229 protein-coding genes, 6 pseudogenes and 1 riboswitch (1 of these 236 running past the window's edge) are annotated in these 225439 nt (G+C 57.4%); of the genes and pseudogenes, 134 read left to right on the forward strand and 101 right to left on the reverse strand.

Features of this window, described 5'->3' with window-relative positions:
* Positions 1–168, reverse strand: the 5' portion of a protein-coding gene (locus CWM57_RS02515; RefSeq protein ID WP_012968173.1) for a PTS sugar transporter subunit IIB. 147 nt of this gene lie to the left of the window's left edge; the window shows 168 of its 315 coding nt (coding positions 1–168); it begins with the start codon at positions 166–168; its stop codon lies off the left edge, out of view.
* Between the two features lie 101 nt (positions 169–269).
* Positions 270–1322 (reverse strand): GlxA family transcriptional regulator, encoded by a 1053-nt coding sequence (locus CWM57_RS02520; protein ID WP_100675560.1) that lies wholly within the window; start codon positions 1320–1322, stop codon positions 270–272.
* 172 nt (positions 1323–1494) lie between these two features.
* Between CWM57_RS02520 and CWM57_RS02525 the strand changes: the two genes are divergently transcribed.
* Together CWM57_RS02525 and CWM57_RS02530 are read left to right on the forward strand one after the other, a co-directional pair.
* Positions 1495–2223, forward strand: coding sequence for an alpha/beta fold hydrolase (locus CWM57_RS02525; RefSeq protein ID WP_100675561.1), 729 nt, complete (start codon positions 1495–1497; stop codon positions 2221–2223).
* A 121-nt stretch (positions 2224–2344) separates the two neighbouring features.
* Positions 2345–2653 (forward strand): YciI family protein, encoded by a 309-nt coding sequence (locus CWM57_RS02530; RefSeq protein WP_064179717.1) that lies wholly within the window; start codon positions 2345–2347, stop codon positions 2651–2653.
* A 63-nt stretch (positions 2654–2716) separates the two neighbouring features.
* Here CWM57_RS02530 and fabF read toward each other — a convergent pair whose 3' ends face one another.
* From fabF to hpxW, 9 genes and pseudogenes are all read right to left on the reverse strand, one after another.
* Complete coding sequence (gene fabF / locus CWM57_RS02535; RefSeq protein WP_100630493.1) at positions 2717–3991, reverse strand: beta-ketoacyl-ACP synthase II; 1275 nt, start codon at positions 3989–3991, stop codon at positions 2717–2719.
* Positions 3992–4010: 19 nt separating this feature from the next.
* On the reverse strand, positions 4011–5573 hold the full coding sequence (locus CWM57_RS02540) for a DHA2 family efflux MFS transporter permease subunit (RefSeq protein ID WP_074385805.1): 1563 nt from the start codon (positions 5571–5573) through the stop codon (positions 4011–4013).
* Positions 5570–6613, reverse strand: coding sequence for an HlyD family secretion protein (locus CWM57_RS02545; protein ID WP_100675562.1), 1044 nt, complete (start codon positions 6611–6613; stop codon positions 5570–5572). Before CWM57_RS02545 ends, CWM57_RS02540 begins: the two co-directional genes overlap by 4 nt.
* Positions 6597–7154, reverse strand: coding sequence for a winged helix-turn-helix transcriptional regulator (locus CWM57_RS02550; RefSeq protein ID WP_074385807.1), 558 nt, complete (start codon positions 7152–7154; stop codon positions 6597–6599). Before CWM57_RS02550 ends, CWM57_RS02545 begins: the two co-directional genes overlap by 17 nt.
* Positions 7151–7270, reverse strand: a pseudogene (locus CWM57_RS27370) (hypothetical protein); the annotation flags it as partial. The gene CWM57_RS02550 and the pseudogene CWM57_RS27370, both read right to left, overlap by 4 nt.
* Before the next feature lie 201 nt (positions 7271–7471).
* Positions 7472–7858 carry an oxalurate catabolism protein HpxZ gene (gene hpxZ, locus CWM57_RS02555; protein WP_100675563.1) on the reverse strand — a complete coding sequence of 129 codons (387 nt, stop codon included), beginning with the start codon at positions 7856–7858 and terminating at the stop codon, positions 7472–7474.
* A complete protein-coding gene (locus CWM57_RS02560; RefSeq protein WP_061154539.1) occupies positions 7855–9252 on the reverse strand; it encodes an AtzE family amidohydrolase in 1398 nt (465 codons plus the stop codon). Before CWM57_RS02560 ends, hpxZ begins: the two co-directional genes overlap by 4 nt.
* Positions 9249–9434: an oxalurate catabolism protein HpxX gene (hpxX, locus tag CWM57_RS02565; RefSeq protein ID WP_100675564.1), complete on the reverse strand. Its 186-nt coding sequence runs from the start codon at positions 9432–9434 to the stop codon at positions 9249–9251. The genes CWM57_RS02560 and hpxX overlap by 4 nt, the downstream gene beginning before the upstream one ends.
* 10 nt (positions 9435–9444) lie before the next feature.
* The gene (gene hpxW, locus CWM57_RS02570) at positions 9445–11031 is read right to left on the reverse strand and encodes an oxamate amidohydrolase (protein WP_074385811.1); all 1587 of its coding nucleotides are present in this window, start codon (positions 11029–11031) and stop codon (positions 9445–9447) included.
* Positions 11032–11210: 179 nt separating this feature from the next.
* Between hpxW and hpxU the strand changes: the two genes are divergently transcribed.
* The 7 genes from hpxU to hpxK all read left to right on the forward strand — a co-directional run bounded on the left by hpxU (position 11211) and on the right by hpxK (position 17612).
* Entirely contained in the window at positions 11211–12050 is an 840-nt protein-coding gene (gene hpxU / locus CWM57_RS02575; RefSeq protein WP_100630485.1) for a MurR/RpiR family transcriptional regulator HpxU, read from the forward strand.
* Between the two features lie 214 nt (positions 12051–12264).
* Positions 12265–13050, forward strand: a complete 786-nt coding sequence (locus CWM57_RS02580) for a transporter substrate-binding domain-containing protein (protein WP_032754423.1) — start codon at positions 12265–12267, stop codon at positions 13048–13050.
* A gap of 9 nt (positions 13051–13059) precedes the next feature.
* Positions 13060–13725 carry an amino acid ABC transporter permease gene (locus CWM57_RS02585; protein ID WP_004176117.1) on the forward strand — a complete coding sequence of 222 codons (666 nt, stop codon included), beginning with the start codon at positions 13060–13062 and terminating at the stop codon, positions 13723–13725.
* Positions 13725–14381 carry an amino acid ABC transporter permease gene (locus CWM57_RS02590; RefSeq protein WP_004179948.1) on the forward strand — a complete coding sequence of 219 codons (657 nt, stop codon included), beginning with the start codon at positions 13725–13727 and terminating at the stop codon, positions 14379–14381. The genes CWM57_RS02585 and CWM57_RS02590 overlap by 1 nt, the downstream gene beginning before the upstream one ends.
* Entirely contained in the window at positions 14362–15099 is a 738-nt protein-coding gene (locus CWM57_RS02595) for an amino acid ABC transporter ATP-binding protein (protein WP_004179947.1), read from the forward strand. Before CWM57_RS02590 ends, CWM57_RS02595 begins: the two co-directional genes overlap by 20 nt.
* Positions 15100–15114: 15 nt before the next feature.
* A complete protein-coding gene (locus CWM57_RS02600) occupies positions 15115–16356 on the forward strand; it encodes a pyridoxal-phosphate-dependent aminotransferase family protein (RefSeq protein WP_032740606.1) in 1242 nt (413 codons plus the stop codon).
* Positions 16353–17612, forward strand: a complete 1260-nt coding sequence (gene hpxK / locus CWM57_RS02605) for an allantoate amidohydrolase (protein WP_100675565.1) — start codon at positions 16353–16355, stop codon at positions 17610–17612. The genes CWM57_RS02600 and hpxK overlap by 4 nt, the downstream gene beginning before the upstream one ends.
* 32 nt (positions 17613–17644) lie before the next feature.
* Here the strand turns inward: hpxK and CWM57_RS02610 are convergent, their stop codons facing one another.
* A complete protein-coding gene (locus CWM57_RS02610; RefSeq protein WP_100675566.1) occupies positions 17645–18622 on the reverse strand; it encodes an NAD(P)H-dependent flavin oxidoreductase in 978 nt (325 codons plus the stop codon).
* 174 nt (positions 18623–18796) lie between these two features.
* On the opposite strand from CWM57_RS02610, the gene CWM57_RS02615 reads away from it, so the two are divergent.
* Entirely contained in the window at positions 18797–19702 is a 906-nt protein-coding gene (locus tag CWM57_RS02615; RefSeq protein ID WP_165784149.1) for a LysR family transcriptional regulator, read from the forward strand.
* Positions 19703–19790: 88 nt separating this feature from the next.
* Positions 19791–20279, forward strand: a complete 489-nt coding sequence (locus tag CWM57_RS02620; protein ID WP_077268384.1) for an E3 ubiquitin--protein ligase — start codon at positions 19791–19793, stop codon at positions 20277–20279.
* A 231-nt stretch (positions 20280–20510) separates the two neighbouring features.
* Here the strand turns inward: CWM57_RS02620 and CWM57_RS02625 are convergent, their stop codons facing one another.
* Both CWM57_RS02625 and CWM57_RS02630 read right to left on the reverse strand, forming a co-directional pair.
* Positions 20511–21611, reverse strand: coding sequence for an NADH:flavin oxidoreductase/NADH oxidase (locus tag CWM57_RS02625; protein WP_100675567.1), 1101 nt, complete (start codon positions 21609–21611; stop codon positions 20511–20513).
* A 107-nt stretch (positions 21612–21718) separates the two neighbouring features.
* Positions 21719–23326, reverse strand: coding sequence for an FAD-NAD(P)-binding protein (locus tag CWM57_RS02630; protein ID WP_074385819.1), 1608 nt, complete (start codon positions 23324–23326; stop codon positions 21719–21721).
* 276 nt (positions 23327–23602) lie between these two features.
* Here CWM57_RS02630 and CWM57_RS02635 point away from each other — a divergent pair, with 276 nt between their 5' ends.
* A complete protein-coding gene (locus CWM57_RS02635; protein ID WP_100675568.1) occupies positions 23603–24835 on the forward strand; it encodes an MFS transporter in 1233 nt (410 codons plus the stop codon).
* Between the two features lie 40 nt (positions 24836–24875).
* Here the strand turns inward: CWM57_RS02635 and CWM57_RS02640 are convergent, their stop codons facing one another.
* A complete protein-coding gene (locus tag CWM57_RS02640) occupies positions 24876–25790 on the reverse strand; it encodes a DMT family transporter (protein ID WP_100675569.1) in 915 nt (304 codons plus the stop codon).
* 202 nt (positions 25791–25992) lie between these two features.
* Between CWM57_RS02640 and CWM57_RS02645 the strand changes: the two genes are divergently transcribed.
* On the forward strand, positions 25993–27093 hold the full coding sequence (locus CWM57_RS02645; RefSeq protein ID WP_100675570.1) for an iron-containing redox enzyme family protein: 1101 nt from the start codon (positions 25993–25995) through the stop codon (positions 27091–27093).
* Here the strand turns inward: CWM57_RS02645 and CWM57_RS02650 are convergent.
* Complete coding sequence (locus CWM57_RS02650) at positions 27069–27647, reverse strand: TetR/AcrR family transcriptional regulator (RefSeq protein ID WP_100630477.1); 579 nt, start codon at positions 27645–27647, stop codon at positions 27069–27071. The genes CWM57_RS02645 and CWM57_RS02650 overlap by 25 nt on opposite strands.
* Before the next feature lie 338 nt (positions 27648–27985).
* Here CWM57_RS02650 and CWM57_RS02655 point away from each other — a divergent pair, with 338 nt between their 5' ends.
* Complete coding sequence (locus CWM57_RS02655; protein ID WP_074385823.1) at positions 27986–28174, forward strand: hypothetical protein; 189 nt, start codon at positions 27986–27988, stop codon at positions 28172–28174.
* 70 nt (positions 28175–28244) lie between these two features.
* Positions 28245–28823: a GNAT family N-acetyltransferase gene (locus tag CWM57_RS02660; protein ID WP_165784126.1), complete on the forward strand. Its 579-nt coding sequence runs from the start codon at positions 28245–28247 to the stop codon at positions 28821–28823.
* 37 nt (positions 28824–28860) lie between these two features.
* Here CWM57_RS02660 and oxlT read toward each other — a convergent pair whose 3' ends face one another.
* Positions 28861–30159 (reverse strand): oxalate/formate MFS antiporter, encoded by a 1299-nt coding sequence (gene oxlT / locus CWM57_RS02665; protein ID WP_074385825.1) that lies wholly within the window; start codon positions 30157–30159, stop codon positions 28861–28863.
* Positions 30160–30605: 446 nt separating this feature from the next.
* A riboswitch (guanidine-I (ykkC/yxkD leader) is annotated at positions 30606–30704 on the forward strand.
* A gap of 56 nt (positions 30705–30760) precedes the next feature.
* On the opposite strand from oxlT, the gene CWM57_RS02670 reads away from it, so the two are divergent.
* From CWM57_RS02670 to atzF, 7 genes are all read left to right on the forward strand, one after another.
* Complete coding sequence (locus CWM57_RS02670) at positions 30761–31819, forward strand: putative urea ABC transporter substrate-binding protein (protein WP_043875259.1); 1059 nt, start codon at positions 30761–30763, stop codon at positions 31817–31819.
* A gap of 24 nt (positions 31820–31843) precedes the next feature.
* On the forward strand, positions 31844–32659 hold the full coding sequence (locus CWM57_RS02675) for an ABC transporter permease (protein ID WP_023297641.1): 816 nt from the start codon (positions 31844–31846) through the stop codon (positions 32657–32659).
* Positions 32656–33432: an ABC transporter ATP-binding protein gene (locus tag CWM57_RS02680; RefSeq protein WP_049165167.1), complete on the forward strand. Its 777-nt coding sequence runs from the start codon at positions 32656–32658 to the stop codon at positions 33430–33432. The genes CWM57_RS02675 and CWM57_RS02680 overlap by 4 nt, the downstream gene beginning before the upstream one ends.
* A gap of 4 nt (positions 33433–33436) precedes the next feature.
* Complete coding sequence (locus tag CWM57_RS02685; protein ID WP_008804847.1) at positions 33437–34165, forward strand: urea amidolyase associated protein UAAP1; 729 nt, start codon at positions 33437–33439, stop codon at positions 34163–34165.
* Positions 34166–34175: 10 nt separating this feature from the next.
* Entirely contained in the window at positions 34176–34811 is a 636-nt protein-coding gene (locus tag CWM57_RS02690; RefSeq protein ID WP_074385826.1) for an urea amidolyase associated protein UAAP2, read from the forward strand.
* Positions 34812–34977: 166 nt separating this feature from the next.
* The gene (uca, locus tag CWM57_RS02695; protein ID WP_100675571.1) at positions 34978–38583 is read left to right on the forward strand and encodes an urea carboxylase; all 3606 of its coding nucleotides are present in this window, start codon (positions 34978–34980) and stop codon (positions 38581–38583) included.
* Positions 38580–40376 (forward strand): allophanate hydrolase, encoded by a 1797-nt coding sequence (gene atzF, locus CWM57_RS02700; protein WP_100675572.1) that lies wholly within the window; start codon positions 38580–38582, stop codon positions 40374–40376. Before uca ends, atzF begins: the two co-directional genes overlap by 4 nt.
* A 42-nt stretch (positions 40377–40418) precedes the next feature.
* Here atzF and CWM57_RS02705 read toward each other — a convergent pair whose 3' ends face one another.
* Positions 40419–41057 (reverse strand): hypothetical protein, encoded by a 639-nt coding sequence (locus CWM57_RS02705; protein WP_074385829.1) that lies wholly within the window; start codon positions 41055–41057, stop codon positions 40419–40421.
* 125 nt (positions 41058–41182) lie between these two features.
* On the reverse strand, positions 41183–41848 hold the full coding sequence (locus CWM57_RS02710) for an SDR family NAD(P)-dependent oxidoreductase (RefSeq protein WP_100675573.1): 666 nt from the start codon (positions 41846–41848) through the stop codon (positions 41183–41185).
* Between the two features lie 104 nt (positions 41849–41952).
* On the opposite strand from CWM57_RS02710, the gene CWM57_RS02715 reads away from it, so the two are divergent.
* A complete protein-coding gene (locus tag CWM57_RS02715) occupies positions 41953–42873 on the forward strand; it encodes a LysR family transcriptional regulator (protein WP_074385831.1) in 921 nt (306 codons plus the stop codon).
* A 36-nt stretch (positions 42874–42909) separates the two neighbouring features.
* Here CWM57_RS02715 and CWM57_RS02720 read toward each other — a convergent pair whose 3' ends face one another.
* On the reverse strand, positions 42910–43962 hold the full coding sequence (locus CWM57_RS02720) for a LacI family DNA-binding transcriptional regulator (RefSeq protein ID WP_032730998.1): 1053 nt from the start codon (positions 43960–43962) through the stop codon (positions 42910–42912).
* 217 nt (positions 43963–44179) lie between these two features.
* Here CWM57_RS02720 and CWM57_RS02725 point away from each other — a divergent pair, with 217 nt between their 5' ends.
* The 8 genes from CWM57_RS02725 (at position 44180) to CWM57_RS02760 (ending at position 49794) form a co-directional block, all read left to right on the forward strand.
* Entirely contained in the window at positions 44180–44617 is a 438-nt protein-coding gene (locus tag CWM57_RS02725) for a PTS sugar transporter subunit IIA (RefSeq protein ID WP_032733050.1), read from the forward strand.
* An 11-nt stretch (positions 44618–44628) separates the two neighbouring features.
* The gene (locus CWM57_RS02730; RefSeq protein ID WP_100675574.1) at positions 44629–44895 is read left to right on the forward strand and encodes a PTS sugar transporter subunit IIB; all 267 of its coding nucleotides are present in this window, start codon (positions 44629–44631) and stop codon (positions 44893–44895) included.
* 30 nt (positions 44896–44925) lie between these two features.
* Complete coding sequence (locus tag CWM57_RS02735; protein ID WP_012968204.1) at positions 44926–46188, forward strand: PTS ascorbate transporter subunit IIC; 1263 nt, start codon at positions 44926–44928, stop codon at positions 46186–46188.
* A gap of 23 nt (positions 46189–46211) precedes the next feature.
* Positions 46212–46892 carry a D-allulose 6-phosphate 3-epimerase gene (alsE, locus tag CWM57_RS02740; RefSeq protein ID WP_074385833.1) on the forward strand — a complete coding sequence of 227 codons (681 nt, stop codon included), beginning with the start codon at positions 46212–46214 and terminating at the stop codon, positions 46890–46892.
* A gap of 108 nt (positions 46893–47000) precedes the next feature.
* Positions 47001–47471, forward strand: coding sequence for a PTS sugar transporter subunit IIA (locus CWM57_RS02745; RefSeq protein WP_100630466.1), 471 nt, complete (start codon positions 47001–47003; stop codon positions 47469–47471).
* Between the two features lie 56 nt (positions 47472–47527).
* Positions 47528–47839 carry a PTS fructose transporter subunit IIB gene (locus tag CWM57_RS02750; protein ID WP_004179922.1) on the forward strand — a complete coding sequence of 104 codons (312 nt, stop codon included), beginning with the start codon at positions 47528–47530 and terminating at the stop codon, positions 47837–47839.
* 42 nt (positions 47840–47881) lie between these two features.
* Positions 47882–48988: a PTS fructose transporter subunit IIC gene (locus tag CWM57_RS02755; protein ID WP_100630464.1), complete on the forward strand. Its 1107-nt coding sequence runs from the start codon at positions 47882–47884 to the stop codon at positions 48986–48988.
* 185 nt (positions 48989–49173) lie between these two features.
* Positions 49174–49794 carry a LysE family translocator gene (locus CWM57_RS02760; protein ID WP_100630462.1) on the forward strand — a complete coding sequence of 207 codons (621 nt, stop codon included), beginning with the start codon at positions 49174–49176 and terminating at the stop codon, positions 49792–49794.
* A gap of 57 nt (positions 49795–49851) precedes the next feature.
* On the opposite strand, the gene CWM57_RS02765 is transcribed toward CWM57_RS02760, so the two are convergent.
* The gene (locus CWM57_RS02765; RefSeq protein ID WP_100675575.1) at positions 49852–51060 is read right to left on the reverse strand and encodes an MFS transporter; all 1209 of its coding nucleotides are present in this window, start codon (positions 51058–51060) and stop codon (positions 49852–49854) included.
* 103 nt (positions 51061–51163) lie between these two features.
* On the opposite strand from CWM57_RS02765, the gene CWM57_RS02770 reads away from it, so the two are divergent.
* Positions 51164–52066, forward strand: coding sequence for a LysR family transcriptional regulator (locus CWM57_RS02770; protein WP_100675576.1), 903 nt, complete (start codon positions 51164–51166; stop codon positions 52064–52066).
* Between the two features lie 41 nt (positions 52067–52107).
* On the opposite strand, the gene CWM57_RS02775 is transcribed toward CWM57_RS02770, so the two are convergent.
* Positions 52108–52995 carry a LysR family transcriptional regulator gene (locus CWM57_RS02775; RefSeq protein WP_100675577.1) on the reverse strand — a complete coding sequence of 296 codons (888 nt, stop codon included), beginning with the start codon at positions 52993–52995 and terminating at the stop codon, positions 52108–52110.
* A 159-nt stretch (positions 52996–53154) separates the two neighbouring features.
* On the opposite strand from CWM57_RS02775, the gene ahlK reads away from it, so the two are divergent.
* The 3 genes from ahlK to CWM57_RS02790 all read left to right on the forward strand — a co-directional run bounded on the left by ahlK (position 53155) and on the right by CWM57_RS02790 (position 57461).
* Positions 53155–53949 (forward strand): N-acyl homoserine lactonase AhlK, encoded by a 795-nt coding sequence (gene ahlK, locus CWM57_RS02780; RefSeq protein WP_165784127.1) that lies wholly within the window; start codon positions 53155–53157, stop codon positions 53947–53949.
* Positions 53950–54159: 210 nt separating this feature from the next.
* Positions 54160–55713: a DUF2272 domain-containing protein gene (locus tag CWM57_RS02785; protein ID WP_100675578.1), complete on the forward strand. Its 1554-nt coding sequence runs from the start codon at positions 54160–54162 to the stop codon at positions 55711–55713.
* Positions 55714–55730: 17 nt separating this feature from the next.
* Entirely contained in the window at positions 55731–57461 is a 1731-nt protein-coding gene (locus tag CWM57_RS02790) for a patatin-like phospholipase family protein (RefSeq protein ID WP_077268386.1), read from the forward strand.
* Positions 57462–57637: 176 nt separating this feature from the next.
* Here the strand turns inward: CWM57_RS02790 and CWM57_RS02795 are convergent, their stop codons facing one another.
* From CWM57_RS02795 to CWM57_RS02825, 7 genes are all read right to left on the reverse strand, one after another.
* Positions 57638–58066, reverse strand: a complete 429-nt coding sequence (locus CWM57_RS02795) for a cell envelope integrity TolA C-terminal domain-containing protein (protein ID WP_100675579.1) — start codon at positions 58064–58066, stop codon at positions 57638–57640.
* Positions 58067–58177: 111 nt separating this feature from the next.
* Positions 58178–59320: a M20 family metallopeptidase gene (locus CWM57_RS02800; RefSeq protein ID WP_100675580.1), complete on the reverse strand. Its 1143-nt coding sequence runs from the start codon at positions 59318–59320 to the stop codon at positions 58178–58180.
* On the reverse strand, positions 59320–60075 hold the full coding sequence (locus tag CWM57_RS02805) for a glutamine amidotransferase (protein WP_100675581.1): 756 nt from the start codon (positions 60073–60075) through the stop codon (positions 59320–59322). Before CWM57_RS02805 ends, CWM57_RS02800 begins: the two co-directional genes overlap by 1 nt.
* 14 nt (positions 60076–60089) lie before the next feature.
* A complete protein-coding gene (locus CWM57_RS02810) occupies positions 60090–61169 on the reverse strand; it encodes a phosphotriesterase (protein WP_100675582.1) in 1080 nt (359 codons plus the stop codon).
* Between the two features lie 3 nt (positions 61170–61172).
* Positions 61173–62174, reverse strand: a complete 1002-nt coding sequence (locus CWM57_RS02815; protein ID WP_016161045.1) for an ABC transporter permease — start codon at positions 62172–62174, stop codon at positions 61173–61175.
* Between the two features lie 18 nt (positions 62175–62192).
* Complete coding sequence (locus CWM57_RS02820; RefSeq protein WP_165784150.1) at positions 62193–62939, reverse strand: ATP-binding cassette domain-containing protein; 747 nt, start codon at positions 62937–62939, stop codon at positions 62193–62195.
* Positions 62940–63318: 379 nt separating this feature from the next.
* Positions 63319–64341: a LacI family DNA-binding transcriptional regulator gene (locus CWM57_RS02825; protein ID WP_004190069.1), complete on the reverse strand. Its 1023-nt coding sequence runs from the start codon at positions 64339–64341 to the stop codon at positions 63319–63321.
* 345 nt (positions 64342–64686) lie between these two features.
* Here CWM57_RS02825 and CWM57_RS02830 point away from each other — a divergent pair, with 345 nt between their 5' ends.
* On the forward strand, positions 64687–65640 hold the full coding sequence (locus CWM57_RS02830; protein WP_004151648.1) for a substrate-binding domain-containing protein: 954 nt from the start codon (positions 64687–64689) through the stop codon (positions 65638–65640).
* Position 65641: 1 nt separating this feature from the next.
* Here the strand turns inward: CWM57_RS02830 and CWM57_RS02835 are convergent, their stop codons facing one another.
* Positions 65642–66514, reverse strand: coding sequence for a PfkB family carbohydrate kinase (locus tag CWM57_RS02835; RefSeq protein ID WP_100675583.1), 873 nt, complete (start codon positions 66512–66514; stop codon positions 65642–65644).
* A 26-nt stretch (positions 66515–66540) separates the two neighbouring features.
* On the opposite strand from CWM57_RS02835, the gene CWM57_RS02840 reads away from it, so the two are divergent.
* The 6 genes from CWM57_RS02840 to CWM57_RS02865 all read left to right on the forward strand — a co-directional run bounded on the left by CWM57_RS02840 (position 66541) and on the right by CWM57_RS02865 (position 73484).
* A complete protein-coding gene (locus tag CWM57_RS02840; protein ID WP_100675584.1) occupies positions 66541–67386 on the forward strand; it encodes a BtpA/SgcQ family protein in 846 nt (281 codons plus the stop codon).
* Positions 67386–68030, forward strand: a complete 645-nt coding sequence (locus CWM57_RS02845) for a TenA family protein (RefSeq protein WP_074385844.1) — start codon at positions 67386–67388, stop codon at positions 68028–68030. Before CWM57_RS02840 ends, CWM57_RS02845 begins: the two co-directional genes overlap by 1 nt.
* Before the next feature lie 377 nt (positions 68031–68407).
* Positions 68408–70018, forward strand: coding sequence for an ABC transporter substrate-binding protein (locus CWM57_RS02850; RefSeq protein WP_061154583.1), 1611 nt, complete (start codon positions 68408–68410; stop codon positions 70016–70018).
* Positions 69996–70958, forward strand: coding sequence for an ABC transporter permease (locus CWM57_RS02855; RefSeq protein ID WP_077268387.1), 963 nt, complete (start codon positions 69996–69998; stop codon positions 70956–70958). Before CWM57_RS02850 ends, CWM57_RS02855 begins: the two co-directional genes overlap by 23 nt.
* Positions 70951–71814, forward strand: a complete 864-nt coding sequence (locus CWM57_RS02860; RefSeq protein ID WP_077268388.1) for an ABC transporter permease — start codon at positions 70951–70953, stop codon at positions 71812–71814. The genes CWM57_RS02855 and CWM57_RS02860 overlap by 8 nt, the downstream gene beginning before the upstream one ends.
* Positions 71811–73484 (forward strand): dipeptide ABC transporter ATP-binding protein, encoded by a 1674-nt coding sequence (locus CWM57_RS02865; RefSeq protein WP_100675585.1) that lies wholly within the window; start codon positions 71811–71813, stop codon positions 73482–73484. The genes CWM57_RS02860 and CWM57_RS02865 overlap by 4 nt, the downstream gene beginning before the upstream one ends.
* A 185-nt stretch (positions 73485–73669) precedes the next feature.
* Here CWM57_RS02865 and CWM57_RS02870 read toward each other — a convergent pair whose 3' ends face one another.
* Genes CWM57_RS02870 through CWM57_RS02880 form a run of 3 tightly spaced genes read right to left on the reverse strand, consistent with a single transcriptional unit; the run spans position 73670 to position 76868 of the window.
* The gene (locus tag CWM57_RS02870) at positions 73670–75208 is read right to left on the reverse strand and encodes a DHA2 family efflux MFS transporter permease subunit (protein ID WP_100675586.1); all 1539 of its coding nucleotides are present in this window, start codon (positions 75206–75208) and stop codon (positions 73670–73672) included.
* Between the two features lie 10 nt (positions 75209–75218).
* Positions 75219–76397 carry an efflux RND transporter periplasmic adaptor subunit gene (locus tag CWM57_RS02875; RefSeq protein WP_206052720.1) on the reverse strand — a complete coding sequence of 393 codons (1179 nt, stop codon included), beginning with the start codon at positions 76395–76397 and terminating at the stop codon, positions 75219–75221.
* Between the two features lie 15 nt (positions 76398–76412).
* Positions 76413–76868 carry a MarR family winged helix-turn-helix transcriptional regulator gene (locus CWM57_RS02880; protein WP_008804876.1) on the reverse strand — a complete coding sequence of 152 codons (456 nt, stop codon included), beginning with the start codon at positions 76866–76868 and terminating at the stop codon, positions 76413–76415.
* 420 nt (positions 76869–77288) lie between these two features.
* Here CWM57_RS02880 and CWM57_RS02885 point away from each other — a divergent pair, with 420 nt between their 5' ends.
* From CWM57_RS02885 to CWM57_RS27375, 3 genes and pseudogenes are all read left to right on the forward strand, one after another.
* Positions 77289–77798 carry an HNH endonuclease gene (locus CWM57_RS02885; RefSeq protein WP_100675588.1) on the forward strand — a complete coding sequence of 170 codons (510 nt, stop codon included), beginning with the start codon at positions 77289–77291 and terminating at the stop codon, positions 77796–77798.
* A 231-nt stretch (positions 77799–78029) separates the two neighbouring features.
* Positions 78030–78683 (forward strand): LysE family translocator, encoded by a 654-nt coding sequence (locus tag CWM57_RS02895; RefSeq protein WP_042947498.1) that lies wholly within the window; start codon positions 78030–78032, stop codon positions 78681–78683.
* A gap of 204 nt (positions 78684–78887) precedes the next feature.
* A pseudogene (locus CWM57_RS27375) lies at positions 78888–79053 on the forward strand (hypothetical protein).
* Between the two features lie 456 nt (positions 79054–79509).
* Here CWM57_RS27375 and gap read toward each other — a convergent pair.
* From gap to CWM57_RS02910, 3 genes are all read right to left on the reverse strand, one after another.
* The gene (gene gap / locus CWM57_RS02900) at positions 79510–80520 is read right to left on the reverse strand and encodes a type I glyceraldehyde-3-phosphate dehydrogenase (RefSeq protein WP_046881457.1); all 1011 of its coding nucleotides are present in this window, start codon (positions 80518–80520) and stop codon (positions 79510–79512) included.
* 78 nt (positions 80521–80598) lie between these two features.
* The gene (locus CWM57_RS02905) at positions 80599–81579 is read right to left on the reverse strand and encodes a GlxA family transcriptional regulator (RefSeq protein WP_012541721.1); all 981 of its coding nucleotides are present in this window, start codon (positions 81577–81579) and stop codon (positions 80599–80601) included.
* A 251-nt stretch (positions 81580–81830) separates the two neighbouring features.
* The gene (locus tag CWM57_RS02910) at positions 81831–82616 is read right to left on the reverse strand and encodes a MipA/OmpV family protein (protein WP_100675589.1); all 786 of its coding nucleotides are present in this window, start codon (positions 82614–82616) and stop codon (positions 81831–81833) included.
* A gap of 124 nt (positions 82617–82740) precedes the next feature.
* On the opposite strand from CWM57_RS02910, the gene CWM57_RS02915 reads away from it, so the two are divergent.
* From CWM57_RS02915 to CWM57_RS02930, 4 genes are all read left to right on the forward strand, one after another.
* Positions 82741–83436, forward strand: coding sequence for a response regulator (locus CWM57_RS02915; protein WP_074385854.1), 696 nt, complete (start codon positions 82741–82743; stop codon positions 83434–83436).
* Positions 83433–84629, forward strand: coding sequence for a sensor histidine kinase (locus CWM57_RS02920; protein ID WP_100675590.1), 1197 nt, complete (start codon positions 83433–83435; stop codon positions 84627–84629). Before CWM57_RS02915 ends, CWM57_RS02920 begins: the two co-directional genes overlap by 4 nt.
* Before the next feature lie 78 nt (positions 84630–84707).
* Positions 84708–85856, forward strand: a complete 1149-nt coding sequence (locus CWM57_RS02925) for an efflux RND transporter periplasmic adaptor subunit (protein WP_100675591.1) — start codon at positions 84708–84710, stop codon at positions 85854–85856.
* Positions 85853–88978 (forward strand): efflux RND transporter permease subunit, encoded by a 3126-nt coding sequence (locus tag CWM57_RS02930; protein ID WP_074385857.1) that lies wholly within the window; start codon positions 85853–85855, stop codon positions 88976–88978. Before CWM57_RS02925 ends, CWM57_RS02930 begins: the two co-directional genes overlap by 4 nt.
* Here the strand turns inward: CWM57_RS02930 and CWM57_RS02935 are convergent.
* Positions 88914–89867 (reverse strand): AraC family transcriptional regulator, encoded by a 954-nt coding sequence (locus tag CWM57_RS02935; protein ID WP_074385858.1) that lies wholly within the window; start codon positions 89865–89867, stop codon positions 88914–88916. The two genes, CWM57_RS02930 and CWM57_RS02935, sit on opposite strands and share 65 nt — an antisense overlap.
* Before the next feature lie 407 nt (positions 89868–90274).
* Between CWM57_RS02935 and CWM57_RS02940 the strand changes: the two genes are divergently transcribed.
* The 10 genes from CWM57_RS02940 to CWM57_RS02985 all read left to right on the forward strand — a co-directional run bounded on the left by CWM57_RS02940 (position 90275) and on the right by CWM57_RS02985 (position 98342).
* Positions 90275–91168 (forward strand): transporter, encoded by an 894-nt coding sequence (locus CWM57_RS02940; RefSeq protein WP_074385859.1) that lies wholly within the window; start codon positions 90275–90277, stop codon positions 91166–91168.
* 60 nt (positions 91169–91228) lie between these two features.
* The gene (locus tag CWM57_RS02945; RefSeq protein WP_008804888.1) at positions 91229–91711 is read left to right on the forward strand and encodes a group I truncated hemoglobin; all 483 of its coding nucleotides are present in this window, start codon (positions 91229–91231) and stop codon (positions 91709–91711) included.
* A gap of 136 nt (positions 91712–91847) precedes the next feature.
* Entirely contained in the window at positions 91848–93362 is a 1515-nt protein-coding gene (locus CWM57_RS02950; RefSeq protein ID WP_049139565.1) for an amidase, read from the forward strand.
* Between the two features lie 24 nt (positions 93363–93386).
* The gene (nthA, locus tag CWM57_RS02955) at positions 93387–93995 is read left to right on the forward strand and encodes a nitrile hydratase subunit alpha (protein ID WP_061154603.1); all 609 of its coding nucleotides are present in this window, start codon (positions 93387–93389) and stop codon (positions 93993–93995) included.
* Positions 93996–94010: 15 nt separating this feature from the next.
* Entirely contained in the window at positions 94011–94664 is a 654-nt protein-coding gene (gene nthB, locus CWM57_RS02960) for a nitrile hydratase subunit beta (protein WP_100675592.1), read from the forward strand.
* Positions 94661–95128: a nitrile hydratase accessory protein gene (locus CWM57_RS02965; RefSeq protein WP_100630418.1), complete on the forward strand. Its 468-nt coding sequence runs from the start codon at positions 94661–94663 to the stop codon at positions 95126–95128. Before nthB ends, CWM57_RS02965 begins: the two co-directional genes overlap by 4 nt.
* On the forward strand, positions 95125–95334 hold the full coding sequence (locus tag CWM57_RS02970) for a CbtB domain-containing protein (RefSeq protein ID WP_100630416.1): 210 nt from the start codon (positions 95125–95127) through the stop codon (positions 95332–95334). The genes CWM57_RS02965 and CWM57_RS02970 overlap by 4 nt, the downstream gene beginning before the upstream one ends.
* Before the next feature lie 10 nt (positions 95335–95344).
* Entirely contained in the window at positions 95345–96100 is a 756-nt protein-coding gene (locus CWM57_RS02975; RefSeq protein ID WP_100675593.1) for a CbtA family protein, read from the forward strand.
* Positions 96101–96106: 6 nt separating this feature from the next.
* Entirely contained in the window at positions 96107–96694 is a 588-nt protein-coding gene (locus CWM57_RS02980; RefSeq protein ID WP_100675594.1) for a histidine phosphatase family protein, read from the forward strand.
* A 178-nt stretch (positions 96695–96872) separates the two neighbouring features.
* On the forward strand, positions 96873–98342 hold the full coding sequence (locus CWM57_RS02985; protein ID WP_100675595.1) for an alpha/beta hydrolase: 1470 nt from the start codon (positions 96873–96875) through the stop codon (positions 98340–98342).
* A gap of 57 nt (positions 98343–98399) precedes the next feature.
* Here CWM57_RS02985 and CWM57_RS02990 read toward each other — a convergent pair whose 3' ends face one another.
* Positions 98400–99275, reverse strand: coding sequence for an NAD(P)-dependent oxidoreductase (locus tag CWM57_RS02990; protein WP_100675596.1), 876 nt, complete (start codon positions 99273–99275; stop codon positions 98400–98402).
* Positions 99276–99386: 111 nt separating this feature from the next.
* Positions 99387–100271: a LysR family transcriptional regulator gene (locus CWM57_RS02995; RefSeq protein ID WP_100675597.1), complete on the reverse strand. Its 885-nt coding sequence runs from the start codon at positions 100269–100271 to the stop codon at positions 99387–99389.
* Positions 100272–100382: 111 nt separating this feature from the next.
* On the opposite strand from CWM57_RS02995, the gene CWM57_RS03000 reads away from it, so the two are divergent.
* Positions 100383–101126 carry a sulfite exporter TauE/SafE family protein gene (locus CWM57_RS03000; RefSeq protein WP_100675775.1) on the forward strand — a complete coding sequence of 248 codons (744 nt, stop codon included), beginning with the start codon at positions 100383–100385 and terminating at the stop codon, positions 101124–101126.
* Positions 101127–101131: 5 nt separating this feature from the next.
* Here the strand turns inward: CWM57_RS03000 and CWM57_RS03005 are convergent, their stop codons facing one another.
* The gene (locus tag CWM57_RS03005) at positions 101132–101830 is read right to left on the reverse strand and encodes a GntR family transcriptional regulator (protein ID WP_012541735.1); all 699 of its coding nucleotides are present in this window, start codon (positions 101828–101830) and stop codon (positions 101132–101134) included.
* 255 nt (positions 101831–102085) lie between these two features.
* Here CWM57_RS03005 and CWM57_RS03010 point away from each other — a divergent pair, with 255 nt between their 5' ends.
* From CWM57_RS03010 to CWM57_RS03040, 7 genes are all read left to right on the forward strand, one after another.
* Positions 102086–103624: a PTS transporter subunit EIIC gene (locus tag CWM57_RS03010; RefSeq protein WP_074385868.1), complete on the forward strand. Its 1539-nt coding sequence runs from the start codon at positions 102086–102088 to the stop codon at positions 103622–103624.
* Between the two features lie 11 nt (positions 103625–103635).
* The gene (locus tag CWM57_RS03015) at positions 103636–104964 is read left to right on the forward strand and encodes a 6-phospho-alpha-glucosidase (RefSeq protein WP_100630404.1); all 1329 of its coding nucleotides are present in this window, start codon (positions 103636–103638) and stop codon (positions 104962–104964) included.
* 732 nt (positions 104965–105696) lie between these two features.
* Positions 105697–107142 carry a sugar porter family MFS transporter gene (locus CWM57_RS03020; RefSeq protein WP_074385870.1) on the forward strand — a complete coding sequence of 482 codons (1446 nt, stop codon included), beginning with the start codon at positions 105697–105699 and terminating at the stop codon, positions 107140–107142.
* Positions 107132–107575, forward strand: coding sequence for a PTS sugar transporter subunit IIA (locus CWM57_RS03025; RefSeq protein ID WP_008804904.1), 444 nt, complete (start codon positions 107132–107134; stop codon positions 107573–107575). Before CWM57_RS03020 ends, CWM57_RS03025 begins: the two co-directional genes overlap by 11 nt.
* Before the next feature lie 428 nt (positions 107576–108003).
* On the forward strand, positions 108004–108243 hold the full coding sequence (locus CWM57_RS03035; protein WP_008804905.1) for a hypothetical protein: 240 nt from the start codon (positions 108004–108006) through the stop codon (positions 108241–108243).
* Positions 108244–108267: 24 nt separating this feature from the next.
* On the forward strand, positions 108268–108408 hold the full coding sequence (locus CWM57_RS27385) for a hypothetical protein (protein ID WP_165784128.1): 141 nt from the start codon (positions 108268–108270) through the stop codon (positions 108406–108408).
* A gap of 189 nt (positions 108409–108597) precedes the next feature.
* Entirely contained in the window at positions 108598–109524 is a 927-nt protein-coding gene (locus CWM57_RS03040) for an alpha/beta hydrolase (protein WP_100675599.1), read from the forward strand.
* A 33-nt stretch (positions 109525–109557) separates the two neighbouring features.
* Here CWM57_RS03040 and CWM57_RS03045 read toward each other — a convergent pair whose 3' ends face one another.
* Positions 109558–111213, reverse strand: a complete 1656-nt coding sequence (locus tag CWM57_RS03045) for a putative bifunctional diguanylate cyclase/phosphodiesterase (protein ID WP_100675600.1) — start codon at positions 111211–111213, stop codon at positions 109558–109560.
* A 295-nt stretch (positions 111214–111508) separates the two neighbouring features.
* Here CWM57_RS03045 and CWM57_RS03050 point away from each other — a divergent pair, with 295 nt between their 5' ends.
* From CWM57_RS03050 to CWM57_RS03080, 7 genes are all read left to right on the forward strand, one after another.
* Positions 111509–111757, forward strand: coding sequence for a hypothetical protein (locus CWM57_RS03050; protein WP_008804908.1), 249 nt, complete (start codon positions 111509–111511; stop codon positions 111755–111757).
* Positions 111758–112067: 310 nt separating this feature from the next.
* Positions 112068–112286 carry a ParD-like family protein gene (locus CWM57_RS03055; protein WP_002904808.1) on the forward strand — a complete coding sequence of 73 codons (219 nt, stop codon included), beginning with the start codon at positions 112068–112070 and terminating at the stop codon, positions 112284–112286.
* Positions 112267–113049, forward strand: coding sequence for a type I methionyl aminopeptidase (gene map, locus CWM57_RS03060; RefSeq protein ID WP_008804909.1), 783 nt, complete (start codon positions 112267–112269; stop codon positions 113047–113049). Before CWM57_RS03055 ends, map begins: the two co-directional genes overlap by 20 nt.
* A 268-nt stretch (positions 113050–113317) precedes the next feature.
* Entirely contained in the window at positions 113318–114433 is a 1116-nt protein-coding gene (locus CWM57_RS03065) for a serine hydrolase domain-containing protein (RefSeq protein ID WP_074385873.1), read from the forward strand.
* Entirely contained in the window at positions 114420–114764 is a 345-nt protein-coding gene (locus tag CWM57_RS03070) for a hypothetical protein (protein WP_074385874.1), read from the forward strand. The genes CWM57_RS03065 and CWM57_RS03070 overlap by 14 nt, the downstream gene beginning before the upstream one ends.
* Positions 114765–114792: 28 nt before the next feature.
* Positions 114793–115326: a DUF2975 domain-containing protein gene (locus CWM57_RS03075; RefSeq protein WP_100675601.1), complete on the forward strand. Its 534-nt coding sequence runs from the start codon at positions 114793–114795 to the stop codon at positions 115324–115326.
* Positions 115327–115328: 2 nt separating this feature from the next.
* Positions 115329–115535, forward strand: a complete 207-nt coding sequence (locus CWM57_RS03080; RefSeq protein WP_004205917.1) for a helix-turn-helix domain-containing protein — start codon at positions 115329–115331, stop codon at positions 115533–115535.
* Positions 115536–115686: 151 nt separating this feature from the next.
* Here CWM57_RS03080 and CWM57_RS03085 read toward each other — a convergent pair whose 3' ends face one another.
* Entirely contained in the window at positions 115687–115974 is a 288-nt protein-coding gene (locus CWM57_RS03085) for a hypothetical protein (protein ID WP_074385876.1), read from the reverse strand.
* Between the two features lie 434 nt (positions 115975–116408).
* On the opposite strand from CWM57_RS03085, the gene CWM57_RS03090 reads away from it, so the two are divergent.
* From CWM57_RS03090 to CWM57_RS03110, 5 genes are all read left to right on the forward strand, one after another.
* Positions 116409–116972: a fimbrial protein gene (locus CWM57_RS03090; protein WP_004143457.1), complete on the forward strand. Its 564-nt coding sequence runs from the start codon at positions 116409–116411 to the stop codon at positions 116970–116972.
* 76 nt (positions 116973–117048) lie between these two features.
* Entirely contained in the window at positions 117049–117744 is a 696-nt protein-coding gene (locus tag CWM57_RS03095) for a molecular chaperone (RefSeq protein WP_077268390.1), read from the forward strand.
* Positions 117745–117759: 15 nt separating this feature from the next.
* On the forward strand, positions 117760–120261 hold the full coding sequence (locus CWM57_RS03100) for a fimbria/pilus outer membrane usher protein (RefSeq protein WP_074385877.1): 2502 nt from the start codon (positions 117760–117762) through the stop codon (positions 120259–120261).
* Entirely contained in the window at positions 120249–121253 is a 1005-nt protein-coding gene (locus tag CWM57_RS03105; RefSeq protein ID WP_074385878.1) for a fimbrial protein, read from the forward strand. The genes CWM57_RS03100 and CWM57_RS03105 overlap by 13 nt, the downstream gene beginning before the upstream one ends.
* Positions 121254–121385: 132 nt before the next feature.
* On the forward strand, positions 121386–122678 hold the full coding sequence (locus CWM57_RS03110; protein WP_061154620.1) for a glycoside hydrolase family 10 protein: 1293 nt from the start codon (positions 121386–121388) through the stop codon (positions 122676–122678).
* A 16-nt stretch (positions 122679–122694) separates the two neighbouring features.
* Here the strand turns inward: CWM57_RS03110 and CWM57_RS03115 are convergent, their stop codons facing one another.
* From CWM57_RS03115 to CWM57_RS03135, 5 genes are all read right to left on the reverse strand, one after another.
* Positions 122695–124017, reverse strand: coding sequence for a type II toxin-antitoxin system HipA family toxin (locus CWM57_RS03115; RefSeq protein ID WP_100675602.1), 1323 nt, complete (start codon positions 124015–124017; stop codon positions 122695–122697).
* Complete coding sequence (gene hipB / locus CWM57_RS03120) at positions 124017–124283, reverse strand: type II toxin-antitoxin system antitoxin HipB (RefSeq protein WP_038422544.1); 267 nt, start codon at positions 124281–124283, stop codon at positions 124017–124019. Before hipB ends, CWM57_RS03115 begins: the two co-directional genes overlap by 1 nt.
* Positions 124284–124527: 244 nt before the next feature.
* Positions 124528–124854: a hydroxyisourate hydrolase gene (gene uraH / locus CWM57_RS03125; protein ID WP_074385881.1), complete on the reverse strand. Its 327-nt coding sequence runs from the start codon at positions 124852–124854 to the stop codon at positions 124528–124530.
* Complete coding sequence (gene uraD / locus CWM57_RS03130; protein ID WP_074385882.1) at positions 124851–125351, reverse strand: 2-oxo-4-hydroxy-4-carboxy-5-ureidoimidazoline decarboxylase; 501 nt, start codon at positions 125349–125351, stop codon at positions 124851–124853. Before uraD ends, uraH begins: the two co-directional genes overlap by 4 nt.
* On the reverse strand, positions 125329–126708 hold the full coding sequence (locus CWM57_RS03135) for a nucleobase:cation symporter-2 family protein (protein ID WP_074385883.1): 1380 nt from the start codon (positions 126706–126708) through the stop codon (positions 125329–125331). The genes uraD and CWM57_RS03135 overlap by 23 nt, the downstream gene beginning before the upstream one ends.
* Before the next feature lie 345 nt (positions 126709–127053).
* On the opposite strand from CWM57_RS03135, the gene hpxO reads away from it, so the two are divergent.
* Positions 127054–128208 (forward strand): FAD-dependent urate hydroxylase HpxO, encoded by a 1155-nt coding sequence (gene hpxO / locus CWM57_RS03140; protein WP_061154625.1) that lies wholly within the window; start codon positions 127054–127056, stop codon positions 128206–128208.
* On the opposite strand, the gene hpxR is transcribed toward hpxO, so the two are convergent.
* Positions 128189–129112, reverse strand: a complete 924-nt coding sequence (hpxR, locus tag CWM57_RS03145; protein WP_008804925.1) for a LysR family hpxDE operon transcriptional regulator HpxR — start codon at positions 129110–129112, stop codon at positions 128189–128191. The genes hpxO and hpxR overlap by 20 nt on opposite strands.
* Before the next feature lie 125 nt (positions 129113–129237).
* Here hpxR and hpxD point away from each other — a divergent pair, with 125 nt between their 5' ends.
* Positions 129238–130275, forward strand: a complete 1038-nt coding sequence (gene hpxD / locus CWM57_RS03150; RefSeq protein WP_100675603.1) for a molybdenum cofactor-independent xanthine hydroxylase subunit HpxD — start codon at positions 129238–129240, stop codon at positions 130273–130275.
* Between the two features lie 11 nt (positions 130276–130286).
* Positions 130287–131261, forward strand: a complete 975-nt coding sequence (gene hpxE / locus CWM57_RS03155; protein ID WP_100675604.1) for a molybdenum cofactor-independent xanthine hydroxylase subunit HpxE — start codon at positions 130287–130289, stop codon at positions 131259–131261.
* Here hpxE and CWM57_RS03160 read toward each other — a convergent pair.
* A complete protein-coding gene (locus CWM57_RS03160; protein ID WP_100675605.1) occupies positions 131238–132476 on the reverse strand; it encodes an MFS transporter in 1239 nt (412 codons plus the stop codon). The genes hpxE and CWM57_RS03160 overlap by 24 nt on opposite strands.
* A 105-nt stretch (positions 132477–132581) precedes the next feature.
* Between CWM57_RS03160 and CWM57_RS03165 the strand changes: the two genes are divergently transcribed.
* Positions 132582–133526, forward strand: a complete 945-nt coding sequence (locus CWM57_RS03165; RefSeq protein WP_100630388.1) for an AraC family transcriptional regulator — start codon at positions 132582–132584, stop codon at positions 133524–133526.
* A 9-nt stretch (positions 133527–133535) separates the two neighbouring features.
* On the opposite strand, the gene CWM57_RS03170 is transcribed toward CWM57_RS03165, so the two are convergent.
* From CWM57_RS03170 to CWM57_RS03180, 3 genes are all read right to left on the reverse strand, one after another.
* On the reverse strand, positions 133536–134291 hold the full coding sequence (locus CWM57_RS03170) for a VOC family protein (RefSeq protein ID WP_100630386.1): 756 nt from the start codon (positions 134289–134291) through the stop codon (positions 133536–133538).
* 177 nt (positions 134292–134468) lie between these two features.
* On the reverse strand, positions 134469–134780 hold the full coding sequence (locus tag CWM57_RS03175; protein WP_004205936.1) for a cupin domain-containing protein: 312 nt from the start codon (positions 134778–134780) through the stop codon (positions 134469–134471).
* Positions 134781–134801: 21 nt separating this feature from the next.
* A complete protein-coding gene (locus CWM57_RS03180; RefSeq protein ID WP_002904643.1) occupies positions 134802–135065 on the reverse strand; it encodes a VF530 family DNA-binding protein in 264 nt (87 codons plus the stop codon).
* A gap of 283 nt (positions 135066–135348) precedes the next feature.
* On the opposite strand from CWM57_RS03180, the gene CWM57_RS03185 reads away from it, so the two are divergent.
* Genes CWM57_RS03185 through CWM57_RS03200 form a run of 4 tightly spaced genes read left to right on the forward strand, consistent with a single transcriptional unit; the run spans position 135349 to position 138651 of the window.
* The gene (locus CWM57_RS03185) at positions 135349–136377 is read left to right on the forward strand and encodes an isopenicillin N synthase family dioxygenase (RefSeq protein ID WP_032435343.1); all 1029 of its coding nucleotides are present in this window, start codon (positions 135349–135351) and stop codon (positions 136375–136377) included.
* 23 nt (positions 136378–136400) lie between these two features.
* Positions 136401–137207 (forward strand): MetQ/NlpA family ABC transporter substrate-binding protein, encoded by an 807-nt coding sequence (locus CWM57_RS03190; protein ID WP_100630384.1) that lies wholly within the window; start codon positions 136401–136403, stop codon positions 137205–137207.
* A complete protein-coding gene (locus CWM57_RS03195) occupies positions 137204–137995 on the forward strand; it encodes a methionine ABC transporter ATP-binding protein (RefSeq protein ID WP_074385890.1) in 792 nt (263 codons plus the stop codon). The genes CWM57_RS03190 and CWM57_RS03195 overlap by 4 nt, the downstream gene beginning before the upstream one ends.
* On the forward strand, positions 137992–138651 hold the full coding sequence (locus CWM57_RS03200) for a methionine ABC transporter permease (RefSeq protein WP_004217626.1): 660 nt from the start codon (positions 137992–137994) through the stop codon (positions 138649–138651). Before CWM57_RS03195 ends, CWM57_RS03200 begins: the two co-directional genes overlap by 4 nt.
* 10 nt (positions 138652–138661) lie before the next feature.
* On the opposite strand, the gene CWM57_RS03205 is transcribed toward CWM57_RS03200, so the two are convergent.
* Complete coding sequence (locus tag CWM57_RS03205; RefSeq protein WP_227520633.1) at positions 138662–139720, reverse strand: nitronate monooxygenase; 1059 nt, start codon at positions 139718–139720, stop codon at positions 138662–138664.
* Positions 139721–139809: 89 nt separating this feature from the next.
* Here CWM57_RS03205 and CWM57_RS03210 point away from each other — a divergent pair, with 89 nt between their 5' ends.
* Together CWM57_RS03210 and CWM57_RS03215 are read left to right on the forward strand one after the other, a co-directional pair.
* On the forward strand, positions 139810–140655 hold the full coding sequence (locus tag CWM57_RS03210) for a LysR family transcriptional regulator (RefSeq protein ID WP_100699625.1): 846 nt from the start codon (positions 139810–139812) through the stop codon (positions 140653–140655).
* A gap of 447 nt (positions 140656–141102) precedes the next feature.
* Positions 141103–141528 carry a VOC family protein gene (locus tag CWM57_RS03215; RefSeq protein WP_061154633.1) on the forward strand — a complete coding sequence of 142 codons (426 nt, stop codon included), beginning with the start codon at positions 141103–141105 and terminating at the stop codon, positions 141526–141528.
* A 38-nt stretch (positions 141529–141566) separates the two neighbouring features.
* Here CWM57_RS03215 and CWM57_RS03220 read toward each other — a convergent pair whose 3' ends face one another.
* Positions 141567–142025, reverse strand: a complete 459-nt coding sequence (locus tag CWM57_RS03220) for a VOC family protein (RefSeq protein WP_100675608.1) — start codon at positions 142023–142025, stop codon at positions 141567–141569.
* Between the two features lie 217 nt (positions 142026–142242).
* On the opposite strand from CWM57_RS03220, the gene CWM57_RS03225 reads away from it, so the two are divergent.
* The 5 genes from CWM57_RS03225 to CWM57_RS03245 all read left to right on the forward strand — a co-directional run bounded on the left by CWM57_RS03225 (position 142243) and on the right by CWM57_RS03245 (position 145749).
* Positions 142243–143430 (forward strand): MFS transporter, encoded by a 1188-nt coding sequence (locus CWM57_RS03225; protein WP_100675609.1) that lies wholly within the window; start codon positions 142243–142245, stop codon positions 143428–143430.
* A gap of 216 nt (positions 143431–143646) precedes the next feature.
* Complete coding sequence (locus CWM57_RS03230; protein WP_008804940.1) at positions 143647–143937, forward strand: hypothetical protein; 291 nt, start codon at positions 143647–143649, stop codon at positions 143935–143937.
* A gap of 202 nt (positions 143938–144139) precedes the next feature.
* Positions 144140–144901 carry a trans-aconitate 2-methyltransferase gene (gene tam, locus CWM57_RS03235; protein WP_100675610.1) on the forward strand — a complete coding sequence of 254 codons (762 nt, stop codon included), beginning with the start codon at positions 144140–144142 and terminating at the stop codon, positions 144899–144901.
* Between the two features lie 156 nt (positions 144902–145057).
* Positions 145058–145378 (forward strand): carboxymuconolactone decarboxylase family protein, encoded by a 321-nt coding sequence (locus CWM57_RS03240; RefSeq protein WP_061154637.1) that lies wholly within the window; start codon positions 145058–145060, stop codon positions 145376–145378.
* Positions 145369–145749 (forward strand): tautomerase family protein, encoded by a 381-nt coding sequence (locus CWM57_RS03245; RefSeq protein WP_100675611.1) that lies wholly within the window; start codon positions 145369–145371, stop codon positions 145747–145749. The genes CWM57_RS03240 and CWM57_RS03245 overlap by 10 nt, the downstream gene beginning before the upstream one ends.
* A 48-nt stretch (positions 145750–145797) precedes the next feature.
* On the opposite strand, the pseudogene CWM57_RS03250 reads toward CWM57_RS03245, so the two are convergent.
* The 3 genes and pseudogenes from CWM57_RS03250 to CWM57_RS03260 form a co-directional block, all read right to left on the reverse strand.
* Positions 145798–146280, reverse strand: a pseudogene (locus tag CWM57_RS03250) (Hcp family type VI secretion system effector).
* Positions 146281–146298: 18 nt separating this feature from the next.
* On the reverse strand, positions 146299–146493 hold the full coding sequence (locus CWM57_RS03255; protein WP_100675612.1) for a hypothetical protein: 195 nt from the start codon (positions 146491–146493) through the stop codon (positions 146299–146301).
* A gap of 4 nt (positions 146494–146497) precedes the next feature.
* Positions 146498–147215, reverse strand: a pseudogene (locus CWM57_RS03260) (hypothetical protein).
* A 175-nt stretch (positions 147216–147390) separates the two neighbouring features.
* Here CWM57_RS03260 and CWM57_RS03265 point away from each other — a divergent pair.
* Positions 147391–147576, forward strand: a pseudogene (locus tag CWM57_RS03265) (tautomerase family protein); the annotation flags it as partial.
* 198 nt (positions 147577–147774) lie between these two features.
* Here CWM57_RS03265 and CWM57_RS03275 read toward each other — a convergent pair.
* The 7 genes from CWM57_RS03275 to sad all read right to left on the reverse strand — a co-directional run bounded on the left by CWM57_RS03275 (position 147775) and on the right by sad (position 154949).
* A complete protein-coding gene (locus CWM57_RS03275; protein ID WP_074385899.1) occupies positions 147775–148221 on the reverse strand; it encodes a GNAT family N-acetyltransferase in 447 nt (148 codons plus the stop codon).
* A 255-nt stretch (positions 148222–148476) separates the two neighbouring features.
* Complete coding sequence (locus CWM57_RS03280) at positions 148477–149928, reverse strand: tagaturonate reductase (protein WP_074385900.1); 1452 nt, start codon at positions 149926–149928, stop codon at positions 148477–148479.
* A gap of 113 nt (positions 149929–150041) precedes the next feature.
* The gene (locus CWM57_RS03285; protein WP_012541767.1) at positions 150042–150572 is read right to left on the reverse strand and encodes a GNAT family N-acetyltransferase; all 531 of its coding nucleotides are present in this window, start codon (positions 150570–150572) and stop codon (positions 150042–150044) included.
* Positions 150573–150649: 77 nt separating this feature from the next.
* Positions 150650–152074, reverse strand: coding sequence for a GGDEF domain-containing protein (locus CWM57_RS03290; protein ID WP_008804947.1), 1425 nt, complete (start codon positions 152072–152074; stop codon positions 150650–150652).
* 114 nt (positions 152075–152188) lie between these two features.
* On the reverse strand, positions 152189–152557 hold the full coding sequence (locus CWM57_RS03295) for a DUF4186 domain-containing protein (protein ID WP_008804948.1): 369 nt from the start codon (positions 152555–152557) through the stop codon (positions 152189–152191).
* Positions 152557–153483 (reverse strand): glutaminase B, encoded by a 927-nt coding sequence (gene glsB, locus CWM57_RS03300; RefSeq protein ID WP_074385903.1) that lies wholly within the window; start codon positions 153481–153483, stop codon positions 152557–152559. Before glsB ends, CWM57_RS03295 begins: the two co-directional genes overlap by 1 nt.
* A gap of 80 nt (positions 153484–153563) precedes the next feature.
* The gene (gene sad / locus CWM57_RS03305) at positions 153564–154949 is read right to left on the reverse strand and encodes a succinate-semialdehyde dehydrogenase (protein ID WP_100675613.1); all 1386 of its coding nucleotides are present in this window, start codon (positions 154947–154949) and stop codon (positions 153564–153566) included.
* A 106-nt stretch (positions 154950–155055) separates the two neighbouring features.
* Between sad and ptrR the strand changes: the two genes are divergently transcribed.
* On the forward strand, positions 155056–155934 hold the full coding sequence (ptrR, locus tag CWM57_RS03310; RefSeq protein ID WP_012968263.1) for a putrescine utilization regulator PtrR: 879 nt from the start codon (positions 155056–155058) through the stop codon (positions 155932–155934).
* Here ptrR and CWM57_RS03315 read toward each other — a convergent pair.
* On the reverse strand, positions 155888–156370 hold the full coding sequence (locus CWM57_RS03315) for a GNAT family N-acetyltransferase (RefSeq protein WP_100675614.1): 483 nt from the start codon (positions 156368–156370) through the stop codon (positions 155888–155890). The genes ptrR and CWM57_RS03315 overlap by 47 nt on opposite strands.
* Before the next feature lie 145 nt (positions 156371–156515).
* Here CWM57_RS03315 and CWM57_RS03320 point away from each other — a divergent pair, with 145 nt between their 5' ends.
* Positions 156516–157460, forward strand: a complete 945-nt coding sequence (locus CWM57_RS03320) for an L-lactate dehydrogenase (RefSeq protein WP_046619722.1) — start codon at positions 156516–156518, stop codon at positions 157458–157460.
* Positions 157461–157474: 14 nt separating this feature from the next.
* Here the strand turns inward: CWM57_RS03320 and CWM57_RS03325 are convergent, their stop codons facing one another.
* From CWM57_RS03325 to dtnK, 3 genes are read right to left on the reverse strand one after another with little or no spacing between them, the layout of a single operon-like run.
* The gene (locus tag CWM57_RS03325; protein WP_012968265.1) at positions 157475–158236 is read right to left on the reverse strand and encodes a DeoR/GlpR family DNA-binding transcription regulator; all 762 of its coding nucleotides are present in this window, start codon (positions 158234–158236) and stop codon (positions 157475–157477) included.
* 1 nt (position 158237) lies between these two features.
* Positions 158238–159224 carry a D-threonate 4-phosphate dehydrogenase gene (locus CWM57_RS03330; protein ID WP_100631880.1) on the reverse strand — a complete coding sequence of 329 codons (987 nt, stop codon included), beginning with the start codon at positions 159222–159224 and terminating at the stop codon, positions 158238–158240.
* The gene (gene dtnK / locus CWM57_RS03335) at positions 159217–160452 is read right to left on the reverse strand and encodes a D-threonate kinase (protein ID WP_100631881.1); all 1236 of its coding nucleotides are present in this window, start codon (positions 160450–160452) and stop codon (positions 159217–159219) included. Before dtnK ends, CWM57_RS03330 begins: the two co-directional genes overlap by 8 nt.
* A 175-nt stretch (positions 160453–160627) precedes the next feature.
* Here dtnK and CWM57_RS03340 point away from each other — a divergent pair, with 175 nt between their 5' ends.
* The 6 genes from CWM57_RS03340 (at position 160628) to CWM57_RS03365 (ending at position 166474) form a co-directional block, all read left to right on the forward strand.
* Positions 160628–161776, forward strand: coding sequence for an iron-containing alcohol dehydrogenase (locus tag CWM57_RS03340; protein WP_100675615.1), 1149 nt, complete (start codon positions 160628–160630; stop codon positions 161774–161776).
* Between the two features lie 13 nt (positions 161777–161789).
* On the forward strand, positions 161790–162674 hold the full coding sequence (locus CWM57_RS03345) for a dihydrodipicolinate synthase family protein (protein WP_100631883.1): 885 nt from the start codon (positions 161790–161792) through the stop codon (positions 162672–162674).
* 76 nt (positions 162675–162750) lie between these two features.
* The gene (locus CWM57_RS03350) at positions 162751–164160 is read left to right on the forward strand and encodes a sodium:solute symporter family protein (RefSeq protein WP_100631884.1); all 1410 of its coding nucleotides are present in this window, start codon (positions 162751–162753) and stop codon (positions 164158–164160) included.
* Positions 164161–164163: 3 nt separating this feature from the next.
* Positions 164164–165330: a sialidase family protein gene (locus CWM57_RS03355; RefSeq protein ID WP_074385911.1), complete on the forward strand. Its 1167-nt coding sequence runs from the start codon at positions 164164–164166 to the stop codon at positions 165328–165330.
* Positions 165327–165800 carry a YhcH/YjgK/YiaL family protein gene (locus tag CWM57_RS03360; protein WP_074385912.1) on the forward strand — a complete coding sequence of 158 codons (474 nt, stop codon included), beginning with the start codon at positions 165327–165329 and terminating at the stop codon, positions 165798–165800. Before CWM57_RS03355 ends, CWM57_RS03360 begins: the two co-directional genes overlap by 4 nt.
* A complete protein-coding gene (locus tag CWM57_RS03365) occupies positions 165797–166474 on the forward strand; it encodes an SDR family NAD(P)-dependent oxidoreductase (RefSeq protein ID WP_074385913.1) in 678 nt (225 codons plus the stop codon). The genes CWM57_RS03360 and CWM57_RS03365 overlap by 4 nt, the downstream gene beginning before the upstream one ends.
* Positions 166475–166536: 62 nt before the next feature.
* Here CWM57_RS03365 and CWM57_RS03370 read toward each other — a convergent pair whose 3' ends face one another.
* A complete protein-coding gene (locus tag CWM57_RS03370) occupies positions 166537–167328 on the reverse strand; it encodes a PhzF family phenazine biosynthesis protein (RefSeq protein ID WP_074385914.1) in 792 nt (263 codons plus the stop codon).
* 201 nt (positions 167329–167529) lie between these two features.
* On the opposite strand from CWM57_RS03370, the gene CWM57_RS03375 reads away from it, so the two are divergent.
* Complete coding sequence (locus CWM57_RS03375; RefSeq protein WP_074385915.1) at positions 167530–168729, forward strand: sugar transporter; 1200 nt, start codon at positions 167530–167532, stop codon at positions 168727–168729.
* Positions 168730–168799: 70 nt separating this feature from the next.
* Here the strand turns inward: CWM57_RS03375 and CWM57_RS03380 are convergent, their stop codons facing one another.
* Positions 168800–169468 carry a MarC family NAAT transporter gene (locus tag CWM57_RS03380; protein WP_002904403.1) on the reverse strand — a complete coding sequence of 223 codons (669 nt, stop codon included), beginning with the start codon at positions 169466–169468 and terminating at the stop codon, positions 168800–168802.
* Between the two features lie 261 nt (positions 169469–169729).
* On the opposite strand from CWM57_RS03380, the gene marR reads away from it, so the two are divergent.
* The 3 genes from marR to marB are packed head-to-tail and all read left to right on the forward strand — an operon-like array spanning position 169730 to position 170817.
* Positions 169730–170164: a multiple antibiotic resistance transcriptional regulator MarR gene (gene marR / locus CWM57_RS03385; protein WP_008804963.1), complete on the forward strand. Its 435-nt coding sequence runs from the start codon at positions 169730–169732 to the stop codon at positions 170162–170164.
* 19 nt (positions 170165–170183) lie between these two features.
* Positions 170184–170558 carry an MDR efflux pump AcrAB transcriptional activator MarA gene (marA, locus tag CWM57_RS03390; RefSeq protein WP_002904397.1) on the forward strand — a complete coding sequence of 125 codons (375 nt, stop codon included), beginning with the start codon at positions 170184–170186 and terminating at the stop codon, positions 170556–170558.
* 40 nt (positions 170559–170598) lie between these two features.
* Positions 170599–170817, forward strand: a complete 219-nt coding sequence (marB, locus tag CWM57_RS03395) for a multiple antibiotic resistance protein MarB (RefSeq protein WP_100675616.1) — start codon at positions 170599–170601, stop codon at positions 170815–170817.
* A 47-nt stretch (positions 170818–170864) separates the two neighbouring features.
* Here marB and eamA read toward each other — a convergent pair whose 3' ends face one another.
* Positions 170865–171764 carry an O-acetylserine/cysteine exporter gene (eamA, locus tag CWM57_RS03400; RefSeq protein WP_061154654.1) on the reverse strand — a complete coding sequence of 300 codons (900 nt, stop codon included), beginning with the start codon at positions 171762–171764 and terminating at the stop codon, positions 170865–170867.
* Between the two features lie 194 nt (positions 171765–171958).
* Here eamA and ydeE point away from each other — a divergent pair, with 194 nt between their 5' ends.
* A complete protein-coding gene (ydeE, locus tag CWM57_RS03405; protein ID WP_100675617.1) occupies positions 171959–173152 on the forward strand; it encodes an efflux MFS transporter YdeE in 1194 nt (397 codons plus the stop codon).
* Positions 173153–173281: 129 nt separating this feature from the next.
* Positions 173282–173764 carry a helix-turn-helix domain-containing protein gene (locus tag CWM57_RS03410; RefSeq protein WP_023297587.1) on the forward strand — a complete coding sequence of 161 codons (483 nt, stop codon included), beginning with the start codon at positions 173282–173284 and terminating at the stop codon, positions 173762–173764.
* Positions 173765–173799: 35 nt separating this feature from the next.
* Here the strand turns inward: CWM57_RS03410 and urtE are convergent, their stop codons facing one another.
* From urtE to CWM57_RS03445, 7 genes are all read right to left on the reverse strand, one after another.
* Positions 173800–174498: an urea ABC transporter ATP-binding subunit UrtE gene (urtE, locus tag CWM57_RS03415; protein ID WP_016160988.1), complete on the reverse strand. Its 699-nt coding sequence runs from the start codon at positions 174496–174498 to the stop codon at positions 173800–173802.
* 9 nt (positions 174499–174507) lie between these two features.
* Complete coding sequence (gene urtD / locus CWM57_RS03420) at positions 174508–175305, reverse strand: urea ABC transporter ATP-binding protein UrtD (protein ID WP_002904321.1); 798 nt, start codon at positions 175303–175305, stop codon at positions 174508–174510.
* Complete coding sequence (urtC, locus tag CWM57_RS03425; RefSeq protein WP_008804969.1) at positions 175305–176378, reverse strand: urea ABC transporter permease subunit UrtC; 1074 nt, start codon at positions 176376–176378, stop codon at positions 175305–175307. Before urtC ends, urtD begins: the two co-directional genes overlap by 1 nt.
* A complete protein-coding gene (urtB, locus tag CWM57_RS03430; protein WP_100675618.1) occupies positions 176378–177952 on the reverse strand; it encodes an urea ABC transporter permease subunit UrtB in 1575 nt (524 codons plus the stop codon). The genes urtC and urtB overlap by 1 nt, the downstream gene beginning before the upstream one ends.
* A 61-nt stretch (positions 177953–178013) precedes the next feature.
* The gene (urtA, locus tag CWM57_RS03435; protein WP_100675619.1) at positions 178014–179285 is read right to left on the reverse strand and encodes an urea ABC transporter substrate-binding protein; all 1272 of its coding nucleotides are present in this window, start codon (positions 179283–179285) and stop codon (positions 178014–178016) included.
* Between the two features lie 170 nt (positions 179286–179455).
* Positions 179456–180559, reverse strand: coding sequence for a cobalamin-independent methionine synthase II family protein (locus CWM57_RS03440; protein ID WP_074385918.1), 1104 nt, complete (start codon positions 180557–180559; stop codon positions 179456–179458).
* Between the two features lie 148 nt (positions 180560–180707).
* Entirely contained in the window at positions 180708–181106 is a 399-nt protein-coding gene (locus CWM57_RS03445) for a rhodanese-like domain-containing protein (RefSeq protein WP_074385919.1), read from the reverse strand.
* A gap of 67 nt (positions 181107–181173) precedes the next feature.
* Here CWM57_RS03445 and ftrA point away from each other — a divergent pair, with 67 nt between their 5' ends.
* Positions 181174–182271, forward strand: a complete 1098-nt coding sequence (gene ftrA, locus CWM57_RS03450; RefSeq protein ID WP_074385920.1) for a transcriptional regulator FtrA — start codon at positions 181174–181176, stop codon at positions 182269–182271.
* Positions 182240–182455: a DUF4177 domain-containing protein gene (locus CWM57_RS03455; protein ID WP_004205985.1), complete on the forward strand. Its 216-nt coding sequence runs from the start codon at positions 182240–182242 to the stop codon at positions 182453–182455. Before ftrA ends, CWM57_RS03455 begins: the two co-directional genes overlap by 32 nt.
* A gap of 52 nt (positions 182456–182507) precedes the next feature.
* On the opposite strand, the gene CWM57_RS03460 is transcribed toward CWM57_RS03455, so the two are convergent.
* Both CWM57_RS03460 and CWM57_RS03465 read right to left on the reverse strand, forming a co-directional pair.
* Positions 182508–182948 (reverse strand): GNAT family N-acetyltransferase, encoded by a 441-nt coding sequence (locus CWM57_RS03460; protein WP_061154661.1) that lies wholly within the window; start codon positions 182946–182948, stop codon positions 182508–182510.
* A 264-nt stretch (positions 182949–183212) separates the two neighbouring features.
* A complete protein-coding gene (locus tag CWM57_RS03465) occupies positions 183213–184277 on the reverse strand; it encodes a LacI family DNA-binding transcriptional regulator (RefSeq protein WP_074385921.1) in 1065 nt (354 codons plus the stop codon).
* Positions 184278–184473: 196 nt separating this feature from the next.
* Here CWM57_RS03465 and CWM57_RS03470 point away from each other — a divergent pair, with 196 nt between their 5' ends.
* Positions 184474–187581, forward strand: a complete 3108-nt coding sequence (locus CWM57_RS03470) for a beta-galactosidase (protein WP_100675620.1) — start codon at positions 184474–184476, stop codon at positions 187579–187581.
* Positions 187582–187635: 54 nt separating this feature from the next.
* Positions 187636–188901 carry an MFS transporter gene (locus tag CWM57_RS03475; protein WP_008804978.1) on the forward strand — a complete coding sequence of 422 codons (1266 nt, stop codon included), beginning with the start codon at positions 187636–187638 and terminating at the stop codon, positions 188899–188901.
* A 30-nt stretch (positions 188902–188931) separates the two neighbouring features.
* Here the strand turns inward: CWM57_RS03475 and CWM57_RS03480 are convergent, their stop codons facing one another.
* Together CWM57_RS03480 and CWM57_RS03485 are read right to left on the reverse strand one after the other, a co-directional pair.
* Positions 188932–190020, reverse strand: coding sequence for an AAA family ATPase (locus CWM57_RS03480; RefSeq protein ID WP_100675776.1), 1089 nt, complete (start codon positions 190018–190020; stop codon positions 188932–188934).
* Positions 190021–190106: 86 nt separating this feature from the next.
* Positions 190107–190367, reverse strand: coding sequence for a hypothetical protein (locus CWM57_RS03485; protein WP_008804980.1), 261 nt, complete (start codon positions 190365–190367; stop codon positions 190107–190109).
* A gap of 294 nt (positions 190368–190661) precedes the next feature.
* Between CWM57_RS03485 and CWM57_RS03490 the strand changes: the two genes are divergently transcribed.
* Entirely contained in the window at positions 190662–191522 is an 861-nt protein-coding gene (locus CWM57_RS03490; RefSeq protein ID WP_100675621.1) for a class A beta-lactamase LEN-41, read from the forward strand.
* An 18-nt stretch (positions 191523–191540) separates the two neighbouring features.
* Here CWM57_RS03490 and CWM57_RS03495 read toward each other — a convergent pair whose 3' ends face one another.
* Positions 191541–192302 carry a DeoR/GlpR family DNA-binding transcription regulator gene (locus CWM57_RS03495; RefSeq protein WP_074385925.1) on the reverse strand — a complete coding sequence of 254 codons (762 nt, stop codon included), beginning with the start codon at positions 192300–192302 and terminating at the stop codon, positions 191541–191543.
* Between the two features lie 260 nt (positions 192303–192562).
* On the opposite strand from CWM57_RS03495, the gene ltnD reads away from it, so the two are divergent.
* Genes ltnD through CWM57_RS03520 form a run of 5 tightly spaced genes read left to right on the forward strand, consistent with a single transcriptional unit; the run spans position 192563 to position 197564 of the window.
* Complete coding sequence (gene ltnD, locus CWM57_RS03500; RefSeq protein ID WP_100675622.1) at positions 192563–193465, forward strand: L-threonate dehydrogenase; 903 nt, start codon at positions 192563–192565, stop codon at positions 193463–193465.
* Between the two features lie 11 nt (positions 193466–193476).
* Positions 193477–194742, forward strand: a complete 1266-nt coding sequence (gene otnK / locus CWM57_RS03505; protein ID WP_100675623.1) for a 3-oxo-tetronate kinase — start codon at positions 193477–193479, stop codon at positions 194740–194742.
* Positions 194735–195355, forward strand: coding sequence for an aldolase (locus CWM57_RS03510; protein WP_012541792.1), 621 nt, complete (start codon positions 194735–194737; stop codon positions 195353–195355). Before otnK ends, CWM57_RS03510 begins: the two co-directional genes overlap by 8 nt.
* Before the next feature lie 4 nt (positions 195356–195359).
* Positions 195360–196142: an HPr family phosphocarrier protein gene (locus CWM57_RS03515; RefSeq protein WP_100675624.1), complete on the forward strand. Its 783-nt coding sequence runs from the start codon at positions 195360–195362 to the stop codon at positions 196140–196142.
* A 57-nt stretch (positions 196143–196199) separates the two neighbouring features.
* Entirely contained in the window at positions 196200–197564 is a 1365-nt protein-coding gene (locus CWM57_RS03520; protein WP_100631898.1) for a GntP family transporter, read from the forward strand.
* Between the two features lie 43 nt (positions 197565–197607).
* Here the strand turns inward: CWM57_RS03520 and CWM57_RS03525 are convergent, their stop codons facing one another.
* Positions 197608–198510 carry a helix-turn-helix domain-containing protein gene (locus tag CWM57_RS03525; RefSeq protein WP_100675625.1) on the reverse strand — a complete coding sequence of 301 codons (903 nt, stop codon included), beginning with the start codon at positions 198508–198510 and terminating at the stop codon, positions 197608–197610.
* 310 nt (positions 198511–198820) lie between these two features.
* Here CWM57_RS03525 and kbvR point away from each other — a divergent pair, with 310 nt between their 5' ends.
* On the forward strand, positions 198821–199432 hold the full coding sequence (kbvR, locus tag CWM57_RS03530; RefSeq protein ID WP_100675626.1) for a LuxR family transcriptional regulator KbvR: 612 nt from the start codon (positions 198821–198823) through the stop codon (positions 199430–199432).
* 28 nt (positions 199433–199460) lie between these two features.
* Here kbvR and CWM57_RS27390 read toward each other — a convergent pair whose 3' ends face one another.
* The gene (locus CWM57_RS27390; RefSeq protein WP_165784130.1) at positions 199461–199580 is read right to left on the reverse strand and encodes a small membrane protein; all 120 of its coding nucleotides are present in this window, start codon (positions 199578–199580) and stop codon (positions 199461–199463) included.
* A 403-nt stretch (positions 199581–199983) separates the two neighbouring features.
* Here CWM57_RS27390 and CWM57_RS03535 point away from each other — a divergent pair, with 403 nt between their 5' ends.
* Positions 199984–201201, forward strand: coding sequence for a diguanylate phosphodiesterase (locus tag CWM57_RS03535; protein WP_100675627.1), 1218 nt, complete (start codon positions 199984–199986; stop codon positions 201199–201201).
* A 20-nt stretch (positions 201202–201221) separates the two neighbouring features.
* On the opposite strand, the gene CWM57_RS03540 is transcribed toward CWM57_RS03535, so the two are convergent.
* The 3 genes and pseudogenes from CWM57_RS03540 to CWM57_RS27395 form a co-directional block, all read right to left on the reverse strand.
* The gene (locus CWM57_RS03540; protein WP_100675628.1) at positions 201222–201734 is read right to left on the reverse strand and encodes a 2-oxo-tetronate isomerase; all 513 of its coding nucleotides are present in this window, start codon (positions 201732–201734) and stop codon (positions 201222–201224) included.
* 168 nt (positions 201735–201902) lie between these two features.
* Complete coding sequence (locus tag CWM57_RS03545) at positions 201903–202376, reverse strand: Hsp20 family protein (protein ID WP_100675629.1); 474 nt, start codon at positions 202374–202376, stop codon at positions 201903–201905.
* A gap of 443 nt (positions 202377–202819) precedes the next feature.
* Positions 202820–202912 (reverse strand): annotated as a pseudogene (locus CWM57_RS27395) (hypothetical protein); the annotation flags it as partial.
* On the opposite strand from CWM57_RS27395, the gene CWM57_RS28340 reads away from it, so the two are divergent.
* Positions 202872–202967, forward strand: a complete 96-nt coding sequence (locus tag CWM57_RS28340) for a YnaM/YnfT family protein (RefSeq protein ID WP_272482055.1) — start codon at positions 202872–202874, stop codon at positions 202965–202967. The pseudogene CWM57_RS27395 and the gene CWM57_RS28340 overlap by 41 nt on opposite strands.
* A 428-nt stretch (positions 202968–203395) precedes the next feature.
* The gene (locus CWM57_RS03555; protein ID WP_100675777.1) at positions 203396–204025 is read left to right on the forward strand and encodes a helix-turn-helix transcriptional regulator; all 630 of its coding nucleotides are present in this window, start codon (positions 203396–203398) and stop codon (positions 204023–204025) included.
* Here CWM57_RS03555 and CWM57_RS28375 read toward each other — a convergent pair.
* On the reverse strand, positions 204022–204144 hold the full coding sequence (locus CWM57_RS28375) for a small membrane protein (RefSeq protein WP_012541799.1): 123 nt from the start codon (positions 204142–204144) through the stop codon (positions 204022–204024). The two genes, CWM57_RS03555 and CWM57_RS28375, sit on opposite strands and share 4 nt — an antisense overlap.
* Before the next feature lie 344 nt (positions 204145–204488).
* On the reverse strand, positions 204489–205028 hold the full coding sequence (locus tag CWM57_RS03560; RefSeq protein WP_100675630.1) for a GNAT family N-acetyltransferase: 540 nt from the start codon (positions 205026–205028) through the stop codon (positions 204489–204491).
* A 219-nt stretch (positions 205029–205247) separates the two neighbouring features.
* On the opposite strand from CWM57_RS03560, the gene CWM57_RS03565 reads away from it, so the two are divergent.
* On the forward strand, positions 205248–206141 hold the full coding sequence (locus CWM57_RS03565) for a LysR family transcriptional regulator (RefSeq protein ID WP_100631902.1): 894 nt from the start codon (positions 205248–205250) through the stop codon (positions 206139–206141).
* Between the two features lie 4 nt (positions 206142–206145).
* On the opposite strand, the gene CWM57_RS03570 is transcribed toward CWM57_RS03565, so the two are convergent.
* The 3 genes from CWM57_RS03570 to CWM57_RS03580 form a co-directional block, all read right to left on the reverse strand.
* The gene (locus CWM57_RS03570; protein WP_100631903.1) at positions 206146–206739 is read right to left on the reverse strand and encodes a LysE family translocator; all 594 of its coding nucleotides are present in this window, start codon (positions 206737–206739) and stop codon (positions 206146–206148) included.
* 145 nt (positions 206740–206884) lie between these two features.
* On the reverse strand, positions 206885–207574 hold the full coding sequence (locus CWM57_RS03575) for a VIT family protein (RefSeq protein WP_074385938.1): 690 nt from the start codon (positions 207572–207574) through the stop codon (positions 206885–206887).
* A 53-nt stretch (positions 207575–207627) separates the two neighbouring features.
* A complete protein-coding gene (locus tag CWM57_RS03580) occupies positions 207628–208209 on the reverse strand; it encodes a cytochrome b/b6 domain-containing protein (protein ID WP_074386202.1) in 582 nt (193 codons plus the stop codon).
* A gap of 97 nt (positions 208210–208306) precedes the next feature.
* Here CWM57_RS03580 and CWM57_RS03585 point away from each other — a divergent pair, with 97 nt between their 5' ends.
* A complete protein-coding gene (locus tag CWM57_RS03585; RefSeq protein WP_176713413.1) occupies positions 208307–208588 on the forward strand; it encodes a hypothetical protein in 282 nt (93 codons plus the stop codon).
* 690 nt (positions 208589–209278) lie between these two features.
* On the opposite strand, the gene CWM57_RS03595 is transcribed toward CWM57_RS03585, so the two are convergent.
* Positions 209279–210190, reverse strand: coding sequence for a LysR family transcriptional regulator (locus CWM57_RS03595; protein ID WP_074385940.1), 912 nt, complete (start codon positions 210188–210190; stop codon positions 209279–209281).
* Positions 210191–210291: 101 nt separating this feature from the next.
* On the opposite strand from CWM57_RS03595, the gene CWM57_RS03600 reads away from it, so the two are divergent.
* The 3 genes from CWM57_RS03600 to CWM57_RS03610 all read left to right on the forward strand — a co-directional run bounded on the left by CWM57_RS03600 (position 210292) and on the right by CWM57_RS03610 (position 212618).
* A complete protein-coding gene (locus tag CWM57_RS03600; protein WP_061154682.1) occupies positions 210292–210696 on the forward strand; it encodes a carboxymuconolactone decarboxylase family protein in 405 nt (134 codons plus the stop codon).
* A gap of 292 nt (positions 210697–210988) precedes the next feature.
* Positions 210989–211621: a histidine phosphatase family protein gene (locus tag CWM57_RS03605; RefSeq protein WP_077268392.1), complete on the forward strand. Its 633-nt coding sequence runs from the start codon at positions 210989–210991 to the stop codon at positions 211619–211621.
* Between the two features lie 67 nt (positions 211622–211688).
* Positions 211689–212618, forward strand: coding sequence for a LysR family transcriptional regulator (locus CWM57_RS03610; protein WP_100675631.1), 930 nt, complete (start codon positions 211689–211691; stop codon positions 212616–212618).
* On the opposite strand, the gene CWM57_RS03615 is transcribed toward CWM57_RS03610, so the two are convergent.
* Positions 212605–214299: a thiamine pyrophosphate-binding protein gene (locus tag CWM57_RS03615; protein ID WP_100675632.1), complete on the reverse strand. Its 1695-nt coding sequence runs from the start codon at positions 214297–214299 to the stop codon at positions 212605–212607. The genes CWM57_RS03610 and CWM57_RS03615 overlap by 14 nt on opposite strands.
* A 293-nt stretch (positions 214300–214592) precedes the next feature.
* On the opposite strand from CWM57_RS03615, the gene CWM57_RS03620 reads away from it, so the two are divergent.
* A complete protein-coding gene (locus CWM57_RS03620; RefSeq protein WP_050887873.1) occupies positions 214593–215063 on the forward strand; it encodes a GNAT family N-acetyltransferase in 471 nt (156 codons plus the stop codon).
* Positions 215064–215218: 155 nt separating this feature from the next.
* Here the strand turns inward: CWM57_RS03620 and dcp are convergent, their stop codons facing one another.
* A complete protein-coding gene (gene dcp / locus CWM57_RS03625) occupies positions 215219–217264 on the reverse strand; it encodes a peptidyl-dipeptidase Dcp (RefSeq protein ID WP_100631909.1) in 2046 nt (681 codons plus the stop codon).
* Positions 217265–217394: 130 nt separating this feature from the next.
* Between dcp and ydfG the strand changes: the two genes are divergently transcribed.
* Both ydfG and CWM57_RS03635 read left to right on the forward strand, forming a co-directional pair.
* Entirely contained in the window at positions 217395–218144 is a 750-nt protein-coding gene (gene ydfG, locus CWM57_RS03630; protein WP_061154691.1) for a bifunctional NADP-dependent 3-hydroxy acid dehydrogenase/3-hydroxypropionate dehydrogenase YdfG, read from the forward strand.
* A 91-nt stretch (positions 218145–218235) separates the two neighbouring features.
* Positions 218236–218922 (forward strand): GntR family transcriptional regulator, encoded by a 687-nt coding sequence (locus CWM57_RS03635; protein WP_008805006.1) that lies wholly within the window; start codon positions 218236–218238, stop codon positions 218920–218922.
* A 51-nt stretch (positions 218923–218973) separates the two neighbouring features.
* Here the strand turns inward: CWM57_RS03635 and CWM57_RS03640 are convergent, their stop codons facing one another.
* From CWM57_RS03640 to CWM57_RS03655, 4 genes are all read right to left on the reverse strand, one after another.
* Positions 218974–219405, reverse strand: coding sequence for a universal stress protein (locus CWM57_RS03640; protein WP_008805007.1), 432 nt, complete (start codon positions 219403–219405; stop codon positions 218974–218976).
* A 268-nt stretch (positions 219406–219673) separates the two neighbouring features.
* The gene (locus CWM57_RS03645; RefSeq protein WP_100631910.1) at positions 219674–221137 is read right to left on the reverse strand and encodes a mannitol dehydrogenase family protein; all 1464 of its coding nucleotides are present in this window, start codon (positions 221135–221137) and stop codon (positions 219674–219676) included.
* Between the two features lie 285 nt (positions 221138–221422).
* Positions 221423–222706, reverse strand: coding sequence for an MFS transporter (locus tag CWM57_RS03650; protein WP_023322553.1), 1284 nt, complete (start codon positions 222704–222706; stop codon positions 221423–221425).
* A gap of 114 nt (positions 222707–222820) precedes the next feature.
* Positions 222821–223183: a YnfA family protein gene (locus CWM57_RS03655; RefSeq protein ID WP_162493261.1), complete on the reverse strand. Its 363-nt coding sequence runs from the start codon at positions 223181–223183 to the stop codon at positions 222821–222823.
* 108 nt (positions 223184–223291) lie between these two features.
* Here CWM57_RS03655 and CWM57_RS03660 point away from each other — a divergent pair, with 108 nt between their 5' ends.
* Positions 223292–223633, forward strand: coding sequence for a DUF1283 family protein (locus CWM57_RS03660; RefSeq protein WP_004206035.1), 342 nt, complete (start codon positions 223292–223294; stop codon positions 223631–223633).
* A 78-nt stretch (positions 223634–223711) separates the two neighbouring features.
* Positions 223712–224272: a spermidine N1-acetyltransferase gene (speG, locus tag CWM57_RS03665; RefSeq protein WP_008805012.1), complete on the forward strand. Its 561-nt coding sequence runs from the start codon at positions 223712–223714 to the stop codon at positions 224270–224272.
* Here the strand turns inward: speG and CWM57_RS03670 are convergent.
* Positions 224266–224976: a YnfC family lipoprotein gene (locus CWM57_RS03670; protein ID WP_049165718.1), complete on the reverse strand. Its 711-nt coding sequence runs from the start codon at positions 224974–224976 to the stop codon at positions 224266–224268. The genes speG and CWM57_RS03670 overlap by 7 nt on opposite strands.
* A gap of 101 nt (positions 224977–225077) precedes the next feature.
* Here CWM57_RS03670 and CWM57_RS03675 point away from each other — a divergent pair, with 101 nt between their 5' ends.
* Positions 225078–225347: a DUF1161 domain-containing protein gene (locus CWM57_RS03675; protein ID WP_008805014.1), complete on the forward strand. Its 270-nt coding sequence runs from the start codon at positions 225078–225080 to the stop codon at positions 225345–225347.
* Positions 225348–225439 lie beyond the last annotated feature (92 nt).

The raw sequence follows: 225439 nt of genomic DNA on the forward strand, positions 1-225439 counted from the left end.
TGGCGCAACGAGAAATCCGTCGAAAGCGGGCGCCACGCTGGCAAAATTTTCCAGGCCCACTGCGCTGACAATGAGAGGATGGCCCTTTTTTTCCGCCAGTAACTGTATCTTTTTGGCGAGAGAATTGGCGGTGTTGCCGAACAAACAACATATCAGAAGCTTTTTCATGGTTTTACCTCCTGAGAATTAGTCACAGGATATGACTCGCCATGCACATAAAATGAGCGCCACCTCATAATTGCGTGAAGAATTCATCATGATGATGATTTCTAAGCATCATGCCTGCTGACCACCTGAGAGAGGTTGTTTGCGGATAATGAAGACGATGGGGTCTGATTTTTGATCCGCTCTTTGTAATTCCCAGGCGACATGCCCATGACACGACTGAAAGCCCGCCTGAATGCGGTCTCATCACTATATCCGCAGGCGTTGGCGACCTGAGAAATCGTTTTGCCAGGAATATCCAGCATAAGCGTCGCCGTTTCAATACGAACCCGCGTGATAAAGTTTTTCGGATTCTCCTGGATCAGCGCCATCATTTTGCGATTGAGAGTACGGGGTGTCAGGTTCAAGGCCTCAGCCAGCTGATCTACCGTGATGCCTGGGTTTTGATAACGCACCAGATGTTCAGCCTTCATCAGAAGAGGATGCCTTGAATTAAGAAATCCGGCAGGCGCATAAAGCTGCTGTGATAATGGCTGGCTATCCGCAACGGCCATATCAGCCGTCAGTTTGGCAATCTCATTGCCCGCATATTTGCGAACAATATAGATAACCAGGTCAATCCACGAAAACGGGCCTCCTGTGGTAATGATGTTGTCCTGTTCTGCCATGACTTTCCCCCAGACGGGCTTCGCCAGAGGGTATCGCGATCGCAAGGTATGATACAGCCACCAGGTTGTGGTACAGGCGCGTCCGTTGAGTAACCCGGCTTCACCCAGGATAAATCCACCGGCGCAGGCCCCTGCAATGCAGCTGCCCTGGAGATATTTTTCTTTCATCCATTCTGCGGCAGCGGTAACGGCCTCTTGCGCGAGGGGAAGCTTCTGCTCGTCAAGCTGCATACCGCTGGCAATAACCAGATCAACAGGTTCGGCATCATTGAACGAGCCCTCGCTAACGATTTTTCTCCCCTGAACATCCATGACTGGCAGACCGTCGGAGGTGACCACCATGACCTCAAAAAACGGTGATGTCCGTGCAATATCCGCGTTGACTTGCGGATTTTGGACGATGATCTGATTGGCGAGCCAGAACATGTCGGCTATGCCGGCAAGTGCCGATCTCATGCTGCCCGGTATAGCCAGTAACGCAATTCGCATGGTGAGTCCTGGTAAAAATTATGTCTGATTTCGCATGATACCTGTCTTTTAAGACACTTTATAGGTTTCAGCCTGGCGCGTTAAAGTGTTCAAAGTTCTTTTAACGTCAACGGTAGAGTGAGAGTCGATGAACCATTTTCTTAAGAAAAACATTCGTCTGGGAGCATTCGTTATGTCTTTGATGACCTCATTCGCCTCGCCTCTCCGGGCAGAGGCGACGGATATTAAAAACATTGTTCTGGTCCACGGGGCGTTTGCGGATGGCTCCAGCTGGTCTGCCGTTATCCCGTTGCTTCAGGCTGACGGTTATCACGTCACCGCCGTGCAGAATCCCTTGACCTCATTGCAGGATGATGTGACGGCGACGGAACGTGTCCTTGAGCGTCAGAAGGGCGGCGTTCTTCTGGTGGGGCATTCATGGGCTGGCGCGGTTATTACCCAGGCAGGTAATGCACCAAACGTGAAGGGACTGGTCTACCTTTCTGCTCTGGCGCCGGATTCAGGTGAATCTGTCGCCGATGCGCTGACACGGCTTAATGCGCCGATGGAGGGGATGCAGGCGGATAAAAACGGCTTGATCTGGCTGGATGATGCGAATGCTTTTCATCAGATCATGGCGAATGACCTTTCTGCATCACAGGCACGCCTTCTGGCGGCGCAGCAGCAGCCCATCGCCGCGGGCGCCTTCAGCGAAAAGATAGAGACCGCCGCCTGGCATAGCAGGCCATCATGGTACCTGATCACCGAAAATGACCATGCGCTGAATACGTCGGTCCAGGCGCGTTTTGCCCACGAGATGGGCGCCCACATTTCGCGGATGAATTCCGGTCACCTGTCCATGATTTCCCATCCCGCTCAGGTCGCTGAACTGATTAATCAGGCGGCGCTCAGCATAAAATAAATTCAGCGTTAGCTGGAGTCATGAAACCCGTTATTCAGACATGTGCAATTAAAAGAAATAAGTCAGACATTGAGATCAGTTTTCAGAACAACAACGACGATTTGCTAATGAGGTGTAGGCCATGATGCACGCGATAACATTGACATACCTGAGTTCGGAAGAGGAAATCTCAGCCCATCTTGAGGCACACAAGCAATGGCTGGTGAGAGGAATTAAAGAAGGAAAAATTCTGTTTGCCGGCCCTGTTGATAATCATGCCGGTGGGTTCATTCTTATGCGCGGAAACGATAAGCCCTTGATTCACGCTTTTCTGCAGGAAGATCCTTTTATCGAGCACAACATTGCTGATGCGGTGCTGCTCAGTTTTGAACCCCTGTTATGCGCTCAGGGCGTGCCTGTTGCATGGGCAGATAAGGCTAAATTTATTTAATCCATGTGGCGCGTCCGTGTTCTGATTACCCCCGCCGGCCAGTGCCGGCGGGGGAGCTGACGATTATTCCCAGCGTTTCAGCAGCAGGCTGGCGTTAACGCCGCCAAAGCCAAAACCGTTTGACAGCGCATAACGCATTTTCTGCGGGCGGGCCTGCAGCGCCACCAGGTTCAGGCCTGCTGCGTCTTCATCGGGGTGATGCAGGTTCAGCGTCGGCGGCACCACCTGGTCACGCAGCGCCTGAATGGTAAAGATGGCCTCAATCCCGCCGGCCGCGCCTAACAGATGGCCGGTGGCGGATTTCGTCGAGGTAATGGCGACCGGATGGGCGCCAAACAGCGTTTTAATCGCCGCCAGCTCACCCTTGTCACCGACCTGCGTTGAGGTGGCGTGGGCATTGATATGATCAATCTCTTCGACGGTCACTCCGGCCTGGCGAAGGGCGGTTTCCATGGCCCGACGCGCGCCGTTACCGTCTTCCGGGCCTGCGGTCAGGTGATAAGCATCTGCGCTGGTGCCGTAGCCCACCAACTCGGCCAGCGGCGTGGCGCCGCGCGCCAGCGCGTGCTCCAGTGACTCGATCACGATAAGCCCCGCGCCTTCTCCCATCACAAAACCATCGCGGTCACGGTCAAAGGGGCGGGAAGCGGCTTCCGGCTGGTCGCTGGAGGCGCTGGACAGCGCCCGCGCTGCGGCAAACCCGGCCAGGCTAACACGATGAATCGCCGCTTCCGCGCCGCCGCAGAGGGCGATATCCGCCTCGCCGCTGCGGATCATCCGCGCTGCATCGCCAATGGCCTGGGCGCCTGCCGCACAGGCGGTGACCGGCGCGCCGATGGGGCCCCGGAAGCCGTGGGCGATAGACACATGTCCGGCGGCCAGGTTGGCCAGAAAAGAGGGGATGGTGAACGGCGAGAGGCGACGCGGCCCGCGTTCATCGGTGGTATGTACCGCATTGGCGATCTCGCTGAACCCGCCGATCCCGGTGGCGATCACCGTGGCGGTGCGTTCCTGTTCGGCCTCGGATGCTGGCGACCAACCGGCCTGGGCCAGCGCTTCGCGGGCGGCGACCAGCGCAAACTCAATAAAGCGATCCATCTTTTTGCGCTCTTTCGCCGGGATGGTCGCCAGCGGGTCGAAGCCGTGCAGCGGATCGCTGTCAATGGACGGCACCTGGCCGGCCACTTTGCAGGGAATATCCGCGACCAGCTGCTCGCTGAGCCGGGTGATCCCTGACTTTCCTGCCAGCAGCGACTGCCAGACGTGCTGTACGCCGCAGCCCAGCGGGCTGACAATCCCCATCCCGGTGACGACAATGCGTTTAACGGAAACGCCCATAGTTAACTCTCCTGTAGTATCAGTGTGCCGGCGGCTTTTTCATCAAGGGAACCAGCAGCGCGGCAAGCAAAAAACCCATCATGATGAGGTAGAAAGCATCGGAAAATGCCTGAGTTCGCGCCTCCCGCAGCGTCAGTGCGGAAAGATTTTTCAGTGCCGCCGTCTGCGCGGCATCCGGTGAGAGTCCCTGAACGGCGAAGTTTGCCGCGCTGCGCTGAACAAAATCGCTCATCGCCAGGTTGGCGTTATTCAGATGGTCCGCCAGGCGGCTGTAGTGCAAATTGGTTCTATCATTAAGCACCGTCCCGCACAGGGCGATGCCGATGGCCCCCCCGAGGTTGCGCATCAGATTAAACAGCCCGGAGGCCAGCTTCAGGCGCGCGGGCGGGAGGCTGCCCAGCGTCAGGGTCACCGTTGGCGCGACGGCAAACTGCTGCGCCAGTCCGCGAAACGCCTGTGGGATCAGCAACTGGTCCGCCCCCCAGTCGTGGGTGATCGGGACAAAGCTATACATCGACACCGCAAAGCCGATCAGCCCGGCCATCAACAGCCAGCGCAGGTCGACGCGGTTGGCGAGCCACGAATAAAACGGGATCGACATGACCTGGAACAGGCCGGTGGAAAATACCGCCAGGCCGATCTCCAGCGCGCTGAAACCGCGCACGCTACCGAGATACAGCGGGGTTAAATAGATGGTGGCGAAGATGCCGACGCCGGCCATAAACGAGAAATAGCAGCCGAGGCTAAAGGTTCGGTCCTGCAGGGCCCGGAGATCCATCACTGGCTGCGGATGGCGCAGGGTGCGGATCACAAAGGCCACGCCGCAGAGCAGGGCGACCCAGGCGGTGGTCGTCAGGGTCGCGTCATCAAACCAGCCCCAGCGCGGACCTTCTTCAAGGGTATATTCCAGGCAGCCGAGGGACAAGGCCAGCAGCAGAATACTGAGATAGTCGGCGCCGCGCAGCAGCGAGGGGTCGGCGCTGTCCACTTTCACCAGCAGCGGCACTGCCACCGCGATGTAAATCCCCGGAACAACGTTGATGAAGAACAGCCAGTGCCAGTTGTAGTTTTCGGTGATCCAGCCGCCCACCGTCGGACCCAGCGTGGGGGCGAGGGAGGCCAGGCCGCCGATCGTCGCCGCGGCGATGACTCGCTGTTTGCCCTGAAAAAAGGCGAAGGCGGTGGTGAACACCAGAGGGATCATCGACCCGCCCGCCAGTCCCTGCAGGGCGCGGAAGGCGATCATACTCTGGATGTTCCACGCCCAGCCGCACAGCAGACTCATCAGCGTGAAGCCCGCCGCGGAAGCGGCGAACAGCCAGCGGGTCGACATGACCCGGGCCAGCCAGCCGGAAAGCGGGATAATAATGATCTCGGCGATCAGGTAGCTGGTTTGTACCCAGACGGTTTCATCGTCGCCCGCCGACAGGCCGCCGCCGATATCCCGCAGCGAGGCGGAGACGATCTGGATATCGATAAGCGCGATAAACATCCCCACGCACATGCTGGCGAAGGCGAAGATCTTCTTTGCCGTCGGCATCGACAGTCCCTGCGGGGCAGACAGCGCCTGAACGGTGCTCATCGAGGGCTCTTCTCGTTCACGGTGACGATCACCGACAGTCCCGGGCGCAGGACGTCAAGCTTTGCCCCGTCACCTTCCAGCGCAATGCGGACCGGTACCCGCTGCACGATTTTAGTGAAATTGCCCGTCGCGTTCTCTGCGGGCAGAATGCTGAAGCGTGAGCCGGTCGCCGGCGCCAGGCTGGCGACATGCCCCTTAAAGGTATGGTTCGGCAGCACATCGGCGACGATGGTCACCGGCTGACCGGCACGCATATGCGCCAGCTGGTTTTCCTTGAAGTTGGCGTCAATCCACAGGCCGTGCGCGGGTACCAGGGAGAGCAGCTGCGTACCGCTGCTGACGAACGAGCCGGACCACGCGCGGCGGTTGCCAATCACCCCATCGAACGGTGCGCGAATGTCGGTATAGCTGAGGTTCAGCCTGGCCATCTCGAGGTTAGCCTGGGCCTGTGCCAGGGCAGCCAGGGTTTGCTGCTGGCGAGCATCCAGCACCGCCAGCTGACGTTCGGCCACGGTTTTATCCGCTTTGGCCTTCTCCTGCTCGGCGTGCGCCCGGCGGTAATCGGCGGAGGCGTTATCGCGGATCTGTGCGGAAATCGCGCTCGACGCGGCCAGGGCGTTATAGCGTCGGTTGTCGTTAGCCAGTTTTTCGGATGCCGCCGTGGCGGCCAGTAACGAGGCCGCAGAGCCGGCAATCGTTGCCTGCTGTAGCTGGCGGGTGGCCAGGATATCGGCCAGCGCGGCCTGCTGCGCCGCCACTTCTCCGACGGCTTTAGCCAGCGAGGCGCGATAATCGCGGTCGTCAATGCGGATCAACAGGTCGCCTTTTTTCACCGCCATGTTGTCCTGCACCGCCAGCTGCTGGATATAGCCAGAGACTTTGCTGGAAATGGCGCTAATGTCGCCACCAACATAGGCATCATCGGTGGTCTGCATAAAGCGCCCGGTATGCCACCAGTAAGCGCCGTAGCTCGCTGCCGCCAGGGCGGCGACGCCGAGTGCCGCCAGGACGAGGACGCTTTTCTTACTGGCCGGATTCATTGCTGGCCTCTCTGTAGGGTTCAGGCTGGAATTTTTGCCCGCTATCGCCTTCGCGTTTGCGCTGCAGATATTCATGACGGTATTTCATCATCGGCGAGGCTGCTGGCCCCGGTACCATGGTGTATTTACCCGGGATAATCTCTTCCCCGGTTGCTTTATCGACCATGATCGGATCCACCCGCCGCTGGGTTGCCGTTTCCACCAGCTGCATCTGACGGCCTTCGGGAGCGAAGTGGCGATTACCCCATTCCGCCAGCGCCAGCAATACCATGCGAAAATCGCGGCCGCTTTGCGTGAGATGGTATTCGTAGCGCGGCGGGGTGCTGCTGTAGCAAACCTTCTCCAGCAGCCCGTCGTCGACCAGCGCCTTCAGGCGGCGCGACAGAATATTGGGCGCGACGTTGCTGCTTTTCTGGAACTCGTCAAAGCGGGTAAAGCCCGCGAAGGCGTCGCGCAGGATCATGATGCTCCAGCTGTCGCCGATGCGGCCAAGGCTGCGGGCAATGGGGCAGGGAGCGTGGCAAAGCGGTTCATTTTTCATGGGCTGTCCAGTAACCAGGTGGCTTTTGCCAGCAAATTGACATAGTCACTATCAAAATGCAAGTTACTCTTCATAGTACCCTGGGAAGAAGCCGCTCCCGTTCCGCTACGTCGTTTCTCCTTTGAATGCCGAAAAGAGGGACAGTCTCCGCCGCCACCTTATTCCTGCTTTGCCGTAATAAGAGATAAAAATCGCTGATGGCGGATGAAGTATTTTAATAATGATAGAAATCGATATGGTGGGTAATGATCTTGTTACCGGACCGGGAGCGGGCCGGTGGATACCTTATTCCCCCGGCCCGCTCCCGTATACGCCACTCAGTCCATCAGACTGACCTGCGCGGCGACAATCCGCCAGCCGTAGGGGAAGCGTACCCAGGTCTGCTGCTGGCGGCCAAGGCGCGCGCTGCCTTCGCGAGTAAACTCGGTGCTGCACACCGCCATATCCGCTCCAAAGGTGGTAATGGTGGTATGGCGCAGATCGCGGGCCAGACCGGCGGTGGGGCGGGCGGCGCGAAAGGCGCGGATCGCCTCGATGCCATACAGATTTTCGCCGGCTCCCAGCCGTACGGTGCGCGGGTCGTGCCAGAACAGCGCATCCAGCGCCTCGATATTATTGCTGACCAGCGCCTCTTCATACTGATAAAACGCCGCCGTCACCTCGGCGAGGATCGCCGGGCGGTCTACATTATCCAGATTGATCATGCTGCACTCTCCGCCACTCGGGCATCGGTAATGCCCATCGCTTCCAGCGCCCGCGCGGCGCGAAGACAGGCTTGTTCGTTAAACGGCGCGGCAATCAGCTGCAGGCCAATCGGCTTGCCGCTGGCGGTGCGCAGGGGGACGGTCACCACCGGCAGGCCGAGGAAGGAGATCGGCTGCGTTAGCATTCCCATGCTGGCGCGTACCGGCAGCGGCTGGCCGTTAATCACCATCTCCTCCGCGCCTATCGGCGTGGCGCTGCATGGGGTAGCGGGGGCGATCAGCACGTCGGCCTGGCTGAACAGGGATTTCATCGCCTGGCGAGCATGACGGCGGAAACGCTGCGCCTGCAGATACCATGCGGAGGGGATCATCGCCCCGGCCAGCAGCCGCTCGCGGGAGTGGGGTTCAAAACGCTCTGGCGAGTGACGAAGATCCGCCAGGTACTGATTGCCGCCTTCGCTGGCGCTGATGATAAAGGCCGCCGAGCGGGCCAGCGCGGCATCCGCGAACTGCAGCTCGCTGTCGGCGCCCAGCGCGTGGGCGACCCGATCCACGGCCGCCCGGGCGTCGTCATCGCACCAGGTGGTGAAATAGCCGCCCAGCCGCGCGCAGCGCAACCCCTCCAGCCCCCGCTCCAGCAGATTGCCGGTGCGCTCGCTGGCTTTATCAGCCTGAAAGTCATCGGCCGGGTCGCGCCCCTGCAGGGCGTCATACACCGCGGCGAGGTCGGCCACCCGGCGGGCAAAGGGACCAATATGATCCAGACTGGCGACAAACGGATGGCTGCCGGAGCGCGAAAGGCGGCCGAAAGTGGGTTTCAGGCCAAAGATCCCGCACAGCGACGCGGGGACGCGGATCGAGCCGTTGGTGTCGCTGCCGAGGCTGAAATGAACCAGCCCGGCCGCCACCGCTGCGGCCGAACCGCCGGAAGATCCGCCGGCGATCCGCGACAGATCGTGCGGATTGCGCGTCGCGCCATAGTGGCTGTTTTCAGTGGTAAAGCCGTAGGCGTAGGCGTCCATATTGAGCATCCCGCTGAGCAGGGCGCCGGCGCTGTGCAGCTGGCGCACCGCCCAGCTGTCGCTGGTCGCCGGCGGCCGGTCGCTCAGCAGTTCCGCCCCGGCGAGGGTGGTATGCCCGGCGACATCAAACAGATTCTTTACCGCATAGGGAATGCCTGCCAGCGGCGGCAGGGGGCGCTTTTCCCGGCGCAGGGCGTCGATGCTGTCGGCCTCCGCCAGCATGCGCTGGGCGGTGACCTCGGTCCAGGCGTTGATCTGCGGATTCACGCGGGCGATATCGTCCAGCGTCTGGCGGGCGATCTCCCGGGCGCTGAGTTCGCCATCGTGCAGCGCACGCTGGAGCTCGGCAATGGTGAAGTGATGAAGAGTCATGCTTTATACACCCCCGCAATCTCCTCGCGCGGCCCGAGGGGATAGTCCATCAGCGGCTGCGCCATGGCGGCGATGCGGGTAAACTGGCGCTCCAGCTCCTCACGACAGGGTGCATCCAGCTCCAGGTGCAACAGGTGAGTCATCTGCGTCAGATACTCGCTCCAGTCTGGCTGTGTGGTCATGGTCTGTTCCTTAGTATCCGGCGGCGGCGCCGTTGCTGCGTGGATCGGTAGCCCCTTCAAGCAGGCCGTTGGGATGGCGGACAATGGCGCCGGCGTGGCCCATCGCTTCGCTGAAATCGGCCAGCACTTCCACTTCGTGCCCCAGCTCGCGCAGGCGAGCGATACAGGCAGGGGCAAAGCGTCCCTCCAGCTTCAGTGAGTCGGAGGACTGGCCCCAGGTGCGGCCCAGCAGCCAGCGCGGACGGGAGATGCTCTCCTGCAGCGGCACCCCCTGCAGGATATAGCGGGTAAACAGCGCTGCCTGAGTTTGCGGCTGACCATCGCCGCCCATCGAGCCATAGACCATCACCCGGCCATCGTTCAGGCGTGCGGCGGCAGGGTTGAGGGTATGGAAGGGCTGTTTGCCAGGGGCCAGCGCCAGGAGATGCTGCGGATCGAGGCTGAAGGCGGCCCCACGGTTTTGCCAGACGATCCCGGTGTCCGGGAGCACCACGCCGCTGCCGAACTCGTGATAGATACTCTGAATAAACGACACTGCCAGTCCGCTGTTATCCACGACGCCCATCCAGACGGTATCGCCCGGGCCTTTGCCGCGGCCCCAGGGGGAAGCGCTGGCGTCGTCGATGCTCTCGGCCAGCGGCTGCAGGGCTTCCGGGGTGAGCAACGCCTGCACATCCACATCCAGATGGCGTGGATCGGTGATATGCGCATCGCGCAGGGCAAATGCCCGCTTGGTGGCTTCGACGATACGGTGCACCGTTTGCGCGTCATCGGCATCGGCCATGTTCAGGCGGTCGGTGATGCCAAGGATCGCCAGCGACACCAGGCCCTGCGTTGGCGGCGCAAGATTCCACAGCGTGCCCTGCTGGTGCTGGAGCGTCAGCGGCGCCGGACGCCGGGCGCGGTGGGCCTGCAGGTCGCCGAGGGTGATCGGCATCCCCAGCGCGGCCATGCCCTGCGCGAGACGTTCGGCCAGCGGCCCGCGATAGAAACTGTCGAGACCGTCGCTGGCCAGCAGGCGCAGGGTGCCGGCGAGGGCGGGTTGGCGAAAGCGGCTGCCGGGCCGCGGGGCCTCGCCCGATACCAGCCAGGTTTCACTGAAGCCTGGCTGATGGCGCAGCTCTTCCAGTTTGCTGGCGGTGGCGTGGGCTTGCGAGGCGGTGACCGGAATGCCGTCTTCGGCATACCCGATCGCATCGGCCAGCAGGCGGGCCACCGGCAGCGCGCGGCCGGTTAAGTCCCGTGAAATACGCAGCGCCTCGTCCCAGCCGCTGACGGTGCCGGCGACGGTCAGCGCGGCCTGCGGTCCCCGGTGGGGAATATGCCGCTGTCCGGCGTAGGCCTCGAGGGTCGCCAGCGACCCGGCCGCCCCGCTGGCGTCAATGGCGATGGGGTCTCCCTCAGGCGGCACGATCAGCCAGAAGCCATCGCCGCCGAGGCCATTCATATGGGGATAGACGACGGCGATGGCCGCGGCGGCAGCCACCATCGCTTCAATGGCGCTGCCGCCCTCGCGCAGGATCGCCAGCGCGCTCTGACTGGCGAGGTGGTGGGGGGCCACCGCCATGCCGTGGGTCGAAACGTTGCTACTGTGCATAAATTATCCTTTCTGAACGAATCACCCGCAGAACACTGCAAAAGCTGTTCCATCTCTGAACGTTTCGTTTCATTGATAAAAACAATGACCAGAATTTTCCCACTGGCACGCTATGTGTAAGGCATAGCAGATACAGTATGATGAGGGATGGATGATGAAACGAAAGTTACAGGGGCGCTATGCAACAACTCGATGAACGACTAAAAGGGCAATACGCCTCGCTGTCGCCGCAGGAGCAGCGGGTGGCGGATTTCATCTTTGACCACTTTGACGACCTGATAAGCTACAACAGCGCCGAGCTGGCGCAGCTGAGCGGCGTGTCGAAAGCCACCGTCAGCCGGCTGTTCAAGCGCCTCGGCTATGACAAATATAAGGATATGCGCGATGAACTGCGCACCCTGCGCCAGAGCGGTATGCCGCTGACCGACCAGCGCGACGCGGTGCAGGGTAACACGCTGCTGGCGCGCCATTATAAGCAGGAGATGGCGAACCTCACCCAATGGGTCAACGCGCTCGACGCCCGCCAGTTCGCCGAGGCGCTGACGGCGATGGTGGCCGCCCGCCGCATCGTGGTGGTGGGGATGCGTAACGCCTATCCGGCGGCGCTGCATCTGCGCCAGCAACTGCTGCAGGCCCGCGGCCAGGTGCTGGTGCTGCCCCAGCCGGGTCAGAGCCTTAGCGAAGAGCTGGTCGATCTGACCACCGATGATCTGGTGGTGATGATGGCGTTTCGCCGCCGGCCGCGAATAGTACGCCCATTGCTGCAGCAGTTGCAGCGCGACGGGGTGCCGGTCCTGTTAATGTGCGAGCCGCAGGCCCATAGCCTGTTTCCGCTCTCCCGCTGGCAGCTCTGCGCGCCGCTGGACAGCGTCTCGGCCTACGACAGCTATGCCTCGGTCAACAGCCTGATCAATCTGCTGGCCAATGCCTTTCTGCATGAAACGCTCGACAGTGGTCGTCCGCGCATCCACGATATTGCCACGCTTTATCAGCAGCTGGACGAGCTGGAACAACGCTGATGGGGCGCCAGCGTGGTGCTGTGCATCATTATGGTGCACGAAAAGCCACGTGATGGCGCCGCCGCTCTCTGAACACTTTCCCGTTAACGCTTGTCCTTTCTCACTTTTTGTTTTAATTCCTCGCCAACCCTCGCCTCGTCTGTATCTGGCACATTAGTTGCAAAATCAGATTCAAAGAATCTTTTGTTTCATGCTAACGTAACGGGTAAACATCATGAAGAAACTGTTGATTGCACTGGCCGGGGCCGCTTGTCTCCTTTCGTCTGTTTCTGCCGCGCAGGCTGACCAGCTCCAGGATATTGAAAAACGCGGTGTCATCCGCATTGCCGTACCCCAGGATTTTCCGCCGTTCGGCTCGGTGGGTACCGACCTGCAGCCGCAGGGGTATGACATCGATATGGCGCGCTATCTGGCGAAATCGATGAAGCTCAAGCTGCAGCTGGTACCGGTGACCAGCGCCAACCGCGTGCCGTATCTGCAGACGGATAAGGTGGACCTGGTGATCTCCAGCCTCGGCAAGAACGCCGAGCGCGAGAAGGTGATCGACTTCAGCCGCGCCTACGCGCCGTTCTTCCTCGGCGTGTTTGGCCCGAAAGGGGCGGAGCTGAAGGACGCGGCCGCGCTGAGCGGTAAAAGCATCGGGGTGACCCGTGGGGCAGTGGAAGATATGGTGCTGACCAGCGTGGCGCCGCAGGCAGCGCAGATTAAGCGCTACGAGGACAATAACACCACGCTGTCGGCTTACCTGTCCGGTCAGGTGGAGTATGTCGCGACCGGAAACCTGGTGGTGGCGGCCATCTCCCGGCAGAACGCCGACAAAGCGCCGGTGCCGAGCTTTATGCTGAAGGACTCGCCGTGCTTTATCGGTCTGAAAAAGAACGAACCGGCGCTGAAGGCGAAAGTGGATACCCTCATCGAGCAGGGCATTAAGGACGGCACCCTCAACGGTCTGTCTGAGAAGTGGTTGAAAGCGCCACTGCCTGCCAGCCTCGGCGCGTAAGGTCTGGGGATGACGGAGCAACTTCATTTCTCTGAGCTCTGGCCGCACTGGCCGGAGCTGCTGGCCGGCCTGTGGGTGACGGTACAGTTGACGGTGCTGGCGACGATCGGCGGACTGGCGATCGGCATCCTCGGGGCGGCGATCCGCAGCGGGCGCCCGGGAATGCTCAGCCGGGTATGGGGCGGATATGTGGAAATCATCCGTAACACGCCGTTTGTGGTGCAGCTCTTTTTTATCGTCTTTGGTTTACCGAACCTTGGACTGAAGATGACCGCCGGTGAAGCGGCGCTGCTGGCGATGGTGGTTAACCTCGGCGCCTATAGCACCGAGATCGTCCGCGCCGGTATTCAGGTGACGCCGAAGGGCCAGTGGGAAGCCGGTCGCGTGCTCGGGCTTAGCCGGACGCAAACCTTCGTTCGCGTCGTACTGCCCCCGGCGCTGCAGCGGATTTACCCGGCGCTGGTCAGCCAGTGCATCATTGTGATGCTCGGCTCGTCAGTGGTGTCGCAGGTCTCCTATGAGGAGCTGACCTTCGCCGCCAACCTGATCCAGTCGCGGACATTTTTGAGCTTTGAGGTCTATCTGGTGACCACCGGGATCTACTTAGCGTTATCGATAGCGATGCGCCAGCTGCTGATGGCGGCGGGGCGTAAATGGCTGGGGGTACAGGCCTGATGACCACTTTTACTGACTGGGACATTATCCGCAACCTGCTGCTGGCCGGTCGCTGGACGGTGCTGCTGTCGCTGGTCGCGTTCACCGGCGGGGCGCTGGTGACCTTACCGTTACTGCTGCTGCGCCTCACCGGCGGACGCCAGGTGAAACGGCTGATCCGCGGCTACATTGAGCTGTTTCAGGGGACGCCGCTGCTGATGCAGCTGTTTCTGGCATTCTTTGGCGTGGCGTTGTTCGGCATTGACGTCTCGGCGTGGACCGCCGCCTCGGTCGCTCTGACGCTCTACACCAGCGCCTTTTTGCTGGATATCTGGTTCGGCAGCATTCGCGCGCTGCCCAAAGGCCAGTGGGAAGCCTCGCGGTGTCTCGGGCTGAGCTTCGGCCAGACCTTGTACCGCGTGGTGGCGCCGCAGGCGCTGCGCATTGCCATCGCGCCGACGGTGGGCTTTGCCGTACAGGTGATCAAAGGCACGGCGCTGGCATCGATTATTGGCTTTGTGGAGCTGACCAAGGCCGGGACGATGCTGACCAACGTCACTTACCAGCCGTTTAAAGTGTTTGCCCTGGTGGCGCTGGGCTATTTCATTCTGTGTTATCCGCTGTCCCGCTACAGCCGCTATCTGGAGAACAAATTCAATGCCTCTCATCACCATTAATCAGATGCAGAAGTACTATGGCGACAACCATGTGTTGAAGGGCGTCGATCTGGATATCGACATGGGGGAAGTGATCTCGATCATCGGCCGCAGCGGCTCGGGTAAAAGCACGCTGCTGCGCTGTATCAATGGTCTGGAGGGCTACCAGGAGGGCAGTATCAAGCTCGGGGGCATGACCATCACCGACCGCGATTCACAGGCCCGGGAGATCAGCCGCTCCATCGGCATGGTGTTCCAGAATTTTAACCTGTTCCCGCACATGACGGCGCTGGAGAACGTCATGCTGGCCCCGCGGCGGGTGCTGAAGAAGTCCCAGGCCGAATGCCGGGAACTGGCGCAGCGGATGCTGGAGAAGGTCGGTCTTGGCGACCGTCTGGATTACTATCCGGCCAATCTCTCCGGCGGCCAGCAGCAGCGCGTGGCCATTGCCCGGGCGCTGGCTATGTCGCCGAAAGTTTTACTCTGTGACGAAATCACCTCGGCACTCGACCCGGAACTGGTGGGTGAAGTGCTGAAGGTGCTGGAGCAACTGGCGGCGGAAGGTATGACGCTGATCCTCGTCACCCATGAAATGAATTTTGCCCGCGAAGTGGGCGACCGCGTGGTGTTTATGCATCAGGGACGCGTCTGGGAGCAGGGCGACAGCAAAACGCTGTTCGCCAGCCCGCAGACCAGCGAACTGAAACAGTTTATCTCCTCGGTGCGCGGTCTTAACTAACGTAAGGAATGGCAGATGGATATCACTCAGTTTTCGCAAATTAACCCGCCGCAGCGCCTGCTGATGGGCCCGGGGCCGATCAATGCCGACCCGCGCGTGCTGCGCGCCATGTCGAGCCAGCTGGTTGGCCAGTACGATCCGGCGATGACCCATTATATGAATGAAGTCATGGCGCTCTACCGCGGCGTGTTTCGCACCGAAAACCGCTGGACGATGCTGGTCGACGGCACCTCGCGCGCCGGGATCGAAGCGATTCTGGTGTCGGCGATCCGTCCGGGTGACAAGGTGCTGGTGCCGGTGTTCGGCCGTTTTGGTCATCTGCTGTGCGAGATCGCGCGTCGCTGCCGGGCAGAGGTGCACACCATCGAGGTACCGTGGGGCGAGGTCTTTACGCCGGATCAGGTTGAGGACGCGATTAAGCGCGTGCGCCCGCGCCTGCTGCTCACCGTGCAGGGCGATACTTCCACCACCATGCTGCAGCCACTGGCGGAGCTGGGGGAGATTTGCCGTCGTCACGATGTGCTGTTCTATACCGACGCCACCGCGTCGCTCGGCGGCAACCCGCTGGAAACCGACGCCTGGCAGCTGGACGCGGTGTCCGCCGGGATGCAGAAGTGCCTGGGCGGTCCTTCCGGCACGTCGCCCATCACCCTCAGCCCGCGGATGGAAGAGGTCATCCGCCGCCGTCGTTGCATTGAGCAGGGGATCCGCACCGACGCCCACCACGATGGCGTCGACGAGATGATCTACTCCAACTATTTCGATCTCGGCATGGTGATGGATTACTGGGGGCCGGAGCGCCTTAACCACCATACCGAAGCGACCTCGGCGCTGTTTGCCGCCCGGGAGTGCGCGCGCCTGATCCTCCAGGAGGGACTCGACAACGGCATCGCCCGCCACAAGTTGCACGGCGATGCGCTGCTGAAGGGCATCCAGGCGATGGGGCTCGAGACCTTTGGCGATCTGCGGCACAAAATGAATAACGTGCTGGGGGTGGTGATCCCCAACGGGGTCAACGGCGATCAGGTACGCAAGCTGATGCTGGAAGATTTCGGCATTGAAATTGGCACCTCGTTTGGCCCGCTGCACGGTAAAGTCTGGCGCATTGGCACCATGGGCTATAACGCGCGTAAAGACTGCGTGATGCAGACGCTCAGCGCGCTGGAAGCGGTCCTGAACTACCTCAAGTTCACCACCACTCAGGGCGCGGCGATGCAGGCGGCCTGGGATCACTACCGCACCGAGGCCACCCTATGAGTGATACCGCCCGCCAGCAGGCGGAGAGAGAAGCGGCTGCCAGCCGGGTGATGGCCCGCGCCGATCGGCTGGCCACCCTCAGCGAAACCGCCGATGCCCTGACCCGGGTCTATCTGTCACCCGAACATCTGCAGGCCAACCAGCTGGTGGGCCAGTGGATGCAGGCTGCCGGCATGATGGTGTGGCAGGACAGCGTCGGCAACATCTGCGGACGCTATGAAGGACAACAGGAGGGGGCGCCGGCGGTGCTGCTGGGTTCTCATCTTGACACCGTGCGCAACGCCGGGCGCTACGACGGCATGCTCGGCGTGCTGGCGGCGATTGAGGTGGTCCAGCGTCTGCACCAGCAGGGGCGACGGCTGACAAAGGCAATCGAGATCGTCGGCTTTGGCGATGAAGAGGGCACCCGCTTTGGCATCACCCTGCTCGGCAGCCGCGGCGTCACCGGCACCTGGCCTGAAAGCTGGCTGTCACAGTGCGATACCGACGGCGTGAGCGTCGCCCAGGCGCTGGTGAATGCCGGACTCGATCCGGCGCGGATCGGCCACGCGGCCCGTCATCCGCAGGATATCGCCGCCTATCTGGAACTGCATATCGAGCAGGGGCCGTGCCTGGAGCAGGCGGGGCTGGCGCTCGGCGTGGTGGAGGCGATTAACGGGGCCCGACGGCTGAACTGCCGTTTTACCGGCGAAGCTGGCCATGCCGGCACGGTGCCGATGCTCCATCGCAAGGACGCCCTCGCCGCGGCGGCGGAATGGATGGTGCAGGTGGAAAACCTGACCCGGCAGCGCGGCGGTAACCTTGTGGCGACGGTCGGCACCCTGCGCTGTGCGCCGGGCGCGGTGAACGTGATACCGGGCGAGGTGCAGTTGACGCTGGATATTCGCGGCCCGCAGGATGCGCCGCTGACGGCGCTGCTGGATGAGCTGCTGGGTGAGGCGCAGGCCATTGCCGGGCGTCGCCAGCTGAGTTTCGCCGCCGAGGAGTATTATCGCATCGCCGCCACCGCCTGCGACAGTCACCTGCAGGCGGTGCTGAGCGAGGCGGTGGTGGCGGTGCAGGGGCGTTCGCTGACGCTGCCGAGCGGCGCAGGGCATGACGCCATCGCCATCGCCGAGCGCTGGCCTTCGGCCATGTTGTTTGTGCGCTGCCTGGGAGGCGTCAGCCATCACCCGGCGGAGTCGGTCACCGCCGCCGACGTCGGACTGGCTATCGACGCTTTCTCCCGGGCGGTAGAGAAGGTGGCCGACGCCTGATCGCGCCGGTTGCGGTGCCCCGGCTGGCGGCTTCACACCGCCAGCTGGTTGACCACCTCGGCGACGGAGGTGATGGCATGGATGTTGCCAATCCCCGCGCCCACCGAGATATACCCCTCATCAGTATTCCCCTCCAGCATGCCCAGCCGCATCCCGCGCAGACCGCCCATCGCCTGGGCCAGCTCGGCCTTTGAGGCGCCGGCACGATCCATGGCCACCAGTGTGTCGATCAGTTTGCCGGGCAGCGCGCGGTAGTAGTCCGGCAGGGTACGGAACAGGCGCAGATCCAGACCGTTGGCGGCCACAATTTTCGCTTTCACCGAGTCGGGAACCCGACTTTCGATGGTGCTGATGAATACCGAACCAGCGAAGACGCCTTCCGCCCCCAGGGCATGAACGGCGCGCGCCCCCCGGGCGTCGGTGATCCCCCCGGCGGCCATGACAGGAACCCGCTGTACCGCGTCAACGATCAGCGGGACGATGGTGAAGGTCCCGAGGGCGGTACCCGGCAGCGTGCCGCCTTCGTCAAAGCCGGTGGCGACAATAATATCCGCTCCGGCCTGCTCCGCGCGGCGGCTGTTCTCCGGCGTCGGGTTGATGTCACGATAGATAATGGTGATCCCGGCGGCTTTCAGTTCGTCGAACAGCGCCGGTTTTAACGAACCATCGCCGTAGCCGGTGTAGACCACCACCTTAACGCCTTCCTCTTTGATCACCGGCAGGATCGCCGGCGTCCAGATGTCGTTTTCCGCCGTCGGGATCAGGTTGACGCCAAAGGGTTTCTCCGTCAGCTGTTTGGTTTTGCGGATCTCTTCGCGCATTTTCTCGGCGGTGGCCTCCGGGGTGGAGACGGCGGTTGCCGCCGTCAGTCCGGCGTTCGGGCCCAGCACGCCAAGCCCACCGGCGTTGCCGACGGCCGCCACCAGACGCGCATCGGTAAGCCAGGAGAGCGGCCCCTGGACCACCGGTTTTTCAATACCCAGAATGCGGGCGACGCGGTTGGATTGCATGATATTTTTCCTTGTATGTTAATAAGTTATAAATTTCTTCGCCCCAGCGATGCGGCAATGAGGGCAGTGTAGGCGTCTTTATTGTTTTAAAAAATGAGCAAAAACTTTCATCACTATTATTAAATTAGTAATAATGTGAGCAGGCGATGAGGCGGGAGACGGGCCGTTATGCAAATGAATCTGTTTGAGAATATTAAAATCTTTATTGAAATCGTCGATGCCGGCAGTTTTGCCCAGGCGGCGGAAAATTTGCAGGTCCACCGACCGGCGGTGACCAAAGCGCTGCAGCAGCTGGAGCAGGAGAGCGGGGTCCGGCTGCTGCAGCGCACCACCCGGCGTCTGTATCTCACGCCGGAGGGGGAAGAGTTTTATCGCCGCAGCAAACCGTTGCTCTCCCAGGCCGACGATCTGCTGGAGTCGTTCGCGCCGGACCGGCCGATCCGCGGTCAGCTGCGCGTCGATATGCCAATCGCCTTTGCCCGGCTGCTGGTGATCCCGCATCTGCCGGATTTTTATCAGGCCCATCCGGAGGTGGAGATTGTCCTCAGCAGCTCCGACGTACGCCGGGATATGCTGCGCGATGGTCTGGATTGCCTGCTGCGGGTGGGGGATCTTGAGGATGGCGACTATGTGGCGCGTTCGCTGGGGGAGGTGGCGTTAACCACCTGCGCCAGTCCGGGCTATCTGGCGCGCTATGGGGCGCCCGCGACGCTGGAGGACCTGCAGTCGCATCTGGCGGTGAACTGGGTGAACAGCAGCAGCCGGCAGATTATGCCCTGGCGATTCCAGACCCCGGAGGGCATCAGGCAGATCGCCATCCCCGGTAAACTGGTGCTGGACAACTCTGAAGTCTTTACTGCCGCCGGGCTGGCGGGGCTGGGGATGCTGCAGGGGATGCGTTTCTTTTTGCAACCCTATATCGACAACGGGCAACTGGTGGAAATTTTGCCGGACTTCCCGGCGCCGCGTCGACCGTTGTCGCTGCTCTATCCGCACCGGCATCTGTCGCATAAGGTGCGGGTCTTTGCCGACTGGCTGCAGGGGCTGGTGGCGACGCTGGATCGATCGGTGTCGGCTTGACTCTGCCGACTGAGCGATTATATATAAAATGTGAATGCTATTAAGGCAATGAATCACAAAGCTGGATAACGACTTAACCTGTAAGGGAATGCTGATGAAACTCTGGAATAAAACACTGCTTGCTTCCGCCCTGTGTCTGACCCTGTTTGGCTGCGACGATGCGTCGAAAGTGGATAACAAACTGGATAAGGCCAAAGATAATGCGGAGCAGATGAAGGATGCCGCGGCGGACAAAGCGCAGGCGATTAAACAGGATGCGGATAAGCAAATCGATACGCTGAAAAGCCAGGCTGACGCCGAGGCCGACCGCCTGAAGGATCAGGCCAGCGCCATCAAGGCGGAGGCGGACAAGAAAGCGGATGCCATCGCCCAGCAGGCGAAAGCCCAGGCCGATGCCGTGAAGCAGAACGCAAAGCAGGAAAGTGACCGCATAGTCAAAGAGGCGGGTCAGATCAAAGACAACGCCATCGGCGACGCCAATCAGCTCTCGGCGGAGGCGGCGAGCAAAACCAAAGCCATCCAGGACAGTATCGCGGCGGACAAACAGAACACCACGCCACCGGCCGCCCAGCAGTAACTCGCGGTGTTTGCCGGACCCGCGCCCGGAAATATAGGGAGCGGAGCCTGATAGATTGCCCGGCTGCGCTGCGCTTGCGCGGGCCTACGCAGGGAGCGGGTTGGCTGCGCAATGACCGGGTATCACCCTTTTGTAGGCCGGGCAAGGCGCCGCCGCCGCCCGGCACGTCGACTGCAATAACATCCTGCTCAGGGGTATCTTCCGATACCCCTTTTTATACCCGCCGCGGGTTCAACGGTTTGGCAGCAGGGTGCCTTTCAGGCCGTGCGGCTCCGAGCGCAGGTACTGCGAAGGGACGCGAACCTGGGCGCCGAGGCTGGCCGCAGCGTGCCACGGCCAGTGCGGATCGTAGAGTACCGCACGGGCGAGGGCGATCAGGTCGGCATCGCCATCCTCCAGCGCCGCTTCCGCCTGCTGCGGGTCGGTGATCAGCCCCACGCCAATCACCGGGATGGCAACCTGCTGGCGAATGTCGTGGGCGAATGGCAACTGATAACCCGGTCCGACGGTGATCGACTGCTGCGGCGACAAGCCGCCGCTGGAGACGTGAATGTAGTCGCTGCCCAGCGCTTCCAGCTGCTGGCTGAACTGAATGGACTGCTCCACGTCCCAGCCGCCTTCGACCCAGTCGGTCGCCGACAGCCTGACGCCCACCGCCATGGTGTTGCCCACCACCTCGCGGATCGCGTTAAACACTTCCAGCGGATAGCGCAGACGGTTTTCCAGCGAACCGCCGTACTCATCACGGCGCTGATTGCTGAGCGGCGAGAGAAACTGGTGCAGCAGATAGCCGTGGGCGGCGTGCAGTTCAATCAGCTCAAAGCCCAGACGCTGGGCGCGCAACGCGCTGGCGACAAACGCCGCTTTGATGCGCGCCATATCGGCAAGGCTCAGCTCGGCGGGGGCGCGGTCGCCATCGTGAAATGCCACGGCGGAGGGGGCAACGGTTTGCCAGCCCCCCTCGTTGAGGGCCAGCTGATGACCACCCTGCCACGGGGCCGCGCAGGAGGCTTTGCGTCCGGCGTGCCCTAGCTGGATCCCCAGGCGGATCGGCGACCAGGCCCGAATATCCTCTACCACCGCGCGCAGCGCGTTTTCGGTTTCATCATCCCACAAACCCAGATCCCCCGGTGAGATACGTCCCGCCGGCTCTACCGCCGTGGCTTCGAGAATTAACAGGCCGGCGCCGGAGAAAGCCAGCTGACCAAGATGGATCCGGTGCCAGGAGGTGGCTTTACCCTCGTCGGCAGAGTACTGACACATGGGGGCAATAACGATGCGGTTATCCAGCGCCAGCTGACCAATACGCGTCGCGCTAAAAAGATGGCTCATGAGTACCTCGTAAAAGTTAGACAGGGTCTTGCATGGGGGCGAACAGTCACTGTTTATAGCACGCCTGTTTGCCCCCCTTTATTCGGATATTGCGTTTAAGCAGCCCGCTATTCGATAAACCACAGGCGGCGCCGGCGGCCCGTCGCCTGCTGCGACACGGCGCGGGCCATCGCGCTGCCAATCTCGGCGCTGGCCGTCAGCCCCTGCACAAAGGGACGATCGTGCATCAGCCAGGGAAGGGCGCCGAAAGCGACCCGTCCGCGCAGCGTCTCGGGCGCCTGCAGCGTGTAGTCATCGCCGACGTCCGGAATGTCGTCGCCGCAGGCCAGCAGCTGCTGGCGCAGCGATGGGAAGGGCAGATCCCGGGTTTTCAACGCTTGTTGCCCGCGGGCATCGATAAACACATCGAATTCACAGCGCTGCTGATGATGAACAATCAGCGTTCGGTGAGACTCGCGCTGCAGGTCATAATCCTCGCCGAGCGCCACAATACGCAGAATATCGGCCTGGTATAGGGCCAGCAGCCGGCGAATGGATTCCGGCGGGATGGCGGCATAATTATCGATAAACACCCGGGCAAGCCCGCGCCGGAATCGGCGGTTGTCCTCGTCGTTGAGCTGCGGCACCACGCTTTCAATCGCCTCGTGCAGGCGGAGAATAGCATAGCGCCAGGGCACCGTATGGTGTTCGCGCTTATTGCGCTCCACCTCCTGCAGATTGCGTTGCGCCCAGTGGAAAGGATCATGGGTGAGACGGTCGGCAAACCAGGCGTCGGCGATGCTGTCAGGCGTTAGCTGGCGCAGCCCCGTCGCCTCGCACCAGGCCGGGGCGGCATATTCCAGCTCCTGGACGACCAGCTCGAATACCCGATCCAGCAGCCCATCGCTGCCCCGGGCGACAGCCGCCTCAAGGGCGGCAGGGGTGGCGATCTCCAGCGGCTCCCATGGGATCGGACAGTAAAAATCGGCTTCCGGGAGCACCCCGCTGCGCGACATCAGCGTTATCTCCAGTGCCTCGCTGCCGGGATGGAGGGTAAAATGGGTCGTTTTGTCGTTCTCAGTATGGAAAACACCATGCTGGGCCACCACGGCGATGGCGGCATCAATCGCGCTTAAGGAGGTCCCGAGGATCCCGACCCGACAGGGCGCGATCCGGGCGTCCATCAGCCCGGTCCACGGACTGGGGAAGTACTGTCGACTGGCGCGCTCTTCCTCAGGCCACAGATGGCCGGTGGCTATCGCCACCAGGTCGACGATAACCGGTTCTGCCGCGCTATCGGTATGGATAGCGATCCCGGCGGGCTGGACGGCAATATCCGTCACTTCACAGGATTCACATACGCTAACGATGAAGCCGGCGTCCCGTGCCCGCTCAGTGAGATACAGAAAACGGTCGCGATAGTACTCGCCGAGGATCACCCGCGGCAGAAACTGGCGCTCATGCAGCGTGTGCCGCTCGAGACCGCGCGCCGCCAGCCAGGCGTCGCTGTGCTGCTGGAGCCATTGCAGATAGGTCAGGTCGATAGGGGGGATCTCAATGCTGGCAATGTTGGCCAGCATTTGCGCCGCCGTATTATCATCGCTGTAGGGCATACCCACCCCGGCCTGCGCCTCTTTTTCAAACAGGGTGATCGCCAGCGGCTCACCACGCTTCACCAGTTCATAGAACGTGTAAATCCCCGTCGGCCCCACGCCGACGATGGCAACTCTCTTCATGATTCTCTCCCTTCCTGTGGGCGGATGCGGCATGGACAGCGTTTCATTGACGCCAGCCTATCTTTAATTCTGGTCGAAAATTGCCGATCCGGTGGGCCGCTACACGCAATTTGAAACAAATTAGCAGGCTAATAAACTTGCCGACGGTCGGAAAAAGGGTGTAATTAACAAAAGAGCAACTTTCTATACAAACAATTTACATAAGCGGTGACACCAGCTTGCTCTGCCGGACGCCGCGCAAGCTCCCGGCAACGCCGTCGGGATAGGGATGACAAGATGCATGGCTGGACTTCACGACAGCGCAACGCGGCGATTGCCAGTTTTTTAAGCTGGACGCTCGATGCTTTCGATTTCTTTCTGTTGGTCTTTTTACTGAGCGATATCGCCCACTCGTTTCACGTCGACCTTGAAGAGGTCACCCTGGCGATTCTGCTTACCCTGGCCGTGCGGCCGATAGGCGCGCTGATTTTCGGCAGGGCGGCGGAAAAGTATGGCCGCAAACCCATTCTGATGCTGAATATCGTCTTCTTCTCCGCCTTTGAGCTGCTCTCCGCCGCCGCGCCGTCGTTGCTGCTGTTTTTTCTGCTGCGGGTGCTGTATGGCGTGGCGATGGGCGGGATCTGGGGCGTGGCCTCTTCGCTGGCGATGGAGACGATCCCCGACCGCTCGCGTGGCCTGATGTCCGGTCTGTTCCAGGCGGGATATCCCTTCGGCTATTTGCTGGCGGCCGTTGCCTACGGCCTGCTGTTTGAACATCTCGGCTGGCGCGGGATGTTTGTGATTGGCGCCGCGCCGGTGCTGCTGCTGCCGTTTATCTATTTCTGCGTCGAGGAATCCCCGGTTTGGCTGGCGGCCCGGCAAAGTAAAGCGAGTACGGCGCTGCTGCCGGTGCTACGTAGCCACTGGAAGCTGTGCCTGTACCTGGTGGTACTGATGGCGGCCTTTAACTTTTTCTCCCACGGGACGCAGGATCTCTACCCGGTCTTTTTGAAGGTTCAGCACGGCTTCGAGCCTAAAACGGTCAGCATCATCGCCGTCTGCTACAACATTGCCTCGATTATGGGTGGGGTGTTCTTCGGTTCGCTGTCGGAGAAGATTGGCCGACGCAAAGCGATTATGATCGCTGCCCTGCTGGCGCTGCCGGTCATTCCACTGTGGGCTTTCGCCAGCGGCTCGCTGGCGCTGGGGGCGGGGGCGTTTCTGATGCAGTTTATGGTGCAGGGAGCCTGGGGGGTGATCCCCACATGGCTTAATGAACTGGTCCCGGCCAACACCCGGGCGGTGCTGCCTGGCTTCGTCTATCAGCTGGGTAATCTGCTGGCGTCAGTGAATGCCACTCTCCAGGCGTCAATCGCCCAGCATCATGGGCATAACTACGGTCTGGCGATGGCCCTGGTGGCCGGTACAGTGGCGATTGTCATTACCGTCCTGACCTTCTTTGGTCGCGAGGGACGGGTGATTCAGCCCGCAGGAGCGGGGCATCGTCAGCCGCTCTCCACCAGCCGTTAACTTCTGCTACCGGGTGTCGTCAGGCGCCCGGTAGCGTACGTTAGCCGCGCAGACGAATTGCCGCCGCCTGGCGTTTCTCCAGCGAGCAGATCCCAATCCCCACCATGATAAACAGGGCGCTGAACAGATGCCAGGCATGCGGCTGGGTATGCAGGAAGAGGATGCTCAACACCCCGCCGGAGAGCGGGATGATATGGGTGTAAATTTCTCCCCGGGTGGCGCCAATCGCAGCGATACCTTTGTTCCAGAACAGATAGGCCAGCCACGACGGGAAAATCACCAGATACGCCAGGCCGCTGAGGAAAAACGGCTCGTGCCAGGCGGCCCAGTCCTGCGCCGGGTGGCGCATCAGCCAGAAGATGACGATGGGCAGCAGGATCAGGGCGCCGAGCAGCGAGCTGACGGCGACAAAGCCATTCGCCGGGATCCGGCGATCCTTCAGACGTAATAGCGAGCAGTAGAGCGCCCAGCTCAGCGCCGACCCCATGGCCCACAGATCGCCGACGGAAAAGGTATGCAGCGAGGTGGCATGCAGTGGGTTCCCCTGGAATAACAGGATCATCACGCCAAGGGTGCTGAAAATGACCCCCAGCCAGTTGCGCGCCGATACCGGGTCACGAAAAATCAGCCAGTTAATCAGCAGCACCATGCTCGGCGTGGCGGACATATAGATGGCGGCGTTAAGGGCGGAGGTGGTTTGCAGGCCAATATAGAGCGTAAGCGGGAAGCTGACCTGGCCACAGAGGGTTAACACCAGCACCGCCGGCGCGTTATCCCGTAGCAGCTGGCGGCTGGCGGCAATTTGCCGGTGGTAGAGCAGGCCCAGTAACAGCGCCGTCAACGCCCATCGCGCTTCTGTCATCAGGATCGGATCCACGCCCTGGACCAGCACGTGACCGACCACGTAATTTCCCCCCCAGAACAGGGCGGCCAGCGTCAGTAATAAATAGGGCATGCTGATTCCTTGCGTCGCTTATCACTGTACCAGATGGTAACTTTAATAATTTTATAATATCAATATTTTTATAGTGGTCTTTTTGTTATTTATTAAAAAACCATATTTTACAATGTGATATTCGTTATCCATAAATTTTCGTTGCCGCGTTGTTAACGGTACTATACCGTATAGTCGCCATGCATTTCACAGGGACAAATTCATGCGTAACACAGAAAATGGGGTCATTGGTAGTGACCAGACCGCGGTGATGGCCAGGCTGGCACTGGATGAGTTAATTGACCAGCTACTGCACAGCAACGCGCTGTCGCTGAAGCTGACGGCCAACCCGCTGGTCGCCGACAGAGCCTGGCATCTGACTGAGAATACCTGCATCCGCGCCTTCTCCGCTGACGATCCACAGGCCAAAAAGCGCGCTCACCATGCGCTGTTCATCCTCTATCAGTCCTGGCTTGCCGACCCGCTCTCGCCAGCGGCAGCCAATCAGTTTCATCCGCTGCTCTCCGGGATCAGAAATTACATTGAGTCTGAGTGGCTGCGGGCGGAAAGCAAACGTTTCCATCGCCAGAGACCGGTGCTTAACGCCGGCAATATCGTCGACGAACTGCGCGCCTTATGCCAGCAGCACCCGGCGTCTCATCATCCGCTGTTCGATTTCCTTGCCAGCGAGGCCTCCGCGGCGCAGATCGACTATTTCTTCAAAAGCGACAGCGCGCTGAATCTGCTGTTCTTCGATCTTGTGGCGATGGGGTTGGTGGGTTCGCTGCCAGAAACCCGCGCGGAGATTGCGCAAAATCTGTGGGATGAGATAGGTCAGGGCAGCACTGAGATCACCCACGTCAATCTGTATAAGGATTTACTGAAGCGGCGGAATATCGCGTTGCCGGACAATCATTTTGCCCACCTGTACGACTGGCCGGGCCTGGCCGGGTATAACGCCTTTATGCTGGGCGGCGTAAACCGTCAGCATTATTACAAATCGCTGGGGGTCATGGCGATGACCGAGCTGCTCGACCCACCGCAGTATGAAAAACTGGTGGCGGGCTGTCGGCGGATTGGGCTTTCCGATCGCGATGTGCATTATTATGCCGAACATATCACCGTCGATATCGGTCATGCGGATGGCTGGCTGAACAATGTGATTGTGCCGATTGGCAAAAAACATCCGGCGGCGATGGAGGAGGTCTACTTTGGCGCCGCGCTGCGCCTGCAAACCTGCAACGATTACTATGATTGCCTGCTGGCGGCCCTGCAGTCACTGGACGGCAGCGCATCATCTCACAGCGTACCGCCTTCTGAGTAAATAAGCGCTTTGGCCGCGCTCCAGGCGGTGATCCCCGGTGGGATCTCCCGGCATTCGGCGGACTCGGCTTGCTGTGCAGCGATGGCGCCATCGATGAGCATCACCATCATCATGGCGACCCGCTCGGCAGGTTCCGGTTTTAACACCTGCAGGAGGATATCGCGGAAGAACTGCCAGAGGAGCGACTTGAACCGGGAGCACTGCTCCCGGATCGCCGGCGATGACGCGCCATATTCAAACAGCGCGCGGGTAAACATGCAGCCGTGGAACGTGTCGCAGGTAAACCAGCGATGGTAGTAGTCGAACACGGCAAACAGCCTCTCCCGCGCGCTGGCTTTATCCGCCGTGATCTGCGCCAAATCCTGCATAAATTCGCTCTCTTTCTGCTTGAGGATAGCCAGAATGAGCGCCTCTTTATCGGCGTAATAGCGGTAGAAGGTCATTTTGGAGATGCCGGCATGTTCAGCAATCCGCTCGATGCTGGGCGACTGATATCCTTCGCGATTAAACAGCGCGCTGGCGTGGCGGAGAATGTCCGCTTGTTTTGGCTTCATGCGTTTTCCTGTTGAATGGTTCGCTGCCACGACTGCCGGTGACACGGCCGTCCTGCGACAGCGGTGCATTATGCCGGATCTTGCCGCCAGACGGGCAAAAAGTAAATCAGCCGCGGTTTATGCGGTGTCGGTTTCCTCAATAAAAACAAGATTGCGTAGACTTGCACAAGTCATGTCCTAATGTTTCCGAACCGGCGTATTATTCGGACCTTTATACACATAAGCTGTGAATGATGTACTTTCTGATAGCCATTATTTCTGAAGTCTGAGACGGTTACAGAAGGACAGGCATCGAATGAGGGTATTACAGACATCATTACAAGGATGATCCGATAACTATGATGAATCTTATTAAAAGATTGCTGCGAAGAATATTCCGGTCGTTAATTTCAAATTATGGCCCAGCTGTATTGACCATCCTCTTCGCCGTGGCGCAAGGGCTCTTTTTTCCAAAGACGCCTCTCTGGCTTGTTCCCCTGTTTTTCGTATTTGTTATTGTAATGTTTTATCGGTTTGTGAAATTTTAATATCGAAATTTAACTTTATATTAAATTGACAAGGAAGTGCGATGGCTGGGTTGAGGCTGCGCAGGTTAAGATGGCCCCGCGATTGCCTGTCTCATTAAGAAGAAGAGAAGAGATGATATTACCCCTGACCACGCCCCGGCTGCTGCTGCGCCGGTTCAGAACGGAAGATCTGCCGTCTTTCAGCCATTATCGCAACCTGCCGGAGGTGGCCCGCTTTCAGAGCTGGACCCACTATGGCATGACAGAGGCGACAGCCTTCTATGAACAACAGCGTTCGCTGGCCTTTGCTGAGGATGAGAGCTGGTTCCAGCTTGCCGTAGAGATCCAGGCCAACGGTGCGCTGGCGGGGGATGTGGGGATCCACTTTTTCGATCAGGGCAGACAGGCCGAGCTGGGGATGACCTTTTCCCCGGTGTATCAGCATCAGGGGTATGCCCGGGAAGCCATGCGGGCGGTGATGGCCTTACTCTTTGAACAGTTAGCCCATCACCGGCTGATGGCGGTGGTTGATACCCGCAATTCCGGCGCGATCAAACTCCTTGAAGGGCTGGGCTTTCGTCGCGAGGCTCATTACCGGCAGAATATCTTTTTTAAAGGCGAGTGGGGCGATGAGTACCTGTACGCGCTGCTGCGCAGCGAATATCCGTGAAGTGACGGGCGAGCCGTCACTTCTGTCAGCGCTGCAGTTAGCTGTGCTGGCGGATAAAGCGCGCGCGCCACGGTTTTAGCACCCACAGCGCGAGGGCGGCGGTGACAAAATCAAGGCCAATCGCGCAGCTGAAGACTACATGCCAGCCGTGGGTGTACTGATAGAGCAGTGCCGCCAGCGGGCCGCCGAAGATTGACCCGATGCCCTGAGAAATATACAACCAGCCATAGTTGGTGGCGGCATGCTCGCTGCCGAACGTATCGGTGAGTGTCGACGGGAAGAGGGAGAAGATCTCCCCCCAGCCAAAGAAGACCACCCCGGAGAGCAGGACAAACAGCAGCGGATCTTCCCGGCACGCCAGCCAGAGCATCATCGCCACGCCTTCCAGCGCAAAGGCGATAAACATGGTTTGCTCGCGGCCGAAGCGGTCGGAAATAAAACCAAAAAGCGGCCGGGTTAAGCCGTTGGTGAAGCGGTCTATCGTTAACGCCAGCGGCAGCGCCGCCATGCCAAACACCACCGCCTGGCTAATGCCGAAATCCTCGGCGAACACCGCCATCTGCGAGGTGACCATCAGCCCGGAAGTCGACATCATCGCCATCATGGCGAACATCAGCCAGAACAGCGGCTGGCGCAGCATTTCCCGGGAAGTAAACGATCTGCTGCTCTGCGCCACCGTCTGACTGACGGGCTGAGAGACAGCGGGCGGCGGCAGCTTCAGCCCCTGACTGGCGAGGAAGCCGACGAGGGCGAAAAGGATCCCGAAAGTCGTCATCGTGTGTTCGATGCCGTTAGTGGTCAGCGACAGGGAGATGGGGAAGGTGGTTATAATGGCCCCCATCCCGTAGCCCGCCGCCACCGCGCCGGCGGCAAACCCCCGCTGCTGCGGGAACCATTTGACCATCAGGCCGACAACGCCGATGTAGACGATCCCGGTCCCGAGGCCGCCCATGCAGCCATAAACCAGCCAGAGCGTTGCCAGGCCATTCACCTGTGCGGAAAGCACCCAGCTCATTCCCGCCATCACCGTGCCAATAGCGATCAGCCGCCGTGGGCCAAATTTTTCCACTAACCGCCCCTGAAAAGGGGAAAAGAAGGTCTGCAGGATGATCAGCAGGGAGAAGGTGACCTGCAATTCTGGCAAACCCACGCCCAGTTTGGCGGCCAGAGGTTTTGTCAGCAGCGTCCAGACATATTGCGGACTGGAAATGGCGGCCATACAGATCAAGCCCAGCACCAGCTGGCGCCATTTGCCATATTTCGGGGTGACCAACGGTTCACTGAGTGTCGTCATGTTGTTCTCCGTTTTCAGTAAGCAGGCTTCCGTGAAACGCATCCACCCTGGATGCCTCACAGAAAGGGGAAGGTGGCGACCGCAGAGTGACGACGTGTTGTGGCCATACGGCATACGATCTTGTCCACATCGCGGTATACAAGCGCACAGCATTAAACGTGCCAGTTAAAATAGTGCTTTATATTCATATGGATAAGGCGAGAAGGTGGCATATGACGGGGTTTTTCATGGGGAATGTGCGGCACTGAGGCGGTGCAAATGGGTCATCGCGGTGCGTGGGAAACGTTCGTGGCAAATCCGCAGAATGTCGGCGCATGCGCTCTGCGTTTTCCTGCACCAAAGCCATGCAATGCCCCAACATCACTCCCCATTTTTGGGAATCGATGCGCCCGCTGGCGGCGAAACGCGGCTGTGAGCGGCCTCTGGCTCCTGGCATGGCGCTTGCAAGAACATCGGCAGAAAGCAGCGCAACAGACAATTCAGATCACACAATAGCTGGCTAGGGTTCCGGTTCACCGCGGTGAACGTCTGGTCCGAGAGCTGGCGACCTCGGCGAGGTTACACGGCGGGATAAAAGCCCGGGAGACAGCAGCACCGTTGGGTGTCGCGCTGCTCCGTTTCTCGTGCTAACCAGAGGTCCACCATGAAAACATCGCCGCTCCTCCGCTCACTTGTCCTGTCGCTGACGCTGCTGACCAGCGTCCCGTCGTTTGCCGCCGTCAAAAAAGAGTTCAACGTCTGCTGGACCATCTACGCCGGCTGGATGCCCTGGGGAACCATCAGTAACGAAAAGATCATTGATAAATGGGCCAGCAAATACGGCATCAAGATCAATATCGTCCAGCTCAACGATTACATCGAATCCATCAACCAGTACACCGCCGGGCAGTTTGACGGCTGCACGATGACCAACATGGACGCGTTGACGATCCCGGCGGCGGGCGGCGTCGACAGCACGGCGCTGATCACCGGCAGCTACTCCGACGGTAACGATGGGGTGGTCCTGAAAGGGGCGGATAAAAAGCTCAGCGACCTGAAAGGGATGTCGGTGTATCTCCCGGAACTGTCGGTATCCCACTATCTGCTGGTGCGCGGCCTGGAAAAAGCCGGGCTGCAGGAAAAAGACGTCAAGGTGGTGAATACCTCCGATGCCGATATCGTCTCGGCCTTCGGCACCAGCGGCGTGCGGGCGGCGGTGGCCTGGAATCCACAGCTGTCGGTTATCAAAAAGACCCCGCAAACCAGCGAGGTGTTTAGCTCCTCACAGGTGCCTGGCGAGCTTATCGACATGATGGTGGTGAATACCCAGACCCTGAAAGATAACCCCGCGCTGGGCAAAGCCCTGACCGGCGCGTGGTTTGAAATGATGGCCAAAATGAAGGCCGGGGATACTCAGGCGTTGAGCGCCATGGCCGCCGACTCCGGCACCGATCTTGCCGGCTACCAGGCACAGCTGAAAACAACCCATCTGTTCTGGACGCCTGCCGACACCCTGGCGTTTATCTCCTCGCCGGATCTGGCGAAAACGATGCAGCGAGTGGCGCAGTTCTCGTTCGATAAAGGCCTGCTGGGTGAAGGGGCGCAGAGCGCGGACTTTATCGGTATGACCTTCCCGGGAAATGTCACCCTCGGCGATGCCGCCAACCGCAAACTGCGCTTTGACGACAGCTACCTGAAGCTGGCCGCCGCGGGCCAGCTGTAATGATTACCGCCGGGAGACCACGCCATGCGCCACATTAACCGTTATCCCCAAAAGGGGATGCGCCTGACGCTGATGCTGCTGCCTTTTGTCGTGCTGATCGCCGCCTGGTTTATTGGATCGGCGGTGCGGCTGGAAGCCAATCCGCAGGACAAGTTGCTGCCAGGCCTGTCGCAGATGGTGGCAGCCATTGACCGGATGGCGTTCACCCCGGACAAACGCAGCGGTGAGTATCTGCTGTGGGCCGATACGCTGATCAGCCTGAGTCGTCTGTTGACGGGCCTGGCCGTCTCGTCGCTGATCGGCCTAGGTATCGGCATCGCCGCCGGCGTCTTCCCGATGTACCGCGCGGCGCTGTCGCCACTGCTGACGGTGGTGTCAATGATCCCGCCGCTGGCGATCCTGCCGGTGCTGTTTATCGTCTTCGGCCTCGATGAGCTGTCGAAAGTGATGCTGATCGTCATCGGCATTACGCCAATGCTGGCGCGCGACCTGGAGCAGCGGGCGAAGGAGATCCCGGCGGAGCTTTTTATAAAAGCGCAGACCCTCGGCGCCAATAGCTGGACCCTGGTGCTGCGGGTGGTGCTTCCCCAGCTGCTGTCGCGGCTGATCACCTCTCTGCGCCTGCTGCTGGGCTCGGCATGGCTGTTCTTGATCTCCGCCGAGGCCATCTCCGCTACCGCCGGGCTGGGGTACCGCATTTTCCTGGTGCGGCGCTATATGGCGATGGACGTGATTATTCCCTATGTCATCTGGATCACCTTGCTGGCATGGCTGATGGATCTGGCGCTGCGCCAGCTGCACAAGGCCTGTTTCCCGTGGGCGGAAGGAGGCCGGGGATGAGTTTTATCGACATCAAAAACATCTGGCAGGAGTACGGCGACCACGTGGTGCTGGAGCGCATCAATCTGCAGGTGAAAGAGGGCGAGTTTTGCTCGATGGTCGGCGCGTCCGGTTGTGGTAAATCGACCTTTTTACGCCTGCTGCTCGGTCAGGAAAAACCGACCCGTGGCGAGATCCTGCTCGATGGCCAGCCGCTGGCGGCGGAGCCGGATCGCAGCCGCGGCGTGGTTTTCCAGCGCTATTCGGTGTTTCCGCATCTCAACGTGCTGGATAACGTCGCCATCGGCCTGGAGCTGCCGGCGTCCCCGTTGCTGGGGCGCCTGTTTGGCGGCAGAAAACGCGAGGCCCGGCAACAGGCACAGCACATGCTGGAGAAAGTGGGGCTGGGGCACGCTCTGGATAAATACCCGGCGCAGTTGTCCGGGGGGATGCAACAGCGGCTGGCCATCGCCCAGGCGTTCGTGATGCAGCCGCGGGTGCTACTGCTCGATGAGCCCTTCGGCGCGCTGGATCCTGGCATTCGCAAGGATATGCACGCGCTGCTGCTCCAGCTGTGGAGCGAAACGCGCATGACGGTGTTTATGGTCACCCACGACCTGGCCGAAGGCTTCAACCTGGGCACCCGGCTGCTGGTGTTCGACAAAGTGCGCATCGATCCGCAGGCGCCTAACGCCTGGGGAGCGCGCATTACCTACGACATTCCGCTCAATGAGGCGCGGATGGCGCAGCTGGCCACCGGTAGCGACACCAACGTTTACGCATTAAGGAGATAAATTGATGACCGTACTTTTTCACGCCACTCCCAGCCTGCGCGAAGAGCGGCTTCCCGGCGGGGCGCACACCTCGCTGATTTTGCGCAAAGGGCAGATCCTGCGCCTGACCGATATCGACGGCGGGGCGAACGTCAGCATGATGATGCTCAACCCCCATGAGAAAAGTGAGCGTCTGAACCTGCCGGATACCCTCAAGGGCCAGCATACCGCGCGCCTGACCGCCGGACACTGTTTCTACTCCGATATGGGCCGGGTGCTGGCCGGGATCGTCGCCGACAGCTGCGGCTGGCACGATCCGTTCGGCGGGGTCCTTAACGCCGAAGAGACACACGACAAATATGGCGCCGGACGCTACCAGGAATTACGTAATGGCTTCTACCGCAACGGCGTCGATAACTTGCTGGTGGAGATGGGTAAATGGGATCTCGGCCTGGAAGATCTGCTGATGGTGGTCAACTTCTTCAGCAAAGTCACCGTCGATGACGAGGGCCGTTTCCAGTTTGTTGCCGGCAACAGTCGCGCCGGGGATTACGTTGAGCTGTTTGCCCCGATGGACGTCCTGCTGGTGCTCACCGCGCTGCCGCATCCCCAGGATCCGGCCACAGAATATGCGCCCCGTCCGGTGCAGCTGAGCTGGTATCAGGCCGACGATGAGGACGCGGCCATCCAGGCGCTCCTGACTCGCGATGAGAATCAGCGCGCGTTCCGTAATACCCAACTTTTTGCCCTGTAAGGAGGCGTTCATGACCGTTATCACCAGTAACCGACGCCCGGAAGAGGCCGTCTATCGCCATGTGATCCCGGCCGGGGAACCCTGGCTGTTTGAGGTTAAAAAAGGGCAAACCCTGCGCCTGCTCGATCTCGAAGGCAATCAGGCGATTGATACCCTGTTTTACAACGCCGACAACCCGCGCGAGCGCTACGATGCGCAGCGCACGCTGCGTCGCCAGGGGAACGCCTACCTGACCGCCGGCAGCGTGCTCTATTCCAACCTCGGCCATCCGCTGATGACCATCGTGGCCGATACCTGCGGGCGGCACGATACCCTCGGCGGCGCTTGCGCCCAGGAGAGCAACACCGTGCGCTACGCCCTCGACAAGCGCTATATGCACAGCTGCCGGGACAATTTTCTCTGCGCCTGTCTGCACGATGGCCGCCTGCATAAGCGCGATATCGGCGCCAACATTAACTTCTTTATGAACGTGCCGGTGACGCCGGAGGGCGGTCTGACCTTTGCGGATGGCATCTCGGCGCCGGGAAAATACGTTGAACTGCGCGCGGAGTGTAACGCCATGGTGCTGATCTCTAACTGTCCGCAGCTCAACAATCCCTGCAACGGCTGGAACCCGACCCCCGCCGAGGTGCTGGTATGGAACTGACCCGCTGGCAGCGCTGGCGTTTGCTGGCCTTTCGGCTGTTCGCCGTTCGCGCCGACCGCCTGAATCACACGCCGACGCGCCACGTTTAAGCGCCGGTTCCCCCGGGGACGACCTCAGGGAAAGACGAATTGTTGCGGGACGACCCGCTACGCTGTGAGTTCCGCTTATGTTTGATACCTTACTGATTGCCAACCGCGGGGCGATAGCCTGCCGCATTTTACGTACCCTGCGCGCCATGCAGGTGAAGGGGGTTGCCGTTTACGCCGAAGCCGACCTGAGCAGTCTGCACGTCCGCGAAGCGGATGAAGCGCTCAGCCTTGGCGCGGGCCCGGCAGCGCAAACTTATCTGGTGGTAGAGAAGATCATTGCCGCCGCGCTGCAGAGCGGCGCCCGCGCCATCCATCCCGGCTACGGCTTTCTGTCGGAAAACGCCGCCTTCGCCGAAGCCTGTGAGGCGGCGGGACTGGCGTTTGTTGGCCCGACCCCGCAACAGCTGCGTACCTTCGGCCTGAAACATACCGCTCGCGCGCTGGCGAAGGCGGAGGGCGTGCCGCTGCTGGAAGGCAGTGAACTGCTGGCCGACAGCGAGGAAGCCTGCCGGGCGGCTGAGGCGGTGGGCTACCCGGTGATGCTCAAGAGCACGGCGGGCGGCGGGGGGATTGGCATGCGCGTCTGCCGCGACGCCCGCGAACTGAGCGAGGCCTTTGCCACGGTGCAGCGGCTGGGGCAAAACAACTTCAGCGACGCCGGGGTGTTTCTCGAAAAATATATCGAACGCGCCCGTCACCTGGAGGTGCAGATCTTCGGCGACGGTGAGGGGGAGGTTATCGCCCTCGGCGTGCGCGACTGCTCGCTGCAGCGGCGTAACCAGAAGGTGATTGAAGAGACCCCGGCGCCGAATTTGCCGGATGGGATGGCGCAGGCGCTGTGTAGCGCGGCCATTGCTCTCGGGAAAGCGGTGAACTACCGCAGCGCCGGGACGGTGGAGTTTGTCTACGACAGTGCGGCGCAGCGCTTCTATTTCCTTGAGGTCAATACCCGCCTGCAGGTGGAGCACGGCGTGACGGAGCAGGTGTGGGGCGTGGATCTGGTACGCTGGATGATCGCCCTGGCCGCAGGGGATTTACCGCCGCTGAGCGAGCTGGCCGCCGGGCTACAACCCCGGGGCCATGCCATTCAGGCGCGAATTTACGCCGAAGATCCTGGCCGCCAGTTTCAGCCTTCGCCTGGACTGTTAACCGACGTCTGGTTTCCGCCGGCGGACGGCGCCACGCTGCGCATCGACCGCTGGGTGGAAGCCGGATGTGAAGTGCCGCCGTTTTTCGACCCCTTGCTGGCGAAAGCTATCGTCTGGCGCCCCAGGCGCGATGAGGCAATCGCCGGCCTGGCGCAGGCCCTGGCGGAGACCCGCCTGTATGGCGTCGAAACCAACCGCTTATACCTGCAGCAGATCCTCGGCTTTGCACCGTTTACCGCCGGAGAACCCTGGACCCGCTGCCTGGAGCAATTGCGCTACCGGGCCGATACCGTGGAGGTTCTGAGCGCCGGCACCCAGACCAGCGTCCAGGACTATCCGGGACGTCTGGGGTACTGGGCGGTGGGCGTCCCGCCCTCGGGCCCAATGGATGACCGGGCGCTGCGCCTGGGCAACCGTCTGCTGGGCAATGCCGAGGGCGACGCCGCGCTGGAGATCACCCTTAGCGGACCCACCCTGAAATTCAATACCGCCGTACAGGCGGTGGTCTGCGGTGCGCCGCTGGCCGTGACCCTTGATGGCGCCGGGCAGGACATGGACCGCGTATTCACTATTCCGGCGGGGGCGACCCTCAGGCTGGGGGCAATAAACGGACCAGGCGTCAGAAGCTATCTCTGCCTGCGCGGCGGTATTCAGGTACCGGATTATTTGGGCAGTAAAAGCACCTTTACCCTCGGCCAGTTTGGCGGCCACGGCGGACGGGCGCTACGCGCTGGCGACGTACTGCATCTTGCGCCTTTGGCTGAGTCAGCGGAAGGCGCGGCGCTTCCCGCAGGGCTGCGCACCGCGCTGACGGACGTCCGTACGCTGCGGGTGATTTATGGTCCCCACGGCGCGCCGGAGTTCTTTGCCCCGGCGTATATGGCGACCTTTTTTGCCACCGACTGGGAAGTACATTTTAACTCCAGCCGCACCGGCGTGCGCCTGATCGGGCCCAAGCCGGTCTGGACCCGTGACAGCGGCGGCGAAGCCGGGCTGCATCCGTCGAATATTCATGACAACCCCTATGCCGTGGGGGCCGTGGATTTTACCGGCGATATGCCGGTGATCCTCGGGCCGGATGGCCCAAGCCTCGGAGGCTTCGTCTGTCCGGTCACGGTTATCGAAGCCGATCTCTGGCAACTGGGCCAGCTTAAGGCGGGGGATAAAGTGCGCTTTGTGGCGGTGGACGTCTCCACCGCCCGGCGGCTGGCGGCTGGTCGTCGCGCGGAGCTGGCGACCCTGCAGGCGCAGGACGTTGCCTGGCAGCCTGTGCCGCTCACCTCGCCGGTGGTGATGACCTGCGGTGACGCCGACAAACGCCTGGTGGCGCGCCTCTCCGGCGATACCCATCTGCTGCTGGAGGCCGGTGAGGCGGAGCTGGATCTGGTGCTGCGCTTTCGCATCCATGCCCTGATGCAGGCCCTTGAAGGGCAAGCCCGGGAAGGGATCATCGATATCACGCCGGGGATCCGCTCGCTGCAGCTGCATTTCCAGCCGGAAACGCTGGCGCTGGAGACCCTGCTGGCGTGGGTCAGCGGGGAGTGGGCCACGGTCTGCATGAGCGATGATCTGCAGGTTCCAACGCGTGTCGTGCATCTCCCGCTCTCCTGGGACGATCCGGCCTGCCGCAAGGCGATCGACAAATATATGACCACCGTCCGCCCGGACGCCCCGTGGTGTCCAGGCAACCTCGAGTTTATTCGCCGGATAAACGATCTGCCGGATGAGCAGGCCGTATGGAACACGGTGTTTGACGCCAGCTATCTGGTGATGGGCCTCGGCGATGTCTATCTCGGCGCGCCAGTGGCCACGCCTCTTGATCCGCGCCATCGGCTGGTCACCACCAAGTACAACCCGGCGCGAACCTGGACGGCGGAAAACTCGGTGGGCATCGGCGGGGCGTATCTGTGCGTCTACGGCATGGAAGGTCCGGGCGGCTATCAGTTTGTCGGCCGCACTCTGCAGATGTGGAATCGCTATCACGAGGTGGCCGATTTTGCCGGCAAGCCGTGGCTGCTGCGCTTTTTCGACCAGCTGCGTTTCTATCCGGTTTCGGCCGATGAACTGCTGGAGATTCGCCGCGATTTCCCGCTCGGTCGCTATCCGCTGCGCATCGAACACAGCACGCTGCGGCTGGCGGAGTACCAACAGTTTCTCGCTCGCGAGGCGCAGAGCATTGACGCATTTCGCGACCATCAGCAACGGGCGTTTAACGCCGAACGCGATCGCTGGATCGCCAGCGGCCAGGCCCATTTCGACAGCAAGGAGAGCGCGGCAGAAGAAGCGGGCGATGCGCCGCTGCAGCCGGGCGAGCAGGGGGTGGAAAGCCCGGTATCCGGTAATTTGTGGCAGGTACAGACCGAGGCCGGTCGTCTGGTGCGCGCCGGTGATGTGCTGGTGGTGCTTGAGTCGATGAAAATGGAGATCCCGCTGCTGGCGCCGTGCGATGGCAGGGTTCAGCAGGTCAATGTGCAGCCAGGCAGCGCGGTGCGTGCCGGGCAACGGGTGGCAGTTATTATTGAGGAGAAGGCATGATGCAGCAGACGTTTGATTTACGCCTGGCGACCCTGGCGGCGAACTATCGTAACGGCAACACCACCCCGCGGGCGCTGTTGGCGGCGATCCGCCAGCGGGCGGAAACGCTGAATCCCGAATTTAATCTGTTTATCCATCTCCTGAGCGAAGCAGAGCAGGCGCCGTTTCTCGCGGCGCTGGAAGGCCATTCGCCAGAGACGCTTCCGCTGTACGGCGTGCCGTTCGCGATCAAAGACAATATTGACCTTGCGGAGATCGTCACGACCGCTGCCTGCCCGGCGTTTGCATACCGACCGACGCAAAGCGCGACCATTGTCGCGCAGCTGATTGCGCTGGGAGCGGTGCCGGTGGGCAAAACCAATCTCGATCAGTTTGCCACCGGCCTGAACGGAACCCGTTCGCCGTACGGACATTGCCGCAACGCGTATCACCCGGCTTACCCCTCCGGTGGCTCCAGCGCCGGCTCCGCGCTGACGGTAGCCCTGGGTGTCGCCAGCTTCGCGCTGGGGACCGACACCGCTGGCAGCGGTCGCGTTCCGGCCGGGCTGAATAACCTGGTGGGGCTGAAAGCGACGAAAGGGTTGATCTCCACCGCCGGGGTCGTCCCTGCCTGTCGCACGCTGGACTGTGTGACCTTTTTCAGCGCTACCGCCGACGAGGCCAGCCAGCTGCTGGCGCTGGTTGCCCGGACCGATCCGCAGGATAGCTACAGCCGCCGCAATCCTCAGTGGAACAGCCGGCAGGCCTTTGGCAGGCCGTCCGCCGGGTTTCGCTTTGGCGTCCCGCAGGCGCTGAACTTCCTCGGTTGCCGCGCCAGCGAAGCGTTGTTCACCCAGGCCGTGCAGCGGCTGACGGCGCTCGGCGGCGTGCCGGTAGCGATCGATTTCGCGCCATTTCTGGCCGCCGCCCGCCTGCTGTATGACGGACCGTGGGTTGCTGAACGCTATGCGGTGGCCGGACCGCTGATTGAGCAGCAGCCGGATGCCGTGCTGCCGGTGATTCGCGACGTGCTGGCGAAAGCGCCTGATATCGACGCGACGGCGACCTTTAAGGCGATGTATCAGCTGCAGGGGTATAAAGCGCAGTGCGATGCCATCCTTGATACGCTGGACTGCGTGCTGACGCCCACCTTTCCGCGCCCGGTGACGCTCGACGAGCTGGCGGCGGAGCCGATCGCCCGCAACGCCGATCTGGGCTACTACACCAACTTTATGAACCTGCTGGACTATGCGGCGGTGAGTGTGCCATGCGGGTTTATGCCTGACGGATTGCCCTCCGGCGTCACGCTGTTTGGCCGGGCCTTTACCGATCAGTATTTGCTGAGCCTGGCCGACGCCTTCCAGCGCGCGGAGCGGCTGCCGTTGGCTGGCGGCGCGCGGCTGGAAAGCCCGCCGCCTGCGCATCCCGCAGGCCATGACCGGATGGCCCTGGCGGTATGCGGTGCGCATCTGGCCGGTCTGCCATTAAACGGTCAATTGCTGGCGCGGGGCGGTCGGTTGCTGCAGGCGACCCACAGCGCGCCACGCTATCGTTTGTACGCCCTCGCGGATGGCAAGCGCCCGGCGATGGTGCGTGACGAGCGCGACGGGGCCGCGATAGCGTTGGAAGTGTGGGAGATACCCAGCGCCGAGGTGGGGTCACTGCTGGCCGCTATTCCCGCGCCGCTGGGGCTGGGACAGGTTGAGCTGGCCGATGGCCGCTGGGTGACGGGTTTTATCTGCGAAGCCGCCGGGCTGGGGGATGCCACGGAGATCACCGCCTGGGGCGGCTGGCGTCAGTGGCTGGCCAGGTAAACGGAACACCCTCTGCGGTAGCGCCGCAGAGGGAACCCTTGCTTACAGCGGGCTGTTCTCATCGAGCAGGGTGACGCTCCAGACGCGGGCGTGCGTGTCATCGATGCGATAGTAGCTTTTCACGCTTGCCGTACCGCCGATGGCGTAGCCCACCAGAGCGACGATGTTGAGCTGGTGCCCTTGCTTATCGGTAAACGCATAATACTCATCCAGCACATAGCCGCTGGCGCTGGCCGCTGATTCCAGACGATCGTCCCTGGCTTTCAGGTCCGGGGTATAGTCGGCGATGGTTTTCCCCACAAAGTTTTTGGCGACGTCCTGCTTTTCGTCATCGCTGACGATAAACGCCGCGCTGGCAGGAAAGTGCTGAACCACGTCAGCCAGGGTTGGTTTCGGCGCGGCAGTGGGGAATAACGTGTGATCGATGGTGTAGGCCTGTAGCCAGCAGGAGAATAACGCCGCTTCCGCCGCACGGCCATCCGGGTCGGAAAGTCCGGGCAGCGCATCGACGGTCTCTCCCGCTTTACGCAGCGCAATGAAATCGGCACAGGAAGAGACCCGTGCCTGATTCTGGTCGCTCAGCACCAGCGTCAGGGGAGACTGGTTAATCTCAAGCTCGCCCGCCGCCAGCACCGGCGTGCTCAACAATAACGCTACCGCCATACCGATAAAATATTTCATCACATAGCCTCCATGAATATCGTCGTATCCTGATCCGAGGTGACAGGGAAAGCAAGCGATGGATGACGTTTTTTCCCACACGTCCGGGCGATGGCTCCCGGACGCCAGGCGACGGCCGGGGAAGGTTACTGATGGTGTGGGGCGGGATAAAACGCTTCCGCTGTCCATTGCGCGGATGGCTGGCGGTATTGCTGCCAGAACAGATCGGCAATGTCCCGGGCTTCGGCGGAGCCCGGCGTGACGTAGGCCCCCACCGTCACGATGGAAAGATGAATATTCTGCGCTTTCAATACCGGGAAAAGGCCATGCGTCAGGTTAAGCAGCCCGGCTTTGCCGACGCTCAACGTCAGATACTCCGGGTGGGGCTGAGTGGCAAACATGCCGCCAGTCAGCAGGATCGCGCCTTCTCCACGCGCGGCCATCCGCGGAGAGACCGCTTTGATGGCGGCATATACCGCGCCAATATTGGTGGTGAGATCCTCGATGAAGCCTGCCACCGACTGGGTCTCCAGATTACCGTCATGCATGGCCGCGGCGTTGAAATGCAGCACATCCACGCCGCCGGTTTCCACCTCTACCTCGCGAATGAGTTCCGCGATACTGGTGATATCGCTGGCGTCCGCCACGCGGCCTTCCGCGGCAAATCCTGCCGCTCTCAGCTGGTCGGCCTGTGCCGCCACATTGCTTTTATTGCGAGAGGACAGCACCACCCGGAATCCCTCACCGGCAAACCGTGAGGCGGTCGCCATTCCCATACCAGGACCGGACCCAATACTCAAAAACGTTTTCATAGGCTTCTCTCACTGTAAGTTGAAGAGCCGCTATGTTAATAGCCGAAAAGATCGCTGATAATCAGCCTTATTTGCAAATGATTAATGTGTAGGGTGCAGGAATCATGTTCGATGATTTTGATGAGCTGATGGCGTTTGTCTGTGTGGCTGAGGCAGGGAGTTTTATCGGGGCCAGCCTCAGGCTGGAGCGGGATGCATCGGTGATTTCCCGCCGGGTCAGCCACCTTGAGAAAAAACTGGGCGTCCGGTTGCTGGTGCGTACCACCCGCAGCGTAACGCTGACTGAAGCCGGAACCTGGTTTTTGCAGCGCGCCCGCACGGCGCTGGATGAGCTCAGCGCCGCCAGCCGGGAAGTCGGGGACTTTGCTGCCACCCCGCAGGGAACGTTGCGGGTCTCGCTGCCGGTGACCTTTGGCCGGGAGCTGATTGCCCCGATGTTTCCTGATTTCCTGCAGGCGTATCCGGATATTCGCCTTGATGCCCATTTTCTCGATCGACGGGTCGATATTGTCGCGGAGGGGTTTGATGCGGTGATCCGCCTGGGAAACGTGCGGGACAGTACTTTAACCGGGCGCGAGCTGGGGGCATTTCGCAGCCAGCTGATTGCTTCGCCGGCCTATCTGCAACGCTACGGTGAACCGACTCATCCTGAGCAACTGGCGGCCCATCGGTGTCTTGGCTTTACCAGCCATCCGGACTGGCCCTACTGGATCCTCGAGAATGGTCGGGAGCATATCCAGGTGACGCCAGCCGGCCCCCTCACCACCAATATCAGTGAAGCGCTGCTGACGGCGGTCATTCGCGCAACCGGGATCGCACTGCTGCCGGGGTGGATGGTTAATCAGGCCCTGCAGCGCGGGGAACTGGTCCGCGTGCTGCCCGACTGGCGCAGCGCGGCGCGGGTCAGCGTTTATGCCCTCATGCCGCCCGGCACGCTGGTTCCCGCCAAGACCCGGGTATTTATCGACGCGGTATGCCAGCAGCTGGCGTCATCCCCGCTGTGGCAGGACGAGTTGAAGCGATAAACGGGGGGGGCCGATAGAGCAAGCCACGGATGGCGGTTATACCGCGGTACTGGCCCGGACTTTGAGTACTGACGGAATTTCAATAAACTTTTCACAAGGCTTATCGTTGAGCAGGTCGAGAAGCGCTTTCCCGGCCTTCACCCCAATGTCATGCCAGGGAAATTCAACGGTTGTCAGGGCAGGGGAACAGACTGTCGATAATACCCCGCCGCCTAAACTCGCAATGGCTACGGTATTGGGCACTTTGATCCCGGCGCTGTGGCAGGCCATCATGCATCCACACGCCATTTCATCCGATGTGCAAATTAGCGCATCCAGATCGCCCCAGGTGATCATCATATCCTTGAAAATATTCACCCCTGTGGCAATGGTGGAAGGCAAATGAGTGGTCACTACCCGATGCGGAGAACGGTTAAGGGCCAGCATCGCCGTATTCCAGCCGCTCAGGAGCTGGCGAAACATTGTATTGTTGGCCGGGGTACACAGTAACGCGATATTTTTTAATGAGGCGTCCGCCAGGTGGGTCACGATCTGTTTCACAGCCTTACCGTAATCCACACCGATGCACATGCCAACAGACTGCGTATTTAACGCGCCAATTTCCAGGATAGGCACATCTACGTTGGCCAGCAGCTGGGTACAGCTCTCAATGGTGTCGATATTAAACTGAATAATCGCTGCCGGGTTATAGGCGAGCATTTTTTCAAACGTTTTTTGTTCGCTTTGTCCGTCATGACCGGATTCCATAAACATCATGGTATAGCCGCGTTCAGTCAGGATCTTTTGTAACGCCTCCGACACCGGCAAAAAACCTGGTGAAGAGAAGGTGGGGACGACGGCCAGAATGAGATCGGAATGGACCGACGCCAGATTACGCGCCTGGAGATTGGGGACATAGCCGAGTTGACTGACTGCCGCATCAATACGGTCGCGAAGGTCAGGGTTGACTTTTTCAGGCATTCTCAGCGCACGCGAGACGGTCATGGCGCTCACGCCGACAAACTCAGCCACTTCGGTCAGGGTTATCTTCCCAGTTCCCTTACGACGTTTTTCTTTCGGGCTATTGTCTGCGTCTAGACTCTTCACCAGGATCACCAACCGTTTGAAAAATAAAAAGTAACAAAAGTAAATCGTTGATACACATTATAACTTACCACAGCGAGGGGGAAAGCACATTATAACCAGTGTTAGCGGTAACGCATTTTTTAACATTTTTGCTTGTTAGCGCTAACTTTGGGAGGTGTATCACAGTTGCATTTTATTTAGCTGTTTATAGTTCAGCACATGGGACCCCTCGGGAGTGCATATGATTAGAGACTGGTTAACCCCGGATAAAATTAATGTCATTAACTCAATAGATAACTGGAAAAATGCCGTTCGACTCTCAGCAGAACCTTTGCTGGCGCAGGGGTATATGGCAGAGCACTATATTGAGGCGATTTTGAAAAGCCATGAAGAACTTGGGCCTTATTATCTATTAGCCCCGGGATTAGCAATGCCCCATGCCCGCCCTGAACAAGGTGCATTGAGGAATGGATTATCGCTCCTTCATATTAAAGAGGGCATATCATTTGGCTCAACGGAGAACGACCCGGTATACGTGGTTATTATGCTATGCGCTCGTTCCGGGAATGAACATATCACGATGATCGGTGAACTGGCAGAACTCTTTAGCGATCAGCAAAAGCTAGAACGATTGTTAAAAGCCGATGATATTAAGGCAATTCAGGCTGTTATTGACTGAAGGAAAAGAGAATGAAAAAAATACTCATCGTCTGCGGCAATGGTTTAGGCAGCAGCTTTATCGTTGAAATGAATGTCAAAAAAATTCTTGCCGAAATGAATAAAGAGGCTGAAGTCGCGCATACCGACCTGACGTCAGCGAAAAGCGAAACGGCGGACCTTATTCTGAGCGCCAACGATATTGCCGAACATTTAGTTGGTCATTCCGCAAAGGTTGTTGGATTAAGTAATTTACTCGACAACAATAAAATCAAAGAGATTTTAGCAGAACACATTTAAGCAACGGCTTTCTGAACCGTGGAGTTTAATATGCTTCATTTCCTTATTTATGATGTGTTAGGGACACCGGCAATTCTGGTTGGATTGTTTTCTCTGATCGGTCTGCTGTTGCAAAAAAAAGGAATTTCAGATGTTATTTCAGGAACACTGAAAACCATCATGGGCTTTGTTATTTTAACGGCAGGCGCCGGTATCATTGCCTATACATTAACCATTTTTAGCCAGCTGTTTGAACATTCATTTCATATTCAGGGGGTCGTCCCTAACACCGACGCGATGGCCGCGCTGGCGCAGAAGAATTATGGCACGGAAACCGCCACAATCATGGTGTTGGGCATGTTGATCAATATCGCCCTGGCGCGTCTGACGCCATTAAAGTACATCTTTTTAACGGGCCACCATACGCTCTATATGGCAGCGATGCTGGCGGTGATCTTGTCAGTCGGGGGCTTGTCGGGTGGTTGGGTGGTGGCCATCGGGGCGGTGATTCTCGGCGCGATGATGGTGATCTCTCCGGCGATCTTGCAGCCGTTTACCCGTAAAATTACCAATACCGACGATCTGGCTCTCGGCCATTTTGGCTCTATTGGTTATCTGCTTTCCGCGCTGGTGGGCAAAGTCGTCGGGAAAGGTAGCCCCTCGATTGAAGAAATTAAAGTGCCTAAGTCACTCAATTTTCTTCGCGACTCGTCGGTGGCCATCTCTCTCACCATGATGATTCTGTTCCTTGTGCTGGTGGTCGTCGCGGGCAAAACCTTTGTCGAGGAGACACTGAGTGCCGGTCAGAATTTTATTATCTTCGCCATTATTCAGTCCCTCACTTTTGCTGCGGGGGTTTATATCATCCTCGCCGGTGTGCGGATGGTGATTGCCGAGATTGTGCCAGCGTTTAAAGGTATTGCAGACAAATTAGTGAAAGATGCGAAGCCGGCGCTCGACTGCCCTACGGTGTTTCCCTTTGCTCCAAATGCCGTCATCGTCGGGTTTCTCGCAAGCTTTGTCGCGGGCCTGGTCAGCATGTTTCTCTGCCCGCTTTTCGGATTGAGCGTCATCGTTCCAGGGCTGGTTCCTCATTTCTTCTGCGGGGCAACGGCTGGCGTTTACGGCAACATCACTGGCGGACGTCGCGGGGCAGTGGTGGGGGCATTTGCCCACGGCCTGCTCATTTCGTTCCTGCCGGCCATCCTTTTGCCAATGATGGGAGACATGGGCCTGGGTTCTACAACCTTTGGCGATGCAGACTTTGGCGTTGTCGGCATCGTTCTGGGGCATATTATCGCAATGTTTAACTAACTATTTATTATCGGAGGTGGCTTATGAGCGCGAAATTTTCACCCTCACTGATGTGCATGGATTTAACGCTGTTCAAAGAACAGATCACGGCAATGAATAAAAGAGCGGATTTTTATCATGTCGATATAATGGATGGTAATTACGTCCGCAATATCACGCTGTCTCCCTTTTTTATTGAGAACCTGAAAAAAATCACTACCGTTCCCATCGATGTTCATCTGATGGTGAATCATCCGGAAGATATCATTCCCATGTGTCTCGAGTCCGGCGCCGATATCATCAGCTTTCATCCCGAGACGGCGAATAACAAAATATTCCGCCTGCTGAATCAGATCAAGGATGCGGGCAAACAATGCGGGGTGGTGTTGAACCCGGCGACACCGGCTGAAAGTATTGCTGAATATGCGCACCTGTTGGATAAAGTCACGGTCATGTCAGTTGATCCGGGCTATGCCGGACAAAAGTTTATTCCTGAGTCGCTGAACAAGATACGAAAGCTCATCAGTATGCGCAAAAACAATGGCTATCACTATCTGACGGAAATTGATGGCTCCTGCAATGCAAAAACGTTTGGCCAGATTGCCGAATCCGGCGTGGATGTCTTTATCGTAGGGACATCGGGTCTGTTTTCTCTCCATGAGGATGTCAGCCAGGCATGGGACAGAATGATCGAGATTTTCCAGCGTGAAACCGTCGCTGCCTAATTAATTTTTTTACGAACCACAGCATATAAAAAAATTAAAAGACCTGCATCACGCCAGCGATGCCTGGTCTGTTATTCAACGACCACTCTATATGAATGCGGGTGAATTATGGATATTTCGACAGTGCTTAATGTTAAAAACATCAAGTTAAATATGACCGCCAGAACGAAAGAAGAGGTGATAGAAGAACTCACCGATTTACTGGTACAGGATGGTGCGGTGACTAATAAGGAGGACTTTATTCGTGATGTCTGGTTACGTGAGGAGCAAGGCTCTACCGGTTTTGAAAATCATATTGCGATCCCGCATGGCAAATCTTCCGGTGTTTCCCGTACCGCATTAGCTATCGGACGCACGCAACATACTATTCCCTGGGAGACCATGGATGGCAGCGATGTTCGCTGTATTATTTTATTTGCGGTTTGCCTGGTGGATCAAAATGCCACTCATATTCGCCTGTTAGCGCAAGTGTCCGGGTCACTGGCCGACGAAGACATTATCGCTAAATTACTGGCTGAATCTGATCCACATAAAATCATTGCGCTTTTCAATTCTGAAACTGAAAGCACCGATGCGTAATATGTAGTTGTTAACATTCTTTTATATCTTATTAAATGAATTAACGGAGAATCGTGATGAATATTGTCGGAGTTACCGCCTGTACGGTGGGGATTGCACACACCTATATTGCTCAAAAGAAAATTGAAACAGCCGCCAAAAAAGCCGGTCATAACGTTAAAATCGAGACCCAAGGGACCATCGGCATTGAGAATCAGTTAACCGCTGATGAGATTGCCATGGCAGATATTGTTCTGCTTGCCGCGGATGTTAAAGTGACGGGAGAAGAACGGTTTGCGGGTAAGAAAGTGGTCAAAGTCGCCACGGAAACGGCAGTGAAATCCCCCAATAAGCTGATTGAAAAACTCAGTGAAATAGTCAATTCATAATTTTATTTCGGCCTGCTGATTCTATACTTAAGGGCGTAATTTATGTCTCTAAAACAAATATGGCAAGCAGCAAATCCTAAAGGACATCTGCTGACCGCTATCTCATTTCTGATCCCCATTGTCTGTGGTGCTGGGTTTATTATTGCCATCGGTATGGGGCTTGGTGGAACGGTGCAGGACACGTTAACGCTGGGGCAATTTGATTTATGGCAGGCGATGGCCACTCTGGGCGCTAAGGCGCTTGGGCTGTTGCCGGTAGTCATTGCGGTGGGGATTTCCGGCTCGATTGCTGGCAAGCCGGGCATCGCACCAGGATTTGTTGTCGGGCTGGCGGCGAACACCATCAGCGCAGGCTTTATCGGCGGGATGATCGGTGGCTACATTGCCGGCTATATCGCGCTGGCGATCATTAAAAACGTCAAGGTGCCTGACTGGGCTCGCGGTTTGATGCCAACGTTGATCGTGCCCTTTTTTGCCTCCATTATCAGCTGCCTGATTATGGTCTATATCATTGGTACGCCTATCGGTATCTTTACGGAAGCGCTGACATCTTTCCTGAGAAGTATGGGCACGTCATCGAATCTTGTGTTGGGCGCAGTGATAGGCGCTCTGTGTATTGTTGACTTTGGCGGCCCGCTTAATAAGACATGCTTTGCCTTCGTTCTCACGCTGCAGGCGCAGGGAATAAATGAGCCGATTACCGCGCTTCAGTTAGTTAACACCGCAACGCCTATTGGTTTCGGCCTGGCTTTCTTCATTGCTAAGCTTCTGCGTAAGAACATCTATAACAGTGAAGAAGTGGAAACCTTAAAATCGGCGGTTCCAATGGGGATTGTTAATATCGTTGAAGGCTCTATCCCGATCGTCATGAACGATATCGTCCGCGGTATCGCCGCCGCGGCCATCGGTGGCGCGTGCGGTGGCGCAGTCACCATGGTGTATGGTGCAGATGCCACGGTGCCTTTTGGTGGGGTACTGATGATCCCCACCATGTCACACCCGATGGCTGGCATTATGGCCCTGCTGGTGAATATTGTTGTTACCGCCACGGTTTATGCTGTCATCAAAAAAGATATTCCGCGTGATGTGCTGGTTACTCATGATCACGAAGAAGAGGATATCGACCTTGATGATATTAAAGTGAGCTAACTTACCCCTGTATTATTTTATCAATGGCGTTGAGCTAGTCCTGCAAATCAGCCCATAACCGAGGGGTCCTTAGTTATGGGCTGATTTGCGTCAGGTAGACGCCTGGGTAAAAGTGGAGCAGGGTGAACATTGTTGTTGCAAAAATGTGAGCGCTTCAGTAGCCTTATCTCTTTCGGAGACAGGAAATGCTCGTCACTGATTCACTTCTTGCTTACACCCTCGCTGCTACACTGCTTACCCTGACGCCAGGTCTTGATACTGCTCTTATTCTCCGCACGGCGACCGCTGAAGGTGGACGCAAAGCCTTGCATGCCGCGTTAGGCATTGATCTTGGATGCTTTATCTGGGGCGCGCTGGTGGCCTTTGGTTTAGGTGCGCTACTGGCGGTTTCTGAGTTGGCTTATACCTTATTGAAATGGTGCGGAGCAGGATACCTTTGTTGGCTGGGCATCCAGTTGCTCCTGCGCCCACGCCAGCAATTTAACACCCACCCGGCCGAATCCAATTCCACAAGTAACTGGTTCCTGCGTGGGATGTTGGGGAATGCGCTTAATCCCAAAATGGGTGTCTTCTACGTTTCGTTTTTGCCCCAGTTTATCCCCGCCGGGCATTCACCCATCAGCTGGACCTTTCTCCTGGTCACCATCCATGTATTGATTGGGACGCTGTGGTCATTAACGCTGATTTCTGCCACTCGCTATGCCGCCGGCATCCTCAAAAAACCAGCTGTGGTGAAATGGATGGATCGGACAACCGGCTGCCTGTTTCTGGTATTTGCCGCGAAGCTGGCCATGAGCCGCCGATAGTCAAGCAGGGGCGTATGCCCCTGTTTTTGTCTTAAAAAATGAGCAACCCGTGGAGTACTACTCAGTGCTGTAACGATCGGGCGCGAACGTACGCTTAGCCAGTTTCTTTTGCAAAATGATGACAATAATTGGGGTTCCTGATGCGGTAATTGCACATACCGCCAACAGCGTGTACATATTTTGTAGCGCCATGCGATGGTCAGGTAACAAAAAAGCAGACAGGAAAAATGCGGCAGTTGTCATCAGATACATCATGGCTGTTTGTAATGAAGAGAATCCCGCTCGTTGGTTGTTATCAGGAAACTGAATCGTCACCGACGACGATGACACCAGACGACTGTAAGCTGCGCCGAGAAATAACGTAATAAATAGCGCCGGATGCGGATAGCCCAGGAGGGGTATTAGCAAGCTCAGGATAAAAACGAGGGTTGACCCGGTCGCCACACTCAAAGCAGAAAAACGAGAGGTTAATGCGCCTGTCATTCTGGTAGACAGATACCCCGCCAGCCCCCCGCCGAAGAACAACCAGGGCAGCAGACCTTGAGAAGCCCCCAACAGCTGCGTCATTAATGGCGCCAGAACAGGAATGATCAGCATTGGACTAAACTGTACCAGCGCATTACCGGAAGCAAACAGTAAAGTATCTACATCGAGGGGCAGCGCGTGGGATGTGTCGAAAGTGACGGGATCCTGAGGGATGATGGAGACGATCAGTGGCAATGCCAACCAACACAGTGTGCAGATTAACCACAACGCGACATGCCAACCGTAATGAGTACACAAAAATAACACAGCGGGCATCCCCACAATGCTGACCATCGAAAATGACGCAATCACCGTCGCCAACATTTTTCCGCGCAAGTCAGCCGGTGTGTGGTTTATCAAAATAGTGATCCCCACAGCCATTGTCGTACCGCCAACCAGTCCTGCTAAGAAGCGCAATGTAAGAAGAAGAGGAAAACTGGTGGTCAATGTCGTCAACAGTGTCGCCATGGCTAGCAGTACCATATTAGCGATTAAAAAACGCTTCTTATTGCAACGGTCAACCCAGTAAAAGGCGATAATTCCCGACAGGACGGCTCCAGATGTGTACATACCGGATACATAGCCTGAGAAGGTGACGGGAACAGCGAAATCTGCAGCCATAAATGTAAAAACAGGACTGAACATCATATATTCCAGCGCATTAGTAAACTGGACAAAAGCGATTACCATTGCAATCCGAATGAGCGTCTTTTGATTAAATGTTGTGGTGACCAGTGGCATAGCAAGCGACCTGTGGATGAAAGATATCCTAGCTTAACTGCTATCAAACTTGTCGATTAGATGGTAAAAATGGCACTCATTATTATCATATGTGGGATAGTTGATGCGGCCAGTCCTGGACTTTAATGCGCTGAAAATCTTCATTGCTGTGGTGGAAAGAGACAGTTTTGTGGGGGCAGCGAAAGCCCTGGAAATGCCGACATCAAATGTGAGCCGTTGCATTTCTCAGTTAGAAGACAAACTGAATCTTCAGCTCATTGAACGCAGTACCCGACATATGAAACTCACACAGGCGGGGCATCTACTCTATACCCGGGCGAAGCCATTACTGGAAGCACTTGAGCAAACTGAAACCGAATTAACGTTGCGACAAATGCAATTCAAGGGGCCATTACGTATCTGTATTCCCAATGAAATCGGTCCTGCACTGCTGGGCTCTGTTGTTGCTGATTTCGCCTGTCAGCATCCGGATCTGGAGATAAGTTGCGTCACAAATTTGTCGGGTTATGAATCCCTGCGAGATGACCTGGATTTAGCTATCATTGTTAGCCGTGGTCAGATGGATGACAGTGACTACATCGCCCGTCATCTGGTGACGATCCCTTGCACCATCGTTGCGGCCCCCTCCGTCATCCAGCGTTATGGCACGCCTTCTCGTATACAGCAATTTGAAGAATTACCCTGTATTACAACGGTGAATGCGCTTAAAGGTGCTCCCTGGCAGTTTGTGAATAAAAAGGGCGGATTCGAGACGATTAAGGTTAACGGTCGTTATCGGGTCAACAGCGGAGAGATGGCAGGGCGAGCGGCCATCTCAGGTGTCGGTTTTGCCATTCTATCGAAACAAGCCTGCCAACCCTATATTGATGATGGGCGGTTAATCGAGATTGAATTTGAACAATCGGCAGCCCCCTTGCAATTGTTCGCTCTGTATTCAGATCGGCGTTACTTGCCGGCAAAAACAAGAGCGCTTATTGATTTCATGCATCAGAGATTGAATCATTAACAAGAGGCCATCTTCAGCGCGCCAGGGAGGCGCTGTTCCATTCAGCCGGCCGGCTCAAGCAACAAACCTTTGAGATACCCCTCCAGCAGAGGGGCACAAATTCGCGTTTCATACGACATCATCCCAGCCGGTGGATGGAGCAACCAGGCACTAAATGGCGGGATCGGATAGTGGCTTAAGAGGGGGATGAGCGCGCCGTCTTCCATTTCTTTTCTGCAAACCGGACTTTGCAAAACACCAATGGCATGTCCCGCTAATAACCAGGAGAGGACACTGCGCCAGTGCGTGGACTGAAATTGAATATTGACGGGAACATTAATGAGTTGATCTTCGGAAGCGATCAATTGAATGCGATTACTGGCGAATACACCGGAAACAGCCGCAAATGGATAATCTGTCAGCGCTTCCGGCGAGTCAGGATGACCCATTTTCGCCAGCAGAGCCGGAGAGGCCACTAGCACTCTGCACACGGCGCCAAGCGGACGTGCGACAAAAAAGCCTTCGGAGACATCACCTAACCTCAGTGATAAATCGACCCCCTCGGTGACGGGATCGATGACGCGGTCGTTAAAAATGACATCGACCTGCAGCGCCGGATGCTCGTTCTGAAGCTGCAACAATGCAGGCATCAGCAAGCTTTCTCCGGCGGAATAGGGCGCGGCAATACGAATTTTGCCTTGCAACCCCTGATTTCCTTCATTCACAGAAAGAGCATGCTCTGCTGCCTGAATGGCCGTTTTGCTTCGCTCATAAAACACGTTACCGCTGTGCGTTAGAGACATATTACGCGTGTTGCGCCTAAGCAAACGTGTCCCAAGATGAGCTTCCAGTTTTTCTATTCTTTCACTCACGGCGGGCTGGCCAATGCCGAGATCGCGGGCTGCAGCCGACATGCTGCCCCGTTCAACCACCCTGATAAATATGCGCATTGCTGAGAAGAGATCCATTCACCAATTATATTGGCTTTACCGATAAATGTAAGTGGGGGCAGGCATCTACTGCTTTCCTGCGAAATGATGAAAAATCCAGACTCAAGGCTGAGTCAGGCTAAATTTCAATCTATTTAATTGATTTATTGTTGGAAAATAATGATGTCAGAGATCAAGCTTTTTATGTTCCAGTCAGGAACACAGCATTGTCGATATCAGCATATCCGGATGAATCAGGGCGTGGGAGAGCATTATGAGATCCCTGTCCCCTGGTTTCTGCTGACCCATCCGGATGGTTTTGCCCTGATTGACGGCGGTCTGGCTGTCGAAGGATTGAAAGATCCCAGCGGTTATTGGGGAAGTGCTGTAGAGCAGTTTAAACCGGTGATGTCAGAAGAACAGGCTTGCGTAGAACAACTTAAGAGGATTGGCATTGCCCCTGAGGATATCCGCTATGTGGTCCTGTCCCATTTGCACTCGGATCATACGGGAGCGATTGGTCGCTTCCCCCATGCTACGCATGTTGTTCAGAGGCAAGAGTATGAATATGCCTTTGCCCCTGACTGGTTTACGTCAGGAGCCTATTGCCGACGCGATTTCGATCGTCCCCAACTTAACTGGCTATTTCTGAACGGGTTGTCTGATGATCACTATGACCTTTACGGTGATGGCACGCTGCAGTGTATTTTCACCCCAGGGCATTCACCGGGCCATCAATCTTTTCTTATCCGCTTACCCGGTGGTACAAATTTTACGCTAGCGATTGATGCGGCTTATACCTTAGATCATTACCATGAGAAGGCGCTCCCGGGGCTAATGACGTCAGCTACTGATGTCGCTCAGTCAGTGCGAAAGCTGCGTCAGCTTACCGAGCGATATCATGCGGTATTCATACCCGGCCACGATCCTGAAGAATGGAAAAAAAACAGGCTTGCTCCAGCCTGTTACTATTGAATCATTCCTCGCTGATCGTCAAAAAACGTCTGTTTGCCATCGCTCCAGGCATTTATATTATAAATACCGGCCCGGAGCCTCTTCGGGTTATTGGGTGAAGTTTTAATTATTGACTATGCTATTCCAGATATTCAGCTGATGCTTTTTGCATCACTTCCTTCCGATACGTAGCTTTTTAATAGCAGACTTATTAATTTGCATGGGTGGTCTATGTCATATAAAGATGATTTTGGACAAGCCAGCGGCTGGTCCGCCGTAGATGTGAACGTTCGCCTGTCGGCAAAGCAGGCCGTATTTATTGAATATCTGAAGAAAAATACGGTCTCGACCGTTATTCGCTACTATGCCTCTGACAGCACCAATGAAAAAACACTGACTAAAGAGGAAGCTCAATTCCTTTCCGCTCAGGGGCTTTCCCTGCTTCCCATCTTTCAGGATCACGGCAACGACATTTCCCGCTTTTCAGCTGCTGCAGGGCAGATCCATGCGAAAAGCGCGCTGAAATTTGCAGCGGCGATAGGCCAGCCCGCGAATCTGGGCAGCACAATTCTCTTTTCGGTTGATATGGATTGTAGCGTCAGGGAAATTGACGGGCCGATCCTCGACTACTTTCAAGCAGTGCAGCAGACCATAGGTACGGCCTTTGCGATTGGTGCCTATGGTAGCGGGGCTGTGCTGTCCAAGCTTTTGGAAGAAAAACTGATATCCATCCCGTGGCTGTCGATGTCTCGCGCCTTTCTGGGCACCCAGGCATTCTTTTATAGCAACAAATGGGCGCTGCTTCAGGTACCGCCAGAGCAAAAACATGCGGCGAGCAAGGTAGGCTATGACCGCAATATTCTTCGTCTGAGCCCGTCGCAGCTGGGCGCATTCACCCTGGATGAGAAGGGAAAAGGCAGTGTAGTGGGTAATGGCGCGCTGACGCTGATCCCATCGCTTGCCGTACTAAATCCGTTTTCTGTTGCCACGTCGTCCACAAACCGCATTGTCGCGACCGATGGACTGCACCTGCGAAATAAGCCCAATGGCACCATCCTTCGCGAACTGACCCTGGGTGAGGCGCTGCAGGATAAAGGTGAAAGTACGGTCTCGGGCTGGCGGGATGTTGTGATCGGCAGCGACAAAGGCGTGGTCTTCGGTAAATATCTGCGCGAACCGGCGAGTACTCAGGTGGAAGTGCTGATCCAGGCCGCCATTGCAGAATGGCGGCGCTTTGATAAAGGTAAAGGCGATGAAAAGCAGGCGCCTTTCTACCGTTATGTTCGTGAAATGTGGGCGGCGATTGGGCAACCCTATGACGGGCGCAGCCGAGATGCTAATGGTGAAGATGTGCCGTGGTCTGCAGCTTTTATTTCCTGGGTCGTACGTCAGGCCGGAAAAAAATATGAAAACTTTATGTTTTCCTCCAGTCATTCTGTCTTCGTCAATAACGCCATTAAGGCCAGATATACTCAGCAGGCAAATAAACCATTCTGGGGATATGCCATTAACGAACAAAAACCCGCGTTAGGCGATATTATTCAACGTAATCGGCAGGGTAATAAATTCACCTTCTATTACGCTGAGAATCATGCCAGTTATAACAGCCACTCCGATATCGTCGTTGAAGCCCGCGACAGCGTGGTGCGCGTGATGGGCGGAAATGTGGGCAATACCGTCTCTTTCGGCGTCAGCCTGCAGGAATACGAGCTTGACAGCAACGGTTTTATTAAAGATGGCCAGGGTGTTATTGCGCTCCTAAAGAACCGGGCGGATAAAATCTAATACGGGGATACAATGCAATGTTGAGAGATGATGATAGATATTACATTCCGGATAACAATCCTCAGGACGGTACAGTTCCTTATCAGATTGAGGAACCGCAACCGGAAAACAACGTGTTTGAAATTGCTCTGGTGATGGCCGGGGCAATTTCTGCGGGTAACCATACAGCCGGAGCTCTCGATTTTTTGTTTGAGACGCTGGATGCATGGGAAAAAGAGAAGGCTAAAGGAAATAAAAATGTGCCTCATCATAAAGTGCGCATTCGGGTTATTGCCGGTGCATCAGCAGGGAGTATGAATGCGGCAATTGCCGCAGGAGCGCTACAATATGATTTCCCTCACCTTCGACCGGGTATGGATCCGGCTTCACTGAACAATCCGTTTTACACCGGTTGGGTCAAAGATATTGATATTTCTAAGCTGTTGACCACCGATGATATTGAACAGAGTGGTGTGGTAACTTCGTTGCTTAATTGCAATGTATTGCAGGCCATCGCTAACAAAGCTCTGAATTACGCTTCAGTACCTATCGATCGTCCCTACCTGCATGATCGAGTTCGTTTTATCTTCACTCAAACCAGCTTACAAGGAAGCCCCTACTATTTTTCGATCAAGGGGAATGCTGATGCAGGCCAGTCGATGGTTCTGCACAGAACCTGGGCCAGTTTTTCGGTAAACTATAAAGGGCAGACTATCTTTAAACGCAGACCGGACGATATTCCTCTTGATCCTTCATATATCAAAAGGACTCAGGTGGCCAGTTGGGTTGAATTAGGCAATGCCGCTCTTGCTTCCGGGGCGTTTCCGTTAGCGTTAGCTCCGCGGTTGGAAAAACGCGATCCAAATGCGCTGAACTACCGTTTTGTGATAACCACCGCCCCCGGAGAGCCAAATATTAAAGTTCGACAGTTGAAGCCACACTGGCCTTCGCCTTTGCCAGTCACTATTAATGAGTACATCGCTGATGGTGGCATCCTTGACAACGAACCGATGGAGCTTGCCAGAAAGGAAATGGCGGGGCTTGCCTGTAGCAATCCACGTGACGGGAGAAAGGCCAACAGGGCGACAATCCTGATGGATCCTTTTCCGAAAACAGCGATCTCCGACAGGGAGGTCATGTCCGAACCACTCACGCTGGTTAGCAGCGTCAAAGGTATCTTCATGACCGCCTATCAGCAACTCAGGTTTAATCCCGACGACCTGGCGCTGGCGATGGATGATGAGGTTTACAGCCGTTTCCTGATTTCTCCGGTTCGTTCGGTGGATTCTAACAATCCTGTATCAACTGAAAACGCGATGGCCAGCGGCTCGTTGGGTGGGTTTGGCGGTTTTCTAAGTGAAGAATATCGCCACCACGATTACATGCTAGGGAGGCGGAATTGTCAGCAGTTTTTGCGGGAACATTTCTCACTTAAGTCGGAGAATCCTTTGTTTGTTGCAGGCGATACTCATACCCCAACAGGTAAAGGTGAGTATCCGATCATTCCGCTAGTCGAGGCCGTTCAGCAGGAAGAACCTTTGCCTGCGTGGCCGACGATATCAATAGATATTGACCAACTGATGGAGAAGGCGGATAAACGTCTCAGGGTTGCCTTGAGTGCGTCCATAAGGACGGTAAAATTCTCGGGTTTTTTAGCATGGTTTCTAGCATTGCCTTTTATCAGAAATAAGCTTCTCGCGATGCTTATCAACTCTCTAAAAACTCGCATTCAGGATGATTTGAAGAAGAACCACTTACCCTGGCATTAATCTCAGCTCTGGAGTAAATAGCCGTAGATTTAACAAACACCTCAGAGCGATTTATGGTCTGATCTCACCCGGCAGGCGATGCTAAGAGAGCAACGCTACTATTTCGGCGGCTATGTGGCGTTCTGAAAATGGCCCAGGGGCCAAATGGCCGCTGCGAGAATATGCTAAGACACGTCTCAGAGCTTCACGTCCAGCACGACATGACTGAATGTTTGATAGGTTTTTTCGTCCGGCGCGGGCGGGATGTTGGCTTTTTTCAGCGCGGACATCACCTGCGCGCAGAATGGCCGATCGCCGCTCTCGACCGTTGGATCCTGCACTGTCCCGTCACGCTGTAGCGTAAAGCGCACCGAGCATTTTTGCCCTTGCCAGGAGGCCGACTGGTCTATGTTAGCGAAGATAGCCGCCTGGATCCGCGCCAGATAGCGTGAGGCATTGGCCTGGGGTGAAGTATCGGAACCCGTTTGATAATCGCGAAGCATCTTATCCACTTCCGCCGATATTTTAGCGTCTTCGGCGCTGTCCGGCGCAGAAGCACGACCCGAGCAGGCGGAAAGGAGTAAAGAGAGGGTGCAAACGAGCACCGCGTTGATTATCACGGTCATGGTAAGCCTCCTTGCTGGTGGTGGTACCGTCGTGTACGAGGCGGTTATCCTCTGTTATTCCGCGATATTATTCAAACGCTGATTGCATGGCACACGCTTTCAGTGACAGTGTCACTCATTTTTTACTTTCGTCGCGGGCGGTGATGCCATCCAGTCGCGAATAATGTCACCGTATAGCTGTTCTGCCTCCGCCAGTCGGCTGAGCAGGCAGTACTCGTCGGTTTGATGCGCCATCGACGGCTCGCCGGGGCCGAGAATAATACAGGGCGGATCGCCCAATGCAGGCAGCAGCAGCGAGGCGTCGGTAAAGTAGGGCACCACGCGCGGCGCAATCGGCTCAGCGTGCAGCGGCTGACAGCGTTGGTAAACCTGCTTTATCCACGCGTGATCCGCCCGGCTCAGGACGGCGGGCAGGTCGACCAGCGTGGAGACGGTGACGCTTTCGCCAAGCAGCGTCGTCAAGCGCTCCCGGATAGTGGCGTGCTGTAAATTGGGCGCGCTGCGGATATCGACATCAAAACGCGTGCGGTCCGGTACGGAATTAATATTGATTCCGCCTTCTATGCGTCCGATGTTGAGGGTGGGTTTCTTCATTAGCGGATGCGGCGCGCCGGGCGAAAAATGCTGAATCTTACCCAGCGCATCCGCCGCAAGATAGATAGCATTGATCCCCAGCTCCGGCATCGCGCCGTGGGCGGTTTTCCCCCGCGTTTCGCAGCGTAGCCAGAGCGCGCCTTTATGGCCGATAACCGGATAGTTAGCGGTGGGCTCACCGACGATCAGCGCGCCCACCTCTGGCAACGTCGCGGAGGCGATCAGCGCTCGCGCGCCGTCGCAGCCGGTCTCTTCTCCGCCAGTTATCAGCAATACCGCGCCGCGTCCGGCGAGGATCGCTTCCCGCTGATGAACGCAGGCGACGGCAAACGCCGCTATCGCCGCTTTCATATCGCTGGATCCGCGGCCATAAAGACGCCCATCTTCCATCTGCGAGCCAAAAGGATCGTACTGCCAGCGGGCATTTCCCAGCGGGACGGTATCCAGATGGCCGGTAAAGGCCAGCGGTTTACCGCGCTTCGCCCCGGGAAGGCTGGCGATAAGATTGCAGCGTCCCTCGCCGAACGACGACAGCGAAACCTCAAAACCGCTATCTTCAAGCCAGTCGGCGAAGAACCGCATGCAGTCGACTTCGCTACCCGGCGGGTTAATGGTGTTAAAGCCCAACAGCTGCCGGGCGAGCTCAAGGGTCGTGGTCATCAGCGGCGTTCCGTCAGCCAGTCGAGGCAGTTAATCCACAGCTGGCGATAGCCGGGCCATTTGGCAAACTCTTCCGGCAGCCAGTGCGCTGACATATCGCTGGTCCACACCAGCGAGCGACCCTGCTGATATTCGCGAACAGCCAGCAGCGGATGACCGGTACCGGCCACGGTCGCCAGCAGTTTACCTTCCGGGTGCATTTCAACTTCGTTATAGCCCAGCAGCCACGGCCATTCGCCCGGAATATCGTTAAACAGGCGGTGAGATTCCGTCACTTCGGCATAGCAGCCTTCCGGGGTTTCAATGCGATCGTCCCAGGCCAGGCAGCGTACCGGCAGCACTTTCTCCACCGCGGTATGGCGATAGCGCGCGCCGCCGTTGATTCCCTGGAAGCTGTAATAGCCGCCGATCATCATCAGCGCCCCCCCGCCGGCCACGTAATCATGCAGGAGCGTTAAACGGTTGGCGGTTCGGCGGCTCTTCAGCCAGGTGTCCGGATGCAACAGCAGCGTATTGGCGCCAATGTCCGAGAGAATAATCGCATCCCACTCCTGCAGCGCTTCCAGCGTTAGCGGAAAGTCGGTCGCTGCCGCGTGGGCGGGCATATAGGTAATGGCATAGGGACTGTCGGCGAGCGCGGCCAGAAAGTCCGTTGCGCCGGTGTGCCAGGTGGCGGTGGCAAACTGGTCGAAGCCTTTAACGTGCGTTGACGTGCTGGTCCAGGACTCACCGACCAGTAAGATTTTTTTCTGCATGATGACGTTTCCTTTTATCCGCCAAAGACCCGCTGGGGGTTTCCAATCATTAAGGTTTCAAGTTGTTCGCCGCTGACGCCGTGGCGCCGCAGACGCGGAACAAAATGCTTGAATATGTAGCCATAACCGTGGCCGCCGTAGCGGGTGAGCATGGTTTTCAGGAAGACGTCCTGCGACAGCAGAATTTGCTGGATATAGCCGTCGTCAATCAGCTCGCGGATCGCACGGGCATTCTCCTCGTCGGAGGGCGACTGCGCCGATTCGTCGGCGTAGTAATAGCTCATGCCGATCATGTCGTACTCAAGAAACGCCCCGCGCTGCGCCAGTTCGCGCTGGTAGCGCTTATCGGCAAAGCTGGGATTCATATGGCACAGCACGGTATGGCGCAAATCGGCGCCTTCCTGCTCGAGAATATCCAGCACCCGATGGCCCAGCCGCTCCCAGCCAGGCAGATGGACCTCGATCGGCACGCCGGTCGCGGCGCTGGCCCGACCCGCAGCGCGCAGGGATTTCTCCTCATCCGGCGTAAAGCGGCTGGAGATACCGATTTCGCCGATAAGTCCGGCGAGCACCTCCGGTTTCTCCTCCGCGCCGCCAAGATCGTAAATCAGCCGTTCAGTCAGTTGTTCGACGCTGCTGATTTTTACCCACTCGGGGTGCGAAGGTTCCAGATAGAGCCCGGTCCCCATAATGATGTTCAGACCGGTCAGACGCGCGATGCGCGCCAGCGCTTTCGGATCGCGGCCAATGCCGATATTGGTCGGGTCGACCACCGTTTCTCCGCCAAGGGCGCGATATTTAGTCAGCTCGTCAATCGCAACGTCAACATCAAACAGCTGACAGTTATCGCGGCTCATCAGCGGGTTGAGCGACAGTTCGCCAAGGTTTTCCATTTTCACCGGCATTTCGGCAAGATGGCGATCGCTACAGCAGCAGGGCGGCACCCATTTGCCGGAGGCATCCAGCAGAATATGCTCATGCATCAGGGTAACGCCCATTTCGTTAATCGGCAGCGGGCCAAGCACAGTCATCACGTAACCGCTGCTGACGCCGACCGGCAGCGGGGAGGGATGGCGAAAAATTGATCCTTTCATCAGCTATCCTTTTGCCGCGGAGCGCGTCGGGTTGAGAATGCGGGTGTTCAGCCAGATAGCCAGCAGGATAATGGTGCCGGTGGCTATCTGGGTGTAAAACGGCGAAATATGCGACAGGATCAGCCCGTTCTGAATGACCGCAATCGACAGTGCGCCCAGCAGCGTGCCAATAATAGTCCCGAAGCCGCCAAACAGACTGGTGCTGCCTAGCACAACGGCAGCAATGACCTGCAGTTCAAAGCCTTCGCCCTGGTTGGAGGAGCCGCTGCCGAGGCGTGCGGTAATGATCATCCCCGCCAGCGCGGCGGCCATTCCGCTGATGATATAGACCTTCATGGTCACCGCTTTGGTGTTAATACCGCTGCGTCGAGCGCCTTCGGCGTTGGCGCCGATAGCGGTCACGTAACGGCCAAAGCGCATATGGTTGAGAACGATATGCCCGATCACCAGAATCATCATGCCGATCAGCGCGGGCATAGGGATACCAACTACCCACGCGCGTCCGATAAAGGTAAACAGGCTGTCAGCCGGCACCGGAATCGAGTAGCCCTGGGTGACCAGCAGCGCGATACCGCGAACCACGGCCAGGGTGGCGAGCGTGACGATAAACGCCGGAATGCCTTCATAGGCAATAAAGAAGCCGTTGATGGCGCCAACGAATCCGCCGAGCAGCAGGCCGCCGAGGAGTACCACCGGCCACGGCAGCCCCCAGTTATTCAGGGCGATAGCGGAGAGTGCGCCGACCAGCGCCAGGGTGGAGCCCACCGACAGATCGATACCGCCGGTGGTAATGACCAGGGTCATTGCCGTCGCGACGATCAGCAGCGGGGCGCTCTGACGGATAATGTTGAGCCAGTTGGTGCCGGTGAGAAAGTTGCTGGTGATCAGCGAAAACACCACGCAGCAGAAGACGAAAAAGAGCGCGATGCTGACCACGCCTGAGTGGTTATGCAGCAGGCGGCGCGGCAGCGAATGCTGGATCATGCGTGAGCTGCTTAAGTTCATGATACTCATCCTGTTACCTCAATGTGCTGCCGCAGAGCGGGCGGTGAATTTTTCGCCCACAATCAGGTTAACGATATCGCTCAGGCTGGTGTCGGACACCCGTCTGTCGGCGACGTTGGTACCTTCATACATCACCATGATCCGGTCACAGACCAGGAACAGGTCCTGCAGGCGGTGGGTAATCAGAATCACGCTCACCCCGCGAGCGGAAACGCGGCGAATGAGCTCCAGAACCGCTTCAACTTCCGCGACGGCCAGTGCGGCGGTGGGTTCATCCATAATCAGTACTTTCGGGTCAAAGGCCGCGGCGCGGGCGATGGCAATAGCCTGGCGCTGGCCGCCGGAGAGATTTCGCACCAGCAGGCGAGTATCCGGAATGGAGATCCCGAGCCCTTTAAGCATCTCCCTGGCATCGGCGTGCATTTTGGCCTCGTCGAGAAAGGGGATGCCGAGGAGCGATTTCATCGGCTCACGGCCCATAAACAGATTGCCTGCGACGTCTACCGTGTCGCAGAGCGACAGATCCTGGTAGACCATCTCGATATGGCAACGGCGCGAATCGGCCGGATTCGTAAACTGCTGCTGTTCACCGTCGATACGAATCGTGCCGCTGGAGGGGATCACCGCGCCAGAGAGCACTTTGGTCAGGGTGGATTTCCCCGCGCCGTTATCGCCCACTAAGCCCAGCACTTCGCCCGGGGCCAGCTCAAGGTTGACTCCGCGCAATGAGCGTATCGACCCGTAGGTCTTGGTGATATTGATCATCTCCACCCTTGGCGGGGTAGTTTGTGGCTGCTGCATCTGATAACTCCCATCGCTGTGGCCGGGAAAATGTTCGCCATCCTGCGGGAGGGACTCTACCCGACACGGTTTACAATCTAGTAAACCGGTTTACCTGCGGAGTAGAGCACTCGCCAGTGCAGTCAGGACAAACGCTATGTAAGATATTTGTTCGCCAGTATGAACATTGCAGCATCCGTGCCAGGGCAGGAACCACACAGCAGCCCTGTAACTTAACCTTATGTATTCAATACACTTAATTGAATACAATCCGGTAAACCGGTTTACTGATTATAGTGAATAAATTGTTATTGATCGTTTTTTGCGCCAAAAGCGGGCGCTTTTGCGCCATTTTGGGACGGGCTTAACAGATCTTGATCGAGTCGCGGCCAATCCATTCAACCGGCAGGCGGGTTTCCGCGGGAATATCCGGATCGTCGTTCAGCAGGCGCATCATGATGTTCACCGCGGTGCGGCCCAGTTCGCGGGCGGGCTGACGGATAGTGGAGATCCGCGGCTGGGTAAAATCGGCATAATTGGCGTCATCGAAGCCGACTAACGATAGCGCCTCTGGCGCCTGGAGCCCGCTGGCGCGCAAGCCGTCGAGCAGACCGAGCACCAGATAGTCGCTGGCGGCGAAGACGGCGGTAGGGCGAACCGGTTGGCTGAACAGGTACCGCAGCGCCTGCTGGCCAAACTCGCGCTGGTAGTCGCCATACATCACCCATTCGGGCGGCCAGCTCAGGCCCGCTTGCTCCATCGCGGTGCAAAAGCCCTGATAGCGCTCGCGGACGCTCATCAGCTTGTCCGGGCCACCGACGAAAGCGATATGGCGATGCCCGGCGGCGATCAGTTTTTCGGTGGCGATCCGCCCGCCCTGGACGTTATCGGCAAACACTTTCGGTACCTTACTGCCGGGAATATCTTCATCCAGCAGGACAATGCGTTCGTGTCGCTGGACCTCCTTGCGCAGCAGGCCGTTATCGGGGCGGTTGGTGGTGAACAGCAGACCGTCGACCTGGCAGGTATCCAGCCAGCGAATGAACTGGCACTCTTTTTCCGGGTTGTTGCGGGTGATACACAGCACCAGGCTGTAGCCGCTGGCAGAAGCGGCCTCTTCGGCAGCGTCGGCCAGTTCGGCAAAGAAGGGGTTGGTAATATCGGGAAGCACCAGGCCAAGCGTTTCGCTGCCGCCTTTGCTAAGACGGCGTGCCAGGCTATTGCCGCGATAGTCCAGTTCGCGAATGGCGGTTTCGATGCGGTCGATGGTGTCCTGCGGCAGCACAATACTGTTGTTCATATAGCGCGACAGAGTCGCCTTCGACAGCCCGGCCAGCTTTGCCACATCGGATAACAATACGCGTTTTATACTCATTTCCTGCGCCATTTCTGCCAGAATCGGCTATCTGTAACATAGTTAAGCGCGGTGGATACAGCAATTTCTCTGCGCACAATCACCAAAAATAAATGCTTGACAAATTTTAATCTGCGGAGAATTGTATAGCCAGTTTACCGCATCATCCGGGAAGTCATTCCCAACCCCGTTTAAGTTATTCCAGTCGCGCACCGACACGGACCGGTTGCCGGGATGACATTAAGCAGGTATCCGCCGAACGGTCAATGATTGTTCTGGCGATATAGACGATATTTGCCCGCCAAAAAAATAATCCTTCTGCGTTCGCATGCGGCGCGGAACTCTGCTGGCTATCAACTATTCCCGACGAGGATACTGATGATGTTATTTCACACCGGAAAACTGCGTTTACTTGCTGTCGCCACGACCATGCTGGCATCAATGAGTTTTATTTCTGCCGCCAGCGCTGCCGGTCCGACTTATGCGCTGGTACAAATCAACCAACAGGCGCTGTTCTTTAATCTGATGAATAAAGGCGCACAGGATGCGGCCAAAGCCAGTGGCAAGGATTTAGTTATTTTTAACTCTAACGATAATCCCGTGGCGCAAAACGACGCGATAGAAAACTATATTCAGCAAGGCGTTAAAGGCATTCTGGTTGCTGCTATCGACGTTAACGGGATCATGCCAGCGGTTAAAGAAGCCGCCGCCGCAAACATTCCGGTGATTGCGATTGATGCCGTATTACCGGCCGGGCCACAGGCAGCTCAGGTCGGCGTTGATAATATTGAAGGCGGCAGAATTATTGGTCAATACTTCGTGGACTACGTGCAGAAAGAGATGGGCGGCCAGGCGCGACTGGGTATTGTCGGCGCGCTGAATTCGGCCATTCAGAACCAGCGGCAGAAAGGGTTCGAAGAGACGCTGAAAAGCAATCCGAAGATTACCATCGCTAACGTGGTCGACGGGCAGAACGTGCAGGATAAAGCGATGACCGCGGCGGAAAACCTGATCACCGGTAACCCGGATCTGACAGCGATTTATGCCACCGGCGAACCCGCGCTGCTCGGCGCTATCGCCGCCGTAGAAAACCAGGGGCGGCAGAAAGATATTAAAGTCTTTGGCTGGGATCTGACGGCGAAGGCGATTTCCGGTATTGACGGCGGCTACGTCACCGCCGTACTGCAGCAGGACCCGGAAAAGATGGGCGCCGAAGCCCTGAATGCGCTGAACAGCATCACGTCGGGTAAAACCGTGCCGAAAACCATTCTGGTTCCGGCGACGGTGGTGACCAAAGCGAACGTCGATTCATACCGTCCGCTGTTTAAGTAGGTCAGCGCGCGCCGTCCGTGGTTAACAGGGCGGCGAGCTCACGGCTGCCGGGAAACGCGCTGAGCGTCCCCCGGCGGCTAACGGTAATGGCGGCAGCGCGACTGGCGTGCGCCAGCGCCAGCGCATCCGGCGCGACGCCGCGCAGCAGGGCAGAGGCCAGCATGACGGCGAGGAACGTGTCGCCCGCGCCGGTAGTGTCAAGCGCCTCGGCGGGCACGGCGGGACAAAACTGACGCAGGCCCTCCTGGACCAGCCAGGCGCCTGCGGCGCCCTGGGTAATCACTAAGGTTTTCACCCCGTATGGCTGGAGCAGCTCGGCCTCGGATTCATTGACCACCGCGATGTCGATGAGCGGCCACAGATGGCAAAAGTCAGGATTGACAGGTGAGGGGTTGAATACCGTCGTCATGCCGCGGCTTTTGGCGTACTGGAACAGCGCCCGCGTTTTATCGAGGGAGAAATTGCCCTGCTGTAGCAGAATATCGCCAGCGACGGTATCCGCCATATGCGGAATAATTTCATCCAGGCTGAATGTATCGGCAGCCGCCGTAGTGGTAATGATGGCGTTGTCGCCATCAGCGCTATTTAAAATAATCGAGGTATCGCTATGTTGATTGAAATGGCCGTCGGGTAGTAGCGTCAGTGGTTCATTTTTTATCTGCTGGCGGATCCACGCGCCGTTGCTGTCATTTCCCGTGGCGGCAATTAAACACGTTTCTATTCCGCAGCGGGATAATATAATCGCCTGGTTCGCGCCTTTACCGCCGATATCCTGCGAAACTTTAACGCCGTGAATGGAAGCCCCTTTTTTCGGTATATCCGGAATGGACCAGGTTTCATCTACGGTAATATTACCAGTAACGTAAACACGCATAGTGTTCCCTTAACAGGATGGATAAGATGGTTGCTATCTCAGCAGAAAAAACGAATGCAATACAAGCTATTTTTTCACGAAGAAAAGCTGTTATTGGTGTTATTCATTGCGACCCATTTCCTGGTTCGCCAAAATATCGAGGAAAATCAGTCCCTGATATTGTTGAACGTGCACTTCGCGATGCTGAAAATTATATTTCAGGCGGTGTTCATGGTCTGATTATTGAAAACCATGGCGATATTCCTTTCTCTAAACCTGAGGACATCGGCCATGAAACCTCAGCGCTGATGGCGGTCATTACCGAGAAAGTTCGTGAGCGTTTTGCTGTACCGCTGGGTATTAACGTCCTGGCTAACGCGGCGATCCCGGCAATGGCGATCGCCCTGGCGGGAGGCGCCGATTTCGTCCGCGTAAACCAGTGGGCCAACGCCTATATCGCCAACGAAGGATTTATAGAAGGGGCGGCCGCTAAGGCGCTGCGCTACCGCAGTATGCTGCGCGCTGAACATATTCGCGTTTTTGCCGATAGCCACGTTAAGCACGGTAGCCATGCCATTGTCGCCGATCGTTCGATTCAGGAGCTGACGCGCGATGTCGATTTCTTCGAGGCTGACGCGGTGATCGCCACCGGCCAGCGTACGGGCGATAGCGCCACGATGGCGGAAATTGACGAGATCCGCGCGGCGACGGAACTACCGCTCCTGGTGGGCTCCGGGGTGACGCCGGCTAACGTGAAGCAGATCCTCGGGCGGACTCAGGGGGTCATTGTGGCCAGTACAATGAAGGTCGATGGCGTCTGGTGGAACGATGTTGAGCTGGCCCGGGTGAAGCATTTTATGTCGGTCGCGCAGGCCGCGCTGGAGGAAGCTTAATGGAAGCGTTTAGCGAACGCCTGCTGCGCGAACATCAACCGGCGTGGCAGGCGATGCAGCAGCACCCGTTTGTGACTGATATCGAACAGGATCGTCTGCCGACAGTCGTCTTCAACCGCTATCTGGTGTTTGAGGGCAACTTTGTCGCGACGGCAATCGCGATTTTTGCCCTCGGGGTCAGCAAAGCGCCGGGTATTCAACAGCAGCGCTGGCTGATTGGCGTGCTGAATGCCCTGGTTGATATACAGATCGCGTGGTTTGAACAGGTGTTGTCAGCGCGGCAGATCGATCCCGCTGAGTTCCCGGATGATTTGCCCGGGGTACGGCGCTTTCGCGACGGTATGCTGCGGACCGCCCGCGAGGGCAGCTATGAGCAGATTGTGACCCTGATGTTCGGTGCGGAATGGATGTACTCTTGCTGGTGCCGACGGGCGAGCGAACATTATCAGAGCGATGCTGATTTACGACGCTGGGTGGAAATGCACGCGGAGGACGAATTTTATCAGCAGGCTCTCTGGCTAAAGAACGAACTCGACCGCTGCGCCATGGCGCTGAGTGAAGACGAAAAGCAGGCGTTATCGGCGCTTTACGGCGAGGTGCTGCAGTGGGAAATTGATTTCCATCACGCGGCGTACGAGGAGTAGCCGCGAGGTGGATCACAGGGGGCGCCGGACGCGGCGCCTCCTGAATACGGGTTCTATCTCGACGTTCTGCGTCTTGTTGGCGAAACTTACCATTACCGTTAATGCCGATTCTTATTTCACATTTTTATCTTAATAAAGTCGGAGGGTTAATTTAGCTGCCCTCTGACTCTTTTGAGAGAAATAATGGCGGTAGAGAGTTTATATTATTTTATTTGGAGCCTGTAGCTCGGGGCTCTCTTTTTTCTTTTCTTCCCCCTGAAGCAAAAGCTATTTTCAGAAATCGATATAAATTATCCATCGTTACTCGCCGGCGGCTCTCCCCCTACAATGGACTTTAATTGCAAGATATTTAACAAAAACCAGGCCAAGGATAAGGGATGAAACGAAGCATTTATTCACAGAACAGTTTATTGCGCATCAGTCTGCTTTCCGCGCTAACGCTTACTGCCAGCTTCACCGCTCTCGCGCAGGATAAACCTGTCGCGGGGGGGGTGCTGACGGTCGCTCTGGGCAGCGATACCCCGATTATTGACCCCTCTATTACCGCTTATTCCGTCACCGCTCTGGTTACGCGTAACGTCGTGGATTCTCTGGTCGGCCAGGCGGAAGATAACAGCTTTACTCCATGGCTGGCTGAACGCTGGGAAATTAACAACAATAACCGCGAATACACCTTCCATCTTCGCAAGGATGTGACTTTTAGTGATGGCACGAAACTGGATGCTGCGGCGGTAAAATATAACTTTGAACGCATACTCGATCCGAAAACCACCTCCAGTTACTCCAAATCGTTGTTGGGGCCGATTGACGCGATCACTACGCCAGATGAGTACACCGTGGTGATCCGCTATAAAACGCCTTTCGCACCGCTGCTGCAGGGGCTGAGCTTGCCGTATCTCGGTATTCAGTCACCGACTTATCTGCAGAAAACGGCGAATACCAGCAATACCGTGGTCGGTTCCGGTCCCTATATCCTCGAATCGTTTGTCAAAGGCAGCGGGAGTAAACTCAGCAAGCGCGCCGATTACAACTGGGGCCCGGGCTATGCCACCCACAAAGGCCCGGCATGGCTGGATAAGATCGAATTTAAGTACCTGCCGGAGTCAGCGGTGCGGCTTGGCGCGCTGAATAGCGGGCAGGTACAGGTGATCGATGCCATTCCGCCGGTGAATTATGCGCAGGTAAAAAATAACCCGAAGCTGGATGTGATCACCAGGGAAAACCCCGGCGTTCCACGCGTCCTTTATTTGAATAGCGACACAGGGATCTTCAGCGACCTGAAAGTGCGGCAGGCCTTCCAGAGCGCCATTGATCGCACCACTGCCGTTAAAGCCGCGTTCTTTGGCATCCTGAAACCGGCCGACAATATTCTTGGACCAGCGACGCTGGATTACGATCCGGCCATTGCCAGCCAGTGGGGATTTGATCTGCAAAAAGCCCGCCGTCTTCTGGATGAAGCCGGCTGGCAGCAAACCGATAGCGAAGGCTACCGGGTCAAGGAGGGTAAACGCCTTACTGTGCAATTTACCTACTCTTCAAACGATGTCGAAGCCGCTGACGTGACGCTGTTCCAGGCAATTCAATACCAGGTAAAACAAGCCGGTTTTGAACTGAAACTCGATCCGGTGGATTCAGGCATTCTCAGCAGCCGCACGGCGGCTAACCAGTACGACATTATCTCGAACTATTTTGTTCGCCCGGAGCCGGACATCCTGCGTACCGTTTTCCACTCCAACTATATTCCGCCGAAGGGGAACAACTTCAGCCGCGTAAAAGCGCTGGATAGCCAACTGGAAACCGCTGTCGGTGCCAGCGAAGCCGAGCGTAAACGCATCTACTATGCCATCCAGCACCAGATTATCGATCAGGCCTGGGCGGTGCCAATTTACATCCCGGCATATCAGTTAGGGAAAGCCAAACAGGTGCAGGGCATTAGCTGGGCCACGAACGCGAAGCCGAATTTCTATGATGTCTGGATCCAACGCTAAGCTGCTGGCAGCAGGCAAGCGCCTGCTGACCATTTTCGCCGTGCTGTGGGGCGCGGCAACGCTGACGTTTGTTGCGGTAAAACTGATCCCCGGCGATCCTGTGGCGATTCTGATAGGCAGCGCCAACAGCGTGGTGGATGATAGTTTTCGCGAGACGCTGACCCGCCAGTTCGGCCTGGATAAGCCACTGTGGTGGCAATATTTGCGCTACTGTGGCGAGGCGTTGACGGGCAACCTTGGCGTGAGTTACCAGTATCGCCAGCCTGTTGTGCAGGTGATTAGCGCAGCGTTGAAAGAGACGGTGCCGCTGGCCGTCAGCGCCCTGGCGCTGGCGCTGGTACTGGCGGTATTTAACGCATTACTGACAGCCGGACGTCATCCGCGTCTGCGGTCTCTGCTTGCCGGGTTGGAGCTGATGCTGCTTAGTACACCGGTGTACTGGATCGGTATCGTGTTGTTGAGCATTTTCAGTTTCAAACTGCAATGGTTTCCGGTGACCGGTAACGATGGCTGGATCGCCCTTGTGTTGCCGGTGGTGACGCTCAGCCTGCCGCTGGCTGCGACACTCAGCCAGGTGCTGCGTGATGGGCTGGAGGAGGCGCTTTCGCAGCCGTTCGCCATGACCGTGCGTACGCGAGGGGTGAGTGAAACTACGCTGCGCTTACGGCATGCGTTGCGCCATGCCTCGCTGGCGGTGTCGACGCTGACGGGGACGCTGCTGGCCAGCGTATTAGGCGGCTCAATTCTGACCGAAACGGTGTTTGGCCGGGCGGGCCTGGGACAAATCACTCTCGGGGCAATCGAGAACCGCGACATGCCTCTGGTGCTGGGGGTGGTGATGTTCTCTGCGCTGTCGTTTGTGGTGATTAACCTACTGATTGATACCCTTTATTTACTGATCGATCCCCGTCTACGTCTGCGAGGGCATGCTGATGAGTGATCTTTTACTGCGGGTGGCTCGCCGCGACAGGGGGCGCTATCGTAACCCGTGGCTGGCGCCGGGTACCAGCATTCCGTTGTTACTGGTGCTACTGCTCGTGGTGGCGGTGTTTTTTCCATCGCTATTCACACCGTACACTCCCGAACAGATGGATTTCAGCGCGATTTTGCAACCGCCAGACCTCAGACACTGGTTCGGTACTGACCAGTTGGGGCGTGATGTGTTTACCCGCGTGGTGTATGGCACCTCGCTGTCGCTGAGCATTGGGGTCGGCGCGACCCTGATTGCCAGTGCGGGCGGTATTGTGCTGGGGACACTGGCAGGTCTTGCGCCCAGGGCGGTACGGCAGTTACTCGTGCGGCTACTGGACATTATGCTGGCGTTCCCCGATTTGCTGTTGGCGCTGCTGGCTATCACGGTGTTGGGGCGTGGGCCAGAGAATACCCTGCTGGCGGTCGGACTGGCCGGCATTGCTGGCTATGCCAGGCTGGTGCGCGCGCAAGTGTTGCAGGTCAGGTTATCGGGGTATGTGCAGCATGCGGTGGCGCTGGGAGAGCCGCCAATGGTGATTATTTTGCGCCATATTGTGCCCAATACGCTGCGCCCGCTGCTGGTACTGGCAACGGTGGGGATAGGGTATTCCATATTATCCGCCTCGGCCCTCAGCTTTCTCGGACTTGGGGTGACTCCGCCGACGGCGGAGTGGGGCGCATTGCTCTCTGAGGGACGTAATTTTCTCGATAGCGCCCCGTGGGTCAGTCTGCTGCCCGCCAGCGTTGTCGCGCTGTCGGTGATTGCCATTACGCTGCTGGGCCGACGTATTCAAACCCTTATTGCCAAAGGCGGGATCGCATGACTACTGAGTCCTTCCAGCAACCGCTGTTACAGGTGGCGCAACTCAGCGTCAGCTTCCCCTCGTCGCAGGGGGTGATTGAGGCGGTTAACGCCTTATCGTTTGACGTGCATGCCGGTGAAGTCCTGGCTTTGGTGGGCGAGTCCGGTTCGGGTAAATCCGTCACGGCCCGGACGCTAGTCGGGCTGGCGGGGGCCGGGGCGGCTGTTCGCGCCGAGTCCCTGATATTGCAGGGGCACGATGGCCTGTCGCAGAACTTACTGGCGTGCGATGCCCGCCGTTGGCAGCAACTACGCGGGCGCGAAATTGGTTTTGTTTTGCAGGATGCACTGACCTCGCTTGACCCGCTGCGCCGGATTGGTCAGGAAGTCGCGGAGCCGTTATTGACGCACCGCCTGGAACGGGGGGCGGCAGTTCGCGAACGCGTGGCGGAGCTGTTAACGCAAACCGGCATCCCCGATCCGCATAACCGGATGGCGCAGTATGCACATGAACTCTCCGGTGGCCTGCGCCAACGTGCGCTCATCGCATCGGCGCTGGCGGCGGGGCCGCGATTACTCATTGCCGATGAACCCACTACCGCACTGGATGCCACCGTACAAAAACAAGTTTTGAATGTATTCAGGGCCCTGGCGGATGCCGGGCATGGCGTGCTGCTGATCACCCATGATTTGTCGGTGGTGGCGGATATTGCCAACCGTGTGGTGGTGATGCGGCAGGGCAAAGCGGTGGAGAGCGGCAAGGTGCGGCAGGTGCTGCATGCACCGCAACACCCTTATACCCGCCGTCTGCTGGCGGCCATTCCCTCTGCCGGCACGCGTGGGAAGTGGTTAACAGGAAACGATCCGCTGGGTCAAACGGTAGTGCGGGAGAACATCAGTACCGACAGCACCACACCCGTGCTGGCTGCCGATAACGTATCACTGGCGTATGTTCTGCCGGATGGCCGTCGCTTGCAGGCCGTCAATCAGGTGACGTTAGAGGTCGCGCAGGGCGAAACGCTGGGCATTGTGGGCGAATCGGGTAGCGGCAAGACCACGCTAGGCAAACTGGCGCTGGCGCTGCAGGCACCGCAACAGGGCGAGATCCTTCTCGCTGGGCAACCATGGAGCAGGCTGACAGAACGTCAGCGGCAGCCGTTGCGGGCACGAATCCAGACGATTGTGCAGGATCCGCTGGGTTCATTTAATCCGCAATATAACGTGGCGCAATTGCTGCAACAGCCTCTGCGCCTGCATACGACGCTCACAGCCGCGGACCGGTTGTCACGTGCGCAGGCGTTGCTGGCGCTGGTTGGTTTAAGTCCCGATCTGCTGACACGACGTCCGGCCACGCTTTCCGGTGGGCAGCGGCAACGTATCGCCATTGCCCAGGCCCTGGCCTGCGAGCCGGATATTCTGATTTGCGACGAGCCGGTGTCGGCGCTGGATGTAACCACCCAGGCGCAAGTGTTGGATTTATTGGTAGCGTTGCAACGCCGTTTGCATCTGTCAATGCTGTTTATCTCTCATGATCTGGGCGTGGTGCAGCATATGAGTCATCGTATTGCGGTGATGAAAGACGGCGAGGTAGTCGAAAGCGGCAGTGTGGATCAAATTTTTCAGGCGCCACGCCATCCGTGGACTCGACAATTGTTATCAGCTGTTGGGCAGACGCCGCTGCGAAATAACTGAGCAGTAAACGTCAAACACCGTTATCAGAATTGGGGTCAATGTTATTCAACGCTCTTATCATCTGCAGAGCCCGTTCCAGGCGGTCTTACGTGATAAAGGGCAGGGAAGAGGCACTGGCCCGGCGCTCGATAGTACCATCCGTACACAGTGCTCGTTCAGCGAAGTTTGCCTGTGCGAATTTCAGTTTAGTGACCTGTTGTGGGGGCGCCTGGCATACCCGATTTCACGAACGGCGGGCGGGTGAACCAGATGATGATAATCAGCGCCATAAAGCCCCAGCCGAGCACCCAGAAATAGTCGATTGTCGACATCATGTAGGCCTGCTGGGTAACCACCTGGTCAATCATCGCAAGATGCTGCTGCGTCGGGCCACCCATCTTATTTACGTAATCCATAGCCGCCGGGTTGTACTGTGTCACGCTCTCGGTCAGATTCGCGTGGTGGAAAACTTCACGGCGCTGCCAGATCCATGTGGTTAACGATGAGGCAAAGGAGCCGCCGAGTACGCGAAAGAACGTGGCCAGTCCTGAGCCTTCCGCCACTTCGTTACCGTGCAGATTCGACAGCACAATGGTGGTCAGCGGCATGAAGAAGAAGGCCACGCCAATCCCCATAAACATCTGCACGCTGGCGATGGTGCGGAAATCCACGTCAGTATTGAACTGCGCGCGCATCAGACAGGATGCCCCCATTGTCAGGAATGACACTGAGCATAAAATTCGCAAATCCACTTTGGTGGCGTAACGTCCGATAACCGGCGTCAGCACCAGTGGTAAGAAGCCCATCGGCGCAGCGGCGAGGCCAGCCCAGATAGCCGTGTAGCCCATCTGGGTCTGCAACCACTGCGGCAGAATAATGTTGATGGCAAAGAACGCGGCATAGCCCAGCATCAGCGCCAACGTGCCGATGGCGAAGTTGCGGTCTTTGAACAGACGCAGGTTCACAATCGGGTGACGTTCGTCCAGCTCCCACATCACAAAGCAAATCAGGCTGATCGCCGAGACAATAGACATCACGATAATGGGCGTAGAAGAGAACCAGTCTTCGTCGTTGCCCTTATCCAGCACCACCTGCAGCAGGCCCACGCCAAGCACCAACAGCGCGATGCCAATATAGTCGACAGGCGATGACTGCGTTGTTTCTTCACGCATGCGCAGCTGCGACCAGACCACGATAGAGGCGAAAATCCCAATCGGCACGTTGATGTAGAAGATCCACGGCCAGGAGTAGTTATCGGTAAGCCAGCCGCCGGTGATAGGCCCCACGATAGGCGCCACCACGGTCACCATCGACAGCAGCGCCAGCGCCATGCTGCGTTTCATCGGCGGGAAGATAACCAGCAACAGCGTCTGACACATCGGGAACATCGGCCCGGCGAAAAAGCCCTGCAGCGCACGAAAGATGATGAGCTCCGTCATGCTGTGGGCGAAGCCGCACAGAAATGATGTCAGGGTAAAGAACATCACCGAGGCGATAAACAACCGCAGTTGCCCGAATCGGCGGGTAAACCAGCCTGTCAACGGTAGAGCAATAGCGTTACACACCGCAAAAGAGGTGATAACCCATGTCCCCTGATCGGCGCTAACGCCCAGGTTGCCGGAGATAGTCGGCAGCGCCACGTTGGCGATGGTGGAGTCCAGCACCTGCATAAAGGTCGCCAGCGACAGGGCAAGCGTCGCCAGGAACAGGCTGGGGGGCGTAAAGGCTGCCTTCGGCTCTGACATAGCTTCTCTCTTAGCGCTGGGCTACAGCGCTGGTGTTGTCATGAAGGATTTTCGCCACCAGTTTATCGGCTGCTTCCATTGGCGTTTCATACACATCGGTACGGAATCGCGGCTGTTCGACGGTTTTTTGTGGCAGAAGGTGACCACCTTGATTGCGGATATCCACCTCAGCGTTCATCGACAGACCCACACGCAGCGGATGCTTCTGCATGTCATGTGGATCAAGCGTGATGCGTACCGGCAGGCGTTGGACGATTTTGATCCAGTTGCCGCTGGCGTTCTGGGCTGGCAACAGTGAGAATGCGCTACCGGTACCTATGCCGAGACTTTCGATGGTGCCGTGATATTTCACGTTATCGCCATAGAGATCCGCATTCAGCTCTACTTTTTGCCCAATGCGCATGTCCCGCATTTGGCTCTCTTTAAAGTTGGCATCCACCCACACTTCATTCAGCGGCACGATGGCAAGCAGCGTGGTGCCGGAGGTGACACGCATCCCGAGCTGCACAGCACGTTTAGCGACGTAACCACTGACGGGCGCAACAATGGTGCTGCGGGAGTTATCGAGATAGCGTTGGCGCAGCGTCGCAACGGCGGTTTTGACTTCAGGATGGTTATCCACCACGGTGTCATCAACCATCGCCTGATTGGTTTTAAGCGCTTGCTCTGCAGCCAGTAAATCGCTTTGCGCGCTGGTCACGGCATCACGGTAGTGCGCCAGATCTTCCACCGCAATGGCGCCGGAACTGACAATTTTTTCCCGGCGCACGTAGTCACTTTTCGCTGTTTGCAGGGCTACTTTTTTGGCAGCAACTTGTGCACGGTAGTTGTCGGCAGTGCTATAGAGACCACGCACCTGACGCACTGTGCTGGCGAGATTGGCTTCAGCCTGCTGCAGGGCGATGGCGGTATCGCTTGGGTCCAGCAGAACCAGGGGCTGGCCTTTTTCGACATAATCGCCTTCATCCACGGTCACCTGAGTCACGGTACCGGTGATTTGCGGTGTCAGGGTGACCTGATTTCCGTTGACGTAAGCATCGTCGGTGCTCTCGTAATAGCGGGCGTAAAGCAGATACCAGGCCAGACAGCCTCCTGCCGCGAGGATCAGGATCAGCAATAAAATGGCGAAGTTTCTTGTACGCTTGCCTGGGCGTTTGTCCGAGGGAGGCGCGTTATTTTCCATAGACATAACCGGTGACCTTAATTAGCGATGGGGGGCCGTGAATTCATCGGGCAGCATTTTGATAAGAATATCTGCGAGCTGCCGGGATTCTTCGGGCGTCAGACGCGCCGTTAAGTCCGCGAGGATGGTATTCAGTGCTTCATTCTGAAACGTATTGCACAGCGTCTGACCTTTTGCCGTCAGGGCCAGGATCACCTGGCGCTTGTCGTGCGGATTCGGGCGGCGCTCGACCAGGTCGTTCTTCACCATACGTGCAACCATACGGCTCATTGCCCCGGTATCCATCTGCAGGCTCTTGCAGATTTCTGCCGGGCTGGTGTTACCTTTAAAGATATTAATCAATACCTTAAATTGCGGTGCGGTAATGCCGCTATCGGCAAAGTAATGGCCGATAAGCAGGTCCTTAAACTGGTTTGCCAGATGGAAAAGCAAACCCAGATGCAGGTTTTTATGGGAAGAGTCGATTGGGGTATTCATGATAGCTGCCTGGTCAGTAATTAACATGATAATTACTGCCTGGTCACCAATTGTCAAATTAGGTCAACAAAAAGCACACATATTGACAAATGGAGGAGGGCGATAAGCGTATTACGATCACTCGGACCCGTGATGCCCGCAGACATCAATTTGGATGAGCTCTGTGGTACAGGCCCGACGCGGGCGTGGTTGATGTACGCGCGGCCGTAACTTGCCAGGGATCCATAAAGCAGTTGTGTCATCAGCTGGCGTACTGTCGGGCCAACATCAGCGTAATAGTTCAGATGTCCGGGGCAGGGCAAAGATGAAATTTCCGCTCTGTGCCATGAGCGGACGTTGCTAACAGCGTAGTGTGTTAATCTATAGGGTGCAGGTCAGCTGATCTCTAATCAACTGTTTGAATTCTTGAGGAGCAGTAATATGGCAGTAGTTCCTAGACAAAACGCACCAAGTAAAAAAAAGATCTGGCAGTACTGGATTGACAATGGAATTCAAAGAGGTTTGGATGATACGCGCTATGATAATGCGTGTGATTTCAATGTATGTGTCTGCTGTGGCCGCGAATCCTCAAAATTGGAGAGGGCGCATATTATCCCTCACTCACTAGGCGGAAGTAATGATGTCTCAAATTATATTCTGCTATGCAATAAATGCCATAGAGAAAGCCCAGATATTGCTAATGAATCTGCGCTTATTGAATGGATGAATGAGCAACCTACTGAAATGGAAAGCATGTTAAGACTAATCCAACAGGAAATGGATAAATATAATAAAGAAACTCAAATGGCAGTTAATGAAATTCTTATCAAAGAAATTTTCAGTGAGTTGTTCAAAAAGGCAGGAGCACATGGTGGTAGAATTTCTGATGCAACCAAGGTGTATATTGTTAGGGAAGCTTTGGAAAAAATATTTAGTCAGGCCTCTTTATAAATTAAAATAATTATAGTCATTCAGATTGACCGATCTATTTAATGTTAAGTTTTACTTTGCATTAGATTTAAATTTTCTTTTAAGGAAATGCCCGCTCTTCGCTCATAGCGGACCTTCAACTCAGGTAGCTTGTCTGCTCTGTGCCAAAAGCTGACGCTGCAGTACATTCCGCTTTCGGCTCGAATCGGACTGAGGTAACGTAGCGGAAATATTTTTCCGGACTCCAACACGATGCCTTCTATCGAAACGTTTATAACTTTCCTCCTCGCGCTAACGCTTCTGGAGATCTCTCCGGGGCCAGACATGATGTTGACTATCGCCAGAGGCGTCGGTCAGGGAAGACGTATCGCACTGCTTACGGTACTGGGCAATGTATTTGTAGCGGGTTTTGTGCAAGTTTCATTTCTGGTCCTGGGGCTGGTAACCGTTGTTCATGCCTGCCCAGTCGCGCTAGATCTGTTACGGTGGGCTGGTGCGGCTTATCTGATGTGGCTGGGCATAAAAATGATTGCGACTTCAGGCACAGATACGCGGCTGCGAAAAACTGCCAAAATTTCTGACTGGAGTGCCGTTAAGGAAGGCGCCCTGAACAGCCTGACTAACCCAAAATCCCTGCTGTTCATGTTCGCTTTTCTTCCTCAGTTTGTCGATCCTGCCGCGGGTCCTGTCTGGCTGCAATTGCTTGTTCTGGGTAGTATCCAGAAGCTGGCAGGAATTATTTCCCTGGGGTCAGTCGCGATGGCATCAGGGACATTTGGAAACTGGCTAAGTAAACACCCAGGCTTTATCAAATGGCAGGAACGATTTACAGGCGTTGTCATGATAGGCCTCGGTATCCGCATGTTGTTTAGCGGGTCTGGTGTCGTATCGAAACCTTCCAGTTAAGTTTTACCGAAAGGGTAAAGCCACGATTCCGATTTCACGAAGCGAAGCTGCATCAGGCGACTCGTCACATCGTCGACGTAGACCAGTGCGATGGTGAATCTACGAGTAACTTATCCAGGAGAAAACCTTACAACTTATCCACCACAATATTAGTGCGCATAATGTATATTATGTTAAATGCATTGTCTTGCTCAATAACGTCGTATGGCTTTTAACAATCACTTCGCCCACTACAGCCTGTTCTCCTACAGTAACTGCCAGGTTAATTCATTCAGGCACACCTGCAGCTTGTACTGTCCAGCATATCTTACTGCCTGTTGCATTTTCTGACCGAGCGCGTCACGGGATGCCAGATGAAATGCTAAGTTGATAGCGCGCAGTCTGTAGTGTGTATCAACCAGGCCTTTATCAGCCACAGACGTGATTCTCAAAAAGGCGCCAGCATCGTTTACGCACTCGAATGGCGAGTTCCAATCGCGTCCATAAACAGAGGCGCCAGCTGAAGTTGAATGGTGTACTGAAGATAAATGGCACCTTCGCCCAACGCAGCCGGCTTCCATGTTGACAGATTCTGTCTCAATTCCCCCTTCCCTTGTATCTAATAGTTTGCGTTGATTAGCTACCACCAGGGAGTACCTGGCCACAACATATCGCAATTCCGTTCATCACCGAAAGCATAAATGCTCTCTCGGGCATTTATGCTTATATATCGCGGTCAGATAGATTTGTTATGTTTAATCTATGAATGATACTCGTTATCCTTGTGGCCACTATTCATCCAGCTAAATTGCGTATACTTTTACAGATGAATAAAACGCACAGTGGATTAGCTTTCACGCTTTGCCATCATTAATGCCAGGTCAACGAGACGATTAGAGAATCCCCATTCATTGTCGTACCACGCCAGAATTTTGACCATATTACCGCCAATCACCAGCGTTGATAGGCCGTCGATAATCGACGAGCGTGGGTCTCCCTGGTAATCGCTGGAGACGAGTGGTTCATCGCTATAACCCAGGATCCCTTTCAGAGGTCCCGTTGCGGCGGCTTCACGAAAAGCATTGTTCACCTCTTCGACCGTCACATCTCGCTCAAGCGTGACGGTCAGGTCAACAATGGACACCACCGGCACAGGGACGCGTAGCGAGTAGCCCGTTAAACGGCCATCCAGCTCAGGAATAACTTTACCCAGAGCCTTCGCTGCGCCGCTGGAGTAAGGAACAATCGACAATGCTGCGGCGCGAGCCCCGCGCAGATCTTTTTCCGGCTGATCGTGCAGCGCCTGGCTGTTGGTGTAGGCATGGGTGGTGTTCATCAGACCATGTTTAATACCGAAATGCTGGTGCAGGACCTGCGCAGCAGGTGCAAGACCATTGGTGGTGCAGCTTCCGTTGCTTATCACGTAGTGTTTATCCGGGGAGTAGAGGCTCTCATTAACGCCCATCACAATGGTTAAATCATCGTTTTTACCAGGGGCAGAGATAATCACGCGCTTCGCGCCACCGCTGTGGATATGTACAGCTGCCTTTTCACGGTCAGTGAATAATCCTGTAGCCTCAATAACGATGTCGACTTCACGCTGACGCCACGGAATACTCGCCGGGTTGCGTTCACTGAATACGGTAATGGGTTTACCATCAACAACAAGCCCCCCTTCACCAGCGGTGACCTCTGCATCCAGCTTACCGAGCAGCGAGTCATATTTCAGCAGATGCGCCAGCGTTTTGCTGTCCGTCAAATCGTTGATCGCCACAATTTGAATATCCGGATTATCCAGTGCTGCGCGCAGTACATTGCGTCCGATACGGCCAAAACCGTTAATGCCGACCTTTACCATAATTAACTCCTTATCTATTATCTCTGGAGTCAGATTAGGATGGATAGGTTTTGGCGTAAATGACAAAAAAGGATCACTTTACGCCATTTTACGGCAGTGAAATCGTTGACGATATTCACCTGGAGTGAGGTTAAGCTGTTTTTCAAACAATCGTCGCAGGTTAATGCTGCTGCCAAATCCCGTTTGCTCGGCGATACGATCCAGCGTCTCGTTAGTCTGCTCCAAACGCTGCCGTGCGGCGGCCAGGCGGGCTTCCGCGACGTAGCGCGCCGGGGAAGCACCGGTTTCCCGGGTAAAGACGCGGGTGAAATTTCGCGGACTCATGGCGACTTTTTCCGCCAGCTTATCTACGCTGAGGTCGGCGGTGAGGTTTTCGAGCAACCACGCCAGCAGATCGTTAATCGGGCCCTGGGAGGTGGTCTGCTGAAGGTTATAGCGGCTAAACTGTAGCTGGCCTCCGGGTCGACGCAGATACATGACGAAGTCCTGGGCGATATCGCGCGCCAGGCTGAAGCCGTAATCTTCTTCAACCAGCGCCAGCGTAAGATCAAAGCCGGAACTGACCCCGCCAGAGGTCCAGATATGTTCGTCCTGAATATAGAGCGGCCCGCCCTCGACGCGGACCTGCGGGAATTCCGCCTGCATGGTTTCCAGCAGTTTCCAGTGGGTAGTGGCCCGTCTGCCGTCCAGCAGTCCGGTTTGCGCCAGCAGCATCGCGCCGCCGCAAATGGAGGCTATGCGGCGGGCATGGGGAGCGGCAAGGCGCAGCCAGTCAACCACCGCCATCCCTTCCTGCGGGTTTTGACCTCTGCCGGTAATCATGATGGTATCGCGGGGTTCACGCGGGTCAATCTCATGCAGGCGATGATCGGCCAGCAGATTTAAACCGGACTGACCATGGATAACCTGATGCGGTTGAGTTGTCGCTAGCTTGACCTGGTAGCAGATTTCCCGGGCACCTTCCGGGTGCAGGCGGTTGGCCTGCATCAGAATGTCAGCAATACCGGCGGATTCAAACAGCATGCCGCCATCGGGTACAATAATAAGTATCTTTTTCATGTCATGAAAAGTAATCTTTTTACAGAATAAGTCAACACGACAAACTCAAAGAATAAATTTTACTGTCGAAAGCACTGGATTCTGATGGATGTAAAAATCTGAAGGCTCGGAAAGAGTGGACACGCGGACCACGCTCGGCCTTCCGGCGCGGTTAACATCATGTCTCGCTTCTGGTTCCGTATCTGCCAAACAATGCTGACTCACTGAATGTTAACCTTTCCCGGCAAACCGCACGCCGCGCTTTCTCCGTCCTAAAATGTCCAAATGACAGCAGCTGTCAGTGCCACCTCGTTACGTCGTAACACGATCGGGCTCTCATTTGCATGCTCCCCAAGCCAGGTATAGTCAGCGCTCAGGAGCGTGCCCCAGTGGGCATCAAACTGGTGACTCCAGGTCAGACTGTTGTCTATGCCATAAAATCCCCCCGGTGCTGAATAGCGGCTATAACCTGAGCGCTGGCTCTGCTGCGGATCCACACCATACCAGGTATTCAGGTAACGGTTGTCGGCAAACAGGGCCGCCATTTGAAAGGCGACCGTGTCATGGTCAGTTTGTACAGGGAGCAACGTTAAGGATGCCTGGTAGCTTACCCCCTGGCTGTCCGTTAAAGGCAGCGTCGCTTTGCCTTCAACACTTAGCCAGGAAAAAGCCTGCCAGCCGACGGCAAGGGCCGTGTTCAGGGAGACGTCAATGTCTCCCATCCCTTTCAGATTATTTGCCCCTGCCCGCCAGCTGGCGTTTTTATCCGCCCTTCCCAGATCGTATCCCAGCGTATGTTCAAAGTACCAACCGCTGGCGTTCTGCAGGTCATATCCCACCCCTTTCTGCGTATCAATAAAGAAAGCGCCGTTACGCCCCTGAAGTACAGGAACCACCTGCCATACCTGCTTGTCTGAACCTGAGTATCGTGGAGTGTAGTGGCCTCCCAGCCCAATGGTGAAGGCGCCGGAAGAAGTGTCATCATTTGCCTGTACGCCGGATGTCATGGCCGTCAAAAGCGGTACGGTCATATACAGGGTTTTTTTTATCGCTATCATACTGTTCTCCTCACAGACGCCGGCTTCTCCTGAGGCAGGAGCTGCCACAAAATGTTGGCGCAGTATGATTTGGCAAAATCAATGAATCGTCGGGATAGTGTTAAGAAACGGTCAAGGTGAATGGATGTTGTCCAGAAGAGTGCTGATTATTGAAGATGACGCCGATGCGGCTGGCGTGCTCGAAGCCTACTTACGCCGTGAAAATTACGATGTCGCCATTACCGGAGATGGTCTTTCCGGGCTGGATATGGCGCACCGGTGGAAACCCGATCTGATCCTGCTGGATGTGATGCTTCCGGGGCTTAACGGCACCGAAGTCCTGGCTGGCCTGCGCCGTAAAAATGATGTTCCGGTGATCATGGTCACCGCCATGGGAGATACACCCGATCGTATTGGCGCCTTGCGCTATGGCGCTGATGATTATGTTGTTAAGCCTTACCATCCGGGAGAAGTTGTGGCTCGGGTGCAGGCGGTACTGCGCCGCAGCAATAAAACAGAAACAAAGGAAGAGATCCTTCGCTGGCAATCGCTTGAAGTGGATGTTACGGCCATCGTGGCGAGCATTATCGACGGGGACACCACACCGCGGACGTTGGATCTGACCCCAACCGAATTTTCACTACTGACCACGCTTATGCGCTCTCCTTCACGTCCTTTTTCCCGCCAGCATTTACTGGAGCACTGTTTGCCGGAAAGTGAAGCCCTGGAGCGCGTGGTGGATACCCATGTTTATAACCTGCGTAAAAAACTCGAGGCGGCGGGTATTTCCGGCGTGCTGGTTAACGTTCGCGGCGTAGGCTACAGGTTCAGACAACCATGACAAAAACCCGCTACTCCTCCCTGTGGCGCTGGATTTGCGCACGTATATTAGCGCTGGCCATCGGAAGCGTAATTGTCATTGCGACCTGTATGTGGCTACGTTATGCGGTGCAGAATTACTGGAACATAGGCAGAATGCCGGCATCGGTCCGACAAGAGTTTCTTGCGCTCAGCCAGAACCCGCAGGCGAACCCGGCGCGCTTCCATCAAATCGTCGATACCTGGTGGGGGTTGAGTTATTCAACCCCATCCATCGCCTCGGCGGACTGGGTCACCGTGGCGTTACTGGTCCTGGTCATGATCCCTTTTATTGTGGTGATGGGATTGCGATATGCCAGGCCACTGGCGCTGCAGTTCAGCCGACTGCGTGATGCGGCAAAGGACGTCGCCAAAGGGCAATTTGGCCGCCAGGCTGAGCTCATCAGGAATGCGCCGGCTGAAATGGTCAGCTTTGCCAGTGACTTTAATGCCATGACGGGGAAACTGGCCCGCTATGAAAAAGAGTTACGTACCTCTCATGTGGCCATGGCGCATGAACTTCGCTCCCCCCTGACTGCCGCTATCGGACGTTTGCAGGGCATGCTGGATGGTGTGTTTGATGCCAGCCCGGAACAACTGGCCATGGTAATGAAACAGCTTCAGCACCTGAATCGCCTGACCGATGAACTTCATCTGCTCTCGCTGTCTGATGCCGGGAATTTGGTGCTGGAAAACGAACCCTTTCGTCTGGATGAGCTGCTTAAGGAACGGGCGACATGGATCATGCCCCAGGCTGGTGCACATCGTTTTACAATCAGGCTTCATCATTCTCAGGCGTGTCCCTTCAAAGGCGATACGTTCCGTATGGGCCAGGTTTTCACCATCCTTATGGAAAATGCCCTCCGTTACGGGCGTCATGGCGGTCATCTTGATGTCACGCTGCACTACGCCAGCGGGAAATATTGCCTCGAATTTCGCGATGACGGCCCGGGGGTATCCTCCCAGTTCCTACCGGAAATGTTCAACCGTTTTAGCCGGGAGGAGCAGTCGCGTGCCCGCCACTCCGGCGGCAGCGGTCTCGGTTTGTCGATTGCTCGCGCGATTTGTCAGGCCCATGGCGGCAGTATCAGCGCGTCGTTACCTGAAACCGGCGGACTCGCAGTCAGCCTTTTGTTACCCTGGACGTCGTCTGAGATGGAAAATAGCCGCTCTTGATAATACCTTGACGAAACGTCGAATCTTTCTCGACTAAGCGCGCATTTAATAACGCCATCACCTTTATGGAGCGGCGTTATGTCAGATGAATTTTTACTCTCCCTCCGCCACAGTCTGCACCATTTGTACGACGTGGCGCGCACCCTTTCCTGGCTGCACTTTCTTCCCCTGACCATTCTTTCGGTAGTGATTTTTCTGCTGCCCGGATGCGGGGACAACCAGGGTAATAAGACTGATCCTGTGCGAACGGTGCGCTACGTTGTTGTTGGCTCAGCGCAAACCCTTCCCGCGCTGGAAAGAACCGGAGAGATCCATGCGCACGATGAAACGATTCTGAGCTTTCGTACCGGCGGCCGGATAGTGACGCGTAGCGTCGATATTGGCGATCGGGTCAATGCAGGGCAACTGCTGGCCACGCTTGAAAATACAACCAGTCAGAATCAGCTCGATGGCGCACAGGCTGATTATGAAGGAGCCAAAGCCTCTGCTCAGGTTGCTGCACTTAACGTCAACCGAATGCAAAAGCTCATGCCAACAGGCGCGATTGCCCGCACGCAGCTCGATACCGCCCGCGCAGACTGGCTTGTCGCCCGCGCGCGTTTAAAAAACAGCGAGTCCGCGTTGCGTAATGCCCGGGAAAGCCTTGGCTGGACGCGTCTGATTGCGCCGCGAAGCGGCGTTATCACCGAAGTAAGCGCCTCTGCGGGTCAGATGGTCAATGGTGGTCAGTCGGTGTTGACGCTGGCGACCGGTGAAGCCCGCGATGTGGTGTTTGATATCGCTAAACCCGAGGCGATCCCGCCACAGGAACAGGCTGGCTTGCGAGTTTCCCTCCTCAGCGACCCGTCGGTGCAAGCGTCCGCCGCGGTAAGAGATATTAGCCCGCAGGCCGATCCTCAGACCCGCACATGGCGCGTCAGGGCTACCCTGCAAAACCCACCGCTGGCAATGGCGCTGGGCGCCAGCGTCACCGTCACGTTACCCGCAACGGGTCCGCATGGATACGCCCTTCCCGCTTCAGCGCTGAGCCGCGTCGACGACAAACCGGCGGTTTATGTGATTAACCCACAATCGCAGGCGCAGCTTCGCGTGGTGGTGCCAGCATACTATACCGCCACCTCGGTCATTATCTCCGGCGGCCTTGAACCAGGCGACCGGGTGATTACCGCCGGCGTGAGTAAATTACGCTCCGGCGAGCCGGTGATTGCCGGGGAGTGCGAATCATGAAACCCGTATTGAATGAGAAATTTAACCTGTCCTCCTGGGCGCTAAATCATCAGCAGATGGTCAGTTTCTTCATGCTGCTGATCATTGCTATGGGCGCGTTCTGTTATGAGAACCTGTCACGTAACGAAGATCCGGCGTTTACGATTAAAACGGCCGTTGTTTCTGCGCAATGGCCCGGGGCATCCGTAACGGATACCACCCGACTGCTGACCGATACGCTGGAAAAAAAGCTGCAGGAAACCCCCTGGCTTGATTATCTCGAAAGTGAAACCCGTGCCGGGAGCTCCGTTATTCATGTCAATCTCCGTGACGATACCCCGCCGCAAAAGGTGCCGGATATCTGGTATCAGGTACGTAAGAAAATGCAGGATATTGCCCCCTCTTTGCCAGAAGGCGTTCAGGGCCCCGCCGTCGACGACGAATTTGATGATACGTTCGGTACGATTTATGGCTTTATACCTGAGGGCTATACCCTGCGGGAGGTACGGGACCGTGTTGATACAATCCGCCGGGAGCTCATGTCGTTACCGGATATCGGAAAAACCAGCCTGCTGGGTGAGCAGCAGGAACAGATAGTTCTCTCTTTTTCTCCAGCGCGTCTGGCAGGTATGGGGTTGAACATCCAGCAGGTAGCGGATGCCCTCAGGGCACAAAATGCGGTTGTCCCGGCAGGTATGATCCGCACCGGACAGGAAAATATGGCGATAAAGGTCAGCGGGGAACTGACTTCTGAAGCGAGCTTACGTGCCGTCACGTTGCATATTAACGATCGTTACCTTCCTCTGACGGATATTGCCACCGTTAGTCGGGAAAACGCCGAGCCTCCCCAGCCGGTTTACCGGGTCAACGGCAAACCCGCCATCGGGCTGGCTATTTCGATGGCGCCGACCGGTAATATGCTGCGTTTCGGCGCCGCGCTGAATGCAAAAATGCATGCCATCAGCGTCACGCTGCCGCACGGTATTGAGATGGTCAAGGTTGCCGATCAATCAGCGGTGGTCAGCGACGCCGTAAGCGGGTTTATCCGGGTGCTTATCGAAGCCGTGGCGATCGTCCTGGCCGTTTCGTTTGTCTCGCTGGGTTTACGAGCCGGACTGGTAGTGGCTGCGGCCATCCCACTGGTGCTGGCCATGACCTTTACGGGAATGATGCTGGCAGGAATAGGTCTGCAGCGTATTTCTCTCGGCGCATTGATTATCGCGCTGGGCCTGCTGGTCGATGACGCCATGATCACTGTGGAAACCATGGTCTCTGGTCTGGAAGCCGGGGATTCCCGCCGGCAGGCGGCGACCCGGGCTTTTAAAACGACCGCATTTCCGATGCTGACGGGCACCCTTGTGATGATTGCCGGGTTTATTCCCGTGGGATTTGCTGCGTCCAGCGCCGGTGAATATTGCTTTTCCCTGTTTGCCGTAGTGCTCATCGCCCTGCTGTGCTCATGGGTTGTCGCGATCCTGTTTTCACCATTAACCGGGACGTGGCTGTTATCTGACAACATCAGACAGAAGGCGAAAGGTCCTGGACGGATGGCCCGCGGATACCAGTGGCTATTGCGCAAGGCGTTGCGTCACCGCTTCGCCACCGTGTGTATTGCTCTCATTGCGCTTGGTCTGTCCGTTTACGGAACAACCTTTATGCAGGGGGAGTTTTTCCCCGCCTCCGACAGGCCAGAATTGCTGGTAAGCCTGACGCTACCGGCAAATGCCTCGCAGTCGGAAACGCAAAATACGGCTGAAAAGCTGGAGAAGGCCCTGGCAGGCAACCGCAACGTTGATCGCTTTTCGACATACGTTGGGTCGGGAGCGATCCGTTTTTACCTGCCTATGGATGTGCTTCTGGCAAATGAAAATATCGCCCAGATGGTGGTGGTAGCTAAAGATCTTAAAGCGCGGGATCGTCTTCATCGACAGTTAAACAGGATACTGGCTACGCGCTTTAGCGACATCATCACGCGCGTATCGCCCCTGGAACTTGGGCCCCCCGTCGGCTGGCCAGTCAAATACCGGGTGAGTGGGCCAGATTATCTGAAGGTCAGGTCGATCGCGAACCGCCTGAGCGATGTCATTGGCCGGTCTCCCTCCTCCCGCGAGGTTAATCAGACGGCAGGCGAACCGGAGAGAGTCATTACCCTCAAGGTCAATCAGACCGCAGCCCGGGCTGCGGGCGTGTCGTCAGAAAGTCTGGCCCGGATGCTCAATACCGTCTGGTCCGGCAGTATAGTCACGTCGGTTCGCGATAATGACCGTCTTGTCGATGTGGTGCTCCGGGCCAGGGACAATGAGCGTCTTAACCTCGCCACCTTCTCTTCGCTGACTGTTCAGGGGAATGACGGGAAACAAATTCCCCTCAGCGCCTTTGCCACGCCAGTCTGGGGCGTGGATGATCCGGTTATCTGGCGTCGACAGCGTTTGCCTTTCATCACCGTGCAAACTGACCTCGCCCCGGGACTTCGCGCCGAAGCAGTATCCGCAGCGTTGCGACCAGCGGTAGACAGGTTGCGCGCGGAACTGCCTGAAGGCTACAGCATTGAAGAAGGGGGCGCGGTTGCTGAATCTGAAAAAGGTAATAGTTCGGTCTATGCGGTTCTGCCGGTGACACTGGTCATCATGCTCTTGCTGTTGATGCTCCAGTTGCGCAACTATTCCCGTATGGCGTTGGCTATACTGATGGCCCCGTTTGGTTTACCGGGTATCGTGCTGGCTATGTTACCTGGCGGAACGCCAATGGGATTTGTCGCTCTGCTTGGCGTGATTGCGCTCGCTGGCATGATCATTCGTAACGCCGTCATACTGATTAGCGAGGTTGACAGCAATCTTGCTCAGGGAATGGCTAGCGATGCCGCCATTATTGCGGCAGCAGAGCATCGTGCGCGCCCCATCTGCCTGACGGCCTGTGCCGCCATTCTGGGAATGATCCCCATCTCTCATCAGGTATTCTGGGGACCGATGGCCTATGCGATTATCGGGGGACTACTGGTTGCCACGCTGGTTACACTGACCGTTTTACCGGCATCGTTTAGCCTGTTGTTACACCTGAGAATGACGTCCTCAGGCGAGTTCACTGCTTCTTCGGCAGCAGAGAGCGAGGAGAAATGCCGAAGGCTTTGCGGAAGGCATGGCTGAAATGAGAGAAATCGGAGAAGCCGAAATCCAGCGCCGCCTGGGACACGCTACTGACTCGTCCACGTTCGATAGCCTCTCGGCTAGCCTGCAGCCTCTCCTGCCAAATCACTGCCATCGGCGTTTTTTTATGGCGGGCGAAAGCACGCGTGACGGTACGAACGGAAACGTGGTGCGCCCGTGCCAGGCTTTCGATGTTCAAATCGGGATCGACAAGTTGCCGCCGGATGTAGTTCATCATCCGGGAATACAGATCGCGCTCAACACCAACGTTGTTCAGGTCCTGTAACTCCAGGCTCAGCACCAGCAGATCCAGCAACGTCTGGGAGAAGCGGCCGGAGATATCCGCTGTGTCCAGACAGGCGGGCATCGCTGCCGCCTGACGCAGCATTTCGCGCAATGGGATCACGCCCGGGCGGCGGTCGTCGAGCACCATCGCGGTGAGGTGTTCGACCCCAGGTAAATGACAGCTCAGCAAATGGCGGGGGATCCGCACCAGATGATTATCGCGCCCGCCAAGACTGAAGCGGAATGTCTGGGCGGCATCGTAGAGCACCAGACTGTCCGCTGCCAGCGTCGCCTTGCGTCCCCCCTGTTCAAGCTGACCGTATCCATCCTGCATATACCCCAACCACAGATCGTCGTCGGGGCCCTGGCGCAAATAACGGGCCGTGCGATCCCAGCTGTGTAGCGGCGCGGACAGTGAACACATATCCACCAGACCCACTCCACGTACCGTCAGCCGTGCATCAAAGTCGACCCCAGCCAGAGGGGCGCTGGCTGCTGGAATACAGTGACGTAACACTACGTCGTTCCAGTACTCGAAGCGGCGCGACTCGCTAACGCCAACGGTTGAATAGTGGAGACTGCCCGCAGACTGCATGCTATTCATTATCATTCACCTCGCGCCGGGTATTCCGCCAAAACGACAGAAACGTTTCCGCAGACAGCAACTATCATGCCAACGAGCTAATACACCCTCTTTCTGTTACGCCGATCGGCGCTAAGTTACCGGGAAATATCACTGAAAATCCGCGCCCCCCTTTTCTGCTGGCATATAGGGCGTCGAATAGCGGGACGACAAAACGTGGAACCGCACCCTAAACGTGCGGCGTCTGCACTATGGCGGACCATCACACGACGAGGGGCAGGCCCGCAACCGAATGTCCCTTCCAGCCAAACGACTGTCCTGCTGAAGCAAGTACGCCGCAAATTTCTCCCTAGTATCAGTAAGCGTAAGGTCTTCCGGCCACACCGTGCTCCGGACATAACACGACATCAGACAAGAGGGGGAACGTCATGACTTTCAGTAACGCTACGTTTCGCATCAGCCTGGCCGCCTGCACACTGTGGCTGGCAACCGGCCCGGCCCACGCGGTCGATCTCAATTCGCAGGACCTCATTCCAGCCCCCGCCGGCACCGATGCCATTCTGGGATATTTCACCTACGCGACGAGAGATAGCTTCACCCCGACCGGGGGCGGCGAACTTAAGCAAGAAACCGGGCTCGACTCCTTCGTCAGCATCTTTCGTTACGTTCATTACATGGACGTCGGTGGCTTTACGGTTGCGCCGCAAGTGCTGCTGCCATACGGACGCCTCTACAATGGCTCACTAAACGGCGTTCGACTTGATTCAGCCAGCGGCCTGGGCGATCCCATCCTTGCCGCGCCGGTCTGGCTGGTCAACAACCCCAGCACAACCTTCGCCATTGTGCCTTACCTGTACCTCCCCGCGGGCTCCTACGACGCCGGACGCACGCTTAACGTCGGCGAAAATCGCTGGAAGTTCGACCTTCAGCTCGGCGGCGTGCAGCAGCTGGGTAACGGTTTCGCCACCCAACTGTCCACGGACGTGATGTGGTATGGCGTCAACGACGACGCCTCGGGCATCGGCACCGGTCGACTCAAGCAGGACAACACCTATCAGTTTCAGGGCTGGGTGACCTGGGCGCCGCCCGCCGATAAGAGCTGGACCCTGGCCGCCGGTTATTCCCAATACTGGGGCGGCAAACAGCAGCTTGACGGTATCGAGAACGGACAGGCGACGCGCGTCGATCAGGTACGGCTGGAATTATCGAAATTCGTCACCCCCACGGTGCAGGTACAGGGTCTGCTCCAGCGCGACCTCAACGTCGATGGCGGTTTTAAGGAAGATCTGCATACCACCCTGCGCGTGATGAAACTGTTCTGATGCGAATCGGCACAGAGACATCCCCAGACTCACTACTCACCCGCAACGGAGAAATCCATCATGACCGATCAGCAGCAAAAACCCACACTCTATGAACGTCTCGGCGGTTATGACGCCGTTTACGCTTTCGCAGGGGAAGTGTTGAAGACCTGTATGAAGCATCCCGATATCGGCCATATCTGGGCGCACGTATCCGAATCGTCGTTCCAGAAAGAGCATATCAACTTTGTCGATTTTCTGTGCAAGCACTGGGGCGGCAACACGGTCTACCGGGGACGAGATATGGTGACCGCGCACCGCGGAATGGGGCTGACCGAAGTGCACTGGAAAGCCGTATTCGAGGCTATTGATGAATGCTACGAGAACTTCAACGTTCCGCAGGATATCCGTGAAGAGGTCACCGCATTCCTGACCCAGTTCAAACCCGCCGTCATCGGCAGCCCATCATACCGGGATGTGGTACTCGCGCACCCTGACATGGACGTCACCAAAGGGATGAAAAGCGTCGGCATTCACTGGCCGAAAACAGATAAACCGTCTTAACCGAGGACGGACATCCGCGCAACAGGCGGGTGTCCGTCTCAGCCAAATGACTGACCTGCACAACCATGTAGTGATGACATTTCGGGCTTATGTTGAAGGCAGGTTGCATTGGCAAACACCATACAAAGGGAACTCCATGGCTATTGAACGTCCTACCATTGAACAACTGCAAGCGCTCGCCAGTCGGCTAAACATACGATTGACGCCTGCGCAAGCCGAAGAATATCTGGCGCTGATGCAGGCCAATTTCGACGCCTATGATCTCATCGACGCCCTGCCCGATGAGATCCCCGCGGTGCACTACCCACGCGCCGCCGGCTATCGTCCTGAAGGCGACGAAAACCCGCTTAACGCCTGGTATTACAAGACCGAGGTAACAGGTGCAGCAACAGGTAAACTGGCCGGCCGCACCGTGGTGCTCAAGGATAACATCGCGCTGGCTGGCGTACCGATGATGAACGGCGCCTCGACGCTGGAAGGCTTCGTCCCCCTCTACGACGCCACCGTTGCCACCCGACTGCTGGATGCTGGCGCGACTATTCTCGGCAAGGCGACCTGCGAGCACTTCTGCTTGTCGGGAGGCAGCCATACCTCCGATCCGGCGCCCGTGCATAACCCGTTGCGCCGCGGCTACTCGGCCGGTGGCTCATCTTCTGGCAGCGCCGCTTTGGTCGCTTCCGGGGAAGTCGATTTGGCCATGGGCGGCGATCAAGGGGGCTCGGCGCGTATTCCCGCCGCATGGTGTGGCCTCTATGGCCTGAAACCGACCCACGGTCTGGTGCCTTATACCGGCATCATGCCGATCGAAGCCACTTTCGACCATACCGGGCCGATGACCCGCAGCGTAAAAGACAATGCCTTAGTCCTTGAGGTCATTGCCGGCGCGGACGGATTGGACCCACGTCAGTATGCTCCCAAAGTGGAAGCCTATACCGAGGCGCTCGGTAAGGGAGTCCGTGGCTTAAAGATCGGCATTATGGCCGAAGGTTTTCAGTTGCCGAACCTGGATGCGCGAGTCGCGGAGAAAGTTCGCGCTGCCGTCGCCCGTCTGCAGGAATTAGGCGCGACGGTCGGCGAGATTTCGGTACCGGAGCATAGCCTGGCGGGTGCGCTCTGGTCCCCTATCGGCTGCGAGGGGCTGACCGCGCAGATGATGCATGGCAACGGCATGGGCTTTAACTGGAAAGGACAATATGACGTGGCGCTGCTGGACAAGCACGCCCAGTGGCGTGACGACGCCGATGCGCTTTCCCCATCGCTGAAGATATGCATGTTCGTCGGCCAGTACGGGCTGGAACGCTACCATGGCCGCTACTATGCCAAGGCGCAGAATATCGCGCGTCGCGCGCGTGCGGGCTATGACCGGGCGCTGGCGGACTTCGACCTGCTGGTGATGCCCACTGTACCGCTTGTCGCTCAGCCATTGCCGGAACCTGACTGCTCCATTACCGAATACATCTCCCGCGCATTTGAAATGATCGGCAATACCGCGCCGCAGGATATTACCGGCCATCCGGCAATGACTCTCCCTTGTGGGCTGGTCGACGGCTTACCGGTAGGAATGATGTTGGTAGGACGCCACTTCGCCGAAAGCACCCTTTATCAGGCCGCCGCCGCATTTGAAGCTTCCGGCGACTGGCGGATGTTTTAACCCTTAACCATCGGGAACCATAAAATGAGCCATCAACACGACCACGACCATACTGAACCACCGGCGGACATCGAGCTACGCGTCCGGGCGCTGGAATCCCTGCTACAGGAGAAAGGACTGATTGACCCGGCGGCACTGGATGAACTGATTGACACTTATGAGCACAAGGTCGGCCCCCGTAACGGCGCGCAGGTGGTCGCTAAAGCGTGGAGTGATCCGGAGTATAAACGTCGGCTGCTGGAGGACGCCACAGCCGCCATCGCCGAGCTGGGTTTCTCCGGCGTGCAGGGTGAAGACATGCAGGTAGTGGAGAACACGCCGGACGTGCACAACGTGACCGTCTGTACATTATGTTCCTGCTACCCCTGGCCGGTGCTGGGTCTGCCACCGGTGTGGTACAAATCGGCCCCCTATCGCTCGCGTATCGTTATCGACCCGCGCGGCGTTCTGGCCGAATTCGGGGTAAACATTCCAGAAAGTAAAGAGGTGCGCGTCTGGGACAGCAGCGCGGAACTGCGCTATCTGGTCCTGCCAGAACGTCCGGCGGGTACCGACGGCTGGAGCGAAGCGCAGCTGATCGAACTGGTCACCCGCGATTCCATGATCGGCACCGGCCTGGTCGCCGCGCCATAATAAGAGGAGAAAACCATGAACGGGATACATGATCTGGGCGGTATGCACGGCCTCGGCCCGATCCTCAACGAGGAAAATGAGCCGTATTTCCACCATGAATGGGAGCGCCGGGTATTTCCGCTGTTCGCCTCGCTGTTCGTCGGCGGACATTTCAATGTGGATGAATTCCGCCACGCCATTGAACGCATGGATCCAGCCCACTACCTGGAGGCGAGCTACTACGAGCACTGGTTGCACGCATTTGAAACGCTGCTGCTGGAAAAAGGCGTGATCACCGCCGAAGAACTCTGGGGTGGCTCGACCCCTGCCCCCTGCGCGCCAGGCACGCCGGTGCTGACGCAGGACATCGTCGCGATGGTTGTCAGTACCGGTGCCTCCGCGCGCGTCAGTCACGATGTTGCTCCCCGCTTTAAGGCCGGAGACCGGGTTCGGGCAAAAAACTTCAACCCAACCACCCACACCCGCCTGCCGCGTTACGTGCGCGGGAAAATCGGCCGTATTGAGACCGATCACGGCGTGTTCATCACGCCGGACACTGCGGCGCACGGTCTGGGCGAACATCCTCAGCACGTCTACAGCGTCAGCTTCACCGCACTGGAACTGTGGGGCACGCCGCGCCCGGACAACGTGTACATCGATCTGTGGGACGACTATCTGGAGGAAGCATGAGCACTGCGACACAGCATGATTACGCCGCCGTCGGGTTACCCCGCGACGAGGAGGGGCCGGTTTTTGATAAGCCCTGGCAGGCGAAAGCATTCTCCCTGATCGTCCATCTGCACCGGGCGGGGCTGTTCCCGTGGGCAGAATGGGTACGGACATTCAGCGAAGCGATCAAGGCGGCTCCGGCGCAACCCGGCGAAAGCGTGAACGATGCCTACTATCGCCAGTGGGCGACAGCAATGGAGAACATGATCACCACCCTCCACCTGACCGCGCCGGATGACATTGCCCGACGGACTCAGGAATGGCGGCTGGCGTATATCAACACGCCGCATGGTCAGCCGATCGTCCTGGCCAATGCCAGCTGTCCGCCAGCGCATCACCACCACTCGCTTCCACTCGGCGTTCCGGTCACGGTGAGCCCGGCACAATCTTCCATCAGCCAAATTAACAACGGAGTCACATCATGAGCGATATCACCCTTACCGCCAACACCCCGGCCACTCCGATACCGGTCGCGGCGCTGTTGCCCTGGGCACTGTTTACCACCCTGCTGGCGCTGTTAGCGATCTATTTCGTCGGTGCGGAACAAGGTGCGACGTCGATGTTTTCCGGCACCCAGGTGCATGAATTCTTCCACGACGCACGCCATCTGCTGGGTTTTCCCTGCCACTGAGGAGGCGGACATGATTGGAAAACTATTATTCAAGGGGATGATAGCAGGCATTCTGGCTGGACTGGTGGCATTTGCCTTTGCACACCATTTCGGCGAGCCGCAGGTCGATCGCGCTATCGGGATTGAAGAAAGTCTGGCCGCGCATTCACACCAACACAGCGCGTCGGCTGACGGCGGTGAAGAAGAGGTGTTTAGCCGTCAAACCCAGTCCGGGATTGGGCTAATGGCCGGCATGGTGCTGTTCGGCGCAGCGCTGGGCGGCGGTCTGGCGCTGAGTTGGGCCTCTAGCTATCAGCGCTTCGGACCATCGAACCCGCGTCTGTTAGCGTTAGGCCTGGCGCTGGTCGGCTTTCTGGTGATGAGCCTGATGCCTGGTCTGAAATACCCACCCAATCCGCCCGCGGTCGGTAACCCGGATACCATCGGCTATCGTACCGAACTGTACTTCGTCATGATGTTGCTTTCCATCGGCATCGTCATCGCGGCCGCGTGGTTATCACATCAGCTAAAACCGCGCCTCGGCAGAGGAGATGCGATGATGTGGGCAACGCTGTTCGCGGTGGCGCTGATGCTCGTGGTTTGTGCCCTGATGCCGACCGTGAACGAAGTGCCCGAACACTTCCCGGCGGACCTGCTATGGCGTTTCCGTATCAGCTCCTTCGGCACGCACCTGGTGCTCTGGGGCGTCATCGGTGTGGCGTTCGGTGCCTTAGCCGAACGCACGCCGGCGACAGGTGTGCAGCGCCCAGCCTTCCGTCGCGGTTAACACATCATGAGAGCGTCGCTAACGTTGATTTGTCAGGGAGAAACGGCTGCGTCCAGAGGTTCACATTTCCCCTGTGATGACCCTCTGGAGGCGCGGGAATGGCAGCGGGCGCGTCAGTTACAACGCCGTGTCGCCCGTTGTCACCGCGTCTGGATCTCCCCGGAGACCGCCGCCCGACAAACTGCCGCAGCGCTCTCTTTACAGGGTACCCCGGTGAGGGAGCTGGCGGAGCCCGACTACGGCATCTGGGCCGGTCGGCCAGTACGTGAGGTGATGACGCAAGACGCCGACGCTTTCCTGGCCTGGCTGGAGGGCGATCCGCCGCCGGGCGGAGAGTCACGTGCTCAGTTGCTGGCGCGCTGTGGCGGTTGGCTGGCAAAACACGTCGATATTCCAGGCCGACACGGTGTAATTGCGTCTGCCTCCACTATCCGTGCCATGATCCTCGACGTTCTCGGCGCCCCACTTCACTCATTTGCACGTATCGACATCCACCCGCTCAGCATCACCGAGTTGCGCAGTGACGGACGGCGCTGGCATTTTTGTTTATTCAGAGATGATATAAATAGCGAATGTTCGACGCTGTCCCGCTGAAGCCGTCAGCCAGTAAGCGTTTTTGGCCATTGATCCGTCCACTGGTCTTGCGTCGCTAAACTCAATGCCATAGGACCGCTCAGCGCGCTTCACGACCGGTCCTGCGTAAAAAAGTAAATCTCCCTGACCATGTTTATTTATACTCAGAAAACATGTCATTAAGAAAGGAAGCAACGCGTTGAAATGGGTAACGTGGTTAAAACGTATCGGGTTATCCCTGCTGCTGTTGATCGTTGGCGCTCTGGGACTACGCCTTTATGACATTCAGCGCGGACCCGAGCTGCAGCTCTGGCATACCTGGGTTCCGCATGAGATGGACGCGGATGAAATCGACAATGCTGACTGGAACGATTACATCAAAAAAGAGAATGCGCTCTTCAGTGAGGTAAAACGCCAGGTTACCGATAAGCTGGACGCTGAGCAGCAAACCGAACTGAACCGTTACTATCGTCACAGCCCCATCTATCCGGACTCGTTTCCAACCAACTGGAATCGGTCATATATCATGATGCCGGATGGCAAACCGAAAGGCGCCGTGGTGTTGCTGCATGGTCTGACAGATACGCCCTACAGCCTGCGGCATATCGCTGAAAATTACCGGCAACAGGGTTATGTCGCCATCGGTATCAGATTACCAGGCCATGGGACGGTTCCCGCCGGGCTGACCGATGTGGACTGGCAGGACTGGCTTGCCGCCACGCGCCTTGCGGTGAGAGAAGCGAAACGACTGACAGGTAATGATGCGCCCCTGCATATCGTCGGATTTTCCAACGGCGGCGCGCTGGCAATGAAATATTCGCTGGACGCGCTGGATAATGCCGAACTGGCAAAACCCCAGCGGGTGATCCTGATTTCTCCGATGATCGGTATTACCCGCTTCGCGCGTTTTTCCGGCCTCGCTGGCTGGCCCGCGTTTCTTCCCGCCTTCTCGAAAGCCGCATGGTTAAACATCATGCCCGAGTTTAATCCGTTCAAATATAACTCCTTCCCGACGAACGCCGCCCGGCAGTCCTTCCTGCTGACCAAAGCGCTGCAAAAGCAGATAGTGACTGACTCGAGAAATCACAGACTTAACAGCTTACCGCCGGTATTGACCTTTCAGTCCGTTGTGGATTCAACGGTCAGTACGCGGGCGATCGTGACGGCGCTGTATAACCGTTTGCCGGAAAATGGCAGTGAAATTGTCCTCTTCGATTTGAATCATGCCGTCAGGTTTAATTCATTATTACGCCGGACGTCTTACACCGCGCTGGCACGGTTGCTGCCCGCGCCGCCCCGCGCTTATCAGACCACGATCATCACTAACGCGAATTCAGCCAGTACCGATATGGAAATCCGCACAACACCTGCCGGGAAAACAGACACCGCAGTGGAAAAACTGCAGGGAATGCGCTATTTGCCGGACGTATACTCCCTTTCTCATGTCGCGCTCCCCTTCCCGTTAAGCGATTCGCTGTACGGGCGCTATCCCCATCCGCTGAATCAATATGGGATCAGCCTCGGCACGTTTGCAGCTCGCGGCGAGCGTTCGGTGCTGGTTGTGGGTCTGGACTCGCTGATGCGTCAGTCTTCCAATCCGTTCTTTCCCTATATGATTAAACGAATTGACGAAGGGATCGACACTCGCACGGATGTCTCCGGGAAGTAGCACCTCAGGATAAGTGGCCGTAATGGCCACTTTTTTGCCAACACGAGTGCGTAAAAACTACGCTTTTGACGACGTCGACAGCCACTGATACACCGCTGACAAATCCTGTCCGGCATATCCCGCGTCCGCCGCCTGCTGCCACAGTTCGGCAATGTTATCCAGCCCCGGCATGGTGTGCGGCTCGGCCAGGGATAGCGCCAGCCGGGCATCTTTCAGCGCATGCGCCAGTTGCATCTGCGGCGCGAATTGCTCGCTGGCGATGGCATCCAGTTTCACGTTGACATACGGCGCGGCCAGCGGGCCGCCTTCCAGGGCGCTCCACAGCTGGTCGGGGGTAAAGCCCAGCGTCTTCGCCAGCTGTGCGCTTTCCGCGATGCCCTGCATCATCGAAATCAGCCAGGCATTGAGGACCAGCTTCATTTTCTGGCTGTTGCCCGCCTCGCCAAACCACTGCGTCCCGCGGGAGATAGCCGCAAACACCTGTTCGGCAGCAGCACACTTTTCACGATCTCCGCTGGCGAGCACCAGGATCTGCGCCTTCTCCGCCGGGGCTTTGGTCCCTGAAACCGGGGCATCGACGAAGGTCATCGCCGGCTGAAGCGCCCGCAGCAAGGCGATAGCCTCCTGCGTCTCCGGCAGGCCGATGGTGCCCATCTGGCAATAGATCGCCTGCGGCTGACAGGCAGGCGCTATTTTCGCCAGTACCTCAAGGGTGGCCTGCCCATCGGCGAGCATACTGATGATCACCTCGGCATCGGCGACCGCCTGCTGCGGCGTGGTATGCATGATCAATCCCTGCGCCTGTAAATCTTCGCCGCGTGCTGGCGAACGGTTCCAGCCAGCGACGGTAAAGCCTTTCTTCAGCAGATTGCTGGCAAAAGCATGTCCCATGGCGCCGAGTCCCAGCACCGCGACCTTTGGTAATGTACTCATCTTGTCTGTCCTGATTAGCGTCTGAATAAAAGCGGACCTCTACTATCGCATCTCTGACACAAATGTCAGTAGCCGTAGCGGGCATGTAAAGTGACACTGTCACCCATGTTCTCACGGCTGTCGGAGCCACGCCAGCAAACGGCGCATCGCTGGCGTCAGCCGGGCATCATCCTGATAACACAGACACAGGCGGCGCTGTGCCCAGCGATCCTGCAGTGCGATGACGGCAAACCGGTAGCGCTGCTGGTAGCGTTCGGCAATGACGCGGGGCAGGATCCCCCCGCCGGCGCCGTGAGCCACCATCTCGCAAAGCCCTTCAAAATGGCTCATCCGGACCCGGACGTTTAGCGCCTGGCCGAGCCCGGCGGCATGTTGTTCAATATGCTGCTGCAGCGCGCTGGTCTGGTAGAGGGCGACCAGCGGCTCGTTGATGACCGCCGCAAACGCCACTTCATTCGCTCCTGCCAGAGGGTGAGCCGGCGGCACAATCAGCACCAGGGGATCATCGGCGACAGGATCCAGATGCAATGGCCCGGGGTCGACGGCATCAGAGACCACTCCAGCCTGCGCCACACCAGCCAGAATGCTGCTGACGATATCCGCGCTGGTGCGCTCTTCGGTGTCGATCTGCACCGCCGGATGCGCTGCCATCCAGGCGGCGAGCTTGCCCGGCAGAAAAGCCGACATCGCCGAGGTGTTGGCGAACAGCCGCAGCGTCCCCTGCTGACCGCGCGCGAAGGCGCTCATCGCCTGGCGCAGACGCTGCTGCTGCGCAAGAAGCGGGCGTGCATGGCGCGCCAGTACCTCCCCGGCCTCAGTCAGCGTTACGCCGCGGGCATGACGCTGCAACAGGGGAACACCGACCTCTGCCTCCAGCTTGCGCACTCTTTCGCTGGCGGAGGCCAGAGCAAGATGGGCCATAGCAGCCCCACCGGTAATACTGCCGGTATCCACGATGGCGATAAACAGTCGCAGATCGGCCAGATCCATCCGCATCACACCCTCCCCACCCTTCGGTTTTCCCGTAGTCTTAGGGCAACATACCGCATTGTGGCTTCAGCGACCAGTGGTTTCAATGTCCCTTTCTACCCTGAAAAGTGAGCCATGATGTTCGATCTCCACATCTTTTATTTACTGCTGATCTTTATCGCCGCCGGACTGGTCAAAGGGGTGACCGGCATGGGATTACCCACCGTGGCGATGGGCCTGCTTGGTCTGCTGATGCCGCCGCAGGCCGCAGCGGTGTTGCTGGTGCTTCCCTCGCTGTTAACCAATCTCTGGCAGTTGCTGGCTGGCCCCGCGCTGGCGCAGATTGTGCGCCGCCTCTGGCTTATGATGACCGGGATTATTATGGGAACGCTGGCGGGGTCGTCACTGCTGATCAGCCTCAACCCTCGGTGCTCAGCGCTGGCGCTTGGCACCGTATTGATAGCCTATGCCGGGTATGCGCTCTGTGGCCCGGCGTTGCAGGTTTCCACCCGCGTGGAGAAGTGGCTGTCGCCGCTCATGGGCGGGCTGACCGGCGTTATCACCGGGGCGACCGGGGTATTTGTTATTCCGGCCGTTCCCTGGCTGCAGACGCTGGGCTTTCGTCGAGACGAGCTGGTGCAGGCCCTGGGGTTGTCGTTCACCCTCTCCACCCTGGCGATGGCGGCCGGCCTCTCCCTGCACGGTGGCTGGCATGCTGATTCGCTGCTGCTGTCGGGGCTGGCGCTGTTGCCCGCGCTACTCGGCATGTGGCTGGGACAGTGGATCCGCTCGCGTCTCAGCCCGCGACGCTTTCGTCAGGGTTTTCTGCTGTTCCTGCTGGCGCTGGGAATGGAGCTGATCGCCCGGGGATGGCTGATCTGAATCCGCTAGCGGCGGGTAATGTGCTTCACGTTGTACTTACTGGTGTTCTGGTAGATCTCTGAGAAATCGACGATCGCCCGGTTTTGCGCATAGCTGACAGACTGCACCCGTAGCAGGAGGCTGTTTGGCGCTACCTGCAGCAGCTCGGCCTGCTCGCGGGTCGCCAGCACCGGCGTATAGCTGCGGTGGCTCTCGATGATGGTGATATGACACTCTTTTTTGAAATAGTTGAATTTAGACTGCTCGAGGTTACCCACGCTGAGCCAGGGAAAGGTGGCGAATGGAATATAGCTGTTTTCCACGAGGATCGGGACCTCATCAATCAGCCGCAGCCGCCTGACGTAGTAAACTTTTTCCCCCGGCTGGATCTTTAACTGCTGGGCGATGGCCGGAGGAGCATCAAGCAGCGTGAATTCAATGACTTTGTTACGGTAGTTGGTGACGCCTACCACCTGCATCTGGTAGTTAAAGCCCTCCAGTTCTCCGCCGTGATAGTTACTTTTACGCACAATGCAGGTTCCGCTGCCGTGCCGCCGCGCGATCAGCTTTTCTTCCTCCAGTAGCGCCAGCGCTTTGCGCAGCGTCATCACCGAGACCTGCAGCTCCGCAGCGAGCGCTTTTTCGCTGGGCAGCATATCGCCCACGGCATAGTCGTCGCTGTTGATGCGGGCCTTCAGTTCAGTGGCAATCTTTTTATAAATCACTTTTAGATGTCTCGCTAAGGTGGCGTTCGTCAAACAGATAAGAGAATAACTTAATGTAAATAAAAGATTATTTTTACATTGCAGCGAAAATTTCAACACTAACTCATCTATAAATCTCGCCATATTTATATATCTGTCCGACAACAATATATATGACTTTCATCACAGATGGCCCTTTTCCTGCTCGGGATCCCGGTGGTCTGCTCCTAGTCTGATAAGCCTATTCATCAGGTCTGCGAAGACGAGAGGACAACCATGATTGGCGTGAAAAAGCTTCAGGACTTTTCCAGGGCAATGATCGGGCCGGTGCTATATCTGCCGGCTATCGGCCTGTTGATCGCCCTGTTCAGCATGACCACCAACCGGCTGTGGGTGGATGAAAGCAGCGCGCTCTACCTGTTGGGGAAATTCGTCTCCAGCATGCTCTGGGCGCTGATGAACCATCTCGGCTTTCTGTTCTGCCTTGGGCTGGCCAGCGGCCTGGCGAAAACCCGCAAAGCCGAAGCGGCCTTCGTGGCGGCGATGACCTGGCTGGTGTATCTGGCGGCGAACAATAGCTGGCTGACCCTGACCCATCGCCTGGCGTCCGGGGCCACCAACGCGCAACTGTACGGTAGTGGACAAACCTTTATCTTTGGCTTTCAGGTCATTGATATGGGCGTGTTCCTTGGGATCATCCTTGGCTGCGCCGTCGCCTTTGTCCACAACCGCGTGGTCGGCATTGAGTTTCGCGGCGCGCTGTCGATCTACGGCAACAGTAAGTTGGTGCTGATCGTGATGCTACCGCTGGTTGGCCTGTTTGCTATCGCCACCGTCTATCTCTGGCCGGTGGTTGAGCTGGGCATTTCGGCGCTGACCGGCTTTATGAAATCCTTTGGCGCCATCGGGGTCTTCCTGTACGGTTTTCTCAACCGGTTCCTGATCCCGACCGGGCTGCATCATCTTATCTGGTCGCCGTTTGTCTTTACTTCCATCGGCGGACAGCTGCTGATTGATGGTCAAACGGTTATTGGCGCCAAGCCTATTTTCCTTGCCGAAATCGCCCGTCATCCCATCGGGGCGCTGAGTGATTCCGCCCGGTTTTTAACCTACGGGATGGTGAAAATCTTCGGCACCGCCGGCATGGCGCTCGCCTTCTACCGTACGGCGAAACCGGAGAATAAGCAGCGGCTTAAAGTCACGCTGATCCCCTTAATTGTGACCTCCGTTCTGGTGGGGATCACCGAACCTTTTGAGTTCCTCTTTATCTTCACCGCCCCGCTGCTGTGGCTTATCTACTCCCTGCTGGACGGTTTTTTCCAGATGCTGGCCTGGCTGCTTCACGTGCGGGTCTGCGCCACCAACGGTCTTATCGATTTCGTCGTCTATAACCTCCCTGCCGGCGCCAGTGCCACACGCTGGCCGGTGTTTGTCGCCCTCGGCCTGCTGGAAACCGCCACCATGTACCTGGTCGGCACCTTCTGTATTACCCGTCTGCGGATGCTCACCCCGGGCCGTGAATCGGCTGCCGATGCGGAGACTTCCGAGCAGACGGGCCAGGCAAGCGAGAGTGCCGATAAAGGTACGCTGGTGATTGCGGGACTGGGCGGAAAAGAGAATGTCTGCGTAGTGGAAAACTGTTTTACCCGTCTGCGGGTCGATGTGCGCGACCCCGCCCTCATCCAGCCGTCGCTGTTGAAAGAGAGCGGCGGGAGCAGCGTGCTGATCAAAGGCAACCATGTCCAGGTGATCTATGGCCTGGGGGTTAACAAAATTCGAACGGCGGTCAACGCCAGTCTGGGTGTTACTGAATAACGAGGTGGTAAATGAAAGATAATTTTGTGGTCACGATTGCCGGCGGCGGCAGTACTTATACCCCAGGGATTGTAATGATGTTGCTGGAAAATATGTCGCGCTTTCCCTTGCGGGAGATCCGTCTGTACGACAACCATCACCAGCGTCAGAAAACGATCGGCGACGCCTGCGCCATTCTGGTGGCAGAACGTTTCCCGCAGGTGACGTTCAGCTATACCACCGATCCGCAGGCGGCCTTCACTGACGTCGATTTTGTGATGGCGCATATTCGCGTCGGCTTGTATGAGATGCGGGAAAAAGACGAAAAGATCCCGTTAAAATATGGCGTGCCGGGCCAGGAAACCTGTGGTCCGGGTGGGATTGCCTACGGCATGCGCTCCATTGCCGGGGTGCTGGAGCTGGTCGATTATATGCAGCAATACGCTCCGAACGCCTGGATGCTCAACTATTCCAATCCGGCGGCCATTGTGGCGGAAGCCACCCGTCGCCTGCGACCCGACGCACGCATCATCAACATCTGCGATATGCCGGTGGCTATCGAGGGGCTGTTTGCCGACATCCTCGGCCTGCCGTCGCGCAAGGCGCTGAACGTCCGCTACTATGGCCTGAACCATTTCGGCTGGTGGACCCGCATCACCGATAAAGCCGGTAACGATCTGATGCCGGCGCTGAAGCGTCACGTGGCGGACCAGGGGTACAGTAGCCCAAAAGAAGATTTTCAGCATAAAGCGCCAAGCTGGATCGAAACCTTTAAAAAGGTGAAGGATGTGTTTGCCCTCGATCCGTCGACGCTGCCTAACACCTATCTGAAATACTACCTCTATCCTGACTATGAGGTGGCGCACGCCGATCCAGACTTTACGCGGGCGAACGAGGTGATGGCCGGACGTGAAAAAGAGGTCTTCGATATGGCCCGGGAGATTACCCGTCGGGGCACGGCGGAAGGCGCGCATTTTCATGCCGGGGCCCATGCCACCTTTATCGTCGACCTCGCCTGCGCCATCGCCTTTAACACCCAGGAGCGGATGCTGTTGATCGTGGAAAACAACGGGGCGATCGCCAACTTTGATGAGACGGCGATGGTGGAAGTCCCCTGCCTGGTGGGCGTCAATGGCCCGGAGCCGCTGGCGATGGGGAAAATCCCGTCGTTCCAGAAAGGGTTGATGGAGCAGCAGGTGGCGGTCGAAAAACTGGTGGTTGACGCCTGGGTTGAGGGTAGTTACCAGAAACTGTGGCAGGCCATCACGCTGTCGAAAACGGTGCCCAGCGCCGCGGTGGCGAAAGCCATCCTCGATGAACTGATCGTCGCCAACGAAGGCTACTGGCCCGCACTGCACTGATCTTTTTCGTGATGGGTAAAATGCAGAGGATCCCCCTTCTCTGCATTTTTACCCAGCGTTCCCGCCGGCCACACATTTATCCTATAACCTCCCCACGGGCTTTCTTCCCCTCCAGACCGGTGCCAGAAGGCTGCCATCCTCATTTTACCCTGATCACAGTAATGAAATATAAATTCTATTCTTAGATATTATGGCGTAAAAATGTGATCTGCGTTGTATTCTTTGATTTACATTAACCCACTGAAAACAACATCATTATTACCATGATGTAAATTTAACCTGGTTTTCATGGGGATATGCGCCCTGTACCCTTTGTGATTGGCTTCATGCATTTACCATTCTGCAACACCAATTTGAAATTAAATTTTCATAATGTGATCTTGTTGCATGTTCATTCCATTTCTTTGTGCCATATTCATGTCACGCTAAAACACCGGAACGACAGCAACGAGCCGCACCAGGGCGCTGTCCACCGGCAGACGTCGGTGCATCCGGCGCAATTAAGACCGCTAATAACCCGAAAGGAGAACGGATATCGACTACATCCATGTCAACACCAAGCCGTAAACCTCTTTGACCGCCATTGCTGAGCGTACCCTGCCATGTGCTGAGCAATTACACAAAGAAGAAAAATCATTTAGTTCAGTTAGATACGACAACACAGGCGTAATAAATCCTGACTGGGGAGATGTATTTTTATCTTGTGTCGTTCAATAAAATAAAGGGACTACCATGTCATTTATAACAAACCTGAACCAGCAACAGAGAAAACGACTTCATCAGATTACCTTAGTGGCCACCTTCGGCGGCCTGCTTTTCGGTTACGACACCGGCGTAATTAACGGCGCCTTTTCCTCACTGAAGCAGTATATGGCGCTGACCCCAACCACCGAAGGGCTGGTGATGAGCGTCCTGCTGATCGGCGCCGCGCTGGGCAGCGTGTTTGGCGGCAAGTTTGCCGATTTCTTCGGACGGCGCAAATATTTACTCTTCCTCTCCTTTATTTTTCTTATCGGCGCCCTGCTATCCGCCGCGGCCCCCGATATCACCACCCTGCTGATTGCTCGTGCCCTGCTGGGATACGCCGTCGGCGGCGCGTCGGTCACCGCCCCCACCTTTATTTCTGAAGTGGCGCCTACCGAGATGCGCGGCAAACTGACCGGCCTGAATGAAGTCGCCATCGTCATTGGCCAGCTGGCGGCGTTTGCCATTAACGCAATAATCGGCATTATCTGGGGCCACCTGCCGGACGTCTGGCGCTATATGCTGCTGGTACAGGCCATTCCCGCTGTCTGCCTGTTTGTTGGCATGTGGCGCGCGCCGGAAAGCCCGCGCTGGCTGATCAGCAAAAATCGTCACGAGGAAGCGCTGCATATTCTCAAACAGATCCGCCCGGCGGAACGCGCGCAGAAGGAGTATGACGACATCTCCACCCTGATCAAAATTGAAGCCGGCAATAAGTACAGCGCCCAGGGCACCTTCACGACTATCCTCAAAACGCCATGGATCCTCAAAATTTTGCTGGTCGGTATTACCTGGGCTGCACTGCAGCAAACCACCGGCGTCAACGTCATTATGTACTACGGCACGGAAATTCTGAGTGCCGCCGGCTTCTCAGAGCGTACCTCGCTGATCTGTAACGTGCTGAACGGTGTCTTCTCCGTCGGCGGTATGCTGATTGGCGTGCTGTTCCTTGTCGATCGTTTCAAGCGTAAGACGATCATTATCTACGGCTTCGCCATTATGGCCACGCTGCACCTGATTATCGCCGCTGTCGATTACACCCTGGTGGGCGATCTGAAAGCCACCGCCATCTGGCTGCTGGGCGCGCTGTTCGTCGGCGTGATGCAGGGTTCCATGGGCTTTATTACCTGGGTGGTATTAGCCGAGCTGTTCCCGCTGAAATTCCGCGGGCTGTCGATGGGGATCTCGGTATTTTTCATGTGGATCATGAACGCGGTGGTCAGCTATCTGTTCCCGCTGCTGCAGGCGAAACTGGGCCTTGGGCCGGTCTTCTTCATCTTCGCAGCCATCAACTACTTAGCGATTCTGTTCGTGGTCTTCGCCCTACCAGAGACCTCCAATAAATCGCTCGAGCAGTTAGAAGAAGAGCTGTCAGCGAATCATGAGAGTAAAAAATCTACGCGTCTCACCAGGGAGGTTGGCTATGATCGATAACATCACGCTGGATAATCTGCACATCGGCTGCAAGGCCAGTAATAAAGCGGAAGTGATCGCCATGATTGGCGCGGAGTGTAAAGCCAAAGGGTATGTGAATCAGGAGTGCGTTCATTTTCTGCTGGAGCGTGAACATCAGGTTTCCACTTTTTTGGGGAATGGCATCACCCTGCCGCATCTGCCGAAATCCGCGACGGATATCATTCTCAAAACCGGCATTGAGATCTTTCAGTTTCCTGATGGCGTTATCTGGGATCGCAGCAACGTCATGTTTATTGCCATCGGCGTCATCGCGAAAGAAAAAGAGCATATTGATGTGCTCAAAGAAATTGCCTCTATATTTAGCGATGAGTTGATCGCTAACGCGCTGTCATTAATTTCAGACAAAAATGACTTCCTGAAAATTCTGCAACATAACGCCTTGCCTCATTAGGTATGACGCCAGCCGGAGCTGAGGCTCCGGCTGTTTCAGACCACTTCCGCAAACGGCCAGCGGTTAATAGTGAATAGCTTTTAATTTAGCTGGTGATAGAGCCAGATAAAATAATAACAATGGAAATTAATGCCATTTTCTTAAATTGATTGATGAGAATATTTCACCGCATCAGGAAATTAAAAAATGCAATAAAAACAATTAGTTTTGTGTTTTTATTCACTTATTCTCTCTCCTTTCTATTGCCATTCCGCGATCGCCGCATGCCAGTGATTACTGCGCTATCCCATTAATATTGATTTATATCAATACCTCGTCGGGCGTTAAACTGCATTTTACAGCGCGATTATTTTGGCAAGGTGTATACGACATTGGTTTTACGACTTGGATATTTCTTTAGCCGTCCCTCAAGCCTGTGGGGATGGTTGATGTGTAACGCGCTTAACGGTATCGCGATTGTGCTCTGCTTTCGCGCGATAAGCATCGTGACGGGCTTTAGCGAAGTGGTCTGGCAGGTCATCATCACGCTGGCTATTATTATATCAACCTGGTACAGCGCTAATTATTTCGCTGCGCTGGAAGCTCGACGCGATAAACGACGCTTTCTGCTGCTGGCCTGGGTGGTCATCACCATTCTGTTAAATTTCATTCACCTCGGCGGTGGTTAACGCTGTTAATGCAAGGATCATCTCATGACGCTGGCGATGCTGTTGGTGCTTATCAGTCATCATAAAGGGCTGACGCTGTTACTGATCGTGGTTATTGCGCTGGTGCTTATTGCGCTCATCCCACTGGTAAAAAGGCTGTTGCGTAGCATCAACGGCGATCCCTGACCGTGCTCTGATGGCCGCCGACAGGCGGCCATATATTCTCCGTTTTGACGTCTGCCGCCACCAGCCCCGCCCGGCATTCCACGCTGTCCCAAAGCGCTTAAAAGAAATGAGAACCATTATCAAACAAGCTGTGTTACCGTGTCTGCCCAACAACAATGACAGATCAAAGAATACAGGGGGTTAGACAAGGTGAAGCGGAATTCAGGGAGCATCCGGGCACGCGGGCTGCTGACGCTGGCGGTTGGCATGCTCTTCTACAGTAGCAGTAGCGCCGCCCGGCCGGACCTTCAGCCGCTGGGGCCAAACATCGCGGATAAAGGGTCAGCGTACTATCATTTTACGCAACGTCAGTATGACTCCGCCGATGGCGAACGCCACTACCGGGTGTGGACTGCCGTGCCGGACAAAGCCCCGCCCGCCGCCGGCTATCCTGTGCTGTATATGCTGGATGGTAACGCGGTGATGGATAAGCTTAACGACGCCCTTTTGCAGCAGCTCTCCGCTGGCTCCCCGCCGGTGATCGTCGCTATCGGTTACCAGACAACGCTGCCCTTCGATACCGCCGCCCGGGCCTGGGATTACACTCCTCCGCTAAAGGCCTTCAAACCGCAAGTCGGGAAACCCGCGCTGCCGCCGCGAAAAACCGGAGGTAATGACCTGTTTCGTCAGTTGCTGACCGAAACAATGGTGCCGCAAACGGAAGCTCACCTGAAAATAGATCCCCACCAGCGCGCGATCTGGGGCCACTCCTACGGCGGGCTGTTTGTGCTCGACGCGTGGCGGAAGACCTCGCTGTTTCATCTCTATTATTCGGCCAGCCCGTCACTGGGCCAGGCGCAGGAATCTCCTCTGAAGGGCAGCGAAGCCTTAAGCGCCACCGCCTTCTCCGGGAAATCGCTGTATCTGCTGGAAGGTGATGGCAAAGCTGCCCGGGAACCCACCGGCCACGTGGCCTCCCTGAGTCTGTTGCGGCACACTCAGCAGCAGCTGGCCGACAAAGGCCTGACGGTGGCTTTCTGGCGCTACCCTGGTATGACGCACGGTCAGATGTTTGACGTCTCACTGCAGTCGGCTCTGCTGCATCTTTCCGGGCAGGCTCCGCTGGCGCATCAGTAATGACGCTGCGCCCACCCGCAGCCGGTGGGCGTATCAGGACGACGGAGGCAGGTGTTTAATATCCACCGGCTCGCCGAACAGAAAGCCTTGCATCTCGTCACACCCTTCCTCTTCGAGGATCTGCAGTTGCCCGGCGGTTTCCACACCCTCGGCGATAAGCGGCGTATTAATTGAATTTCCCAGCGAAATGATGGCCCGCACGAATGAGCGGACCTGGGGATTACTCTCCACATCAAGCATAAAACTGCGGTCGAGTTTAATCACGTCGAAATGGAAATCGCGCAGCATGCTCAGGGAGGAGTAGCCGGTACCGAAGTCATCGAGTGCGATACTGATCCCCATTTTTTGCAGATGATGCAGGACGCTAAAAGCCAGCTGCTTATTGATGATGAACGCCGTCTCCGTCACTTCAAACTCAAGGAGGCTGACCGGATAGGCGGTACGCATCAGGATCTCGCGGACTTTTTCAATAAAACTGCGGTGGCGCAACTGCACCGGCGAGATATTGACCGAAATTTTTTTATTCAGCCGATTTTCCAGCGATTCGCTGCATACCTGCTCCAGCACCCAGTAGCCTAAGGGCACGATGGCGCCGCTCTCTTCAGCGATGGGAATAAACACGTCAGGCGGGATCGACCCCTGCAGGGGATGCTGCCAGCGCAACAGCGCTTCGTAACCCGTGATCCGGCGATCTTTAATATTGCGGATCGCCTGATAGTGAAGCGAAAATTCTCCTGCATGAATACCGCGTCGGATGTCGGCGGCCATCATATTGCGCTGCCGCGTCTTGTCATCCATCTCGCGCTCGTACCAGCAAATTTTGGTGTCGAGGCTGCTTTTCGCCCGGTACATGGCCAGGTCGGAATTGCTCAGTACCGTATTAATATCCGTGCCGTCCTCAGGGTAGACCGAGATGCCAATGCTGGCGGAGAGAACCACTTCCGTTGCGGCAAACGTCTGCTTACCGCTGAAGCAGTGCCAGAGGCGCGCAGCAAAGGCATCTACCTCACTCTCATCGGCGAAAGGTTTAACGGCTACAAACTCATCGCCGCCAAAGCGCGCGACCATCTCCTCCTTCTGCAGCGTTTTCAGCACTGCGCCTGCCACACGCTGCAGCAGCTGGTCGCCAATAAGGTGTCCTTCAAGATCGTTAATCTCTTTAAACTTGTCTAAATCGATGGTGAAAATGGCAAAGCGGCGGGCATCATTACCGGTGATCAGCTTTTCCACCCGCTCAAAGAACTCCACCCGGTTAGGTAAACCAGTCAGCGCATCGTAGCGCGCCATCCATGCGATGCGGTCGTTAATCGCTTTTTGTTCACTGATGTCACGAGTGATTTTGGCAAAACCCAGCAGGGTGTTCTGCTCATCGCGGATGGTGTCGATCATGACGTGCGCCCAGAATCGGGAGCCGTCTTTGCGGTAACGCCAGCCTTCCCCTTCGAACTGCCCGCTACGCAGGGCGATTTCCAGGTTTTTCGCGGGTACACCGGAGAGTTGCTCAGCTTCGCTATAGAAGAGACCGAAGTAGCAACCGATGATCTCGTCGCTCAGGTACCCTTTTGCCCGGCGAGCGCCCTCATTCCAGCTGATGACCGTACCGTCAGTGCTCAGCATGTATATGGCATAATCTTTAACACTTTCAATAAAGTGACGATAGGCAATATCCGTCAGGTGTTCATTACTCATGGTACAGCGCTCTCTGTGGCTCGGTCGTGGCAAAACCCACTAGATATAGCAGAACAACGCCCATGATGAATACAAGGTGAAGCGTTTTGTTGCCGCCTTTCTGGCCCTGGCAACCGCAGATAGCGCGGCGGACAGCTCTGTTAAGCGTAGTGGAATCCACTGCGCGGGGTGATGACAATCTGACGATTTTTGCACTTAGGTCGCCCACTAATAGTTACTTTTATTGATTAAAAAGTTTGATTGAAAGAATAAATAAAAGGAGTAATGTTAATAATACTTTCTATGGAGGTTAAATATGTTGCGTGATTATTTAAAAGTGGAAAAAGAAGATCAGCTTGTTGAACAACAGAGCCGTCATGACAATAGCCAGCATTATTCTGCGGTGACTGAATGGGTTATTTTGAGTAAAGATGGTCAGCGTAAAGGTCGGGTATCCCTGTTCGACCGTTTCACCACCCGCCGCTCCTGGAGCGACAGCTTTCGCATTACGCAGTTCGATAATGCGGGTAAAGTGGTGGTGGATAAACTCACTGACGCGCTATAACTCCCCCGGATTCCCGGCCTGACGGGAGAATATTCATACGCAAAATTAACACCTGCATAAAATATAGTGATGCGCCGCGCTTCGCCGCCGTCATGTTATTTTCATTCTGCATACCGATAATCTAATGGGTATTTTCGCCATGGTGAATGGCGCGAATGATTAACCCGAAAAAAATGCTGAAAATAAGCCCGCTGGTCGGGCTTTTTTGCGTGGGCCTCTCGCCTCCCCCCCGGTCACGACACAAAATGCCCATGACATCCCGTGCCGGTCTGTATACGATACATATACGAATCATATATGGACTGTCTCTATGGGAATCGTCAAAATCTCCGATCTATTGCACGATGATATTCGTGATGCCAGCAAAGCTATGTCCCGCTCCGTCAATGCCCAGGCGGAATACTGGATCCGTCTGGGCATGATGAGCGAGCTCTACCCCGAGCTTAACCACCAGCAGATCAAACTGCTGATGCTGAAATCCGGCTCTGACCGTCTGCTGGAGGTAATCAATGCCATCAATAATCATTAAAACCGCCGATGAACTCGCACGTCAGCGCCATGCCGGCCAGCTGCTGGCGTCGGTGTTTGATATGCTGGATACCTTTATCGTTCCCGGCGTAACGACGATGGCGATTAACGATCGAGTGGAAGATTTTATCGTCAACCAGCTGCATGCCCGCCCGGCCAGCAAGGGGCAATACGATTTTCCCTATGTGTTGAACACCTCCATTAACGATGTGGTGTGCCACGGGATCCCCAAAGCGACCGAACATCTGCGCGCCGGGATGATTGTTAACGTCGATATCACCCTGGAGAAAGCGGGCATGATTGCCGACTCCAGCAAGATGTACCTGATAGGCGACGTCTCTCCGCTGGCCCGCCGGCTGGTAAAAACCACCTATGAAGCGATGTGGAAAGGCATTGAGGTGGTAAAACCTGGCGCGACGCTGGGCGATATTGGCCACGCTATTCAGCGCTGGGTCGAGGACCATGGCTACAGCGTGGTCAGAGAATATTGCGGTCACGGCGTCGGCCAGGAAATGCATGAGGAACCGCAGGTGCTGCATTACGGCCGCCCCGGGGAAGGCGCCGTGTTGCGCGAAGGAATGGTGTTCACCATCGAACCGATGGTGAACCAGGGCGACAGCCGCATCAAAACCAAAAAAGATGGCTGGACGGTCGTCACCCGCGATAAAAAACTCTCCGCACAATGGGAGCACACCGTGGCCGTCACCGCCAACGGTTTTGAGGTGCTGACGTTACGCGACGACGAGCAGTCGCGGATCCGCTAAGTTTTCGTCTCCCGGTATATTGGCATAGCCGACATTTCTCGCTGGCGAGTACCGCCCTTCGCCAGCGCACTTTATCCCCTGACCTCTATTGTCCCCAGCGTTCTCCACACCGCGCCGGGAGTGTCTGCTTTACCCCTCATAAAGTTAATTATAAAACGATAAAAACTTATTGTAAAACGATAAACACCAGGCTAACCTGCGCTCACTTTAACACCAGGGAGAAGCAGTATTCGCTCACCTGGATTTCGTACCGCGTTAAGGAGAAAACATGCGCTGGAACCGCTATCGCCGGGACAGACAGATCATTGCCGCCGTGCTGGTTTTTACCGTCATCGTGGCGGCAGGAATCGCCCTGCAGCCCGGCTTTCATCCCCCCAGCTCCCGGACGACGGGGGATAAACAGCTGGTCTCGATATTAACGCCCCTGCTCAATGGCGCCCGCGGACAGGTCGCCGCAGCGCTGATTACGCCTCAGGGGGTGCGCTACGGTCTGTGGGGGAGCGAGTATACGACGCAGTATGAGATCGCCAGCCTGAGCAAAACCATGACCGCCAGCCTGCTGCTGGAGGCTATTCGCCGCGACGAAGTCACCGCGCAGACGCCGGTGTCGGCGCTGGTCCCGGAGATTGTCAGCCCGGTGCGGGATGTTACCCTGGAGCAACTGGTTTCTCACCGTTCAGGACTGCCACCGCTCACCGCGTCGGTTGGGCAGCGGCTGGCTATTCTGAGCGATATTGCCCGGCGGCAGAATCCCTGGCGCTACGATCGACCCGCGCTGATCGCGATGATGAACCAGGCCACCCTGCAGCCGACGAAATGGTTTGATTATTCCAACGCCGGGTTTGCCCTGCTCGGACTGGCGCTGGAGCGAGCGTCCCATCGCGATTTTGCCACACTGATGGCGCAACGGGTCTTTGCCCCCGCCGGAATGCAGGGCGCGGAAGTGGCCCGGCACAATACCCCAGCCTCGCCGACGTTTACCGTGGGCTGGTCAGCCTCTGGTTTCCCTCAGCAGCCATGGGTGATGGACGCCTTCGCCCCCGCCGGCGGCGTACGCGCCACGATTGTCGATATGGCGAAATATGCCCATGCGCTGCTGGCAGGAAACCTGGCGGGCAGTGAAGGCATGCCCCCCCTGTTCGCCACCGATGATCCCGATTCCCGGGTGGGTTATGCCTGGTTCACTACCCGCGTCCGCGGACGGGAGATCGTCTGGCATGACGGGCAGAGTGGCGGCTTTGCGGCAATGATGGCCTTCGACCGACAGCGACAGACCGCGGTAGTGATCCTCTCCGATACCGCCTGGCCGGTGATCGGGCCTGCCATCAAGCTCTTACTGGCTGCCACCCCTGATGAACAGGAGGCGCGTAATGAACGGAATTGACATCCTCTGGGCGCTGTTAACGCTGTTGTCGGTGATCCTGTTTATTTCCGGCGACTGGCTGGCGCAGCGAAAAATACGCCTGCTCAATTATGTTTTGCTGGCGACCGGGGTTATTTATCTCGCCGAGGTTTTCCAGACCCTGCAGAATCTCGGCAAAATGGGCTACCTGTTCCGGATGCTGACCTGGACCATCCAGGCGTCATTCATCACCCTCAGCCTCTACCGCGTCTGGACCCGCCCGTGGTTTGCCAGCCGTCGTCGCGGCGTCCGGGCGATGAGCGTTGTCTTCGCCGTGGCCCTTATGTCATGCTTGACGCGGCTGGTGCTTTAATTATTCTCATCAATCAGGAAGGTAAATTGTGAAGCAATCCAGAACCCGGCTGAGTCTGGCTATTATTAGCGGCATACTGCCCCTCTTTTTTATGCTCGCCCTGATCGTGCCGCTGTGGATCTTCTTTACCGGCGAACGTTATTTTCTTTCCACCCTGCTGCACTTTGCTGACGTGCCGTTAACCGACAACCCGGCCCAGACGCCGGGGATGGCGAGACGTTTGCTGCTGCTGGCCCTGCTGTATCTTCCGGCCGGGCTGTTCGCGTTTGCTATCTGGCAGGGCATGAAGGTGACCCATAGCGTCCGCCAGCGCAGCGTGCTCAGCCTCTCCCTGGCGCACAGCGTTCGTTACATCGCTCTGGCCATGGTGGGCATGGGGATCCTGTTGCCGGCGTGTCGCTTCCTGATCCCGCTGCTCGCCTGGTGGCCACAACCTTATTATCAGGTGGTGTTTCTGCTCAGCGACGGCGTGCTGCTTCTGACGGGAAGCTTGCTGTTTGTGACATTTCACGCCATGCTCCACGGGATCCGTGCGGAAGAAGAGAATAAGGAGTTTATTTAACGATGGCTGTGGTGGTGAATCTGGACAAACTGCTGGTGGAAAAAAAGATGACGTCCAGGGCGCTGGCGGCCTTTGTAGGCATTACCGAACAGAACCTGTCGCTGCTCAAGTCGGGAAAGGTCAAAGGCATCCGCTTTGATACTCTGTCCCGCATCTGCGAGGCGCTGGAATGTCAGCCCGGTGATATCCTCGCCTGGGAACCCGACTGACGCCATTGCCGCTGCCGGGCGACGGTAAGAATTGTTTTCATGAATCATTCTCTACGCGCGCGTCGCCCCAGTGGTTCACTGCTGAGCGCGCCTAAACCGTCCTACTGTTTTCGTCCTGCATCCGCTTACCCTTCACCGCGTTTTTCTGACCTTAACGATAGCGAATAATCACATCCGCTTCACTGTGCTGTGTATTTCGCCAGTGGAGACTGACCTCACCGCGGTTATCCGGCATCGTATAGCGAGGTCGGTGGCCAGCCAGGGAGACCTGTTCCGGTGAACGGTGCTGGCATGAAACATCGAGATGATCTTGCTGCGGGGCGATAAGACAGGCTGGGTTGAGGATATGACCCGAAAAGTGTACCTGGCCGGAGAGCGCAGCAGACGACGCCAACGGCGCCAGACACAGACATAACAGAGCGAGACGGGACGGAAACATAGCAATCTTCCTTGATAGCGGGTGACACTGAGCGGCACACAATGGTTTCTGTGCCATACAACCTGCGGCTTCCTGCCGTCACTCCACGCTACTGCAAAATAGCGGCAGCGTAAATGATTATTCCGGACTGCCCGGTCAACTGCCGGGAATAACAGCAACTCGTTGGCAACAAGACTTATTCCTGGAATAATGCACTCTGTGTATAGAACTCAATTATAATATCAAATGAGATTATACTTACACTAAAAAATAAAGAATGTTACAGCTTAACACACCTTATCAATGGGCCTTTACGATGTTCTCCGTATAATCCCGCCCCCGACGGCAGTATACATTAGCGATGCTTACCGTTTTTTTGTGAACAGAAATAAAAAACATGCTTTAAAAATGTTAAACGATTTAATTAACTTGTGAGTATTTAATAGGGTTTGAGTATGAAAGAAAAAGGCACCCTGCTGGTTGTGGGTTCACTGCTGGCCTTAAGTCTGGCTACTGTGACCACCGCCCGCGCGGCGGGAACACTGAATTTCACCGGTAAAATTATTAACGAGTCCTGCCAGATCGCTAACAATGGTGGCGATGTGAATGTCGATTTTGGCAACGTCGATATGTCGGCGCTGAAATCACATGAAGCGAAAACCGCAGAAACGCCGTTCACCATCAACCTGACCGGCTGCCCGCTGGCACAGAACATCAGTATCAGCCTGGAGGGTACCCCGGACACCAATGCTAACGGCACCAGCGCCGCCGTGCTGGCGCTTTCCGACGCCGCGGATACCGCCAAAGGCGTGGGCATTGAAGTCTTCTCTTCTCCTGATGGCTCAACGGAAGGCACTCAGCTGACCTTTGACAAGCAGAGCAAAACGGCGGTTTCGCAAGCCGACGAAAACGGTGATATTGCATTTAACTTTATTGCCGATCTGAAAAGCGATTCCTCACAGGATGTGACTGCCGGCAATATTAATGCCACAGCCAATATTGATATTGTTTATGAATAGAATGTTCTGATTTCCGCCGTTATCAAGGGCAGTTCCCCTGCCCTTATTTTCACTTCTCGTGACCGGATCCTCAATTATGCAGTGTTATAAAGTGGCTTTTATCCTGAGCCTTCTCTTTTGCCCGTTCCTGGCGTCTGCCGCCGGGGTTGCCATTGCCGGCACACGTGTTATTTATAATGAACAAAGTCATGAGGCCGACATTACCGTCAAAAACACGAATCCTCACGATCCGGTGCTTATTCAGAGCTGGGTTGACGATCTGGCTGATAATAATAAATCACCCTTTATCGTCACCCCGCCATTGTTCCGTCTGGACGCCGGAGACAGCAACGATCTGCGCGTGCTGTTAACCTCGCCGCAACTGCCGCATGACCGGGAGAGTTTATTCACCCTGAACATCAAAGTGATTCCCGCCAATACCGCGCCGGCTGGCGAGAACATTCTGCAATTTGCCATTAAGAATCAACTTAAGTTAATTTATCGCCCGGCAGGGCTCCCCGGCTCGGCGCTCGACGCGGCGCAGCACCTGCGCTGGCACGTCAGTGGCAACCACCTGCAGGCGGAAAACGCCTCTCCCTATTATGTGACTATCACCACGCTCAGCTGCGCGGGCCAGAACCAGAAAACACCGCTTGAGCACAGCGTGATTGCCCCTCACAGCCGTGAAGAGTATGCCCTGCCCGGCGAGGCCTGCGCCCACGAGGTGAGCTGGCGCATACTGGATGACTTTGGCGCTGTGCAGACGTTTAGCGCCCCCGTCCCGGCGCACTAACCGCCTGAAATCGCGATGCGCCACGGCCCGGTTCATACCGTTACCGTCGTCAGCCTCTCCATCCTGCTTGCCGGACAGAGCGCCCCCTTGCACGCCCAGGCGACCTTTAATATGGATCTGCTGGAAAAAAACGATCATTTGCCGGCGGTGGATCTTCAGCGCTTCAATCAGCAAACGAGCCAGCCGCCTGGCGACTATCCGGTGAACTGGCAGGTCAATGGCGTCACGCTGGACGCCCGTAAGATCATCACGTTTCGCCAGAACGATCGCGGACAGTTGACGCCCTGCCTTCAACGGGAAGACCTGGTGCAGGCGGGGGTTAATCCGGCGGTGCTGGCACAGGCACCCGGCGCAACGCCCCGCTCATGCCCCGAACTCACCACGCTACTGCCGGGCAGTACGGTCAATTTCGATTTTGCCCATCAACGGCTGTTAATGACCCTTCCCCAGGCGCTGATGACGCACCAGGCGAGGGATAATGTTCCTTCTGCGCTGTGGGATGAAGGTATCAGCGCCCTTCAGAGCAATTACCGCTATTCAGGCGCCAGCCAGCGTACCCGCGAGGGCAGCACCGAGCGCGATAACTATCTGATGTTGAAAAGTGGCGTGAACGCTGGCGCCTGGCGCCTGCGCGCCAGCAACAGCCTGACCGCCAACAGCGATGACAAGCCCCACTGGACCACCAGCGGCGCCTGGCTTGAGCGCGATCTGACGCGCTGGCGGAGTGAACTGACGCTCGGGGATACCTTTACGTCGGGCGATGTGTTCGACGCGGTACAGTTTCAGGGAATTGCCCTCGCCTCCAGTGATGCGATGCTCCCGGACTCGCAGAAAGGTTTTGCCCCGACCATCCGCGGGATAGCCAGAACTAACGCCCAGGTCACGGTTCGACAAAATGGCTACGTGCTGTATCAAACCTATGTTACCCCCGGCGCGTTTGTGATTGACGATCTTTATCCCACCGCCAGTAGCGGCAATCTTGAGGTTGCCGTCAAAGAGTCGGATGGCGAAATCCGCCGGTTCACCCAGCCGTATGCTTCGGTGACCAGCATGCAGCGCGAAGGCAACCTGAAATACAACCTGGTCGCCGGGCGCTATCATAGCGACGATGCCAGCCAGCAGCCGTTGATGATGCAGCTGTCGCTGATGCGCGGATTTGCCCACAACCTGACGCTGTTTGGCGGGCTGCAAAGCACGGGGCAATACCACAATCTCTCGGTCGGTGCGGGACAAGGGCTGGGCGATGTCGGGGCGCTCTCGCTGCAGCTGTTAAACGCCCGTGACGGGCAGCAGCAGGATCCGATCGATGGCCGGGCCTGGCAGCTCCAGTACAGCAAAGGTTTTGACCGTCTTGGCACGCAGTTCACCTTCACCGGCTGGCGTTATTCACATCTGCGCTATGCCACGCTGAGCGAGGCGTATTCCAGCAAGGATCCCGACGCCGACTCGCAGGATAACGACAACAAAAAAGCGACTCTGCAAATCACCGCCAGCCAGAGCCTGCCGTACGATATTACCCTCTATCTGAGTCTCGATCAGGACAGCTACTGGTCAGGGGGTGCCCCGCAGCGTACCGCCAATATGGGGATCAGCAGCCAGTTTCACGGTATCGCGTGGTCGCTCAGCTACAGCGACTCTCACAGCAGCGACAGTGACGAGGATGACGACGAGCCGCACTCCGATAAAGTAGTGACATTGTCACTTTCAGTGCCGCTGAGCCACCTGCTGCCGGGCAGCTATGCCGGCTATACGCTGACCTCCTCCCGCCACAGCGCCGACAGTCAGATGGTCAGTCTCAACGGCACCCTACTGGATAATCACGCGCTCAGCTACGCCGTCAGCCAAACCCTCGATCAGCAGAACGGGCACAGCGGCAGCCTGACGGCCGGCTACAGTAGTGGAATGGGCGATCTGAATCTCGGCTACAGCCGCGATTCGCAGGCCACTCGCCTGAACTACGGCGCCAGCGGAGGTATCCTGATTCACCGCCACGGGGTGGTCTTTACGCCGGAAATGAATGGTTCGGTTGTACTGATTGACGCCGGTGGCGCCAGCGGTGTGACCCTGGCCAACCAGAAAACCATTGCCACCAATCGTGACGGGTACGCCGTGTTGCCCTTTGCCACCGCCTATCACCGCAACGACGTCTCCCTCGACAGCCACTCGCTGCCGGAGAATGTGGATCTGGCCAACAGCACCGTGACGCTGGTGCCCACCAAGGACGCGGTGGTGCTGGCGCGTTTTCACACCCACGTTGGTTATAAAGCGCTGTTTACGCTGCAGTCGCAGGGACAACCACTGCCCTTTGGCAGCGAAGTACGCGCCAGGAACACCAGCAGCATCGTTGCCAGCGAGGGGCAGGTGTACCTCGCCGGCCTGGCGCCGAAAGGCACCCTGTATGCACAATGGGGGCCAGGCCCTCAGCAGCACTGTACTGCCCGCTACGATCTCACCCCGACGCTGGCGCAGACACCCCATCCACTCATTTTACAGCAGACGTTAACATGTCCTTTTTAACTCTCCTGCGTCGGGCCGCTCTGACGCTGTTACTCGCCCTGTTACCGGCCGTCAGCGGATGGGCCTGTACGCCGGTGTTTGTCCGCGGCCAGGCCAGCACCCTTCGGCTGAACGTGGGGCAACTCACCGTGCCGGCTGACGCCAGACCGGGCACCCCGCTGTATCACAAAAGTTTTGCCTGGAATCGCCTTAGCGACGGCGGCGAACAGTGGATCCGCTGCGCGGACGACCCGCATGGGCTGTCGCCGCTACAGCTGAACAGTTTGCTGTCCGGCGGGGCGACGCGACCGACGGTTTATCAAACCAACCTCGCCGGCATTGGCGCTCGCGTATCGCTGCGCGCTATCGGCGGCTATGGCGGCTTTCCTGACCGGCCGACGCCCTCGCCGTTTAGCGAACGGGTGAACAATCCGGCCATATTGCCTGATGCGGTGTGGAAACTGGGCTATTTCCGACTGACGATTGAGCTTATTAAAACCGGTCCCGCGGCGACACCGGGCGAGCTTGAGTATCACAGCGAGCACTTTTTAATGGCAGAGCATACCCCGCTGGCCGCGTTAGACTTAAGCGGCAGGGTCAACACCGCGGGATGTTCCGTGAATGACGCCACGCCAGCGCTGATTAAGCTGCCCGCCGCGATGCTTGACCACTTCGGCGGCGTCGGCAAAACCACCGGCGATACCCCTTTCGCGCTGCAGCTGGATTGCAACAGCGCGGTTACGATTTCCCTGCGTGTTGACGGCGCAGAGCCCCTCACCGCCCGGGGGCATGGCGTTCTGCGCAATGACGCCACTGACGACCGGGCGCAGGGTATCGGCGTGCAACTGCTTTACCATCGTCAGCCGGTCGCCCTGAATCATGAGATGACGCTGGGCAGCGCCAGCCCGGGACGGTTTACCCTGCCGCTCACTGCCCGCTACTACCAGACACGTCCCCGGATCACCGCCGGCCAGGTATCGGCCGTCGCGACCTATACCTTGCATTATGACTAGGCGATGACGAACCGGCGGATGAAGGAATTGCTCTGACCCACGAATCGTAAGAGAATAGCCGCTACACGCGACGATCTGAGTACACGGGAGTTCATCATCAGCCATTCTCGTCGATTCCCCTTAGCCAGCAAAGTGGCGCTGGCCGGTGCGGCCGTCATTGCCGCGGGCATGCTGTTCAGCTGCACCAGTAAGGCCCCTAAATCCCTTGTCACGGCGCCGAACACTACCGCCGTCAAAGCCAGCCAGACGCACCGGGAGCCGGTACGCGGCGTGTGGCTCACCACCGTGTCGCGCCTTGACTGGCCGCCGGTCGGGTCGATTATCGCCAGCACGCCGGAAAGCCGCATCACGCAGCAGAAGCTGGCGCTGATCGCCAAACTCGATAACCTGCAGCGCCTGGGTATCAACACCGTCTTTTTCCAGGTGAAACCCGACGGCACGGCGCTCTGGCGGTCAGATATTCTGCCGTGGTCCGATATGCTGACCGGCAAAATCGGCGAATACCCCGGCTACGATCCGCTGCAGTTTATGCTGGATGAAGCGCACAAGCGCGGTATGAAGGTCCACGCATGGTTTAACCCCTATCGTGTCTCGGTCAACACCAAACCGTCGACCATTGCCGAGCTGAATAACACCCTCACGCAGGTGCCGGCCAGCGTGTTCGTCCTGCACCGTAACTGGATCCGCACCGCCAGCGATCGCTTTGTCCTCGATCCAGGCATTCCCGAAGCACGGGATTGGATCACCAGCATCGTCGCTGAAGTGGTGCAGAACTACCCGATTGACGGCGTGCAGTTCGACGACTATTTCTACACCGAAACCGCCTCTTCACCGCTTAACGACAATGAAACCTTCCGCCGTTACGGGCAGGGTTACGCCTCGAAGGGCGACTGGCGCCGGCATAACACCCAGCAGCTCATAGCCCAGGTTTCCACTACCATCAAAAAGCTCAATCCGAACGTCGAGTTTGGCGTGAGCCCGGCCGGGGTGTGGCGCAACCGCTCGCACGATCCGGCGGGGTCGGATACCCGTGGCGCGGCCGCGTATGATGAGTCCTATGCCGATACCCGCAGCTGGGTGCAGCAGGGACTGCTCGACTACATCGCGCCGCAGATCTACTGGCCGTTTGCCCGCGATGCCGCGCGCTATGATGTGCTGGCCAACTGGTGGGCCGAGGTGGTTAAGCCGACGCATACCCGGCTGTATATCGGCGTGGCGCTGTACAAAGTGGGTGAGCCGTCCAAAAATGAGCCTGACTGGACGGTGGATGGCGGCGTGCCGGAGCTGAAAAAGCAGCTCGACCTCAATGAAACTCTACCGCAGATCCAGGGCACGATCCTGTTCCGCGAAAATAACCTCAATCAGCCGCAAACCCGACAGGCGGTCAACTATCTGCGCAGCCGCTGGGGGCAGCCGCAGAGCTAACCGCCAGCCGGCTTCGCTATAACGCCTGCAGCCCTTGCTGCAGGAGGGCGTGCAGTTTCAGCATATTTTCCGTAATGGCCCGCCAGACGTGGGCGGAAAAGTCCGCCGGCAGCGTCCGGCGAGCGCTTTCGATAGCCTGCGGCACGCGCTCGGCAAACTCATGAAGGATCGCCAGCATCTGCTCCCGGGGAAAGTTCACCGTTTTGGCGGTTGCCAGAAAATGTCGCGGATAGATAGCGTTAATCTCCGTTTTCCGCCCTTTTGTGGCATTGAGCCCCATCGACAGCTTCAGATCGCGCAGATGCAGTCCCGTGCCGCCCAGCACCGGAAACGCCGAAATGATGTCGTAGAACGGCGTTAGCCGGTAGCTGCCGCCGGGCAGCAAAAAGAGCGAGAAGTTCTTCGCATGCCCGTCCGTTGCCCCAACCAGCCACTGAAAGACCATGAATTTCATAAAAGCATCGCGGTCTTTCAGGGCTTCACTGGAGCCCAGCAGAAAGGCCATGATTGCCGCAATACCCGGCCCGCCGTCAGATTCATATTTCATCGACGACGGTATGCCAAAGGCCTGACACAGATCCTCCTGTGGCAGACGCAGCAGTACCCGTCCCTCCTGCGCCCAGCGCCGGTCAAAGCGGGTCACCGCCAGCGCGCGGATCCGCGGCGTGGTGATAATCTCTGCCTCCGGCACCGCCAGGCCCAGTTCCCTGGCCAGCGCCAGGCACAGAAACTCGTTATCCACGCTTTCACGCAGATCCAGCGTCGCATTAGGCTGCTTTATCTCGCCAATGGGCAGTTTAATAATATGCGTGGTTGGCGTGGTGCCCTGCGGAATACACCAGTGCTCGCCCATCCGCAACAGCGCCGTTTTCTCCTGGGCGCCGGCCACCGAGATACGGAAATCATCCTGGCCGGTAATCATCCCGAGAGGAATATCCGACTGGTAGGCGGTCAGCAAAGCGGTGAGCTGCGCCTCGTCCAGCGTCTGCCAGCGCAACCCCTCGAGGTGCGCCTCTTCCCCCGGCGGTAGCAGGGTCACTGCCCCTACGCTATCCCTTCCCACTTCGGCCAGCAGATCGAACGGCTGCTTCGAGCGCGCCTGATAGCGCCTGACAATCCGATCGCGAACCTGCGGGCTGTCGGGCAGCAGATTATCAAAATAGTGATACACCGCGTCGGCGGTGATATTGCCATACTGCAGCGGCAGCGAGAGGGAGAGCGGTCTGGCACGCGGGCTGCGCAGCCACTCTTCGTCGTAGCGAAAACTGTGCGCCCCGTTAGCCTGGCGGGTTAAGATTCCCACGCGCACATTGTTCATCCAGGTGGTAAGCGTCGCCATTACCAGTCAAGGTCCGTATTGTTATCGGGAGCCGGCGCCGTCTCTGTGGCTTTGGCGTTCAGCGTCATCACCACCCCTAGCGACTGGAGGATCTTAAACAGCGTGGTTAAGGTGGTTTTGTCGGGGTGATTTTCAAAATTGGACAGCGTCGCCTGCTTAATACCGATCCGCCTGGCCAGCGCATCCTGGGTCCAGTGGTTCTGCTGGCGCAGCAGCTTCAGATAATTGGCCAGCTGCACGGGACTGTATATCTGCGGGGAAGTCATCGCCTTGTTCCTCACTATCATTTATCCCCCTATCGGGATAAGTCTGGTTTTATACCCGACAGGGGATAATGTCAAGGTTATCCCCTAGTAGGGATAAAAGGATAATTATCCTTGCGTGGGGATAAAACAGGAAGGATGGTGGCCGAAGAAACCTGTAGATGCCCGGTTGCGGCTACGCCTTACCGGGCCTACGGGTCATGTAGGCCGGGCAAGCGCAGCGCCGCCCGGCAACAGGCAGCCGGATTTAGCTACCGCGGTAGGTCGACCACCCGCCCGGGGCGATGAGAAACGGCAGATGGAAATGGTCATCTGCCGCCTCGCCGATGACAAAATCAATCTGCGCCCGGGTAAAGACGCTCTCGCGCCCGGCGCGGGTAAACCACGCCCCGGTTTCCGCCGTTAAGCAATAGCTCCCCGCCGGCAGCGGTGCGGCGCTAAAGGTGGCGATACGTCCCTGGGCGTTGGTCACCAGGTGCACCAGCGTCTCGCCCTCCCGGCTCAGGCTAACCGTCACGCCTTCCGCCGGCCTGCCGGTGGAAATATCCAGAATATGGGTGCTCAGGGTACTCATTCGCCAATCACTCCTTCCAGTCTTAACATCGTAATCTCTCGCAGCTGGGCAAGCGCCTCAGCCACTTCTTCGTCGGCGGTATGCTGCAGCCGGCGCGTCAGCGCCTGTAAAATCGCTTCGCCGCTGCGCCCTTTGGCGCGGATTAAAAACACCCGGCCAAAACGGGCCTCGTAGCGGGCATTGCCCTCCTGCAGGGCCTGCGCGAGCCGCTCATTCTCGCTGTCCACCGCCGACTGTTCCTGGCGCGACAGCGCCGCGTGCGCCTGGCTGCCGGTCGGCTTTTCACCGATTCGCGGATGGGCGCTGAGCGCCGCGTTCAGCTCGTCCTCTCCCCAGTAATCCATCGCCTCACGGGCGGTCTGCAGTAGCGCCTGGCGGCTGGCGAAAGGTCGCAAGCTCACCAGCGTCTCGCCCCAGGCCGGGATCGCCACGCAGGGGGCCAGCAGCCCCACTGCCTCATCTATACTCAGGCCGTTAAACTGACTCAGCGCGATCATCCTGACTCCTTATCGTTTTCGTCGCCGCCTGCTCCTGCGGCAGAATAAGGTTCAGCGCTATCGCTACCAGCCCACCGCTGGTGGCCGCCGAACCGAACAGATCGCCGACCATCGGCGGAAAATGGCTGAGAAACGCCGGCACCGACTCGACGCCAAGGCCAGCACCAAATGCCAGCCCCACAATCAGCACATCGCGACGACTCAGCGGGGTCTGGGTAATAATCCGGATCCCGGCCGCCACTACACAGCCAAACATCACCATCGTGGCGCCCCCCAGCACCGGCGCCGGGATCTGCCGCAGCAGTTCGCCTACCGGGGGAAACAGTCCAAGCAGGATCAGAATCACGCCAATGTAGCGTCCGACATAGCGGCTGGCCACCCCGGTCATCTGGATCACGCCGTTGTTCTGCGCGAAGGTGGTGTTGGGAAAAGCACAGAGCATGGCGGCCACCATACAGCTGACGCCGTCCGCCAGGATACCGCCCTTCAGCCGGTTACGAAAAGCGTGATCGTCAATAGACTGTTGCGAAATCAGCGAGTTGGCCGTCAGATCGCCAACCGCCTCCAGAATACAGACCAGCGACACCAGGGCGACCGGCAGAAATATCGCGCTGTTAAACTGAAAGCCGAACGGAAACAGCGTCGGCAGGCGAAACAGAGTGTCGCCCAGGCTATGGAGATGGAACTGACCGCTCAGCCCTGCCGCGACGCAGCCCACGGCAATGCCCACCACCACCGAGGAGAGCCGCAGCCAGCGGTTTTTGGCGCAGCTCAGCAGGACGATAACCCCGAGGGTGCCCGCTCCGAGCGCGATATTGCTCATGCTGGCGAAATCCTCGGCCTTTTCCCCACCGCACCAGTTGATGACGCTGACCTTGATCAGGCTGATGCCGATCAGCGCAATCACGCTGCCGGTAATGATGGGAGTAAAGATTTTCTTCAGCGGTTCGATAAAGCGGCTGACAATCACCGGCACCAGAGCGGCGACAAAGTTAACGCCAAACAGCATCGCCATCATATCCTGCGGCCCGCCGCCCTGCGCTTTTACCCACATCCCTCCGGCCACCGTCACGCCGAGGAAGGCGAAGCTGGTGCCCTGCATGCAGATCATCCCGGCGCCAACGCCCCATACCCGACTGGACTGCAGAAAGGTGCCAATGCCCGAGGCCAGCAGCGACATACTGATGAGATACGGCAGCCAGTCGCCAAGCCCGAGGGTAGCGCCGATGATCAGCGGCGGCGTGATGATCCCCACCAGGCCCGCCAGCACATGCTGGAGAGCGCTGAAAAAGGCCGGAAGCGGTGGGATCCGCTGTTCAAGGCCGTAAAGCAGGCCACTGTGATGTTCGTCAGACATGGTGTAATCCCATAGCAAAGAGAAGTGCATGGGCTAGTGCACAAAGCAGGCCAGAGACGACAAAAACGACCAGAAAATTTCATTAATTCTGCAAAATCATTAACTTAAATTACTCTATTTACCTATACCTCCCCACCGATGCTGAACCAGAGCGATGAAACGATAGATTCTCAATGCGACATTGAGAAACTTTTGATTCATAAAAAGGCAACCAATATGTCACATTGCACCGATGCGGTGCGTCATGACCTGTCTCTGTGCCTCTGGCAGGCGGTTTTCCTCCCTCCGGCGAACTGGTACGCAAATTGCTGTAGTCAGTCACAACATCGGGAGAAGGAGAAAAAAATGAAAGCAATCGTGATTGGCGCCGGCATCGGCGGCTTAAGTGCGGCAGTGGCGCTCAAACAGTCGGGGATCGACTGCGACGTCTATGAAGCGGTGAAAGAGATCAAACCGGTCGGCGCGGCGATTTCCGTGTGGCCCAACGGCGTGAAGTGCATGGCCCACCTCGGCATGGGCGACATCATGGAGACCTTCGGCGGGCCGCTGCGCCGGATGGCGTATCGTGATTTCCGCAGCGGCGAGAACATGACCCAGTTCAGTCTCGCCCCGCTGATCGAACGCACCGGCAGCCGCCCCTGCCCGGTCTCCCGGGCAGAGCTGCAGCGGGAAATGCTGGATTTCTGGGGACGGGAAAGCGTGCAGTTCGGCAAACGCGTCACCCGCTGTGAGGAAGATGCCGACGGCGTGACGGTGTGGTTTACCGATGGCAGCAGCGCCAGCGGCGATCTGCTGATTGCCGCCGACGGCAGCCATTCCGCACTGCGTCCGTGGGTGCTGGGCTTTACCCCGCAGCGCCGCTACGCCGGCTACGTCAACTGGAACGGTCTGGTGGAGATAGATGAAGCGCTGGCGCCCGGCGATCAGTGGACCACCTTTGTCGGCGAAGGCAAGCGCGTCTCGTTGATGCCGGTCTCCGACGGCCGGTTTTACTTTTTCTTTGATGTGCCGCTACCGGCAGGGCTGGCGGAGGATCGCGACACGCTGCGCGCCGACCTCAGCCGCTACTTTGCCGGTTGGGCGTCGCCGGTGCAGCAGCTTATCGCCACCCTCGATCCGCAGACCACCAACCGTATTGAAATCCATGATATCGAGCCGTTCAGCCGCCTGGTGCGCGGCCGCGTCGCGCTACTGGGCGACGCCGGACACAGTACCACCCCGGATATTGGCCAGGGGGGCTGCGCGGCGATGGAAGATGCGGTGGTGCTGGGCGCCGTTTTCCGCCAGACCCACGATATTGCGGCCGCCCTGCGCGAGTATGAAGCCCAGCGCTGCGACCGGGTTCGTGACCTGGTGCTGAAGGCGCGCAAGCGCTGCGATATTACCCACGGGAAGGATATGCAGCTCACCGAAGCCTGGTACCAGGAGCTGCGCGAGGAGACCGGGGAGCGCATTATCAACGGCATGTGCGACACCATCCTCAGCGGGCCGCTGGGCTGACCGTCGCCATGGATTCAATCACCGCACTCAGCGTCTGAATGGCCATTTGCGCGGGCCGCGAAAGCTGACGCGAGGGTGCGGTGCACAGCGCCAGGGTCAGCGGTCGCAGCAGCGTACTGCGCAGCGGGATAAAGGCCAGCTGTCCGCGCTGGACCTCGTCCAGCACGTCGAGCAGGCTGAGGAGCGTCACGCCGCTGCCGCGCAGCACCAGCGACTTGATGAGCCGGATATCATTGCAGCTGATGGTATTCTCCGGCGCAAAGTCATGGTGGCGATAGAGGAGCGCCACCCGCTCATGGACGATCAGCGGCGCGCCGGGCACGATATGCCGCTCCAGGCTGAGCTCGCCCAATGACAGTGCTTTCGCCCCCGCCAGGGGGTGGTCCGGGCGCATCACAATCCCCACCTCCAGTTCGGCAAAGGCCAGTACGCTGAGTCCGGCCTGCCCCTGCGGATCGAGGATCAGGCCGACGTCCAGGTCCGCCTGACGCACTTTCTGGCTGACGGTGTGGCTGTCGGCGACCTGCAGATCCAGTTCCAGCCACGGCCAGCTGGCGATGATCTCCGCCAGCGCGGCGGCGAAGCCCCCTTCCGCCAGCGCCTGCACCATCCCAACGCTGACGCTCCCGCGCTTCATCCCCTGCAGCTCATCAAATTTCTGCCGGGTTTGACGAAATTCCTTCTGCCAGCGCAGCAGATTGTCATACAGCAGTTCACCGGCGGTGGTCATCCGCAGTCCCTCCGGCAGGCGCTCGAACAGCGGGGTGCCGAAGGCCTCCTCGGCCTGCAGGATCTGGCGGTTAATCGCCGAGGCGGAGATATGCAGCTGCTCGGCGGCCCGGCGCAAGCTGCCGCAGCGGGCCACGGCGATAAAATAGTGCGCGAAACGGGAAAATGGACTCATGGCACCCCTGTACTCTTTTTTGCAACAGCTGAGTGAATTAATGGTGATGGATGTGAACACCCTAATATGACAACAATAATCTCACAACAATAAAACAATCACCGATGTGAGCAGGAAGAGAAATCATGAAGACAATCACCCCCACGCCCCCCGCCCATTGCACCTTTGATCCAGAGGACTGGCTGCGGCTGGCCCGCTGCTGGCACCCGGTGGCCCGCGCCTGCGATATTACCGGCGCCCCGGTGAAAGCCACCCTGCTGGACGAACAGCTGGTCATCTACCGTATTAAAGGCCAGGTGGTGGTCGCCCGCGACGTCTGCCCGCACCGCGGGGTGCCGCTGACCCTGGGGTTTCATGAAGAGGAAGGCATCGTCTGCCCCTATCATGGCCTGCGCTTTGGCGAGGATGGCCGCTGCAACCGTATCCCCTCCAGCCCGGGGCAACCCATTCCGGCCAAACTGCATCTCACCAGCTTCGCCGTGGAGGAGCGCTACGGGCTGATCTGGACCTGCCTGGCCTGCGATCCGGACAATCCGCCGCCGTTACCGACCATGCCGCACTGGGACGACGCGGGATTTCAGCAAATCAACTGCCCGGCCTTCGAGGTGAAGGGGTTTGCTGGCCGCCAGGTCGAAGGCTTTCTCGATGTCGCCCACTTCGCGTGGATCCACACCAACACCTTCGCCGATCCGGACAACCAGCAGGTGCCGGACTACACCCCGCAGGAGACGCCGTTCGGCTTTGTTGCCGACTACTGGAGCTCGGTGGGCAATTACCCGGCCAGCTCCGATTTCCGCGCGCCGGAAGGGTTCCTGTGGCTGCGTCACTTTGAAATGCATCTGCCGTTCACCGCTACGCTGACCATCCATTTTCCCGCCGACGCCAGGCTGGTGATCATGAACGCCGCCTCGCCGGTATCGTCACGGGTGACGCGGATGTTTGCCCCTATTGCCCGCAATTTCGACCTGCACGTGCCGGTGGAAGACGTACATGCCTTCAACCTGCGGGTGTTCGAAGAGGACCGCCTGATGGTAGAGACCCAGCGTCCGGAGCGGCTGCCGCTGGATCTCACCCTTGAGGCGCATATTCCGGCAGACCGCAGCTCCATCGCCTACCGGCGCGGGCTGAAGAAGATGGGTTTTGGCGATTTCTTTCTGGTATGAGTGGAGGTCATATGCGCGACATATTCCCCGTGGTGGTCGATGGCCTGTGGCGTCAGGGCGCGAAAAATCTGGCCGTTCGTCTGGTGAGCGCCGAGGGGCAACCGCTGCCGGCGTGGACGCCCGGCGCCCATATCGATCTCCATCTTCCCTGCGGGCTGATCCGCCAGTACTCCCTGACCGGCAGCCCGGCCGAACGGGATCACTATCTGCTCTGCATCGCCCGCGAGGCGCAGTCCCGCGGTGGCTCAGGCTATGTCCACGACACCCTGCGCCCGGGACAACCGCTGATGATCTCTGCCCCGCGCAACCACTTTCCGCTGCACGAGGGCGGCCATGTGGTGCTTCTCGCCGCCGGGATCGGCATTACGCCACTGCTGGCGATGGCCCACGCCCGGGCGGCGTCCGGCGCCAGCTTTACGCTGCACTATTACGTTAGCCGTGCGCAGGAGGCCGCCTTCGCCACCGAGATCGCCCGCCAGCTAACCGGTGGAATCTGCCAGATCCACTGCTCAGACGAGGGGCAGAGTCCGCGCCAGCGGCTGGCGCAGGATCTGGGGGCTCCGGACGCCGACACCCGGGTCTACTTCTGCGGTCCGCCCGGATTTATGGCCCGGGTTCGCGATACCGCGCGGGCGGCCGGATGGGAGGAGGCGCAATTGCACAGCGAAGCGTTCCAGCCGCCCGCCCCGACGGCAGCGTCGGCGGCGGACGGAACCTTCACCATCACCCTCGCCTCCACCGGGGAACGCTGGCCGGTCCCGGGGGACAAAACCATCGCCCAGGTGCTACAGGAGCATGGCGTCGCGGTGCCGCTCTCCTGCGAGATGGGGATCTGCGGCGCCTGCCTGACGCCGGTGCGGGAGGGAATTGTCGACCACCGGGATACCGTGCAGTCGGAGGCGGAAAAACAGGCCGCAGAGCAGCATATTGCGCTGTGCTGCTCCCGCAGCCTGTCGGCCAATTTAGTTATCGATCTCGCGGGATAAGCGGCCCGTCTCCGGCTGGTCAGCGCTGGCGACCGGTTTCACCCGCACGGCGGCGAAAACAATCACCATCGCGCTCAACAGCAGCAGACCGCTGCCGGTGAAGACGCCGCTGGCGCCGTGCAAATCAAACACCGCCCCGCCGCCGGCGGCCCCGGCGCTGATGGCCAGCTGAATAGAGGCGACCAGCAGACCGCCCGCGCTTTCTGCTTCATCCGGCACGGTGGTGGCAAGCCAGGTGGACCAAGCCACCGGCACCAGACCGAAGGCAAATCCCCACAGGGCGACCAGCAGCCCGTCCAGCATGGTCAGATGGCCAAACGTCACCATCAGCAGCGCCAGAACGCTCATCATCAACGGCACCAGCGCCAGGGTCAGGCGCAGGCTACGGCTCAGCAGATAGCTCGCCACCGAGGTGCCGATAAAGTTAGCGATACCGAAGCCGAGCAATATCAGCGAGACCCCTTCGACACTGGCCTGCGCAACGGTCTCAAGGAACGGCCGCAGGTAGGTAAAGAAGGCGAAATGGCCGCTAAAAATCAGGATTGTCGCCAGCATGCCGCCCAGCATACCGGGACGGCGCAGCACCCTGAACAGCGTGGAGAAGGTCCCGACGTTCTCCGGACGCATGGAGGGCAGCACCCACAGTTGCCAGAGCAGCGCCAGCAGGCTGGGTATCGCACAGAGAATAAATACGTTGCGCCAGCCGATCAGCTCGCCAAGATAGCTGCCGAGCGGCGCGGCTACCACCGTAGCGACAGACACCGCGGAAAAGATGATCGCCAGCGCCTTCGGCACATGGGCCGCCGGCACCAGACGCATCGCCGTGGCAGTGGACATCGCCCAGAAGCCGCCGATGGCGACCCCCAGCAGCAGACGACCCAGCAGAAGAAACGCCAGCGAATCGGCAAAAGCGACCATCAGGCTGGAGACTATTTGCAGCACGGAAAAGAACATCAGCACCCAGCGGCGATCGATATTGCGGGTGGCGGTGGCGATCAGCAGGCCGGTGACTAACGCCACCAGCGCCGTCGCGGTGACCGCCTGTCCGGCCATCCCTTCACTGACGCCGAGGCTGCTGGCCATCGGCGTTAACAGGCTGGCGGGCAGAAACTCGGCCACGATCAGGCCGAACACCCCGAGGGCCAGGGCATAGACGGCGCGCCAGGCAGGTTTGGCGGGAGACAGGCTCGCGTCAGCAGCTATGCAGGAACTCATATACAACTCTCCAGTTTTATTAACATCCTGGTCATCTTAGGGACTTACCTTCGGACGATATATGATGCATACTCTTCAGTTATTGATTATTCGTCCGGAATTACCATGAGCCAGCCTACTATCGACCTGACCAGCGAACTGTTACGCGGTATGCGCCTCTCCGGCGTTAACTACCGGCGCATCGAAACCGCACGCCCGTTCGGTGTCGGCTTTAGCGCCGTGGCGGGCAAAGCCCAGTTCCATTTCATCAGCCGCGGGCCGGTGCTGCTGCGCATGGCCAGTGGAGAACAGTTCACCCTCGAGAGCGGCGATGCGCTGTTTATTCCCAACGGCGACGGGCACGCCCTGCTCTCGGATCCGCAGGCCACGGTGGTCAATGTGGCCCAGCTACCCAGCGAAACGGTGTGCAGCACAGTGAGCTGTATCAACGCCGGCGGCCGCCCGGACTGCCCGGAGCGCGCCGTCATTTTCAGCGGTTGTATGGACTTTGAGCTCGGCGGCATGCAGCCGCTGGTAAAGGCCATGCCCGAGGTGATGCGGGTCAGCAGCCTGCTAAACACCTGGCCGGAGATCCAGCCGCTGCTGGTGGCAATGGAGCGGGAATCCCTCACCCGCCAGGTAGGCTATGCCGGGATCCTCGCCCGGCTGGCGGACGTGGTGGCCGCGCTGATTGTCCGTGGCTGGGTAGAGTGCGGATGTGGCAACGCCACCGGTTGGGTACAGGTCCTGCGCGATCCCCGGCTGGCAAAAGCGATCTATGCCATGCATCAGCGCCCGGGGGTCAACTGGAAAGTGGAAGATCTGGCGCGGGAGGCGGGGCTTTCACGCTCGCTGTTCGCGGAACGTTTTCTCGCCGCGACAGACACCACCCCCGCCCGCTATCTGACCGAGCTGCGTATGCGGCTGGCGGTGCAGTACATTACCCACGAAGGCCAGGCGCTGGAAACGGTCGCCTTCAGCCTCGGGTATCAATCGCTGGCGGCCTTCAGCCGGGCCTTCAAACGCATCACCGGCCAGCCGCCGGGGGCCCTGCGCGCCACGGCACGCTAGATTCAGCTTTTATGTAAAGCGATACACGCCGTTGCCGACGCGAAAGCGCTGTCCCTTAAGCGCCGGGTTGGCGACGCGAAACACCAGTTCGGTCAGCTGGTTGGCGGGTCCTTCGCGGAAAGTAAACCACTGGCCGCCCACGTCCAGTCCCTGCTCCCCCTGGGGCGGGAAGCCCAGCAGCGCCTGCCAGCGATCGCGCACCGCCTGCGGATTGACCACCTCGAACACCGCCTGCTCAAGCGCAATGTCGCCCAGCGGATGCGGCACGTCCAGCTCCTGGGAACGCAGCCGCGCCAGCCGGGTGGTATCGTCTTCTCCCCACTGCAGCACAAATGGATAGACCAGCCCGTCAGTGTCGCCATCGATGGTGAAGATCCGCCAGCGGATGACATTGCCCTGCGGATCGTTGCGCTGACCATCGACAATCGGTGACACCGCCAACCCCTTGCGACGCAACTGGTCATGAGTGGCCTCGATGTCGTCGCTGCGCAGCGCTACCCGAAACAGCGCTTCGTTCTCCGGCAGCAACCGCTCGGCATCCCGCGAAAGCAGGAACCTGTCCGTCGCGGCGCGCAGTTCGTCCGGGTCGGAAATGGCGAGGAATTCGATATAGGTCAGGCCAAAATAGCTCAGCGCATTGCGGGTTCCCCACCCCGGATGACGCCCTCCGGCCACCGCCCGCAGCTGCTGGTCGGCAAAGGTCTGAATGGCCGCTTCCGGCTGATTCACAAACTGTACTGCGTGGTCCCACTGCAAGGTTGCCATGATCTCTCCCGCGATTGTGCCTGGTCAGGCGCCTGCGGCAAAAGATAGTGCTGGGGTGAAGGGAATGGCAAACAAGAATTAAATATATCGAAAGCAGGATAAGTGATTTATATCAACGCGGTATGTTGAATCTGACCGGTGATGAAACGGCGGGCTAAGAACCGCCCGCCGGGAGGATCAGACCGACCCTTCTTTCTCGATCACCAGAATACGCGCCGCCCCCTGCGGATGGGCGACATGCTCGCATCCCACCTCGGCGTAGAAGATATCGCCAGCGTTCAGCATGATGACCTGCTCCTCGCCGTCGACTTTCACATGCATCGCCACCTGACCATCCATCACGGCAAACACCTCCTGACCATCGTTGATGTGCCAGATATAGGGTTGGTCGGTCCAGTGCAGACGCACGGTGGTCCCGGAAAAATTGGCGATATCCAGCGCGCCCCACGCGCGGTCGGCGGTGAAATCTTTACTGCTCCAGCTCTGCATGATGGTGTCCTGTGGTAAGGGTTATTTTTTCTGCCAGTTTGCCCAGGGATCCGCTTTCTCCACCGGCGCGTCATCATCAAGGGAGGCGAGATACATGGCCTCCACCTCTTTGCGCGCCCACGGCGTCCGGCGGAGAAATTTGAGGCTGGACTTAATGCTGGGATCGCTTTTAAAGCAGTTAATGTTGACCTGGCGGGCCATTTCCGCCCAGCCATAGCGCGCCACCAGGGCATTGAGCAACGCTTCCAGCGTCACGCCGTGCAGAGGATCTTTCGAGCTGTGCATTACGATACGTCCGTTCCGCATTAAAAAAGTGCGCCTACCTTACTGGCTCTGACCGACGGGCGCAACCGGCTTCATTACGCGCTTCGCGCCTATATCTATTTAACGCAAAAGCAATGAACCCCGCGCGGTCATAAATTAGAAAATAACGTTATTGGTTGCTTATTTGGCCTTGAGGCAAGCTGTGTTCAGCCCCGGACAGAGGAAATCACCATGCGCTGCTGTTGTGCCCGAACCCTGAACCTGAATCGATCCATAACTTATTACCCCGTTTTCGGAGAACACAATGAACGCGACCACCCTGCCGATTCTCGACCTGGCCCGCTACTCGGACCCCGCGGATAAAGCGGCCTTCCTGGCCGACCTGCGTCACGCCGCCCGCGACATCGGCTTCTTCTATTTGATCAACCACGGTGTGGACGACGCGCTTCAATATGAAGTTCAGCGCCAGTCCCAACGCTTTTTTGCTCTCGATGAGGCGCAAAAGCAGCAGGTGGCGATGATCCACTCCCCCCATTTTCGCGGCTATAACCGCGCGGCATCGGAGCTAACGCGCGGCCAGCCTGACTGGCGAGAGCAGTTTGATATCGGCGCCGAACGTCCGGCGCTGACCCTCAGCGACGACGCCCCGCGCTGGCAGCGCCTGCAGGGTCCGAATCTGTGGCCTGCCGCCCTGCCGTCGCTTAAACCGGTGTTACTTCACTGGCAACAGCAGATGACCCAGGTGGGCATCCGCCTGCTGCGCGCTTTTGCCGAAGCACTGCAGCTCCCGGAGAATGCCTTTGACCGGCTCTACGGCGAGAAACCCAACGAGCATATCAAACTGATCCGCTATCCCGGCCAGCAGGAGACCCAAAGCAGCCAGGGCGTCGGCGCCCATAAAGATTCCGGTTTTCTCAGCTTCCTGCTGCAGGACGAGCAAAAAGGACTGCAGGTAGAGGTCGCGCCTGGACAATGGATCGACGCCGTGCCGCTGGCCGGCAGCTTTGTGGTCAATATTGGCGAACTGCTGGAGCTGGCGACCAACGGGTATTTGCGCGCCACCGTCCATCGCGTGGTGTCGCCGCCGGCGCAGCAGCAGCGCCTCTCCATCGCTTTCTTCCTCGGTGCCCAGCTTGACGCAGTGGTGCCGGTTTACACCCTGCCGCCCGAACTGGCGCGTGAAGCGCGAGGTCCAGACAGCGACCCGCACAATCCGCTGCTGCGCGATGTCGGCTGGAATTATCTCAAGGGCCGTCTGCGTTCCCATCCGGACGTGGCGGAACGCTACTATCAGGACGTGTTTCGCGAACGCGCCGAGCAATTGATCGTTTAACCATAACTAAAAAGGAACACACCATGAAATATGCCGCTTTTAAACTGGCAGGGGTCGCACTGTCTCTTTCTCTGGCATGGACGTCTGCCCAGGCTGCCGCGCTGCGCGTCGCCGCGGACCCGGTTCCCCACGCGGAGATCCTCAACTACATCAAAAAAATCGATCCCAGCCTCGATCTGAAGGTGGTAGAGCTGACCAGCGGGGTCAACGCCAATGAACTGCTGGCCAGTGGCGATGTGGATGCCAACTACTTCCAGCATGTCCCCTATCTGAAGGATCAGGAAAAAGCACTGGGTAAAACCTTTGCCGTCGCGGCCACCGTTCATATTGAGCCGCTGGGGATCTACTCGCACAAGCATAAAGATTTCTCATCACTGCCGGAAAACGCCACCGTGGCGGTGCCGAATAACACCACTAACCTGAGCCGGGCGCTGTTCCTGCTGCAGGCGCAGAAGCTTATCAAGCTGGATCCCAAATTTAGCGACCCGGCCACCACCCTGGCGACGCCGAAGGATATTGTCGAGAACCCGAAACACCTGAAGATTCTGGAGATTGAATCACCGCAGATCCCGCGTTCTCTCGACGATGTCGACCTGGCGGTGATTAACGGCAACTACGCCCTGGAAGCCGGCCTGGTGCCAGCAAAAGATGCCCTGGGGCTGGAAAGCGCCGAGCATAACCCGTACGCCAATATTCTGGTGACCACCCCAGCCCTGGCGAATGACCCGCGCATTAAGGCGCTGGCGAAAGATCTGACGTCACCGCAGGTGGCGGAGTTTATCCGTAAAACCTACAACGGTTCGGTGATCCCGGTGGCCCCTCAGTCATGATAACCATCGAAGGGCTGAGCAAAACCTACGCCGGAACCGGCCGACCGGCGCTGAACGATATCGCGTTGCAGATACCGAAAGGGGCAATATACGGCATTCTCGGGCGCAGTGGCGCCGGCAAAAGTACGCTCATCCGCTGTCTCAATTTACTGGAGCGGCCCACCTCGGGCCGCATTCTGGTGAACGGACAGGATATTACCCAGTTGAACAAGGCGGCGCTGCGGGATTATCGCCTGCGTACCGGGATGATTTTCCAGCACTTCAATCTGCTGCATGCCCGCACCGTCGCCGACAACGTCGCGGTGCCGCTGGAGATTGCCGGGGTGCCGAGGGCCGCTCGCGAGGCTCGGGTGCGCGAACTGCTGGAGCTGGTGGATCTCAGCGAAAAGGCCGCCGCCTTCCCGTCGCAGCTTTCCGGCGGGCAAAAACAGCGCGTCGGCATCGCCCGGGCGCTGGCCGCCCGGCCGGAAGTGCTGCTGTGCGACGAGGCGACCAGTGCGCTGGATCCCGAGACCACCGCCTCGGTGCTGGCCCTGCTGGCGGATATTAACCAGCGCCTCAATCTGACCATCGTGCTGATTACGCACCAGCTGGAGGTGGTGAAAACCATCTGTGACCATGCGGCGCTGCTGGAACAGGGCGAGATTGTCGAGAGCGGTAAACTCGCCGACCTGCTGGTGACCCCATGGTCGCGGCTGCGCCAGTCGCTACTGCACGACCCGCAGGCTGAACAAGATTTTCTTACCCGTCACGGCGTTCAGGGGAGGCCATTATGCGGAGTAGCATGAGCTGGGAAGATTTGTGGCCGTTATTACTCGACGGCACGCTGGATACGCTTTATATGGTGGGCCTGGCGGCCCTGTTTACCGTGCTGATCGGGCTGCCCACCGGCGTGCTGTTATTTATTTCCCGCGCCAACGGGCTGGCGCCGATGCCGAAACTGAACGCGCTGTTAGGTGCGGTGATCAACATCGGCAGGTCGCTGCCGTTTATCGTGCTGCTGATCGCCCTGATCCCCTTTACCCGCCTGATCGTCGGCACCACGTTGGGCAGCACCGCCGCCATCGTGCCGGTGACCATCGGCGCCTTTCCGTTCTTTGCCCGTCTGACGGAAAACGCGCTCGACGAGGTGGACTACGGGAGAATCGAAGCCATTCTGTCGATGGGCGGTAACGTCTGGCACGTGATTTTTAAATCCCTGCTGCCGGAAGCCCTGCCAACGCTGCTGGCCGGGATCACGCTGACCATCGTGATGCTGATTGGTTTCTCCTCCATGGCTGGTGTGATCGGCGGCGGCGGTCTGGGCGACCTCGCCATCCGCTACGGCTATCAGCGGTTTAATAATGAAGTCATGTTTGGCACGGTGCTGATCCTGGTGGCGATGGTCCAGGGCGTGCAAATGGCCGGCGATCGGCTGGTGCGCAGCCTCGCCCACCGACGCTAACCGTCAGACACTAGTTCCAGCCGCACTCTGCCGCCAGCTGACGAACCAGACTGGCGGCGTCACCCTCGCGGATCAACCCCACACCCTGCCCGGCCCAGTGGGCGCCATACCCATGGACGCCCTGGGCTTTCGCGGCGGCGGCCAGCGCTTTGCCGATATCATACGCCAGCGGATAATCCGGCACGGCGCTCGCCTGACAGGCTTCCCCCAGCGCACAGAAGGCATTCGCCAGACAGCGTGCCGGACGCCCGGATATCGCGGAGGTTAGCACCGTACGCCCGTCAATGCTGTTGTTGATCGCCGCGCGATAACCGGCGTCGGCGGCCGATTCCGGACACAGTAAAAACGCCGTACCGAGCTGAACGCCCTGCGCCCCCAACTGCATTACGCTGGTGATCCCCGCCCCGTCCATGATGCCCCCGGTGGCCACCACCGGGATGGTTAGCCGACGCCGCAGAAGTTGCACCAGGGTGAAGGTGCTCAGTTGGGCATCAGGCTCCTGCGGAGCGAAGATCCCCCGGTGCCCGCCCGCCTCATAGCCCTGAGCGACCACCACGTCGATCCCCTGCTGCTCAATCAGCAGCGCCTCCTGGAGCGAGGTTGCCGTCGCCAGGGTGACAATCCCCTGCTGTCGCAGACGCTGGATCGTCTCACGTTCAGGAAGACCAAAATGAAAACTCACCACCGCCGGAGACAGGTCGAGAAGCAGCTCCAGCATCGGCGCATGACCGATAAATGTCTGGTAGATCTCGCTTAACGAATCCGGTGGCGTACTGCCATAGCGGGCAAAATGGGGGCGCAACGTCTCTGCCCAGTCGGCTTCCCGCCGGGCATCGCGTCGCGGCGGCGCATGGCAGAACAGATTGACATTGAACGGACGGTCCGTCAGCTGGCGGGTGGCGACTATCATCGCTTCCGCCTGGGCAACGGTTGAAGCGCCCAGCCCCAGCGAACCCAGCGCGCCGGCATGACTTACCGCGGCAGCCAGCGCGGGGGTGGAGACGCCCGCCATCGGGGCCTGAATCAGGGGATAATCAATATCAAGAAGCGAAAGCAGCGGGTTGCTCATGGTTTCCTCATGCATTAGCGATGCCGGAGGCTTACCATCTCCTTTAAAGATGATAAGATCAATATCATTTTCATATTGAGAATAAAAATATGAACCACAGCACACTGCAGATCTTTATCCAGGTGGCAGAAACGCAAAGCGTGACGCAGGTAGCGAAACGGCTCGGCCGCGCGCAGTCCAATATCACCACCCGTATTCAGCAGCTGGAAGAGGAACTTGGCGTGGAACTCTTCGTCCGTAGCAACAAAAAGATGGTGCCATCCCCGGCAGGCATTCAGTTTCTCAGCTATGCCCGGCGGATCCTGAGTCTCGCGGAGGAAGCAAAGCAGGCCCTGCATCCAGCGACGCCCGGCGGTACCCTGCGGCTGGGCGCGATGGAGGCAACCGCCGCCAGCCGTCTGCCGCCGCTGCTGACTCGCTTTCAACAGCGGTGCCCGCAGGTAGAGGTGTTGCTGATCACCCAGCCTACCTGCCAGCTGATCGAGCAGGTGGTCAACGCCAGCCTCGATGCCGCGCTGGTCTGCCTGCCCCCGGGGGCTGATGGTCAACCCGCGTGTCCGCCCGAACTGGAATCAGCCCCGGTGTTTTATGAAACTCTGATGGTGGTCCGTCCGCAGACCCCGGGCCCGCTGCGGTTCGCGGCATTCGCCAGCGGCTGCAGCTACCGCGCGCTGGGCGAACGCTGGCTGGCGGCGCAGCAGATGACCGTCGAGGTACATGAGGTGAACTCCTATCACAGCATGCTCGCCTGCGTGGCTTCCGGACGCTACGCCGGCCTGCTGCCGCAGAGCGTGCTGGCGCTGATGACGCTTCCAGAAAACTGCCTTAGCGAACCGCTGTGCGAGGCGACCACCCAACTTATCTGGCGCAACGGATTCAGCGTCCCCGCCCTTAGCGAGTGGCGCAAGCTGTTGCAAAACGTGGCGAACGACTAAGCTGAAAAAGGAAACCGCGATGCACTCGTATGAGGCGTACAAGGGCTCTTCCAGACAAACGCAGGGGCGTTTTGCCGGTACAGTATCAACTCGCGAAAGAATCGCTTTTCGCCAGGTCGCGGCTATGATGCCTCTTTTTTGCCGGGTGGCGGCTGCGCCTGACCCGGCCTACAGGGCTGCGCTTTCAGCTAAAGCGGTTCTTCGGTCCGTAGGCCCGTGCAAGCGCAGCGCCGCCGGGCGCCAGGTCGCGGCTATGATGCCGCTTTTTTGCCGGGTGGCGGCTGCGCCTGACCCGGCCTACAGGGCTGCGCTTTCAGCTAAAGCGATTTTTCGGTCCGTAGGCCCGCGCAAGCGCAGCGCCGCCGGGCGCCAGGTCGCGGCTATGATGCCGTTTTTTTGCCGGGTGGCGGCTACGCCTGACCCGGCCCACGCCTTACGGGAGTCATTATGTCGTTCTGTCATATGCGCATCGCCAGACCGGTCAGTGAACTGGACGCCGCCGCCAGCATGTATTGCGCCGGGCTGGGGCTTCAGCAGCTCGGCAGTTTTACCGATCATGAAGGATTCAGCGGGATAATGCTCGGCGCGCCCGCCGCAGACTGGCATCTGGAATTCACCCACTGTCGCCACCATCCCGTCACTCCCTCGCCAGGAGATGAAGATTTGCTGGTGCTGTATTACCCACAGCAGGCGGAATGGGAAGCACAGTGCGCCGCCATGGACGCCGCCGGATTTCTGCGCGTCACGGCGTTTAACCCTTACTGGGAGGTCAATGGCGTCACTTTCGTCGACCGGGACGGCTATCGCACCGTATTGCAAAACCGCGCTTGGGGAGAAGTGCGAAGCGCTTCCGATCACGAGGAGAGTCAATAACCTCTCTTATGTGTCCTGCGCAGTGCCCGGCGTGGGCGTTAAGGCTCTTCCGCCCGCAGCCACGGCGTCACCGTGAGCCCGGCCAGCAGCCCTTCCGGACTGAGCAATCGGGTGACCGTCTGTCCCCACGGTTCGTCGCGCGCCGCGACGAGCAGGCGGTATCCTTGCTGCTGCAGCCGCGCCGTCGCCGCAGCCAGGTCGCGGACCTCAAACTCAATCCATGCCTGCGGCACCGGCTCCGTCTCCGGCCACTGGTCCTGACCAAAGCAGGACTGCGTCGCCTGCGCCAGCGGCCACAGCGCGAAATGTTTCACCCCGCCGATGGCATCCTGCTCGCTGAGCAGATAAGCCTCGTTACCCGGCATCGGCTTCAGCGGCAACCCCAACGCCTGACAATAGAAGTCACGGCTTTGCGACGTGCTGCGGGTGATGGGACCGAAGCCCGCAATGAACAAAACGTCAATATCAGCGAAATTATCAGCGAAATCGTGGGACATGTTCTCTCCTGAACGCGGCGGTAAGATAACGCCATCATGCCCGTACGCAGGCGCCAGCGGCAAACCCTATTAATGGCGGCATAAGCACAAACACACGCGGCGGTACAGGTGTTTTTTCACAGCGACTTCGTCAGCGACGGATAAAACGCCATCGCGACTCGCCAGCGCCCTCACGGCGCGCTATGCTAAACATCCCTTGTATTAAACACTTATCCCTATGAGCACTTCCGTCAGCACCGCGCAACTCAATTTGCGCATCATTTCGATCGTTGTCTTCACCTGTATCTGCTATCTCTCCATCGGCCTGCCGCTGGCCGTATTGCCGGGATACATTCATTATCAACTGGGCTACAGCACCTTTGTTGCCGGGATTGTGATCAGCCTGCAATACATTTCAACGCTGATCAGTCGACCGCACGCCGGGCGCTATACCGATATCTGGGGCCCGAAAAAAGTGGTCAGTCTCGGGATCATCTGCTGTCTGCTGAGCGGTGCATTTACCCTGTTGGCGGTGCTGCTGCAGGCGACGCCAATGCTGGCCATCGCCGCGCTGCTGGCGGGCCGGGTGTTTCTTGGCGTCGGGGAGAGCTTTACCGCGACCGGCGCCACGCTCTGGGGGATCAAAACCGTCGGCGCGATCCATACCTCGCGGGTGATCTCCTGGAATGGCGTGGCGACCTATGTCGCCATGGCGATCGGGGCGCCGCTGGGGGTCACCCTTAACCACTATTTCGGCATTAGCGGATTTGCCACGGTGGTGGTGGTGGTGGCCGCCATCGGCCTGCTGTTCGCCCGCACCCGCCAGGATGTCAGCGTGACCGCTGGGGTCAGAGCGCCCTTTCACGCGGTGGTACGAAAAATTTGGCCTTATGGCCTGGGGCTGGCCTTTGGTACCGTTGGCTTCGGCGTTATCGCCACCTTCATCACCCTCTATTTTGCGGCGCACAGCTGGCAGGGCGCGGCGTTTACCCTCTCCCTGTTCAGCGTCGGCTTTATCTGCGTCCGCCTGGTGCTGGGAAATACCATTACCCGCTATGGCGGGGTCCCGGTCTCGCTGGTCTGCTTTGTGATCGAGTGTCTTGGCCTGCTGCTGATCTGGCTGGCGCCGTCAGCCTGGGTGGCCGGCGTCGGCGCCTTTCTCACCGGTTCGGGTTTTTCCCTGGTCTTCCCGGCGTTAGGGGTCGAGGCAGTCAAACAGGTGGAAGAGCAAAACCAGGGGACCGCCCTCGGCACCTACTCGGCGTTTCTTGACCTGGCGCTGGGACTCACCGGGCCGCTGGCCGGATGGGTCGCCGGCTTCTACGACCTCGCCACGCTATATCTGTTGGCGGCGATCGTCGTGGTGTTCGCTTTCCTGCTCATTTTACGCGTCCAGCGACAACAGCGAGCCGTCTCAAGGGCGTAATCAGGCCTGGCCCGCGGGTCGCCGCGGGCAAAAAACGAATCGGCAATTGACGACGATTCGGCTTCCATGCCAACATCCTCCTTAGCGTCTGACAACAGATGCAAGGACGGTAGCGGAGAACAACAGAGATCGCACAACGATCCAGCCCGGCGCCGTAGTCCAATCCGAATCACTGACCCACACGGTGAATTCCTGATTCTGGCGGGAAACACAGACATGCACCAAAGTTTTAATCAGCGCGTTCATTTCTATTACTGCGTCCTGGTCGCGCTGAAGATGCACGGAAAGTCGAAAAAATCGGGCGGTATCAGAGGAAAGAATAACTTTCTGCTGAAATGGCTGCGCCGGGCGCAGGATAACAACATTTTCCCGCCCGATATCACCAGCGAAATCGAATGGCTGCGGGGAAAAATCATTCAGGCCGGTTACGACACCGATCTCGAACCGATGCTGGATTTTGTTTACGCCACCGCCAGCCGAGCCGAAGCGCTCAAGAACGCCGAATAAGTCACTGCGCCCGCTGCGGGCGCAGTGACTGTCCATCCCACCGCTTTCCTGAGCGTACCGACCAGACGCGAAAACCCCACTGATGTTTATTCTTTTTGTGACACTGTCACGAAATGGGTTACCGCTGGTCACATTCGGCGGCTGACAGTCGGCCTGTGGCGTTCTATGCTTTGCCCAGTCTTCCCTCACACAGGAACGCGCTATGGCTGACTGGAACCCTTCTTTGTATTTGCAATTTGACGCTGAACGTACCCGCCCCGCGGCCGATCTGCTCTCGCGTATTGCCCATCTGCAGGTTGAACACGTCGTCGACCTTGGCTGCGGGCCGGGAAACAGCACCCGCCTGCTGCGCGCCGCCTGGCCGCTGGCGGCAATCACCGGTATCGATAACTCCCCGGCCATGCTGGCGCAGGCGGCACAGGCCTTACCCGACTGTGAGTTCATCGACGCCGATATTGCCCGCTGGCGGCCTGCGCAACCGGTAGACGTGATCTATGCGAACGCCTCTCTGCAGTGGCTGGCGGATCATGAGACGCTGTTTCCGCATCTGGTGGCGCAGCTGGCAGACAACGGAACGCTGGCCGTGCAAATGCCGGATAACTGGCAGGAACCCTCGCATACCCTGATGCGCCAGGTCGCCAACGAACAAGGATTACCGGACCGCGGACGCCAGCCCTTACTCCCGCCGGACGCCTGGTACGATATGCTGACGCGCCAGGGTTGCGAAGTTGATATCTGGCGCACCACCTATTTTCATCCCCTCGCTTCCCATCAGGCGATAAGCGACTGGCTGCAGGGGACCGGATTGCGTCCCTATCTGGCCGGCCTGGACGAGCAGTCCAGAAGCGCGTTCCTGACACGCTATGTCGAATTGCTGACCGCCCACTATCCGTTACAGTGTAACGGAAAGGTGCTCCTGCGATTCCCCAGGTTGTTTATCGTGGCGCGAAAAATCGACGTTTAACCGAAATGAGCGCGTAAGCGTGACAATGGATAAGGAAAACAGGGCGAAAAATCGTCCTGCTTATCAGGATGAAACATCCTGAACATTGCGATATTCAACCTCTTTCCCGGCATGCGACAGTGATTGCCATCTCAACACCCAATAACGGGAGTCACTGTGGAAAATAACGCTGTTAATCGCAACACCCTGGCCGCCATTGCGCCAAAACTGGCCGAACTGACCGAAACGGTACTGTTTGGTGATATCTGGGCACGCCGCGATCTGTCGCCCCGCGAACGGAGCCTGATTACCCTTTCTGCCCTGACGGCGCTGGGTAAAACCCAGCAGCTGCCGTGGCATATCGCTCTCGGCTATCAAAATGGCCTGAGCCAGGCCGAAATCGTCGAGCTGTTTACCCATCTGGCGTTCTATGCCGGCTGGCCGGCGGCGGCCAGCGCCCTGACCTGTCTGAATGAGCAGGAGACACCATGCCCCTGACTCGCATATCGCTTGGCACGGCCTGGCGTCCCACGGAGTTTGCTCAATTGTCGGCGCTCTTTCATGAGTGTCTGGTGGCGGAGTTCGACGTGCCGTCAGCAGATAAATTTCAGTTTATAGAACAGACCGCCGACGAGCAGCGCATTTATGACCGGTACTACCTCAGCGCCGGGCGCAGCGCCCGCTTCGTGCTGTTTCATATTTTCGCCGGGAAACCGCGCAGCCGGGCGCAGAAACAGGGGCTTTATCGTCGGCTCTGTGCGCGGTTAGACGATGAGATGGCGGTCAGCCCGCAGGACGTGATGGTGGTTATCCAGTTTAACCAGCAGGAGGACTGGAGTTTTAGCGCAGGGAAGATGGCGGATGAATAACGCTGGCGGCGCCGCAAGAGGCGCCGCGTTTCAGGACTATATCATTTGCTACCAGGCACAACAGCGATCGTTCCATGAATCACGATACATGATGTTCCCTTCTGTGTATCTCCAGGTGATCGTCTCATAACGGAAATCAATGTCTTCAAGGTGAGTACTTGTCATTCCGGCCGGATGTAAATTTGGTGTGATTGCCGTAATCTAAATATTCGCCATCGCTATGTTAAAATATTCAATTTCCAGTCCCGCCTCATTTATTCTGTACATTTTTAGCGTTGCCGATTTTAATGTTCGACCTTCACAAAGAGCCCTAAATAACAAAGGTGTTGTTCTGTCAAACTCTTTTTGAATTTTAACCGGTGTATGAAGACGGGTTCCCGTCAGCTTTCCTGTATTATTATCGGTAGGTAACCAAACATGATGATTCACTGCGCGCAATTCGATGGAACCTGTGCGTGTGGGCATCAGGCAAGAACCTATAATAGGCGAATCATTCTCATCAGTTAACCATAAATATGCTGGATTTGACATTACCCCTCCTCTTTCATATCAGTTTTTAACTTTAAACCAAACAACAACGTGAAACCCAATGATTAATAAAATAAAAAGTCCTATTAAGTTAATGGCAATGTCAGGAAAAAGAGAGACTGCAATCATGCTAAATACAATGATTAATAATACAACACCCCACCCCCATAAAAAAAGAATGAACTCTTCCTTTAACCATCTTTTCAAGAAACCCATTCATTCACCTCATTAATTTAATAAGTAATTCAGCAAGTTCATCATCAGAAATAATCATCGGATTTAAATAAGGAACTCCTGTGAGGACAGGTTCGATGAGAAAGTACATCATCTCCAGATGGTTGGCATATAAGGCATTGTAATAAAATGAATTATGCATTTTCAAATTGTCAGCGCTCTTTGCGGCATCCTGAATCAATCCATACACGTTCAATACCACTGCGGTAGCAGTTACACTCCCTTTAAGGACTAATGACCTTGCCCTGTTGATACGCCCATATACAACAGTATTAAACCTGGAAGTCTGGCAAATCATGGTTGCTACTGCCATGATTAAAATCCGATTAGTTAATCCTGCTGATGATAGGTAAACTCCCGCCCCGACAAGCTTCTTGAGAATATATTGAGCTTTTTCTTCTTTTTTTATTTTGAAAGTAGGTTTCTATATATATTTTAACCATTTGGAAAATGATATCACGGTTTTTAACTAACTGCGCCAGCCCTGCAATAAATCTTGTGTCCTCTTGCTTTAACTTAGAGCAAACATCCTGATAATTATCCATTAAGCAGGAAGTATAATACGAAGCACGGGTTATACCATTTCCCATTTGATTCAGTGTATCAATAACATTCTTTTTCACTCCAGAAAATGCTTCATCAAATTTCATGGCCAGAATACGCTCTGCCTCGATAGAGGTAATAATGAAATCCCTATAATACATAATCAGATCCTTCCTTTATTAGATCATTCATTGTTCCTGCACATATTTCTTATGATCATTTGGCCTTTCAATATACTTATAAAATGATGGCCTTGATAGTATTATTGACTTTACTCTTTTTTGTTTAAATTCACTCGCACCCTGCCCGGTTAAAAATATCTCAGTTAGCTATTACTTCGTGCTGTTTCATATTTTCGCCGGGAAACCGCGCAGCCGGGCGCAGAAACAGGGGCTTTATCGTCGACTCTGTGCGCGGTTAGACGATGAGATGGCGGTCAGCCCGCAGGACGTGATGGTGGTTATCCAGTTTAACCAGCGGGAGGACTGGAGTTTTAGCGCAGGGAAGATGGCGGATGAATAACGCCAGCGGCGCCGCAAGAGGCGCCGCGTTTCAGGCTACCAGGCGAGATGATGCACCAGTGAGAGATCCCAGGCCGTAGCCAATAGTGAAAGAAACATAATCAGATTGACCACTGTGTCGAGACGTTTTTCCATCGTTGCTTCTCCTGAGCCGGTTTCCCCTGTTATAGCGGGAAAAGCTTAACAACCTCTTACCGCTTCAGGACCCAAGCGTGATCCTGTAGCGCACATAATCGTCAGCCGGGGTAAACTCATCATACAGATGACGGGCTGGATTATCATGGCGCGTATGCCAGTACAACCGCGACCAGCCTTTGTCTGCCCCTTCGGTTTGCAGCGACTTAATGATTGTTCTGGCAATGCCTTGTCCACGGAAGGCAGGATCGACAAACAGATCCTCCAGATAGCAGATTGGCGTGGTGACCCAGGTTCCCTCGTGAAGAATGCAGATGGCGAACCCCACCACCGTATCATCGACCACAGCCACCCTGCCCAGCACCGGGGAGTTCATGTCCAGCATTCGCTGCCAGGTGCATTCGGTCACCTCTTCCGGCTGCGGGCTGCCATAGAAGCGGGTATAGCCTTCCCAGAGATTAAGCCATTCGGCTTTGTCGTGCGGCCGTATTTCCCGGATATCGATGACCATGCGAGTTTCCTTACAGATGAATGTATTAGCCTGCGAACATTGGCAGGGAAAATGGGTTCAAACCATTATTTTCCTGTGCAGCCACATGTTCAAGCGGCATAGCGGCAATTCTCTCCTTGCAGGGGGCGATTTGGCACTAAAAGGCTTTTTTGCAGCGGAGTGACCGACCGGCTCGATAGCCGTGATAAAAAAGCATGTTGTAACTAATGAAGGGGCTTTAAAACCCGGCCGCAGCCGGGTCAATGACGTCCGCTATCAGCACAAGGGCTGTACAGCATCACGCATACCGCGGGACAGGATAGCATCGAGGTCGGCAGTCACCTGCTCCACCAGCCCCGGGATCTGGCTCAAGTCCTGTTCCCAGTGAGCCTCTACGCTGAGTACCGCACTCACCAGCTCGCGGGTGCTCATCTGGCGATCCCGATGCCGGGCCCACAGCGTCTGGTATCGCGTCAACCATTCGGCATCATCCTGTACCGGATAGCGTTCACCCTCCCGCTCTCCCCGGTAGAAGGCGATCAGTGCTGCCAGCGCAAAAGTCAGCCGCGGCGGCAGTTGCCCACTCTTTTGCTGCCCTGCCAGCAGCTGCGGCAGAATGCGGGTGCGGTATTTGGTCATACCGTTGAGCGCAATCGAGAGCAGCTGATGTTTAATATACGGGTTACGGAAGCGCCCGGTCACGGCGCTGGCAAATGATTCAAGCTCATCGCGCGGCAGATCCAGCACCGGAATAATCTCGTCATAAATCGCTTTTTCGACAAACGCGCAAATCTCCGCATCGTTCATCGCCTCACCCACGGTGTCGATCCCGGCCTGGAAGGCCACCGGCACCAGCGCGGTATGCGCCCCATTGAGGATCGCCACTTTGCGCTCTTTATACGGCTTGATATCGTCCACAATGCGCACATTCAGCGGCAGTTTATCGAGACGCAGCTCGGCCGCCAGCGAGGCAGGCCCCTGGATCACAAACAGGTAGAAATGCTCGGCGGTATCAAGGAAGGCATCTTTATAGCCAGTTTGTGCCTCAAGGGCCGCCACTTCATCACGCGGATAGCCGGTTACGATGCGATCCACCAGCGTTGAACAGAAGGTATTCGCCGAGGTCAGCCAGCGGATAAAGGCCTGCGGCAGCTGCCACTCGGCAGCATAGCGCAGCACCAGCGCCTGCAGCGCCTCGCCGTTATAATCGATCAGTTCGCAGGGAATAATCACCCATCCCTTGTCGGCCGCACCGGCGAAATGTTGGTAGCGCTCAAACAACAGGCGCGTCAGTTTCGCCGGATAGCTGACCGGCGGCGCGTCGTCAAAACGATCCCCGGCATGGTAGCTGATGCCCGCCTCAGTGGTATTGGAGAAGACAAACCGCATCTCCGGGTTATGCGCCAGACGTAAAAAAGCGTCGAAGTCAGCGTAAGCGCTGATCTCCCGGTTGACCGAGCGGATCAGACGCGCGTCGCTCACCGCCTCACCCTTCTCGTTCAGACCGCGAATAATGGTGGTGTAAAGGCCGTCCTGGGTGCTCAGTGAAGGCGGGAAATCCGTCGCAATAGGACGGACGACCACAATGCCCGCATTCAGGTCGGTATGCTCGTTGAGGAGATCTATCTGCCAGTCAACGAATGCGCGCAGGAAGTTGCCTTCACCAAACTGGATGATACGGTCAGGGTACTGCGCGCCGGGGAAATCACGACGGTTTAATGTTTTCACAATGGGTTCCCTCTAATAGTAGTCATACAACCTGAGTAATTGGTCCAATAAGTTATCAGGTTTTTCTACCAGTGAAACCCCGTTTTGATCAAAGCATTCTGCAATAGCGGCCGTCAGGGCAAAAACTTATAGAACAGTGAGGTGGCGGTCATCTCTCCGTCAGGCATCAGCGCATAGCGCGGGATTTCCCCCACTTTTTCCCAGCCACAGCGAACATAGAACTGCTCCGCCCCGCTACCGGCTGCCGTGTCCAGCACCAACACCGTCTTCCCTTCCTGTCGGGCAACATGCTCTAGCTCGCTCATCAGCGCGTTGGCAATCCCCTGGCGGCGGGCATTTTGGTGAACCAAAAGTTTGGCGACATCCGCACGATGGGGCTGGTTTTCCGGTTGGCGGGTAATAAGTTGCACGGTACCGATGGGTTGCTCGCTGGCGTCGAGGGCCACCAGTACGATGCGCTCGCCGGCCGCCACGCTGTCGGCGGTGTGTTGCCAGAAAGTGGTCGCCGTCTGCGCGCTAAAGGGCAGCATAAAACTTACCGAGGCGCCGCCGTTGACGCAGCTTGCCAGGATATCGCTTAATGCCGGGAGGTGGTGCAGAATATCGTCACGCGACAGCGTGCGCAGTGAAAAGGATGTGGTCATGGAAGCTCCCTGTAATTGACCACATCACTATGTTTTTAACCAAAAATTAACACAAGTGGATTCCGTATAGGATTTTCTTATGGTGCGCTTTCGGTTAGCGCTGGCATACAGATGCGATTGCGACCGGTCTGTTTGGCTTTGACCATCTCCTCGTCTGCCGCCATCAGCAATTGGTTAAACAGCTCGGTGATGCGAGCGTGCCCCACCTCGCGCGTCTCCAGCCCCATGCTGATGGTCAGATGGATTGGATTCTGTCCGAGGCCGAAGGGTTGCGACTCCACCCCGTGGCGGATTTTTTCCGCCAGTAAATAGCCCTGCTGGGTACTGTCGACGACCGCCGCCACCGCAAACTCTTCACCGCCAATTCGGGCAACCATCCCCTGCTCGTCCACCAGTTGCCGAACCTGTTGGGCAAACTGGGTCAATACGCAATCGCCACCTTCATGGCCCAGAGCATCATTCACCCGTTTGAAGCCATCGATATCCAGCACCATCACCGTCAGCAGCTTATCGGCGGGCAACGCCTGACGCTTCAGCGCCTCGCTCAGTCCGGAACGGGAATACACCCGGGTCTGAAAATCAAAATCAGCGCGCAGGGCCAGCTGTTTCACCAGCGTGTTAATCGCTTCGACACTGGAAGCGACAATCACCGGGCTAATCAGCATAGCGGCAATGCCGAGACGGGTGGAGAACAGCTGCCACGGCTGCATTCGCGCATCCGGCGAAAAGTGAATTAACGAGTTGGCGACCAGCAATATCTCGCTGATACCGGTGAGAAAGGTTAACAGGCAGGTCAGCGGCAGCGGATAACGAACGGCGCACCAGATCAGGGCCGGCAACGGGAAGGTAATGCTGCCGGCGCCGCCCACCGCCACGCCGAGGGCTATCGACAGCACCAGCGCCAGCGCGGGCAGCAGCTGGCGAAAACGAAAACCGCTTAATGCCGAAGGCAACGTCAGGGTCAGAATAAACGGCAGGATCAGCACCGCTGTCGAGAACTGTTCGCTAAACCAGTCTGCCAGTTGGGGAATAAAGGTGGCGCGTTCAACATCCACCGACCCCAGGGCGCCGACGGCGGCGCACAATAAGGCGGCAAACAAGCAAAAACAGAATAAATTAAGCGCATTAATCGGGCCGGGCATGGAGTCGGCGCGTCGCTTATCCCACAGCACCAGCTGCGCCAGCACCACAATAAAGACAATATTGGAGAAATTAATCAGCAATGAGGCAAAGCCCATCCCCCAGCGCGAAGTGAGTCCGTCATAAACCAGCATTGCCGCAAAACAGACGGCATAAAAATAGCTGCGATTAAGCCAGACATAGCGCGCAAAGATCCCGGCCATCACGGCATTGAGCGGCCAGAAGAATGAGAGCTCCTGCACCAGGCGCAGCATAGCCCCCAGAAAATGCAGTAGTAGCGTTAACGTGAATAATACCAGTGCGTCGCGCACGGGCTGCTCTTCACGAAACAGCGTAAATGACCGAATCGACAGTGAAGACATTCAGTAATTATCCGTCTAATTGTTTCAGGCAATTATTATGTTAATAATTAGTTAGCGGATTATCATAACATGAGAATATTTATCAGGCATACTCCGGCGCCGATCAAATGCAGATTACCGCACAGACGGGCCGTTCATCTGCAGCACCAGCCAGTGATGGATCACCTGCACCACATAGCGCTGCTCCTGCTCGCTCAGCGCGCGGCCGTGGGGAATGGCGTGCCATTTTTCCAGACAGCCGCGGCAGCAGGTGGCGGTCGCATGCTGGGCGATAAATACCGGATGGCCGCGCATCGGCGTCTGCTTACCGTCGTTCATCGGTTCGGCGGGCGCCAGCCGCTGGCGGATAAAATCCGCAGCGTGCTGGTCGATGATCTCCGGCCCCTTATCGAGACAGTATTGCCGCTCTTTGACCCCGAGTCGAAAGCGTGAACGAAACGTCGAACGCGCCAGGCGGGCAAACAACCGATCCTGCTCAACCATCAGAACACCGACCTCCCCATCCGCTGAGTCAGTTTTTCCAGCAGCGCCACGCCGGCCAGCGAGTTCCCGGCGTCGTCAAGCTCCGGGCTCCACACGGCGATCGCCATCTCCTGCGGCACAATCGCCACAACTCCGCCGCCGACGCCCGATTTCGCCGGCAGGCCAACGCGCCAGGCGAATTCACCGGCGTTCTGGTACATGCCACTGGTCATCATCAGGGCATTCACCTGACGGGACTGAATGGGCGCGATAACCGGTGCCTCCAGGTGCGGGGCGATACCGCGATCGGCGAGGAACAGGAAGGTCCGCGCCAGCTCAACGCAGCTCATCTCCAGCGAACAGTAGTGGAAATAGTTCTGCAACACGGTGGCGACGTCGTTATGGAAGTTACCGAAGGATTTCATCAGCCAGGCGATGGCGGCGTTGCGCGCCGAATGCTCGAATTCAGAGCGGGCCACCACCGGATCGTAGGCGATATCGGGCACGCCGCTCAGGCGGCGGACAATCTCCAGCATCCGCTGACGCGGGGCGCTAAGCCGGCTCTGTAGCATGTCGCAGACCACCAGTGCCCCGGCGTTGATAAACGGGTTACGCGGTTTGCCCTGCTCGATCTCCAGCTGCAGAAGGGAGTTAAAGGGCTGGCCGGAGGGATCTTTGCCCACCCGCTGCCAGATCTCCTCTTCCTGATAGTGGTTCATGGCCACCACCAGGCTCAATACCTTGGAGATAGACTGGATGGAAAAACGTTCATGCGCATCGCCGGCGGCAAAATGCTGCCCGTCCACCGTGCTGATCGCGATGCCAAGCTTATCGCCGCTGACGCTGGCCAGCGCCGGAATGTAATCCGCCACTTTACCGCGGCCAATCAGCGGCCTGATTTCTGCCAGAATGGCTTCCAGCATTGCGTTATTGATCACCGCCGCCACATGCAGCTCCTTGCCCACCATCGAAATTTGGTGGGCGAGTATAGCAGAGGTGGGCGACGGTCGTCAGGGGCTAACGTTGATTAGCGACGGTCTTTCCAGACGGTCTGCGCATTACAGAACTCGTGCAGACCAAAATGCGACAGCTCGCGACCAAAACCGCTCTTCTTCACGCCGCCGAAGGCCACGCGGGCGTCGCTGGCGCAGTAGCCGTTGAGAAAGACGCCGCCGCACTCCAGCTCGCGGGCGAAGCGCTGGGCCTGCGCCTCGTCGGTGGTATAGACCGTTGCCGACAGGCCAAACTCGCTGTCGTTGGCGAGGGCCAGCGCATGGTCAGCGTCGCGAGCGGTGGTCAGGGTCGCTACCGGACCAAATAGCTCCTGGCGAAAGCCGGTCATCCCGGCGGTAACATTGCCCAGCACCGTTGGCGCATAGTAGTTGCCCGCCCCTTCGATTTTTTCCGCGCCCAGCAGCAGAGTCGCCCCTTCATCAAGGGTCGCCGTTACCTGCTGGTGCAGTTCATCGCGCAGGTCGAAACGCGCCATCGGCCCGACGTAGTTTTGCTCATCGCGCGGGTCGCCCATCTTCAGCGCCGCGACGGCGTCGACGAATTTGCGGGTGAACGCGTCGGCAATACCGGCTTCGAGGATAAAGCGTTTCGACGCGGCGCACACCTGGCCGCTGTTCTGATAGCGGCCGGTGACGGCGGCCTTCACCGCCTCATCCAGGTCGGCATCGTTGAGCACGATAAAGGGATCGGATCCCCCCAGCTCAAGCACGCATTTCTTCAGCGCCGCTCCCGCCTGGGCGCCAATCGCCTTCCCGGCACGGACGCTGCCGGTGACGGTCACCGCCGCGATGCGGTCGTCATTGATGATCTGCGAAACGCCGTCATTGGTGGCATTCACCCAACCGAACACACCATCAGGCAGGCCGGCGGCGGCAAAAATCTCGCCCAGCAGTCGGGCGCTGCCCATCACGTTCGGGGCATGCTTCAGCAGGTAGCTGTTGCCGGCCAGCAGGATCGGCACCGCGCCGCGCAGCACCTGCCAGACCGGGAAGTTCCACGGCATGACCGCAAGAATGGCGCCCAGCGGACGATACTCAATCACCGCCTGATTATTTTCCACCTGGGTGGCTTCCGTCGCCAGCATCGCCGGGCCGTGCTCGGCGTACCAGTCGCTGAGATTGGCGGATTTCGCCACCTCGCCGCGCGCCTGAGCGATCGGTTTGCCCATCTCGAGGGTGATCATCTGGGCCACCTCTTCCCCGCGGGTGCGCAACGCGGCCCCGATGCGGCGCAGCGCATCAGCGCGCTCGGCGAGCGGCGTTTGACGCCACTGGCGATAGCCTGCCGCGGCGAGAGCGATAGCCGCATCGACCTCGCGTTCGCTGGCCCAGGGCAGCGAGGAGACCACCTCACCGGTAGTCGGGTTGACGGAAACCGCGTGCGTTGCAGATAAATTCATCGTTATTCTCTCTCTCGTTGCTTGCGAAGTAACCGTATTCTGGCTTACCTTTCCATTCATTGAAAATGAATAATATTAAGCAACGCATTCACAAAAGAAGAATAGTATGGACCTGACTCAGCTAGAGATGTTTAACGCTGTCGCCACCACCGGCAGCATTACCCAGGCGGCGCAGAAAGTGCATCGCGTGCCGTCCAACCTCACCACCCGCATCCGCCAGCTGGAGGCAGACCTCGGCGTTGAGCTGTTTATCCGCGAGAACCAGCGCCTGCGCCTCTCGCCTGCGGGACACAGCTTTTTGCGCTACAGCCAGCAGATCCTCGCCCTGGTGGACGAGGCGCGGATGGTGGTGGCGGGCGACGAACCCCAGGGGCTGTTCTCCCTGGGTTCGCTGGAGAGCACCGCGGCGGTACGGATCCCCACCACCCTGGCCCACTTTAATCAGCGCTACCCGAAAATTCACCTGGCGCTCTCCACCGGCCCTTCCGGAACGATGATCGACGGCGTGCTGGAGGGCGCCCTGAGCGCCGCGTTCGTTGACGGCCCGCTAGTGCATCCGGGTCTGGAGGGGCTGCCGGTGTTCCCGGAAGAGATGATGATCGTCGCCCCGTACGGCCACGCGCCCATCGCCCGCGCCAGCGAAGTGAACGGGGCCAACGTTTACGCCTTTCGCGCCAACTGCTCTTACCGCCGGCATTTTGAGAGCTGGTTCCATGCCGACAGAGCGACCCCGGGCAGGATCCACGAGATGGAGTCTTACCACGGGATGCTGGCCTGCGTGATCGCCGGCGCGGGCCTGGCGTTGATCCCGCGCAGTATGCTGGAGAGTATGCCCGGCCATCAGCAGGTTTCCGCCTGGCCGCTGGCCGAAGAGTGGCGCTGGCTAACCACCTGGCTGGTGTGGCGCCGGGGCGCCAAAACCCGCCAGCTGGAGGCGTTTATAGCGCTGCTGAACGAAGATCGGCAAACAGCGGTTTCTCCATAAACACGCTGAGCGGATCGGGCTGATACGGCGCAAACGCGCAGCGGGTCTGGTAGCCGTTGCGCGTGTAGAGGGTGATGGCCGCATGCTGATGGATACCGGTTTCAAGCCGCAGCGTATGACAGTCGCGCTGGCGCGCTTTCGCTTCCAGCGCCGCCAGCAGCTTTTCTCCCAGCTGCTGTCCGCGGTGCTGCGGATCGATATAGACCCGCTTCATCTCGCCAAAACCTTCTTCACTGAGGACGATAGCCCCGCAGCCAACCGCCTCGCCCTGCGGGCTGCGGATGACCAGGGCGATCACCGTCTGCGGCGGCAGCTGGCTGAGGTCCAGCAAATGGTTGCTCTCTGCCGGATAGAGTGTCTCCTGCCAGGCGTCGAGGGCGGCAATCAGGGCGGTAAATTCGGCGTCGGTGGGGGCGATGTCGGTAACGGTATACATAGGTGAACTCCTTTTTTTACGCCACTGTAGCGCGGCCTCGGCCCGTTTCCGCCATAGCATTAACTTATATTGCTGCCCACCTCTTGCGCTAACTCACTGAAACACAGTAATTTTATCTCCTGCCGTTCGTACTTGAGATCTGAATATGCACACCAAAGCCCGTAAAGTGATGATTATTGGCGCCGGCAATGTCGGCGCGTCGGCGGCCTACGCCCTGCTCAACCAGAGCATTTGCGAGGAACTGATCCTCGTCGACCTTAACCAACAGCGCGCCGAGGCCCATGCCCAGGATCTCAGCGATGCCGCGGCCTATCTGCCAGGGATGATGACCATCTCCACCCGGGAAGCCAGCGACTGCGCTGATGTCGATATCGCGGTGATCACCGTTTCCGGCGGTGCGCTGCGCCCCGGTCAGAGTCGGCTGGATGAACTGACCACGACGGCGAAGATTGTGAAAAGTATTGTGCCGACGATGATGGCCAACGGGTTTAACGGCATCTTTCTGGTGGCCACCAACCCCTGCGACATCATCACCTGGCAGGTATGGCAGCTCTCCGGCCTGCCGCGCAGTCAGGTGCTGGGCACCGGCGTCTGGCTGGATACCACCCGCCTGCGTCGCCTGCTGGCGCAGGAACTGGATATTGGCGCCCAAAGCATCGACGCCTTTATCCTCGGCGAGCATGGCGATACCCAGTTTCCGGTATGGTCACACTCCTCGGTGTATGGCTCACCGATCGCCGACCTCTATCAGCAACGTACCGGCCGGCCGCTCGACCGCGAGGCAATGGCCGAAAAAGTACGAAAACTGGGGTTTGAGATCTACGCGGGCAAAGGCTGCACCGAATATGGCGTGGCAGGCACCATCGCCGAGATCTGCCGCAATATCTTCACCGGCAGCCACCGTGCGCTGGCAGTCTCCTGCATTCTTGACGGTGAGTACGGCGTCAGCGGCGCGGCGGCTGGGGTGCCGGCGGTGCTGGCCCAGGGTGGCGTGGAGCAGATTATTGAACTGCAGCTGGCCGCCGAGGAGCAGGCGAAGTTCAGCCAGTCGATGGCGGTGATTAAGGCCAATATCGCCCGTCTGCCCTGATGGCAGCCTGCGAGTCAGTCGGCAATGATCAGCTGCGGGGAAAGGGTCACCAGTGCCTCGCGGGTCGCCTCCGGCAGATGGGCGTCGGTGACGATATCGGTCAACGACTCCAGCGGGGCAATATTGAACAGTGACCAGGCGCCGTATTTGGAGCTGTCCGCCAGCAGGATGCGCCGCCGGGCATTAGCCATCAGATCACGTTTCAGGGCAGCCTTCTCCTCCGTCGGGGCGGTGATCCCCTTCTCGAGGTCCCAGCCGTTGCAACTGACGAAGGCAAGGTCCGGCCAGATGGTCTGCAGCAGGCGGCGGCCGTGATCGCCGATGCACGACTGGCTGCTGTCATCGATGCGCCCACCGATAATCGTCACTTCTATCTGCTTAAATTCCGACAAAAACAGCGCGATATGTAAATCGCTGGTGATCACCCGCAGCGGCAGATGGGTGATCTGCCGCGCCAGCTCAATCATGGTGGTGCCGGCGTCAAGCACAATCGCGTCGCCGGCTTTCACCAGCGCGGCCGCCGCGCTGGCGATAGCCTGCTTTTCCAGCGGACTGCGCTGGGCTTTCTCCAGCGTCGTCGGCTGGGAAGGAATAAACCGGTTCAGCGTCACCCCGCCGTGCGTGCGGCTGATCACCCCTTCCTGATCGAGTTTGATCAGGTCGCGGCGAATGGTGGCCGGCGAGGCGTTGGTCGCCGCCACCAGCTGGTCGACTGTCACCAGATTATGGCTTTTCAGGAAGTCCATAATCTGCTCTAACCGGTTATATCCCTTCATGTTATTCCTGCGCGATGTGCATGGCGAGCTCAATGGAGGTTGCCATGCTCTCAGACTTCGCTTTACCTGTCCAGGCAATATCAAACGCGGTGCCATGATCCGCTGAGGTGCGGATAAACGGCAGCCCGGCGGTAATATTCACCCCATCATAGAACCCGAGCAGCTTCAGCGGAATATGCCCCTGATCGTGATACATCGCCACCACCATGTCGTACATGCCTTCGTGACACTGCATAAATACGGTGTCCGGCGGACAGGGGCCGGTGACCTCCACTCCCTGCGCGCGCATGGCGGCGACCGCGGGGGCGACGATGCGGATCTCTTCATCGCCAAACAGGCCGTTCTCCCCAGCGTGCGGATTAACACCGGCAACCGCAATGCGCGGACGTTGATAGCCGACCCGGCGCAAAAACCGATCCGCCACGCCAATCACCGTCTCGATTCGCGGCTGGTTGAGGGTATCGAGGAACTGGCGCAGGGCGATATGGGTGGTGATATGGATAACCTTGAGCTTCTCGGTATAGAGCACCATGGCGTAATCGGTGGTCTGCGTCAGGTGGGCCAGCAGTTCGGTATGGCCGGGGAAAGCGTGCCCGGCGAGATGCAGCGCCTCTTTATTTAGCGGTGCGGTCGCGATGGCCGCGACCGCGCCGTCCAGCGCCAGCGCGGTCGCCCGCCTGATGCAGCGAAACGCGAGGTCCCCCGCCTGGGCCTGAACTTCGCCAGGGCGCAGTCCCTGCGGGTCGCTGAGCGGTTCATCAATGACGTTGATGGTCGCTGGGGAAAAACGCGCCTCGGCGGGATGGTCAATGATGCGCAGCTCCGCCCGCGGCGTAATATTCAGCGCCAGGATCCGCCGCAGCGTCTGCGCGCAGCCCACCACCACCACCGGCGCGCCGCTCAGCGCCCCTTCGGCGAGGGATTTGATAATAATCTCCGGACCAATCCCTGCCGGGTCGCCCATTGTCACTGCAATCATGTTAGACACTCAGTTTCTCCTCAATAAAATTCACAACATTTAACAGCGTAGTGTCGGTGCCGAATCCCCCTGCTTTGGTCATCACCGGTCGCGACCAGCGACCGCCGAGAAAGTGCCCGTAAGGCACACACTGCGCCACCCGCCCACGGATCTGAAATCCGGTGGCGCCGAGCGCGTGCGCGACGGCGATGGCCACATCGCCGCCAGAGAGGTACAGGGCGCCCGGTGGGCACAGCGCCACCGCCTGCACCGTGACGTCGGCAAGCCAGGCGCAGATGTGCTCCCCGTAGGCCGCACGGCTGAGGCCATGTTCGCGACACTGGGCTTCAATCCCGTGCCGGGCGGCGTTATTCGGGCGAGTTGTCACCACGCAGTGATGACCCTCACGCAGCACCTCGGCGATCCGCGAGGCTTCCTCCTTCGGCGATCCGCTAAAGGCCTGTTCGACATCAATTTCAATCTTCATCACCCGGGAATGCGCCTGCAGCGCAGCGACCTGGCGCTGCGCCATCTCGCTCATCGAACCAACCAGCGCCAGTAGCGGCCCCTGCTCGCTGCGGCGCAGGCGGCGCGCCAGCGCCTCGCAAAGTCCCGCCGAGCCGACCAGCAGGGTCTCCCGCGCATGGGGCGCGACGGCGTCGATCACCTGGTCCAGATGGCGGTCTTCCCAGGCGTCGACAATCAACACTCGCTTCTCCTCGCCCGCCGTCGCTAATGCCGCCGGAAGCTGGGCAGCGCTCAACGTCAGACAGGGAAGATGGCTCTGCATGGCGATAATTTCGCTAATCTCCGCCCGGCTCACGGGCGTTTTCGGATCGCTGGCAAATTCGGTCTGATCGAGGGCCACCCCATGCACATAGCAGCGCCCGTCCCGGGTATGCCTTCCTGCCGCCGGATACGCCGGGGCCACCACCGCCAGCCGGCAGCCTTGCGCCGCCATCATTGCCTCCAGTTCGCCGCCGGGGTTGCCGCGTAGCGTGGAGTCAATCTTCTTTACCTGCCAGTGCGGGACGAATCTTGCCGCGCCGCGCAGCAGACCGGTGACCTTGTCCGCGGCGGCGGCGGCGCTCATTGCCCGGCTGTCGCTGTTGAGAATTAGCGCCCGAGCGGTTGATGGCTGCCCGGCGCTGAAGGCCACTTCCACCGACATGCCCGCCTCCGCCAGGCTGACGCCGGCGTCATTGGCTCCCGTAAAGTCATCTGCCAGCACCAGCACCTGGTTATTACCGTCGTTCATTGTTCTGCCTTGTGGTCGATGAAAACCTGAAACTGATTATATTCAATCATATTTGATTAAATGTGAGCAAGCTCAAGTTATTAAACTGCCGTATAAATTATAACTTTTCCCCACCAGACGAGTGACTAGATTCATGAATGATTGAATTCAATCAATTACTACCAAGGAGAAACGCGTGGCGACGATACACAGCACAATCATTAGCGGGGCGGGCGCCTCAACGGCCCTGCTCCCGCTGTTGTCAGGTAAAACCCGCATCCTGCTGGTGACCGACCAGAACGTTGGCGCGCTGGAAGCGACCCAGGCGATCCATCGCCTGCTGGCGGCCGAAGGGCGTCAGGTTGAGGTCATTGACACGGTACCGGCAGAGCCCAGCCATCACGATGTGGCACAGATTGTCAGCCAGCTGGGTGCCAGCCAGCCCCAGATGATCGTGGGCATCGGCGGGGGAAGCGTGCTGGATGTGGCGAAACTGCTCTCGGTGCTCCTGCATCCTGAGGCGCCCTCTCTGACGGCCCTGCTGGCAGGCGAGTTGCCGCAACGACGGATTAGCTCATTGTTGATCCCGGCCACCGCCGGCACCGGCTCCGAAGCGACGCCGAACGCCATTCTGGCGATCCCCGAGCAGCAGACCAAAGTGGGGATCATCTCCCCGGTGCTGCTGCCGGACTATGTCGCCCTGCTGCCCGAGCTGACCACCAGCATGCCGGCCAGCATCGCGGCGTCGACCGGCATCGATGCCCTGTGTCATCTGCTGGAATGCTTTACCTCCACCGTCGCCAACCCGGTAAGCGACAACGCGGCGTTAATCGGTTTACACAAGCTGGTGCGGCATATCGAACGTTCGGTGGATCAGCCGCAGGATCTGACGGCGAAGCTGGAGATGCTCTGGGCCTCGTGGTACGGCGGCGCGGCAATCAACCATGCCGGCACCCATCTGGTGCATGCGCTCTCCTATCCGCTTGGCGGTACCTGGCACCTGCCGCACGGGGTGGCTAATGCCATTCTGCTGGCGCCCTGCATGCGGGTGGTCCGCCCCCACGCGGTGGCAAAATTCGCTCAGGTCTGGGATCTGATCCCCGATGCAGATCGCACGCTCAGCGAGGAAGAGAAATCCCATGCGCTGGTCGCGTGGCTGGCGGCGCTGGTGAAACGACTGCCTCTGCCGGACAACCTTGCCGCGCTCGGCGTGCCCAGGGAGAGCATCCCTGCTCTCAGCGCAGCGGCGCAAAACGTCAAGCGCCTGATGAATAACGCCCCCTGCAGCGTCAGCCGCGAAGAGATTGCGGCTATCTATCAAACGCTGTTTCCAGAACATGCATAACAGGAGAAAGAAAATGAGGAGAGCTATTAGCGGCGTACTCACCGCCATCGTCACCCCCTTTACCGCCGAGGGAGCCCTTGACCTGCCAGCGCTACGCCAGCAGGTGCAGCGTCAGCTCGCCGCGGGCAACGGTATTTTCTGCGGCGGCACCAACGGCGAGTTTTTTGTCCTCAATGAGGAAGAGAAGATCGCCGTCGCCAGAACCTGCGTGGAAGAAGCCGCCGGACGCGCGCCGGTGGTGGCGCATATCGGGGAGATATCCACCCGCGAGACTCGCCGGCTGGGCCAGCAGATCGCCCGACTCGGGGTTGACGCAGTATCGGCCATTACCCCGTGGTTCGTACCCTTGAAGCAGGAGGAGCTGATTAACCACTATACGGCGATCGCCGACGCGCTGAGCGTCCCGCTCTTTCTTTACAACATTCCCGCCCGCACCGGGAACACCATTGCCCCGGAGACGGCGCGCCAGCTGGCTCGGCACGAGAATATCGTCGGCATTAAGGACAGCGCCGGCAGCTACGACAGCCTGAAAGGCTTTCTTGACGCCGTGCGCGACATTGACGGTTTCGACGTGCTGAACGGGCCGGACTCGCTTATCCATCAGGGGTATGTCGATGGCTGCTCGGCCTGCATTTCAGGGCTTGCCAACGTCGCCCCCGCGGAAATCAACGCGATCTGGTCGCTGTTTCACGCCGGGGATATCGCCGGATCGCGCCAGGCGCAGGAGCGCGTGACGGGCCTGCGCACTGACCTTTACAACGTCGCGTTCTCACCCGCGGCAGTGAAAAAAGCCCTGCAGCTGATGGGCCATGAGGTGGGCGATAGCCGCTACGCGGTGCAGTTTAGCGACGAACAGCTGCAGCAGATACGCGACATCATTGCCCGTTATTTAGCGTAATACCCACTGCGCTTGGTTAATAAAACGGACCGGGTACAGCCGTACCCAGGATTCGTATGCCCAGAGAGAGGCTAAGATGAATCATTTTACCGCTGAAGATACCTTTATTATTGTCGGCATCGTCATTGCTTATATTCTGTTTACCACCTGGCTGACATTTCGCATTCGTAGTAAAAATTCCGGGGATTTTATGGAAGGCTCGCGCGCCATGCCGGCCTTTATTGTCGGTATATTACTGATGTCAGAATATATCGGCGCCAAATCGACCATCGGTACCGCTCAGGCCGCCTTTGAAAGCGGGATTGCCGCCTCGTGGTCCGTGCTGGGGGCAGCCATCGGCTTTCCGCTGTTCGGTTTAATCCTGGTGAAACGCATCTATAACACCGGAAAAATCACCATTTCCGGCGCCATCGCTGAAAAATATGGCACCAGTACCAAAAATATTATCTCCCTGATTATGATTTATGCGCTGCTGCTGGTTAACGTGGGCAATTACGTCAGCGGTGCCGCAGCCATCTCCACCGTATTAAAGGTGAATTTACCGGTAGCCGCCTTTATTACCGCTATCGTCAGCACTTTTTATTTCGCCTTCGGCGGCATGAAGGGTGTCGCCTGGGTCACCATGTTACACAGCGCGTTAAAATATGTGGGTCTGCTGATCATTCTGGGTTTTGCGCTGTCCAAAACCGGCGGCTTCTCGCCGATGATTGAGAAGATGCCGGATTATTACTGGACGTGGGATGGTAACATTGGCGCTGGCACCATCTTTGCGTGGCTCATCGGTACCGTCGGCTCTATTTTTTGCACCCAGTTTGTCATTCAGGCCATTAGCTCAACCAAAAACGTCCAGTCCGCGAAACGCTCCACCTGGATCGCCTTCTTTTTCTGCCTGCCTATCGCCTTTGCCATCGCCATTATCGGCGTCGCGGCGAAATACCTGCATCCGGAAATCAATAGTTTGTACGCCCTGCCGGTGTTTCTGCAGGACATGAACCCGTGGCTGGCAGGTCTGGTGACAACGTCACTTGTTGCATCGATTTTCGTCAGCGTAAGTACCGTGGCCCTGGCCATTGCCTCGCTGGTAGTGAAGGATTTTTACGTACCATGGCGCAACCCAACCCCGGACCAGGAGTTCAGAGCCACGCGCTGGGCGTCGCTCATTATCGGCTTCCTGCCGCTGATTTTTGTGCTGCTGGTACCGGAGGTGCTGAAACTCTCCTTCTTTACTCGCGCCATTCGCCTTTCGATTACCGTGGTGGCGATCATTGCCTTCTACGCGCCCTTCTTCAAAAGCACCCGTGGCGCGAATGCAGGTCTGATCGGCGCCTGTGTGGTGACGTCCGCCTGGTATTTACTCGGCGACCCGTTCGGTATCAACAACATGTATGTCGCCCTGGCGACCCCGGCCATCATCATGGTGATTGACCGCCTGATCCCGAATAAATCACAACCATCCCCCGCCCCAGTTGAGCAACGTGGAGTATAAAATATGACCGTAATTCCTCCTTTTGACGGCGTCATTCGCCAGCACCAGCAAGATGAACACATCGCATGGGCAATGCTCCCCAGCGCCTGCCCGCAAAATCATGCCGCCAATCTGCTGCCGCTGGATGATGGCAGTCTGATGTGCGTCTGGTTCGGCGGCTCCCAGGAGGGAAAAGCCGATATTTCTATCTGGGGATCGCGGTTAGCCCCCGGCAGTGATCGCTGGAGTGAGGCGGTTAAGCTATCTGATGACCCAGACCGCTCGGAACAAAACCCGGTGCTGTTTCAGGCGCCCGATAACGTGCTGTGGCTGTTGTGGACAGCGCAATTTGCCGGAAACCAGGATACCGCCATTGTGCGTTACCGCCTCTCCCACGATGGCGGACGAAGCTGGGGGCCCATCGATACGCTGCTGGATCAGCCGGGTACTTTTATTCGCCAGCCGATAAGCGTTATGCCTGACGGCAACTGGCTGCTGCCGGTCTTTTACTGCCGAACCGAACCCGGCGAGAAATGGGTGGGTAACAATGACGTCAGCGCGGTGAAGATCTCTTCAGACTGCGGCAAAAGCTGGCGTGACGTGGCGGTCCCGGAGAGCCTGGGCTGTGTCCATATGAGTATCACTCCGCTTCCCGACGGCAGACTGGCGGCCTTCTTTCGCAGCCGCTGGGCGGACCATATCTGGTTCAGCCAGTCCAGCGACCAGGGAGAGAGCTGGTCGGCGCCGGTACCGACGACGCTTCCGAACAATAACTCATCAATCCAGGCAACCACTCTGGACAATGGCGAACTGGCGCTGGTGTTCAATAATATGAGCGCCGCCGGCGCCACGGAACGCCGCGCCTCGCTGTATGATGAAATTGCTGACGAGGATGGCCGTAAGGAGCCGGAAGCAACCGAGAAAAGCGCCTTCTGGGGCGCACCGCGCGCGCCGATGACCGTCGCTATATCAGCCGATGGCGGTGTCACCTGGCCGTGGCTGCGCAATCTCGATGAGGGCGATGGTTACTGTATGACCAACAATTCTGAGCAGAAGCTGAATCGGGAGTTCTCCTACCCCAGTATCAAACAGGGAGAAGACGGTAATTTGCATATCGCCTACACCTGGTACCGCCAGGCGATCAAGTATGTTCGCGTCTCGCCGCAGTGGGTAAAAGGAGAAAACGCATGATTATCGGTAATCTGCAGGCGCTGCAGCAGGCTGGTCTGCCGCCGGCGTTAAAGCAGCTATTGAGCAGCGAGGCCTGTTCGCTGGCCGCGCTCAGCGCCAGAGAGGATGGCCGCTTCCAGCCCGACGGCGCGTCGTGGTTCTGCACCCTCAGTGTGGCGCAAACGCAGCCTGCGGCCGAGCGGCACACGGAATATCATCGCCAGTGGGCGGATATTCAGGTCATCCTGGCTGGCGAGGAGCGGATCCAGGCGGGCATGGCTCCCGCGATGCGGCCAGAAGATAATGAGCTTAAGCCCGACCTCTATATATGTCAGCCGGCCCCGGAGAGTGTTTCTATTCTGCTGCGTCCCGGCGACTTCGCGGTCTTTTACCCCGGCGAACCGCACCAGGCGCTGTGTGCGGTTTCGACGCCAGCGCCAGTCAGAAAGGCGGTATTCAAGATCCCGGCAGCGATGCTGGAGGCGCAATGAAGCGGGCAATGGTGACCGGGGCCAGTTCCGGGATCGGCGCCGCGGTGGTGAGGCAGTTGCTGGCGGACGGCTGGCAGGTTGTCGGTCTGAGCCGTTCGCTGCCGCCCTTTTCACAGCCGAACTTTCGCCATCTGATGGTCGACGTCAGCCAACGCAGCGCGCTGCTGGCGGCGCTGGAGCAGATTGAGCCTCCTCAGGCCATCATCCACGCCGCGGGTTCAATGGCGGCAGCCACCCTGGGCAATCTGGACCCTCAGCGCAGCGAGTCGCTGTGGCGTTTACACGTCGATGCGGCTCAGACATTGGTCAATCACTTCGCCCCGACCATGGGATCGGGCGGGAGGATCGTTCTGCTGGGAAGCCGTACGTCACGAGGCGCCGCTGGTCGCTCGCAGTATGCGGCCACCAAAGCCGCGCTGGTCGCTCTCGCCAGGAGCTGGGCGGCAGAACTGGCGCCTGCCGGGGTGACGGTCAACGTCGTGGCCCCCGGGGCAACCGATACGCCGATGCTTCATCAGCCAGGCAGAGAAAGTTCCCCGCCGCGGCTTCCGCCGCTTGGGCGACTCATTACTCCGCAGGAAGTGGTCTCTCTGGTGAGCTGGTTGCTGAGCGAGGGCGCATCGGCGATGACCGGACAGGAGCTGGTGATGTGTGGCGGCGCATCGCTGGGCTGATGCTATGTCGCCCCAGGGAGCGGAAGTAGATTGCCGCTCTCCGGGGCGACGCGGGGCCATGATTAACGCAGGTAAACCGTTCCGCGCAGATAGGTGGTGGCCTGGCCGCTAATCAGCACCCTGTCGCCCTGCCACTGGCAGCGCAGGTCGCCGCCGCGGGCGGAGACCTGGCGCGCCATCATGGTGGTTTTCCCCAGCTTTTCGCCCCACCAGGGGATCAGCATGCTGTGGGCGGAGCCGGTCACCGGATCCTCTGGCACCCCTTCTCCCGGGCAGAAGAAGCGGCTGACAAAGTCATACTCCTCATCCGGTGCGCTGACGCAGATCATTTTGCCGAGCTTCTGCAGACGTGCCATATCGGTCTGCACCGCTTCAACCTGCTGGCGATCCGCCAGCACGACCAGATAATCACGCCCTTCCCGCACCTCGACGGCGGACTCAAGTCCCAGTCCGGCCAGCAGGTCCGCCGGCGGGTTGTCCACCGGGGTGGTCGACCACGCCGGGAAGTCGAGCGTCAGCCAGTCGCCGCTGCGGGTCACCAGCAGTTCACCGACAAAACGGGTGCTGAAGGTAATCGTCGCCGAGGGATGGTCAAGATACTCGAAAATAACATGCGCCGTCGCCAGGGTGGCGTGGCCGCAGAGGTTGATCTCGCCCAGCGTGGTAAACCAGCGCAGCTCATAGCCCTCGTCGGTGTGGACGAAAAACGCCGTTTCGGACTGGTTATGCTGTTGGGCCATTTTCAGCAATACATCGTCCGCTAACCACTCGCTGAGCGGGCAAACGGCCGCGGCATTACCGCCAAAGTTTTTATCGCTGAAGGCATCGACCAGATAAAATTGAATTTCCTGCATACACTGTCCTTACTTTTTTTACTTTCCTTCAACATGACATAAAAGCGCTCCCCTGACACTATCCATAGCAAAATTAATTGCTTAACCGCTGCCAGCCACTTGCAGCGAAATGAGATGAAGATCACAAAATGATTGTCTTTTCGCCAGTAATCGTTTTAAGATCACCGTCACATCTTCCCTTGAATCACCCATCCAGAGCTTATGACTACGAATACGGTCTCACGCAAGGTAGCGTGGCTACGTGTCGTGACGTTGGCCATCGCCGCGTTTATTTTTAACACCACAGAATTCGCCCCTGTCGGTCTGCTGTCCGATATTGCCGGCAGCTTCGGCATGGAAACCGCCCAGGTGGGTATGATGCTCACCATTTATGCATGGGTGGTGGCGCTGATGTCGCTGCCGTTTATGCTGCTGACCAGCAAAATGGAGCGCCGGCGTCTGCTCATCGGCCTGTTTATTCTGTTTATCGCCAGCCACGTTCTGTCGTTTTTTGCGTGGAGTTTTGACGTCCTGGTAATTAGTCGCATTGGCATCGCTTTTGCGCATGCGGTTTTCTGGTCGATTACCTCAGCGCTGGCCATCCGCATGGCGCCGCCTGGTAAACGGGCACAGGCGCTGAGCCTGATCGCCACCGGTACAGCCCTGGCGATGGTGTTCGGTATTCCGATTGGCCGCATCATCGGACAGTATTTTGGCTGGCGAATGACCTTCCTGGCGATTGGCCTGGGCGCGTTAGCCACCCTTGCCTGTCTGGTGAAACTGCTGCCGACGCTACCGAGCGAACATTCTGGCTCGCTGAAAAGCCTGCCGGTGCTGTTCCGCCGTCCGGCGCTGGTCAGTGTTTATATTCTGACCGTGGTGGTGGTGACCGCCCACTATACCGCCTACAGCTATATCGAACCCTTTGTCCAGACGGTGGCGGGCCTGAGCGGCAACTTTGCTACCGTGCTGCTGTTGATCCTCGGCGGGGCCGGTATTATCGGCAGCATTCTGTTCGGTAAGCTCGGCAACCAGCACGCTTCCGGGCTGATTAGCATCGCTATCGTCCTGCTGCTGGCCTGCCTGCTGTTGCTCCTGCCTGCCTCGGACAATGCACATCATCTGATGCTGCTCAGTATCTTCTGGGGCGTGGCGATCATGATTATCGGCCTCGGTATGCAGGTAAAAGTGCTGGCTTCCGCGCCGGATGCCACCGACGTCGCCATGTCCCTGTTCTCGGGCATCTTTAATATTGGTATTGGCGCTGGCGCGCTGGTGGGCAGCCAGGTGAGTCTGCATCTGTCGATGGCTTCCATCGGCTACATCGGCGCCATCCCGGCGCTGGCTGCGCTGGTATGGTCTCTGATGATCTTCCGCCGCTGGCCGGTATCGCTGGAAGACCATCAACCGCACCACTCCTGAGTGACCGCGATAAAAAAGCCTGCCGGCATGGCTACCGGCAGGCTGTTGTCTCTCATCCCATCCGGGGCGATCAGGGGTGCCAGGTCGAAATGATCTCAAGCACGCCATTAATAATAAACTGCACGCCCATACAGACCAGCAGGAAGCCCATCAGTCGCGAAATGGCCTCGATGCCGCCTTTGCCTACCAGACGCATAATCGCGCCGGAACTGCGCAGGCAAGCCCACAGAATCACCCCTAACAGCAAAAAGATGATCGGCGGCGCTGCCAGCACCACCCACTCCGGGAAGTCCACGCCATGCTTAACGGTCGAGGCGGAGCTAATAATCATCGCGATGGTGCCCGGACCGGCAGTGCTTGGCATCGCCAGCGGCACAAAGGCGATATTGGCGGTCGGTTCATCCTGCAGTTCTTCCGATTTGATCTTCGCTTCCATCGAATCGTGGGCTTTTTGCTGGGGGAACAGCATGCGGAAACCGATAAAGGCCACAATCAATCCCCCGGCGATACGCAGCCCAGGTATTGATATGCCGAATGTATTCATCACCACCTGACCGGCATACCACGACACCATCAGAATGGCGAACACATACACCGATGCCATCAACGCCTGCTTGTTCCGCTCGGCGTTGTTCATATTGCCCGCCAGGCCGAGGAACAGCGCCACGGTTGTGAGTGGGTTTGCCAGCGGTAAAAGCACCGCCAGGCCAAGCCCTATTGCTTTAAACAAATCGAACATAGTTAATTAAAGTCCCGTTAATATTCATTTTTTAAGTATTGTTTCGTTCCGTGAGTATACCGGCTTCGACACTTTCGCCGCCAGCCTGCTGATAAACCACTTCCGCTAAAAATTAACAAGCGTTAGAAAAACCATAAACAGTGACCCACGTCGGATTTTTTTATTTTAGCAAATCGTGGCATCGGCCAATTCATAATGTTGACTTATGATTGCCTGGGCAATAGTATCACTTGCAACTAATTAATTGCCTGGGCAATCATCATGAAAAGTACCAGCGACCTGTTTAATGAAATGATCCCGTTGGGCCGCTTGATCCAGATGGTTAACCAGAAAAAAGATCGCCTGCTCAACGACTACCTCTCACCCATGGATATTACCGCGACCCAGTTTCGCGTGCTCTGTTCCATTCGTTGCGAGGTATGTATTACCCCCGTTGAGCTGAAAACCGTGCTTTCCGTCGACCCGGGCGCGATGACGCGTATGCTCGACCGCCTGGCGTGCAAAGGCTGGATTGAACGGTTACCCAACCCCGCTGACAAGCGCGGCGTGCTGGTGCAGTTGACACCGGACGGCGCAGCCCTTTGCGAGCAGTGTCATCAGGTTGTGGGTCAGAAGTTACACCAGGAGTTAACAAAAAATCTGTCGGCGGACGAAGTCGTCGCGCTTGAGCAACTACTCAAGAAGGTCCTGCCGTAAAATAAGAAGAGGTAAGATGATGTCCAGACGTAATAATGACGCCATCACTATCCATAGTATTTTGTCGTGGATCGAGGATAACCTGGAATCGCCCCTGTCGCTGGAAAAAGTGTCTGAGCGTTCAGGTTACTCCAAGTGGCACCTGCAACGAATGTTTAAGAAAGAGACCGGCCATTCCCTCGGCCAGTACATCCGCAGCCGCAAGCTGACGGAGATTGCGCAAAAGCTCAAGCAGAGCAATGAGCCCATTTTGTACCTGGCGGAACGCTACGGTTTCGAGTCGCAGCAGACCCTGACGCGAACGTTCAAGAACTATTTCGATGTTCCGCCCCACAAGTATCGCATAACGAATGTACCTGGCGAATCCCGCTATCTGCATCCGCTAAATAACTGATGTTAATCGCCTGTATTATCAAAGACGTATTGAGGAAATCATGAAATTATTCGCTATCGCAGCTATCGTACTCCTGTCGCTGGTCTCCAGCCTCAGCTATGCGGAGCAAAACACCACGCCGGTGCGTCAAAACCAGCGTGATACAATGATTATCCCTTCGGAACATAACGATTCGCCATTTGATTTCAATCATATGGCGGCTGGCAGTGATAAATCCGACGAACTGGGCGTGCCGTACTACCAGCAGCACGACCTGTGATGCCATTACACGCATAATTGTGTAGCCCCTTCTTCGGGGCTTTTTTTTTATCCGCGCGCTATACCCGGCCGCACCAGACGTAAGCCGAAGACGTTAATATAGAGCCCGGCCATAATCAGTACCGCCCCGGTGAGCTGCAGCCCGCTCAGCGTCTCCCCCAGAAGCAGCGCAGCGCTGGCCATCCCCACCACCGGCACCAGCAGCGACAGCGGCGCCACCCGCCAGGTCTCATAGCGCCCCAGCAGCGATCCCCAGATACCATAGCCGACGATAGTGGCGATAAACGCCAGATAGAGCAGCGACAGTATCGTCAGCAGATCGATGTGTTGCAGACTCGCCAGCATGGTCTGAGGGCCATCAATCAGCCATGAGGCCAGCATAAACGGCAGCACCGGGATCAACGCGCTCCACACCACCAGCGACATAATGGGCGGCCGGGCGGCATGCGACATGATTTTCTTGTTGAAGATATTACCGCAGGCCCAGCTGAGCGCTGCCGCCAGGGTCAGCATAAAGCCCACCAGCGGCACATGCTCCCCGCCGAGGCTGCCCTCCACCAGCACCAGCACGCCAAAGATCGCCAGCGCGATCCCCGCCAGCTGCTTGCCCTGCAGACGTTCGCCAAAGACGAAGGCGCCGAGAATAATGGTAAAGAAGGCTTGCGCCTGCAGTACCAGCGAAGCCAGCCCGGCAGGCATACCCAGGCCAATAGCGCAGAACAGAAAGGCAAACTGACCAAAGCTAATGGTCAGGCCATAACCCAGCAGCAGGCGCAGCGGGATGGCAGGCCGGGACACAAACAGCAGCGCCGGGAAGGCGACCAACATAAAGCGCAGCCCCGCCAGCATCAGCGGCGGCATATTGTGTAATCCCAGCTTAATCACCACAAAGTTAAGCCCCCACACCACCACTACCAGCAGCGCCAGCAGTCCATCTTTCCTCGTCATACCCTGCCTCTGTCGTTATTAGAATTTTTGTGAACAAAATCAAAGTAACCAAAAAGCGGCCGCCAGGATAGATCATTATTTTTGGCAGGCCAGGAAGTGCGCCCGGCGACCGGGCTGACCTGTACAAGGCGTAATGAGCATGTTATTTGTGATCGAAGACATAAAATTATAACAACATGACAGGCAAGGAAATCATGATCACCACTCTCAGGCGCTCCACCATCGCGCTGCTGGCATCGTCGTTACTGCTAACTATTGGCCGCGGGGCCACACTGCCGTTTATGACTATCTACCTCACCCGACGTTATCAGCTGGATGTCGATGTGATTGGCTACGCGTTGTCGCTGGCGCTGGTGGTCGGCGTGCTGTTCAGTATGGGCTTTGGCATCCTCGCGGATAAGTTCGACAAAAAGCGCTATATGGTGTGGTCAGTGCTGGTGTTTATTCTGGGATTTAGCGCGATACCGCTGGTCAATAACGCTATCCTGGTGGTGATCTTCTTTGCGTTGATCAACTGCGCCTACTCGGTGTTTTCCACCGTGCTAAAAGCCTGGTTCGCCGACCGGCTGACGCCGGAGAAAAAAGCGCGTATCTTCTCGCTAAACTATACCATCCTCAATATCGGCTGGACCGTCGGGCCGCCCATCGGCACGCTGCTGGTGATGCACAGCATCAATTTGCCGTTCTGGCTGGCGGCCGCCTGCGCCGCCTTTCCACTGGTGTTTATTCAGCTGTTTCTCCAGCGGGATGTGGCCGCGGCCCAGCCGGGTGATGCCGCCTGGTCTCCCTCAGTGTTGCTGCATGACCGGGCGCTGCTGTGGTTTACCTGCTCCGGGCTGCTGGCCTCCTTCGTCAGCGGCGCTTTCGCCTCCTGTCTCTCGCAGTATGTACTGGTGGTCGCCAGCAGTGACTTCGCCGAGAAAGTGGTGGCCGTCGTGCTGCCGGTTAACGCCGCGGTGGTGGTCGCTTTGCAGTACGCGGTTGGCCGACGACTGAGCGCCAGAAATATTCGCCCGCTGATGACCTTCGGCACCGTCTGCTTTGTTATCGGCCTCGTGGGCTTTATGTTCTCTGGCGCCAACCTGTGGGCATGGGGGATCTCGGCGGCGATCTTCACCCTCGGGGAAGTGATTTATGCCCCCGGGGAGTATATGCTGATTGACCATATTGCCCCGTCGGGGATGAAGGCCAGTTACTTCTCCGCCCAGTCGCTGGGGTGGCTGGGCGCGGCATTCAACCCGATGTTCACCGGGATGATCCTCACCCATCTGCCGCACTGGTCGCTTTTTGTCATTCTTATCGTGGCGATTATCGCCGCCTGGCTGATGATTTTCCGCGGGATGAATGCCCGTCCCTGGCAGCCGGATTGTCCGCTGGCCAACGCCTGACGCAAGCTGGCATGCGGCTGTCGGGTTGATGTCGGGCCGTTGTCGGGTCGCTGTCGTGGTGGCTGGCGGCCCGGTTCACCATACTCCATCACAGGTTTACATCCGCAGAACGTCATGGAGCATACGAATATGAACAGCAACAATCAGGTCAAACAATTACGGCTACAGCGCGCCTGGTCCCAGGAGCAGCTGGCCGAAATGGCGGGTCTCAGCGTCCGCACGATCCAGCGTATTGAGAATGGCGAACGCCCGGGGCTGGAGACTCTCAGCGCCCTCGCCGCGGTCTTTGAGGTCACGGTGGCCGAGATCGGCGGCGAAGCCTCGCGGGAGGGCGCGCCGGGCCCGGAAGCCTCGCTGGATCTGCGCATAGAGGAAGCCAAAGCGCGGGTGCATCAGGAGAGCCGCTTTTTCCGTTCGCTGTCGGTGGCGCTGGTGGTTTGCGTGCTGCTGGCGGTGCTCAACCGCTTCACTAATCCACAGGACTACTGGTCCGGCTGGGTCGCCCTGATCTGGGGCGCCCTGCTGGTGGTGAGAGGATTACGCCTGTTCGTGTTCGGCGAATGGATCAAAAACTGGCGCCAGGCGCGCCTGCAGCGGCTGTTGCGCAAATAGCCCGCAAACCGGCGGCGCGCACGCCGCCGGCCTGGTCAGATGGTCACCATGGCGCGCACGCCGTCGCGCTCCATATCACCGCCCTTGCCCTGCTGGACGATGGCGCCGCGCGACATCACCAGGTAGTGGTCCGCCAGCCCGGCGGCAAAATCATAGAACTGCTCCACCAGCAGGATCGCCATATCCCCGCGGCTCGCCAGCTGGCGGATCACCTCGCCAATCTCTTTGATAACCGAAGGCTGGATCCCCTCGGTGGGTTCATCAAGGATCAGCAGCTGCGGACGGCTGGCCAGCGCGCGGCCGATCGCCAGCTGCTGCTGCTGCCCGCCGGATAAGTCACCGCCTCGCCGCTGCTTCATGGTCTTGAGCACCGGGAAAAGCTGGTAGATCTCCTCCGGCACCTGCTGCGCTTCGCGGGCGGGAAAGCGCGACAGCCCCATCAGCAGGTTTTCTTCCACCGTCAGGCGCGGAAATATCTCGCGCCCCTGGGGGACGTAGGCGACCCCGGCCTGCACCCGCTGGTGCGGTTTGCGATGGGTGATGTTCTGATCCTGCCAGCGTACCTCACCGCTGCGCGCCGGGATCAGCCCCATCAGGCATTTCAGCAGCGTGGTCTTACCGACGCCATTGCGCCCCAGCAGGCAGGTGACTTCGCCCTGGCGGGCGGAAAAATCCACCCCACGCAAAATATGGCTGCCGCCGTAGTATTGATGTAGCTGACTCACCTGTAACATTGGCGCTCCTTAACGTCCCAGATAAACTTCAATGACCTGCTCATTGGCCTGCACCTCCCGCAGCGATCCCTCCGCCAGCACCTGGCCCTGATGTAGAACCGTCACCCGGTCGGCGATGGTCTCGACAAATCCCATGTCGTGCTCCACCACCATCAGAGAGTGCTGTCCAGCCAGGGTACGAAACAGCTCCGCCGTATACTCCGTCTCCGCATCGGTCATGCCGGCCGCCGGCTCATCAAGCAGCAGCAAATGCGGCTCCTGCACCAGCAGCATGCCGATCTCAAGAAACTGTTTCTGGCCATGGGACAGCAGACCGGCCTGGCGGTAGCGCTCACCATCGAGACGCAGCAGGCGCAGCACCTCATTCAGCCGATCGTCCTGTTCGCTGCTCAGCCGGGCGCGCAGGCTGGCCCACACCGATTTATCTCCCTTCATCGCCAGGGCGAGATTTTCCGCCACCGTCAGCGCTTCGAAGACCGTCGGCTTCTGAAACTTGCGCCCGATGCCCTGGCGGGCGATGGCCACCGGGTCAAGGGTGGTCAGATCCACCGACTGGTCATAGAGCGCTTTGCCGCTTTGCGGCCGGGTCTTGCCGGTGATCACGTCCATCAGGGTAGTCTTGCCCGCCCCGTTGGGGCCGATCACACAGCGCAGTTCGCCGACGCCTATCGCCAGCGACAGATCCGTCAGCGCCCGGAAACCGTCAAAGCTGACGTTGATGTTCTCCAGCTGCAGCACCGGATCGGTTTGTTCGCGAAAACGATCGCCGGGCAGCTGACGGGTAAACAGTCCTTCATCCGGTTGCATTAGCGGTCTCCTCGACGCAGCAGGCCCATCACCCCGCGGGGTAAAAACAGGGTCACAATGATGAAGATGAGGCCCAGAAACAGCTGCCAGTACTCTGGCATCGCCACGGTGAAAATGCTTTTCGCGCCGTTGACCAGCCCCGCGCCAAGCACCGGGCCGATCAGCGTGCCGCGCCCGCCGAGCGCCACCCAGATGGCGGCCTCGATGGAGTTGGTCGGCGACATTTCGCTGGGGTTGATGATCCCGACCTGCGGGACATATAACGCCCCCGCCAGACCGCAGAGCACCGCCGACAGCGTCCATACCAGCAGCTTGAAGCCGCGCGGGTCGTACCCGCAGAACATCAGCCGGTTTTCGGCGTCACGCACCGCGGTGAGGATCCGGCCAAACTTACTCTGCGCCAGCGCCGAGCCCAGCCACAGGGTCAGTAACAGCAGCAAAACCGTGGCCATAAACAGGGTGGCGCGGGTGCCGGTGGCGGTGACCGGAAAACCCAGCAGCGTGGTAAAACCGGTGAAGCCGTTGTTGCCGCCAAACCCGGTCTCGTTGCGAAAGAACAGCAGCATACCGGCATAGGTCAGGGCCTGGGTCATGATCGAGAAATAGACCCCTTTGATCTTCGAGCGAAAGGCAAACCAGCCGAAGACCAGGGCCAGCAGACCGGGAACCAGCACCACCAGCGCCATCGCCCAGGCGAAATGCTGCGTGCCCCACCAGAACCAGGGCAGCTCGCTCCAGGAGAGAAAAGACATAAACGCCGGCAGACCGTCGCCCGCCGCCTGGCGCATCAGGTACATCCCCATGGCGTACCCGCCGAGGGCAAAGAAAATGCCGTGCCCCAGCGACAGCATGCCCGCATAGCCCCAGACCAGATCCAGCGCCACCGCCACAATGGCGTAGCAGAGGATTTTGCCGCTCAGCGTCAGCAGCCAGCTCGGCACCGCCAGCGGATGCGAGGCCGGCAGCAGCGCCAGGAATGGCATACTCAGCAGCCCCAGCACCAGCAGGATCCCCAGCCAGCGCAGAGGCCGCGGCGCGCGCTGCGCCAGCGTTAAGGTGATTGGTTGGCTCATCAGTCAATAACCCTCCCTTTCAGCGCGAACAGACCCTGCGGGCGTTTCTGAATAAACAGAATAATCATCACCAGGATCAGGATCTTGCCCAGCACCGCGCCCATCTGGGGTTCGAGAATTTTGTTGAAAATGCCCAGCCCAAAGGCCGCCGCCACGCTGCCGGCCAGCTGGCCGACGCCGCCCAGCACCACCACCAGAAACGAGTCGATAATGTATCCCTGACCCAGCTCAGGCCCGACGTTGCCAAGCTGCGACAGCGCCACGCCGCCCAGCCCGGCAATACCGGAGCCGAGGCCAAAAGCCAGCATATCCACCCGCCCGGTAGGCACGCCGCAGCAGGCGGCCATCGCCCGGTTCTGCGTCACGGCGCGGACGTTCATCCCCAGACGGGTGCGGTTCAGGATGAGCCAGGTAAAGGGCAGTACCAGCAGGACGAACGCCAGCACCGCCAGTCGGTTCCACGGCAGGATCAGGTTCGGCAGGACCTGCACGCCGCCGGAGAGCCAGGCCGGGTTTGCCACCTCCACGTTCTGCGCGCCAAACAGCATCCTCACCAGCTGGATAAGCATCAGGCTGATCCCCCAGGTGGCGAGCAGCGTTTCCAGCGGCCGACCATACAGATGACGAATAATGGTGCGCTCCAGCGCCATGCCGATCCCGGCGGTCACCAGAAACGCCACCGGCAGCGCGACTAACGGATAAAAGGCCAGCCATTGCGGCGCGAGCTGCGCCAGCGCCTGCTGTACCAGCCAGCAGCTGTAGGCGCCGATCATTAACATCTCGCCGTGGGCCATGTTAATCACCCCCAGCAGGCCATAGGTGATCGCCAGCCCCAGCGCGGCCAGCAGCAGCACCGATCCCAGCGACAGCCCCATAAAGGCCTGGCCCAGCAGATCGCCGAGCAGCAAACGATGTTTGATCTTTTGCAGGCTGTCGCTGGCCGCCTCGCGCACCGCCGCATCCGGCTCATGCTGGGCATCGGTAAAGGGGATCAGCAGCGCCTGGGTCTCCGGGTCCGCCGAATGGCCGAGCAGCGTCACGGCGGCCAGTCGCGCGCTGGCCTCAGGCTGAGTGAGCTGCAGGCGCGCCAGCGCCACCTCCAGCAGGCCCCGCACATTTTCATCGGTTTCCGCCTGCAGCCGCTGTTGCAGCAGCGCGGCCATGGCCGGGGTCGCTTCCCGCTGAAGCGTGCGCGCGGCAGAAGCCCTCTCCGTGACGTTGTCACTTAAAATAAGGTGGCTGGCCAGCGCGCCAGCAGCCAGATTGCGTAGCCGGTTGGTCAGACGGACCGGTCGGGTTTCGCCCTGCGGCGCAGCGGCAGCGCCCAAGGGCTGTAATCCGCCCTGTCGGGTACGGAAAGCATGTTTTCCGTCGTCCATCACCAGGCTCTCGGTGGTCAACGCCCGCAGCAGCGGCAGACGATCCGCCTGTGGTGCTGCCGCCCACTGGGTCAACAGCTGCGCCTGCTGGCTGCGGCTGGCGGCAACGAAGTCGTCCGCCTCCGCGGCCTGCGCCCGCCACGGCAGCAGGATCAGCAGTAGCGCCAACACACTCATGAGACGCAATGCGTTCATGTCGTTCTCCTCTGGTCAGCGGCCGACGGGCGCTATGCTCCAGCCCCGCCGGCCCTGGCGCTTACTGGCTGACGGTTTTCACCGGATGGTCAGGTTTCTTATCGTTACCGGGGATCCACGGACTCCACGGCTGCGCGCGGACGGGTTTATCGGTCTGCCAGACCACGTTGAACTGACCGTTACCTTCAATTTCACCGATCATCACCGGCTTATGCAGATGATGGTTGGTGGCATCCATGGTCAGGGTAAAACCGGACGGCGCGTTGAAGGTCTGCCCGGCCATCGCCTCGCGTACTTTGTCAACATCGGTGGTGCCCGCTTTGGTCACCGCCTGCGCCCACATATGCAGGCCCACCCAGGTCGCTTCCATCGGATCGTTGGTCACGACCGTATCGGCATTCGGCAGCTTGTGCGCTTTGGCGTACGCGCGATAGTCGGCGACGAAGGCTTTGTTGGTCGGATTATCGACGGACTCAAAGTAGTTCCATGCCGCGAGGTTGCCGACCAGCGGTTTAGTATCGATGCCGCGCAGCTCCTCTTCCCCTACCGAGAAGGCCACCACCGGCACATCGGTCGCTTTCAGACCCTGGTTAGCCAGCTCTTTGTAGAACGGCACGTTGGAATCGCCATTGATGGTGGAGACCACTGCCGTTTTGCCACCGGCGGAGAATTTTTTGATATTGGCGACGATAGTCTGGTAATCGCTGTAGCCGAACGGGGTGTAGACCTCCTCGATATCTTTGTTCTGGATCCCTTTGGCATGCAGGAAGGCGCGGAGGATCTTGTTGGTGGTGCGCGGATAGACGTAGTCCGTCCCCAGCAGGAAGAAACGTTTGGCGCCGCCGCCATCCTCACTTAGCAGGTATTCCACCGCCGGGATAGCCTGCTGGTTAGGCGCCGCGCCGGTATAGAAGACGTTGGGGGACATCTCTTCCCCTTCATACTGCACCGGGTAGAACAGCAGGCCGTTCAGCTCCTCAAACACCGGCAGCACCGATTTACGTGAGACCGATGTCCAGCAGCCAAACACCACCGCCACTTTATCCTGGGCCAGCAGCTGGCGCGCCTTCTCGGCAAACAGCGGCCAGTTGGAGGCCGGGTCGACCACCACCGGCTCCAGCTTCTTGCCCAGTACCCCGCCTTTGGCGTTGATGTCGTCGATGGCCATCAGCGCGACGTCCTTCAGCGGCGTTTCGGAAATCGCCATCGTCCCGGAGAGCGAATGCATGATCCCGACTTTGATGGTGTCGGCGGCATAGGCCTGGAATGAGAGACCCATAGCCATAACAGAGGCGGAGAGTGCAAAAGCTTTTAATAACGTTCTACGTTGCATGATTCACTCCTGAGTAGCGCAAAAATAAAGAATTAACAGCTAACCAGAGGTGATAAGGCAAAAACGGTGCCAGGTTGTGAAAACAGCAGGATGCGGGACAGGTGGGCGGCGTCGACGGGAGGGACGGCAGCGTTGCCTCATCACGGTGCAACGCTGCGCTAAGAAAGTCATTACCAGACGTCGGCGGCGATCGACGTCACCAGACGGACTTTTTGCCACTGCTGGTCTTCGCTGAGGGCATTGCCCTCTTCAGTGGAGGCAAAACCGCACTGCGGGCTCAGGCAGATCTGCTCGAGCGGCACGTACTGCGCCGCCTCGGCGAGACGCGCTTTTACCCCCTGCGGATTTTCCAGCTCGCCATTTTTGGTGGTGATCAGCCCGAGGACCACCTGCTGATGGCCGGGACGAATAAAGCGCAGCGGCGCGAAATCCCCGGAGCGGTCGTTGTCGTACTCCAGGAAGAAGGCATCGACATTGACGCCGCCAAACAGCACCTCGGCAACCGGCTCGTAACCGCCTTCCGAGATCCAGGTTGAACGGAAGTTACCCCGGCAGACGTGCAGGCCCACCGTCAGATCGGCCGGCTTACCTTCCAGCGCCTGGTTCAGCACCCGGGCATAAATGTGCGCCAGCGCATCCGGATCGTCGCCGCGTTCGCGTACCTGCTGACGCTGGGCATCGGAGCACAGATAGGCCCACACGGTATCGTCCAGCTGCAGATAGCGGCAGCCGGCGTCATAAAACGCGCGGATCGCGTCGCGCCAGGTGGTGGCCAGATCGTCGAAGTAGTCGCTAAGATCCGGGTAGACTGTGGCATCAATATCTTTCCGCCCGCCGCGGAAGTGCAGCACGCTCGGGCTGGGAATGGTCATCTTCGGCTGCGCGTCGCCGCTGATGCTTTTCAGATAGCGGAAGTCTTCCAGCATCGGGTGATCGCCGAAGGCCAGCTTGCCGGTGACGCGAACGCCGTGCGCTTTGGTCTGCACGCCGTTGAACTGGATCCCCTGTTCGGCATCGTAACGTTCAACGCCCTGCAGGCCATCGAAGAAATCGAAATGCCACCATGCGCGACGAAACTCACCGTCGGTGACCACATGCAGGCCGCAGTCGCACTGCTGCTGGACCAGATGACGGATCGCGTTATTCTCAATCTCGCGTAGCTGACCGGCGTCGATAATCCCCTCAGCCAGCTGCTGACGCGCCTGTTTAATGCTGTCCGGGCGTAAAAAACTGCCGACGATGTCTGCGCGGAACGGGGCCTGTTGACGTTGCATGCTGTCTCCTTAGCGGTGGGCGCGTTAGTTGCCCACCGTGATAGTTCATTATTTGAATTTTTAGACTTCTGGATGGCTATATGTCCAGATACTGGCATGCAGGTTGGCGGGTCGCAAACGAGAATATTTCATGGTACATGAAAAAAATTCATTCAGCGTCGGCGAACGCAAATCCTTCATCCTCCCAGCCGGTGAGCCCGCCGAGCATCATTTTCACCGGCCGTCCCAGCTCGGCCAGCTTCAGCGCGGCCATATCGGCGCCGTTGCAGTGCGGCCCGGCACAGTAGACCACAAACACGGTATCTGTCGGCCAGGCCGCCATTCTCCCGGCGGTGATCTCCCGGTGCGGGAGATGCAGCGCGCCAGGCAGGTGACGCCTGGCGAAGGCTTCCTCGCTGCCAACCACGTGCAGCAGGACAAAGTCGACCTCGCCGGCACGCTGAGCGCTGTGCACATCGGCGCAGTCGGTTTCAAGATGCAGCTTATGGCGAAACCAGCGGATAGCCTCAGCGGAAGCGGCGGGGGTAAATTGGGTTACTACACTCATGGCGTCTTCTCCTTGTCTGTGATAACACTACTTTACTGACGCCCATCACCCTGATCTGCCGGCAACCATGACAGAAAACGCTAACATCCTGACAACCCCTTCTGTGACACCGTCACGTCATCAGGTGATCGCCCTCGCCTACGATGGACTCTGCACCTTTGAGTTTGGCGTAGCCGTGGAGATCTTCGGCCTGCCGCGCCCGGAAATGGGCGGCAACTGGTACCAGTTCGCGGTCGCCGCCGTCGATGAAGGTCCGCTGCGCGCCACCGGCGGCATCCGCCTGATGACTGACGGCGGGCCTGAACTTCTCGCCCAGGCGGATACGATTGTGGTCCCCGGCTGGCGCGGCATCGACGCCCCGGTCCCGGAGGCGCTGTGCGCCGCCCTGGCTGCCGCCCACGCCCGCGGATGCCGGATTATTTCCATCTGTTCCGGGGTGTTCGTTCTCGCCGCCGCCGGGCTGCTCAATGGCCGCCAGGCAACCACCCACTGGCGCTACACCGCGGCGCTGCAGTCCCGTTTTCCACAGATCCAGGTGGTGGAAGATGTGCTTTACGTGGGCGATGATTTGCTGATGACGTCCGCGGGCAGCGCGGCGGGGATCGACCTCTGTCTGCACCTGGTGCGCGAGGATTTCGGCAGCGAAGCAGCCAACGTCGTCGCCCGCCGCCTGGTGGTCTCTCCCCATCGCGATGGCGGTCAGGCGCAGCAGGTCCTGCGCCCGGTTGCCCGCAGCCGGGAGAGCCAGCGCCTTGGGCAGCTGTTTGACTATCTGCACCAGCATCTTGCCGCCAGCCATACCGTCGCTTCCCTCGCCCAGCGCGCCGGCATGGGACCACGCACTTTCTTGCGCCGCTTTGAGGAGGCCACCGGTAAAACGCCCGCCCGCTGGCTGCTGGACGAGCGGCTGCTGCGCGCCCGCCAGCATCTGACGGAGAGCACGATGTCCATCGATCAGATCGCTGAGCGCTGCGGGTTTGCCAGCGCCGGCACCCTGCGCCACCATTTTCGCCAACAGTTTGCGCTCAGTCCGCTGCAGTACCGAAAACAGTTTGCTACTTCTCCGATTGCAAAATCATCGCGGCAACGGACAATAGACGGCCACAGTAAACGGGTCGCCAGGAGGGTCGATGATGAAGAAAGAGTGTCGGGTAGTGATCTATAAAGAGGGGCTGCTGGGCAGCCTGTTTTTTGGCGAAGCCAAGGCTGACCCTGACAAAATGAGCCAGTTTCTCAGCAGCTATACCCGTGAAGGATGGGAAGTGAAAACCATGTCGGTGGAGCGCCGCCGCACCGCTTTGTTCTGGTCGCGGGAAGCGTATCTTTTCGTGCTCGAACGCCCCCTCTGACAGCCTGCGCCTGGTTTACACGTTTAAGCCAGGCGTTTCTAAGCGCCTGCTTTCAGGGCTGACGGATATAGCCCTGCTCCTGCATGTTGTGCATGCCCTCCTCGCTGGCGCAGACCATGCCGGTGGTCAGCATGGCAAAACCAAAGCGCTGATAAAACGTAATTTTATCGGCGACCGCATAGATAAAAATTTTGCCAAAGGGAAGCAACTGCTCCCGGATGGCCAGCATCAACTGTTGTCCGTAACCCTGCCCCTGACGGGCGGGGACGATCGCCACATCCGCCAGATAGCTGCTCCAGGTACAGTCGCTGATGGCTCGCGCCACGGCAATCAACTGGCCGTTCTCATAGCCAAACCAGCAGAAGGTGCTCTGGCGGAACGCCTGCTCCAGTTGCTGAACATCGCGCTCATTCAATCCGGCCTCGGCGATAATGGTTCGCACCCGCTGCCAGTCCACCCGCGCGATCGCCTCTTTACCCTCTATCACCATCATAACCTTGCCTCCCGTCGTCTCCCGAATGGAGCCCCGGAAGCAAGATCTAGCATGCCGCGGCAGGATATGCCAGGCGGAAAGGCGAACGGAAGAAAACGATAGAGGCAGGCGACGGCAAAAAAAACCGCCATATGACTGGCGGTAAATCAATGCTTGCATGGATAGATTGTGTTTTGCATTTTTCGCAGACAGATAATCCTGACCTCTCTACGTTTGATGCCGAGGATAACAGAGTCAACCTCAATAAAGCCTAAACGGCCTGCGCTAAAGTTTTTCCACCAGCGCTTTCAGTTGCGCGAGGGTCTGCTGCTGGTCCTCCACGACGGCGGCAGGCCAGGCCGACTGGCGCACGATAAGCCGGGTCGGCAGCAGCTCGCGGATCCGCAGCTGCGGCGCCGCCATCAGGGCGATCAGCCGTTCCACCGCCCGCTTGCCCAGCAGATCGAAGTCCTGCGCCACCGTAGTGAGCGGCGGCTGGAAATAGAGGCTGTCGGCGGTGTCGTCATAGCCGGTCACCGATACCGCCCGGCTACCGCTGCGATTAAGCTGGGCCAGCGCGCTGAGCACGCCGAGCGCCATTTGATCGTTCGCCACCACAATCGCGCTGATCCGCGGCTGCAGATGCAGCAGCTCGAACGTTTTTTGCCAGCCGCTGGCGGCGCTCCAGTCGCCGAACACTGTTGTTGAGCGAGCGATATTCAGACTGTGCAGCGCCTCGCGCCAGCTGGCGAGGCGCAGACGGGCGGAAACCGAACTTTCCGGGCCCGCCAGCAGGCCGAATTCGCGATGCCCCAGCTCCCACAGGTGGCGCACGCAGGCTCCGCAGCCGTCGCGGTGGTCGAAGCGCACACAGCAGACATCGGCCTCCGGAGAGACATCAAGAAACAGGCAGGCCATATCCGGGTTCTCTTGCACCAGCCGCTCGGCGGTGGCGCTCTCCAGGGGCAGACTGACGATCACCCCGCGAATATGCTGGGCGCGCAGCTCATCCAGCCGCGCCTGCAGCGCGACAAAATCGGCCTGCGCCGGCATCGCTATCGCCACTTCCAGCTGATGCAGGCTGGCATGGCTTTTTATCGCGGCGGCGATCTGCGAGGGAGCATGCAGCGTCAGCGAGGCGGTAATCAGCCCGATGGAGGGCGCCGCCTTGCCGGCAAGCAGCTGCGCCGAGCGGTTAGGCACGTAGTGCAGCGTCTGCATCGCGCGGATCACCTGCTCCCGGGTGCGGGCTGACACCACCTCAGGACGGTTCAGCACCCGGGAGACGGTCTGTTGGGAGACCCCCGCCGCGCGGGCGACGTCCTCCAGGGTTGCGGTACGACGCGGCATCTTTTCTCCTCAGTGATAACAATGTCGTGCGCTAACATTTTATGTTTAACGCGCGACAAAAAACAGCGTTTTGCCCCCGCTTTCGTGATCGTCTGTTCATTTCATTTTCAGCGTGATTGCTGGAAAAAACAAATTACCCGATAACGTTAATCATCCTGTTTAGCGAACGACATTTTCTGATTCACCGGGGATTAAAATGCAAATTAGCGATACCGGCCACAGCCATATGCCCGACTTTCACGCCGTCCTCGCCCGTGAAGACTGGCAGAACCAAACCATTACCCACCTTAACCGCCTGCCGGCGCATCCCGCTTTCGCCAGCTGGCGCGATGAGCTTGCCGCCCGGGATAACCATCCCTCCACACGCCGCCGTCAGCTGGACGGCGAGTGGCAGTTCGCTTACGCCCGCAGCCCGTTCGCCGTCGATGCGCAGTGGCTGACGCAGGATCTGCCGGACAGCCGCGGCACGCCAGTGCCCTCCAACTGGCAGATGGAGGGCTATGACGCGCCGATCTACACCAACGTCCGCTATCCCATCGATACCACGCCACCGCGGGTACCAGAGGATAACCCGACCGGCTGTTATTCCCTGCACGTTGAGCTCGAAGAAGCCTGGCGCGCGGATGGACAGACGCAGATTATTTTCGATGGCGTCAACTCGGCGTTTCATCTGTGGTGCAATGGCGTCTGGGTCGGCTATTCGCAGGACAGTCGCCTGCCGGCAGCGTTCGATCTCAGCCCCTTCCTGCGCCCGGGCGACAACCGCCTGTGTGTGATGGTCATGCGCTGGAGCGCCGGCAGCTGGCTGGAAGACCAGGATATGTGGCGGATGAGCGGCATTTTCCGCTCGGTGTGGCTGTTGAATAAGCCGCAGCAACGGCTATGCGACGTGCAGTTGACGCCAGCCCTCGACGCCCTCTACCGCGATGGCACTCTGCAGGTCCAGGCGACCGTCGAAGCGACAGAGGCGGCCCTTGCCGGGCTCAGCGTCGGGGTTAGCCTGTGGCGCGGCGAGGAGCAGGTCGCCGCCGGGCGGCAGCCGTTAGGCACCCCGACGGTGGATGAACGCGGCCACTACGCGGAACGGGTCGATTTCTCCCTGGCGGTGGCGACGCCGGCGCACTGGAGCGCGGAAACCCCGAACTGTTATCGCGCCGTGGTCACCCTGTGGCGCGGCGACGAACTGCTGGAGGCCGAAGCATGGGACATCGGTTTTCGCCGCATCGAGATTGTCGATGGCCTGCTGCGTCTCAACGGCAAACCGCTGCTGATCCGCGGCGTTAACCGCCATGAGCATCATCATTTGCGCGGTCAGGTGGTCACCGAGGCGGATATGGTGCAGGACATTCTGTTGATGAAGCAGAACAACTTTAACGCCGTGCGCTGCTCTCACTACCCCAACGCGCCGCGCTGGTATGAACTCTGCAACCGCTACGGTCTGTATGTGGTCGATGAAGCCAATATTGAAACCCACGGGATGGTGCCGATGAATCGGCTGTCCGACGATCCGGCGTGGCTGCCAGCCTTCAGCGCCCGCGTCACCCGGATGGTACAGAGCAACCGCAACCATCCGTGCATTATCATCTGGTCGCTGGGCAACGAATCCGGCGGCGGCGGTAACCACGAAGCGCTGTACCACTGGCTGAAACGCAACGACCCGAGCCGTCCGGTGCAGTACGAGGGCGGCGGCGCGGATACCACCGCCACCGATATTATCTGTCCGATGTACGCCCGCGTCGAACGCGACCAGCCGATCCCGGCGGTCCCCAAATGGGGGATCAAAAAATGGATCAGCCTGCCCGGCGAGCAGCGGCCGCTGATCCTTTGCGAATATGCCCACGCGATGGGCAACAGCCTCGGCAACTTCGCCGATTACTGGCAGGCCTTCCGCGAGTATCCGCGGTTGCAGGGCGGGTTTATCTGGGACTGGGCCGATCAGGCGATCCGCAAAATCTTTGACGACGGCAGCGTCGGCTGGGCCTATGGCGGTGACTTTGGCGATAAGCCTAACGATCGCCAGTTCTGTATGAATGGTCTGGTGTTTCCCGATCGCACACCGCATCCGTCGCTGGTGGAGGCGAAGCACGCCCAGCAGTATTTTCAGTTCACGCTGCTGTCGACCTCGCCGCTGCGGGTGCGCATCACCAGCGAATACCTGTTCCGCCCAACCGATAACGAAGTGGTGCGCTGGCAGGTGCAGTCGGCCGGTGAAACCCTGTATCACGGCAACCTGACCCTGGCGCTGCCCCCTGAGGGCAGCGACGAGATAACGCTGCTCGACAGCCTGATCCTGCCTGAAGGCGCCCGCGCGGTGTGGCTGACACTGGAGGTGACCCAGCCCCGGGCGACCGCCTGGTCAGAAGCGGAACACCGCGTCGCCTGGCAACAGTTTCCCCTGCCCGCCCCGCTGGTGCTGCCGGCGCCCACGGTGCCTGCCGGCGCTCCGGATCTTATCGTCAGCGACGAGGTCTGGCAGATCCGCGCCGGTTCGCAATGCTGGACCATCGATCGCCGGACGGGTCTGCTGAGCCGCTGGTCGGTTGGCGGTCAGGAGCAGCTGTTGACCCCCCTGCGTGACCAGTTTATTCGCGCGCCGCTCGACAACGACATCGGGGTCAGCGAAGTAGAGCGCATCGACCCCAACGCCTGGGTGGAGCGCTGGAAAAGCGCCGGCCTGTACGATCTTGAGGCGCACTGCGTCCAGTGCGATGCGCAGCGCCTGGCAAATGAAACCCTCGTCGACTGCCGCTGGCACTATCTGCGCGGCGAAGAGGTAGTGATTGTCAGCCACTGGCGCATGCACTTCACCGCGGACGGTACGCTGCGGCTGGCGGTGGACGGCGAACGAGCAGAAACCCTGCCGCCGCTGCCGCGGGTCGGGCTGTACTTCCAGGTGGCGGATCAGCAGGCGCCGGTGAGCTGGCTGGGCCTGGGCCCACATGAGAACTACCCCGACCGGCGGAGCAGCGCCTGCTTCGCCCGCTGGGAGCTGCCGCTGGCGGCGATGACGACGCCCTACATCTTCCCGACGGAAAACGGCCTGCGCTGTGATACCCAGGCGCTGGACTGGGGACGCTGGCACGTCAGCGGTCATTTCCACTTCTCCGTTCAGCCATGGAGCACCCGTCAACTGATGGAGACCGACCACTGGCACAAGATGCAGGCCGAAGACGGCGTGTGGATCACCCTCGACGGCCTGCATATGGGGGTGGGCGGCGATGACTCCTGGACCCCCAGCGTGCTACCGCAGTGGCTCCTGAGCCAAACGCGCTGGCAGTACGAGGTCTCATTGCGTTGCCTTTAATCCGTGGGGGCGACAGCCCCCACCCTACAAACAGAATAACAAGGGATCATGGTGATGAAATTCTCTGAACTGGCGCCACGAGAACGGCATAATTTTGTCTATTTCCTGCTGTTCTTTTTCTTTTACTATTTCATTATGTCGGCCTACTTTCCGTTTTTTCCGGTGTGGCTGGCGGACGTTAACCATTTAACCAAAACGGAAACCGGGATCGTTTTCTCGTCTATTTCGTTATTCGCCATTATTTTTCAGCCGGTGTTTGGCCTGATGTCGGATAAGCTCGGCCTGCGCAAACATCTGCTGTGGACTATTACGGTGCTGTTAATTCTGTTCGCACCGTTCTTTATTTTTGTTTTTTCACCGCTGCTGCAAATGAATATTATCGCCGGGGCGCTGGCGGGCGGGATCTATCTGGGGATTGTTTTCTCCAGCGGCTCCGGGGCGGTGGAAGCCTATATCGAACGCGTCAGCCGGGCCAACCGCTTTGAATATGGCAAAGTGCGGGTCGCAGGCTGCGTCGGCTGGGCGCTGTGCGCCTCGATAACCGGCGTGCTGTTCGGCATCGATCCCAACATCACCTTCTGGATCGCCTCCGGTTTTGCGCTGGTGCTCGGTCTGCTGCTCTGGTTGTCGCGACCGGAAAGCAGCAACAGCGCCGAGGTTATCGAGGCGCTGGGCGCCAATCGCCAGGCCTTTTCGCTGCGCACGGCGGCAGAGCTGCTGCGTATGCCGCGCTTCTGGGGCTTTATCGTCTATGTGATCGGCGTCGCCAGCGTCTATGACGTGTTTGACCAGCAGTTCGCCAACTTTTTCAAAAGCTTTTTCGCCAGCCCGCAGCGCGGGACCGAAGTGTTTGGCTTTGTTACCACCGGCGGCGAGCTGCTCAACGCGCTAATTATGTTCTGCGCCCCGGCCATCGTTAACCGCATCGGCGCCAAAAACGCCCTGCTGACCGCGGGGATGATCATGTCGGTGCGTATTCTCGGGTCGTCTTTTGCCTCATCGGCGGTGGAGGTGGTGATCCTCAAGATGCTGCATATGTTTGAGATCCCCTTCCTGCTGGTCGGGACCTTTAAATATATCTCCTCCGCCTTTAACCCGCGGCTCTCGGCCACCCTGTTTCTGATCGGCTTTAACCTGTCGAAACAGCTTTCCGGGGTGGTGCTTTCCGCCTGGGTCGGCCGGATGTACGACACCGTCGGCTTCCATCAGGCCTATCTGATCCTCGGGTGTATCACCCTGAGCTTCACCCTGCTCTCGTTCTTTACCTTACGGGGTGGGAAAAATCTGCTGCCTGCAGCGGGGACGCAGACCCCCGCCTGACTCCGGCGCCCCCGTCAGGGACGACGGGACTCACTCGACAATCCGCGTCTCACCGCCGCGATTCTCCAGGGCATAGCGCTGACAAGGCGCCCCGGCGGCAATCAGCTCCGCCAACTCTGCCGAGTGGCTGGTCAGCCAGATCTGGCTGTAGCGCGAGGCCTCGATAATCAGCCGGGCCAGCGCGGGCAACATGTCGCGATGCAGGCTGTTCTCCGGTTCATTGATCGCCAGAAAGGCCGGCGGGCGCGGGCTGAGCAGCGCAACGGCGAGGCACAGAAAGCGCAGCGTACCGTCAGACATCTCCGCCGCCAGCAGCGGGCGGCGGATCCCCTCGCGACGCATTTTCAGGGCGAAACGTGACTGCTCGTTTTCACAGTAAAACTGGCAGCCAGGAAAGGCGTCGGCGAGGATCTCGTGCAAAATCTCTTCCGCGCCAATTTCGACAATGGTCTGAAAGGCTGCCGCCAGATTATGGCCGTCGCTGTTGAGCACTGGCGAACGGTATCCCACGGCCGGCTGACGCAGCGGCGAATGGCGGCCGATAGCGAATTCATGATAAAACCGCCAGCGGCGCAGGGTCTCCCGCACCCGCGACACCTCGGGAAAACGATGCAGTTCGCCGAGCTGACCGAACACCGACTCGTTTTCATAGATGCTCTCAGTGAACGTACTTTTCTCCCCCGTCACATCGACGAGAAACGCCGCCTGATTCTTACGCTGCAGTACGCGGGAGGAAGGCCGGCGGGAGTAGCCGGCCAGCCAGATGTTCTCTTCTTTAACGATGGGATCGAGCATGAACTGCGTCGGATAGGGCAATTTTTCCGGGAAGCCTATCTGCAGCTCATAATCGAAGCTGTCGGTCCGGCAGGCGATTTGCAGACGGCGGGGATGACGATCAACGGGCGAACGCTCCCCGGACCACATCATATTCTCCAGACCGCCCTCTTCGCTGATAAACCCCGACAGCTTGCCGTCAGCGGCGGCGGTCAGCAGGTGGATAGCGTTATAAATATTGGATTTGCCGCAGCCGTTGGGGCCGAAGACAATGTTCAGCGGCCCGAGCTCCAGCGCGATATCCCTGACCGAGCGAAAGTTTTGAATACGGATGTACTGAATCATCATGGGTCCGGCCCTGGAAATAGAAGGCTGCCACAGTAGCAGAGCGGCGCCAGGGATACCCTCTCACGCCCTCATTCGGGCAGGGTTTAACAGAACATTTTTTTCATTCCACGGGTCAGGGCGACCCGCGTCAGCTTGTCGCTATCCTGATGGGCTTCACTGAAGACGCCAAAATAATAGCGTTCATCGTCAATGGTTTGACTGACAATACGATAGCTCAGCGGTTGCCCGGATGGGGCACCGTACTGAGCAGGCGTCACCGAGACCTCGGTCGCGTCATCGGCGACGCTGACCAACAGCCCGTCGGCCTTACCTCCCACCAGCATGACCTTAATTATCGGGTGCACCAGTTCCTCCCGGGATGGCGTATATCATTGGCGAACCGCGGAGTCCGGCGGGCATTGTCGTCAACAAACGGCGCCAGCCTGAGTGCGGCATTACGTACTTTCTTATAGTTCATCGCGGCCTTGAGTCAAAAAATAGCGTGCTGAGGCTGGGCTAAATATTGATTATTCGAAATAAAAGATGACAAATGATGAAGGAAAAAAGAGGAATTGTGAATCAGCAAAACGCCGGGTTATTCTTATTTGTCGCTCCTTTGCTCGCCTTTATCGGCCCTCACTCAAGGAAGTATTGCGGTTATGCGTTATGTTCGCCTGTGTGTTATCTCCCTGTTAGCCACCCTGCCACTGGCGGTAGACGCCGGTCCACAGCCGCTTGAGCAGATTAAACAAAGCGAAAGCCAGCTGTCGGGCCGCGTGGGGATGGTGGAAATGGATCTGGCCAGCGGCCGCACGCTGGCGGCCTGGCGCGCCGATGAACGCTTTCCCATGGTGAGCACCTTTAAAGTGCTGCTGTGCGGCGCGGTGCTGGCGCGGGTGGATGCCGGGGTCGAACAACTGGATCGGCGGATCCACTACCGCCAGCAGGATCTGGTGGACTACTCCCCGGTCAGCGAAAAACACCTTGTCGACGGGATGACGATCGGCGAACTCTGCGCCGCCGCCATCACCATGAGCGATAACAGCGCCGGCAATCTGCTGCTGGCCACCGTCGGTGGCCCCGCGGGATTGACCGCCTTTCTGCGCCAGATCGGTGACAACGTCACCCGCCTTGACCGCTGGGAAACGGCACTGAATGAGGCGCTTCCCGGCGACGCGCGCGATACCACTACCCCGGCCAGCATGGCCGCCACGCTGCGCAAACTACTGACCGCGCAGCATCTGAGCGCCCGTTCGCAACAGCAGCTCCTGCAGTGGATGGTGGACGATCGGGTTGCCGGCCCGCTGATCCGCGCCGTGCTGCCGGCGGGCTGGTTTATCGCCGACAAAACCGGGGCTGGCGAACGGGGTGCGCGCGGCATTGTCGCCCTGCTCGGCCCGGACGGCAACGCGGAGCGCATTGTGGTGATCTATCTGCGGGATACCCCGGCGAGTATGGCCGAGCGTAATCAACATATCGCCGGGATCGGCGCAGCGCTGATCGAGCACTGGCAACGCTAACCCGGCGGTAGGCACGCGTTATCCGGCCCGCAGCACCTCGCAGGCGTGCCGGGCGATATGACTGGCGGCGGCATCGGACAGATTCCGGTCAGTAATGATGGTGGTGAACCGGGTCAAGGGTAACGCCATAAACGTGGCCACCTGATTGTATTTCGAACTGTCGCACAACAGGATACTTCTTGCGCTGACCTGGCTGACGGTCTCCTTGACGGTAACCTTGTTCTCATCAGGGGTGAAAATACCGCGACTGTCCCAGCCGCTGGCGGAGATGAAGGCCGTATCGATAGCCAGGTGGCGTAACGTTCGCGCCGCCGATTCGCCCACGCAGGAGCGGTTCTCCCGGCACAGGGTACCGCCGGTGTGGATCACGCCGCACTGGCTGGCATCGATCAACAGTTGGGTTATCTCAAAATCATTGGTCACCACCTGCAGATCATCCCGGTCGAGGATCGCCCGCGCCAGCGCCAGGGTGGTGGTCCCGGCATCCAGATAGATGCAGCTGTTTTTGGCGATATGACTTGCCGCCAACGCGCCAATCGCCTGTTTCTCCTCGCTCTGCAGCGTACTTTTCACCAGATGACTGGGTTCTGTGGCCAGCCGGCTGACGGCGCGAACACCGCCCGAGACGCTGACCAGCAGCCCCTGTTCCTCCAGTTTACTGACGTCCCGACGGATGGTCATATGGGACACGCCGAGGATCTCCGTCAGCTCATTAATGCTTACCGCCCCACGCTGCTCCACCAGGGCTAAAATACGCTGATGTCGTTCTATTGGAATCACCGCTCTCCCCTTACCATTTTTTCACACCAGGCGTCACCACTCGGGCTGCGAACCTGGCGACACCCTGTATTGTTATCGCGCTTTGCCGCTGTTTTTACGCTATTTTAGGGCAATAATCGCCATTGTGCAGCCTCTTTCCGCCTGTGAATTTTTTATATTCATGTGGGTTATTCGTGATAGCTCTCACATAACTTCACATGATAACGCTTTATTCTATCATTAAATCACATTAATTAACGAATATTCACAAGGAGACCATCATGGCTGCACACACTAACGTCTGCGTGATTGGACTGGGTTCAATGGGCATGGGCGCCGCCCGCGCCTGCCTGCAGGCGGGCCTGAACACCTGGGGCGTTGACATCAACCCCGACAACTGTCGCGCACTGCTGGAGGCGGGCGCCAAAGGCGCGGGCCCCAGCGCGGTGCCTTTCGCCGCTGACCTGGATGCGGTCGTCTTGCTGGTGGTCAATGCCGCCCAGGTGCGGGGGATCCTGTTCGGCGAAACCGGCCTCGCCGCCCACCTGAAGCCGGGCACCGTCGTGATGGTGTCGTCCACTATCGCCTCCGCCGATGCCCAGGCGATAGCCGTGGCGCTGGCGGAATACCAGCTATTGATGCTTGACGCGCCGGTATCGGGCGGCGCAGTGAAAGCGGCCGCCGGCGACATGACGGTGATGGCCTCCGGAAGCGATGCCGCCTTTGCCCGCCTCGCGCCGGTGCTGGACGCCGTGGCTGGCAAAGTCTATCGCATCGGGAGCGACATTGGCCTTGGCTCGACGGTAAAGATTATTCATCAGCTGCTGGCCGGGGTGCATATCGCCGTTGCCGCCGAAGCGATGGCGCTTGCCGCCCGCGCCGGGATCCCGCTGGAGACGATGTACGACGTGGTGACGCACGCGGCGGGTAATTCCTGGATGTTTGAGAATCGCATGCAGCACGTGCTGGATGGCGATTACTCGCCAAAATCCGCCGTCGATATTTTTGTTAAAGATCTCGGTCTGGTGAATGACACCGCCCGGGCGCTGACCTTCCCGCTACCGCTCGCCACCACCGCGCTAAATATGTTCACCTCCGCCAGCAATGCCGGATTCGGCCGGGAAGATGACAGCGCGGTGATCAAGATTTTCAACGGCATCACTCTGCCGGGCCACAAACAGTGAGGAGAGATAACATGCAGCTTGGTGTCATTGCCGATGACTTCACCGGCGCCACGGATATCGCCAGCTTCCTCGTGCGCAACGGCATGCCGACGGTGCAATTGAATGGCGTGCCGACCCGCGATCTTCCGCTGACCAGCGAGGCGGTGGTCATCAGCCTGAAAACCCGCTCCTGCGCGGTGGAAATGGCCGTCAGCCAGTCGCTGGCCGCGCTGCGCTGGCTGCAGGCCCAGGGCTGTCAGCAATTCTACTTCAAGTACTGTTCCACGTTCGACAGCACCGCGCAGGGCAACATTGGCCCGGTGCTGGATGCCCTGCTGGCCGAGCTGGGCGAGACGCGGACGGTGATTTCCCCGGCGTTGCCGGTGAACGGCCGCACGGTCTATCAGGGGTATCTGTTTGTCGGCGAGCAACTGCTGAATGAATCCGGGATGCGCCACCATCCGGTGACGCCGATGGAGGATGCGCACCTGGGCCGCTTAATTGAGCGCCAGGGGCGCGGAAAAGCCGCGCTGATTGCCTGGCCGATTGTCGACCGGGGACCGGAGGCGGTCGCCGCCGCGCTGGCGACAATCAGCGATCCGGCGGTGCGCTATGTGGTGCTCGACGCCATCAGTGAACAGGATTTGCTCACCCAGGGCGTGGCGCTGCGAGAGATGAAGCTGGTCTCCGGCGGTTCCGGTCTCGCCATCGGCCTCGCCCGCGACTGGGCACAGCGCCATGGCGCCAGGGGTGAAAGCGCTCAGGCGGGCATGCCGCTGGCCGGCCCGGCGGTGGTGCTCTCGGGCTCCTGCTCGGTGATGACCAACAGCCAGGTGGCAGCCTATCGTGAACAGGCCCCCGCCCGCGCCGTCGACTTAAGCGCCTGCTTTACCGATCTGGAGAGCTACGTCAGGACGCTGACTGACTGGGTGGACGCGCAGCGCGATGCGCCGCTGGCGCCGATGATCTATGCCACCACCGAGCCGCAAACGCTGCAGCGGATCCAGGCGCAGTATGGCGACAAGGCCAGCAGCGAACGGGTGGAACAGCTGTTTGCCGCCCTTGCCGCCGCCCTGAAGGCGAAAGGATTTACCCGGTTTATTGTGGCCGGAGGGGAAACATCGAGCATTGTGGCGCAGACGCTGGGAGTCGAGGCGTTCCATATTGGGCCGACCATCTCCCCCGGCGTGCCCTGGGTGCGTGACACCCGCCAGCCGCTCTCCCTGGCGCTGAAGTCAGGTAACTTCGGCGATATCCAGTTCTTTGCCCGTGCCCAGCAGGAGTTTCGTCATGACTGAGCAACAACTGCGAGATGAAATGGTGCAGATTGGCGCCTCGTTGTTTAGCCGCGGCTATGCCACTGGCTCCGCCGGCAATCTGTCGCTGCTGCTGCCGGACGGCAACCTGCTGGCGACGCCGACCGGCTCCTGCCTCGGCGAACTCCAGGCACAGCGGTTGTCGGTGGTGACGCTGCAAGGTGAATGGATCTCCGGCGACAAACCGTCGAAAGAGGTCACTTTTCACCGGGCGGTCTATTTGCACAACCCGGCCTGTAAGGCGATCGTCCACTTGCACAGCCACTATCTGACCGCGCTCTCCTGCCTGCAGGGGCTCGATCCGCACAACTGTATTCGTCCCTTTACCCCCTACGTGGTGATGCGTGTCGGCGACGTCCCGGTGGTTCCCTACTACCGACCGGGCGATGACCGTATTGCCCAGGCGCTGGCCGGGCTGGCGCCGCGCTATAACGCCTTTTTACTGGCCAACCACGGTCCGGTGGTCACCGGCTCATCGCTGCGCGAAGCCACCAACAATACCGAAGAGCTGGAAGAGACCGCGCGGCTGATATTTACCCTCGGCAACCGTGAGATCCGCTACCTGACCACTGACGAAGTGGATGAACTGAGATAAAACCATGCCAAAATTTGCTGCTAATTTAACCATGCTGTTTACCGAACTGCCGTTCCTGGACCGGTTCGCCGCCGCTGCCCGCGCGGGTTTTGAGGCCGTGGAGTTTCTGTTTCCCTATGAGTATGACGCCGGGGAAATTAAACAGCGCCTGCAGGAGAACCAGCTGCAGCTGGTGCTGTTCAATACCCCACCCGGCGACGTCAACGCCGGTGAATGGGGGCTCGCCGCGGTGCCAGGCAGAAGCGCCGAGGCCCGCCAGCAGATCCAGCTGGCGCTGGAGTATGCCTGCCAGCTGGATTGCCCGCAGGTGCATATCATGGCCGGCGTGGTACAGCCGGGGATGGATCGCGAAGCCTGCGAGGCCGTGCTTATCGATAACTTGCGCTACGCGGCGGAGTGCTTTGCCCGCCACGACAAGCGGATACTCATCGAAGCGCTGAATCCTCAGACCAAACCGGGCTATCTCTACCACAGCCAATATCAAACGCTGGAGATGGTGAAACGGGTCGACAGGCCGAACGTCGCGGTGCAGTTAGATCTGTTTCACGCGCAGAAGGTAGACGGCAATTTAAGCCATCTCATTACCGAATATGCCGGCCAGTATCGCCATATTCAGATTGCCTCCCTGCCCAACCGTCATGAACCGGATGAGGGCGAAATAAACTATCCGTGGCTCTATGCGCTACTGGATAAAACCGGTTATGACGGCTGGATCGGCTGCGAATATATCCCCCGAGCAGACACGTTTTCCGGGCTGGGGTGGTTCTCGCCCTACCGGAAAAAATAAACGCCGTTTTCTAAAAAAATAACTCTCTGTATACCTGTTAATACCCGAGGCAAACCTATGTCGACATCGGCGCTGTTACTTATTGCGTTAGCCAGCGTAGTGCTGTTGCTCCTGTTGGTGATCAAAGCGAAAGCACATCCTTTTGTAGCGCTCCTGATCGTCAGCCTGCTGGTGGCATTCGCCACCGGCATTCCGGCAGATAAAATTATTACCACCATTGAAAAAGGCATGGGCGGCCTGCTTGGTCACATCGCCAGCATTATTATTCTGGGCTCTATGCTGGGGGTGCTGATTGAAATGTCCGGCGGCGCCGAATCGCTGGCGAAAACGTTGACCGGCGTACTGGGTGCAAAACGGACCATTGCCGCCTTAACCATCGTGGCTTTTATTCTCGGCACGCCGGTCTTTTTTGAAGTCGGCTTTATCATCATCATTCCGTTAATTTACGGCTTCAGCAAAGTCGCCCACGTATCGCCGCTGAAGTTTGGCCTGCCGATGGCCGGAGTGATGTTAACCGTGCACGTCGCGCTGCCCACCCATCCTGGCGCGGCAGCGGCGGCAGGCATTCTGCATAGCGATGTCGGTTGGCTGATGCTGGCGGGAATCGGGGTATCGATAGTCGTCGGTATCGTGGGTTATTTTGTCGCCCGGTTTATCAATCGGCGCCATTATCATCTGTCGATTAACGTGCTGGAGCAGCAGCAAACGGCTGAAGTGCCGGACCTCTCCGTTAACGCGCAGCAGACCCGTCTGCCGCCGCCGAATGCGCTGGTTATCGGTGGGCTGATCGTGGTGCCCATCATGCTGATTGTTTCCGGGACGCTGTGTCAGGCGCTGCTGCTGCCGGAAAATGCGGTTCGCCAGCTGATGACCGTCATTGGTACCCCGCCGGTCGCCCTCCTGATCTCGCTGGGATTGGCCAGCTGGACGCTGGGCATCCGTCGGCGGATGAGCCTGAAAAAGCTGGGCGAAGTCACTGGCAGCGCGATCCCCTCTTCGGCGGATGTGATCCTCGTCGCCGGCGCCGGCGGTGCCTTTGGCGGCGTACTGGTCGCCTCAGGCATCGGCAATGCCTTAGCCGAGGCGCTGGAGACCATTCATCTGCCGCTGATGCCCGCCGCCTTCCTGCTCTCGCTGGTACTCCGGGCCTCGCAGGGATCGGCCACCGTGGCGATCCTCACCACCTCCGGTCTGCTGTCTCAGGCGGTTATCGGGCTGGAGCCGATTCAGCTGGTGCTGGTGACGCTGGCGACCTGCTTCGGCTCGCTTGGGTTATCGCACGTCAACGATGCCGGGTTCTGGGTCGTCACGCGCTATCTCGGGCTCTCGGTGCCGGATGGGTTAAAAACCTGGACCGTGCTGACGACCATCATGGGAGTGACGGGCTTTCTGATCACCTGGCTGCTGTGGTTTGTACTGTGATATTCGCGAAGGTGGCCGCCAGGCCACCTTTATTTGTCATTTGTCAGTTACCGGGACGCTGGCAGGCTGTCACCTCACCAGACAGCGTCACCGGGATAAAATAGCGTACGCGATAGCGCCTTTCCGCCGCTGGCCCGCCCTCCTTATGACGTTCCAGAAAACACTCAATGTCGACACCCTCCCGGCGGCTTGCTCCCAGGGCTGGCAGCAACTCCATATACAGATCGCTGGATAAACGGGAGTAACGCGCCCAACTGCCATAGAATTCAACGCCAACATACAGCCCGGGCCTTATCGTCAGCGTGCTGTTCGTCGTCAGCGCGGGCAGCGCGCCTCGCTCCCGATGACAGCCGACAAAGGCGTTAACCTCGACGTTAAGCTCATTGTTCCTCGCCGCATAATAATCGGATAACACAGAGAGACGGCCACCGCCGGCGGTAAAAAAACGGTCAACCTTTTGTCTGATAGCCGTCTTGGACGTGCTTTGCAACACCATATCCGACAGGCGCAGCTCATACTTCATTGGATAGCCACGATAGACCCTCTCGGGCAGTGAACAGAAACGGGCCTGAGGCAGGCTCTCACCCTCCGGGTCGAATTTCTTTAACAGCAAAGCCGTGTCCCAGTGCAGGGCGCAACGGTATTCCCGTGGCGAGAGCGAGAAGCGCTTCTTAAACTCCCGGGAAAAGGTCTGCGGCGAGTCATAGCTTAACTGCCAGGCAATGGCGGCGATCGGTTGCCGTGTTAATCGCAGACTCACCGCCGCGATGGTCAACCGCCGCAGCCGGATATACTGCCCGATGGGTAACTGACCATACTGATAAAACACCTCATAGACAAACCGGCGCGAATACCCCATATACTGCGCCAGGTAATCGATAGACGGGTTACAGTAGATATTATCTTCCAGCCACGCCAGCATTTTTAAATAGAGCATCTGCTTCATAGATACCGCATACTTCCTGTAGTCTTATCCTCCTTTAATTTTAACAACAGGTGGAGGACAGCACTAAGCTTTTTATGCACGGCAAAAATAAAAAAATAATTATCAGTAAAAAACCCTAACAGACATATGCTTAACGTTTTGTTTATTAGGAACTTTCGTATGCTCATCTGCCGTTATCCCACTTTCTCCAGCAAATATTGCATTAGTGTAAAACATCCCTTAGATTATCTCGTCTAAAAATAATCGGCGCATTGCCATTATATATTTTAATTTATCCTGATTTCATTTTAATGCTCAACAGGGAAGTTATATGACAAATTTTTTGTTCAATATAAAAAATCACTATCTGCGGGTCGCGATTGCCGAACTGGTTAATGAAACGATGCAGGCGTGCGAGCGATCGCATTATCAGTTTTCTCAGCAATGGAAGCCGGCGTCGATTGCACAAGCCGATGTCATATTCACTGAAATGGTGACGGGAGAATGGTACTTATGCCATGAACTTTTACAGCACGCTACAGAGAATTATCAACTTTTTATTTTCCTGAATGATGAAGAGGTTACCGTCATCGATCACTTACCCAACTGTTTTAAGCATGCGGTGTTTATACACCCGCACACCGCCGTTCATCTTCTTAAGGAGGCGATAGGTCACGCAATTCAACACCCCTTAACGGAACAGCATGGCTCTCCCTTTAATCGTCTGCGTCGCTGCATAAATTGCCCCTGTAAGTCATTGAGCGACGCGCAAACCAAAGTCATCTACGCGTTCAGCATTGGCCTGAGCCCGCATGAAGTGGCCACTGTACTAAAAATTAGTCACAAAACGATCCATTCGCATAAAAAGAACATTATGAATAAGTTCCATTTAAAGAGTCGACAGCAATTCAACAATCTTGTCCAGATACTCGCCAGACGTTAACCTCATAAAATATTATTATGCTAACTCATTATCTTCTGGAACGGAAGACATAACGTCTTTTGCGCCTCTCTTTAATATAGGCAATGCCGCTCCACAAAGAAATAACGGGGCAAAAAATCAAACATAAAACAATAAGCAAATCACCCATGACAACCTCGAAAAAATAAGAAGAATTTGATTGGCATAGATAATATTGACCTCATATTATCCATGCAAGCTCATTTCTTCTTTTCCAGAACACGTCATAGAGTGGTAGGATAATTCCTGACAGCCATTTTTTAATCGCTAAGTTAAGTCTCCGCCCCCGTTTTTTAAAAAAAATGTATGGTCTGTTATTGTCTTTTAGCAACGATATTGAGAAAAAGATAGCTAAACATCCGATTCCCTGTAGAGTGGAGGGAATCACCATGTGAATCTCCCGTTCCGCGTAGCGGACATCACGGTTGGTTGAATGTCAGAAAATGCTGGCCTCCTCCTTGAGGGTATGGCCCAACCTCCCTATTTTCGATCTGTACAGGCCATCGGGCTCTGCTACAGAGAACGGAATGACTATGCTAACCACCTTGATTTACCGCAGCCAGGTTGATCCTGCCTGGCCACTGATCGATCTTGACGCCCTTATTCATCGCGCCAGCGGGAAAAATATGCCCCTCGGGATAACCGGCATTCTGCTGTTTAATGGCCAGCAGTTCTTCCAGGTGCTGGAAGGAAATGAGGAAATCCTCGAATCGTTATTCAGCGCAATACAATGCGACCCCCGCCATCGTGACGTGGTGGAGCTGATGCGCGACTACTCGGCCTTTCGCCGCTTCCGGGATGTCGGGATGCGCATGCTGGATCTCCGCCATTATGAGGGCGACGCCGCGGTAGAAGCGATACTGCGTTTCAGCACCTTCGGTGAAACCGAGCCGATCAACGACCGCATGTTCAGGCTGATTAGCGCCTTTATCGCCGACGGCGGACGCTATTGCCTGCCCGAGTCTCTGCAACCCTCTCGCTGGACGATGACTCCCGCAATGGGCAACGCCTCGCCGCGCAACCTCGCGGACCAGCCCTGCCAGTTCGCCCTGCAGGCCATCGTCGAGCCGGCTAAAAGGCGGGTCTCTTCCTTTGAAGCCTTGATCCGCAGCCCGACCGGCGGCTCACCCGTGGAAATGTTTGCCGCCATTGCGGCGGAAGATCGCTACCGTTTCGACCTCGAGAGCAAAGCGTTCGCCTTCTCTCTTGCCGCCCGCCTTTCGCTCGGCAAACAGCAGCTGGCGATCAACCTGCTGCCGGGTTCGCTGTATAACCATCCTGACGCCGTAGGCTGGCTGATGGACAATCTGCTGGCGGCAGGTCTCAGGCCAGAACAGGTCTTGATCGAGGTGACTGAGACGGAGGTTATCTCCTGTTTCGACCAGTTCCGCAAAGTTCTCAGAGCGCTGCGCGTGGCCGGCATGAAGCTGGCCATCGACGATTTTGGCGCCGGTTACTCCGGTCTGTCGCTCCTGACCCGCTTTCAGCCTGATAAAATCAAAGTGGATGCAGAGCTGGTGCGCGATATTCATATTAGCGGCACCAAACAGGCGATTGTCGCCTCGGTCGTCCGCTGCTGTGAAGATCTCGGCATCACCGTTGTCGCCGAGGGCGTCGAAACCATTGAGGAGTGGTGCTGGCTGCAGTCGGTAGGCATTCGTCTGTTTCAGGGGTTTCTCTTTTCCCGACCGTGCCTTAACGGCATCGGGGAGATCTGCTGGCCGGTAGCACGCCAGGCAACGGACCTGTAGGGCCACGCACCCGGGCATCGTCACTGCCAGTGGGCAAGCTTTTCGCTCAACGCCGCCAGGGCATATCGTACGGCTTTCGCCACCACGGTCTCACAGTCGCCGGCAAAGCACATCCGTTTGGTTTCGGTCTGGCCGCGAAAATTCCAGGCAAACCATACCGTGCCGGCGGGGGTACCATCTTCCCCGCCCTCCGGTCCCGCGTAGCCGCTGATGGCGATGGCGATATCGGCGTCAGCCATTGCCAGAATACCGGCCGACATCTCCTGGACGCACGCTTCGCTGACGGCGCTGTGTACCGCCAGGGTTTCCGCACCAACCTGCAGCACGTTTCGTTTGGCTTCATCGCTGAAAGTAACGACGCCAGTATCATAAAACGCCGCGGTATCCGCCTGAGCACAGAGCGCCGCCGCCAGATTGCCCCCGGTGCAGGACTCTGCCGTGGTTAGCCGCCAGCCACGCGCAACCAGCATCTGAGCCACTTCCGTCGTCAGCGCTGAGGTCGGTTTTGCATCGTAACTCATTTCGTCTGTCATTCAGCCCCCTCGCAAAATATCAAAGGAATAACAGCAGCATCGCGCCAGTTAAAAGAATAGCATATCGAGTTCTCTCGCCGGCCGTAGACCGATTGCGTCAGTGCGGGTGGAAAAATAAAGGCCCGCAGCGCGGGCCTTAGCAGGATACTCGTTTAAACTGTTGCCGAATCAGACTTTGTGTTCAATCACCCGGCCCTGATTCTCAATGGCAATTTTTCGCGGTTTTTCGCTCTCCGGGATCTCCTGGTGGATAGTCAACTTTAAGATCCCACTATCCAGCTGCGCCTGATTAATCTGGGCATGTTCAGGGAGCGAGAAACTCAGCTGGAAATCAGCGCGGCGGATGCCTTTATATATCCAGCGCTGGCTACCGTCGGTCCCGGCATCAGTTTCTGCACGTTTACCGGTAATATGCAGATTACCGCCGACGGTCTCTATTGCCAGTTCCTCATCTTTCCAGCCGGGCACGCTGACGCTGAGCAGGAAATTACTGTCATCTATTTTCTGCAAATCATAGGCCGGCAAGGTGCCCACCGGCGTATCGCCAGTTAACTGGCTGAAAAGACGGTCAATGCGGTTGAAACGATCGGCAAAAAGAGAATCAGCGAAAACGGGGAGTGCTGACAAGGTTTTGAGTGCCATAATTAACCTCCTGAATATCCATTCAAAAGCTCAACATAAAGGCAAGCATGGCTTGTCCGCTATATAAAATAATATCTGCAGCGCATTTTTCAAGAGCGGAAATAAAATTTTTTATCACTCGCCACCAAAAAAAAATAACCAGGCCGGGTGGCAGAATGACTCCCACCCGACGGCGGGGGCCGTGGCGCTTCTGAGTCCCATAACTGATGTTGTTTAACATGCAATAAACAGAAGCGACGTGTATATATAAGTTGCTCAGAGGAATGTCAACGCCAGGACCGCTCCACCTCACCTGTCAACAGTTACCCCTTGCGACAGCGTGGGGACGAGCGCATACATCACCTCCCGCCCGAGGCGCGCTGACAAGCATTAGCCTTGCTGGCACCAGCCGAAAAGCCACTGACGGAAATATACTCAGCCTGGCAAGGAACCTTTCTCGCAGCCCCGTACCTAATAGATTGCATACGCACTTTCTGAGGCATCACCATGACCGGCATTTTTATCTCCACCACCTTGTTCGCCCTCTTCGCGTCGATGTTGATCGGCCTGGGGATGGTCTGGAAAGGCATTTCCAACAACCCTGATAACTGATCCTTTTGTACGCCGTTGCTGTTCCCCCTCCGCAGCGGCGCGTCTATACCCAGCGTCCTTCTCGTCAATGACAACCGCAGGCCTCGTTCTGGTGACATTTAACCGTGGATCAGCGCCTGCGCACCATATTTTTTGAAATAGCAATTCACGCTGTGAATAAGTAACTTTAATTAATATATTTGAGTCCAGAATTAACGCATGCGTTATAAGCAATTTAAGCAGTTTGTGCCAAATTACTGACAGCGCACACGCGATCAATATTTGTAACTCACTGATTTTAAAACTTTTATATCGACGACATCGCAAAAAGTCCAATTTTGGACTTGTTGCTTTTATTGGTTATTAGAAATATCCTAAGCCTATATTCGCAAAACAAATTTGCTATAAGCACTCAATCAACCTTTATCCATTTCGTGTTCTTCACTACTATGCCTGATTTTTTAATTAACACTGAAAATATTTATCTGAAGCGGGGAATTTGCGAGTTACTTCTCGAGATCGCCATCGAAGAAAATATCCGTACGCCCTTTTCTCTTCACGAATATTCACCTGAGATCATTAGTCAGACTGATGTGCTTTTTACAGAAATGGAAACCGGTGAACATTACCTGTGCCACCCGTGCTTCAAAAAGGTACCGCAGCAGACACCTATTTTTGTTTTTGTCCCCAGCGATAGCGGCGCGCGGGTTGACCGCTTGCCGCTTTGTCTGCGTGATGCCACTTTTATCAGTATTAACGCCGATCTGCGCAGTATAAAAAATCAAATCGCAAACCGTCTGACAGCGTTAAGCAAACCCGTTGCTGGGGGGCCGGAGAAAGGCAGCAAACGGTGTCTTAAATGCCCACGATTAACATTGACCAAGTCGCAGCTTTATATTATCGATGCGATAAAAACGGGAATGAACAATCAGCAGATAGCGCAAGAGCTGGGCATCAGCCATAAGACGGTTTTTTCTCACAAAATCAACATCATGAAAAAATTCCAGATTGATACAAAGCAAGAGCTGGCGCGATTCTCGGCCATCGCTCTTGCACTATCCTCAAGAGCGATCAATTAACGCCGGGTTTTGTTAAAACGCATCTTAAGTTTCCTTCTGTCTTTAACATATGACAGACCACAAAATAATGATGTTAACAATAACACCACCGCCAGGGCTAATAGCAGAAAATTACTCATACACGACCTTTTCAGAGATAAAGATGATTATCAAATAATACGGGGTATAAGTTTTCGAAAACAACCATCCAACAGCCATTTCAGATTAAGGTAATACCTTGTGCGATAATTCTGAAAATGAATAATGCTGAAGACCTCATTTTTATTATTATGTGCGCATTTTGATAATAAAAGCGAGCGGTTACACCGGATAAAGCCAGGCGTGACGGTCTGCGGTTAATCACGGTAAATTTAAGGTCTGAAGCCAAAGAGTAACGTCGTGGGCAGGCCTGCGTGTTTTGCCGGAAAGGCCCCCAAAGCAACGGTGTCATTATCCGTCGCGAGGGTTAAGCAGAACGTTTTGTTCAGTCAGTAGACTGGTTTAACCACTCGTTTAACATCAATGAATAAAGCAGGCTCGGCGGCGCATCTTTTACATCAGCAATATCGTTGATGTACCTCATCCCTGCTTTCTCGAGGACTTTCTGCGAAGCCAGATGGTTAGCCCTGACAACCGCTGACATCTCTGCAAGCTTAATCTCCTCGAAGCCATATTTTATCGTGCCAATCGCAAACTCGGTGGCCAGTCCTTTTCCCCATGCCTCTGTGGAAAATCGATAACCCAGATTGTTAATGATGACATCGTTATAGCTACGAAGACTGACGCCGCCAAAGCCAATGATGTGTTCTGGGGTAGTGCGCGGTGCTATTGCCCAGTTTCCGAAGCCGTAAGTTTGCCAATGCGCGAGCCAGCGCCTCAGAACGACTTCCGCATGGTCTACATTCGGGTATGGCCCGGCGGGGTTAAAGGTATTGGTCGCGGGATCGCCATAAATTCGGTACAGATCGTCGACATCAGAAGCCATGACCGGGCGAAGATGCAAACGATGGGTATCAATGTGCAAACTTACCTCCTGACGGGAAGTATTACCGATGATGCTTCGAGGATTTATGCCTGCTCATTTAAGCACAAATTTGCATACCCGGGAACCGGTTAGCCCGCGTTGTGAAGCGCTTGAAAAAATATGCTGCCGGTGATGAAAATAAGATATGTTAATTCTATGATGGATTTAAGCTTTTGCTGGCTCTACGCACAGCATGACTGAGTGAACACAGGACTGTAAATGATCGATGACATCCGCTACCTGATAGTATTTGCCAAAATTGTAGAACGAGGTTCAATCTCAGGTGGCGCCGCAGCGTTAGGCCTGACGACCGCCACGGCAAGCACACATTTATCCAGACTTGAGAAAAACCTCAATAGCGCCTTGCTGTACAGAAATACGCGGAAGATTTCACTAACCCAGGATGGCATCAGTTTGCTGGAGACCGCCAGATCGATGCTGGAGTTGTATGAAAAGGGCGTCATTGAATTTAAACAACGCTCTATTTCTACCGTCGGCAAGCTGCGCATTTCCCTCCCTGCTGTTTTTTTAAACGGCCCATTCACCCGCCATCTCGCGAATTTTATTAAAGAAAACCCGGATATTTCCCTGAGTATTTCTTATAGTGATCTGCGTGAGGACATCATCGCCGATAGCATTGATGTCGCCTTCCGTATTGGCGAACTTCCCGACAGTTCACTCAAAGCAAGGCATCTATTTGTTCTGCCACGACAACTGGTAGCGTCAAAGGGCTTGCTCATGCAGCACAAGCCCATTAACCATCCCGTTGAGCTGGGATCCCTGCCGTGGATTGGGTTAACAATGAGAGAAAACATTCGAGAGTTCAGGCACAAAAACGGCGAACTGGCGGTCATTAAGTATGCTCCTATGGTATGCGTTGATAACATTGAAGCTGCCTATGTTCTTGCCAAACAAAACATAGGATTTGCCGTACCTCCCCGTTTCCTCTGCGAAAATGATGTTAAACTCGGGGAGATGCATGAAGTACTTCCTGACTGGTCATTAGAGCCGCTAAAAGTTTATGCCATTTGGCCTGCCAATATATCAACCAGCAGTGCTGCCTATAAATTAATCAATTACATTTATAACTCCATGGAACAACATAAGCTTTGAACAGTTAAAATAATTGTGGATAAAGCATATAGAATGCGATAACGCATAAAAAACCGCCCATCAATAAATTAAAGATGCGGATTTGTGTCCTTCCCTGAAGAAATATTGACATTTTATCACCAAACATTGCCCAAATGGATAATGAGATATAACAGATAAAAAAGTAAATAATAATAAAAAGTATTAGCGGCAGACTGGTTGATGGCTCAGAAAACAAGGTCGTTCCAGAGGTACAGGCAGCCCAGGCTTTTGGGTTGAGCCATTGCATTAACACTCCCTGAACAAATCCGGGGGCATTTTCTTTTTTTAATGACCAATCAGGGTGTGATGTAGCAATTTTATATCCCTGATACAGTATAAAAATCGAGCCGAGAACATTCAGGTATTTGAAAAATTGTGGATGCGTGGCAATGACTGTGTATACCCCAAAACTAACAAAGATAAGTAACAAGGTGAAACCAAGCGTCGCACCGGATACGAAGGCGAATGTTTTTCTAAAGCCATGTATAACACCGGAAGAGATAATGACCATATTGACCGGGCCAGGCGAAAACGACAGAGCCAGAGAGTACAGAAACATAGTAGCAATCAAAACCATTTTTTCATCCACTTTTTCAATAAAAGATATCGGTGTAGCGAAACTTATATAACAAGTTATTTCGCTATATTTAAAGACTACCCCGATATGGACGTTAGATTAAATGGCTCTTTCTCTAAAGGTGTGTTTGATAATTTAGCGATTTTTACAACAGTACCTGCCCGGCTATACGCCCAATCCCCATCGAAAAAAGCATGGCCAGCGTGCTCCAGAACGTAATTCTGCTGATAGCTCTGACAGGCGGTGCGTTACTCACCATGGAAGAGAGATAGCCAAGAGCAGCCAGTGAAAAGAGAGTGGAAAGGAAAATAGCGATAAAAATCAGTTTTGCTGGCGAAAGCACTGCAACGATCAAGGGCAACCCCGCCCCGGCTGAAAAACTCACGGCCGAAAAGAGGGCCGCCTGCAAAGGTCGCGCAGAATGAGTGTCCGTTAGTCCCAGCTCTTCGCGGGCATGAGCCTCCAGGGCGTCTTTGGCCATGAGCTGCTCTGCAACCTGGCGGGCAAGCGCAGGCTCAAGTCCGCGCTGGATATAAAGAGACGTCAGTTCCCGCATCTCTCCCTGATAATCTGCGTCCAGCTCACTTTTTTCCTCGGCAAGCGCGGCGGTTTCCGTATCCGCCTGGGATGATACCGAAACATATTCCCCTGTTGCCATCGACATGGCTCCAGCAACCAGCCCGGCGACACCGGCCAGCAACACGCCCGAAGGGCTGGTATTTGCAGACGCCACGCCGAGCACCAGGCTGGCGGTAGAGACAATCCCGTCATTCGCCCCGAGTACCGCCGCCCTTAACCAACCGACTTTTTCAATGCTGTGTCGTTCAAGATGCATGCCTTTTTCCTTTTAATACGCATCCTCATCGGGATTAGCGAGAGAGCACAAGATTACTCCACAACGGGGTGTTTCCTTTGACTGCGAAAGGTGAGGAAGATATGCAGCAATCCCATCGCACCATGTGCCCAGAAATAGGTTTCAATGAACACCGTCAGAAATTTATGCAAATGCAGGACCGCTTCTGCCAGCGCCGATGACGCCCCTGGCGCAATGTCCAGTACAAACCAGAGCCCTCCACAGAGTGCGACCGCCAGCAAAGCAAGTACGCCAAGCCCCTGGATCATCGCCGCTATGCCACCGGCATGTGCTTCAGGAAGACGAAATGTCATTAGCATTTTAATGTCTTCAACTACACCGCGAAAATCAAGGGACAACCAGGCAAAATAGTAACGAAACCCACGTTGTTTAAGCATCCATACCAGCATCACTACACCAAGAACAATCAGCGCTAATCCAGAGATAACATGGAACCATGTCACGACCCCGGTCAGAGATACGTCGCGAAGCGCCTCACTTTCGGTGAGATTAGAGCTAATGATCTGCAATAGAATCAGGGTGGCGACAATAATATGCAGCAGGCGGAAAAAAGGGATGTCTTTGTGCGGTAGCGCATTGCGTAGTTTTTCGTTCATCATTTGGCCATTTTATGAGGGGATCGGCCACATCAGTATTGCGTCTGTTTGTTAACGCAACCTTAACGCCTTGATATTGAAATGCACTGAATGATGTGTGAATAAAAGGCAAACCATACCGTCTATCTCAGCAGCTAATAGCATCCATGGACTTACTCGTGAAACTGATGCACCTGTCTCCTCCGCCTTATTTCCTTATGGAGCGACAGAAGAAGCCGCTGCCTCAATGCTGGCCAAAGGGGTAAACATTATCGTGGTTCGTTTGGCGCTGGCTCATGTTGATCCTGGTGCTCCAGGCAAAGCTACCCAGATTCAGCCAGGTTGGTTACCGGATGGACCTGGTTTGCCAGAAGACTTACGTAATATGAATAAAGGCTAAACAGAGCATTTTCAACCAAAAGTCTTAGCCTTCAACACACGAATTAATAATCGTCCTGTTGAAGGGTCCCTCCTGTGAACGCGCATAGCGTGTGCTTTAAAAACAGGCATATAGCTTTTCCTGAAGAAAGGGAGAAACACAAGCAACAGAATCCCTGCGCCAAATGCAGCCAAACCATGTAACCAGTCAATCATAGTCAACGGTATGAGGAACAGGCAGTAGTGCAAAACACAGAATACCGTCGTGCATGTCTTCGCCCATCCAGGGACTAAAACATTTGGATCCGCTTCGTAAAATTTATTCTTTCTGAGAATGTCCTCAGAGGCTATCCGCATGCCTACGAACCAGAACAAAGGGAGGTACGTCGCTGAAAATAGAGACAGCACAATAATATTCCAATCAGACACTCGCGCACTTCCTTATTCATTGCTTCCCTGGATAAAAATCATTAGCGCGAATATATCCTTTGAACGATATAATCCACGCTCAGATGGCTTTATTTCATCTGGTATAATACACTACGATGAGAAACATACCGAGCAATCTTATGCAAAGTCAAGATTAAAAAGTGACGCGCGCTCGGGAGTGTTCAGGAACAGAGGCGAATTATTACGTCTTATCAACGTCAGATGGTGCCTCTCTGCCACCGACGCGGCATTCGGTCAACCGTAGCCGCGTACAATTCATTATTTATGAAAGGTTCAATGCGTAGAGTGATGCACTGAAATTTTTCAATAAAAAATCAACGTATAAACGGATTTTTGGTAACTGTTGACGGTTTGCAAAGGTCAATATATGCACTGGCTTAGCTAATGGTTGAAATTCAGACATCAGAGGCAGCAGTCGGCCATTTTGCAAATCTTCAGCCAACAGGATCTCGGGTTGCATAATAATTCCCAATCCATTCAATGCTGCCCTTCGCAATGCTTCCCCATTGTTACAGGTCATCGTGATGTTTACCGGAGATCTGACAGGTTTGCCTTCCCTCTGAAGTGTCCATTCATTCGCTGCAATGGGATGGGCAAACCCAAGACATCGATGATGGCATAATTCTTCAGGTGTTATGGGTTCCCCTGCCCGTTTTATATAGGCCGGAGAGGCACACATGACTGACCGGTATGGCGCTATCGGACGGGCAACAAGTGTATTAACATGCAGGAGCTCACCAATCTTAATCATGACATCCAAACCTTCATCTGCCATATCCATCGATTTATCGCTCAGCACCAGGTCTACTGCCATATCAGTCCATTCAATAAGAAACTGAGCAGTAACAGGCGAAAGCGCATGGACACCAAAGGAGACTGGGCAACCTACTCTCAGTTTTCCACGTGGCTTCTGGTGAAGAGCAAATGCCTGTGACTCGCTATCTTCAATATCAGCTAATATCCGGCGGCAACTCTGATAATAAACCTGACCAAAATCGGTCAGACTTTGCCGACGCGTTGTGCGATTAAGTAAGCGAACGCCGAGATGTTCCTCTAACGCTTTGATATGTAGCCCAACCATGGTTCCGCTGATTCGCATCTCTTCAGCAACAGCGCTAAAGCTGCCTCTGTCCACGACGCGGACAAACACCGCCATACTTTCCAGTTTATTCATTATTATCAAGCCTGGCTTGTTAAAGATAAAAACATAACGCTGTTTATCAAATTTCACCAGCAGGTTTTAATCTGTTTTCACTTAGTGCGGGAGGGTTAAAAATGATGACCAATACAGAGCTCCGTGAGCGAGGAATGAGATTGTTTAATGAGCTGTATGGAAATGGTGCGGGAGAAGAACTACGAAAGGACATGGCCGATTTGTGCCCTGATTTTACTGATATCTCGATCGAATGGGCTATGGGAGGCATCCTTGCACGCCCGGGGCTGGACGCTAAAACGCGGGAGCTGGTTGTCATTGCTTCCTGTGTCACTCTGGGTCATACAGTTCCACAATTGAGGGCGCACGCTCAGGCAGCGCTAAATGCAGGGGCAACCAGAGAAGAAATCATCGAGGTTGTCCTGCAATTACTGTTTTATGCAGGAGGCGCCGCGGTGCGCAATGCACTCGTCAATATACGCGATATTTTAAATGCTGAGTTAAACGTCGAAGCGAAAATGTCCTGAAGAAAATTGCTGTTTGCCATTCTAGCCATCCCATTTGACAAGCGTGCTGGCTCGGGTCATTGTCTGGCGCGTTTTTTTGGATTGTCTGCATCACATTCCTAACCGGGCGTCACTGATTTAGGGAATGGGATGGCTCACTCGATTTCAGAGACGGTATCTCATCACGACATACTGTCAGATACAAGGAAAGCGGGGAGGCAGAATCTGTCTTCGTTCAGTGCTAAAAATCCCACTCTATTAAAGGGATTTGTCTAAACTGTAGCAGTTAAATCAACACCATAATGGCCATTTAATGATGCAAGTGATACTTGTTCGACACGCGGAAACAGAGTGGAATATAAAAGGAATGATTCAGGGACAGAGTGATAGTGCGTTAACCCCTCGGGGGGAGCGCCAAACATTAGCTTTACTTGCCGCGTTTGCAGCGAGTGATTACCGGGTAGACTGCGTTTACACGTCTCCGCTTGGTCGTGCCTGGCAAATGGGACAGCGCCTGGCTGACCGTTTTCGTTGCCCATTGATAGCTGAGCCGGCCCTCAAAGAACAGGCCTTTGGCCAGTTCGAAGGTATGTTAACGTCACAACTCATGCAACAACGTCCCCACGATGCGCATGCGTTATTCACTCATGATGCCGAGTATTGCCCGCCAGAGGGAGAGTCATTAGCACAAGCAACCCGACGAGTGACAGGTTTCATACAAAACCTACAAGAAACCACAGAACATCAGCGCGTCTGTATTGTCACGCATGGGCAAGTCAGCCAGGGCGTGCTGGCGGTGCTTAAAGAAGGAACTATTGAAAACTTTTCGCGGTACGCTCACCCTAATGCAAGTTACTCGGTGTTCGATTTCCGGGATGGGAAATGCATAGCAATCAGATGGGGAGTGGCCACACACCTGCTTCAACTTGAACGCCAGAACGCTTAATTTCATATGCCTCTCTGCGGCAAACAAGTGATACCCTGGAAGGTATGAACCTGCTTCAGGAATGCTTATGAAACCGACCCTTAATCAGTTGATTAACTTTTGCACTGTTGCTGAAACCGGAAACATTGGCAAAGCCGCCAGTAAACTTAATATTTCGCAGCCTCCCTTAAGCCGGCAAATAGCCCAGCTGGAAACTATCCTCGGTGCAAAGCTATTTAACCGGGCCGCTAAAGGGGTCAGTTTAACCCTTGCCGGTGAGCAATTTCTGCTGGACTGTCGCGCAATGCTGGCAATGCTGGAGCAGGCCTGTAATAACGTACGGGCAATAGAATCAGGGCAGAAAGGGGTTCTGAAATTAGGCGCAACAATGTATGCCAGCTATAGCGTTGTGCCGCATGTTGCGATGCAGCACAGGAATACCTGTTCCGACGTGGAATTGCATTTTCAGGAGAGGGTCCCCTCTGATTTACATGCCGCATTACAGGATGGCAGATTGGACGCGGCAATTAGCTTCTCCGAGACGGCCACACCGGGAATTCATTCACTGGTGCTCTTGCGTGAGCCGCTCATCGCCGCCCTTCCTGCCAACCACCCTCAGGCTCAACGCGAGCATTTCAGACTTGAATCACTCTGTGATGACCCGTTCATCACGGTTCCGCGCCAGAGCGCGCCGATGCTCTATGATTCCATCCTTCATCAGTGCCTCAAAGCTGGATTTAGTCCGCAAATAGGTCTGGAAGCCTCCGTGCAGCAGACTGTGATGAATTTTGTGGCCCATGGTGTTGGTGTCGCGCTTATTCCTGCCAGTATGGAAAATGCTCAATTACGTGGTGTGGTTTACCGGAGGCTGGAAAATCCGAATATGGTGGAGAATATGCTGATGTGGTCGGCAAAAAACACGAATCCGGCTTTACCGGGTTTTGTGAACCTGTGCCGCAGTATCAGGGATAACTGGATGCGGCACAGTCCGGACAGATTAACGATTAACTTTTACTGATGATGATTTCGATCACGTTAGGCTTGCCACTCGCCAGCGCGGCCTCAACGGCCGGGGCGATATCGCCGGCACGGATAACTTTTCGGGTCTCCAGCCCCATCGATGCACCCAGTGCCTGATAATCCACTGCCGGATTAACCAAATCCATTGCGATGAAGCGATCTGTTTGGGCCGACGTATAATCTGCCTGAGAACGCATGAAGTTTTTCAATACGTTATATTCCGTATTATTCATGACAATAAAGGTGACTGGCAGTTTTTCATGTGCGGCCGTCCAGAGAGCCTGAGGGGAGTACATCGCCGCGCCATCTCCCACAAAGCACACCACAGGCGCTTTTCCCAAACCGAGTGAATAGCCGACAGCCGCGGGCATTCCCCATCCCAGGCCACCGCCGCGTAAAAAGGCATATTGATCCGCACGGTGACTGTTGAGAGATTTGCGAAGCGAGCCGCTGGTGGCAATCGCCTCGTCAACAATGGCCACATCTGGTCCGATCGCCCTTGCTGCCTCAAATGCCGCCACCAACGGCGTAATTACCGTAGCAGATTGTTGTTCCTGAACCTGTCCGAGCAGACGTTCTTTGCTTAATTCAAACTCATTAACCGCCTTTTCAAAACGGCGTTGATAATCACGGCGATGGTTTGCCGTGGCTTTCTTCAGTTCAGGTAGCAGTGACATTAACGATGATTTAATATCGCCAACCACGGAGAGTTCACTACTGTAGGTGCGTCCCAGGTCGCCTGCATCAGCTGATAACTGGAACACTTTACACTGGTCCGGCACTGCCTGACCTTCGGTATAAAGAATAGTGATAAGCGACTTACCGCCAAGGGCAAAAATAGCATCGTACTGGCTTAATGCTCGGTTAATTTCCGTCGCTTTCGTGGACAGATTGCCCCGCCAGAGAGGGTGTGCTGTTGGATAGGGGATCCGGTTCGGCCATGTTGAACCGTACACGTCAGCGGCAAGCATCTCAGCAAGAGCAACAACCTCATTGGCCGCTTCACTTTGATAGATTTCGTCGCCGGCAATCAGTGCGACGTTACCCGGAGTAAATGCCGCCAGCTTACTCGCCAGCAAAGGTAACGAACCCGCGACTGCATTGCGGTCGATAGTAGAAGGCGCGCCGATGCCGATAGCACTCATCGCCTCCATCACATCCATCGGAAGCGACAGGAAAACGGAGCCTTTCGGTGCAGCGTCAGAATCGTGAAAGGCCCGGCGAACTAATACCGGTAGCTGATCAACGTGGGTAACCTCCTGTGACCATTTCGCGAACGTTTTACCCATACCGACCAGATCACCCAACAATAATGGGTCGGTTGTCGTGTGGCGTGAATCCTGCTGCCCCGCCGTCACCACCAGTGGTGTCTGTGAGCATTTTGCATTCAACAGATTTCCCATGCCGTGGCCTAAACCACCGGCGGTATGCAGATTCAGAAAGCCTGGTTTTTTTGCTGCCTGCGCATAACCGTCCGCCATGGCGACTGCACTCGCTTCCTGCAGAGCTAACACGTACTGAATTGACGGTTTTCTTAACAGCGCATCCATAAACGGCAGTTCGGTTGTCCCCGGATTACCAAATACATATTCCACCCCTTCACTTTCCAGAACTTCTAACAATACATCACCGCCACGGCGTGCATTGGCGTTCTGGACTTTAGTTATTGCGTTACTCATAGAATGATCACCTCTGTCTGGGTATTCGTTCGCCCTGTCTGGCGGGTGATTCAATCTTAATCACGGGTCTAACCCCCTTTCCAATACTATATTGATGCCCAGCTATACCCTTTTAGGTATGGGAAGTCATGCGCTGTCCGCCAGGAGATGGAAAGTGTTCTGCGTCGAAGCGCTGGCTCCACGCTCCGTCTGCACAGGACCAGGCGCGGACTTTACTCTTTTGCCAAACAGAGTTGAAACGAACCCGTTTCATGATAAATCTATAAAGATAATAAGACGAAAAGGAAGAACAAATGAAAATCAGACTTGCTGTACCAGAAGAGGCAGAGGAATGTTGGAATATAAGGAACCTTTCTATCCGGGAAGGATGTAAGCCAAGTTATAGCGCCAAGGTACTTGAAGCCTGGACACCCGAAGCGATGCCTGAACATTACAGGGAGGTAATTACGGAAAATCCTTTCTTTGTTGTCGAGCTGCCAGATACAGGATTGGTGGCAACGGGGTATCTGGATCTTACCGAGGGTAGCGTAGAAGCTATTTTTACATTGCCGGATTTTTTTGGTAAAGGTTTTGCTAGCCTGATTATTGAAACGATTAAAGAAGAGGCGATGACAAGAGGGCTGAAACAGCTAACCCTGACCTCAACACCAAACGCGCAAACTTTCTACGAAAAGCATGGCTTTATGTTTATCAAGGAAACGACATCCCCATCAAGACTTGCCCAAACAGATCTACGTTGCATGGATATGTCCATCACACTATAAATTTGAGCTACGTGAAAAAATGGGGCTCTATCCTCCTGCAAATTTTCCCTGGTTTAAGGATTCATTTTCGGAAAGACTTTTGCAGCGGTTTTGCCGAAAAAATTGGATAAAAAACCGGGCATCGCGCCCGGTTATCGTGCCAGCCCGAAATGGCCCTACGCATTCAACCCGCGATTTTTCAGCATCGGCTCAATCTGTGGATCGTGCCCGCGCCACTGGCGATAAAGTTCAGCTAAATCAGTGCTATTGCCGCGCGACAGAATCGCTTCCCGGAAGCGCTGACCGTTCTCACGGGTCAAACCGCCGTGCTCCACAAACCACTGATAGCCGTCGTCGGCCAGCATCTGGGTCCACAGATAGGCGTAATAACCTGCCGCATAGCCGCCGCCAAAGATATGGGAGAAATAGCTGCTGCGATAGCGCGGCGGAACGGCCGCCAGATCCAGGTGTTCTTCCTGCAATATCTTCTGCTCAAACCCATCCACGTCCGCCGGTATTGCCGAGGTCGACAGGCTATGCCAGCGCATATCAAGCAACGCAGCAGCCAACAACTCGCTCATGTCGTACCCTTTATTGAAGGTTGCCGCACGCAACATATTGTCGCGTAGCGCTTCCGGCATCGGCTCCCCGGACTGGTAGTGCTTCGCGTAGTGGGCAAACACCTGCGGCTGGCTGGCCCAGTGTTCGAAGATCTGCGAAGGAAATTCGACAAAATCGCGCGGGGTATTGGTTCCGGAGAGACTGGCGTAACGCTGGCTGGCGAACAGCCCATGCAGGGTATGGCCAAACTCATGGAACAGAGTGATCACCTCATCCCACGACAACAGCGCACTCTGCCCTGCCTGCGGCCGGGCGTAGTTGCAGACATTGTAGATAACCGGTCGCTGCTCCCGCAGGGTAGACTGTTCGACAAACACATCCATCCAGGCACCGCCGCTCTTTGAGTCGCGAGCGTAGTAGTCACCGTAAAACAGCGCCATCCCTTCGCCGTTGTGATCGAAGATCTCCCAGACCCGAACATCCGGGTGATAGACGGGGATATCGAAGCGCTCGACAAAGCGGAGGCCAAAGAGCTGCGTGGCCGTCCAGAAGACACCATCCTGCAGCACGCGCTCGAGAGCAAAATAGGGTTTAAGCTGCGCATCATCAATGGCAAAGGCAGCTCGCCGCACCTGTTCGCTGTAATAGAGCCAGTCCCATGCCGCGGCGCGAAACGCCCCGCCCTCGTTGTCAATCACCTGCTGGATGTCAGCCAGCTCTCGTTCCGCCCGCGCCCGCGCTGCCGGCGCGATCCGGCGCATAAAAGTTAATGCCTCCGCCGGAGAGGCCGCCATTTGATCGGTCAGCGCCCAGCTGGCGTAATCGGCCGCGCCCAGCAGCTCCGCCTGCTGCGCGCGGATCGCCGCCAGTCGCAGCACCAGGCGACGTGTATCATGCTCATCGCCCTGCTGATTGCGCGTCCAGCCAGCGGCAAAGAGATTCTCCCGCGTCTGTCGGTCGCGCAAAGAGAGCAGCGGCGGCTGCTGGGTGGTATTGGTCAGCGTCAGCAGCCAGCGGTCACTGAGCCCTTTTTCCTGCGCCGCATCGGCCGCCGCCGCTATCTCCTCATCCGCCAGGCCATCCAGTTGATGTCGGTAATCAACCACCAGGCCACCGCTTTTGGCCGCCCCCAGCAGCCGCTGCTGAAACTGACTTTGCAGGGTCGCCGCTTCGGTGTTCAGCGTGCGCAGCACCGCCTTCTGCGCCGGCGCCAGGGTCGCCCCGGCATGAACAAAACGTTGCCAGGTGAGGGTCAGGAGACGATGAGATTCGCTGTCTAACGCCAGCGCGTCACGCTGCTCATAGACGCTGTTCACTCGCTGAAACAAGGCCTCGTTAAGCCAGATGTCATTCCCCAGCTCGGCGAGCTCAGCGGAAAATTCTTCATCCAGAGACTGAATGAACGGGTTGGTGTGGGCGCCAGCCATGGCGAAAAAGACCCGCGTCACTCGCGCCAGCAGCTGTCCGCTCTGTTCAAGGGCCTCAAGAGTGTTGGCAAAATTCGCCGGCTCCGGGCTGTCGATTATCGCGCGGATCTCCGCGCGCTGCTGCCGGACACCCTCATCAAACGCCGGGCGGTAGTGGCAGTCCTGGATGAGATCAAACGGGGGTGCCTGGTAAGGCAGCAAACTGACGCTAAAAAAGGGATTTTGTTCAGACATCTTTCTCTCCTGCACAGGCTAATCCTGTAAGATTAGGCTTCTCCTTAAGGGGTCGCAATGATTTCCGTTACCGGTCGCCGTCTGTGCGTGCTATGGTATGAAAACACAAAAAGCGTTGAGGAACAGTAAGATGATTATCATGGTTACCGGTGCCACTGCCGGTTTTGGTGAAAGTATTACTCGCCGTTTCGTCGCTAACGGCCATAAAGTGATTGCCACCGGACGTCGTGAAGAGCGCCTGAAGACGCTGAAAGACGACCTCGGTGATAACCTTTATATCGCCCAGCTTGACGTCCGTAACCGCGCCGCCATTGAGACGCTGATTGCCGATCTGCCCGCTGAGTGGCAGGCGATTGACGTCCTGGTGAATAACGCCGGTCTGGCGCTGGGTCTGGAGCCGGCTCACCGCGCCAGCGTGGAAGACTGGGAAGATATGATCGACACCAATAATAAAGGGCTGGTGTACATGACCCGCGCGGTCCTGCCGGGTATGGTGGAGCGCAATCGCGGGCATATCATTAACATTGGCTCCACGGCAGGCAGCTGGCCTTATGCCGGGGGCAACGTCTATGGGGCGACCAAAGCCTTCGTCCGTCAGTTCAGCCTGAATCTTCGTACCGACCTGCACGGCACCGCGGTGCGCGTCACCGACATCGAGCCGGGTCTGGTGGGAGGCACCGAGTTCTCCAACGTCCGCTTTAAAGGTGATGACGCCAAAGCCGGGAAAACTTATGAGAACACCGAAGCCCTGACGCCGGAAGATGTGACCGAGGCGGTCTGGTGGGTGGCCACCCTGCCGAAGCACGTCAACATCAACACCCTGGAGATGATGCCGGTGAGCCAGAGCTTTGCCGGACTCAGTATTCACCGTCAGGGCTAACCGTCAGCCACCCGGCCTGCGGGCCGGGTATGGGCGGAACCGCAAAAAACGCGTAAAATAGTGCGCATAATCCCTTAAAAAGTAACCATCAATGGCCGCAGAATCGCAACTGAATCCGACGCAACCCGTCAATCAGCAAATTTATCGCATCCTCCGCCGGGATATCGTTCACTGCCTGATCCCGCCTGGCACACCGCTGTCCGAGAAAGAAGTCTCCGTGCGTTTCGATGTGTCGCGTCAGCCGGTGCGCGAGGCCTTCATCAAGCTGGCGGAAAATGGGCTTATCCAGATACGTCCCCAGCGCGGCAGCTACGTCAATAAAATTTCCTTGTCGCAGGTGCGCAATGGTTGCTTTGTCCGCCAGGCGATTGAGTGCGCGGTGGTCCGCCGCGCCGCCGGCATGATTAACGATGAGCAGGTTTATCAGCTGGAGCAGAATCTCCATCAGCAGCGTATTGCCGTCGACAGACAACAATCAAACGACTTTTTCCTGCTTGATGATGAGTTTCACCAGAAGCTGTCGATCATTGCCGATTGTCAGCTGGCATGGGATACGGTGGAAAATATTAAAGCCGCCATCGACCGCGTGCGCTACATGAGCCTGGACCATATCACCTCGCCGGAGATGCTCCTGCGTCAGCACCATGAGATTTTCACCGCGCTGGAAAAACGCGACGCGGAGGCAGTAGAGCAGGCAATGAATGTCCATCTGCATGAAATCAGCGAGTCCGTGTTACTGATCCGCCAGGAGAACCGCGACTGGTTTAGCGAAGATTAATGGTCAGACGGCTGCCCAGCGTGGCTGACGCAGCCGTCGTGATTGAGGGGATTAACGGACGACCAGCACCGGCGTTTTGGCGTAGCGCAGAATCGACTCGGCGTTGGAGCCCAGCAGATGGGTGGAGATGCCCGGTTTGCGGGAGCCAACCACTATCACATCGAACTCTTCGTTATTACTGATAGCCAGAATTTCGTCGCGCACGTTACCAAAGACCACCCGGGTATGGATACGCGACATCGGGATGTCGAACAGTCGCGCCACCTCGCGCATCTTTTTCTCCGACTCTTCTTTCATATAGGCTTCAAATTTACGAATATCCGCCGTAAAGCCGCGTAATAGTGAACGACTGCTGTTCGGCAGAACGTTGAGCAATGTGATTTCACCGTTTTCTGCAGTGGCGAGGAATTCCGCGTGACGCACAGCTTTATCGCTTAAATCCATTTCAAAGACATCAACAGGCAATAAAATTTTTTTATACATGGCCCGTACTCCTTTTCCAGAGAAAGTTCTTTTTCAATGACTTAACTATGCCATTATGGCAGTAAATTACCAGCCATTATTCGGAAAAATAACAGCTAATTATCTTTAGTAAATCAGGGAAATATAGAGTTATGTATAGACATTGCGTTCGATCATCTTTTCAGCGCGCCAAAACCGATCGACAGCCAAAAAAAAGGAAATATCAGCGGAAGGTAGCAGAGATGACAAAATAGCCGGTGTCGACGACGAGGCCGACACCGGAAGCAGATTATTGCTCGGCAGCCCACGCGGCGACGGTGGCTTTAGCCCCCTGCCGCTGCAGCGCCAGATAGGCGCGGGTCACCGCCGAGACGAAACGGGGCTCCTGCGGCAACGCCAGGCCGAAGATCGCCTCAATACCCAGCAGCGCTTTCACCCGCGCTTCACCCTCGGCGCTGGCCGCCACCGCCTGTTGGATAACCGGCAACAGCGGATCGCAAATCTCAATCGGCTGGCCGGCATCGTCAACGCCACCGACATAGCGCATCCAGCCCGCCACACCGAGCGCCAGCAGCGTGAAATCTTGCTGGTGCGCCAGATGCCAGCGTACGGAGTCCAGCATGCGCTGCGGCAACTTCTGGCTGCCGTCCATCGCTATCTGCCAGGTACGGTGCTTCAACGCCGGATTGCAGTAGCGGTCAATCAGCAGACTGGCGTAGCGCGGTAGATCCACCCCCTGCACTTTCAGCGTCGGCGCCTGTTCGTCCAGCATCAGCGCCAGCGCCGCGCGGCGGTAGCTGTCGTCCTGCATACAGTCATTGATGTGCTGATAACCGGCCAGATAGCCCAGATAAGCAAGGAACGAGTGGCTGCCGTTAAGCATCCTCAGCTTCATCTCTTCAAAAGGCACCACATCGGCGACCAGTTCCGCTCCCGCTTTTTCCCACTGCGGACGTCCGGCAACAAAGTTATCCTCAATCACCCACTGACGGAAAGGTTCGCAGGCCACCCCGGCCGGGTCGCGCACGCCAGTCAGTTGCTCAATTTTATCGAGGGTTTCCGCGGTAACGGCCGGGACAATGCGGTCCACCATGGTCGATGGGAAGGTGACGTTCTGTTCAATCCAGGCCGCTAGCTCCGCGTCCAGCGCCCGGGCGTAGGCGCAGACGACATTGCGCATGACGTGACCGTTTTCCGGCATGTTGTCGCAGGACATCACGGTAAAAGCCGGCAAGCCTGCCGCCCGACGGCGGGCCAGAGCCTCCACCACCACGCCTGGCGCCGATTTTGGCTGGTGCGGGTTGTGCAGATCGGCGACGATCAGCGGGTGCTCGAGCTGCAGCTCGCCGCTGGCCGGCGAATGACAATAACCTTTCTCGGTAATGGTCAGGGAGACAATGGCTACCTGAGGCTCACACATCGCCGCCAGCACCGCTTCGAGGCCATCAACCTGGGCGTGCAGCGCCTGCTTCACCACCCCAACCACGCGTGCGGTCCAGGCGTCGGCGGACATTTCGGCCACAGTGTACAGCCGATCCTGCTGGCGGAGGTCGGCGATCTGCTGCTCGCCGCCGATAAGATTGACTTCGGTATAGCCCCAGTCGCTGCCATGTTCACTGGCAAGAATATCGGCATATACCGCCTGATGGGCGCGGTGGAATGCGCCAAAACCAAGGTGCACGATACGGGGGATCAGCGCGCTGCGATCGTAGCCTGGCAGCATGGCGTTGGCGGTTAAAAGGGTGTTTTCCATGATGACTCTCGTTGTTATGTGTCTCATCAACCATTCTCGGGGAGAACTCTCGAGGAGAATGCCTTTGTGTCTCAACCATCGCACGCAATTGGTATAACATCTTTGATTTCTGTCAACTACCATACAAGAAGATGCAGACGGTCGCTGCCGGGAGTGAACCGTCACAGAATCATCGCTGATGGAATGGGAAACAGTCGCCGCGAGGAAATATAAGAAGTCGACGAAAGACACACCGGCCACGCGTCCCTGCGGGCCTGTCACTTAGCCGGGAGTCCGGTCTGGCGGTTAGTCGATACGGGTTTTAACGATAAAGAAGTAACACAACGCCCCGGTGAAGGTCACGCCGGCGGCGATCACCAGCGCCAGATTAAAAGAATGGGTGGTATCCACCACCCAGCCGGTGACGATCGGCGCAAAGGAGGCAAACACAAAGCTGCCAAAGTTCTGGATCGCTGCCACCGAAGCCACTTTATGCTCCGCCACCAATACCTGCACCAGCCCCCAGGCCGACGTCCCGGCAAAATGGACGCAAAACAGCGCCATGGAGATAAAAGCCACCGCCTGGGTCGGCGTGGAGGATTGTACCACCAGCAGGGTGCCCAGGGCCGACAGCACCAGACCGATCACGATCGCCGTTTTGCGGGTTTTCGCCAGATCGTAACCTCTGCGCGCCAGGGCATCGACCACCAGGCCGTTGACCCACATCCCCACCGCCGCGGCAAGGAACGGGATCGCCGCCACCCAGCCGGTACGGGCCAGGCTTAACCCTTGCTGCGCCTGCAAATAGCCGGGCAACCAGGCGATATACAGCCAGCCGGTGTAGTTCACACCGGAAAAGCCCAGAATCATCCCCCAGGTGGTGCGCCGTTTAAACAGAGCCAGCCATTCGCTAAATTTCAGCGCCGGGCGGGCCACCTCCTCGCTGGCCAGATACTGCTGCTCCTCTTCCTGAAGGGTGAAGTGCCGGCGATTTCGGTAGCCCACATACCAGCACAGACCGACCACGATACCGGCTAAGCCAATCACCACAAACATCGTTCGCCAGCCCCAGGCCAGTTGCATAATAACCAGAGCCGGTGGCGCAATGGCCTGCCCCAGCACCGTCGAGGAGTTAAATATCCCCACCGCCGTACCGCGCTCTCTTTGCGCATACCAGTCATTGATTGATTTCACACCGGCGGGCATAAATGGCGCTTCACCAATCCCGAGGCCAATGCGCAGCAGAATAAAATGCGAGAACGAATTGACCATCCCGGTCAGGGCCTGCATTGCGGACCAGAAAATCAGTCCGGCGCCGAGCACAATGCGCGGTCCAACGCGATCCAGCAATATTCCCGACGGCAATTGTGCGAAGCCGTAGGAGAGCGAAAAGGCGGAGAGCAGCACCCCAAACTCGGTGGCGCTGAGTCCCAGGTCGGCGCGTATCGCCTCCCCGGCGACGCTCAGCGAAGAGCGGTCAAGAAAGTTGACGATACCGGCGATAAACAGCAGCGTCAGGGTGATCTTCTGCACCCGACGGATACGCAGCGGCGTCGCCCCCGTCCGGGCGGCAAGTGTCTCGATAGCCATCGTTGTTCCTTACAGAGTCATAACAAAAGAGAATGTCTGATAAGTAAGGCAACAGGTCGACTACCATACAAGAATTAAGGTTTAAAAAAGTGGCAGCGATCACACAAGGCGAGCTCAGGCCCGCCCCCAGCCCGCCACGATGATCAGCATGCCGCACAGGGCGATGATCGCCCCGGCCCAGTCGTAATGGCTGAGCTTGACGCCATCCACGACCCGCAGCCAGAGCAAGGCGGTACAGACGTACACCCCACCGTAGGCGGCATAGACCCGCCCGCTGGCGGCAGGATGGAGCGTCAGGAGCCAGACGAACAGCGCCAGCGCCAGGCCGGTGGGGATCAACAGCAGCGGCGTGGCCCCGCGCTTTAACCATAGCCACGGCAGATAGCAGCCGATGATTTCGCACAGGGCGGTGGCAAAGAACAGGAGCGTTGTTTTGAGCATTAAAAGATTCGTAAATGAGACAAAGCGTTGAACCATTCTACGCGATAATGGCTTCTGCCCCACGCTGTTTTGTCGGCTATGCCCGGCAAAAGAGCTGTAGTAAACTTAACCTGAGGGTTAACCCATCACTTAAAGGAAATCGTGATGAACATGACACTGAACAAACGCTGGTGCCTGACCGCCATTCTGGCGTTGAGCGCCGTGGTCTATACCTCCAGCTCCTTCGCCGCCACCGACCGGCTGGTGATTGAATCTGGCGACAGCGCGCAAAGCCGTCAGCAGGCGTCGATGGAAAAAGAGCAATGGAACGACACCCGCAGCCTGCGCCAGAAGGTCAATAAGCGGGCGGAAAAAGAGTGGGACAAAACCGATGTCGCCTTCGACGCGCAGGATAACTGCCAGAAAAGCGCCAACGTCAACGCCTACTGGGAGCCGAACACCCTGCGCTGCCTTGACCGCCGCACCGGCCGGGCAATCAATCCCTGATCCGCTTCCTGTCAACGCTGGCGCCTGCGGGCGCCGCCTTTCATAACGCGCTGTTCAGCTTTAACCACAGGATTACCCATGACCGACGCGCTACACGTCAAACTCCGCCCCCTCGAACGGGAAGATTTGCGCTTTGTCCACCAGCTCGATAACAACGCCAGCGTCATGCGCTACTGGTTTGAAGAGCCGTACGAGGCCTTCGTTGAGCTCTCCGATCTGTACGACAAACATATCCACGATCAAAGCGAGCGTCGCTTTGTGATCGAATGCAATGGCGATAAAGCCGGGCTGGTAGAGCTGGTTGAAATCAACCATGTTCATCGGCGGGCCGAGTTCCAGATCATTATCTCACCGGACTTCCAGGGAAAAGGCCTTGCCACTCGCGCGGCGCGGCTGGCCATGGACTACGGTTTTACGGTGCTTAATCTGTATAAGCTGTATTTGATTGTCGATAAAGAGAATGAAAAAGCGATCCATATTTACCGCAAGCTCGGCTTTATCGTCGAGGGTGAACTCATCCATGAGTTTTTCATTAACGGCGAGTACCGCAACACCATTCGCATGTGTCTGTTCCAGCACCAGTATCTGGCCGAACACAAAACCCCAGGACCGGCCCTGCTGAAGCCGACGGCTCAGTAATAATCAATGCGGTTCTTGATGGTGTAATGGCGTGTCAGCGGCGGCTGCACGCTTTCATCAATCACCTGCAGCTCACAGCTCAGCGGATTGTCGTGGCGATCGTAGTCGCAGGTCTGGCGTACCGTGCCCAGCGTGCGTTCGTTGAAGGTGCTGATGGCGGTATAGTCCATTTTCTTGCGCGGATCCTTCGACGGCGTGGAGGCGACGGTAAATTGCTCTTCTTTGGCGGTGGTGGTTTTTCCCAGCGGATAGCCATCGCTGTCATAGCGGTAGGTGGCGGTGGTCTCTTTGCCACGGGCACTGATAATAAAACCGTTATCATCCGTCTCCCAGCTCACCCCGGTGGCAGGCATCTCTGCCAGCTGACACTTGCCCTGCAGGCGCAGTCGCTTCTCGTGGGTGCGCCCATCGACGTAATAGTTGGCATCCAGCAGCAGCGTGGCGCCGGTATTGTTCTCCACATCTTCCAGGGTCAGCAGATCAAAACATCCCTCTTTTGACAGCTGAGCGCTCACCTTTTTGACCACCACATCGTGTTCATCCAATAGCGTCTGGCTAAAATCTTTCACCGGCCCGCGCAGCGGATCGAACTCAAACTCATTGGAAAAACTCGCCATCTCGGGGGTGAAGGCTTCCGGGGCGCTTTTGCGGTCGCACGCCGTCAGCAGCAGCGCTGCCGGGATCAGCCAATACAATCTTTTCACAGGCGATTCCTTTTGTGTACATCAGATCATATTAGCAAATACAATTGTTTACACCAGTTCTGCTATGCTTAATTCTGGATAACATCGATAAGGAGTGTAAGATGAAACTATCCCTCTGGACAGGCGCCGCGCTACTGCTGTGCTCCACGACCGTGCTGGCGGCCCCAGACTCTTGTGAACGGGTTAAAAGTGACATCCAGCAGAAGATCATCAACAATGGCGTACCGGAAACTGCCTTCAGCCTGGCCATTGTGCCAAACGATCAGGCAGACCAGCCCGGTGTTCAGGTGGTCGGCCATTGCGCCAATGACACCTTCAAAATCACCTATACGCGTAACAGCGACAGTCCCGCCGAAAACGACGCTCAGTAAGCCCTCTTCGGTTTCAAATGAAAGATCTTATCCCTGCATTGACCAGGGATAAGATCGGCTGGCTACCCATAATGTATTATCGCTCACCCCTG

The sequence above is a fragment of the Klebsiella sp. G-Nf4 genome (assembly GCF_002810615.1).
Classification (GTDB): Bacteria; Pseudomonadota; Gammaproteobacteria; order Enterobacterales; family Enterobacteriaceae; genus Klebsiella; species Klebsiella variicola.

Bases quoted from the DNA above. Each gene is read 5' to 3' on its own strand.
- CWM57_RS02710 (WP_100675573.1), bottom strand. From the start codon at position 41,848: ATGAAAACGTTTTTGAGTATTGGGTCCGGTCCTGGTATGGGAATGGCG.
- CWM57_RS03635 (WP_008805006.1), top strand. From the start codon at position 218,236: ATGGCCGCAGAATCGCAACTGAATCCGACGCAACCCGTCAATCAGCAA.
- CWM57_RS02620 (WP_077268384.1), top strand. From the start codon at position 19,791: ATGCTGATGAAACTCTGGAATAAAACACTGCTTGCTTCCGCCCTGTGT.
- CWM57_RS02945 (WP_008804888.1), top strand. From the start codon at position 91,229: ATGACCGATCAGCAGCAAAAACCCACACTCTATGAACGTCTCGGCGGT.
- CWM57_RS03205 (WP_227520633.1), bottom strand. From the start codon at position 139,720: ATGAGCAACCCGCTGCTTTCGCTTCTTGATATTGATTATCCCCTGATT.
- fabF (WP_100630493.1), bottom strand. From the start codon at position 3,991: ATGGGCGTTTCCGTTAAACGCATTGTCGTCACCGGGATGGGGATTGTC.
- CWM57_RS03555 (WP_100675777.1), top strand. From the start codon at position 203,396: ATGCCTGATTTTTTAATTAACACTGAAAATATTTATCTGAAGCGGGGA.
- CWM57_RS28375 (WP_012541799.1), bottom strand. From the start codon at position 204,144: ATGAGTAATTTTCTGCTATTAGCCCTGGCGGTGGTGTTATTGTTAACA.
- CWM57_RS02990 (WP_100675596.1), bottom strand. From the start codon at position 99,275: ATGAGTACATTACCAAAGGTCGCGGTGCTGGGACTCGGCGCCATGGGA.
- CWM57_RS02950 (WP_049139565.1), top strand. From the start codon at position 91,848: ATGGCTATTGAACGTCCTACCATTGAACAACTGCAAGCGCTCGCCAGT.
- CWM57_RS02875 (WP_206052720.1), bottom strand. From the start codon at position 76,397: ATGTCTATGGAAAATAACGCGCCTCCCTCGGACAAACGCCCAGGCAAG.
- CWM57_RS02690 (WP_074385826.1), top strand. From the start codon at position 34,176: ATGACCGTTATCACCAGTAACCGACGCCCGGAAGAGGCCGTCTATCGC.
- CWM57_RS02630 (WP_074385819.1), bottom strand. From the start codon at position 23,326: ATGAAGAGAGTTGCCATCGTCGGCGTGGGGCCGACGGGGATTTACACG.
- CWM57_RS02800 (WP_100675580.1), bottom strand. From the start codon at position 59,320: ATGACCACGACCCTTGAGCTCGCCCGGCAGCTGTTGGGCTTTAACACC.
- CWM57_RS03295 (WP_008804948.1), bottom strand. From the start codon at position 152,557: ATGGTTGAGCAGGATCGGTTGTTTGCCCGCCTGGCGCGTTCGACGTTT.
- CWM57_RS03245 (WP_100675611.1), top strand. From the start codon at position 145,369: ATGCCCCTGACTCGCATATCGCTTGGCACGGCCTGGCGTCCCACGGAG.
- CWM57_RS02970 (WP_100630416.1), top strand. From the start codon at position 95,125: ATGAGCGATATCACCCTTACCGCCAACACCCCGGCCACTCCGATACCG.
- CWM57_RS03480 (WP_100675776.1), bottom strand. From the start codon at position 190,020: ATGATTCAGTACATCCGTATTCAAAACTTTCGCTCGGTCAGGGATATC.
- CWM57_RS02840 (WP_100675584.1), top strand. From the start codon at position 66,541: ATGGTTGCTATCTCAGCAGAAAAAACGAATGCAATACAAGCTATTTTT.
- dtnK (WP_100631881.1), bottom strand. From the start codon at position 160,452: ATGAACGACGGTAATAACCAGGTGCTGGTGCTGGCAGATGACTTTACG.
- CWM57_RS03580 (WP_074386202.1), bottom strand. From the start codon at position 208,209: ATGAACGAAAAACTACGCAATGCGCTACCGCACAAAGACATCCCTTTT.
- CWM57_RS02830 (WP_004151648.1), top strand. From the start codon at position 64,687: ATGATGTTATTTCACACCGGAAAACTGCGTTTACTTGCTGTCGCCACG.
- hpxW (WP_074385811.1), bottom strand. From the start codon at position 11,031: ATGCACAGTAGCAACGTTTCGACCCACGGCATGGCGGTGGCCCCCCAC.
- CWM57_RS02660 (WP_165784126.1), top strand. From the start codon at position 28,245: ATGGCCCCGCGATTGCCTGTCTCATTAAGAAGAAGAGAAGAGATGATA.
- CWM57_RS03315 (WP_100675614.1), bottom strand. From the start codon at position 156,370: ATGTATACCGTTACCGACATCGCCCCCACCGACGCCGAATTTACCGCC.
- CWM57_RS02850 (WP_061154583.1), top strand. From the start codon at position 68,408: ATGAAACGAAGCATTTATTCACAGAACAGTTTATTGCGCATCAGTCTG.
- CWM57_RS02810 (WP_100675582.1), bottom strand. From the start codon at position 61,169: ATGAAAGGATCAATTTTTCGCCATCCCTCCCCGCTGCCGGTCGGCGTC.
- CWM57_RS02905 (WP_012541721.1), bottom strand. From the start codon at position 81,579: ATGAAAAAGATACTTATTATTGTACCCGATGGCGGCATGCTGTTTGAA.
- hpxR (WP_008804925.1), bottom strand. From the start codon at position 129,112: ATGAGTCCATTTTCCCGTTTCGCGCACTATTTTATCGCCGTGGCCCGC.
- CWM57_RS02885 (WP_100675588.1), top strand. From the start codon at position 77,289: ATGGCAGTAGTTCCTAGACAAAACGCACCAAGTAAAAAAAAGATCTGG.
- CWM57_RS03215 (WP_061154633.1), top strand. From the start codon at position 141,103: ATGTCGTTCTGTCATATGCGCATCGCCAGACCGGTCAGTGAACTGGAC.
- ftrA (WP_074385920.1), top strand. From the start codon at position 181,174: ATGACAGAAAACGCTAACATCCTGACAACCCCTTCTGTGACACCGTCA.
- hpxD (WP_100675603.1), top strand. From the start codon at position 129,238: ATGAAGACAATCACCCCCACGCCCCCCGCCCATTGCACCTTTGATCCA.
- CWM57_RS03255 (WP_100675612.1), bottom strand. From the start codon at position 146,493: ATGGGTTTCTTGAAAAGATGGTTAAAGGAAGAGTTCATTCTTTTTTTA.
- CWM57_RS03350 (WP_100631884.1), top strand. From the start codon at position 162,751: ATGAATCATTTTACCGCTGAAGATACCTTTATTATTGTCGGCATCGTC.
- CWM57_RS27390 (WP_165784130.1), bottom strand. From the start codon at position 199,580: ATGGGTGATTTGCTTATTGTTTTATGTTTGATTTTTTGCCCCGTTATT.
- CWM57_RS03055 (WP_002904808.1), top strand. From the start codon at position 112,068: ATGGGAATCGTCAAAATCTCCGATCTATTGCACGATGATATTCGTGAT.
- urtA (WP_100675619.1), bottom strand. From the start codon at position 179,285: ATGCAACGTAGAACGTTATTAAAAGCTTTTGCACTCTCCGCCTCTGTT.
- CWM57_RS03065 (WP_074385873.1), top strand. From the start codon at position 113,318: ATGCGCTGGAACCGCTATCGCCGGGACAGACAGATCATTGCCGCCGTG.
- CWM57_RS02825 (WP_004190069.1), bottom strand. From the start codon at position 64,341: ATGGCGCAGGAAATGAGTATAAAACGCGTATTGTTATCCGATGTGGCA.
- CWM57_RS03045 (WP_100675600.1), bottom strand. From the start codon at position 111,213: ATGAGTAATGAACACCTGACGGATATTGCCTATCGTCACTTTATTGAA.
- CWM57_RS03650 (WP_023322553.1), bottom strand. From the start codon at position 222,706: ATGGCTATCGAGACACTTGCCGCCCGGACGGGGGCGACGCCGCTGCGT.
- CWM57_RS02520 (WP_100675560.1), bottom strand. From the start codon at position 1,322: ATGCGAATTGCGTTACTGGCTATACCGGGCAGCATGAGATCGGCACTT.
- CWM57_RS03575 (WP_074385938.1), bottom strand. From the start codon at position 207,574: ATGCATCTTGAACGACACAGCATTGAAAAAGTCGGTTGGTTAAGGGCG.
- CWM57_RS03525 (WP_100675625.1), bottom strand. From the start codon at position 198,510: ATGAAGCAGATGCTCTATTTAAAAATGCTGGCGTGGCTGGAAGATAAT.
- nthB (WP_100675592.1), top strand. From the start codon at position 94,011: ATGAACGGGATACATGATCTGGGCGGTATGCACGGCCTCGGCCCGATC.
- CWM57_RS03470 (WP_100675620.1), top strand. From the start codon at position 184,474: ATGCAAATTAGCGATACCGGCCACAGCCATATGCCCGACTTTCACGCC.
- CWM57_RS02540 (WP_074385805.1), bottom strand. From the start codon at position 5,573: ATGAGCACCGTTCAGGCGCTGTCTGCCCCGCAGGGACTGTCGATGCCG.
- CWM57_RS03000 (WP_100675775.1), top strand. From the start codon at position 100,383: ATGTTCGATCTCCACATCTTTTATTTACTGCTGATCTTTATCGCCGCC.
- nthA (WP_061154603.1), top strand. From the start codon at position 93,387: ATGAGCCATCAACACGACCACGACCATACTGAACCACCGGCGGACATC.
- CWM57_RS02525 (WP_100675561.1), top strand. From the start codon at position 1,495: ATGTCTTTGATGACCTCATTCGCCTCGCCTCTCCGGGCAGAGGCGACG.
- marR (WP_008804963.1), top strand. From the start codon at position 169,730: ATGAAAAGTACCAGCGACCTGTTTAATGAAATGATCCCGTTGGGCCGC.
- CWM57_RS03170 (WP_100630386.1), bottom strand. From the start codon at position 134,291: ATGGCAACCTTGCAGTGGGACCACGCAGTACAGTTTGTGAATCAGCCG.
- tam (WP_100675610.1), top strand. From the start codon at position 144,140: ATGGCTGACTGGAACCCTTCTTTGTATTTGCAATTTGACGCTGAACGT.
- CWM57_RS02920 (WP_100675590.1), top strand. From the start codon at position 83,433: ATGACAAAAACCCGCTACTCCTCCCTGTGGCGCTGGATTTGCGCACGT.
- CWM57_RS02770 (WP_100675576.1), top strand. From the start codon at position 51,164: ATGCGGCCAGTCCTGGACTTTAATGCGCTGAAAATCTTCATTGCTGTG.
- marB (WP_100675616.1), top strand. From the start codon at position 170,599: ATGAAATTATTCGCTATCGCAGCTATCGTACTCCTGTCGCTGGTCTCC.
- CWM57_RS03615 (WP_100675632.1), bottom strand. From the start codon at position 214,299: ATGAGTAACGCAATAACTAAAGTCCAGAACGCCAATGCACGCCGTGGC.
- CWM57_RS03535 (WP_100675627.1), top strand. From the start codon at position 199,984: ATGCTAACCACCTTGATTTACCGCAGCCAGGTTGATCCTGCCTGGCCA.
- CWM57_RS03620 (WP_050887873.1), top strand. From the start codon at position 214,593: ATGAAAATCAGACTTGCTGTACCAGAAGAGGCAGAGGAATGTTGGAAT.
- CWM57_RS03095 (WP_077268390.1), top strand. From the start codon at position 117,049: ATGCAGTGTTATAAAGTGGCTTTTATCCTGAGCCTTCTCTTTTGCCCG.
- eamA (WP_061154654.1), bottom strand. From the start codon at position 171,764: ATGACGAGGAAAGATGGACTGCTGGCGCTGCTGGTAGTGGTGGTGTGG.
- CWM57_RS03490 (WP_100675621.1), top strand. From the start codon at position 190,662: ATGCGTTATGTTCGCCTGTGTGTTATCTCCCTGTTAGCCACCCTGCCA.
- CWM57_RS03410 (WP_023297587.1), top strand. From the start codon at position 173,282: ATGAACAGCAACAATCAGGTCAAACAATTACGGCTACAGCGCGCCTGG.
- CWM57_RS02625 (WP_100675567.1), bottom strand. From the start codon at position 21,611: ATGAGCCATCTTTTTAGCGCGACGCGTATTGGTCAGCTGGCGCTGGAT.
- CWM57_RS02995 (WP_100675597.1), bottom strand. From the start codon at position 100,271: ATGCGGATGGATCTGGCCGATCTGCGACTGTTTATCGCCATCGTGGAT.
- CWM57_RS03135 (WP_074385883.1), bottom strand. From the start codon at position 126,708: ATGTCTGACGAACATCACAGTGGCCTGCTTTACGGCCTTGAACAGCGG.
- CWM57_RS02860 (WP_077268388.1), top strand. From the start codon at position 70,951: ATGAGTGATCTTTTACTGCGGGTGGCTCGCCGCGACAGGGGGCGCTAT.
- CWM57_RS02735 (WP_012968204.1), top strand. From the start codon at position 44,926: ATGCTTCATTTCCTTATTTATGATGTGTTAGGGACACCGGCAATTCTG.
- CWM57_RS03105 (WP_074385878.1), top strand. From the start codon at position 120,249: ATGTCCTTTTTAACTCTCCTGCGTCGGGCCGCTCTGACGCTGTTACTC.
- CWM57_RS03025 (WP_008804904.1), top strand. From the start codon at position 107,132: ATGATCGATAACATCACGCTGGATAATCTGCACATCGGCTGCAAGGCC.
- CWM57_RS02615 (WP_165784149.1), top strand. From the start codon at position 18,797: ATGAATCTGTTTGAGAATATTAAAATCTTTATTGAAATCGTCGATGCC.
- hpxZ (WP_100675563.1), bottom strand. From the start codon at position 7,858: ATGATCAATCTGGATAATGTAGACCGCCCGGCGATCCTCGCCGAGGTG.
- CWM57_RS02820 (WP_165784150.1), bottom strand. From the start codon at position 62,939: ATGATCAATATCACCAAGACCTACGGGTCGATACGCTCATTGCGCGGA.
- CWM57_RS03605 (WP_077268392.1), top strand. From the start codon at position 210,989: ATGATGCAAGTGATACTTGTTCGACACGCGGAAACAGAGTGGAATATA.
- hpxO (WP_061154625.1), top strand. From the start codon at position 127,054: ATGAAAGCAATCGTGATTGGCGCCGGCATCGGCGGCTTAAGTGCGGCA.
- CWM57_RS03600 (WP_061154682.1), top strand. From the start codon at position 210,292: ATGATGACCAATACAGAGCTCCGTGAGCGAGGAATGAGATTGTTTAAT.
- CWM57_RS02725 (WP_032733050.1), top strand. From the start codon at position 44,180: ATGATTAGAGACTGGTTAACCCCGGATAAAATTAATGTCATTAACTCA.
- CWM57_RS02560 (WP_061154539.1), bottom strand. From the start codon at position 9,252: ATGACTCTTCATCACTTCACCATTGCCGAGCTCCAGCGTGCGCTGCAC.
- CWM57_RS03165 (WP_100630388.1), top strand. From the start codon at position 132,582: ATGAGCCAGCCTACTATCGACCTGACCAGCGAACTGTTACGCGGTATG.
- CWM57_RS27385 (WP_165784128.1), top strand. From the start codon at position 108,268: ATGACGCTGGCGATGCTGTTGGTGCTTATCAGTCATCATAAAGGGCTG.
- CWM57_RS03545 (WP_100675629.1), bottom strand. From the start codon at position 202,376: ATGGCACTCAAAACCTTGTCAGCACTCCCCGTTTTCGCTGATTCTCTT.
- CWM57_RS03380 (WP_002904403.1), bottom strand. From the start codon at position 169,468: ATGTTCGATTTGTTTAAAGCAATAGGGCTTGGCCTGGCGGTGCTTTTA.
- CWM57_RS02595 (WP_004179947.1), top strand. From the start codon at position 14,362: ATGCCTCTCATCACCATTAATCAGATGCAGAAGTACTATGGCGACAAC.
- CWM57_RS02715 (WP_074385831.1), top strand. From the start codon at position 41,953: ATGTTCGATGATTTTGATGAGCTGATGGCGTTTGTCTGTGTGGCTGAG.
- CWM57_RS02980 (WP_100675594.1), top strand. From the start codon at position 96,107: ATGAGAGCGTCGCTAACGTTGATTTGTCAGGGAGAAACGGCTGCGTCC.
- ptrR (WP_012968263.1), top strand. From the start codon at position 155,056: ATGGACCTGACTCAGCTAGAGATGTTTAACGCTGTCGCCACCACCGGC.
- ydeE (WP_100675617.1), top strand. From the start codon at position 171,959: ATGATCACCACTCTCAGGCGCTCCACCATCGCGCTGCTGGCATCGTCG.
- CWM57_RS02580 (WP_032754423.1), top strand. From the start codon at position 12,265: ATGAAGAAACTGTTGATTGCACTGGCCGGGGCCGCTTGTCTCCTTTCG.
- CWM57_RS03010 (WP_074385868.1), top strand. From the start codon at position 102,086: ATGATTGGCGTGAAAAAGCTTCAGGACTTTTCCAGGGCAATGATCGGG.
- CWM57_RS03085 (WP_074385876.1), bottom strand. From the start codon at position 115,974: ATGTTTCCGTCCCGTCTCGCTCTGTTATGTCTGTGTCTGGCGCCGTTG.
- CWM57_RS02750 (WP_004179922.1), top strand. From the start codon at position 47,528: ATGAATATTGTCGGAGTTACCGCCTGTACGGTGGGGATTGCACACACC.
- CWM57_RS03365 (WP_074385913.1), top strand. From the start codon at position 165,797: ATGAAGCGGGCAATGGTGACCGGGGCCAGTTCCGGGATCGGCGCCGCG.
- CWM57_RS02705 (WP_074385829.1), bottom strand. From the start codon at position 41,057: ATGAAATATTTTATCGGTATGGCGGTAGCGTTATTGTTGAGCACGCCG.
- hipB (WP_038422544.1), bottom strand. From the start codon at position 124,283: ATGACTTCCCCGCAGATATACAGTCCCGTGCAGCTGGCCAATTATCTG.
- CWM57_RS03020 (WP_074385870.1), top strand. From the start codon at position 105,697: ATGTCATTTATAACAAACCTGAACCAGCAACAGAGAAAACGACTTCAT.
- CWM57_RS03080 (WP_004205917.1), top strand. From the start codon at position 115,329: ATGGCTGTGGTGGTGAATCTGGACAAACTGCTGGTGGAAAAAAAGATG.
- CWM57_RS03370 (WP_074385914.1), bottom strand. From the start codon at position 167,328: ATGCAGGAAATTCAATTTTATCTGGTCGATGCCTTCAGCGATAAAAAC.
- CWM57_RS03325 (WP_012968265.1), bottom strand. From the start codon at position 158,236: ATGAAGGGATATAACCGGTTAGAGCAGATTATGGACTTCCTGAAAAGC.
- CWM57_RS03660 (WP_004206035.1), top strand. From the start codon at position 223,292: ATGAACATGACACTGAACAAACGCTGGTGCCTGACCGCCATTCTGGCG.
- CWM57_RS02590 (WP_004179948.1), top strand. From the start codon at position 13,725: ATGACCACTTTTACTGACTGGGACATTATCCGCAACCTGCTGCTGGCC.
- CWM57_RS03115 (WP_100675602.1), bottom strand. From the start codon at position 124,017: ATGGCGACGCTTACCACCTGGATGAACAATGTGCGCGTGGGAATCTTA.
- map (WP_008804909.1), top strand. From the start codon at position 112,267: ATGCCATCAATAATCATTAAAACCGCCGATGAACTCGCACGTCAGCGC.
- otnK (WP_100675623.1), top strand. From the start codon at position 193,477: ATGCAGCTTGGTGTCATTGCCGATGACTTCACCGGCGCCACGGATATC.
- hpxE (WP_100675604.1), top strand. From the start codon at position 130,287: ATGCGCGACATATTCCCCGTGGTGGTCGATGGCCTGTGGCGTCAGGGC.
- CWM57_RS03520 (WP_100631898.1), top strand. From the start codon at position 196,200: ATGTCGACATCGGCGCTGTTACTTATTGCGTTAGCCAGCGTAGTGCTG.
- CWM57_RS02655 (WP_074385823.1), top strand. From the start codon at position 27,986: ATGATGAATCTTATTAAAAGATTGCTGCGAAGAATATTCCGGTCGTTA.
- hpxK (WP_100675565.1), top strand. From the start codon at position 16,353: ATGAGTGATACCGCCCGCCAGCAGGCGGAGAGAGAAGCGGCTGCCAGC.
- CWM57_RS02805 (WP_100675581.1), bottom strand. From the start codon at position 60,075: ATGCAGAAAAAAATCTTACTGGTCGGTGAGTCCTGGACCAGCACGTCA.
- dcp (WP_100631909.1), bottom strand. From the start codon at position 217,264: ATGTCTGAACAAAATCCCTTTTTTAGCGTCAGTTTGCTGCCTTACCAG.
- CWM57_RS03610 (WP_100675631.1), top strand. From the start codon at position 211,689: ATGAAACCGACCCTTAATCAGTTGATTAACTTTTGCACTGTTGCTGAA.
- CWM57_RS03200 (WP_004217626.1), top strand. From the start codon at position 137,992: ATGAGCTGGGAAGATTTGTGGCCGTTATTACTCGACGGCACGCTGGAT.
- CWM57_RS03285 (WP_012541767.1), bottom strand. From the start codon at position 150,572: ATGACCACATCCTTTTCACTGCGCACGCTGTCGCGTGACGATATTCTG.
- CWM57_RS03345 (WP_100631883.1), top strand. From the start codon at position 161,790: ATGAGGAGAGCTATTAGCGGCGTACTCACCGCCATCGTCACCCCCTTT.
- urtE (WP_016160988.1), bottom strand. From the start codon at position 174,498: ATGTTACAGGTGAGTCAGCTACATCAATACTACGGCGGCAGCCATATT.
- CWM57_RS03225 (WP_100675609.1), top strand. From the start codon at position 142,243: ATGAGCACTTCCGTCAGCACCGCGCAACTCAATTTGCGCATCATTTCG.
- gap (WP_046881457.1), bottom strand. From the start codon at position 80,520: ATGGTAAAGGTCGGCATTAACGGTTTTGGCCGTATCGGACGCAATGTA.
- ltnD (WP_100675622.1), top strand. From the start codon at position 192,563: ATGGCTGCACACACTAACGTCTGCGTGATTGGACTGGGTTCAATGGGC.
- CWM57_RS03185 (WP_032435343.1), top strand. From the start codon at position 135,349: ATGAACGCGACCACCCTGCCGATTCTCGACCTGGCCCGCTACTCGGAC.
- CWM57_RS03320 (WP_046619722.1), top strand. From the start codon at position 156,516: ATGCACACCAAAGCCCGTAAAGTGATGATTATTGGCGCCGGCAATGTC.
- CWM57_RS02530 (WP_064179717.1), top strand. From the start codon at position 2,345: ATGATGCACGCGATAACATTGACATACCTGAGTTCGGAAGAGGAAATC.
- CWM57_RS02640 (WP_100675569.1), bottom strand. From the start codon at position 25,790: ATGCCCTATTTATTACTGACGCTGGCCGCCCTGTTCTGGGGGGGAAAT.
- CWM57_RS03180 (WP_002904643.1), bottom strand. From the start codon at position 135,065: ATGCACAGCTCGAAAGATCCTCTGCACGGCGTGACGCTGGAAGCGTTG.
- CWM57_RS03360 (WP_074385912.1), top strand. From the start codon at position 165,327: ATGATTATCGGTAATCTGCAGGCGCTGCAGCAGGCTGGTCTGCCGCCG.
- CWM57_RS03230 (WP_008804940.1), top strand. From the start codon at position 143,647: ATGCACCAAAGTTTTAATCAGCGCGTTCATTTCTATTACTGCGTCCTG.
- CWM57_RS02675 (WP_023297641.1), top strand. From the start codon at position 31,844: ATGCGCCACATTAACCGTTATCCCCAAAAGGGGATGCGCCTGACGCTG.
- CWM57_RS03050 (WP_008804908.1), top strand. From the start codon at position 111,509: ATGTTGCGTGATTATTTAAAAGTGGAAAAAGAAGATCAGCTTGTTGAA.
- CWM57_RS02835 (WP_100675583.1), bottom strand. From the start codon at position 66,514: ATGCGTGTTTACGTTACTGGTAATATTACCGTAGATGAAACCTGGTCC.
- CWM57_RS03070 (WP_074385874.1), top strand. From the start codon at position 114,420: ATGAACGGAATTGACATCCTCTGGGCGCTGTTAACGCTGTTGTCGGTG.
- CWM57_RS03160 (WP_100675605.1), bottom strand. From the start codon at position 132,476: ATGAGTTCCTGCATAGCTGCTGACGCGAGCCTGTCTCCCGCCAAACCT.
- CWM57_RS03355 (WP_074385911.1), top strand. From the start codon at position 164,164: ATGACCGTAATTCCTCCTTTTGACGGCGTCATTCGCCAGCACCAGCAA.
- CWM57_RS02870 (WP_100675586.1), bottom strand. From the start codon at position 75,208: ATGTCAGAGCCGAAGGCAGCCTTTACGCCCCCCAGCCTGTTCCTGGCG.
- marA (WP_002904397.1), top strand. From the start codon at position 170,184: ATGTCCAGACGTAATAATGACGCCATCACTATCCATAGTATTTTGTCG.
- CWM57_RS02650 (WP_100630477.1), bottom strand. From the start codon at position 27,647: ATGAAGCCAAAACAAGCGGACATTCTCCGCCACGCCAGCGCGCTGTTT.
- hpxU (WP_100630485.1), top strand. From the start codon at position 11,211: ATGCAACAACTCGATGAACGACTAAAAGGGCAATACGCCTCGCTGTCG.
- CWM57_RS03100 (WP_074385877.1), top strand. From the start codon at position 117,760: ATGCGCCACGGCCCGGTTCATACCGTTACCGTCGTCAGCCTCTCCATC.
- CWM57_RS03015 (WP_100630404.1), top strand. From the start codon at position 103,636: ATGAAAGATAATTTTGTGGTCACGATTGCCGGCGGCGGCAGTACTTAT.
- CWM57_RS03475 (WP_008804978.1), top strand. From the start codon at position 187,636: ATGAAATTCTCTGAACTGGCGCCACGAGAACGGCATAATTTTGTCTAT.
- ydfG (WP_061154691.1), top strand. From the start codon at position 217,395: ATGATTATCATGGTTACCGGTGCCACTGCCGGTTTTGGTGAAAGTATT.
- CWM57_RS02935 (WP_074385858.1), bottom strand. From the start codon at position 89,867: ATGAATAGCATGCAGTCTGCGGGCAGTCTCCACTATTCAACCGTTGGC.
- CWM57_RS02790 (WP_077268386.1), top strand. From the start codon at position 55,731: ATGTTGAGAGATGATGATAGATATTACATTCCGGATAACAATCCTCAG.
- CWM57_RS03195 (WP_074385890.1), top strand. From the start codon at position 137,204: ATGATAACCATCGAAGGGCTGAGCAAAACCTACGCCGGAACCGGCCGA.
- CWM57_RS02600 (WP_032740606.1), top strand. From the start codon at position 15,115: ATGGATATCACTCAGTTTTCGCAAATTAACCCGCCGCAGCGCCTGCTG.
- CWM57_RS03290 (WP_008804947.1), bottom strand. From the start codon at position 152,074: ATGTCTTCACTGTCGATTCGGTCATTTACGCTGTTTCGTGAAGAGCAG.
- CWM57_RS02610 (WP_100675566.1), bottom strand. From the start codon at position 18,622: ATGCAATCCAACCGCGTCGCCCGCATTCTGGGTATTGAAAAACCGGTG.
- CWM57_RS02940 (WP_074385859.1), top strand. From the start codon at position 90,275: ATGACTTTCAGTAACGCTACGTTTCGCATCAGCCTGGCCGCCTGCACA.
- CWM57_RS03640 (WP_008805007.1), bottom strand. From the start codon at position 219,405: ATGTATAAAAAAATTTTATTGCCTGTTGATGTCTTTGAAATGGATTTA.
- CWM57_RS02545 (WP_100675562.1), bottom strand. From the start codon at position 6,613: ATGAATCCGGCCAGTAAGAAAAGCGTCCTCGTCCTGGCGGCACTCGGC.
- CWM57_RS02785 (WP_100675578.1), top strand. From the start codon at position 54,160: ATGTCATATAAAGATGATTTTGGACAAGCCAGCGGCTGGTCCGCCGTA.
- CWM57_RS02635 (WP_100675568.1), top strand. From the start codon at position 23,603: ATGCATGGCTGGACTTCACGACAGCGCAACGCGGCGATTGCCAGTTTT.
- speG (WP_008805012.1), top strand. From the start codon at position 223,712: ATGACCGACGCGCTACACGTCAAACTCCGCCCCCTCGAACGGGAAGAT.
- CWM57_RS02815 (WP_016161045.1), bottom strand. From the start codon at position 62,174: ATGAACTTAAGCAGCTCACGCATGATCCAGCATTCGCTGCCGCGCCGC.
- CWM57_RS02645 (WP_100675570.1), top strand. From the start codon at position 25,993: ATGCGTAACACAGAAAATGGGGTCATTGGTAGTGACCAGACCGCGGTG.
- CWM57_RS03540 (WP_100675628.1), bottom strand. From the start codon at position 201,734: ATGACAGACGAAATGAGTTACGATGCAAAACCGACCTCAGCGCTGACG.
- CWM57_RS02755 (WP_100630464.1), top strand. From the start codon at position 47,882: ATGTCTCTAAAACAAATATGGCAAGCAGCAAATCCTAAAGGACATCTG.
- CWM57_RS03035 (WP_008804905.1), top strand. From the start codon at position 108,004: ATGTGTAACGCGCTTAACGGTATCGCGATTGTGCTCTGCTTTCGCGCG.
- CWM57_RS03220 (WP_100675608.1), bottom strand. From the start codon at position 142,025: ATGTCCCACGATTTCGCTGATAATTTCGCTGATATTGACGTTTTGTTC.
- CWM57_RS02845 (WP_074385844.1), top strand. From the start codon at position 67,386: ATGGAAGCGTTTAGCGAACGCCTGCTGCGCGAACATCAACCGGCGTGG.
- CWM57_RS03595 (WP_074385940.1), bottom strand. From the start codon at position 210,190: ATGAATAAACTGGAAAGTATGGCGGTGTTTGTCCGCGTCGTGGACAGA.
- CWM57_RS02685 (WP_008804847.1), top strand. From the start codon at position 33,437: ATGACCGTACTTTTTCACGCCACTCCCAGCCTGCGCGAAGAGCGGCTT.
- oxlT (WP_074385825.1), bottom strand. From the start codon at position 30,159: ATGCGTTTCACGGAAGCCTGCTTACTGAAAACGGAGAACAACATGACG.
- CWM57_RS02915 (WP_074385854.1), top strand. From the start codon at position 82,741: ATGTTGTCCAGAAGAGTGCTGATTATTGAAGATGACGCCGATGCGGCT.
- CWM57_RS02930 (WP_074385857.1), top strand. From the start codon at position 85,853: ATGAAACCCGTATTGAATGAGAAATTTAACCTGTCCTCCTGGGCGCTA.
- CWM57_RS02910 (WP_100675589.1), bottom strand. From the start codon at position 82,616: ATGATAGCGATAAAAAAAACCCTGTATATGACCGTACCGCTTTTGACG.
- CWM57_RS02895 (WP_042947498.1), top strand. From the start codon at position 78,030: ATGCCTTCTATCGAAACGTTTATAACTTTCCTCCTCGCGCTAACGCTT.
- CWM57_RS02745 (WP_100630466.1), top strand. From the start codon at position 47,001: ATGGATATTTCGACAGTGCTTAATGTTAAAAACATCAAGTTAAATATG.
- CWM57_RS02760 (WP_100630462.1), top strand. From the start codon at position 49,174: ATGCTCGTCACTGATTCACTTCTTGCTTACACCCTCGCTGCTACACTG.
- uca (WP_100675571.1), top strand. From the start codon at position 34,978: ATGTTTGATACCTTACTGATTGCCAACCGCGGGGCGATAGCCTGCCGC.
- urtD (WP_002904321.1), bottom strand. From the start codon at position 175,305: ATGCAACCGGATGAAGGACTGTTTACCCGTCAGCTGCCCGGCGATCGT.
- urtB (WP_100675618.1), bottom strand. From the start codon at position 177,952: ATGAACGCATTGCGTCTCATGAGTGTGTTGGCGCTACTGCTGATCCTG.
- CWM57_RS02880 (WP_008804876.1), bottom strand. From the start codon at position 76,868: ATGAATACCCCAATCGACTCTTCCCATAAAAACCTGCATCTGGGTTTG.
- CWM57_RS02975 (WP_100675593.1), top strand. From the start codon at position 95,345: ATGATTGGAAAACTATTATTCAAGGGGATGATAGCAGGCATTCTGGCT.
- CWM57_RS02855 (WP_077268387.1), top strand. From the start codon at position 69,996: ATGATGTCTGGATCCAACGCTAAGCTGCTGGCAGCAGGCAAGCGCCTG.
- CWM57_RS03190 (WP_100630384.1), top strand. From the start codon at position 136,401: ATGAAATATGCCGCTTTTAAACTGGCAGGGGTCGCACTGTCTCTTTCT.
- CWM57_RS02765 (WP_100675575.1), bottom strand. From the start codon at position 51,060: ATGCCACTGGTCACCACAACATTTAATCAAAAGACGCTCATTCGGATT.
- CWM57_RS03210 (WP_100699625.1), top strand. From the start codon at position 139,810: ATGAACCACAGCACACTGCAGATCTTTATCCAGGTGGCAGAAACGCAA.
- alsE (WP_074385833.1), top strand. From the start codon at position 46,212: ATGAGCGCGAAATTTTCACCCTCACTGATGTGCATGGATTTAACGCTG.
- CWM57_RS03675 (WP_008805014.1), top strand. From the start codon at position 225,078: ATGAAACTATCCCTCTGGACAGGCGCCGCGCTACTGCTGTGCTCCACG.
- hpxX (WP_100675564.1), bottom strand. From the start codon at position 9,434: ATGACCACACAGCCAGACTGGAGCGAGTATCTGACGCAGATGACTCAC.
- kbvR (WP_100675626.1), top strand. From the start codon at position 198,821: ATGACAAATTTTTTGTTCAATATAAAAAATCACTATCTGCGGGTCGCG.
- CWM57_RS03440 (WP_074385918.1), bottom strand. From the start codon at position 180,559: ATGCAACGTCAACAGGCCCCGTTCCGCGCAGACATCGTCGGCAGTTTT.
- CWM57_RS03275 (WP_074385899.1), bottom strand. From the start codon at position 148,221: ATGGTCATCGATATCCGGGAAATACGGCCGCACGACAAAGCCGAATGG.
- CWM57_RS02680 (WP_049165167.1), top strand. From the start codon at position 32,656: ATGAGTTTTATCGACATCAAAAACATCTGGCAGGAGTACGGCGACCAC.
- sad (WP_100675613.1), bottom strand. From the start codon at position 154,949: ATGAATTTATCTGCAACGCACGCGGTTTCCGTCAACCCGACTACCGGT.
- uraH (WP_074385881.1), bottom strand. From the start codon at position 124,854: ATGAGTACCCTGAGCACCCATATTCTGGATATTTCCACCGGCAGGCCG.
- CWM57_RS03090 (WP_004143457.1), top strand. From the start codon at position 116,409: ATGAAAGAAAAAGGCACCCTGCTGGTTGTGGGTTCACTGCTGGCCTTA.
- CWM57_RS02550 (WP_074385807.1), bottom strand. From the start codon at position 7,154: ATGAAAAATGAACCGCTTTGCCACGCTCCCTGCCCCATTGCCCGCAGC.
- CWM57_RS03565 (WP_100631902.1), top strand. From the start codon at position 205,248: ATGATCGATGACATCCGCTACCTGATAGTATTTGCCAAAATTGTAGAA.
- CWM57_RS02730 (WP_100675574.1), top strand. From the start codon at position 44,629: ATGAAAAAAATACTCATCGTCTGCGGCAATGGTTTAGGCAGCAGCTTT.
- CWM57_RS02795 (WP_100675579.1), bottom strand. From the start codon at position 58,066: ATGACCGTGATAATCAACGCGGTGCTCGTTTGCACCCTCTCTTTACTC.
- CWM57_RS02670 (WP_043875259.1), top strand. From the start codon at position 30,761: ATGAAAACATCGCCGCTCCTCCGCTCACTTGTCCTGTCGCTGACGCTG.
- CWM57_RS02965 (WP_100630418.1), top strand. From the start codon at position 94,661: ATGAGCACTGCGACACAGCATGATTACGCCGCCGTCGGGTTACCCCGC.
- CWM57_RS03570 (WP_100631903.1), bottom strand. From the start codon at position 206,739: ATGGTTTTGATTGCTACTATGTTTCTGTACTCTCTGGCTCTGTCGTTT.
- CWM57_RS03510 (WP_012541792.1), top strand. From the start codon at position 194,735: ATGACTGAGCAACAACTGCGAGATGAAATGGTGCAGATTGGCGCCTCG.
- CWM57_RS03460 (WP_061154661.1), bottom strand. From the start codon at position 182,948: ATGATGGTGATAGAGGGTAAAGAGGCGATCGCGCGGGTGGACTGGCAG.
- CWM57_RS03375 (WP_074385915.1), top strand. From the start codon at position 167,530: ATGACTACGAATACGGTCTCACGCAAGGTAGCGTGGCTACGTGTCGTG.
- CWM57_RS03465 (WP_074385921.1), bottom strand. From the start codon at position 184,277: ATGCCGCGTCGTACCGCAACCCTGGAGGACGTCGCCCGCGCGGCGGGG.
- uraD (WP_074385882.1), bottom strand. From the start codon at position 125,351: ATGATCGCGCTGAGTCAGTTTAACGGCCTGAGTATAGATGAGGCAGTG.
- CWM57_RS03645 (WP_100631910.1), bottom strand. From the start codon at position 221,137: ATGGAAAACACCCTTTTAACCGCCAACGCCATGCTGCCAGGCTACGAT.
- CWM57_RS03455 (WP_004205985.1), top strand. From the start codon at position 182,240: ATGAAGAAAGAGTGTCGGGTAGTGATCTATAAAGAGGGGCTGCTGGGC.
- CWM57_RS03515 (WP_100675624.1), top strand. From the start codon at position 195,360: ATGCCAAAATTTGCTGCTAATTTAACCATGCTGTTTACCGAACTGCCG.
- CWM57_RS03175 (WP_004205936.1), bottom strand. From the start codon at position 134,780: ATGCAGAGCTGGAGCAGTAAAGATTTCACCGCCGACCGCGCGTGGGGC.
- CWM57_RS02585 (WP_004176117.1), top strand. From the start codon at position 13,060: ATGACGGAGCAACTTCATTTCTCTGAGCTCTGGCCGCACTGGCCGGAG.
- CWM57_RS02925 (WP_100675591.1), top strand. From the start codon at position 84,708: ATGTCAGATGAATTTTTACTCTCCCTCCGCCACAGTCTGCACCATTTG.
- CWM57_RS03655 (WP_162493261.1), bottom strand. From the start codon at position 223,183: ATGGTTCAACGCTTTGTCTCATTTACGAATCTTTTAATGCTCAAAACA.
- CWM57_RS02775 (WP_100675577.1), bottom strand. From the start codon at position 52,995: ATGCGCATATTTATCAGGGTGGTTGAACGGGGCAGCATGTCGGCTGCA.
- atzF (WP_100675572.1), top strand. From the start codon at position 38,580: ATGATGCAGCAGACGTTTGATTTACGCCTGGCGACCCTGGCGGCGAAC.
- CWM57_RS02865 (WP_100675585.1), top strand. From the start codon at position 71,811: ATGACTACTGAGTCCTTCCAGCAACCGCTGTTACAGGTGGCGCAACTC.
- ahlK (WP_165784127.1), top strand. From the start codon at position 53,155: ATGATGTCAGAGATCAAGCTTTTTATGTTCCAGTCAGGAACACAGCAT.
- urtC (WP_008804969.1), bottom strand. From the start codon at position 176,378: ATGAGCCAACCAATCACCTTAACGCTGGCGCAGCGCGCGCCGCGGCCT.
- CWM57_RS03445 (WP_074385919.1), bottom strand. From the start codon at position 181,106: ATGAGTGTAGTAACCCAATTTACCCCCGCCGCTTCCGCTGAGGCTATC.